Origin of the sequence: Novosphingobium sediminis, from assembly GCF_007991615.1 — a bacterium.
Classification (GTDB): Bacteria; Pseudomonadota; Alphaproteobacteria; order Sphingomonadales; family Sphingomonadaceae; genus Novosphingobium; species Novosphingobium sediminis.
Genome location: NZ_BJYR01000012.1, coordinates 114,588 through 283,450, shown reverse-complemented (window position 1 = coordinate 283,450; position 168,863 = coordinate 114,588). Strand labels below are relative to the sequence as shown.

156 protein-coding genes and 1 tRNA gene (1 of these 157 only partly in view) are annotated in these 168,863 nt (G+C 64.6%); 90 read left to right on the top strand and 67 right to left on the bottom strand.

The features are described 5' to 3' along the window. Positions 1-67: 67 nt before the first annotated feature. From NSE01_RS09765 to NSE01_RS09675, 19 genes are all read left to right on the top strand, one after another. Entirely contained in the window at positions 68-334 is a 267-nt protein-coding gene (locus tag NSE01_RS09765; protein WP_082730566.1) for a DNA -binding domain-containing protein, read from the top strand. Positions 335-491: 157 nt separating this feature from the next. Beyond that, the gene (locus tag NSE01_RS21750; protein ID WP_168727490.1) at positions 492-785 is read left to right on the top strand and encodes a transcriptional regulator domain-containing protein; all 294 of its coding nucleotides are present in this window, start codon (positions 492-494) and stop codon (positions 783-785) included. Further along, positions 763-1,266, top strand: coding sequence for a DUF2285 domain-containing protein (locus tag NSE01_RS21275; protein WP_066652302.1), 504 nt, complete (start codon positions 763-765; stop codon positions 1,264-1,266). Before NSE01_RS21750 ends, NSE01_RS21275 begins: the two co-directional genes overlap by 23 nt. A gap of 130 nt (positions 1,267-1,396) precedes the next feature. After that, positions 1,397-1,669: a helix-turn-helix transcriptional regulator gene (locus NSE01_RS09750; RefSeq protein WP_066652303.1), complete on the top strand. Its 273-nt coding sequence runs from the start codon at positions 1,397-1,399 to the stop codon at positions 1,667-1,669. Between the two features lie 8 nt (positions 1,670-1,677). Next, entirely contained in the window at positions 1,678-2,571 is an 894-nt protein-coding gene (locus NSE01_RS09745; RefSeq protein WP_147159386.1) for a replication initiator protein A, read from the top strand. After that, a complete protein-coding gene (locus tag NSE01_RS09740) occupies positions 2,568-3,257 on the top strand; it encodes a DUF2840 domain-containing protein (RefSeq protein ID WP_307725975.1) in 690 nt (229 codons plus the stop codon). The genes NSE01_RS09745 and NSE01_RS09740 overlap by 4 nt, the downstream gene beginning before the upstream one ends. Then, complete coding sequence (locus NSE01_RS09735; RefSeq protein ID WP_147159385.1) at positions 3,254-3,832, top strand: S26 family signal peptidase; 579 nt, start codon at positions 3,254-3,256, stop codon at positions 3,830-3,832. The genes NSE01_RS09740 and NSE01_RS09735 overlap by 4 nt, the downstream gene beginning before the upstream one ends. Before the next feature lie 4 nt (positions 3,833-3,836). After that, the gene (locus NSE01_RS09730; protein ID WP_066531896.1) at positions 3,837-4,166 is read left to right on the top strand and encodes a DUF736 domain-containing protein; all 330 of its coding nucleotides are present in this window, start codon (positions 3,837-3,839) and stop codon (positions 4,164-4,166) included. Between the two features lie 3 nt (positions 4,167-4,169). Beyond that, positions 4,170-4,871: a lytic transglycosylase domain-containing protein gene (locus tag NSE01_RS09725; protein WP_066531897.1), complete on the top strand. Its 702-nt coding sequence runs from the start codon at positions 4,170-4,172 to the stop codon at positions 4,869-4,871. Between the two features lie 247 nt (positions 4,872-5,118). Then, the gene (locus NSE01_RS09720) at positions 5,119-6,864 is read left to right on the top strand and encodes a relaxase/mobilization nuclease domain-containing protein (protein ID WP_147159384.1); all 1,746 of its coding nucleotides are present in this window, start codon (positions 5,119-5,121) and stop codon (positions 6,862-6,864) included. Between the two features lie 79 nt (positions 6,865-6,943). Then, positions 6,944-7,381, top strand: coding sequence for an antitoxin Xre-like helix-turn-helix domain-containing protein (locus tag NSE01_RS09715; protein WP_147159383.1), 438 nt, complete (start codon positions 6,944-6,946; stop codon positions 7,379-7,381). Continuing rightward, entirely contained in the window at positions 7,368-8,069 is a 702-nt protein-coding gene (locus NSE01_RS09710; protein ID WP_147159382.1) for an RES family NAD+ phosphorylase, read from the top strand. The genes NSE01_RS09715 and NSE01_RS09710 overlap by 14 nt, the downstream gene beginning before the upstream one ends. A gap of 112 nt (positions 8,070-8,181) precedes the next feature. Next, a complete protein-coding gene (locus NSE01_RS09705) occupies positions 8,182-10,170 on the top strand; it encodes a conjugal transfer protein TraG (protein WP_147159381.1) in 1,989 nt (662 codons plus the stop codon). After that, positions 10,167-10,556: a CopG family transcriptional regulator gene (locus NSE01_RS09700; RefSeq protein WP_147159380.1), complete on the top strand. Its 390-nt coding sequence runs from the start codon at positions 10,167-10,169 to the stop codon at positions 10,554-10,556. The genes NSE01_RS09705 and NSE01_RS09700 overlap by 4 nt, the downstream gene beginning before the upstream one ends. Positions 10,557-10,825: 269 nt before the next feature. Beyond that, positions 10,826-11,164 carry a hypothetical protein gene (locus tag NSE01_RS09695; RefSeq protein ID WP_218033260.1) on the top strand — a complete coding sequence of 113 codons (339 nt, stop codon included), beginning with the start codon at positions 10,826-10,828 and terminating at the stop codon, positions 11,162-11,164. Continuing rightward, positions 11,161-14,259, top strand: a complete 3,099-nt coding sequence (locus NSE01_RS09690; RefSeq protein WP_147159378.1) for an HsdM family class I SAM-dependent methyltransferase — start codon at positions 11,161-11,163, stop codon at positions 14,257-14,259. The genes NSE01_RS09695 and NSE01_RS09690 overlap by 4 nt, the downstream gene beginning before the upstream one ends. Further along, the gene (locus NSE01_RS09685; protein ID WP_147159377.1) at positions 14,259-14,912 is read left to right on the top strand and encodes a hypothetical protein; all 654 of its coding nucleotides are present in this window, start codon (positions 14,259-14,261) and stop codon (positions 14,910-14,912) included. Before NSE01_RS09690 ends, NSE01_RS09685 begins: the two co-directional genes overlap by 1 nt. Before the next feature lie 157 nt (positions 14,913-15,069). Next, positions 15,070-17,043 carry an ATP-dependent nuclease gene (locus tag NSE01_RS09680; protein ID WP_147159376.1) on the top strand — a complete coding sequence of 658 codons (1,974 nt, stop codon included), beginning with the start codon at positions 15,070-15,072 and terminating at the stop codon, positions 17,041-17,043. Positions 17,044-17,045: 2 nt separating this feature from the next. Next, positions 17,046-18,929 (top strand): UvrD-helicase domain-containing protein, encoded by a 1,884-nt coding sequence (locus tag NSE01_RS09675; protein ID WP_147159375.1) that lies wholly within the window; start codon positions 17,046-17,048, stop codon positions 18,927-18,929. 174 nt (positions 18,930-19,103) lie between these two features. Here the strand turns inward: NSE01_RS09675 and NSE01_RS09670 are convergent, their stop codons facing one another. Next, the gene (locus NSE01_RS09670; RefSeq protein WP_147159374.1) at positions 19,104-23,252 is read right to left on the bottom strand and encodes an Eco57I restriction-modification methylase domain-containing protein; all 4,149 of its coding nucleotides are present in this window, start codon (positions 23,250-23,252) and stop codon (positions 19,104-19,106) included. Between the two features lie 274 nt (positions 23,253-23,526). Here NSE01_RS09670 and trbB point away from each other — a divergent pair, with 274 nt between their 5' ends. From trbB to NSE01_RS09615, 11 genes are read left to right on the top strand one after another with little or no spacing between them, the layout of a single operon-like run. Then, on the top strand, positions 23,527-24,510 hold the full coding sequence (trbB, locus tag NSE01_RS09665) for a P-type conjugative transfer ATPase TrbB (protein WP_147159373.1): 984 nt from the start codon (positions 23,527-23,529) through the stop codon (positions 24,508-24,510). Continuing rightward, complete coding sequence (locus tag NSE01_RS09660; protein ID WP_443093806.1) at positions 24,510-24,839, top strand: TrbC/VirB2 family type IV secretion system protein; 330 nt, start codon at positions 24,510-24,512, stop codon at positions 24,837-24,839. The genes trbB and NSE01_RS09660 overlap by 1 nt, the downstream gene beginning before the upstream one ends. Beyond that, positions 24,839-25,114 carry a VirB3 family type IV secretion system protein gene (locus NSE01_RS09655; protein WP_147159371.1) on the top strand — a complete coding sequence of 92 codons (276 nt, stop codon included), beginning with the start codon at positions 24,839-24,841 and terminating at the stop codon, positions 25,112-25,114. The genes NSE01_RS09660 and NSE01_RS09655 overlap by 1 nt, the downstream gene beginning before the upstream one ends. A 4-nt stretch (positions 25,115-25,118) precedes the next feature. Continuing rightward, a complete protein-coding gene (gene trbE, locus NSE01_RS09650) occupies positions 25,119-27,608 on the top strand; it encodes a conjugal transfer protein TrbE (protein WP_147159370.1) in 2,490 nt (829 codons plus the stop codon). A 29-nt stretch (positions 27,609-27,637) separates the two neighbouring features. Then, positions 27,638-28,372 carry a P-type conjugative transfer protein TrbJ gene (gene trbJ, locus NSE01_RS09645; RefSeq protein WP_371863208.1) on the top strand — a complete coding sequence of 245 codons (735 nt, stop codon included), beginning with the start codon at positions 27,638-27,640 and terminating at the stop codon, positions 28,370-28,372. 4 nt (positions 28,373-28,376) lie between these two features. Then, positions 28,377-28,703, top strand: coding sequence for a putative entry exclusion protein TrbK-alt (gene trbK-alt / locus NSE01_RS09640; protein ID WP_147159368.1), 327 nt, complete (start codon positions 28,377-28,379; stop codon positions 28,701-28,703). A 1-nt stretch (position 28,704) separates the two neighbouring features. After that, a complete protein-coding gene (trbL, locus tag NSE01_RS09635) occupies positions 28,705-30,024 on the top strand; it encodes a P-type conjugative transfer protein TrbL (RefSeq protein ID WP_147159367.1) in 1,320 nt (439 codons plus the stop codon). A 5-nt stretch (positions 30,025-30,029) separates the two neighbouring features. After that, positions 30,030-30,713 (top strand): conjugal transfer protein TrbF, encoded by a 684-nt coding sequence (trbF, locus tag NSE01_RS09630; protein ID WP_147159366.1) that lies wholly within the window; start codon positions 30,030-30,032, stop codon positions 30,711-30,713. Next, a complete protein-coding gene (gene trbG / locus NSE01_RS09625) occupies positions 30,710-31,675 on the top strand; it encodes a P-type conjugative transfer protein TrbG (RefSeq protein WP_147159365.1) in 966 nt (321 codons plus the stop codon). Before trbF ends, trbG begins: the two co-directional genes overlap by 4 nt. Further along, positions 31,672-32,844, top strand: coding sequence for a TraB/TrbI/VirB10 family type IV secretion system protein (locus tag NSE01_RS09620; protein ID WP_147159364.1), 1,173 nt, complete (start codon positions 31,672-31,674; stop codon positions 32,842-32,844). Before trbG ends, NSE01_RS09620 begins: the two co-directional genes overlap by 4 nt. Beyond that, positions 32,841-33,068 carry a DUF2274 domain-containing protein gene (locus tag NSE01_RS09615; protein WP_147159363.1) on the top strand — a complete coding sequence of 76 codons (228 nt, stop codon included), beginning with the start codon at positions 32,841-32,843 and terminating at the stop codon, positions 33,066-33,068. The genes NSE01_RS09620 and NSE01_RS09615 overlap by 4 nt, the downstream gene beginning before the upstream one ends. On the opposite strand, the gene NSE01_RS09610 is transcribed toward NSE01_RS09615, so the two are convergent. Continuing rightward, positions 33,056-33,949, bottom strand: coding sequence for a LysR family transcriptional regulator (locus tag NSE01_RS09610; RefSeq protein WP_147159362.1), 894 nt, complete (start codon positions 33,947-33,949; stop codon positions 33,056-33,058). The genes NSE01_RS09615 and NSE01_RS09610 overlap by 13 nt on opposite strands. 348 nt (positions 33,950-34,297) lie before the next feature. Then, the gene (locus NSE01_RS09605; RefSeq protein WP_147159361.1) at positions 34,298-35,239 is read right to left on the bottom strand and encodes an AraC family transcriptional regulator; all 942 of its coding nucleotides are present in this window, start codon (positions 35,237-35,239) and stop codon (positions 34,298-34,300) included. 101 nt (positions 35,240-35,340) lie between these two features. On the opposite strand from NSE01_RS09605, the gene NSE01_RS09600 reads away from it, so the two are divergent. After that, positions 35,341-35,910, top strand: a complete 570-nt coding sequence (locus tag NSE01_RS09600) for a cytochrome P460 family protein (RefSeq protein WP_147159360.1) — start codon at positions 35,341-35,343, stop codon at positions 35,908-35,910. Between the two features lie 287 nt (positions 35,911-36,197). On the opposite strand, the gene NSE01_RS09595 is transcribed toward NSE01_RS09600, so the two are convergent. Together NSE01_RS09595 and NSE01_RS09590 are read right to left on the bottom strand one after the other, a co-directional pair. Next, a complete protein-coding gene (locus tag NSE01_RS09595) occupies positions 36,198-36,569 on the bottom strand; it encodes an SPW repeat domain-containing protein (protein ID WP_147159359.1) in 372 nt (123 codons plus the stop codon). A 69-nt stretch (positions 36,570-36,638) separates the two neighbouring features. Beyond that, positions 36,639-37,184, bottom strand: coding sequence for a carboxymuconolactone decarboxylase family protein (locus tag NSE01_RS09590; protein ID WP_058456592.1), 546 nt, complete (start codon positions 37,182-37,184; stop codon positions 36,639-36,641). 95 nt (positions 37,185-37,279) lie between these two features. Between NSE01_RS09590 and NSE01_RS09585 the strand changes: the two genes are divergently transcribed. Beyond that, a complete protein-coding gene (locus NSE01_RS09585) occupies positions 37,280-38,092 on the top strand; it encodes an AraC family transcriptional regulator (protein ID WP_058456591.1) in 813 nt (270 codons plus the stop codon). A gap of 866 nt (positions 38,093-38,958) precedes the next feature. On the opposite strand, the gene NSE01_RS09580 is transcribed toward NSE01_RS09585, so the two are convergent. The 5 genes from NSE01_RS09580 to NSE01_RS09560 all read right to left on the bottom strand — a co-directional run bounded on the left by NSE01_RS09580 (position 38,959) and on the right by NSE01_RS09560 (position 41,655). Further along, complete coding sequence (locus NSE01_RS09580; RefSeq protein WP_307725973.1) at positions 38,959-39,537, bottom strand: uracil-DNA glycosylase family protein; 579 nt, start codon at positions 39,535-39,537, stop codon at positions 38,959-38,961. Between the two features lie 31 nt (positions 39,538-39,568). Then, on the bottom strand, positions 39,569-39,982 hold the full coding sequence (locus tag NSE01_RS09575; protein ID WP_147159410.1) for a c-type cytochrome: 414 nt from the start codon (positions 39,980-39,982) through the stop codon (positions 39,569-39,571). Position 39,983: 1 nt separating this feature from the next. Beyond that, positions 39,984-40,577 (bottom strand): ferritin-like domain-containing protein, encoded by a 594-nt coding sequence (locus NSE01_RS09570; RefSeq protein ID WP_147159357.1) that lies wholly within the window; start codon positions 40,575-40,577, stop codon positions 39,984-39,986. An 87-nt stretch (positions 40,578-40,664) separates the two neighbouring features. After that, the gene (locus tag NSE01_RS09565; protein WP_066649008.1) at positions 40,665-41,021 is read right to left on the bottom strand and encodes a nuclear transport factor 2 family protein; all 357 of its coding nucleotides are present in this window, start codon (positions 41,019-41,021) and stop codon (positions 40,665-40,667) included. 112 nt (positions 41,022-41,133) lie between these two features. Continuing rightward, a complete protein-coding gene (locus NSE01_RS09560) occupies positions 41,134-41,655 on the bottom strand; it encodes a carboxymuconolactone decarboxylase family protein (protein ID WP_147159356.1) in 522 nt (173 codons plus the stop codon). A 186-nt stretch (positions 41,656-41,841) separates the two neighbouring features. Here NSE01_RS09560 and NSE01_RS09555 point away from each other — a divergent pair, with 186 nt between their 5' ends. Then, positions 41,842-42,777: an AraC family transcriptional regulator gene (locus tag NSE01_RS09555; protein ID WP_058454719.1), complete on the top strand. Its 936-nt coding sequence runs from the start codon at positions 41,842-41,844 to the stop codon at positions 42,775-42,777. Between the two features lie 228 nt (positions 42,778-43,005). Here NSE01_RS09555 and NSE01_RS09550 read toward each other — a convergent pair whose 3' ends face one another. The 4 genes from NSE01_RS09550 to NSE01_RS09535 form a co-directional block, all read right to left on the bottom strand. Beyond that, positions 43,006-43,536, bottom strand: coding sequence for a helix-turn-helix transcriptional regulator (locus tag NSE01_RS09550; RefSeq protein ID WP_147159355.1), 531 nt, complete (start codon positions 43,534-43,536; stop codon positions 43,006-43,008). A gap of 5 nt (positions 43,537-43,541) precedes the next feature. Next, on the bottom strand, positions 43,542-43,775 hold the full coding sequence (locus tag NSE01_RS09545) for a hypothetical protein (protein WP_081095135.1): 234 nt from the start codon (positions 43,773-43,775) through the stop codon (positions 43,542-43,544). 153 nt (positions 43,776-43,928) lie between these two features. Further along, positions 43,929-45,173, bottom strand: coding sequence for a tyrosine-type recombinase/integrase (locus NSE01_RS09540; RefSeq protein ID WP_147159354.1), 1,245 nt, complete (start codon positions 45,171-45,173; stop codon positions 43,929-43,931). 713 nt (positions 45,174-45,886) lie between these two features. Further along, positions 45,887-48,841 carry a TonB-dependent receptor gene (locus NSE01_RS09535; protein ID WP_147159353.1) on the bottom strand — a complete coding sequence of 985 codons (2,955 nt, stop codon included), beginning with the start codon at positions 48,839-48,841 and terminating at the stop codon, positions 45,887-45,889. Between the two features lie 261 nt (positions 48,842-49,102). On the opposite strand from NSE01_RS09535, the gene ribB reads away from it, so the two are divergent. The 7 genes from ribB to NSE01_RS09500 all read left to right on the top strand — a co-directional run bounded on the left by ribB (position 49,103) and on the right by NSE01_RS09500 (position 57,670). Continuing rightward, positions 49,103-50,371 carry a 3,4-dihydroxy-2-butanone-4-phosphate synthase gene (gene ribB / locus NSE01_RS09530; RefSeq protein ID WP_147159352.1) on the top strand — a complete coding sequence of 423 codons (1,269 nt, stop codon included), beginning with the start codon at positions 49,103-49,105 and terminating at the stop codon, positions 50,369-50,371. Positions 50,372-50,377: 6 nt separating this feature from the next. Further along, positions 50,378-50,797 (top strand): 6,7-dimethyl-8-ribityllumazine synthase, encoded by a 420-nt coding sequence (gene ribH, locus NSE01_RS09525; protein WP_147159351.1) that lies wholly within the window; start codon positions 50,378-50,380, stop codon positions 50,795-50,797. A gap of 272 nt (positions 50,798-51,069) precedes the next feature. After that, the gene (locus tag NSE01_RS09520; RefSeq protein WP_147159350.1) at positions 51,070-52,758 is read left to right on the top strand and encodes a methyl-accepting chemotaxis protein; all 1,689 of its coding nucleotides are present in this window, start codon (positions 51,070-51,072) and stop codon (positions 52,756-52,758) included. Between the two features lie 211 nt (positions 52,759-52,969). Beyond that, complete coding sequence (rpsA, locus tag NSE01_RS09515) at positions 52,970-54,673, top strand: 30S ribosomal protein S1 (protein WP_147159349.1); 1,704 nt, start codon at positions 52,970-52,972, stop codon at positions 54,671-54,673. Between the two features lie 116 nt (positions 54,674-54,789). After that, positions 54,790-55,554 (top strand): hydroxyacylglutathione hydrolase, encoded by a 765-nt coding sequence (gene gloB, locus NSE01_RS09510; RefSeq protein WP_147159348.1) that lies wholly within the window; start codon positions 54,790-54,792, stop codon positions 55,552-55,554. Beyond that, a complete protein-coding gene (locus tag NSE01_RS09505) occupies positions 55,554-56,594 on the top strand; it encodes a LacI family DNA-binding transcriptional regulator (protein WP_246135135.1) in 1,041 nt (346 codons plus the stop codon). Before gloB ends, NSE01_RS09505 begins: the two co-directional genes overlap by 1 nt. Before the next feature lie 182 nt (positions 56,595-56,776). Continuing rightward, complete coding sequence (locus NSE01_RS09500) at positions 56,777-57,670, top strand: ATP-grasp domain-containing protein (protein ID WP_147159347.1); 894 nt, start codon at positions 56,777-56,779, stop codon at positions 57,668-57,670. Here NSE01_RS09500 and NSE01_RS09495 read toward each other — a convergent pair. The 9 genes from NSE01_RS09495 to NSE01_RS09455 all read right to left on the bottom strand — a co-directional run bounded on the left by NSE01_RS09495 (position 57,651) and on the right by NSE01_RS09455 (position 66,308). Continuing rightward, positions 57,651-59,513 (bottom strand): hypothetical protein, encoded by a 1,863-nt coding sequence (locus NSE01_RS09495; RefSeq protein ID WP_147159346.1) that lies wholly within the window; start codon positions 59,511-59,513, stop codon positions 57,651-57,653. The two genes, NSE01_RS09500 and NSE01_RS09495, sit on opposite strands and share 20 nt — an antisense overlap. A gap of 111 nt (positions 59,514-59,624) precedes the next feature. Next, on the bottom strand, positions 59,625-60,194 hold the full coding sequence (locus NSE01_RS09490; protein ID WP_147159345.1) for a F0F1 ATP synthase subunit B family protein: 570 nt from the start codon (positions 60,192-60,194) through the stop codon (positions 59,625-59,627). After that, positions 60,187-60,678, bottom strand: coding sequence for a F0F1 ATP synthase subunit B family protein (locus NSE01_RS09485; protein ID WP_147159344.1), 492 nt, complete (start codon positions 60,676-60,678; stop codon positions 60,187-60,189). The genes NSE01_RS09490 and NSE01_RS09485 overlap by 8 nt, the downstream gene beginning before the upstream one ends. 88 nt (positions 60,679-60,766) lie before the next feature. Further along, positions 60,767-60,994 (bottom strand): F0F1 ATP synthase subunit C, encoded by a 228-nt coding sequence (locus NSE01_RS09480; RefSeq protein ID WP_054122335.1) that lies wholly within the window; start codon positions 60,992-60,994, stop codon positions 60,767-60,769. A gap of 68 nt (positions 60,995-61,062) precedes the next feature. Continuing rightward, on the bottom strand, positions 61,063-61,848 hold the full coding sequence (locus NSE01_RS09475; protein WP_147159343.1) for a F0F1 ATP synthase subunit A: 786 nt from the start codon (positions 61,846-61,848) through the stop codon (positions 61,063-61,065). 83 nt (positions 61,849-61,931) lie between these two features. Then, the gene (locus tag NSE01_RS09470; protein WP_147159342.1) at positions 61,932-62,249 is read right to left on the bottom strand and encodes an AtpZ/AtpI family protein; all 318 of its coding nucleotides are present in this window, start codon (positions 62,247-62,249) and stop codon (positions 61,932-61,934) included. Positions 62,250-62,462: 213 nt separating this feature from the next. Continuing rightward, complete coding sequence (locus NSE01_RS09465) at positions 62,463-62,852, bottom strand: YdbL family probable chaperone protein (protein ID WP_147159341.1); 390 nt, start codon at positions 62,850-62,852, stop codon at positions 62,463-62,465. A 1-nt stretch (position 62,853) separates the two neighbouring features. Beyond that, on the bottom strand, positions 62,854-63,060 hold the full coding sequence (locus tag NSE01_RS09460; protein WP_147159340.1) for a YnbE family lipoprotein: 207 nt from the start codon (positions 63,058-63,060) through the stop codon (positions 62,854-62,856). Positions 63,061-63,131: 71 nt separating this feature from the next. Further along, positions 63,132-66,308 carry an intermembrane phospholipid transport protein YdbH family protein gene (locus NSE01_RS09455; RefSeq protein WP_147159339.1) on the bottom strand — a complete coding sequence of 1,059 codons (3,177 nt, stop codon included), beginning with the start codon at positions 66,306-66,308 and terminating at the stop codon, positions 63,132-63,134. Positions 66,309-66,393: 85 nt separating this feature from the next. On the opposite strand from NSE01_RS09455, the gene radC reads away from it, so the two are divergent. The 12 genes from radC to NSE01_RS09395 all read left to right on the top strand — a co-directional run bounded on the left by radC (position 66,394) and on the right by NSE01_RS09395 (position 76,761). Beyond that, on the top strand, positions 66,394-67,137 hold the full coding sequence (gene radC, locus NSE01_RS09450) for a RadC family protein (RefSeq protein WP_147159338.1): 744 nt from the start codon (positions 66,394-66,396) through the stop codon (positions 67,135-67,137). Between the two features lies 1 nt (position 67,138). Continuing rightward, a complete protein-coding gene (locus NSE01_RS09445) occupies positions 67,139-67,843 on the top strand; it encodes an NRDE family protein (RefSeq protein WP_147159337.1) in 705 nt (234 codons plus the stop codon). A gap of 73 nt (positions 67,844-67,916) precedes the next feature. Further along, positions 67,917-69,230, top strand: coding sequence for an adenylosuccinate lyase (gene purB, locus NSE01_RS09440; RefSeq protein ID WP_147159336.1), 1,314 nt, complete (start codon positions 67,917-67,919; stop codon positions 69,228-69,230). A 62-nt stretch (positions 69,231-69,292) separates the two neighbouring features. After that, complete coding sequence (locus NSE01_RS09435) at positions 69,293-69,589, top strand: LapA family protein (protein ID WP_147159335.1); 297 nt, start codon at positions 69,293-69,295, stop codon at positions 69,587-69,589. Beyond that, complete coding sequence (gene pyrF, locus NSE01_RS09430; protein ID WP_147159334.1) at positions 69,586-70,260, top strand: orotidine-5'-phosphate decarboxylase; 675 nt, start codon at positions 69,586-69,588, stop codon at positions 70,258-70,260. The genes NSE01_RS09435 and pyrF overlap by 4 nt, the downstream gene beginning before the upstream one ends. Before the next feature lie 10 nt (positions 70,261-70,270). Then, the gene (locus NSE01_RS09425; protein WP_147159333.1) at positions 70,271-70,777 is read left to right on the top strand and encodes a GNAT family N-acetyltransferase; all 507 of its coding nucleotides are present in this window, start codon (positions 70,271-70,273) and stop codon (positions 70,775-70,777) included. An 81-nt stretch (positions 70,778-70,858) separates the two neighbouring features. Beyond that, positions 70,859-71,617, top strand: coding sequence for an SIMPL domain-containing protein (locus tag NSE01_RS09420; RefSeq protein WP_147159332.1), 759 nt, complete (start codon positions 70,859-70,861; stop codon positions 71,615-71,617). Positions 71,618-71,796: 179 nt separating this feature from the next. After that, entirely contained in the window at positions 71,797-72,441 is a 645-nt protein-coding gene (locus NSE01_RS09415) for a phosphoribosylanthranilate isomerase (RefSeq protein ID WP_147159331.1), read from the top strand. A gap of 58 nt (positions 72,442-72,499) precedes the next feature. Next, positions 72,500-73,714, top strand: a complete 1,215-nt coding sequence (trpB, locus tag NSE01_RS09410; RefSeq protein ID WP_147159330.1) for a tryptophan synthase subunit beta — start codon at positions 72,500-72,502, stop codon at positions 73,712-73,714. Continuing rightward, positions 73,711-74,502, top strand: a complete 792-nt coding sequence (trpA, locus tag NSE01_RS09405; protein ID WP_147159329.1) for a tryptophan synthase subunit alpha — start codon at positions 73,711-73,713, stop codon at positions 74,500-74,502. The genes trpB and trpA overlap by 4 nt, the downstream gene beginning before the upstream one ends. After that, positions 74,499-75,347: an acetyl-CoA carboxylase, carboxyltransferase subunit beta gene (gene accD / locus NSE01_RS09400; protein ID WP_147159328.1), complete on the top strand. Its 849-nt coding sequence runs from the start codon at positions 74,499-74,501 to the stop codon at positions 75,345-75,347. Before trpA ends, accD begins: the two co-directional genes overlap by 4 nt. Positions 75,348-75,453: 106 nt before the next feature. Beyond that, entirely contained in the window at positions 75,454-76,761 is a 1,308-nt protein-coding gene (locus NSE01_RS09395; protein WP_147159327.1) for a bifunctional folylpolyglutamate synthase/dihydrofolate synthase, read from the top strand. A gap of 130 nt (positions 76,762-76,891) precedes the next feature. On the opposite strand, the gene NSE01_RS09390 is transcribed toward NSE01_RS09395, so the two are convergent. Further along, positions 76,892-78,613, bottom strand: coding sequence for an AmpG family muropeptide MFS transporter (locus NSE01_RS09390; RefSeq protein ID WP_246135134.1), 1,722 nt, complete (start codon positions 78,611-78,613; stop codon positions 76,892-76,894). A 101-nt stretch (positions 78,614-78,714) separates the two neighbouring features. Here NSE01_RS09390 and NSE01_RS09385 point away from each other — a divergent pair, with 101 nt between their 5' ends. From NSE01_RS09385 to rsmD, 3 genes are read left to right on the top strand one after another with little or no spacing between them, the layout of a single operon-like run. Then, complete coding sequence (locus tag NSE01_RS09385) at positions 78,715-79,869, top strand: aromatic ring-hydroxylating oxygenase subunit alpha (protein ID WP_147159326.1); 1,155 nt, start codon at positions 78,715-78,717, stop codon at positions 79,867-79,869. Between the two features lie 32 nt (positions 79,870-79,901). Then, on the top strand, positions 79,902-81,146 hold the full coding sequence (locus NSE01_RS09380; protein WP_147159325.1) for a pseudouridine synthase: 1,245 nt from the start codon (positions 79,902-79,904) through the stop codon (positions 81,144-81,146). Further along, on the top strand, positions 81,146-81,694 hold the full coding sequence (gene rsmD / locus NSE01_RS09375; RefSeq protein WP_147159324.1) for a 16S rRNA (guanine(966)-N(2))-methyltransferase RsmD: 549 nt from the start codon (positions 81,146-81,148) through the stop codon (positions 81,692-81,694). Before NSE01_RS09380 ends, rsmD begins: the two co-directional genes overlap by 1 nt. On the opposite strand, the gene NSE01_RS09370 is transcribed toward rsmD, so the two are convergent. After that, positions 81,691-82,962, bottom strand: a complete 1,272-nt coding sequence (locus tag NSE01_RS09370) for an MFS transporter (protein ID WP_147159323.1) — start codon at positions 82,960-82,962, stop codon at positions 81,691-81,693. The two genes, rsmD and NSE01_RS09370, sit on opposite strands and share 4 nt — an antisense overlap. Before the next feature lie 143 nt (positions 82,963-83,105). Here NSE01_RS09370 and NSE01_RS09365 point away from each other — a divergent pair, with 143 nt between their 5' ends. From NSE01_RS09365 to NSE01_RS09355, 3 genes are all read left to right on the top strand, one after another. After that, positions 83,106-84,509 carry a methyl-accepting chemotaxis protein gene (locus NSE01_RS09365; RefSeq protein ID WP_147159322.1) on the top strand — a complete coding sequence of 468 codons (1,404 nt, stop codon included), beginning with the start codon at positions 83,106-83,108 and terminating at the stop codon, positions 84,507-84,509. 64 nt (positions 84,510-84,573) lie between these two features. Further along, positions 84,574-86,856: an ATP-dependent helicase gene (locus tag NSE01_RS09360; protein ID WP_246135133.1), complete on the top strand. Its 2,283-nt coding sequence runs from the start codon at positions 84,574-84,576 to the stop codon at positions 86,854-86,856. A gap of 4 nt (positions 86,857-86,860) precedes the next feature. Continuing rightward, entirely contained in the window at positions 86,861-87,313 is a 453-nt protein-coding gene (locus NSE01_RS09355) for a lysozyme inhibitor LprI family protein (protein ID WP_147159320.1), read from the top strand. 5 nt (positions 87,314-87,318) lie between these two features. On the opposite strand, the gene NSE01_RS09350 is transcribed toward NSE01_RS09355, so the two are convergent. Continuing rightward, positions 87,319-88,719 carry a DEAD/DEAH box helicase gene (locus NSE01_RS09350; protein ID WP_147159319.1) on the bottom strand — a complete coding sequence of 467 codons (1,401 nt, stop codon included), beginning with the start codon at positions 88,717-88,719 and terminating at the stop codon, positions 87,319-87,321. Positions 88,720-88,865: 146 nt separating this feature from the next. After that, positions 88,866-89,513 (bottom strand): hypothetical protein, encoded by a 648-nt coding sequence (locus tag NSE01_RS09345; RefSeq protein ID WP_147159318.1) that lies wholly within the window; start codon positions 89,511-89,513, stop codon positions 88,866-88,868. A 184-nt stretch (positions 89,514-89,697) separates the two neighbouring features. On the opposite strand from NSE01_RS09345, the gene NSE01_RS09340 reads away from it, so the two are divergent. Beyond that, positions 89,698-91,128, top strand: a complete 1,431-nt coding sequence (locus NSE01_RS09340; protein ID WP_147159317.1) for an FAD-binding oxidoreductase — start codon at positions 89,698-89,700, stop codon at positions 91,126-91,128. A 140-nt stretch (positions 91,129-91,268) separates the two neighbouring features. Continuing rightward, positions 91,269-92,042, top strand: coding sequence for a SapC family protein (locus NSE01_RS09335; protein WP_147159316.1), 774 nt, complete (start codon positions 91,269-91,271; stop codon positions 92,040-92,042). A gap of 227 nt (positions 92,043-92,269) precedes the next feature. On the opposite strand, the gene NSE01_RS09330 is transcribed toward NSE01_RS09335, so the two are convergent. After that, positions 92,270-93,277: an N-formylglutamate amidohydrolase gene (locus NSE01_RS09330; protein WP_246135132.1), complete on the bottom strand. Its 1,008-nt coding sequence runs from the start codon at positions 93,275-93,277 to the stop codon at positions 92,270-92,272. 212 nt (positions 93,278-93,489) lie between these two features. Between NSE01_RS09330 and cpdR the strand changes: the two genes are divergently transcribed. Then, positions 93,490-93,870 (top strand): cell cycle two-component system response regulator CpdR, encoded by a 381-nt coding sequence (gene cpdR, locus NSE01_RS09325; protein WP_147159407.1) that lies wholly within the window; start codon positions 93,490-93,492, stop codon positions 93,868-93,870. 98 nt (positions 93,871-93,968) lie between these two features. After that, positions 93,969-94,043, top strand: a tRNA-Val gene (locus tag NSE01_RS09320). Between the two features lie 173 nt (positions 94,044-94,216). On the opposite strand, the gene NSE01_RS09315 is transcribed toward NSE01_RS09320, so the two are convergent. Then, on the bottom strand, positions 94,217-94,984 hold the full coding sequence (locus tag NSE01_RS09315) for a crotonase/enoyl-CoA hydratase family protein (protein ID WP_147159314.1): 768 nt from the start codon (positions 94,982-94,984) through the stop codon (positions 94,217-94,219). Positions 94,985-95,179: 195 nt separating this feature from the next. On the opposite strand from NSE01_RS09315, the gene NSE01_RS09310 reads away from it, so the two are divergent. Beyond that, on the top strand, positions 95,180-96,403 hold the full coding sequence (locus tag NSE01_RS09310) for an NADP-dependent isocitrate dehydrogenase (protein WP_147159313.1): 1,224 nt from the start codon (positions 95,180-95,182) through the stop codon (positions 96,401-96,403). Positions 96,404-96,618: 215 nt separating this feature from the next. After that, positions 96,619-98,151, top strand: coding sequence for a DUF1963 domain-containing protein (locus NSE01_RS09305; RefSeq protein ID WP_147159312.1), 1,533 nt, complete (start codon positions 96,619-96,621; stop codon positions 98,149-98,151). A gap of 93 nt (positions 98,152-98,244) precedes the next feature. Here the strand turns inward: NSE01_RS09305 and NSE01_RS09300 are convergent, their stop codons facing one another. The 3 genes from NSE01_RS09300 to NSE01_RS09290 form a co-directional block, all read right to left on the bottom strand. Beyond that, a complete protein-coding gene (locus tag NSE01_RS09300) occupies positions 98,245-99,027 on the bottom strand; it encodes a tyrosine-protein phosphatase (protein WP_147159311.1) in 783 nt (260 codons plus the stop codon). Between the two features lie 41 nt (positions 99,028-99,068). Then, entirely contained in the window at positions 99,069-100,268 is a 1,200-nt protein-coding gene (locus NSE01_RS09295) for a M20 metallopeptidase family protein (protein ID WP_147159310.1), read from the bottom strand. Between the two features lie 196 nt (positions 100,269-100,464). After that, on the bottom strand, positions 100,465-100,665 hold the full coding sequence (locus NSE01_RS09290) for a hypothetical protein (protein ID WP_147159309.1): 201 nt from the start codon (positions 100,663-100,665) through the stop codon (positions 100,465-100,467). A 45-nt stretch (positions 100,666-100,710) separates the two neighbouring features. On the opposite strand from NSE01_RS09290, the gene NSE01_RS09285 reads away from it, so the two are divergent. The 3 genes from NSE01_RS09285 to NSE01_RS09275 all read left to right on the top strand — a co-directional run bounded on the left by NSE01_RS09285 (position 100,711) and on the right by NSE01_RS09275 (position 103,261). After that, complete coding sequence (locus tag NSE01_RS09285; RefSeq protein WP_147159308.1) at positions 100,711-100,959, top strand: hypothetical protein; 249 nt, start codon at positions 100,711-100,713, stop codon at positions 100,957-100,959. A 79-nt stretch (positions 100,960-101,038) separates the two neighbouring features. Beyond that, a complete protein-coding gene (locus NSE01_RS09280; RefSeq protein ID WP_147159307.1) occupies positions 101,039-102,289 on the top strand; it encodes an acetyl-CoA C-acetyltransferase in 1,251 nt (416 codons plus the stop codon). 180 nt (positions 102,290-102,469) lie between these two features. Beyond that, positions 102,470-103,261: a dienelactone hydrolase family protein gene (locus NSE01_RS09275; protein ID WP_246135131.1), complete on the top strand. Its 792-nt coding sequence runs from the start codon at positions 102,470-102,472 to the stop codon at positions 103,259-103,261. 9 nt (positions 103,262-103,270) lie between these two features. Here NSE01_RS09275 and NSE01_RS09270 read toward each other — a convergent pair whose 3' ends face one another. Further along, complete coding sequence (locus NSE01_RS09270; RefSeq protein ID WP_147159306.1) at positions 103,271-104,626, bottom strand: M28 family peptidase; 1,356 nt, start codon at positions 104,624-104,626, stop codon at positions 103,271-103,273. 173 nt (positions 104,627-104,799) lie between these two features. Here NSE01_RS09270 and ettA point away from each other — a divergent pair, with 173 nt between their 5' ends. After that, on the top strand, positions 104,800-106,473 hold the full coding sequence (gene ettA, locus NSE01_RS09265; RefSeq protein ID WP_147159305.1) for an energy-dependent translational throttle protein EttA: 1,674 nt from the start codon (positions 104,800-104,802) through the stop codon (positions 106,471-106,473). A gap of 143 nt (positions 106,474-106,616) precedes the next feature. After that, positions 106,617-107,684, top strand: a complete 1,068-nt coding sequence (locus NSE01_RS09260; RefSeq protein ID WP_147159304.1) for an RcnB family protein — start codon at positions 106,617-106,619, stop codon at positions 107,682-107,684. Between the two features lie 39 nt (positions 107,685-107,723). Here NSE01_RS09260 and NSE01_RS09255 read toward each other — a convergent pair whose 3' ends face one another. Genes NSE01_RS09255 through NSE01_RS09245 form a run of 3 tightly spaced genes read right to left on the bottom strand, consistent with a single transcriptional unit; the run spans position 107,724 to position 112,084 of the window. Then, entirely contained in the window at positions 107,724-107,963 is a 240-nt protein-coding gene (locus tag NSE01_RS09255; RefSeq protein WP_147159303.1) for a hypothetical protein, read from the bottom strand. Continuing rightward, a complete protein-coding gene (locus tag NSE01_RS09250; RefSeq protein WP_147159302.1) occupies positions 107,960-109,981 on the bottom strand; it encodes a M28 family peptidase in 2,022 nt (673 codons plus the stop codon). Before NSE01_RS09250 ends, NSE01_RS09255 begins: the two co-directional genes overlap by 4 nt. 12 nt (positions 109,982-109,993) lie before the next feature. Beyond that, entirely contained in the window at positions 109,994-112,084 is a 2,091-nt protein-coding gene (locus NSE01_RS09245) for a RelA/SpoT family protein (RefSeq protein WP_147159301.1), read from the bottom strand. A gap of 114 nt (positions 112,085-112,198) precedes the next feature. Between NSE01_RS09245 and NSE01_RS09240 the strand changes: the two genes are divergently transcribed. Then, on the top strand, positions 112,199-113,404 hold the full coding sequence (locus tag NSE01_RS09240; protein ID WP_246135130.1) for a glycosyltransferase family 87 protein: 1,206 nt from the start codon (positions 112,199-112,201) through the stop codon (positions 113,402-113,404). 9 nt (positions 113,405-113,413) lie between these two features. Here NSE01_RS09240 and hemF read toward each other — a convergent pair whose 3' ends face one another. Continuing rightward, positions 113,414-114,313: an oxygen-dependent coproporphyrinogen oxidase gene (gene hemF / locus NSE01_RS09235; protein ID WP_147159299.1), complete on the bottom strand. Its 900-nt coding sequence runs from the start codon at positions 114,311-114,313 to the stop codon at positions 113,414-113,416. 45 nt (positions 114,314-114,358) lie between these two features. On the opposite strand from hemF, the gene pdeM reads away from it, so the two are divergent. The 4 genes from pdeM (at position 114,359) to NSE01_RS09215 (ending at position 118,552) form a co-directional block, all read left to right on the top strand. Continuing rightward, positions 114,359-115,069 (top strand): ligase-associated DNA damage response endonuclease PdeM, encoded by a 711-nt coding sequence (gene pdeM / locus NSE01_RS09230; RefSeq protein ID WP_147159298.1) that lies wholly within the window; start codon positions 114,359-114,361, stop codon positions 115,067-115,069. 128 nt (positions 115,070-115,197) lie between these two features. Further along, complete coding sequence (gene infC, locus NSE01_RS09225; protein WP_147159297.1) at positions 115,198-115,719, top strand: translation initiation factor IF-3; 522 nt, start codon at positions 115,198-115,200, stop codon at positions 115,717-115,719. 306 nt (positions 115,720-116,025) lie between these two features. Beyond that, positions 116,026-117,444 carry an SLC13 family permease gene (locus NSE01_RS09220; protein ID WP_147159296.1) on the top strand — a complete coding sequence of 473 codons (1,419 nt, stop codon included), beginning with the start codon at positions 116,026-116,028 and terminating at the stop codon, positions 117,442-117,444. A 7-nt stretch (positions 117,445-117,451) separates the two neighbouring features. Next, on the top strand, positions 117,452-118,552 hold the full coding sequence (locus tag NSE01_RS09215; RefSeq protein WP_147159295.1) for a potassium channel family protein: 1,101 nt from the start codon (positions 117,452-117,454) through the stop codon (positions 118,550-118,552). A 10-nt stretch (positions 118,553-118,562) separates the two neighbouring features. Here the strand turns inward: NSE01_RS09215 and NSE01_RS09210 are convergent, their stop codons facing one another. The 13 genes from NSE01_RS09210 to ccoN form a co-directional block, all read right to left on the bottom strand. After that, the gene (locus tag NSE01_RS09210; protein WP_170233802.1) at positions 118,563-119,369 is read right to left on the bottom strand and encodes a GDSL-type esterase/lipase family protein; all 807 of its coding nucleotides are present in this window, start codon (positions 119,367-119,369) and stop codon (positions 118,563-118,565) included. A gap of 13 nt (positions 119,370-119,382) precedes the next feature. Next, positions 119,383-122,163: a phosphoenolpyruvate carboxylase gene (locus NSE01_RS09205; RefSeq protein WP_147159293.1), complete on the bottom strand. Its 2,781-nt coding sequence runs from the start codon at positions 122,161-122,163 to the stop codon at positions 119,383-119,385. 26 nt (positions 122,164-122,189) lie between these two features. Continuing rightward, complete coding sequence (gene eda / locus NSE01_RS09200; protein ID WP_147159292.1) at positions 122,190-122,807, bottom strand: bifunctional 4-hydroxy-2-oxoglutarate aldolase/2-dehydro-3-deoxy-phosphogluconate aldolase; 618 nt, start codon at positions 122,805-122,807, stop codon at positions 122,190-122,192. Between the two features lie 274 nt (positions 122,808-123,081). Next, positions 123,082-124,425, bottom strand: a complete 1,344-nt coding sequence (hemN, locus tag NSE01_RS09195) for an oxygen-independent coproporphyrinogen III oxidase (protein ID WP_147159291.1) — start codon at positions 124,423-124,425, stop codon at positions 123,082-123,084. After that, entirely contained in the window at positions 124,422-124,661 is a 240-nt protein-coding gene (locus NSE01_RS09190) for a hypothetical protein (protein WP_147159290.1), read from the bottom strand. The genes hemN and NSE01_RS09190 overlap by 4 nt, the downstream gene beginning before the upstream one ends. Beyond that, positions 124,658-124,807, bottom strand: coding sequence for a cbb3-type cytochrome oxidase assembly protein CcoS (gene ccoS, locus NSE01_RS09185; RefSeq protein WP_147159289.1), 150 nt, complete (start codon positions 124,805-124,807; stop codon positions 124,658-124,660). The genes NSE01_RS09190 and ccoS overlap by 4 nt, the downstream gene beginning before the upstream one ends. Then, a complete protein-coding gene (locus tag NSE01_RS09180; RefSeq protein ID WP_443093805.1) occupies positions 124,804-126,918 on the bottom strand; it encodes a heavy metal translocating P-type ATPase in 2,115 nt (704 codons plus the stop codon). Before NSE01_RS09180 ends, ccoS begins: the two co-directional genes overlap by 4 nt. Continuing rightward, a complete protein-coding gene (locus NSE01_RS09175; protein WP_147159288.1) occupies positions 126,918-127,391 on the bottom strand; it encodes a FixH family protein in 474 nt (157 codons plus the stop codon). Before NSE01_RS09175 ends, NSE01_RS09180 begins: the two co-directional genes overlap by 1 nt. Further along, positions 127,391-128,875 (bottom strand): cytochrome c oxidase accessory protein CcoG, encoded by a 1,485-nt coding sequence (gene ccoG / locus NSE01_RS09170; protein WP_371863207.1) that lies wholly within the window; start codon positions 128,873-128,875, stop codon positions 127,391-127,393. The genes NSE01_RS09175 and ccoG overlap by 1 nt, the downstream gene beginning before the upstream one ends. Before the next feature lie 5 nt (positions 128,876-128,880). Continuing rightward, entirely contained in the window at positions 128,881-129,825 is a 945-nt protein-coding gene (gene ccoP, locus NSE01_RS09165) for a cytochrome-c oxidase, cbb3-type subunit III (protein ID WP_147159287.1), read from the bottom strand. Continuing rightward, on the bottom strand, positions 129,815-130,021 hold the full coding sequence (locus NSE01_RS09160) for a cbb3-type cytochrome c oxidase subunit 3 (protein WP_147159286.1): 207 nt from the start codon (positions 130,019-130,021) through the stop codon (positions 129,815-129,817). Before NSE01_RS09160 ends, ccoP begins: the two co-directional genes overlap by 11 nt. Next, complete coding sequence (gene ccoO / locus NSE01_RS09155; protein ID WP_147159285.1) at positions 130,021-130,773, bottom strand: cytochrome-c oxidase, cbb3-type subunit II; 753 nt, start codon at positions 130,771-130,773, stop codon at positions 130,021-130,023. Before ccoO ends, NSE01_RS09160 begins: the two co-directional genes overlap by 1 nt. Before the next feature lie 24 nt (positions 130,774-130,797). After that, positions 130,798-132,441 (bottom strand): cytochrome-c oxidase, cbb3-type subunit I, encoded by a 1,644-nt coding sequence (gene ccoN / locus NSE01_RS09150; protein ID WP_147159284.1) that lies wholly within the window; start codon positions 132,439-132,441, stop codon positions 130,798-130,800. Between the two features lie 268 nt (positions 132,442-132,709). Between ccoN and NSE01_RS09145 the strand changes: the two genes are divergently transcribed. Next, on the top strand, positions 132,710-133,393 hold the full coding sequence (locus tag NSE01_RS09145) for an OmpW/AlkL family protein (RefSeq protein ID WP_147159283.1): 684 nt from the start codon (positions 132,710-132,712) through the stop codon (positions 133,391-133,393). 206 nt (positions 133,394-133,599) lie between these two features. Continuing rightward, positions 133,600-134,595, top strand: a complete 996-nt coding sequence (locus NSE01_RS09140; protein WP_246135129.1) for a proline iminopeptidase-family hydrolase — start codon at positions 133,600-133,602, stop codon at positions 134,593-134,595. Here the strand turns inward: NSE01_RS09140 and NSE01_RS09135 are convergent. The 5 genes from NSE01_RS09135 to cysD form a co-directional block, all read right to left on the bottom strand. After that, the gene (locus tag NSE01_RS09135; RefSeq protein WP_147159282.1) at positions 134,592-135,287 is read right to left on the bottom strand and encodes a Crp/Fnr family transcriptional regulator; all 696 of its coding nucleotides are present in this window, start codon (positions 135,285-135,287) and stop codon (positions 134,592-134,594) included. The two genes, NSE01_RS09140 and NSE01_RS09135, sit on opposite strands and share 4 nt — an antisense overlap. A 252-nt stretch (positions 135,288-135,539) precedes the next feature. Further along, on the bottom strand, positions 135,540-136,025 hold the full coding sequence (locus NSE01_RS09130) for a flavin reductase family protein (RefSeq protein ID WP_147159281.1): 486 nt from the start codon (positions 136,023-136,025) through the stop codon (positions 135,540-135,542). A 34-nt stretch (positions 136,026-136,059) separates the two neighbouring features. After that, complete coding sequence (locus NSE01_RS09125; protein WP_147159280.1) at positions 136,060-136,794, bottom strand: 3'(2'),5'-bisphosphate nucleotidase CysQ; 735 nt, start codon at positions 136,792-136,794, stop codon at positions 136,060-136,062. A 28-nt stretch (positions 136,795-136,822) separates the two neighbouring features. Then, a complete protein-coding gene (gene cysN / locus NSE01_RS09120; protein ID WP_147159279.1) occupies positions 136,823-138,748 on the bottom strand; it encodes a sulfate adenylyltransferase subunit CysN in 1,926 nt (641 codons plus the stop codon). After that, positions 138,748-139,677, bottom strand: a complete 930-nt coding sequence (gene cysD, locus NSE01_RS09115) for a sulfate adenylyltransferase subunit CysD (protein WP_147159278.1) — start codon at positions 139,675-139,677, stop codon at positions 138,748-138,750. The genes cysN and cysD overlap by 1 nt, the downstream gene beginning before the upstream one ends. Before the next feature lie 85 nt (positions 139,678-139,762). Here cysD and NSE01_RS09110 point away from each other — a divergent pair, with 85 nt between their 5' ends. Then, entirely contained in the window at positions 139,763-140,842 is a 1,080-nt protein-coding gene (locus NSE01_RS09110; RefSeq protein ID WP_147159277.1) for a helix-turn-helix transcriptional regulator, read from the top strand. A 1-nt stretch (position 140,843) separates the two neighbouring features. Here the strand turns inward: NSE01_RS09110 and NSE01_RS09105 are convergent, their stop codons facing one another. From NSE01_RS09105 to NSE01_RS09075, 7 genes are all read right to left on the bottom strand, one after another. Beyond that, on the bottom strand, positions 140,844-141,752 hold the full coding sequence (locus tag NSE01_RS09105; protein WP_147159276.1) for a CmcJ/NvfI family oxidoreductase: 909 nt from the start codon (positions 141,750-141,752) through the stop codon (positions 140,844-140,846). 32 nt (positions 141,753-141,784) lie between these two features. Then, the gene (locus NSE01_RS09100; RefSeq protein WP_246135128.1) at positions 141,785-143,077 is read right to left on the bottom strand and encodes an MFS transporter; all 1,293 of its coding nucleotides are present in this window, start codon (positions 143,075-143,077) and stop codon (positions 141,785-141,787) included. 54 nt (positions 143,078-143,131) lie between these two features. Beyond that, positions 143,132-143,422: a DUF1330 domain-containing protein gene (locus NSE01_RS09095; RefSeq protein WP_147159275.1), complete on the bottom strand. Its 291-nt coding sequence runs from the start codon at positions 143,420-143,422 to the stop codon at positions 143,132-143,134. 66 nt (positions 143,423-143,488) lie between these two features. Then, positions 143,489-144,307, bottom strand: a complete 819-nt coding sequence (locus NSE01_RS09090) for an SDR family oxidoreductase (protein ID WP_170233801.1) — start codon at positions 144,305-144,307, stop codon at positions 143,489-143,491. 80 nt (positions 144,308-144,387) lie between these two features. Further along, positions 144,388-145,629: a kynureninase gene (gene kynU / locus NSE01_RS09085; RefSeq protein WP_147159273.1), complete on the bottom strand. Its 1,242-nt coding sequence runs from the start codon at positions 145,627-145,629 to the stop codon at positions 144,388-144,390. After that, positions 145,626-146,264, bottom strand: a complete 639-nt coding sequence (gene kynB, locus NSE01_RS09080; protein WP_246135127.1) for an arylformamidase — start codon at positions 146,262-146,264, stop codon at positions 145,626-145,628. The genes kynU and kynB overlap by 4 nt, the downstream gene beginning before the upstream one ends. Before the next feature lie 133 nt (positions 146,265-146,397). After that, positions 146,398-147,078 carry a peroxiredoxin-like family protein gene (locus tag NSE01_RS09075; RefSeq protein ID WP_147159271.1) on the bottom strand — a complete coding sequence of 227 codons (681 nt, stop codon included), beginning with the start codon at positions 147,076-147,078 and terminating at the stop codon, positions 146,398-146,400. A 122-nt stretch (positions 147,079-147,200) separates the two neighbouring features. Here NSE01_RS09075 and NSE01_RS09070 point away from each other — a divergent pair, with 122 nt between their 5' ends. The 8 genes from NSE01_RS09070 (at position 147,201) to NSE01_RS09035 (ending at position 155,707) form a co-directional block, all read left to right on the top strand. Further along, positions 147,201-148,109: a LysR family transcriptional regulator gene (locus tag NSE01_RS09070; RefSeq protein WP_147159270.1), complete on the top strand. Its 909-nt coding sequence runs from the start codon at positions 147,201-147,203 to the stop codon at positions 148,107-148,109. Between the two features lie 170 nt (positions 148,110-148,279). Next, positions 148,280-149,395 (top strand): 4-hydroxyphenylpyruvate dioxygenase, encoded by a 1,116-nt coding sequence (hppD, locus tag NSE01_RS09065; RefSeq protein WP_246135126.1) that lies wholly within the window; start codon positions 148,280-148,282, stop codon positions 149,393-149,395. Then, a complete protein-coding gene (locus NSE01_RS09060) occupies positions 149,392-149,931 on the top strand; it encodes a VOC family protein (protein ID WP_147159268.1) in 540 nt (179 codons plus the stop codon). The genes hppD and NSE01_RS09060 overlap by 4 nt, the downstream gene beginning before the upstream one ends. A 1,009-nt stretch (positions 149,932-150,940) precedes the next feature. After that, on the top strand, positions 150,941-151,717 hold the full coding sequence (locus tag NSE01_RS09055) for a LamB/YcsF family protein (protein ID WP_218033258.1): 777 nt from the start codon (positions 150,941-150,943) through the stop codon (positions 151,715-151,717). Positions 151,718-151,725: 8 nt separating this feature from the next. Beyond that, positions 151,726-152,370 carry a 5-oxoprolinase subunit B family protein gene (locus NSE01_RS09050; RefSeq protein WP_218033257.1) on the top strand — a complete coding sequence of 215 codons (645 nt, stop codon included), beginning with the start codon at positions 151,726-151,728 and terminating at the stop codon, positions 152,368-152,370. Positions 152,371-152,373: 3 nt separating this feature from the next. Next, positions 152,374-153,372, top strand: coding sequence for a 5-oxoprolinase subunit C family protein (locus NSE01_RS09045; protein ID WP_147159266.1), 999 nt, complete (start codon positions 152,374-152,376; stop codon positions 153,370-153,372). Between the two features lie 112 nt (positions 153,373-153,484). Next, entirely contained in the window at positions 153,485-154,828 is a 1,344-nt protein-coding gene (locus NSE01_RS09040) for an MFS transporter (protein WP_170233800.1), read from the top strand. A 105-nt stretch (positions 154,829-154,933) separates the two neighbouring features. Continuing rightward, complete coding sequence (locus NSE01_RS09035) at positions 154,934-155,707, top strand: SDR family NAD(P)-dependent oxidoreductase (protein ID WP_147159264.1); 774 nt, start codon at positions 154,934-154,936, stop codon at positions 155,705-155,707. 12 nt (positions 155,708-155,719) lie between these two features. Here NSE01_RS09035 and lepA read toward each other — a convergent pair whose 3' ends face one another. Continuing rightward, positions 155,720-157,522, bottom strand: a complete 1,803-nt coding sequence (lepA, locus tag NSE01_RS09030) for a translation elongation factor 4 (protein WP_147159263.1) — start codon at positions 157,520-157,522, stop codon at positions 155,720-155,722. Positions 157,523-157,863: 341 nt separating this feature from the next. Between lepA and NSE01_RS09025 the strand changes: the two genes are divergently transcribed. Both NSE01_RS09025 and NSE01_RS09020 read left to right on the top strand, forming a co-directional pair. Next, positions 157,864-160,134, top strand: coding sequence for a TonB-dependent receptor (locus NSE01_RS09025; protein WP_170233799.1), 2,271 nt, complete (start codon positions 157,864-157,866; stop codon positions 160,132-160,134). Between the two features lie 308 nt (positions 160,135-160,442). Next, a complete protein-coding gene (locus NSE01_RS09020; RefSeq protein WP_281289495.1) occupies positions 160,443-160,910 on the top strand; it encodes a sulfatase-like hydrolase/transferase in 468 nt (155 codons plus the stop codon). On the opposite strand, the gene NSE01_RS09015 is transcribed toward NSE01_RS09020, so the two are convergent. Both NSE01_RS09015 and NSE01_RS09010 read right to left on the bottom strand, forming a co-directional pair. Then, entirely contained in the window at positions 160,911-161,534 is a 624-nt protein-coding gene (locus NSE01_RS09015; RefSeq protein WP_147159260.1) for a glutathione S-transferase family protein, read from the bottom strand. Positions 161,535-161,538: 4 nt separating this feature from the next. Further along, positions 161,539-163,431 (bottom strand): NAD(P)-binding protein, encoded by a 1,893-nt coding sequence (locus NSE01_RS09010; RefSeq protein ID WP_147159259.1) that lies wholly within the window; start codon positions 163,429-163,431, stop codon positions 161,539-161,541. 113 nt (positions 163,432-163,544) lie between these two features. On the opposite strand from NSE01_RS09010, the gene NSE01_RS09005 reads away from it, so the two are divergent. Further along, entirely contained in the window at positions 163,545-164,069 is a 525-nt protein-coding gene (locus NSE01_RS09005; protein ID WP_147159258.1) for a hypothetical protein, read from the top strand. Between the two features lie 6 nt (positions 164,070-164,075). Here NSE01_RS09005 and NSE01_RS09000 read toward each other — a convergent pair whose 3' ends face one another. Further along, positions 164,076-165,170, bottom strand: a complete 1,095-nt coding sequence (locus NSE01_RS09000; protein ID WP_170233798.1) for an alkaline phosphatase family protein — start codon at positions 165,168-165,170, stop codon at positions 164,076-164,078. 317 nt (positions 165,171-165,487) lie between these two features. Between NSE01_RS09000 and NSE01_RS08995 the strand changes: the two genes are divergently transcribed. Then, the gene (locus NSE01_RS08995) at positions 165,488-166,891 is read left to right on the top strand and encodes a M20/M25/M40 family metallo-hydrolase (protein WP_246135125.1); all 1,404 of its coding nucleotides are present in this window, start codon (positions 165,488-165,490) and stop codon (positions 166,889-166,891) included. Positions 166,892-166,898: 7 nt separating this feature from the next. On the opposite strand, the gene NSE01_RS08990 is transcribed toward NSE01_RS08995, so the two are convergent. Further along, the gene (locus tag NSE01_RS08990; RefSeq protein WP_147159255.1) at positions 166,899-167,906 is read right to left on the bottom strand and encodes an MDR family NADP-dependent oxidoreductase; all 1,008 of its coding nucleotides are present in this window, start codon (positions 167,904-167,906) and stop codon (positions 166,899-166,901) included. A gap of 177 nt (positions 167,907-168,083) precedes the next feature. Here NSE01_RS08990 and NSE01_RS08985 point away from each other — a divergent pair, with 177 nt between their 5' ends. Next, on the top strand, positions 168,084-168,863 hold the 5' portion of the coding sequence (locus NSE01_RS08985; protein ID WP_147159254.1) for a DUF4197 domain-containing protein. 21 nt of this gene lie beyond the right edge of the window; 780 of the gene's 801 nt are visible here — the first part of the coding sequence; it begins with the start codon at positions 168,084-168,086; its stop codon lies beyond the right edge, outside the window.

Sequence of the window (168,863 nt, the reverse complement as noted above, 5' to 3'; positions counted from 1 at the left end):
ATTTTGGAGGGTCTTCATGCTAGGAGAGAGGGCATGCCGAAACGAGTCGAAACTGAAGGCTCGGACCATGACGATCGTTCCTTTTGAAGACAGCCCGCCCCTCTCGGATACGGTAACGCCGTATGACGAGCGCCATTTTGTCACATATTTACGGCTACTTGACGCCGCCGATGAAGGTGCGGACTGGACCGAAGTTGTGCAGATCGTCTTTGGGATCGATCCTGCCCTGGAACCGGTCCGGGCGCGTCAGGTCCATGAGACCCACCTCGACCGAGCACGCTGGATGACGTCCCACGGCTACCGACATCTGCTCGATAAAAAGCAAAAAGGCTGAATTCTCGGACACGGATTGGACCCCTTGCACTAAACGCTCCGTCAGAATTTCTGCGCCTCCGGGCATAAGCATCCCCAGATTTTGATACTTGCGGCTTACCCTTGGTTAACAAAGACTTGATGCTTGGCCTTTTTGCCTGTGTTTTGCAGGGGTCTCTATGCCCGGTGGTTCGTCATGGCGGTCACCATCGACCGCGGATCAATATCGCGATCACGACTATGCGGACTTCGCGCAGGAATTCCTGCACCGTAATGCTGATTACCGCCGCGATTTTGCCGAAACCCAAGAGCGCATTGCTCGCTTCCCATCGGTCGAACACAATGAAAAGGAGGGCCTGTCCCGGCGATGGGGCCTGAGCTTTCCCCACCGATCCGCAAGCAAATCCGCGCCAGAGCCCGGCCCATTGGTCGCCCAGCGCATCGCCCGACGTGATTATCGTCGAAACTGCTAACCCGGCCCCCCCGCTGATATGGCTGTCCAGCTGCAAGCCGCTGGCAGAGGTGTCGACATCCGACGGCAAGCATCTTGTTTACGCTAGGGACAGCTACAGACTGCGACTTTGCGTTCGTTTCAGGTCCGCCCTGCCCGTTCCCGCCGTCTCGATACCCTGCGATGAGACATATGAATTGCGCATCGCGGCTGTCACCCGCATGCACCTGATAGCCCGCACTAACAGCGCCTTACCCCAGAGCGCTCACGTCATGACACGCAATCAACGGCTACGGTTGACCCGCTTCCTCGCCATCCACGATGCGCTCGAAGCGGGCGCCTCTTCGCGGGACCTCGCCTACGGCCTGATCATTCCCAACCACCACCGACTTGTCGGTGCGACCTGGAAAGCCTCGAGTGAGCGGCGGCAGGTTCTTCGGCTGATCGCCCAAGCGCGCAGCCTCGTCTCCGGCGGATTTCGCGATATCCTCTTACACCGCTGACCGAGACATTCGGGGTGACAAATTACGGCACGCGCATTCGGTCACTCCCTGCCCATGCCAATCCTCCGCCAAAGCTCGCGAACCCCAGCGACAGCCCGCTGCTGCTGCCAACCTTCGCCGGAGCCTTGCCATGGATGCCAGACCCACCCCCGTGACTGCACGATTTTTGCGGACGCCTGATGCTGCAGTGCACCTCGGGCTTTCGGCCCGCACCCTTGAAAAGCACCGCTGTTTCGGGACGGGGCCGGTCTATCGCAAGCTCGGTGGCCGGATCGTCTATGCGGTGACAGATCTCGACGCATGGGCAGAGCAAGGGCTGCGGCGGTCAACCAGCGATCCCGGCAACGGCATCGTCCACCCAGCCAAGCGTCTTGATGGCTATACTCCGCCGGTCCGGCGCTAAGGCACGCGATGCGACGCCTGTCCGCCTTCCCAGCCAAGCCTGCTCAGCTTGACCTGTTCATGTCCCAAGGCCGCGATATTGCCGCGCGCGACGCGCAGGACCTGATGGCTTGGCCGTTCTTTAGCCTCGCCAAATCAAAGCGAGTCCGTCCGATCGATTTCCGGATGGGTGAGGTTTCGATCCTCGTCGAGGCGACAGCCGAACATGGCATGGCGACTATCTGGGACGCTGATGTCCTCATCTGGGTAGCGAGCCAGATCGTCGAAGCGCGCGATGCCGGTCGGCCTACCTCGCGGTTGATCGCCGCGACCCCGCACGAGATCCTTGCCTTCACCAGGCGAGGCACAGGCAAAGCCAGCTATGAGCGGCTGAAGGCCGGGCTGGATCGCCTGCAATCGACCACCATCGCGACCTCCATCCGCCAGCATGATGCGCGGCGGCGGCACCGCTTTTCGTGGATCAATGAGTGGAAGGAGCGTCTCGATCATTCGGGTCGCGCGCTCGGGATCGAGATGATCATTCCTGACTGGTTCTACGAAGGCGTGATCAATCAGGCGCTCGTGCTCACCATTGATGCCGATTACTTCGCACTGACCGGTGGTCTGGAGCGCTGGCTTTACCGCCTCGTGCGCAAGCATGGGGGCAAACAGCGCGGAGGCTGGAGCTTCGACTTCCAGCACCTTCATTTGAAGTCAGGCGCGCTCTCGCCGCCCAAACGCTTCGCATTCGAGCTGCGCGACATTGCCCGCCGACAAGCGCTGCCGGGATACACGCTCACCATCGAGCATGCACTCGGTCGCGAACGACTGAACTTCGTCGCTGTCCGGCCCGACCCGTTCGACTCAGCAATGCGCGGTCTCGGTTTGCGCTCAACCAACCATCACCCTGTGGATATGTCATGATGCAGCACGGACTATCAGGAACCGCCACACTCGGACCATCAGGAACCGGAAGTTCGGACTATCGGGAACCAAAACACCGTCCAAATTACGGGAAAACATCGGCAATTTTTGCCCTTAACTATCCTAACAAAGAATCCTTCGGATTCTTGCTAACGGCTGCGAGCCTGTGGACAAAAAGCGGGGCGGACCCCGAAAGGCCTGCCGGTACGAGGATGGGTGATGACCCGCAGCTGACCCATGTGACGCTGGTCTGGCGCGAAGGCCAGCATGAGGACTGGATCAAATTCGGCAGGCCCGTTGCCGAACGGATCGTCAGCCGTAGCGAGCGGATCGAGAGCTATATGGCGGGCCAGGTGTTCGCCTTGGTCCGCTGGGCGTCCAACGATTTTGGCACCGTCCGTTCAACCTTGGACGTCGTACAAGCTGTCAGCTCAGGCGAGCATTGCGCAACCGTGCCGCAGGTCGACCCCGGCGGCGCGCTGCTGCTTTCGGTCCATGGCTGGCCCAAAGTCGCGCAAGTCTTCCGGCTTATCGATGCCATCGAAGCGTCAGGCATAGACCCATGCGATGTTGCTCCGGAACATTGGCGACACATCCACAACAGGATGGCGGGCCGGCTCACCCCGCGTGAATACACGCCCGCGCGGCACCGAGCCTGGCTCCAGCGCAAGGCACTTCTGCCATGAAGCGACGCAGCATGATATTTGCAGCCATCGTAGGTTGCGCAACGCTAACGACATTGGCCGTGCCAGTCGCGCGCTTCGCCGTGTGGAATGCGACTGCCTCGGTCCCCACCGGACTCTACGCCATCCGTGGCAAGGCGAGCCTGCACGTCGGCGAGCGGATCGCCATTGAGCCGCCGCCCGAACTGCGCCGATTGCTTGCCGAGCGGCGTTACCTCCCGACAGGCGTCCCGCTGCTGAAGCGCATCGCGGCTGTACGCGGCCAGCGCGTCTGCCGCGATGCATTGAGCATTACGATTGACGGCCAATATGTCGGCGCGGCGCGTCCGCGAGACCGTCTGGGGCGCGCACTGCCGACCTGGGCCGGCTGCCATGTGCTGCGCACCGGCGAGCTATTCGTGATGAACCCAGCAGCGCCCGACAGTTTCGATGGGCGCTATTTCGGCGTGCTGCGTCTGACCCATGTCATTGGTCGCGCGGCCCCAGTCTGGACCGATGAAGCGGGAACAAGCGACCATGTCTGGTTTGCCGACCCGCGCGCCGCCGACACTTCCTTACCCTCAACCCAAGGAGATTGAACCCATGCGTATCGGAACTTTTCGTGCCGCCGACGGCGGCTACAGCGGGCAACTGCAGACGCTGTCGCTCAGCATTGAGATCTCACTCGTCCCGGCAGACCCATCGGACAGTGAGAACGCTCCGGACTTCCGTGTGGTTGCTGGCGAAGATGAAGACGCGCGCGAAGTCGGCGCAGGCTGGAAGCATGTCGGAGAGAAGGCGGGCGACTATGTCAGCTTGCAGATTGATGATCCTGCGTTCGCGCAACCGCTACGCGCCAACCTGTTCAAGGGCGATGACAATGGCCATGTTTTGGTGTGGTCGCGTCCAGCGCGGCGCGAAAAGGCGAACTGAGCCATGCAGCTACGCCGCCTGGGCTTCGCCACGTGGGCTGCGCTCGCTATGTTCGGTGCCGCGCCTGCCTTTGGGCAGGACACTGCCGAACCGGCAGCGCCGCGCACCGTCGACATTGCAGTGCACGTCGCCGAGGCATCGCTGCGTTTCGGCATCCCGGAGCAATGGATCTATGCGGTCATGCGGGCCGAGAGCGCTGGCCGGATCGGCGCGGTATCGTCGGCCGGAGCGATGGGGCTGATGCAGCTCATGCCCGGAACCTGGGCGCGCCAGCGCGCTCGTTTCGGTCTCGGCAGCGATCCGTTCGACCCGCGCGACAACATCTTGGCAGGCACCAGCTATCTTCGCGAAATGTACGACAGTTACGGCGCCTACGGCATGCTCGCCGCGTATAATGCAGGCCCCGGGCGCTATCAGGAGTGGCGCGATCGCGGCCGCCCGCTTCCTGCCGAGACCCGCGCTTATGTCGCAAAGATCGCACCTATCCTGCAATCGGACAACACGGCCACTGTCGTCGCCAGCGCGCCAACTGTGCAGCCACAGCGCATTGCGTGGACACAAAGCCGACTATTCGCGGCGCGAACTGCCGCGGCTGAGGCAACACCGAGCGCGGACATCGGCAAAGAAGCGGCGGCTGCGCCCCCTGCTCCGCTGCGTCCGCACGGCGGCCTTTTCGTTCCCGTCTCGGGGAATCGCGACCAGTGATGGGCCTCCTGCGCATCTGGCGCGTCATGGCGTGGCCTGGCGCAAAATTGTGCGGAAGCGGAGTGACAGGAAAGGATGGGTCAGGAGGATGGCAAGATGAAAGCGGAGCCAGCCGCCGAGGTGTGGGGCCGCAGAATTGCGGGATTTTCACAGCCAGCCGCCCTGCCCCATGGCTGGCTCCAGTCTCGATAATTGTCGCAATTCCGCCGTTCAACGAGCCAGCCGCTGTATCGCATCGCTTGACCTCATGAGTGATGACGATCTGGAAATCAGGCCTGGGCGCATCCGAGATCGCAGTTCCGGCCAAGGCAAAGCGCGCACACTCAAAGCCCAACTGCGGGCACTTGCCAACCGGTCAGGCTGCGGCGGCCGGGCGGGTGGTTCCGCATCGCGACGTAGCACAGGTCGCCTTGCCCGAGGCCGCATCGCAAGCCTGCAGGCAAGCTCCCGCGCAAGTCAGCGCCGTGTGATCGTCAAGGCGAGGATCGTGCGGCATCGCGGGGCTCGCTTCACTGCCGCGCCGCTGGCAAAGCACCTGACCTATCTCAAGCGCGATGGCGTGACCCGCGACGGGAAGGATGCGGCGCTGTTCGGCAGCGGCGACGAGACCGTCGACGGCGGAGCCTTCGCCGAGCGCTGCGCCGATGACCGTCACCATTTCCGTTTCATTGTTTCGCCCGAAGACACGGCCGAACTGGCCGATGTGCGGAGCTTTACCCGAGACCTGCTGAGCCAGATGGAAAGGGATCTTGGCACAGGTCTCGACTGGGTCGCCGTTGACCATTGGAACACCGACAATCCCCACATCCACATTCTGGTACGCGGCAAGGCCGACGATGGCCGCGACCTGGTTATCGACCGCAGCTACATCAGCGAGGGCATGCGGGCTCGTGCCGCGCAGCTGGTGACCATGGAACTGGGCGCACGGACCCAGCAGGACATTGATCGAAGCTTGGCCCGCGAGGTGCAGGCCGATCGCTGGACCGGTCTTGATCGCCAGCTGCAAACGCTTGGTGACGGCCTCGGCGGCGTAGTCGACCTGCGCCCCGATCCGCAGCGGATCGCCAACCCGGCCAACCAGCATCTCATCGGCCGCGCCACAAAACTCGAACGCATGGGCCTGGCAGACAAGATTGCGCCTGGCTGCTGGCGGTTGAAGCCAACACTCGAGCAGACTTTGCGGGAGCTTGGCACCAGAGGTGATATGATCAAGAGGATGCACCGCGCCATGACCGGGCACGGCCTTGCCGCTGAAGCGGGTCGATTTGCCCTTCATGATGAAAGGGCGAGCGAGCCCGTCATCGGGCGACTGGTCGAGCGCGGCCTGCACAATGAGTTGACCGGTCAGGCCTACGCCGTGGTCGATGGCGTGGATGGCAGGGTCCATCATTGCAAATTCTCCGACATCGACATGACCGGTGATGCTGCGCCGGGCGCAATCGTCGAGCTTCGCTCCTGGACTGACCGGCGCGGCCGCGAGCAATCCTCGCTCCTGACCCATTCCGATCGCGATCTTGCTACCCAGGAGCGCAGCCGCGGAGCCACCTGGCTCGACAAGCAATTGATTGCATCGGAGCCGCTGCCGCTCGGTCCAGGCTTTGGCAGCGAAGTCGAAGCAGCGAAAACGCGCCGGCTCGATTATCTGGAAAGCGAGGGTCTTGCCCAGCGGCGCGGTGACCGCTTCGCCCTGTCCCGCAATCTGCTTGGCACCTTGCGCGAGCGCGACCTTGCCGACGCTGGTGCAGCACTTTCGCGTGAACATGGCTTGCCACACCGCCAAAGCCGATCATCCGGTGAGGTGTCTGGCGTTTATCGCCAGCGCATCCAACTCGCTTCGGGCCGGTTTGCGATGATCGACGATGGCCTTGGGTTTTCGCTTGTCCCTTGGTCGAAGCAACTAGACCGGCATCTCGGGCAATATTTGAGCGGTCAGCCGCGGTCTGGTGGTGGCATCGAATGGACACTGGGCCGAAGCCGGTCGATCGAGATATGATGTGGCAAGCTGGCCGCTTTCGTCTCAACCTTGACAATCGCACCATGTGATGCGTATATTCGCGTCAGGAGAAACGACCATGGCAAGCGCAGCAATCACCCATCAAGCGGTTCCAGCAGCGGCTGGCCTGCAGACCTTCTCGGGTGAAGGAGATCGCAAGCGACTGACCGGGGCGGCCATCAAGGCCGTGTTGCGGCTCGTCGATGCCTGGGGTGGCAGCAACGCCGAAGGTGCCGCGCTGCTCGGCGTGTCCGAGAGCACTTGGGATCGGATCAAGGCCGGCAAATGGGACGGCACCTTGAGCCAGGACCAGCTGACCCGGGCCTCCGCCTTGATCGGCGTGTTCAAGGGCCTGCACCTGCTGTTCGCCGATGGTATGGCCGACCGCTGGCCGCGCCTGCCCAATCGCGCGCCGGTGTTCGGCGCAAAGTCGCCGGTCGACGCGATGATCGAAGGCGGCATTCCCCGCATGCTCGAGACCCGGCAGTATATCGACGCCCTGCGTGGCGGGCTCTGAGCCGCAGTCTGCACTGCCGCTGGTGCGTGAGGCGTTCCCGCGCACCATCAGGCTGGTCGCGAGCGCGAGGCTGCGCGAAGCCGTGCTCGCGCCGCTGGCCGACGACACCGACGAACTGGCGCTGCTTGCCGAAATCGAAGGCGCGACCAGCGGGCGGTTGGTGGCAGAGGAACGCGGACTTGGCGCACTCAGCCCCGAAGAACTGGTTCACGGCGTGCCCCATGCCCGCTTCATCAATGCCAGCTTCGCCTATGCCAAACCGCGCGAGCCGATGCGCTTCAACCCTGCGGACCGTGGCGCATGGTATGCGGCGCTGGCGGTTGAAACATGTATTGCCGAAGTCGGGCACCACCTGACCAAGGCACTCGCTGACGCAGGCGATTTCAACGCGGTTGTCGAATATGGCGAAATGCTGGCGAGCATGGCCGGCGTGTTCGTTGACTTGCGCGAGGCAGCGGATCACCCCGCGCTCGATGCCGACCCCGCGACCGGTTATGCCGCTGGCAATGCCGTTGCCGCGCAGGCACGGATCGAGGGCCACAATGGCATCATTTACCCCTCGGTCCGCCACGCCGGTGGCACCTGCATCGCTGCACTGTGGCCCAATGTCGTGCAGTCGGTGGTGCAAGGCGCCATGGTTCGCCTGACCTGGTCGGGCACGCAGGATTATACGTGGGAGCCGATCTAGCGATCTGCGCCAGCGTTCCCGTTTTTACGCCAAGGCCTGCACGCACCAACTCCCCGCTTGCAAACCTCTCCGAAGCTCACCGACCTAGGCGTGAACGAAGCGGAGTTGCGCCATGTCGGCTGCCAAAATCCTGTGGGGTCAGATCCTCGCGGTACTGATCATCATTGTTGCGAGCGTCTGGTTAGCAACCCAATGGACAGCCTCGGCGCTCGGTTTCCAGCCAGAGCTCGGCGTGCCTTGGTTCCACATGTTCGGCCATCCGGTCTATCGCCCCTATGACCTGTTCTGGTGGTGGTTCTCCTATGATGCCTACGCACCACAGATTTTCGACACGGGAGGGATGATCGCCACCTCGGGCGGGTTCGCGGCAATTGTGGTTGCCATCGCGATGTCCGTCTGGCGCGGCCGCGAAAACCGCAACGCCAACACCTATGGCACTGCCCGGTGGGCAACCCGCGATGACATCCGCAAAGCCGGATTATTGGCCGACACCGGGGTTGTGCTCGGACAGTTCCAGAACAACTATCTTCGCCACGACGGGGCTGAACATGTTCTGTGCTTTGCGCCGACACGCTCGGGCAAAGGCGTCGGCCTCGTGATCCCGACCCTGCTGACCTGGCCGGGCTCGGCAATCGTGCATGATATCAAAGGCGAGAACTGGGATATCACGGCCGGTTTTCGCAGCACGTTCAGCCGCACCCTGCGTTTCGATCCAACCAGTCTTGAATCGTCCGCTTATAACCCGCTGCTTGAAGTGCGCCGCGGCCTCAATGAGGTGCGCGACGTGCAGAACATCGCCGATATTCTGGTCGACCCCGAAGGCAGTCTCGAGAAACGCAACCACTGGGAAAAGACCAGCCACGCGCTGCTGGTCGGCGCCATCCTTCACGTGCTTTACGCCGGTGCCGACAAGTCGCTCGCTGGCGTCGCGGCTTTTCTCTCCAATCCCGACGAGACCATTGAGAATACGCTCTATGCGATGATGGACACGCCGCATCTCGGTGAAGCGGGCCCGCACCCGGTCGTTGCCAGCGCAGCGCGCGAGTTGCTCAACAAGTCTGACAACGAAAGATCGGGCGTGCTGTCGACCGCCATGTCGTTCCTTGGTCTCTATCGCGATCCGGTCATCGCCAAGGTCACCAGCCATTCGGATTGGCGGATCGCCGATCTTATCAGCGGGCGACCGACCTCGCTTTATTTGGTCGTGCCACCATCCGATATCAGCCGCACCAAGCCACTGATCCGCCTTATCCTCAATCAGATTGGTCGCCGCCTCACCGAAGAATTCGATCCTGCGACCAAGCGCCAAGGCGTGCTGCTCATGCTCGATGAGTTCCCTGCCCTCGGCCGCCTCGACTTCTTCGAAAGCGCCCTCGCCTTCATGGCAGGCTACGGCCTCAAGGCCTTCCTGATTGCCCAGTCCCTGAACCAGATCGAGCGCGCCTATGGACAGAACAACGCCATCCTCGACAATTGCCATGTTCGCGTTGCCTTCGCGACCAACGATGAGCGCACAGCCAAGCGGGTTTCCGAGGCGCTGGGCACAACCACCGAGCAAAGGTCGATGAAGAACTATGCCGGGCACCGGCTGTCACCCTGGCTTGGCCACCTGATGATCTCGCGCTCTGAAACGGCACGCGCACTCCTCACGCCCGGCGAGATTCTGCAACTGCCGCAGACCGACGAGGTTGTGCTCTTGTCAGGGGCGCCGCCGATCAAGGCCAAGAAGGCACGTTACTATGCCGACCGACGGCTGCAGTCTCGGGTGCTGAGCGCACCTGAGAACTGCGGCCAACTCGTCGGTGCGGGCGCCTCCGATGACTGGAGCGCTCTGCCCCCGATTAAGCCAGACCCCAAATCATCCGAAGACGGCGGCCGAAGGATCGATCCTGCCAACGGCGGCCTGCGGCGCGAGCCTGACCTGCCCGAACATGTCGAAGTGGTTGCACGGCCCAAGTCTCCTGCCGCGGAATTCGACTTTGCCGAAGCTGACGGCGCAGACGCTGATCAATCAGCCGCTAACGGCGAGCGCGTCCGGCGCACTATGGAACGCGGCGCACGGCAGGCCTCGCTCGACCTTGGCGACGGGATCGAACTGTGAAGCTGAAGCGCACGTTTCGGCTGCCGCCCGATGTGATCGACCAGCTTGCAGAGTTCGCAATGCGCAGGCGCGTCGGCCAGCCCGATGTAGTGGAGGCAGCTCTGCGGTCATTCATGTCGCCAGACAACCCTGAACAGCTCGAAGCGGCGCTCAGCCGCCGGCTTGATCGCATCGACCGGCGGCTCGGACAGCTCGATCAGCAGACCGAGATTGCCACTGAGGCTTTGGCCTTGTTCGTGCGGTTCTGGCTTACTGCCAATCCGCCGCTGCCGGATAGTGGCCTTGCCGCAGCGCAAGCGCAAGGCAAGGAGCGGTACGACGGGTTCGTCGAGGCACTCGCGCGCCGATTGGAGGGACGGTCCCGGTTGGGTGATTTTCGATTGTAGATATCGACCGCTAGGATGTTTGACCACACGTCCAACCTTACAATTATGACAAAAAAATGAGAACAAAACGCATACTAAAGTGGGGTAAGCCCCGCATTGATCTGCTAGGCATTCACATCTAAAGTGGGACAATGCGCTATACTCAAAGCCAGATTCGCGAGTTGCTCTCCATTTCGGTGGATGCTCTGCGGACTTGGCGGACAGCAATCCCGGCATTGGCCGCGCATAAGGGGCACGCGCCAAGCTTCACACCGGGAGACGTCGTCGCCATGGCGATCGTGGCCGAACTGGTCAGCGATTTCGGCGTCCGTGTTGGCACGGTTGCCGACCGTTTCGATGATCTATTCAGGGAATGTCGCGGCAGATCTTGGCTCTCGCTGGAAACCTGCGTTGCCCTAATCGAAGCAGATAGCATTCGTCTCGTTGACGCTGAAACGTCGACGCGTCTGTCGCCCAACGCCTCCACTCTATGCGTTCCTTGTGGACCCATCGTGTCGCGATTGCAGTCGGCGCTTACAGCTACCGAGACGGAACTCGATCAAGGCTATCTCCAGTTTCCCCCAACGGCGATCGGCTCGCAAACCGAACGAAGTAGAAGACAAGCATGAGCACCACCTTGGCATCCGCATTGGCGCCGGAGTGGAAAGACCGCTTGGGGCTCACTCATCGGCGCTCGCCTGAACTCTACGAGTCAGCGGAGGCCGTCAGCGACGTGCCGCACGCACCGGCTATCCGTGCCGCCCTCACCGAAATGGGTGTATCGGCGATCTTCTGCGTCCAGGGCATCCCGACTGTCGCAATCCTGGAAGCCGATTACTATGACCGCGCCGCGATAATCGATCTACACGGCGCGCTCTGGAATCAGGGGCTAGCCAGCCTGTTGCTGGTTATCGCCGACGATACGCTCAGGGCGTTTTCACTCGCCCGTACCCCGCTGAGCGATCCCGGCGACGCCTTCGAGGCCCGCTGCCTTTTCGATAGCCTTAGCCTGACGACCGAAACCCTGAAATTTCAAAATCTCATCTATGGCGCGGAATCCGGACGTCTCTGGAAGGATTATGGCGAGTATTTCCCGCCGAAGGAGCGCATCGATCAGGTCCTCCTCGACAACCTGAACGCATCCCACGACCTCCTGCAGAAGGCCGCGCTAGCGCCCGATGCGGCGCAAGCCCTTCTAATACAGGCGATGTTTATCGCCTATCTCGAAGACCGCGAGATCGTAACACCCTCCTACTTCGCGGCAGTCTCCGACAAGAGCGCCGACAGCTTTTCCGCGCTGCTAGAAAAGGGCGACGTCGATCTCTTCCGGTCCTTCTTTCGAACGCTCCACGCGGATTTCAACGGCGATCTGTTCGTCGCCCCGTGCTCCTTCGAGTCGATGGGCGAAGCGCCGGAAGTCACGTCCGCTCATCTGACGATCCTGGCTAGGTTCAGGTCAGGCCGCGAAGAAATGGCGCATTCAGGTCAGCAGCGCTTCTGGGGCTATGACTTCCGCTATATCCCGATCGAGCTGGTCAGCGCCGTCTACGATCGCTTCCTGGGTGAACGCGAAGCCGAGCGCCGCGCCAACGGCGCTTACTACACACCCATGTTCCTGGCCGACACCGTCGTTTCCCAAGTTTGGGAGATGTTGCCTGAAGCGACACGGACGACGGGAAACTTCCTCGACCCCGCCTGCGGTTCGGGTGTTTTCCTGGTTCGCTCGTTCCAGCGGCTCTGTGAGCATTGGCGCGCCAAGCACAAGACCCAGACGATTTCTTGGAAGACGCTGCTATCGTTGCTAAGCCAGATCCACGGCTGGGATCTGAACGGTGGCGCGGTTCGGGTCGCTGTATTCTCGCTCTATGTCGCCCTGCTCGAGGAGGTGTCGCCACGCGACATCCGCAAACTCATCACCCGGGGGAAACTCCTACCGGAACTCTGGGGCAAGACGCTTGTCTGCCGCGACTTCTTCGACGTGTCGCCTGACGGTGCCCGATACGAAGTCATCATCGGCAATCCGCCCTGGACCAGCCGCCGCGGGCCGGCGCGTTCGTCCGTGCAGTGGAGCAAGAAGACAGGCCATCCCATGCCGGGTGGAGAAGACGCCTGGGCATTCAGCTGGAAGGCCCTGTCGCATCTCGTCGACGGTGGACTGATCGCGTTCTTGCTGCCCGCGATGGGGTTTCTGCACAACCACGCCTCAAACACGGTCGAAGCGCGTGATGCGTTCTTTCGAAAATCCCAGGTCCGTCGCGTCATCAACTTCGCCGACCTTCGATTCCAGCTTTTCGAGAAAGCTCATCGTCCCACCGCCCTGATCATCTACGGCAGCGCCAATCCTGATAATTTCCCATATCGCTTCGACTACTGGGCACCAAAGGCCGACCTTAATCTGCGCATCAAGCGCGTCATCACCCTGAGCAGCGCCGACAAGGCCACCCTCGGCGTCGGCGCGGTTCTGGATAACTCGCTCATTTTCAAGCAGCGCCTCTGGATGCGCGAGCCGGACGCCAAACTCTTCGCCTACTTCGCGAGGTTTCCTAAGCTCGCAGCCTTCGTGACCGATTACGGTAGCCTGAGTCGCCGCCGCGAAAAACCGGGCGATCGATGGGTGATCGGGCAAGGCTATCAGCCCTTCAATGAGGATAGCGAGAGCGACGCGCCACCGCTCGCCAGCGAGTATGTCGGCCGACTGCCTGACCTGCCGATCGCCGCCTATTCACGTCTGGCTCAGGCTGCGGCCGGCTTGCCGCCGGCCGCGTCATCGACGGTTCGCCGCCGTGGGTTTGAGCCCGGGTTCGACGGCTCGCGCATCCTTGTCCCACGTGGGGTGGAGACGTCGCAAAACCGCCTTCGCGCCGCCTATTGCGATCAGCCGCTGACCTTCCAGGATATCGTTCAGGCGATCGTGGTGCCGGACGGCCAGAGCGACCGCGCGAAAGTCCTGACCGCGATCCTCAACAGTCGCATCGCGGTCTGGTACGCCTTTCATGGCACCGCGTCGTTTGGTTCGGATCGCCCTGAAGTCAAGCAAGCTGATCTGCTGCGATTGCCGTTTCCATCACCCGATGATGTCCCCGATCAAGCCGCTGCCGCTAAGGCCGCCCTTGAGCTGATCGCGATCGTGGACGACGCACGCGAACATTCCAATAAGCCCTTCTCGATGCAGATCGACGAGAGCGAAGTCCTTCGGAAAATCGACGAACTTGCATATCAATATTTCTGCCTGGCGCCCGATGAAATCGCACTGATCGACGATACCGTCGAGGCTATCCTGCCCGCGCTGCAGCCCCATGAAGGCCACTTCCCGAAACTGTGGGGCGCGCCGGACCAACAGCAGCGGGCGCAATACGCCCACACATTGGCGGCCAGCCTCGCGGACTGGTTCAAAGGCAAAAAGATCGATGCGCGCCTCGTCGCGCGCGGCGCTGACCTGGCGATTCTTCGTCTGCACCTGGACGGCCATGAAGACTATGTCGAGGATACGGCCGGCGAGCTCGGCGACGTACTCGAGCAACTCGCATCCCACATCCAGAGGCCCCTAGATGGCAATTTCCAGCTCATGCCGGACCTGCGCGTTTTCGTCGGCGACTGCCTTTACCTCATCAAGCCCATGCAAATGCGCTTCTGGCTACGCTCCACCGCGCTCGCAGACGCCGACGGAATAGCGCTCGACCTCCAGCAAGCCGCCGCCCTGCCGCAACAGCGAGGCGCGGACTAATGCTGATCGGCGACGTTCAGGGATGGGTCGACAACTTCGTTTCATTCGATGATCGCTTCCTAGAAAGGATCGCGGCGGCGTGGCCGGACTGCATGGCGGTTCTTCCCGGACAGCCCGGCGAAGATGACATCACCATCAACCTCGTCGATCGCCTCGCTAAGGATGTCGTGGTGCGCCGGCTGTGCCACTGGGTCGAATATCAGTTCGAGCCGTTCGGCCTTGCCGCTGACGGGTCGAAGTTCAGCAAAGGCATCATCGATATTGCCGTGCTCTTCGACTGGGATCGACAGCGCTACCTGGCCTACGAGTGCAAGCGACTCAACGTGATTAACGGCAAGAGCCGCAGTTCCCTGGCCACCGTGTATGTCACCCAAGGCATGATGCGTTTTCTCACCGAGCAGTATGCTGAACAACTGCCTATGGGTTGCATGCTGGGCTATGTGCTCGACGGCGATGTGCCCTTCGCCCAATCGCGGATCGCCGACGCCATCGGCGGCCATGTTCCTCTTGCGCTCGTCGAGGGACCTACACCCCTTGCCGCGATTGAAACGATCGCGCGTTTCCGTACAAGGCACACCCGCCCAACCGGATCGCAGATCGAGCTTCGCCACGCGCTATTTCCGAAGCCATCAGCGGCCGCTCCAACTGGCTAACGAAATGGACACGCATGACGGTCCTCGCGTTTTGTGAGGCTTAAGAGCGCCGCATACTGATTCATGAAGTATAAGTGGCAAAATCATGGGAAAGCGCGACGGCCGATCAAGAGAAACTTGACGCGTGAGCCCATAACTACGGGGAGATCGGGTAGCGATGTTTATTGAACGGCTCAGTCTCACGAATTTCCGTTGCTTCGGTCCTGAAGCGACCAGCGTCGACCTCACCCCCGGCCTGACCGCCTTTGTCGGCGTCAATGGCGCAGGGAAAACGGCCCTAATGCAGGCGCTGCAGCGCCTCTTCGGCGTGACCGGCGATCAGCGACGCCTGCGGCGCCAGGACTTCCACGTCCCTACCACCGAACTTGCAGCACCACTTCAGCGAACCTTCGTGCTCGAGGCGATCATTGCCTTTCCTGAACTGGACGCGGACGGCGCCGACGGCGCGGCGGTTCCGGAATTCTTCCACCAGATGGCTGCCGAAGTGGCAGGCGAGCTGAAATGCCGCATGCGTCTCGAGGCAACCTGGACCGATGACGGTTCGCTCGACGGAGCGATTGAACAGAAATACTGGGCGGTCAGAACTTTCGGGGCGTTCACCGACGCTGATTGCAGTGAGTTGAAGGCAATCGACCGAGCGCGGATCCAAATGATCTACGTGCCGGCGACACGGGATGGCGCGTCGCAGGTGACGGCCTTTCTGCGCGGCAGGCTGTGGCGCGCCATCAACTGGTCGCAGGGAGTGCGGGACACGTTCACGAACGCCGGCGCCACCTTGAACGGAGCTTTCGCCGGGGAGCCGGCCGTCGATGTGATTGCCGCAGCTGTCACGCGGAGGTGGCAGGAAGTGTACACCGCCGGGACCGACACCACGCCGGTCTTCCGCCCCCTCGATCTCCGTTTCGAGCATTTCATCCGCAAGGTTGAGGTGGTCTTCCGCCCCGACGAGGCCGGTCGGGAGCGGGCCCTCGATGACCTGAGCGACGGCCAGCGGTCGCTCTTTCACCTAGCGATGACCGCGGCGACTCTGGATGTTGAAGCCGGGATCGTCGCTGATCCCGCAAGCGCCGGGTTCCAGGCTGGCGGCGTACCGCTGCCAGCGCTCACCGTCATTGCGATCGAAGAGCCCGAGAACAACCTAGCTCCCTTTTATCTCTCCCGCATCATCCGGCAGATACAGGACCTGACGAAGTCGCCGCAGGCGCAGGCCGTGGTCTCTAGCCATTCTCCAAGCATCCTCGCGAGGATCGATCCCACGGAGGTCCGGCATTTCCGCCTTAATCCTCTTGATCGAACGGCCCGCATCCGCCCGATAAGCCTCCCTGTCGGCGAGGAGGAGGCGTCGAAGTTCATCCGCGAGGCGGTGCGTACTTATCCAGAACTCTATTTCGCACGCTTCGTCGTGCTGGGAGAAGGCGCAGCGGAAGAGGTCGTTCTTCCGCGCCTTGCCGAGGCGATGGGTCTCGACATCGACCGATCCTTCGTGGCGGTCGTTCCCCTGGGCGGTCGCCATGTGAACCACCTTTGGCGACTGCTGACCGACCTCGATATCCCCTACGCCACACTACTTGATCTCGACTGGGGCCGTTCCGGAGGTGGATGGGGCCGTATCAAGACGGTCTGTACGCAACTGCTTGCGAACAATGTCACGCCTCAAGCCATCTTCGGACAACATCTCGACCCACTGGGTCCGGCGGCGAACTTGGTGGCGTTTGACGCTTTGCTGCCAGCGGACTTTGCGCGCCTCACCCAATGGGGACAGTGGCTGCGCCAGTTCAACGTCTTCTTCTGCACGCCCCTCGACCTCGACTATTCGATGCTGAAGGCGTTTCCACTGGCCTATCAGGTCATCGAACCCGGCCGCCAGGGGCCGTCGCCCGCCGGCGAACCGCGCACGGCGGTTCTCGGCGATGACGGCCTGCCTCACTTATACGCTGCCGATCAGGACGCACCGATGCGCTGGTATCGCTATCTGTTTTTGGGGCGCGGCAAGCCGAGCACTCATGTCCGAGTGCTGAGCAATCAAGACCCGGCCGCGCTTTCAGTGGGTGCCCCTGAGGAGTTGCGTGCGCTTCTGAATTCAATTGTCGCTCGTCTAACGCCGCCGCCCCCGCCGCCCGCCGGCTTCTGATCATGCGCCTCATTCGGCCAGAGGATTGGCGTCCCAGCGGCATCGACGACCTAGAACCGGCGGCATGGAGCGCCCTGCGCCACGCCGGATCGGCTTGCGTGGTCGCAGGCCCCGGCGCTGGTAAAACCGAATTTCTCGCCCAGCGTGCCGACTATCTGCTCGAGACGGGCATTTGCCGAGCGCCGCATCGCGTGCTGGCGATTTCGTTCAAAACGGATGCGGCCAACAATCTCGCATCGCGCGTGCGCCGGCGCTGCCCGCCAGAGTTCGCAAACCGGTTCGTGTCGGTCACCTTCGACGCCTTCACCAAGAGCCTGGTCGATCGATTTCTCAATGCGGTTCCCGCCGACTGGCGACCGACACGCCCGTATGAAATCGCTTTCCCAAAGCGCGCAGCGATAGAAAGCTTTCTCACGCTCGCCCGGCTCAGTGCGCCGCCGCATTGGCAGACCGAGATCGCCAGCTACAGCGCGAGCGACTTTGAACCGAAAATCGTCGGCAGCTACCGCCTACCGACCGGACCCATCGCGCCGCAGAACGCCGCCGAGTTCACGATCGCCCGCTGGTGGGCGACCCAACTGCGGCCGGGGCAGCCTTCTGCCCTCACCTTCGTGGGCATCAATCGCCTTGCCGAGCTGCTGCTGCGCGCTAATCCCCACATCCGCCGGGCACTCATCGCCACCTATCCCTTCGTCTTCGTCGACGAGTTCCAAGACACGACCTACGCGCAATACGACTTCCTGGATTCGGCCTTCTCTGGTGGGCAAACCATCATCACCAGCGTCGGTGACGACAAGCAGCGGATCATGGTCTTCGCTGGTGCGCGCCAGGACGCTTTTCAGCGGCTGCAGGCGGATTTCGGAGGCGCCCGTTTCCCTCTCCTTTTCAATTTCCGTTCCTCCCCCGATCTTGTCGCTATCCAGCACGTCGTCGCACGCGCTCTCGATCCAAATACCGTCCCAACGGTCGCTCAGACGACCCGCCAGGTGGATGGCGACGTAGCGCAGGTCTGGTCCAGCCAGACCAAGGCGGCGGAAGCCGCTCATCTAGCGCAATGGATCGCCGATGACATTGCCACCCGCGGCCGGGCGCCGCGCGACTACGCCCTCCTCGTGAAACAGAAGTCCGACGATTATGACCACGAACTTGCTGGAGCCTTCGCCGCTCACGGTCTGCGGATCCGTAACGAGAGCCATACCCTTGGCAAAACCTCGCTTCAGGATTTGCTTTCCGATGACTTAAGCCGGCTCGCGATCGCGCTCTTCCGCCTAGGCGCGACACGCCGCGCGCCGGCCGCATGGCAGCTGGTCTCGTCTTCTGTCCTGGCGATGCGCGCAACCGGGCGAGACGATGTTGTGCGCGCGGCCAAGGTCGAAGCGGAACTCAGCGCATTTCTCACTGCCTTGCGCACCGATATGGCGACCACTGCCCCGTCGCGGCAAAGCGGTGGCGATTTCGTCAGACGGGTTTTCGAATTTCTGGATCTCGGGGCGATCGCCCGAACCTATGCCGAATATGGCGTTGGCGACCTGCTTGAGATCATCCTTGAAGCTTTTTGCATCCACTTCTTTGCTTCGACCGATGGCGCCCCGGACTGGACGGCCTGCCTAGATGCGTTCGAGGGGGTCAATCAGATTCCGATGATGACCGTCCATAAGAGCAAGGGGCTCGAATACGACACCATCATCTTCGTTGGCCTCGACGACCGGGCTTGGTGGGCCCACACCCCCGGCGACCCCGAAGGCGTCGCTGCATTTTTCGTCGCCCTCTCAAGGGCGAAACAGCGCGCCATCTTCGCCTTTTGCCAACAACGCGGCCAACGAAACAACGTGGCTGAGTTCTATCAGCTATTGACTGATGCGGGCGTACCGGAAGTCACCGTATGATTGGCACGATGATCCCTAGCGTCTCGCATGATTAACGAACTTCAGCTTGGTGCCTCGCGGCTTGATACGTTGCTAACCGGACCGACCAACAAAGCGACCCCGCGCAAAGAATGAAAACGAGGCAGCCGACCGCATTCACTGGTGATTAGTGGACCATTACCACTATCCAACTCTTCAAACGATCACCGCATTAGGTTGCCCCGCGATCAGCGCGTTAATCCAGGCCAAGCACAGTTCCTCAGTCTTGAAGCTGCCCCATTTGTCGCGCTCCTGCTGGGCAATGATCGGAAATGTCGAATATATATATCTGATGTCATCGCGGGATGCGGCGGAGTTGGCAGGATCGAAAACGCCGTACAGGATGAAATACAGCGCATCGAGCTTGGCGCGCAGGTTGAGGCGCCGGGCTTCGTTCCACTCGAACGGTCGCAAGGCATCACCTTTCGCATCAACATGCCCCATATCGCGAGCGAATGGAGCCACATCGTATGCATTGTAGGTCAACTCAAGCACAGCCTCGCGGACGATGTCGGCGGCAGCCTTCGGGCCGAAGGTGCGTGTGTAATCTCGGGGCGGTACCACCGGGAGCTGTTCCAGCAGATACCAAGCCAAATGATTGCCGTGGACTTTCTGGCGGGCCAAATAGTCGAGGATCACGCAGTTGAGGTTCGCAAGCAACAACGGAGCCGACTGCACATAGCTGTCACGGTCGCTGCCCCTTCCGGGAAACAGGACAGGCAGGGTGTGCCCGGCACCATAGCGCGGCATGATGGCGCTGATCGTGGTTCGTGCGTTGGTGACGGAGGTAACGTCCTTCATCGACAGGCACCAATCCGTTGGTGCATCCCAACCTGTATCCTTTGTCTGCACCCAATAGCGCGGGCTCGGCAGGCGCGACGGATCGCGGTGGTCATCATCGGTCAGATCTGAGCCTTGCCCAGATCGAAACACGTTCGCCTCAGCCAAGACGATGTCCGAAGCACGGTGATCAAACGCCTGAACCATCTTGCCTTCATACAACGGCACCCACTCGCCTGCGGCGGACTGGAAGCGATTGCCGCCAATGGGCCACGCGCTCTCGTCGTTCTCAAGCTCGAGCTTCGTCCGGAACTTGCCGCTGTCGTTCGCCATGTGGAACATGGTCGCGTATCGCACAGACCAGACAGCATCACCGGTTTCTTTATCAACCAGCACGGGCAGACGGGCATAAATGCCAGAGGTGATTTCCTTGTCTCGCCGGGAACGGAAGATCGGCGCAGTCCCGCTATTGGGATTAATCCGATTGATCTCGTCAGCCGTGATCGGGAACACCCGGTCGGGATTTGTGATCTCGGCCAGGTCGCGAATGAAGAAGCCGAAAGATGCGCTGTCGAAAGTCCGGCCCGGCCCGCCTGCGACATACGCGCAGAACTTGAAACGGTAATAGACATCCGGGAAATACAGGCTGCCATCATAGCGCCGATTGAAGAAATCGATGATGCTGAGAATTTGCTTGTCGGCAGTCACTTTGCGGAAAAATGCAGACGAGCTTTGATCCGATGCGATACCTGACGGGATTAGCAAGCCGACCATCCCACCGGGCTTCACCAATGCATGGGCCCGTTCGACAAACAGTGAATTGAGATTGGTATCGCCGCCCGACAGCAACGGGTAATTGCCAGATGCCCGTGCCATTCGCGCGGTATCAGCTGCCCGGTTGTCGGCATGGGTAAAATCATCCCACAATGGATCTCCATCAGCCTTAAGCTTTGCGATCAGCTTACTGCGATCGGATGCGCGCTGCGCAAGGGCAATCTCGGGCCTGCGCGCACCAAACCATTCAATTTGTTGCAGCTTGATCCGGTCCCATGGCGGATTACCAACGACGGCATCGAATCCGCCTGTCCGATCATTGCCGCTCCACTTCTCCCACACGCCGGGAAAAGCGACCTGCCAGTTGAGAAACCGCTCTTCCGCGATCAATGCACGTGCGGCTCCGAGGATGCGGTGAAGATGCTCGAACAGTTCGTCGGCATCAAAGCGCTGCTTCTTCATCCGATCGGGACTGCCAGCTTTGGCTGAAGCGCTCTTTCGCGCCGCGGGTTCTACTTTGCCCAGCATGATCAGGAGGGGGTCCCCGTACTGACCATCCAACCAAGCGCGGACAGCTGCCTTCTCAGCAGGCTGTTTAAGGTTCAACCAATCCAGCGCGTGCAGGAAGGAAACGAAGCTATCGAGCGCGGCAATCTGCGCTTGGACACCGTACCAAGTGCTGGCCGATTGGTGCGCCTCGGCGATTTCGACATCTGTCAGCCGCTCGATAATCTGCATCGCGGCCGCAGAGCTTTCGGCTTCACGCAATGGGCCAATGTGCAGTAGCTCTCCACCTTGTGCGCCGGCCTTGTCGATTGCATCGCGCACCCACAAGCCAAAGAGGCTGTCGCCTGTGCGAAGATGGTGATCAATGAACGAGAGCGGCGCGCCAACCGTGAAGGTGTGCAGCCACAGCGCCACTTTGGCAAGCTCCACTGCCATAGGGTTCTTGTCCACGCCATAGACGCAGCGCTTGAGCACCATACGGCGGACAATGTGCCGATCATCAAGTTGGGCCTCGTCAATCGTCCAGTTAGCATCCCGCGCGTTCTTTAGGATGGTACGCCGGATATCTTCGATCTTCGTCGCGAGCGGCGAGACATAGGCGAGATCGCCAGTCAGCGCTGCCGCTTCGGCCATGGCGTCCAGAACATCGTCGGCCAGCGTGTCGACCAGTGACACAAGGAAATGGCCTGATCCCATTGCCGGATCGCAAACGCGCAATTTCAAGATTGCTTCGGCAGGATCGATGTCGGCCAGCTCACGCCGCTGGTAGTCCGCAGAATCTTTGGGATCGAGTTTGCTGAGTGCGCCTCGGAATGTTTCGAGACGTTCCTTGATCAGTGGTTCAAGCGTCTGATCTAGAAGCAGACCAACCAGTTCGTCAGGCGTGTAATAGCTTCCGCTGTTTCGGCGGGCGAACAGATTAGGCCGAACGGCAAGCACGCCTGCATCGCCACGGACGATCTCAAACTCCAGCAGTCGTTCATAGATTGAGCCGAGTTGCTGCACCGAGAGGTCGCGATAATTGATATAGCGCCGCTCGCCCGATGAACGTTCATAAGACAAAGCGTCAAGCGCCGGGGCCATCACGCTGTCGGGAATGCGGATGCTGTCGAGAAGAGGCGTACCGTCGCCTGCGAACAGACCACCGTTATATGGCGGGATGCCCACCGATGCGTCGCCCTTGTCGATGATCCGAGCCAAATCGGCAACATGTGCCCAGATCTTGCCGGCGCTGGCCGAGAACACGTCACCATCGGAAACCCGTTCGCCAACTTCCTTGCGCTGGTGACGCAGGGCGTAATCGTCATAACGCTTCTCGCCCACCGGAAGCAGGTCGCGATCTTCGGCGTACAGCAGGAACAGCAGACGATAGAGCAGGACAAGCGATGCCTGCCGCACATCTTCCAGCGACGCCTGCGGTGCCGCTTGTGCAATGGCACTCGCGAGGTTGGGGAACACCTGGTCGAACACCAGCCTCGAGAGGCTGGCAGCAACGCGTTCCTCGTAAAACGCAGCCGCTGCCCTGGCTCGTTCATGGAAGGACCGATTGTCGGTACCTGTTTTGATGAAAGCATCGCGGCAAAACAAGGCAGCAAAAACGCACAGCCAATGATCGTGCGTGGCTTCGTCGGCAAACAAATCGTCGCCCCCGTCAAGCGCCAGCACACGTCCCAGATCAATTTCTAGGAATTCTTCCGAGACCGAGCGAGCGCCTGCCCAATAGAGCCGCCACTTGGCTCCATTGGTCAAAATGCCCCAGCGAAGCCGTCCATCGGTTAGATCATCGATCCTACGCAAGTAGCGCAGCATTTGCGTCGACGGCGCTGTGCCTTCGTCCCGCCCGGAAGCCCGATCAAGCGGCCTAGCCCAGCGTTTACTCTCGACGACGGCCAAGCCGTGGGCATAGCGCTTCCATTGTTCGATTTGCGCATTTGCGCCAGCTTTGGCGCCTGCATCGACGAACAGGAGACCGTCCGGCACGTCATCGCGTCCACTGACGGTCAGATTCTGCTGGCGCAGCGATTCTGTCCAGCCGAGTGCACCGAGCACAGGCCAGATGAAGTCGTCTTCTGTCTGGCTTTCGTTGGTTTTGTGACTTTGTGGAAATGCCGCCGCAATGGCTTCGAGTTTCCCGCGCAAATGCTTAACGTCAACCGCGGTGTACGCATTCTCGGTCCTGATCGCCTCAACCAGATAGTCGGTCGTGAACAGGGAGCCGGAAGTGAATGACGCTGAATCAGACAAGAAGAACCCCTTTGTGACACCTTAGTCAGGCTTGCCGTCTCGGCAAAGGGCCAATGCGAATGGCCTTCGAATCAGACTATTATGTCACGTTTGAAAAGCTGCGATTTTTAGCGCTGGAACTCACTCCCACAATCCGATCAGTCCATTCCTTTCTCAATCTTCGCTAGGCTTCGCTCAAGGAATCTAGCTGTTGCGTCCATGCAATCTAATGTCTCTTTGATCTGCCTCACGAGCGCAGCCGATGATCGGTTGCCTCGCCGACACGAGGCAATTCATGAGCGTCATCCCCATCCAGTCGCAAGCATCGTCGCGCGGAGCGCGCATGCTGCGCACGGCGCTGGGACCGGAGATCGCCGCCTGGCTTGAAGATGCCTCGGTGATCGAGGTCATGCTCAATCCTGACGGGCGGCTGTGGATCGACCGTCTCGGAGCCGGGATCGCCGATACGGGGAGCGAGATGTGTGCTGCCGATGGCGAGCGGATCATCCGCTTGGTGGCGCATCATGTCGGAGTCGAGGTTCATGCCAAGGCGCCGCGGGTGTCGGCCGAGCTTCCCGATACGGGTGAGCGCTTCGAAGGTCTGCTGCCGCCGGTGGTGGCAGCGCCGAGCTTCGCGATCCGTAAGCCCGCCGTCGCGGTGTTCACGCTCGCAGATTACGTTGCAGCGGAGATCATGTCTCCATGGCAGGCGGACGCGCTGGTTCGCGCCGTTGCGGCCCGGAAGAACATCCTGGTCGCTGGCGGCACGTCGACCGGCAAAACCACCCTCACCAACGCGCTGCTGGCTGAAGTCGCCAAGACTGACGACCGCGTGGTCCTGATCGAGGACACCCGCGAACTGCAATGCGCCGCGCCCAACCTCGTCTCGCTGCGCACAAAGGACGGCGTTGCCACGCTCTCCGACCTGGTCCGCTCTGCCCTGCGCCTGCGGCCCGACCGAATTCCGATCGGCGAGGTGCGCGGGGCCGAAGCGCTCGACCTCCTCAAGGCCTGGGGAACCGGCCATCCCGGCGGCGTCGGCACGATCCACGCAGGATCCGCGCTTGGGGTCCTGCGGCGCATGGAGCAGCTGATCCAGGAAAGCGTGGTCACTGTGCCGCGCGCGCTGATCGCCGAGACCATTGATGTCATCGCTGTGTTGGTCCGCGACGGCACCGGGCGGCGGCTTGCCGAACTCGCCGAGGTCGCCGGCCTCGATGATCGCGGCGACTACCAGATTCTCCCCATCACACCCCCAGCCACAGGAGTTTCATCGTGATCCAGACCCTATCGCGCGCCCGTGCCCGCCTCTCCGCTGCCGTGCTCGGCGGCTTCGTTGCTCTTTCAATCGCCGGACCTGCTCATGCGGCGGGCTCGTCGATGCCGTGGGAAGCGCCGCTCCAGTCGATCCTCGAATCCATTCAGGGCCCGGTCGCCAAGATTGTCGCGGTGATGATCATCATTGCGACTGGCCTGGCGCTGGCCTTCGGCGACACCTCGGGCGGGGCGCGACGGATGATCCAGATCGTGTTCGGCCTGTCGATCGCCTTTGCCGCCTCCTCCTTCTTCCTGTCGTTTTTCTCATTCGGCGGCGGGGCTTTGGTGTGATGGAGACTGCACCACCGGAAGCCGTGCCCGGCTTTGTCGTTCCGGTTCACCGCGCGCTGACCGAGCATATCCTGCTTGGCGGCGCACCGCGCGGGCTCGCGATCGCCAATGCGACGCTGGCGGCCGCGATCGGGCTTGGCCTGCGCCTGTGGATCGCCGGGGTGGTGACCTTCGCGCTCGGTCATCTGGTCTCGGTCTGGGCGGCGCGGCGCGATCCGCAATTTGTCGATGTCGCGCGGCGGCATCTGCGCTTTCCCACGTTTCTAAGGGTCTGAGCCCATGCTCTCGCTTCGCGAATATCGGAACAGGGCCGACCGCCTTGCTGACTTCCTGCCCTGGGCAGCGCTGGTCGCACCCGGCGTCGTGCTCAATAAGGACGGCAGCTTCCAGCGCTCGGCCCGCTTTCGCGGTCCCGATCTCGACAGCGCGACGCCCGCAGAGCTGATAGCGACGACCGCGCGGCTCAACAGCGCGCTGCGGCGACTGGGTTCAAGCTGGGCCATTTTCGTTGAGGCGGTGCGCCGCCCGGCGCTGGATTACCCGGATAGCGACTTTCCCGACCCGGCCTCAGCGCTGGTCGAGCGTGAACGCGCCGCGCAGTTTGCCGAAGAAGGCGCACATTTCGAAAGCCGCTATTTCTTGACCCTGCTGTGGATGCCGCCCGCCGAAGACGCTGCCCGCGCCGAAAGCTGGCTCTACGAGGGCAAGGCCGAAAAGGGCATCAATCCCAAGGAGCTGCTCGACCTCTTTGTCGACCGCACCGAGCGCCTGCTGCGTCTGATCGATGGCTTTGTGCCCGAGGTGGCGTGGCTCGATGACGGCGAGACGCTGACCTATCTGCACAGCTGCGTTTCAACGCGCAGTCACCGCGTCCGCGTTCCCGAAACCCCGATGCATCTCGACGCGGTGCTGGCCGATGAGCCGCTGACCGGCGGGCTCGAACCGCGCCTTGGCCGCGCGCACCTGCGCACGCTGACCGTGGTCGGTTTTCCCAGCAGCACCTTCCCGGGTCTGCTCGACGAGCTCAACCGGCTCGCCTTTGCCTATCGCTGGTCGACCCGCGCGGTGATGCTCGACAAGACCGATGCCACCAAGCTGACCGCCAAGATCCGGCGCCAGTGGTTCGCCAAGCGCAAGTCGGTCGCGAGCATCCTCAAGGAAGTGATGACTAACGAGGCCTCGACGCTGCTCGATAGCGATGCCTCGAACAAGGCCGCCGATGCCGATGCCGCTCTGCAGGAGCTTGGATCGGATTTTGTCGGCCAGGCCTATGTCACCGCGACGGTGACGGTGTGGGACGAGGATCCGGCGCTGGCTGCGGAGAAGCTGCGTCTGGTCGAGAAGGTCATCCAGGGCCGCGACTTTACCGTGATCGTCGAAGGCATGAACGCGGTCGAGGCCTGGCTCGGATCGCTCCCCGGCCATGTCTACGCCAATGTCCGGCAACCGCCGATCTCCACGCTCAACCTTGCCCACATGATCCCCCTGTCTGCCGTGTGGGCCGGGCCGGAACGGGACGATCACTTCAATGCCGCCCCATTATTCTATGCGCGGACCGAAGGCTCGACCCCGTTCCGGATTTCGCTCCATGTTGGCGATGTCGGCCACACGCTGATCGTCGGTCCGACTGGAGCAGGCAAGTCGGTGCTGCTCGCGCTGATGGCGCTGCAGTTTCAGCGTTATGGTCGCGCCCAGGTCTTTGCCTTCGATTTCGGCGGCTCTATCCGGGCAGCTGCGCTCGCATGCGGTGGGGACTGGCAGGACCTCGGCAACTCGTTGACCGGTTCCGGCCTGGCCGAGGAAAGCGCTGGCGCGGTGCTGTTGCAACCGCTGGCGCGGATTGACGAACCGGCAGAACGCAACTGGGCGGCCGAATGGCTTCAGGCGATCCTTACTGCTGAAGGCATAACCATCGATCCCGCGACCAAGGAGCATCTCTGGTCGGCGCTGACCTCGCTCGCCACCGCGCCCATGGCCGAGCGCACGCTCACCGGGTTGGCCGTCCTGCTCCAATCGCAGGCCTTGAAGCAGGCGCTCGCGCCCTATTGCATCGGCGGGCCGTTCGGGCGGCTGCTCGATGCCGAGAGCGAACATCTGGGCGAGGCCAGCTTTCAGGCCTTCGAGACCGAAGGGCTGACGGGCTCGGCCGCAGCGCCTGCCGTGCTTTCCTACCTGTTCCACCGTATCGAAGGCCGGCTCGACGGCTCGCCGACCATGATCATCATCGACGAGGGCTGGCTCGTCCTCGACAGTCCGGCCTTTGCCGCACAATTGCGCGAATGGCTCAAGACGTTGCGCAAGAAGAATGCGAGCGTGGTCTTCGCGACCCAGAGCCTGGCTGACATCGAGACCAGCGCGATTGCGCCCGCGATCATCGAAAGCTGCCCCACCCGCATCTTCCTCCCCAACGAACGCGCGGTCGAGCCGCAGATATTGGCGATCTATCGCCGTTTCGGCCTCAATGACCGGCAGATCGAGATCATCGCCCGGGCAACGCCCAAGCGCGATTATTACTGCCAATCGGCGCGCGGCAACCGACTGTTCGAACTTGGCCTTGGCGAAGTCGCGCTCGCGTTCACCGCAACCTCATCAAAGGCTGACCAACTCGCGATCGATGCGATCACGGCGGCGCACGGCTGCGCCGACTTTGCGGCGCGCTGGCTGCGCCATCGCGGCCTTGCCTGGGCAGCCGAGCTGCTGCCCGCTCCCACTACCCTTCCCCAACCTCGTCCCCAGCCCGGCCCCATGCCGGACCAACCCCAGGAGTAGTGCCCATGAAAGCCCGTAAATTCGTCTCGATGCTCGCAGCCGGTGCCGCAGTTCTCTCGGTCAGCGTCGGCGCCATGCTGCCGACCGCTGCCAGCGCCCAGATCGGCGGCGTGGTGTTCGACCCGCGCAACTATGCGCAGAACATCCTGACCGCCGCGCGCACGCTCGAGCAGATCAACAACCAGATCCGGCAGCTCCAGAATCAGGCCACCTCGCTCGTCAACGAAGCGCGCAATCTGCAATCGCTGCCACTGACCGTGCTCGAACCGCTGCAGGCGCAGATCCGGCAGACGCAGGCCTTGCTCGGGGAGGCGCAGCGCGTGGCTTACGACGTCCGTCAGATCGAACGCGAGTTCCAGAACAACTATCGCGCGGGCGCGATGACGGGTCCGCAGCGCATGCTGGTCCAGGGCGCCGAGGCCCGGTGGCAGAACAGCGTCGGCGCGTTCGAGGATGCCTTGCGGGTTCAGGCCGGAGTGGTTGGCAACATCGACGGCACGCGCGGCGCCATCGACAGCCTTGTTGGCTCAAGCCAGTCGGCAACCGGCGCGCTTCAGGCCGCTCAGGCTGGCAATCAGCTGCTGGCGGTGCAGGCACAGCAACTCGCGGACCTGACCGCCACGGTCACCTCGCTCGCGCGGGCACAATCGCTCGACGCCGCTGCACAAGCGGCAGCCAAGGCGCAGGCACGCGAACAGCTGCGCCGCTTCCTCGGCGATCGCCGCCCCTACGTCCCGGGCAATGCCCGGCTGTTCGGGAACTGAGCCAATGGACAGCAAGCTCTTCGCGCGGATTGGGGCCGGCGCCTTCGTCGCCATTGCCATCACCATGGCCGTGCTCGAATTGCGCGAAGAGCCTGCGCCGCAGCCAGGCGGTGTCATCGTTGCGGCACATGACGCCGGAGACCATGCAAAAGCCACCCTCGCCTATTGCGCAGCGCTCGGCCTTGAGGCGGCATCGGTCGATATCTGCACCGCAGCCTGGGCAGCGGAACGCCGCCGGTTCCTGGGGCAAGCCGAGCGTGATGCGGCGGTCGTACCCCCTGTGGCTGACAACAGCGGGGATCCCACCCTCGAAATGGCGGGGGATCGCTGACATGGGTGGCACTGGCGTCGTCGACCGCTTCCTCGACATCTTCTCGCGCTACATCGACAGCGGGTTCGGCCTTCTGGGCGGCGAAGTCGCCTTCATCGCAACCACGCTGATCGTCATCGATGTCACGCTGGCAGCGCTATTCTGGTCATGGGGCGAGCAGGACGACATCCTGGCGCGCCTGGTCAAGAAGACCCTTTTTGTCGGCATCTTTGCCTACATCATTGGCAACTGGAACAGCCTTGCACGCATCGTGTTCGAGAGCTTCGCCGGGCTTGGCCTCAAAGCCAGTGGCACCGGGTTTACAGCGGCCGAACTGCTGCAGCCCGGCCGCGTCGCGCAAGTGGGGCTCGATGCCGCCTATCCCTTGCTAGAGTCGATTTCCGAACTGCTCGGCTTTGTCAGCTTCTTCGAGAATTTCCTGCAGATCGTCATCCTGCTGATCGCCTGGGCGATCGTCATCATCGCCTTCTTCATTCTGTCGATCCAGCTGTTCATCACGCTCATCGAGTTCAAGCTGGCAACGCTCTGCGGCTTCGTGCTGATCCCGTTCGGCCTGTTTGGCAAGACCGCCTTCATGGCCGAGCGGGTGCTCGGCAATGTCGTCTCATCGGGCATCAAGGTGCTGGTGCTCGCGGTGATCGTCGGCATCGGCTCGACCATCTTTTCCGAGTTCACAACTGCCATCGCGGGCGAACCCACGATTGAGGACGCGCTATCGATCGTGCTGGCGAGCCTGGCGCTGCTTGGCCTCGGTATTTTCGGACCCGGGATTGCCAATGGCATTGTCTCGGGCGGGCCGCAGCTTGGCGCAGGCGCCGCAGCCGGCACCGCGCTTCTCGCTGGCGGCGCTGCCGCAGGCGCCGTCGCCGGTGCAAAACTGGCGGGCGGCGCGGTGGCCAGTGCGGCCTCCAATGTCGCGCAAGGAACGTCGCGCGCCGCAGGCGGCGCGACCATGGCCTACGCCCTTGGCTCTGCAGGCAAGTCGGGCGGCGCAGCAGTGGCAGGCGGCGCGCGTGCCGTCGGCGAATATGCCGCCAGCGCTGCAACATCGCCGCTGCGCAAGGCCGGTGACGGCGTGAAGCAATCCTTCCGCGAGGGCAGCCGCGACGCCATCACCAAGACGGGTGGCAGTGTTGCGCCTGGACCGAACACGCCCCCGCCATCGCCGCCTCCCGCTGCCGACCAGGGCCAGCCCGCGTGGGCGAAGGCGATGAAGGACCGGCAGACGATCTCACACGGCGCGAGCATCGCTGCCCACACGCTCAAATCGGGCGACAGCCACGGCGGCGGCGCCTCGGTCGACACCTCAGAAAAGGACTGACGCACATGTTCCGACGACCCTCAATCCGCTACGGCAAGACCCCCGAACCGGAAACGCCCTACCAGCGCGCAGCGCAGGTCTGGGACGAGCGCATCGGCTCGGCGCGGATACAGGCGCGAAGCTGGCGCTATGCCTTTTTCGGCGCACTCGGCCTGTCCGCCTGTCTCACCGCGGGGATCGTCTGGCAGGGTTCGCAGGGATCGATCATCCCCTGGGTGGTGCAGGTCGACAAGCTTGGCGAAGCCCAGGCCGTCGCCCCTGCGGTCAGCGACTTTGACCCGAGCGACCCCCAGATCGCATTCCACCTGGCGCGGTTTATCGAGCAGGTGCGCAGCATTCCCGACGATCCGATCATCGTCCGCCAGAACTGGCTGCGCGCCTATGACTTTGTCACCGACCGCGGCGCGCTGGTGCTCAACGATTATGCCCGGACCAACGATCCCTTCGCGGCTGTAGGCCGCGAGCAGGTCGGGATCGATGTCACCAGCGTCATCCGCGCCTCGCCGACCAGCTTCCGCGTTGCCTGGGTCGAGCGCCGCTACCGCGATGGGAGCCTCGCCGAGACCAGTCGCTGGACCGCGATCCTGACGATCACCGTCCAGATCCCGCGCACGCCCGATGCCCTGCGCAAGAACCCGCTCGGCATTTTCGTCAATGCCATCAACTGGTCAAAGGAACTCGGCTCATGATCTCGCCCATTCCCGGTCGCCTTGCGGTGACCCTCCTGCCCATCCTGCTTGGAACAACCGCCTGTCCGGCTTCAGCCCAGGTGGTCGCCTCAGAACCGGCGCCAGTGGTCATCGATGCGGGGACCAGCGCAACAAAGCAGACCCAATCCGAATCGCGGCGAGCCCCCTCCCCCGCCGCGCGCCGCTCCCCCCCATCCTTGCCCCGGGATCGGGTGGGAGCGGCAAACGCTGCAGCGCGCGTGCAGCCCGAGGGCGAGCAGTTCATCAACGCGATCCAGAACTATGCCTGGGCGCCCGGCGCGCTCTATCAGGTCTATGCCGCTCCGGGACAGGTGACCGACATTGCTCTGCAGGAAGGCGAGCAGCTGGTTGGCGCTGGACCTGTCGCTGCCGGTGACACCGTGCGCTGGCTGATCGGCGACACCGTAAGCGGGCGCGGGGCCACTGCCCGCGTCCACATTCTGGTCAAGCCGGTCCGCTCGGACATCACCACCAACCTCGTCATCAATACCGACCGGCGCACCTATCATATCGAGCTGCGCGCCAATCCGTCGGTCTACATGGCGTCGGTCTCCTGGACCTATCCGCAGGACGAACTGATCGCCTTGCAACAGGCGCAGGAAGCCGAGGCGCGCGCCGCGCCGATTGCTGCCAATATTCCGGTCGAGGCGCTCAATTTTGCCTATCGTCTGTCTGGCGATCGGCCTGCGTGGCGACCGGTGCGCGTATTCGATGACGGGCGGCAGACTTTCATCGAGTTTCCCGAAAGCGTTGCGCAAGGGCAGATGCCGCCGCTGTTCGGGCTTGGCGAAGGCAATCAGGCCGAGCTCCTCAACTACCGCGTGTCAGGCCGCTTCATGATCGTCGACCGGCTGCTCGAGCGCGCCGAACTGCGCCTTGGTGACCGCCGTTCGCAGCAGCGCGTCGAGATCCGCAAGGAACGCCGGAGGACGCCGTCATGAGCGACGAAGCTGCTCAAACGCCAGAAGAGGCGGTCAAGCTGCGCGGCGATCCGCCGCGCGTCATGCGGCTGTCGCGCAAGGCCATCGGTATTGCTTCGGCCTGCGGCTTTGCCCTTGTCGGCGGTGCGCTGATCTATGCCCTGCAGCCCGCGAGCCAGGCCGAGCGCGAGGAGTTGCTCAACACCGAAGGCGCGGCGCGGCCCGATGCATTGGCCGATGCCCCTCGCGACTATGGTGATGTCCCCAAGCTTGGCCCGCCCCTGCCCGGCGATCTCGGCGCGCCGATCCTGGCGGCACAACAGCGTGGGGACGTTGCCGAGCTTCCGCCGATTGGCGCTGCGCCGCCCGCAGGCCCTGCGCCAGCGCCCGCGCAAACGGCAGCCGAGACAGAACGGCAGCGGTTGTTGCAGGAACGCAGCGCTGCGCGCGAGAGCCGCCTGTTCTTTGGCGGCGGCGCGGGAGGAGTTGCTGTGAGCGATGGATCTGCGATTGCGGGCGCTGGCAACCCGCCTGCAGTGCCGCAGCTCGCTGCCGAGGCGCCGCGCCCTGCTTTTGCCGAGCGCCCCGTCGAGCGCCGGACGGTGTCAGTCAGTCGGATCGAACCGCCCGCAGGCACCCATGTCTTGCAGGCGGGCAGCATCATTCCTGCGGCACTGATCACCGGGATCCGCTCCGATCTTCCGGGTCAGGTCACCGCGCAGGTCATCGAGCCTGTCTATGACAGCGTCACCGGCCGCATCCTGCTCATCCCCCAGGGGTCCCGGCTGATCGGCGACTATAATGCCGACGTATCTTTCGGCCAGCGCCGGGTACAGCTCGCATGGAACCGGCTGATCCTGCCCGATGGCCGGTCGATCGTGCTCGAACGCCAACCCGGCGGCGACCCATCCGGCTTTGCCGGGCTGCAAGACGGGGTAGACTTCCATTGGGGCGGCGTTCTGCGGGCGGCGCTGGTCTCGACCCTGCTGGGTGTTGGCGGCGAGCTTGGCGCTGGCAATGACGACAATCTCACCCGGGCGCTGCGCCGCGGTTCGCAGGACAGCATCGGCCGCGCAGGCGATCAGGTGGTCAGCCGTGAGCTCGATGTCCGGCCGACACTGACGATCCGTCCGGGTTTTCCGGTGCGCGTGCTGGTGACACGCGACCTGATATTGGGAGGCGGGTCATGACCCGATTGAAATTGGCCGATCTGGCCGACGAAAAGCCAGTCAAAGTAACCGTCGAGCTCTCGTCCCGACTTCACCGTGAACTGCTCGCCTATGGCTTGGCGATCAACGGCGGCGATACCAAAGATGCTCCATCACCCGAGCGACTGATCCCGCCTATGATCGAGCGCTTCATCGCCAACGACCGGTCCTTCGCCAGATTGCGGCGCTCGGGTCAGGCCGGGTAGCGTTCGCTGATCAGTTCAAAGAAACGCTTCAGAGCTGGATTATCGTTATCCTCGCGCCAGTAGAACGCATAGTCGAGCCGCGCAGGGCCGCCCTGGTCCATGATTTCGAGAAACGTCAATTCCGGCCATTGCACCCCGATCGAGGCTTCGGTGGCAAGCGTAATGTACCGGCCGAACGGGACCGTGCTCAGAACGCTTCCGAGGCTGGTGTCCTGCATGATCAGGTGGGCTCGATAGCCCTGATCTGACAATCGACGCTTCAGATTGCGGGCCATTGCGGGGCCTACGCCTTGGCTGGGCAGCACGAAAACCAGTCGGCGCAAATCACTCCAGTGAAGCCCATCCGACTTGGCGAGTTGATGGTCTTTCGGCAAAGCGACAAGCAATCGCTCCGACCAGGCGGAGCGCCGCGAGATGCCAGCGTCGTGTGCGTCTGACGGCATCAGAGCCACGTCAATGATCCGTGCCTTCAGGTCGCTGAGCATCCGCTCGGGATCGGCCTCGATCCCGTCAAACTGAATGTCGGGATGACGCCGCATGTACTCGCCAATGGTCGCACGCATGTTGCCGGCCATCAATGACGCAGAAAAGCCGACCGCGATCCGACCTTCCTCACCATAGCTGACCGCGCGGGCTGTCGTCTGAAGATTGTCGATATCGGTGAGAATGCGCCGGGCAACACTGAGGAACGCCTTGCCTTGTTCGGTCGGTATCGCGCCGCGCGTGCTTCGTTCGAAGAGCTTGATCCCGAGGCGCGCTTCCAGGGCGGCTATTCGTCTGCTCAAGGTCGATTGCTTGATGCGCATTGCTTCGGCGGCGCGTGAGAAATTCTGGGCATCGGCGGTGGCTACCGCAAATCTGAGCTGACGCACTTCGATCATAAGGCTTTGCGACCCTTATCTTTATCCCCGTGCTTCGCGCTATCACCAAAAGCCCGAAGCCCCTAGGTTCCTTTATCCAAGCTACATCGAGCGACGAACAACCGCTGCGCGATGCTATGGCGCGGCCCGATTGAATTATGGGAGCACAACGCAACCGCTTATGTTACATCAGGCCATTACTTCACAATTTCATACGGATCTTCATTTGTTGAGACGAGCGACTAGGCGAACACCTATGTTCGCGTTTCGCCACAATTTTTTTTCAACATTTACATTATATGCCTCCGCCAAAATGAATAAAACAACACGTTAGCCGCAAGAGATTTATCTGTGCGGAGATCAAGCGCCTCATTCTTCGGCGCTCGCCTGATATGCCGCCGGGTTAACGCCGAAACGCGTGGTAAAGGCACGCGAAAAACTGCTTGGGCTCGCATAGCCCACGCCGCGCGCGACTTGCTCGACGGATGCGCGGCTACGCAGCAACCGGTCTGCCGCAGCGAGCAAGCGCAGTTCGCGCAGCACTGTGGCGGGAGGGTGTCCGAACGACGCCTGGAACCGCTTAATGAAGGCCGACCGACTTAAGCATGCCAGCTGCGCCAGGGACATCACACTGTGCGCCGCACCGGGCTCATGCACCATGGCGCTGAAGGCACGCATCACCTGCTCATCGCTAACCAGATCAAGCGCACCAAGCCAACTCTGCTGTTCGGCGAGCCCGCGGCGCAACAGTATCACCAAAACCTGGCGCAGCATCGCTGCGGCCATCGTCCGGCCGCCCGTGTTGTTCCCACTGAGTTCGGTGCGGATCAATGGCATCAGACTGCCGACACTATCTTTGCCGGAATGCTCCACCACCGGTGCATCAAGCGCACCGAACAGGTCGCGATCGCCAGCCTGTATTGCACGGAAATGGCCGCAGACGATCTTCAGCGCTGGCTCGTCACTTCCTGCCTGCCAGCGCTTCAGTGTGGGTTGTCCAAGGTCGATGGTTACCGCGACCACACCCCCACAACCTGTCCGTGCCTCTGGAGTAGGCCGCGCCTGGATGCGGTAAGGGGTGTCCCGCGGGGTAACAAGCAGCGTTTCCGGGCCGAAGGGAACAGGCGCGCCCGACCCTAACACCAGTTCACCTTCGCCATGCAACACATAGTGAAGACCTGATGCCGGGGTGGCTGAAAAGGCCAACGCCCAAGCGGGGGCAATGAAGCATTCGGAAAAAGCGATCGGCTCGACACGCAGTTGATCGAACAGCGCATCAAGGTCGATTCGCGACAAGAGACGTTTGGACAAGAGAAAGAGCCCTTCTGCACAAATATTTGATCTACATGGCTTTCATCATGAAGAGACAAGCATTGCGTTAGCGAATGCCTACGTCAACAGGGAGATATCTCATGCACATTCCGAAGGGTTCGCTGCTGTTTGCAGCCTCGGCGCTTTTGTTGGCCGGGTGTAGCGAGGCGACCGAAACGAGAGCGGAAAAAGGAACCACCAATAGCGGCGCTGACGCCGCAGGCACCTTGCGCGTACCTGCCGATTATCGTGATACCTATCAATATCTCGGCACTTGGGCTGTGGCGGCCGATGGCACACCCGGATCAAAGGAGATGCATATCGTCTATGCCTCGCCCGGTGCTGCAGCCGGGCATCGCGCTACCGGCACGTTCGCGGACGGCACGACGCTAGTAAAAGAGGTGTTCGAGGCGACGACGGGACCAATGACAACGGGCACTGTCAGCCATACGAAAGCCTTGAAAGGCTGGTTCGTTATGGTGAAGGACAGCAAGAACAGCCATCCCGACAACAAGTTGTGGGGCGACGGCTGGGGCTGGGCATGGTTTGATCAGGGCGCCCCGACCAAGACGAAATCGACCGATTACAAGACCGATTGTCTGACTTGCCACTTGCCAGCCAATGCGACTGACTCGATTTATGTCGATGGCTATCCGGTGCTCAAGAAATAAGCGGAGCGGTGCCTCTGTTGGGATCCGCACACCGCCTCGCCTTGCGACAAGCGGGCCCGCTTTCACGGGCTCAACGCTGTTGGCTGATTCTGCAAAGGTCAGAATAGTGAGGAATTGAGTTCCGTACGCGTAATTTTTCTGTCGACTGGATCATGGCGCTGAGGGCGTTGGGCTATGGCTCAGGTCGTGGAGCGCCAAACTCCAGACGTGGCAAACCCTGCATGCCGTGATCGGGGCATGCAGGGTGGCATTGTTGATAACAACTCTTGTGTCCTTGATAGACGTGCTCAGGCAGCGGCGTTCTTTCGGCCTGATTGGTTGGCTCGCGAGGTACGGGTAACCACCGCGATCACGCCAGCTGCCATAACCGGGTAGTAGATCGAAGCCAGAGCGGTGAAGCCAAGCAAGAATGGCGCGGCAATGAAGGCTACTCCTGCGGCAAGATCGAGCAACAAGTGTGCATCGAACGACACCAGCTTGACCGCACCGAATGCATAGTCAGTGAGCAGGCTGTAGGCAATCAAGCCCGCCCCACCGGCAACAGAGAGCCAAAGCTCAATACCCTGAAAGCCGAGCAGGAATGGCAGCGCAATAAGGGCGGCAGCGGCGACATAGTCAAGCACGCCATGCAGCGCAGGGGTAAGGAATTGCAGTTTCATGGCAAGGGTTCCCTATGGAAGTGATTGAGGAGCGGGCCGATGTCCTGCACCGGCCCGCACGCATTATGATCAGGCCGCAACCGCCACATCGACGACCGGGAAATCGATCTTGGTCTGGGCGACGTTGTTCATGAAGTTGGTCAGAACATTGTGCGCGACGTTACCGACGATTTCGACGATGCGGGCGTCGTCGAGGCCGGCAAGGCGGGCTGCTGACAGATCGCTGTCGCTCACCTGACCGCGTGTTTCAACGATGCGCAAGGCAAGCGTCGCGATCGCATCGTCGAGGGGATCTTGGCCCTTGCCCAGACGGGCGGCGCGGATAGCCTCTGGCGAAAGGCCGGCACCTTTCCCGAGCAGCGTGTGCGCCGACAGACAATAGTGGCAGCTGTTGTACTGGGCGACGGCAAGCGCAACGATTTCGCGCTGTGCAGCGGTCAGCACACCACTTCCCAGTGCATCTGCGAAGGCGAGGTTGCCATTCAACACGGCAGGAGCATGAGCGAAGGTCGCAAAAAGGTTCGGGACCATGCCAATCTTCGCCTTAACAGCGCCGAGGGTGGCCTGGACGCCGGTGTCGGCAGTGGCGAGTTCTACGGGGTTGATGCGGGGCATTTGCGTTTCCTCTGTTGGTCAGTGCGGGCTTGCACAACGCCTCTATCGGCTGTTATCGGTGCAGATTGGTGCCAACTTCATTGCAGATCGTTCACATGGACATCTTTGCCGCTCTCTTTGCCCACACTGCCCCGAGCGCCCGGACATTCTTTACCGGCAACTTGTGTACGACCGCGCAATTTGCCGATTGCGGCTACCTCCACCTTCTCAAGAGCGGCGCGTTGACGCTGAGCCGATCTGGCGAGGCCGATCTCATTCTGAACGAACCAACGCTGCTCTTCTTCCCGCGCGGACAGGCGCATCGGTTCACTGGCGCTGCGGAAGGCGGGGCTGATCTGGTCTGCGCGAAGGTCGATCTGGGCGGCGATAATGGCAACCCGATTGGCGAAGGACTGCCCGACCTTGTCATCCTGCCGCTGGCCGAGAACCCGACGCTGGGGCCCGCCTGCGATCTTCTGCTTGTCGAAGGATTTGGCGACAATAATGGGCGTCAGGCCGCCATCGACCATTTGTTCGACTATCTCTTGATCCTGGTAGTGCGTCATGTTGTCGCCAGTGGCCTGGTGAATGATGGTGTGCTGGGCGGCCTTGCCGATCCGCGATTGGCCAAGGCGCTGACGGCGATGCACGAACAGCCAAGGCATTCGTGGACTCTTGATGATCTGGCAGAGGTGGCCGGCATGTCGCGCACCCGTTTTGCCACGCATTTTCGCGCCTGCGTTGGGCGGACGCCGATCGACTATCTGACCCGGTGGCGAATGACGATTGCGCGTGACCTTCTTGCCGCAGGCAAGCCGGTCAAGACCGTGGCCGACAGCGTCGGATATGATAGTGCCGCAGCCTTCTCACGGGTGTTCGCTCGCGTCACGGGCGAAGCACCGCGCCAAGTGAAGCAGAGATTAAGGTAACATGATCAGTTGGTAGATATGGATGCGGCAGTGAACGCGAGACCGCCTGGACATGGATCGCGCGGCGGCATGGCTGAATGCTGGGCTAGGATGCAAGCTGCGGTACCCAACACCAGCATTGCGCGCGCGTTCGATTGAGCGAGCACCTTCCGCCTTGGCCGATCAGTATCGCTGATAGGACCGCATGCCGGAAAGACGGATCGAACTAGGACATAAATGGGGATCATTGGATATGGCGCTCAGACGGGACGGAGGCGCGTTATGACCCCGAATGGTGCATCGCTGGGCTCGAAAACATTGCTGTGCGTCCCAATCAGGGCACATTGCACTGTGCGTTGACGCCGTGAACCTAGCCAACCGGCTTTGCCAAATCCAACTCAACAGCCGGTACCTGCTCCATCGTCGCCTTCCTGTCTGACTTATTCGCAGAAGATCCCGTAAAGTGGAGACCCCTCCACCACATTAAATGGGCCCTTTTCCGACCGCTTGTCACTTGCCCATTGGCGGTCGCCTCACTTTGAAAGCCACGGCAACTATGGACGGTAGACACGACTGCATTGGTATGACCTGTTCGATAGCCTCGCGGACGCGGCACCCTGCTGGAAATGAACCCGTCGCCCGACAGCAAACCTGTTTGATCGCCTGCTATCACCGCCGACACACCGGAATGATGCAGCCGTCTTGGTCAACCCAGCGCCAATAACACCGATCCCAGTCATCGCCACTAATTGGAACGACCCGCCAGCCCAGCCCTTCCGCATGGGTAGCCCAGCACCGAACCGAGAAGCCCTCGTTCGCCAAATTGCCCCACGAGGGGATCCAAGCGCCTACCAATGGCTTGGCGGTCGCCTAAAACACTGACAAGCCTACTCGTGTGGGGCAGTGCCTATTCGCATTCCAATTGCATCGCGCAACATTGGCAGAACATTGTGCTCGAACCATGGGTTGCGTTTCATCCAGCCCATACTACGCCAGGATGGATGCGGAAGCGGAAAGTAGTGCGGCAGGTACTCGTGAAATTTACCAACACGTTCAGTCAGCGATTGTTTTTTGTCCTCGACCAAGTAGCGCTGGTGTGCATAGCTTCCAACGAGCAGCGTCAATCGCGCGGGTGGAAGCACGGCCATGACGCGATCATGCCACATTGGTGCACATTCGAGGCGCGGCGGCAAATCGCCACTGCTCCCGGTGCCGGGATAGCAAAAGCCCATCGACACAAGTGCGACCTGCGCGGGATCGTAAAAAATATCGGGCGTAAGCCCCGTCCACTCGCGCAGCCGCTCGCCGCTTGCGTCATCCCAGGCAATGCCGCTCTCATGGACGCGCGCGCCGGGCGCCTGACCGATGATGACAATTGTGGAGGTTACGCTGAACTGAACGATCGGGCGCGGTCCGGCTGGCAGATGCTCAGCGCACAGGGTGCACGCTTGAATGTCTTCCAGCAAGCAATCGGATGATCTCATAACAGGCATCCCGCTACCTCCGATCCACGGACGAGTTTGCGGCAAGATAAGCAATAATGTCGCGCCGTTGCGCGGCGTCGGAGACAGTCGAAAACATTTTCGAGCCTGGCGCCATTTTTTGAGGTCCCTGCAGCCATAAATCGATCCGCGCCGGCGTCCAAACGCCAGTCAATTTCTTGAGTGCCGGAGAATAAGCATAGCCTGGTACCGTTGCGATCCGACGTCCAATGAGACCACGGTGCGCCGGGCCGATACGGTTTGCCTCGATGGAATGGCATCCGCCACATTTTGCTTGATAAAGCGCCTGGCCATTTGCGAGATTGGCCACCGCTTGCGCCGGCGCGGCGGTGGGGACAAACACCAGTCCGGCCCCGGCCAGGATCGCGCAAACCGCGACCCCGGCCTCGATGCGTTTGCGATTTGCCATATCAGCCAAACAGATACGCAGATTTGGGCATCGCGCCGCCCGCCGCGTTGTTGAGAATGGCCCAGTGAACCGCTTCGTCTGTGCTGAGTTGCGCGAAGAGATGTGCCAGCTTGTGGTCCTGCAACGCAGCGATCTGGCCGACATAGGCGTTCGTCGCGCCCTGTTCGAGGCCGGCAGCAAACTTAACGACATCGCCTTCGGACTTGAGCGCGCCGATGTTAAGTGCCGAAATATACTCGGCATCGGTCTTGGGTTCGACAGGCTTTGCACCAGCCGTCGCGATCAGCTTGGCAAGTGAATCGCGGTGCCCCTCGTGATGGCCGAGGAAAACCAGTGCAACGTCGAGCACGCCCTTGCTGAGCAGCCCGCTTCCACCGGCAATGCGATAGGCAGCGATACCTTCATGTTCAAGTGCAAGAGCACCCTGCATCACGCCAACATCTGAGCTGTCGGTATCGCCGCGGCGCGCAATCTTGCGTGGCGCGGCCAGCAACGGTGCGTCAAGGGTGGCGAGCCCAAGCCCAGCAGCGGCAATTCCAGCTGAACGGAACAGGGCACGGCGGGACTGGATGGCAACTTCATTTTCATTGGACATGAGATTTCCCTCTGTTGGAGTAGTAAATTACCCTCGCGCTGTGCGCCGGGATTCAAGTCGAAACGGAGCCAATCGGGTCGCCCGAGATCAGGCCTGGGTGTAGTATTTTTCTGAGACGATCTTGCCGTCCTGCCAGGTGCGCACGAGCGTTTCGTGCCAGATGATCGGGCTGCCATCACCGGCCGTCATCTTGAACGTCCATTCGCTCGCCGAGAAATTGTCCCCGACGGCCTGGCCGTGCAACGTCGCGCTTTCGAAGCTCTTCAGGCTCGCGAAAAAGCCTTCAAGATGTGCGCGCTCTGCGTCCTTCGACGTGCGGCTTGCGCCATCGGGTTCGATGAATACGCAATTGTCGGCATAGTACTGGTCGATCGACTCAAGGATTCTGCCCTGAGCGGTGAGCGCGTTTGATGCGCTTTCGGCAGCTTCTATTGGATTGGTCATTGGCTTTTCCTTCGGATTGAATGTGATTGAAGACTGAGTTGGGCCGGTTCGCTGGGGGCGGCGAACCGGCCCGTTCGGGTCGCCTAAACAAACAAGGCGCTCCGCGAACGCATCAGCGGGAGATCATTTTCGGTCCCCGCGATATGGTTGAAGTAGTTCGTGAAAATGCTGAGTGTGATGTTCGCGACAGTCTCGACACCGGCCTCATGATCGAAACCGGCGTGGTGAGCGTTGCGAGTTGAGCTGCCGTTGTCTGGCCACGTAGGCGAACGTCTTCGCGTGCGACGCCCGACAGAGCGGCGGTCTTGGGATATGACGATCTGCCAATCAAATTCCTGGCCATTTCGTCGGACGAAAGACCTGCTCCCTTGCCGCGTCCCGTATGCACCGAAGCGCAATAATCGCACGCATTGGCACCGGCGACAGCGAGCGCAATCTGCTTGCGGTTCACATTTGACAGGCTTCCTGCGGCGAGTGCCCCGGCAACTCCAGGACAACCACTGCGCCCGGCCGGTGATTGCGCCATGGTGGCAAAAATTTTTGGCAAGCCGCCCATCTGCTTCTTCACCGCATACAGCAGGTCTTGGGTTTTCGACGGCGCAGACGCGGCATCAGTCTGGGGAATGGTCTCCACTACAAATCTCCGGAGCGGTTCCTGGCGAAGGGTTAGCAGTTCCGTCGATGCTTGGTTGCGCTTCGGTGGGAGGTAACGCAATGCCGTGGCGCCATTTTACGATTTCTGGTCAATTCATTGGGATGACCTGCAACGTTTCACGAATAGTCTTGTGGATTTAGCGGACGCCGGTGCTATGCAACCAGCATGACCGATGTACTCAGCGACGTGCTCGACACAGTAGCACTGAAAGCCGCAATTTACTTTCGCACCGATTTTTACCCGGCGTTTAGTATCGCCGTCCCTAGCTACAGGCGTGCAGCGCGCTTTCACCTGGTGGTACAAGGGACGTGCTACGTCACCCTCGCCGATGGGACGCGCACAAAGTTGCGAGCTGGCGATCTTGCCCTTGTTCCCGGCGGCGCTGGCCATTTGCTGTCGAGCAGCGAAACCGTTGAAGGGCAACCGCTTGGCGATGTCATACAGCAAGCAGGCTTCACGGGCTCGGGGCCGTTCATCGTCGGGAGCGGCGAAGCCGGCGAATCCTGCCAAATGGTATGCGGCCATTTCTCCTTTGCCGATGGTGCAGACCACCCGTTGCTGCGTTCGATACCGGACTTGTTGCATGTTACCGCAGCGGACCGTGCATCACGGCCCATGCTTGACGACGTTCTGCGCCTGCTTGTGCGCCGCATGTTTGAGGGCGAACCGGGAGCCACAGCCAGCGTCAGCCGCCTGTCCGAGGTGCTGTTCATCGAGGCGATACACGCCGGCATCGCGCAGGCGCCCGAAATCAGCCGTTTGATGTCCGCTGTCTACGATCCTCAGATCGGCAAAGCACTCAGCCTTATTCACGGTGATGTCGCCCATGGATGGACTGTCGAAAGCCTAGCGGCGGCCGTGGGAATGTCGCGCAGCCGCTTCGCCGAGCGCTTTCGCGAGCTGGTTGGCAGTGGCCCGATGGCCTATATAGTGGACTGGAGGCTTCAGCGTGCGCTCAACCTACTCGCGGAAAGCAATGTCCCGATAAAAACGGTTGCCAATCGCGTTGGCTATCGCTCGGCTGCCGCCTTCACCCGTGCGTTTTCAGAGCGCTTCGGCTGTTCGCCCAAAGAGCGAAGGATGAGCAGCAACGCAGCGTAGAAGTGGCGAAGCCATCGCGGTCGACTGCACAAACTAATGCTTGCTTTTGATTAATCAACTTGTCGATCCTGTTCATGGCTGTTAGAATGTCGATGTATTTGCCCGAATTCAAGCTATTGATAGGCGATCTAATCAGCCGGTGAGGAAAGATACGGCAAATGCTCCATCTGAGCAATAGGGTGGTGCGTTACCATCGGATTGGTGCATGGGCGTCAGACCTGTATACGCCTAGGGTCCCGCATCCTCGAGCAATTCCAGTCGCCGCGTGAAGTTATCAGACTGCTCGTCATGCAACTCGAGAAAGCGATTGGCCTCTTTGACAATCCGCGCCTCTACCACCGCTTCGCGGTCGATTTTTGCCTGGGCGTGGAGCCACTCGGTGACTTCCAGCCAATCCCAGAGAGGACTGTTGGAGGTGACGCGTGCAACCGGATTGGGGAAGCCTGAGCCACGTTCCGCCTTGGTATAGAGCGAGATCGCCTGACGGGTGAGACCTGAGCGCTCGGCAATGTCACTGAGGTTCACCAGATAATCCGGCTCGACCCGTTCGATCTTGGCACCCGTTTTGAGTATATCCTTATAAGCGGTTGTGACAGCTTTGGAAAATGACACAGCTTGACGGGCGAACTCGGCGATGATCACGCCCTTCTGGAACGAAAGCGTCGCGTCGTCGCAACCGGCCTCGAAGAAGCGGTCTTCGTAGCCGTCCGCCTCGGGATCGAGGCCGGAGGCGACAATCGTGAACTCATGCGTCTTCATCTCACTCACTCCGCTTGCCCGTGCGGGCACCGCGCCACATCCCGTCGTATAGCCTTGGCATGGTTCTCCGCATTGCGCGGCGTGCTCCACACCGAGACCATGCAACCGTCCCGGTCAGCCCAAGCGCAGTAGAGCCGCCCCCAGGCGTGGCCACTGATCGGAACGACCCGCCAGCCCAGTGTTTCCGCATGGGCAACAGCAGCTTCAATCTCCTTGTTCGGATGGCGTGGCCTAGCCATTCAACCGACCTCCTTATCGCCTATCTGTTGACAAATGTCAACGGTATCTGCGGTGCCCCTTTTGTTTCACTGCCGTGCTGCTCCGCTGCGTTCGACGCGGGCCGAGAGGCGCAGCTAGCCATGGTCTGGAATCAGACCATGCGTCTCATTGGCCTATGTCGACAGGATGGACCGCAGCTTCGCGTCCCAAGCATCGAGAGCGGTGCGCTTCTCATCGTCATATTTGTAGCGGTTGTAGATCCCCGCGACCCCTGCCCTTGTTCCGCTGATATGGTTGAGCACGCTTTCTGTCACCTCGACGGGGACTCTCAGCGACTGGAGATGGGTTGCGCCGGTTCTGCGGATATCGTGTAGTCGCCAGTTCGGAACGTCTACCTGGTCGGGGTCTCCTCCGTCCTCGATCTGCTTCGCCTTCAGGTGCGCGATCATGTCCTTGTGGAGAGCCGCCCTTCCCTTGAAGAATCCCGAGACGGGGGTCGTGCCAGTGGTCGTGAATACGAGGCCCTTGCGCTTCGGGCCAAGCAGCTGCAGCTCTGCCAAAGCGAGGCTTGTCAGCGGTATGACATGTTCCTGATCATTCTTCGCCCGATCGGCCGGCAAGGTCCATCTACGCGCATCGATGTCGATTTCGGACCAGTCCATCTCGGCAACTTCCTGACGCCGTTGCATCGTCAGGATCAGCATCCGGACGAACGGCCCCCACGGCCATCCGGAATTCTCGGTCGCCCTCCACAAGGCGACAACCTCCTCGTCACTGAGCACCCTGCGCCGCGATGGAACGGCCTTCGGAGCCTTCATCCCGGCCAGCGGCGAGACATCGATATCCTGCCGGTCGGTCGCCCAGTTGAAGAACTTGCGCAGGAGCGAGTGGATCTCCTTGCGTCGCGCAGGGCGATCAGAATACTCGTCCAGCACCTTCACGATATCGGCGCGGGTGATCTCGTGGACGGGTCGGTTCCCCCAGCGTGGAATAAACACGTTGTTGATCGTGCATTGCGCCGAGCCCCACGTCCCCCGCCAGTTCGGCTTGAGATAGAGCTCAACGAACCTTTCGCTGTAGGTCCGAAAGTTCAGCGTCTCCTTCTTCCGCTTGGCTTCGCGTTTGGCTTCGACCGGATCGATCCCCTGATAGACCTGGACCAGCAATCGCTCGGCTTCCTTGCGCGCCGTGGCCGGCGTCCATGGACTACCAACGGGCCCGATCGTTTTGCGTCGGGCAGGCCCGCCGTCGACCCGATACTGGAACACAAACGATTGTGCTCCTCTTGGCGTGACGCGAAGTCCGAAACCCTTTAGCCGGGGGTCCCACACGTAAATGTCGCGGTGCGGGTCCGGTGTGACCGACTGGATTGTTCGCAGTGTGATTGATTGATTCGGCATGATCTGACGCTCGTCCACGTAATCGCCACGTAATCAGATGTCGGGATTACGATGGCGTAGCGAAGGGTAATCCACGGCGGATTTATTCCAACCGTTTCAAGCCCTTGAGCGTAGTTTGGCGTAGTATTGGAAAGGAACGAAAAGGGCACAAAGCTCCGCTCTTAATCAGCGGGTCCTAGGTTCGAGCCCTAGTGCGTCCACCATTCCCCACCTATATCAGTGAGTTAACGAAAAGCAGCGGAAGCTGCTTTCGATGACCGTCACTGCTAGGCCGCGGACAAAGTCCTCCCCACCTTGCCAACAGCACGATCGCAAGGTGTGCGATCGAATGTGGCGCCATACTGACAGCAGCTTTGGCTTGCGGATGCGGTGGGAGAAGCATTCTGCAGATCGCATTCGGCCGATTGTTCTGCAGACGTGGTTCTTGATCAGGCGTTGAGATGCGCCGCCGCGTTTGTGCGGAGGGACGAATTCTGCCGCGCCTGCGCTCAGGCATGCGCCCAAAGATGATTGGCAGGCTCGCGTGCGGCCCACAAAAAGTCTCTTTCGATCACTGCTGCCAGCATTCGTAAGCGGTCTTCGGTCTTCGCCATGCCTGTCCGGCGCCTTGCTCTTGCGTCCTTGCTCCCTGCATCAAGCGCGCAAAAGCAAGGCGCCGGAGGTTTCCCCCCGGCGCCCGCCTCAGACCGGCCGGCACCCGTCAAGGCGCCTGGCCAGTTCCCCCCGAACGATCAGAACTTGAAGCCGGCGGCGATACCGTAGCGGCGCGGTTCCAGCGTGAAGACGTTGGTGAAGTTACCCGAAGACTGATCGGTGACGTAGAGACCGGTCACCGAGTTGTCGTTGGTGATGTTCTGGATGAAGCCGCGGATGAACCACTTCTTGTCCGGACCATCGAGCTGCACCTGAGCATTCAGCTGCGTGAACGAAGGCACCTTGTCGACCAGACCGTTGAAGATCGTGCCGTCAGACTTTCCGGTGAAGTTGAGGTCGAAACGCGGAGTCAGCGTCAGCCGCCCGATCTGAGCCGCATACTGCACGCCGGCCGAGAACTTCACGCTCGGCGCGCCGGGCAGCTTGTTGCCACGGATGTTGGCGGGGATACCCGACGAGTAGACCGTCACACCGCCGATGCCGGGCGCATTGCCAAGCGTCGGAGCGAGTGCGCTGAGCACGGCGCAGATCGAGTACGCACCGGTCGAGGCGATGCCGCCGCCGGCCGGGAATGCCGTGGTCGGCTTGAGACCGGCCCCGGCAGCAACGCCAGGGATCTGCCCTGCGTTGATCAGCGCATTCGCCGTGTTCACGAAGGCATTCACACCGGCGGCGTTGTTGGAGTTCGAGCCGACGGCGCAGTTGGCGGTGTTGGTGATGTCCTTGATGATCACAGCGTCGCTGCGGCCATTGCCGAAGTCACGCGGGTTCGACAGGAGCTTGTCTTCCGACACCTTGGTGTTGAGGTAGCTGAAGTTCGCATTGATCGTCAGCTGGCGGCTGGGACGAATGATCGCCTCGGCTTCCACACCCCAGATGTTGGCGTTCACGTTATCGTTGACCGAGGTACGGACAACGATGCGCGAGAGCTGCAGGCCCTTGTACTTGTAGTAGAACCCGGTGAGGTTCAGCTGCAGCGCGCCGTTGGCGAAGGTGTTCTTCGTACCGATTTCGAACGAGTTCACGAATTCAGGCGTGAAGCTCTCCGGCACCGCGAAGATCGGCGACAGCGGCGGGTTGATACCGCCCGACTTGTAGCCACGCGAGTACGAGGCATAGACCAGATTGTCCGGCGTGATCTGGTAATCGATCACCGCACGACCAGTGAACTCGCCAAACTTCACGTCGCGGACCTGGAACGGCTGGTTGCCGTCGATGCCCGAGTCAGCGTCGTAGGAAGCGGGCAGGAACGGCGAGTCATAGGCATTGGCAATGCCGACCGGAGCGAGGAAGTTGAACAGCGTCGTGCGGGCACGAACGGTCTTCTTGTCGTTGTTGTAACGCAGACCGAGCGTGAGCTTGATCTTGTCGTTGAACTTCCAATAGGCCTCGCCGAAGATGCCGTAGGTCGTCAGTTTGTATTCCGGCGTGTTGTTCCGGTAGGTCGGCGTGGCAAGGTAAGCAGGCGGCAGACCGGCACCGAGTGCCGAGAACGCACCAACCACGCCGGCGAAGTAATCAAGCCCGAACGAGCTCACATAGTAGCTGTTCTCGGTGACCTTGTACTGGCCGTAGATACCGCCGAGCAGGAAGTTGAGCGGACCGTCGAACTTCGAGGTCAGCACCGCTTCCGCCGTCCACGCATTCTGGCGCTGGACCGAACGGTCGAAGTCGAGCGGCGTGGCAGCGCACACGCTGTGGCCGCCAAACACGCCCGTACCGGTTTCTTCGCCCGGCGAGGTGCAGAGCGGACCACCCGGACCCTGCGGGATCAGCGCGTTGGCGATCGGGGCAAGATAGGTCTTGAGGCCCGGTCCAAGCAGCCCGGCGCCAGCCGCTGCGAGGGCGGAGAGACCCGGCGTGAAGCCCGAACGGTCGGCAACCGCGTTGTTGTAGTCCTGCTGCGAGTCGACCTTGGTGTTCTGGTAGTTACCCTCGACACGCAGGCTGAACTTCTCGCCGATGTCCTGCTTCAAGGTACCCTGGATAATGGTTTCCTGAGTGAAGTAGCTCGGCTGGAAGTCGGTGTTGACGACGCGCGGATCAGCCGGGTTGATTTCGTTGCGATAGACCTGTGGACCGTAGATGCTACCGAGCGCGAAAGCCTGCGGCAGGCCGCGGATGGCGAAGAATTCCTTGGAGGTCAGCACGTTGGCCAGCAGCGCATTGCCGTTGGTGGTGCTGGTGCCACGGGTCGTGTTGAGGCAGCCCAGGATACCGGTCGGATCATCCTGACAGTACTGCTTCTGAATGCGCATGCGGCTGTCCTTCTCGCGGAAGAACTGGCCCATGATATCGATCGTGGTCGACGAGGACGGCTGCCAGGTCAGCGAGCCGCGCAGACCGTACATGTTGCGGTCGTCGATCTTGGTGTTGTTGTAGAGGTTCTGCGTGTAGCCATCGCGCTTCAGGTAGAAACCGGCCGCACGAACAGCCAGCGTATCGCTGACCGGGATGTTGATCGCGCCGCGCAGACGGACCGAGTTGTAGTTGCCGTATTCGGCATCGCCCGAAGCGCTGAAGCCGTTGAGATCAGGCTTCGCGGTGCGGAAGTTCACCACGCCCGATGTCGCGTTGCGGCCGAACAGGGTGCCCTGCGGACCACGCAGAACTTCGACCTGCTGCAGATCGTAGAATTCACCTTCGAACAGGCGGCTGAAGAACAGCGGGGCGTCGTTGACGTGGATCGCGGTCGCGCTGTCGCAGGTCACGCCGGTGCAAAGGTCACCGATGCCGCGAATGGTGAAGCTCGACGTCGTGAAGTTCGTCTTGGTGAAGGTAATGTTGGGCAGCGACAGCTGAAGGTCCAGCGGGTTGCGGATCTGCTGCTTGTCCAGATTTTCTTTGGTGAAGGCACTGATCGCGATCGGCACCGTCTGCAGGCGCTGGGATTGGCGCTGCGCGGTAACGATGATTTCCTGGACACCCGTGCCGTTGTCGCCACTGGCTGCGCTCTGCGCGTTCTGCGCGAACGACGGCGTAGCGACGGCTGCTACGCACACACCTGCGAGCAGGGTAAGTTTGCCCCTCATATCAATGTCCTCTCTCTTCAGCGGCCGCCCATCATTTTTGAGGGTCGACCTTCTGCCTACAGAACAGAACGGGACACCTTCGTTGTCAACCGCTTAATTAAATTTTGTCCATTCCGTAGCGGCAGCTTGCACCAAGGTGTGACACAGCAGCCACCGTCCGAAGCGGTTGTTACTGCATTCGACGAATCAACTGCCAACATTTCGCATCTCAATGTGATTGCAAGTCTTGTGTATCACATTGCGGTGTGAGATACGGTTTCCATGTCCAGCGAACTCATCGACCGCATCCGCCGCCTCATCGTCGAAGGTGGCATGTCCCGCTCCGGCCTCGCCCGCGCGGCGGGGCTCCACGCCAACACCCTGCGCGATGCGGGCCTGCCCGGCTGGAACCCGACCGCCGATACGCTGGCCAAGCTTGAGCGCGTGCTGAGCGAATCCGACGACACCCCCGCCCTCGTACCGATCGAGGAAATCATCGACGAGGCGCGCAACGGCCGCATGTTCATCCTCGTCGATGACGAAGACCGCGAGAACGAAGGCGATCTCGTCATCCCCGCGCAGATGGCAACGCCCGATGCGATCAACTTCATGGCCACGCATGGGCGCGGGCTGATCTGCCTCACCCTCAGCCGTACGCGCACCGAACAGCTCGGCCTCGAACTGATGAGCCGCAACAACGGCACCCGCCACGAAACAGCGTTCACCGTCTCGATCGAGGCGCGCGAAGGTGTCACCACCGGAATCTCGGCTGCCGACCGCGCGCGCACCGTCGCCGTTGCCATCGATGCCGCCAAGACCAAGGACGATATCGTCACGCCGGGCCACGTCTTCCCGCTGATCGCACGCGATGGCGGCGTTCTCGTGCGCGCCGGGCACACCGAAGCGGCTGTCGATATCTCGCGGCTTGCCGGGCTCAATCCCTCGGGCGTGATCTGCGAGATCATGAAAGACGACGGCACGATGGCGCGGATGGACGATCTCGTCCCCTTCGCGCGGCGCCACGGCCTCAAGATGGGCACGATCCGCGATCTCATCGAATATCGCCGCCGCCACGATCACCTCGTCGAATGCATCGATCAGCAGCCGTTCCATTCGGACTACGGCGGCGACTGGACGATCAAGACCTATCGCAACAAGATCGACGGCGTGGTTCACCTCGTGCTGCAGAAGGGCGCTGTCCGCCCTGACGCGCCGACGCTGGTGCGCATGCACGGCATCTCGATCCTGTCCGACGTGCTCGGCCAGCCCGGCCCACGCAAGCGCAGTCTGCAGCGCGCAATGAGCGAGATCGGCAATGCCGGCGCCGGCGTGATCGTGCTGCTGATGCCCGGCGGCAGCGAAGGGCTGCAGGCCGAAATCGCCGGCCGCACCGGCGACATGGACTTGCGCAGCTATGGCATCGGCGCCCAGATCCTCGCCGATCTCGGCATCCACGACATGGTCCTGCTGACCAATTCGCATCGCAATATCGTTGCCATCGAAGGCTACGGTCTCAACATCGTCGGCGAACAGCCGATCACCGCGGAGTAAGCGCGCATGGCAAAGTTCCTCATTGTCGAAGCCCGCTTCTACGATCACCTCAACGACATGCTGGTGGCCGGTGCCCGCGCCGCGCTCGAGGCGGAAGGCCACAAGGTCGACGTGATTACCGTCCCCGGCGCGCTGGAAATTCCCGGTGCGATCGTACTTGCGGACCAGTCCGGCCAGTATGACGGCTACGTCGCGATCGGCGTGGTTATCCGGGGCGAGACGTATCACTTCGAGATCGTCGCGGGCGAAAGCGCACGCGGCGTGATGGCGCTCACGATGGATGGCCTCGCCGTCGGCAACGGTATCCTCACCGTCGAAGACGAAGCGCAGGCTCTGGTCCGCGCGGACCCGGCGCAGAAGGACAAGGGCGGCGAGGCTGCCAAGGCCGCACTGGCGCTGCTGGCGCTGCGCACAAAGTACGCCTGATCGTCAGTTTGAAGGGCGGTTCGGCACCTCTTGCCGGATCGCTAATGCCCCCCACCCTTGGTCAGCTAACGCGGCCTGCAATCGTTAACATGATGCTCGGCCGCGCTAGGCAGAGCACCTTTCGGGCTGTGCAAGTCTTTGGTTTGCACAGCCGGGTTATGCCCTCCCCACATTGGCCCGAAGACGACGCAAAGCCATGAAAAGAGGGGAGTACCGCTGCCATGAGTATCCGAATCCAGAGCCGCCGGGGCGGCTTGGCGCTGGCTTGAACGGTGACCGTGGTCCTCCTCTTGATCGGCTTTGCCGTGCAGCATATCCGGGTTGGCGGCGCGATGCAGACCCGGATCGACACGGTTACCGGCTTCACCGCGGATATCCTTCCGCCACCGCTGTATATTGTGGAGCCTGCGCTCAAGGCACGGCAGACGGTGGATGATCCGGCACACCTCGCGCAAAACCGCGCCGATCTTGCCGAACTGGAAAGGCAGTATCGCGCCAGCCTCGCGCGGTGGACGGCAAACGATGTCGATCCGGCGCTGGCGAACGAGTTGCGCACAGCGGTCGCGAAGGAAGCGGATGCGTTCTGGCAGGAAGTCAACGCGGTGCTGCTCCCGGCGCTCGGCCGCGGCGATACGGCAGAAGCGCAGGCCAGCAAGCTGCGGCTCGATACCATCTTCGCCCGCGAGCGCAGCGCTGTGCTGCTGCTTACCGAGCATGCCGTCGCGGCGCGCGATTCGCTGGTCTCCAGCAGCATAACGACGGTTTCGGCGCTCCTCATCGTCATGGCACTCGCCGGGGCCGCGACTGTTGCCCTCATCCTCTGCGCGATCCGCCTGCTCAGCCGCCATGTGCTCGATCCCCTCGCTGGCACGGTGGATGTCATGGTGACCATGGCAGGCGGCGATCTCGACGCGGGGCGGCGCAGCGACCACCGCAGCGACGAGATCGGCGACATGACGCGCGCCATCGAGGTCTTCCGCAGCGCCGCCAGCGCGCAGCGCGAGAATGCCCAGAAGCAGGCAATTGTCGTCAGCCGCATGGGGACGGCGCTCCGCCAGCTCGCAGAGGGCGATCTCGTCCACCGCATCGAGCCCCCCTTCCCTGCCGAATACGAAGAACTGCGCGGCGCCTACAATGCGGCCGCCGAACGGCTCGACAGCGTTCTCGCGCGCGTCGGCGGCACGGCAAGCAGCGTCAGCAACGGCGCGGCAGAAATCCGCATCGCTTCGAGCGATCTTGCCACGCGCAACCAGAGCCAGGCCGCGAGTGTCGAGGAATCGAGCGCCGCCATGAAGCAGGTCGCCACACTGGTTTCCTCAACCGCCACGCGGACCCGCGAAGTCGAGAGCGAGATCGGCCTCGCCACACAGGACGCACAAGTCGGCGGTACGCTGGTCGGCGAGGCGATGGCCGCGATGGGTGCGATCGAGCGGTCCTCGCAGGAAATCGGCCGAATCGTCGATCTGATCGATGCGATTGCCTTCCAGACCAACCTTCTGGCCCTCAATGCGGGCGTCGAAGCGGCCCGGGCCGGGGCTGCCGGCAATGGTTTTGCCGTCGTCGCCAATGAAGTGCGGGCGCTGGCCCAGCGCAGCGCCGATGCGGCAAACGAGATCCGCACGCTCATTGCCGCCAGTTCGCGCGAAGTCTCCGGCGGCGTCAACCTTGTGAGCCGAACCGGTGAGGCCCTGACTGCTCTGGTCGGGCGCGTGGATACCCTTGCCACGCTCGTCAGTTCCATTGCCGAGGCGACCCAGGCCCAATCATCCAGCCTCGATCAGGTCAGCATATCCGTCTCGGACATGGACTCGATGACCCAGCGCAATGCCGCCATGGTCGAGGAAACCGCAGCTGCCGCTCGTTCGCTGGCGGACGAAGCCGGTGAGCTTGCCTCAGCCGTCGCGCGCTTCCGCACCTCGGCCCGCACCGCCACGTCGCATCCCCGCGCGCTTGCGGCCTGAAGAGGCGCGGTTCAGCTTGCTTTTTGCCCATTCCTGACATAGGGGCCGCTCGTCTGCGGCGGGGGTAAACCTCCGTTTCGGATATCTGCCATGGCATTCGGCCCGGCAGATGGTTCGGCCCCTTGGCCCGGATCCGCATGGGGCGGCATCCGGTGAAAGACCGGCGGATACAACCGCCTGGCCGGAAACAGCGACAACAGGAATACCAGCAATGGCATCTCATCCCACGCGCGACGATTTCGCCGCGATGCTCGACGAAACCCTCGGCGGCGCCGCTAACGGCGGCTTTGAAGGCCGGGTCGTCAAGGGCACCGTCACCGCCATCGAAAACGACAAGGCCGTCATCGACGTCGGTCTCAAGAGCGAAGGCCGCGTGCCGCTTCGCGAATTCGCCATGCCCGGCCAGCCGCACGGTCTCGTCGTCGGCGCCGAAGTCGAAGTCTACGTCGACCGCGTCGAGAACGCCGACGGCGAAGCGATGCTCAGCCGCGACCGCGCCCGCCGCGAAGCCGCCTGGGACAAGCTCGAGAGCGAATTCGGCGAAGGCAAGCGCGTCGAAGGCGTGATCTTCGGCCGCGTGAAGGGTGGCTTCACCGTCGATCTCGACGGCGCCGTGGCGTTCCTGCCCGGCTCGCAGGTCGATATCCGCCCCGTGCGCGACGTGACCCCGCTGATGGACATGCCGCAGCCCTTCCAGATCCTCAAGATGGACCGCCGCCGCGGCAACATCGTGGTCTCGCGCCGCGCTGTCCTCGAGGAAACCCGCGCCGAGCAGCGTTCGGGCCTGATCCAGAACCTCAAGGAAGGCCAGATCATCGACGGCGTCGTCAAGAACATCACCGATTACGGTGCGTTCGTGGACCTCGGCGGCATCGACGGCCTGCTCCATGTCACCGACATGAGCTACAAGCGCGTCAACCACCCGTCGGAAGTGATCGCCATCGGCGATACCGTCCGCGTCCAGATCATCCGCATCAACCAGGATACGCAGCGCATCAGCCTCGGCATGAAGCAGCTTGAAAGCGATCCGTGGGATGGCGTCGCCGCCAAGTACCCGGTCGGTGCGAAGCTGCACGGCGTTGTCACCAACATCACCGAATACGGCGCGTTCGTCGAACTGGAAGCTGGCATCGAAGGCCTCGTCCACGTTTCGGAAATGTCGTGGACCAAGAAGAACGTCCACCCCGGCAAGATCGTCTCGACCTCGCAGGAAGTCGATGTGCTCGTGCTCGAGGTCGACAGCGACAAGCGCCGCATCAGCCTCGGCCTCAAGCAGGCCCAGCAGAACCCCTGGGAAGCCTTCGCCGAAGCGCACCCGGTTGGCTCGACCGTCGAGGGCGAAGTCAAGAACGCGACCGAGTTCGGTCTGTTCATCGGCCTCGATGGCGACGTGGACGGCATGGTTCATATGTCGGACATCGCGTGGGGCATCTCGGGCGAAGACGCACTGGCGCTGCACCGCAAGGGCGAGCAGGTTTCGGCCATCGTTCTCGACGTCGATGTCGAAAAGGAGCGCATCTCGCTCGGCATGAAGCAGCTTGAAAAGGGCGCTCCGGCGGCTGGCGGTTCGGCCGCTGGTGCTGGCTCGCTCCGCCGCGGCGAAGTCGTCACCGTCACTGTCCTCGAAGTCCGCGATGGCGGTCTCGAAGTGCAGGCTGGCGAAGACGGCGCGACCGGCTTCATCAAGCGCACCGATCTCGGCCGCGACCGCGACGAGCAGCGTCCGGACCGCTTCCAGGTCGGCCAGAAGCTCGATGCCATGGTCATCGGCTTCGACCGTTCCAAGAAGCCCAACTTCTCGGTCAAGGCCCGTCAGCTCGCCGAAGAGAAGGAAGCCGTGGAACAGTACGGTTCGTCGGAAGCCGGCGCTTCGCTGGGCGACATCCTCGGCGCGGCCCTCAAGGCCAAGCAGTAAGCCTGGCTTACCGCCGTCAAGGCAAACCAAAAGCCCGTCCGGAGCAATCCGGGCGGGCTTTTGCATTGCGGCGCACACTCGGCTAGGCTCTGCGACGAGGATGCCCGAGAGATACCATGACGCTTGAAGTCCACCAGTTCACCTGCCTCAGCGACAATTACGGCTACCTGCTGCACGATAGCGCCAGCGGTGAAACGGCCTGCATCGATACGCCGGATGCAGAAGCCTATCTGCGCGAAGCAGCCGCCAAGGGCTGGTCGATCACGCAGATCTGGAACACCCACTGGCACCCCGATCACGCAGGCGGGAACGAGGCCATCAAGGCCGCGACTGGTTGCACGATCATCGCTCCCGCAGCGGATGCCGCGCGGATCGCCGGGATCGACCGGACTGTCGCACAGGGCGATACAGTCCCCTTCGGCGCCTATGAAGCGCATGTGATCGACGTTGGCGGGCACACCATAGGCCACTGCGCCTACCACCTGCCAGACGCCTCCATCGCCTTCGTTGGAGACGCGGTGTTTACGCTCGGCTGCGGCCGTATGTTCGAGGGCACGCCAGACCAGTTCTGGGCCAGCCTCAGCCGCGTGAAAGCCCTTCCGGGCGACACCACGCTTTACTGCGCGCACGAATACACCGCCTCCAACGCGAAGTTCGCCGTCCACGCCGATCCGGACAACGCCGCGCTCGCCGCCTATGCCGCAGAAATCGCGGACAAGCGCAGCCGGAGCGAATGGACCGTACCGACCCGCCTTGACCGCGAGCTCGCCACCAATCCCTTCCTGCGCGCCGATGATCCGGCCTTGCAGGCGCGCTGGGGCGGCGGTTCGGCCGTCGAAACATTTGCCGCGTTGCGCAGCGCCAAGGACAGCTTCCGCTGATGCCGCAGACCACCGACACCACACGCCGGATCACCCGCGTCACCTCGTTCGATGTGGCGGAAGAGGCCGGCGTCAGCCAGTCCACCGTCAGCCGCGCGCTGGCCGGGGACACTTCGATCAGCGAGCCCACCCGCCAGCGCGTGATCGCCGCTGCCGCGCGGCTCAATTATCAGGTCAACGAAAACGCCGCCCGCCTGCGCCGCGGCAAGACCGGCACGCTCGCGGTCGTGATGATCTGCCGCGCCGGGCAGGACCGCAAGGACCTCAACCCGTTCTACTTCGCCCTCCTTGGCAGCACCTGCGCCGCCGCCTCCGCGCGCGGATATGAAGTGCTCGTGTCCTTCCAGGACAGCGCGGAAAACTTCTGGGGCCACTACGAGGAGCGCCGCAAGTCCGACGGCATGATTGTCATCGGCACCAGCGAGAACACGCCCGCGTGGGACTATTTCGGCCAGCTCGATCCTGCCACCAACTGGGTCTGCTGGGGCGCACCGAGCGATGCCTTCCCGTGGGTGCGTAGCGATAACGAAGCGGGCGCCGCGCTCGCTGTCCGCCATATGCTCGTGCGCGGCTACGAGAAGATCGTCTGCATCGGCTCCGAAACCTCGCCGCAGCGCCAGTTCAAGGAGCGCTATGACGGCTATGCCAGCGCGATGCGCGATGCTGGCCGCGAACCGATGCTCCAGCGCATCGAACGCGGCTTGCCCCGCGAGGAACAGGGCCGCCGCGCTGCTGCCGCGCTGGCGGATAGCGGCCAGCCCTTCGACGCCATCTTCGCGGTGAGCGACGAGATCGCACTCGGCGCGCTCAAGGAACTCGATCGGCGCGGCTACCGGATTCCCGATTCTGTCGGCATTGTCGGCTTCGACGGCGTTCGTGCCGGAGCATGGTCGACGCCGCCGCTGACAACGATCGAATCGGATTTCGAAACCGCCGGTGCCTTGCTCGTCGAGCGCCTCCTGGCCACCATGGCCGGCGAACCCGAAACCCCGCGCCGCGTGCCGGTGCGCCTCGTCGTGCGCGGGTCGACCCGGCCCTGATGCACGCCCCACACTGAATTCACTCACCAAGTCCCGCTCATGCTGAGCTTGTCGAAGTATCATGCACGACCGTTGCGTCAGCACCCCCTTCGGCTGGCTGCTTGCAGCAGCCGCTCAGGACATGCTTCGACAAGCTCAGGGTGAGCGGGTGGGGGAATGGATTACCGAGAAGAGATAACCCCATGAAAATCGCCTTCCTCGCCTGCAGCACCACGCTGCCCGGTGCCCCGGACCGCCGCGCCGATGCCTTCGAGCATGACCAGCAGATGGAAGCGCTCGTCGCCGCGCTGCGCCCCGGCGAGAGCGTGACCGACATCGATTGGCAGGCCCCGCTCGAGGCCTTTGCCGCGTTCGATGCCGCGCTCATTGGCACGCCGTGGGACTACTGGGACAACCGTGAGGCCTTTCTCGCCAAGCTCGATGCCATCGCCGCGCTGGGTGTCCTGGTCTACAACGCGCCGGAAATCGTGCGCTGGAACATCGACAAGGGCTACCTCGCCGAACTCGGCGCGCGCGGCGTCGCGACCATTCCCACGCTGCTCCTCGATAACCCTGGCGCGAACGAGATCCTCGCCGCCTTCGATCACTTCGGCTGCGACCGTGTGATCGCCAAGCGCCGCGTCGGCGCGGGCGCCGAAGGCCAGTTCGATTTCACGCGCCAGAACCCGCCCGCCGCCGATTGGCGCATGGGCCACGCCGCGCTCGTCCAGCCCTTTCTGCCCGGCATTGTCGAAGAGGGCGAGCATTCGCTGATCTTCATCGACGGCCAGTTCAGCCACGGCCTCATCAAGCGCCCAGCCCCCGGCGATTACCGTGTGCAGTCGCTCTATGGCGGGTGGGATACTGCCGTCACACCTGCCGCTGACGACCTCGCCGCCGCGCGACAAGTGATCGCAGGCCTGCCCTTCGCCGCGCCGCTCTACGCGCGCATCGACCTCGTGCGCGGGCCGGAAGGCACATTACTGCTGATGGAAGCGGAACTGATCGAACCGTTCCTCTATCCCTTGCAGGGGCCGGAACTCGGCCCACGCCTCCTCGCCGGCCTGCGCCGCCTGCTTACTGCATCTGCGCCCTGAACGAGATCGTGAAGCTGGGCGGCGTGCCGGATGAACCCGCCATGGTGCCCTTGGGGTTCACGCAGATGAATTTCACCGCTGCGTCATAGGCTGAAACCGGGGTATAAGTGCAGCCGGCATATGTCGTGGGCGCCGTCGAGGCATTCGAATAGCGAATGTCGTTGGTGGCATTGAAGGTGAGGCCGCTTGTCGGGGAGCCTTGCGTGAACGTCGGCGTCGCTGCGGTTCCCACCCGCATCTGGCTCGGCAGCGAATCGATCAGCAGCACCGTGTTGCTGTCCACCGCGGTCGGCCCCGTGTTCGAGACAAGGATCGAATACTGCACGATCGAACCCGGGATCATCTTGGGATTGGTCGCGCCGTTAACCGGATCGGAAAGCACGCTCGATGTCTTCACCAGCGTCAGCGTGGCATTGGTTGCCCGGCGAGTGTTGGTGATCGTGCAGGAAATCACGTCGCCCATCTGCGGTGTCACCGTCCCGCCCACCGTCGTCGGCAGCGTGGTCGATGAGCCGGTGAACGCGTTCGTGCAGGTCATCGCTGATGTGTACTGCGTAAGGCTAGTCGTGCCTGCGCCGAGCTCGGTGAACGTATAGGCTGTCCCCGCGGAGCCCATCACCTGCGGTGTCGACGCATTGTTCACCGTGGCGCTCGTACCGGTCGTGGTTGTCGTGCCCACGGTGGTCGAGCCCTGGTTGATGTTCATCACGAATTGATCGGTGCTGAACCGCCGCCCGCCAGTGCCCAGCGCCTTGGTCAACCGCATGTGCGGGAACACCGTGTTGGTGAAGGTGCAGGTGACGAGATCGCCGAACTGAAGCGCGCCAAAGCTGTAGTTGGTGGTGATCGCCCCGCTGGGCAGCGGCGTGCTCGAACTCACGGAGTTGGTGCAGGTCAGGCTTGAGCGGTAGTCGGTGAGCGGGTTCACGCTGCCCGAGGCCATCGCTTGCGTCAGCGTCAGCGGGAGCGCCGAAGCTGTGGTCAGCGTCGCCGCCGTGAAGGGACCATTTCCTGTCCCGCTCGATGTGCCGGAAGCAAGCGTCGCCCCGCCGCTCGTTGCGTTGATGTTGAACGCGAACTGGTCCGCCGAAGCCGCACGCGCACCGTTGATCTGGAGATTGAGCCGAATCGAGGCAAAGCGCACCGCAAACATCACGCCCTGCAGACCACCGCCAACGATGGTCGTCGTCAACGAGGTCGGTGTGCTGGAACCGACGATGTTGGCACCCACCGTACCGGGGACGCCGGTCACGCTGAAAGTATTGGTGCCCAGCCCCGCGCTGGTGGGATAGGTCGAACCGCTGATCGGTCCGGCGTTGTCCAGCGCGACCCAGTTGCCGCCGTTGGTGGTGAAACCAAGCGATTCGCCATCGTTCGAGGATTCGCCGTCCGCCGCCACGAACATGTAGCTGGTGATCTGCGAGACACCGGCGGGCGGGGTAAGCACGATGTTGGTGATCGTTGCAGTCGTGGTGCCAGCGGCAGTCTGGTAGAGAATCGGTCGCCCACCGATGCCAAGAAACGCCGTGTTGCCCACGGCCGAACCGCTCCATGAAGGCGATGCAGCGCCGGTTATCCCGGCCCCGCTGATGTTGAGTGTGAAGGTCATCACGGTGCCATCCGGCAGCGTGTAGGACATCGCCTGCCCGGCCCCAGACCGCGCTGCGGTGTCATTGTAGCCCGAGAAATCGAGCCAGCAGTACGAGTTCCAGTTCGTAGGGCCGGTCGAACCCTGCGATGTCGCGTAGAAGCAGCTTGCCGCTTCGGCGCGCCCAGCGCCCAAGCCGAGCATCAGAAACGCCAGCAACAGTGCTGCAAATTGCCGGAATAGCCCGCGGCTCATGTCCAGCACCCAGTCCCGATCCTTTTCATGAAGGCGGGACTAGGGGAAAACCCTTAGGACAGGGTTAACCATGCTCCGCCGCGCCGGGCGGAGAATGGTCCGTTATGACGGTTAGTTGGCGAGGCCGGCGATTGCGCTGTCGACCAGCGCCTTGTCGGCGCCTGCGCCGTGATGCTGGGCAATCAGCTGACCGGCCGCAGTGGCAGCGGCGGCAGCAGCGCGGGCGCGCAGTTCGTCGATCGCAGCGCGTTCGGCAGCCGCAATCTTGTCGGTCGCCATCTTTTCGCGGCGAGCGATCATCGCGGTCGTGTCCACCTCGGCCTTGGCGATGATCGCCTGGGCTTCGTGACGGGCATGCTCGACCATCGCGGCGGCATCTGCTTCGGCACCGGCGATCTTCTTCGCGTACTCTGCGCGCAGCGCTTCGGCTTCGGCACGGAGCGCCTTGGCGGCGTCGAGTTGCTGGCGGATCGTGACGATCTTCGCGTCGAGACCACCGGCAATCGCGGCAGGAACCTTCTTCCAGACCACGATCGCAAGGAACGCGGTCATCGAAAGTGCCACCCACATGCCGGGCGTGATGAACCCGAAGGCCATCGGCTCGGCGTGTTCGGCCCCATGCTCGGCGACATGTTCGGCTACCGCAGTGGCAGCCTGAGCGAGCAGCGCGAAATTAGCCATGGAGAACGTCCTTCACCGCCGCGCGGGCGGCATCGGCCGCAACCGTCAGCCCGGCAACGCGGGCGGCGATTTCGGCAGCAGCATCAGCCGCCACGGTTTCGATTTCGGCCAGTGCGCCCTGCCGCGCCGCGGCAATACGCGCCTCGGCGTCGGCCACCTTGGCTTCCGCTTCGGCACCCGCAGAGGCGAGCCGACCTTCGGTGGCCTTGGCAGCTTCGGCCTTGGCGGCTGCGATCAGCGCCTGGGCTTCCCCACGCTGCTTGGCAGCAGCGGCCTTCCACGCATCGTCCTGAGCCTGCGCCTCATGGCGCGCGGCTTCGGCAGCGGCGAGGTCCGCGGCAATCTTCTGGTCGCGGCCTTCCATGGTCTCGAGAACCTTGGGCGCCATGCCCCGGCCGACGAGGAAGAAGACGGCGCCGAAAATGACCAGCATCCAGAAGATCTGGCTGGAATAGGTCGCGGCTAGCTGCGAAATCTGAGGCATTGGGGTTCCCGGGCGATCTGAACGCTGGAAAACTGGAGGCAGGAAGGCGCCGCAGCCCGAAGGCCGAGGCGCCATCCCTGCCGCACAATCAGGCGACGAAGATCAGGATCATCGCCACGACGAACGAGAGCAGACCGAGAAGTTCGGCGGCCGCGAAGCCGATGAACAGGCGGCCCTGCTGGCCGTCGGCAGCGCCCGGGTTGCGCAACGCGCTCTCGAGGAACGAACCAAAGACGTTACCCACGCCGATGGCGGCCATGCCGGCGCCGATCGCAGCGAGACCCGCACCGATGAGCTTGGCGCTTGCAGGTTCCATGACTTAAACTCCCTTTTCTCAAAAATTCAGATGGATGGATAGGATACTCGAGAACGCGTCTTAAAAACTCAGTGCAGATGCTCGGCGTCGTTAATGTAAAGCGACGTGAGCAGCGCAAAGACGTAGGCCTGGATGCCGGCGACGAGGATCTCGAGCGCGCAGATGGCAACCATCAGGATGAAGCTGGGGATCGAGACGAGCCCCATGAAGAAGGCACCCGCGTTTGCGCCGCCGATCACGAAGCTGGAGAGCACTTCCAGCAGCACGTGGCCGGCCATCATCGCCACGAAGAGACGCAGGCCAAGGCTGAACGGGCGCACGAGGAACGAGACCAGCTCGATCACGAAGATCAGCGGGATCATCGGCAGCGGCGTACCGTGCGGCACGAACAGCGAGAAGAAGTGCAGGCCGTGCTTGTAGAAGCCGACCACCAGCACGATCGAGAACGACAGAATGGCGAGCACGCCCGTCGCTGTGAAGTGGCTGGTGAAGGTGAACGGGTGCACGCCGACCAGACCGAGCGGCAGCAGGCCCAGCAGGTTCGCGAAGAGGATGAACATGAACAGCGAGAACACGTACGGAAGGTACTTGCGCCCTTCCTTGCCAATGTTCGCCGAGAGCATGTTCTCGATGAAGCCGGTCATGCTTTCGACCATCACCTGCCAACGGCCGGGGACGAGCTCGCGCTTCATCCCGCCCAGCATGAAGGCGTAGAGGACGACGGCGGAAATCAGCATCCACAGCGCCGAGTTGGTGAACGCAATGTTGAAACCGCCAAGGGCCCAGTGATCGGTGCCGAACAACGGCTCGATCGTGAACTGGTGCATCGGATCAACTTTGGCTTCGGTTGCCACGCGCGAAAATCCCGTTTCCCAGAATACCACAAGAACTTATGCCAAAACGGCCTTCCAATGCGCCCCCCGCCAGTTGGGGAGGGTCAATCGGAACGCCGGTTCGCAATCCGGATGATGTTTCTGAAGGCGACTGCAATTCCGAGGAACAGCATCACCATCAGGCCCCAGTGGCCGCGACCGACGAACCAATCAATGGCCACGCCAACCGCTGCACCCCCGATCATTCCCCCCAGCAGTTCGGCCAGAACCTTGTTGCCGAGGCGGTAGCCCGCGTCGACACCTTGCTGGCCGGTGCGTGTCCGCTCCGCCTCGCTTGCTCTTGCTGCGGCAAGCCGCGCTTCGAGCGATGCGATCCGGGCATCCGCGCCGATGGGGTCCTCACCGGAGGGGTCGTCAACCATACCAACCTTCTTTTCGCTTCAATGCAGCGCAAAGGGCGTGGCGCGGGAAACGGTCCCCCGTCAAGGGCACCGGCCCTTTAGGAAGGGCGGCTTATCAAGTCAACCGCGCCCGAAGCGGCTGTAAACCGCAGAATTGCGGCATGTGCGAAGACGCGCGCCGGGTTCATCCCCCGACGCGCGCCGCAAAATCCACCAATTGTCCGCGATTTTGCCTCAGGGGCAGCGCGAATCGCGAAGCGGCGGGGAGGAGGTACGCGTCTGCCAACTACCGTCCGGGCCCTGATACTTCTCGCCCGGCTGGGTCTGCGAAATGAGCAGGCAGCCCGAAGTCAGCGCATATTCCTCAACCGTCGCGTGTGCGGCGGCGGCCTTATCGGCGTAGACCGCCTTGCGCTTGATGTTGAGCTCGTCGATCACCGCCTTGAGCGAAGGGCTCGGCGGCACGACGTAGCCGAGGTAGCCGTCGACCTTCTCGCCCACCTGCCCGGCTGCGCGCGCGGCGGCATAGGCGGGATCGCGCTGCGCCAGCGCGGCGGCGGGGATCATGCCTGCGACGGCCAGTGCGGCGGCGGCGGCCCCAAGTTTTCCGAATAGACGTGCCATCTCAGAAAATGTCCTTGTTCTTGTCGATCGTCTGGCTGGCGTCTCCGGCCAGGCGATAGACCACTTCCTGCTTGATGTTGATGTTGAGCTCGATGACGATCGGCTTGTCGGGCGCTTTCACCGTGATGCAGCCCCCCGTCAGCATCGAGCCTGCCACCAACACGGCCGCAAGCTGCAATCGCTTCAGTCGCCTGCGTGTCCCCGCCATTCCGTCTTGCCCCTCACCTTGGATGGGCCACTTGGTTGCAGGGTTGCTGACCAACGTCAATTGCTGGCTCCTTATGGCTTGGGGCTGCTTGCCGGAGGCTGAACGCCGCTGGCAGGGGGCTGAAAGGTTCCGGGCGGCATTCCCTTGAAGGCGCCGGGCGGCGGTTGGGGGTTCATCGAGCTGATCAGGCTGTAGAACGGCGCATGAATGTTGACGTTGAACCGGATCGGCACCCGCGCGACCTGACGGGTGATGAAGTTCTGCTTGGCGGCCTTGCCCTGCTTGATCCCGGTGAACTCCACCCGCGTCACGACATCGCCTGCAAGATTGCCGTCCATCCCGATCGTCATCTTCGAATAATCGAGCGACTTCAGCGCATCGAAGGCAAAGTTCGCCATCGCCGAAAGGTCCTTATAGGACAGCGCGCCGACATAGGAGACCGTGCCACCCGGCGGACGCGAGACCAGTTCGCCGCCGGTGATGCGCCCGCCGTTGGCATCAAATTCCAGCGGCAGGTGTCCATCGAACACGCCCGTCGCGGAAAGGTTGGCCAGCTCCATCCGCTCGAGGAACTTGCTGGCATCGATCCCGTCCATCTCGATGCGGAAGCGGCGCGGCTCGTTCACCGTCGTGCGCAGCTCGCCCGGCGCCAGCCGCAGCGTGCCGCCAAGGAACGGCCATATCCCGCTGTTGATTCGCACGACCTGATCGGGCTGCAGTTCCATGTCGACCACCCCGTCGGTGACCTCGATCCCCGGATTGGCCGAGGCGACGTGGAGGATCTGGTGCGGCGCGGTCACCATGCCGATGAGGTCGGTGAACACGAGCGTGCCCGAAAGCCCCTTCACCGGGCCGAATGCGGCGGAGAAATCGAACTTGTCGGTGCCGAAGCTGCCCGAACTGGTCACCTTGTCGGCAGTCCAGTCGACCACACCCTTGCCGCGCACCGTGCCGTCGGCATCGGCGATCACGCCGCGGAACTGCGGCGCCAGATCGCGCAGCTGCAGCCCGCCGACTTTGCCGGGCACGATCTTGCCCTCGTCGAAGACCAGCGCATCGACCATGAGATCGGCATGCCCACGGGCAGTCGCCAGATCATGCCGCACCGCCACGCGCAGCACTTCGCGCCGCGAATCCGGCTCACGCAGCAGCGCTTCGGCGACGATGCGGTTGTCCTTGAGCGTAAGGACCGCCCCTTCCCCGGCCAGCGTCTTGAACCGCGCGGGCTGGAACCGGTCCGAGGCAGCAAAGCGCACGCCGCTCAGCGTCAGGACGCCGCCTGCAAAGCGCCAGTCGCCCGCAGCACCCGTGATATCGATCGGCACGGCGGCGAGCTTGGCATCAACGCCATCGAAGGTGCCACTGAAGTCCTTGCCCAGCTGTGCGACCAGATTCGCGAGCTTTAACCGCGTCGCGGTGTCAGCCGGACCGAGCACAATATCCGCGCCGCGCACCGTCAGCGTCCCCGGCCAGGCGAGGCCGACCGGCCCGGTGTTCAGCACCAGCGGCGTCTCACCCAGCCGCCCGCTGAGCGCGAGGGCATTGATGCCGAGCGCCGCCGAAACCCCGCGCGGCCCGCTCTGCACGATGGCCCGCCCGCCAGCCGGGCACACCGTCAGCTGCCGTTTGTCGAGGGTGACGGCACCCAGTTGCAGGCTCGTGAAGGAAGGGGTCATGCAGCGCTGCCACAAGGCAAGATCGCCGCGCGGGCTGATCGTGCCCGCAATCGGCAGCACGAGTCCGCGCACCGCCCCGCTCGGGATCGCGCCCGAAGCAAGTGCCGTGCCGCTGAAGGTGAGCGAACCGCCCGGCCCCTGCGTCACTTCCAGTAGCGGCAGTGCGAGCATATCCGTGCCGCTGCGGTATTCCGCCATGCGCAGTTTCAGCGCCGGCCGCCCGCCCGCGCCGGGTTCCATGCGCCCGGTGATCGGCGGCAGGTCCGCACCCGCCATCACGAAGTTGCCGGTGAGCGTGGGCAGCTTATCCGGTTCCGACGCGACCTGCAGGCGCGAGACGGAGAGCAGCGCCGCCCCGCTCCCGCCGCGCAGCGCAGCGCTGGGGGCGACAAGGCTCCACCGCGCGCCCTCGTGCCGCAGCGCGATGTCACCCGCCAGCTTGCTGCCCCGCTCCTCGCGTGCAAGCGCGCTGCGGATCCTCGCCAGCAGCGGTGCGGCAAGCGTGCCCTCTGCCGATGCCTGCGCGCCTGCCAGCGCCCGCTCGGTCGCCGCACCTCGTGCAAGATCGAGACCGGAAACCGCGCCCCGGAACACCAGATTCTGCCCGCCCGACTTCATGTCGAGATCGCCGTCCACGCCCAGCGTGCCCGCCGTGAGCCCCGCCGTGCGCAGGCCCTTCGCCTCGCTCAGCACATGGCCGCGCAGTTCGCCCAGCTTGAACGCCAGCTCGCCGCCCAGCATCACATGCCCGGCAGCCAGGCCCGGCGCCGCGAGCGCGCCCGCATCAAGCTTGCCCTTGATCGTCGCACCGCCGAGGTCCTTGTCACCCGTCGCATCGAGCGCCAGTACCGATGGCCCAGCCGACAGATCCTTCCCGCAGGTGAAGCCCGCCAGCCGCAACGGCCCGGCAAACCGCGGCTTGCCGCCGGATACCGAGATCGCGCCGAATGCGCTCAACCGGTCGCCATTGCACCCGGCCGCCGTGACGCCGGGCATGATCGCCGCCAGCGTGCCCTTGAACCCGCCGGAAAGATTGCCCGCGCCGTCTGCCTTGGCCGCCAGTCGCCCGAAGTCCGTCTCCAGCAGCGCGCGGCCATCGATGATCCGCAGATCGAGATCGGGCAGCCCCGGCGCGGTGCCCGAGGGCGCATTGGAGAGGATCAGTTTATCGAGCGCGCCAAAGCTCAGGTGTCCTTGGCGATAGGCGCCATAAAGCCTTGGCTTGTCGAGAAGAACCTGCCCGATTCGCGGCCCCAACAGGCCGTAGGCCATGCGCACTTCGACGCGCGCAATAGTCAGGTCGGGATGCGCCGGATCGCCGATCACGATGTTCGTCAGCACCTGCTGATCCGCACCGATGCCCTCGATCCTGTATCGCCCGGGCAGGCCCAACTGCGCCAATTGCCGGTCAATCAGATTCGCCGCGATCTGCTCGCGCGCCGACCACAGCCCTACCGCCAGCGCCGCGAAGGCACCGGCAGAAACCAGCGCAATCTTGCGGCGCTTGCCGCTCCGCAGTGCGGCAGGCGGGCCATCCGGCGATTCGTTCAGAGGCTCGGTCTCGTCCGGCATTGACGCCCTTGTTGCCCAGCCCTCTCTCCGAAGCAATGCCGCCGCTTGCACCGTCTCCCCAAGGCGGGCAATGTGCTCCGCTCCGATGGCCGATCCGCCCAGCCTTTTCCCAGAGCCCAGCCGCGACAAGGCCGAGAAGGACCGCGTGCGCGAAGCCGGACTCGATCCCTCCGGCCACCGCGCCCGCCTCAGGAAGCGCCTGCTCGAAGGCGGCGATGATGCGCTCGCCGATCACGAGTTGATCGAATATCTGCTGATGATCGCAATCCCCCGGCAGGATGTAAAACCCCACGCCCGCATGTTGATTCAGCGCTTCGGCAGCCTTGCCGGGGTTCTCAATGCCGATGCGCAGACGCTGATGGGTGTGCCCGGCATCAAGGACGCCGCTGCTGCCGCGCTCAAGATCGTCGGCATCTCCGCCCGGCGTCTCGCCCGCCAGACCGTGCGCGAGGAGCCGGTGCTTTCGAGCTGGCAGGCGCTGCTCGATTATCTCCATATCGATATGGCGCACCTCAACCACGAACGCGTGCGGGTGCTCTATCTCAACACGCAAAACCGCCTGATCCTCGACCAGATCGTCAGCGACGGCACGCTCGACGAATCGGCAATCTACACGCGCGAGATCATCGCCAAGGCCATGGCCATCGGCGCCGCCGCGCTGATTCTGGTCCACAACCATCCCTCCGGCAGCCCCGAACCCAGCCGTGCAGATATCCAGATCACGCAAAAGATCATGGAAGCAGGCCGCCTGCTTGGCATCACCGTCCACGACCACGTGATTATCGGGCGGCAGGGGCATGTCAGCCTGAAAGCCAAGGGCCTGATCTGATATGTGCGTCGCCGCTGCCGCATTCCGCGCGCATCCGCGCTGGCGCCTCGTCGTGATCGGCAACCGCGACGAGTTCCACGAACGCCCTACCGCCCCGCTCTCCCGCTGGGAAAACGGCGTGATCGCTGGGCGCGATCTGCAAGCGGGCGGCACATGGCTCGGCGTTAATGAAGCGGGGCGCTTTGCGCTCGTCACCAACTTGCGCGTCGATGGCTTTCCCCGGCCAGAGCTTGCCTCGCGCGGCGCACTGGTGACGGATTGGCTCGCGGGGCATGCCTCCGCCGCGCCCGAAACCATGAACCCGTTCAACCTGTTCATGGCCGATGCCGGCGCCGCGTGGCATCTCACCAACCATCCCGAAACGCGCAGCATTCCCCTCGGCCACGGCATCCACGGCCTGTCGAATGGTCCGCACGAGCAGCCCTGGGGCAAGACCACCGCGCTCGAAACCGCGCTCGGGCGCTGGCTTGAAAGCGGCAAGGACGATCCGCAGCCGCTCTTCGCCGCGCTGGCAGACCGGTCCGAACTGCCCGGCGCCGGCCCCGAACGCCGCTTTTCGCCGGTCTTCATCCGCAATCCGCTCTATGGCACGCGTTGTTCCACCGTGCTCCTGATCGCCGCAGACGGCACCGCGCGGATCATCGAGCGCCGCTTCGATGCGGAGGGCGATACCACTGGCGAGACTGCGATTGCCTTCACCGTCTGAAGAGCGCCCTCTTGCCTTCCCGGCCCCCTCCTCCTAGCGGCACCGGCACGTAACCGCGCTTGAGGAGTCGCCCATGGTCCCCCGTTATGCCCGCCCCGCGATGACCGCGATCTGGGAACCGGAAGCGCGCTATCGCATCTGGTTCGAGATCGAGGCCTACGCCACCGAGAAGCTCGGCGAACTCGGCGTCGTTCCGCCGTCGGCCGCCAAGGCGCTGTGGGACTGGTGGGCGACCAATCCCAAGATCGACGTCGCCGCGATCGACGCGATCGAAGCCGTCACCAAGCACGACGTCATCGCCTTCCTCGATTGGGTGGCCAAGGAAGTCGGCCCCGAAGCCCGCTTCATGCATCAGGGCATGACCAGCTCCGACGTGCTCGACACCACATTGAACGTCCAGTTGACACAGGCCGCCGATCTCCTGATCGCGGACCTCGACGCGCTGCTCGAGGCCATCAAGCGGCGCGCGATGGAGCATAAGTACACCCCCACCATCGGCCGCAGCCACGGCATCCATGCCGAGCCGACCACCTTCGGCCTCAAGCTCGCGCAGGCCTATGCCGAGTTTGACCGCTGCCGCGCCCGCCTCGTCGCCGCGCGCGCCGAAGTCGCCACCTGCGCCATCTCGGGCGCCGTCGGCACGTTCGCCAACATTGATCCCGCCGTCGAAGCCCACGTCGCCGAAAAGCTGGGCCTGAGCGTCGAGCCCGTCTCCACGCAGGTGATCCCGCGCGATCGCCACGCAATGTTCTTCGCGGTCCTTGGCGTGATCGCCAGCAGCATCGAGCGCCTCGCCACCGAGGTACGCCACCTGCAACGCACCGAAGTGCTTGAAGCGGAAGAATACTTCTCGCCCGGCCAGAAGGGCTCGTCGGCCATGCCGCACAAGCGCAACCCGGTGCTGACCGAAAACCTCACCGGCCTCGCTCGCGTCGTCCGCTCAGCCGTCACCCCCGCGCTCGAGAACGTCGCGCTGTGGCACGAGCGCGATATCTCGCACTCCTCGGTGGAGCGCTACATCGGCCCCGATGCCACGATCACGCTCGATTTTGCGCTCGGGCGGCTCACTTCGGTGATCGACAAGCTGCTCATCTATCCCGAGCGGATGCAGAAGAATCTCGACCGCATGGGCGGCCTCGTCCACTCGCAGCGCGTGCTCCTCGCGCTCACGCAGGCAGGCCTCACGCGCGATGATTCCTACCGCCTCGTCCAGCGCAATGCGATGCAGGTGTGGCAGTCGGACGGCCAGCTTTCGCTCCTCGAACTGCTCAAGGCCGATCCGGAAGTCAGCGCGGTGATGTCGGCGCAAGAACTCGAGGACAAGTTCAACCTCGATTATCACTTCAAGGGCGTAGACACGATTTTCGCGCGCGTTTTCGGCGAGTAAGCGGGGACTCGCCTTGCCAGCCAAAGCGGACTAGCTTGGCGGCAAGAACGAGAGGGGACTGGATGAAACTGTTGCGCTCGATCCTGTGGCTGGTCGTGGTGGCGGGGCTTGCCGCGTTTTCCGCCGCGAACTGGCAGCCGGTCGAACTCACGGTGTGGCAGGGTCTTGTGCTCGATACGAAGCTGCCCGCGCTGGTCATAGCCGCGTTCCTCCTCGGCCTCGTCCCGATGTGGCTGATCCACCGCACCACCCGCTGGCGCCTCCAGCGCCGCATCGCCAACCTTGAAACCACGCTGGCCGGAAGCGCATCGCTCTCGTCCACGCAACTTGAAGCCCGGAAAGCAAGCGAAGCCCCATGAGCAATCCCGTCTATCTCGCGCTCGATCTGCCCCGCCTCGATGCCGGGCTTGCGCTGGTCCAGAAGGTCAAGGGCCATATCGGCGGGGTAAAGCTCGGCCTCGAATTCTTCTGCGCGCACGGCCACCACGGCGTCCATGAAGTCGCCAAGCTGGGCCTGCCGATCTTCCTCGACCTGAAGCTGCACGACATTCCCAACACCGTCGCCGCCGCGATGCAGTCGATCCACGTGCTCGAACCCGCGATCGTGACCATTCACGCCTCGGGCGGGCGCGCGATGATGGAAGATGCCAAGGCCGCCGCGGGTGAGCACTGCAAGGTCGTCGCCGTAACCGTGCTCACCAGCCTCGACGACGATGATCTCACCGCCGTCGGCGTTTCCGCCAGCGCCCACGATCAGGCGCTGCGCCTCGCCGATCTCGCGCAGGAAGCCGGGCTCGATGGCATCGTCTGCTCGGGCCACGAAGTCGGCGCGATCCACAAGCGGTGGAAGAACGGCTTCTTCGTCGTCCCCGGCTTGCGCCCGGATACGGGACACACCGCAGACCAGAAGCGCATCGTCACCCCCTCCGCCGCGCGCCGCGATGGCGCCAGCGTCCTCGTCATCGGCCGCCCGATCAGCCGCGCCGTAGATCCCGTCGCCGCCGCCCGCGCCATCGAAGCCACGCTCTGAGCGTTTAGCCATGACGACGACCTACCGCATCGCCGGACCTGCCGACGCGCCTGCCGTTCGCGCGCTGATCGAAAGCGGCTACCGCGGCGACAGCGCCCGCCAGGGCTGGTCGCACGAAGCAGACCTTCTCGAAGGCGACCGCACGAACCTTGAGGAAGTCTCCGCGATGATCGCCGCGCCTGAGAAGCGCGTCCTCCTCGCTGAACGCGATGGCGCGCTCGTCGGCACGGTCACGATCACCGATCTGGGCGGCGGCAAGGCCTACATGGGCCTGCTCTGCGTTTCCCCCACGCTTCAGGCCGGAGGCCTTGGCCGCGCGCTGGTGAGCGAAGTCGAAGCGCTCGCCGTCCGCGAATTCGGCGCTGCCGCCATGGAACTCATCGTCGTCGACGTTCGCGCCGAATTGATCGCTTGGTACGAGCGGCGCGGCTATGTCCGCACCGGCGAACTGCGCCCCTTCCCGCTGCCGATGGACGTGCCCTACCAGATGGTCGTGCTGGAACGCGCCATCTCCTGAAGCGAACCTGTCATCGCGGTTCAGCCCCCTGAAAGCCGCCCCCGTGCAATCGCTCGCGGACCGTTTCAAGGGGACCAACCAATGACCAATACCTCCACCTCGCTCCTGCTGGCCGCTGCGCTGGCCGCTGCAAGCGCCGCCTCGCCCGCAATGGCGCAGTCCATGTCCCCCGCCCCGGTTGTCGCTGCCGGCAATTCGGTGCTCACCGTCAGCGCCGATGGCCGCAGCACCCGCGTGCCCGATCTCGCGGTGTTCAGCGCAGGCGTGACCACGCAGGCCAAGACCGCCTCCGCCGCGCTTTCGCAGAACGCCGAGCAGATGAACGCCGTGATCACCGCGCTCAAGGCCTCGGGCATTGCCGAGCGCGATATCCAGACCAGCAACCTCTCGGTGAACCCGGTCTATGGCCAGCCCCGCGCCGACGCGAACGGCAACGTCAGCGGTGATCCCGTCATCATCGGCTATCAGGCCACCAACCAGGTCGAGGTGAAGCAGCGCAAGATCGGCAATTATGGCAAGACCATCGACACGCTGGTCAATGCCGGCGCCAACCAGGTCAGCGGCCCCTCGTTCCAGCTCGACAACCCCGATGTCGCCAGCGACGAAGCCCGCATCGAAGCCATGAAGAAGGCCCGCGCCCGCGCCGAGCTCTATGCCAAGGCCGCTGGTCTTTCGGTCAAGCGCATCCTCACGATCAGCGAAAGCGGCGGCTATGCCCCGCAGCCGATGGTGATGTACGCCCGCGCCGAAGCAATGATGGCCAAGGCGCCCAGCCCTGTTGCTGCGGGCGAAGTGCAGGTCGGCGCGAACGTGACGGTGACGTTCGAACTGGGGCAGTAAAAAGCCCACCCCCAACCCCTCCCGCAGGCGGGAGGGGAGCCGGGCAGCGCCAACATCAAGGGCCAACACCGGGGGCAGTCCTCTTCTTCCCCCCTCCCGCTTGCGGGAGGGGCCGGGGGTGGGCAAGCGGCACACACAGCCATTTGACCCACACGCGGCCACCCCCTATCCGCAACCTCATGCCTGCCCCCCACATCAAGATCTGCGGCCTCACCACCCCCGCCGCCATTGACGCCGCCCTCGCCGCGCGCGCGGATTACATCGGCCTCGTCTCCTTCCCCCGCTCCCCGCGCCACCTTAGCGCCGCTGACGCCGCCGCGCTCGCCGCCCGCGCCAAGGGCCGCGCAAAAATCGTCGGCCTGTTCGTCGATCCCGCCGACAGCCTGCTCAGCGAACTCGTTGCCGCCGCGAAGCTCGATGTGATCCAGCTCCACGGCGAGGAACCCCCCGCCCGCGTCGCCGCCGTCCGGGCGGCCTTTGGTCTGCCAGTCTGGAAAGCCCTTCCCGTCGCAACCAAACAGGACGTTGAGCGCGCCCAGGCCTTCACCGGCGCTGCCGACCTCGTCCTGTTCGACGCCAAGGCCCCCAAGGGCGCAGCAATGCCCGGCGGCCTTGGCCTGGTGTTTGATTGGACGCTGCTCGCCGCCCACAAAGGCCCGCTGCCGTGGGGCCTCGCCGGCGGGCTATCCCCCGCAAACGTCACTGAAGCGGTGCGCGCAACAAAAGCCCCGCTGGTCGATGTCTCTTCGGGCGTCGAATCCGCGCCCGGCATGAAGGACGCGGCCCTCATCGCGGAATTTTGCAAGGCTGCCCGCGAGGCCTGACTGCCCTAAAGCCGCACAAATCTGGACAAGCGCGCGCCCCTCTGCCAAGCGAATCTGCATGAACGCGCCCATCCCCAACAGCTTTCGCACCCAGCCCGACGCTCAGGGCCACTTCGGCCAATTCGGCGGCCGCTATGTCGCCGAAACGCTGATGCCGCTGATCCTCGATCTGGAGGCCGAATATCGCAAGGCCAAGGCCGATCCCGCCTTCCAGGCCGAGTTCGACGACCTTCTCGAGCACTACGTCGGCCGCCCCAGCCCGCTCTATTTCGCCCCGCGCCTCACCGAGGAACTGGGCGGCGCGCAGGTCTGGTTCAAGCGCGACGAGCTCAATCACACCGGCGCGCACAAGATCAACAACTGCATCGGGCAGATCCTCCTCGCCATGCGCATGGGCAAGACGCGGATCATCGCTGAGACCGGTGCAGGCCAGCACGGCGTCGCTACGGCCACCGTATGCGCGCGATTTGGCCTGCCCTGCACGATCTTCATGGGCGCGACCGACGTTGCCCGCCAGCAGCCCAACGTGTTCCGCATGAAGCTGCTCGGCGCCGAAGTCGTCCCCGTCACCGCTGGCGCGGCCACGCTCAAGGACGCGATGAACGAGGCGCTGCGCGATTGGGTCGCCAACGTTCACAACACCTTCTACATCATCGGCACCGCCGCCGGCCCGCACCCCTACCCGGAGCTCGTCCGCGATTTCCAGAGCGTGATCGGCAAGGAAGCCCGCGCCCAGATGCTGAGCCGCGTCGGTCGCCTGCCCGATCTGCTCGTCGCGGCCATCGGCGGCGGCAGCAATGCCATCGGCCTGTTTCACCCCTTCCTCGATGATCCGTCGGTCCGGATGATGGGCGTGGAAGCGGCAGGCCACGGCCTCGATTTCGCCCACGCCGCCAGCCTCGCGGGCGGACGCCCGGGCATCCTCCACGGCAACAAGACCTACCTCTTGCAGGACGAGGACGGCCAGATTCTCGAAGGCCACTCGATCTCCGCCGGTCTCGACTATCCCGGCATCGGCCCCGAGCATTCGTGGCTCAAGGAAATCGGCCGCGTCGACTATACCTCGGTCACCGACGTGGAGGCGCTCGACGGCTTCCAGCTGCTTTGCCGCACCGAAGGCATCATTCCCGCGCTCGAACCCGCCCACGCCATCGCCGCCGTCAAGAAGATCGCGCCGACCATGGGCAAGGACGAGATCATCCTCGCCAACCTCTGCGGCCGCGGCGACAAGGATATCTTCTCGGTTGCCGAGCACTTGGGGGTGAAGCTGTGAGCCGCCTCTCCGCTGCCTTCGCCAAGGGCCACCCCGCCCTCGTCTGCTTCGTCACCGGCGGTGACGGCCCGACGCCTGCCATCCTCGACGCGCTCGTCGAGGGCGGCGCGGATGTGATCGAGCTCGGCATGCCCTTCACCGATCCGATGGCCGATGGCCCCGCGATCCAGCAGGCGAACCTGCGCAGCCTCGGCGCGGGCATCAAGACCGCCGATATTCTCAAGATGGCGACCGATTTCCGCGCGCGCCATCCGGAAGTGCCGCTCGTTCTCATGGGCTATGCCAACCCGATGACGATCCGCGGGCCGGAATGGTTCGCGCAGGCCTGCACCAAGGCTGGCGTCGACGGCGTGATCTGCGTCGACATTCCGCCCGAGGAAGACGCCGAGCTTGGCCCCGCCTTGCGCGCCGCCGGGATCAGCCTGATCCGCCTCGCCACCCCTACCACCGACGCCGCGCGTCTGCCCGCCGTGCTCGATGGCTCCTCGGGCTTCCTCTACTACGTCTCGGTCGCGGGCATCACCGGCAAGCAGTCCGCCGCGCTCGCCTCCATCGAGGAAGCCGTCACTCGCATCAAGCAGACCGCGACGATCCCCGTCGCCGTCGGCTTCGGCGTGCGCACCCCCGAACAGGCCGGGCCGATCGCCCGCGTGGCAGACGGCGTCGTCGTCGGCTCCGCGCTTATCGACATCATCGCCGAACATGGCGATAATGCGCCCGCCAAGGTCCGCGAACTCGTCTCCGCCCTCGCCAATGCGGTCCACAATGCCCGAAAGGTAGAAGCATGAGCTGGCTGACCCGCGTCCGCAATTCGCTGCCTTTCGCGCCCAAGCGCGACACGCCCGATAACCTCTGGATCAAGTGCCCTTCGTGCAGCGAAATGCTGTTCACCAAGGAGTACGAGGAAAACCTCTCGGTCTGCCCGCGCTGCGAACACCATGGCCGCATCGGCGCGACCGAGCGCCTGTCGCAGCTGCTCGACGCCGGGTTTGAAATCCTGCCGGCCCCCAAGGTGCGCGAAGACCCGCTCAAGTTTCGCGACACAAAGAAGTACACCGATCGCCTTAAGGCCGCCCGCGCCTCGAACCCGCTGCCCGATGCGCTGACTGCCGCTGTCGGCAAGATCGATGGCCACAAGGCCGTCGTCGGCGTGCAGGATTTCGGCTTCATGGGCGGCTCGATGGGTATGGCCGTTGGCGATGCCTTCATCGCCGCGACCGAGGCCGCCATCGCCAACAAGTGCCCCTTCATCGCCGTGACGGCGGCAGGCGGCGCGCGCATGCAGGAGGGCATCCTCAGCCTCATGCAGATGCCGCGCACCACCGTCGCGATCAACCGCATGCGCGCGGCGGGCTTGCCCTACATCGTCGTCCTCACCGATCCGACCACCGGCGGCGTCACCGCCAGCTACGCGATGCTGGGCGATATCCAGATCGCCGAGCCCGGCGCGCTCATCGGCTTTGCAGGCCAGCGCGTGATTCAGGACACGATCCGCGAAAAGCTCCCCGAAGGCTTCCAGCGCGCCGAATACCTCCACGCGCACGGCATGATCGACATGGTCGTCAGCCGCCACATGCTGAAGGCCACCCTCGCCCGCACCATCGGCTATCTGATGGCCGCGCAGGCAGCGTGATCTTCCTCCCCTCCCGCTTGCGGGAGGGGTCGGGGGTGGGTGCGCAACAGCGCAGCGCTTGCCCCTGCCCACCCCAAACCCCTCCCGCATGCGGGAGGGGCTTTTAGTGCGCGACTTCGCTATTTCCGAAAACTCGCGCGTGCAGGCGCAGCTGGACCGCCTCGACGCACTCTCGCTCCCACAGGGCCGCCTCGGCCTCGAAACCGTGCGCGACATCTGCGACCGCCTCGGCAACCCGCAGCGCCGCCTGCCCCCCGTTCTCCACGTCGCGGGCACCAACGGCAAGGGCTCGACCTGCGCGTACCTGCGCGCGATCCTCGAAGCGCAGGGCCTGGTCGTCCACGCCGCCACCAAACCCCACCTCGTCCGCTACAACGAACGCATCCGCGTCGCCGGAAAGCTGATCTCGGACGAAAGCCTCGCCGATCTCCTCAAGCGCGTGCTCGATGCTGCCGAAGACCTCGGCCCCAGCTTCTTCGAAGTCACCACCGTCGCTACCTTCCTCGCCTTCGCCGAGACGCCCGCAGATGCCTGCGTCATCGAAACCGGCCTCGGCGGGCGACTGGACGCGACCAACGTCCTCGAAAACCCAGCCGTCTGCGGCATCGCCACACTGGGCATCGATCACGAGAGCTTCCTGCTTGTCCCCGAAGCCGGAACGCCCGAAGACCCCCTCGCACGCATCGCGTTCGAAAAAGCCAGCATCGCCAAGCCCGGCGCGCCCTTGGTGGTGCAGAGCTATGCGGAAAGCCCGCTTGCCAGCGTCCTCGCCACCGCCAGCCACATCGGCGCGCCCGTCGCGTTAAGAGGCCGCGACTGGTGGGCCGAAACTGCCGAGACCATCGAATACCGCGACACAAAGGGCACCCTCAGCCTCCCGCTCCCCACGCTCGCAGGCGCGCATCAGGCCGATAACGCCGCCCTCGCCGTCGCCATGCTGCGCCACCAGAGCGCGTTGACAATCACCCCCGAAGCCATGGCCGAAGGCATCCGCGCCGCGCGCTGGCCCGCCCGTCTCCAGCGCCTCGGAACCGGCCCGCTCACCGCGCTCGCCGGAAACCGCACCGTCTGGCTCGACGGCGGCCACAACCCTGACGCAGGGCAAGCCATCGCCCGCCATTTCGCAAACGCTGCGCCGCTGCACCTCGTCATGGGCATGCTCACCAGCAAGGACCCTAGCGCGATCCTCGCCCCGCTGGCAGGCAAACTGGCCTCGGTGTCCATCGTCCCCGCGCCGGGCCACGAAGCGCATAGCCCTGCGGACTTCGCGCCCTTCACCACACTGCCGGTGCGCAGCTTCGCAAATGTCGCAGATGCCCTCGCTGCGCTGCCACCCGCAGGCGACGTCCTCATCGCCGGCTCGCTCTACCTCGCGGGCGATGTCCTGCGCCGAAACGACGAAGCGCCGGACTGAATTGTCGCGCGAACACCCTTCGTCCTTCGGCAGGCTCAGGATGAGCTCAGGGTGAGCGGGTGTGGGGAAAGAAACAAAAAAGAACCGCTCGTGCTGAGCTTGTCGAAGCACCAATCACAACGCCCGAACTTCAAACTTCCGCAGCCACCGCCAACACATTCTCCCGCGCCACACGCACCCATTCCAGGCACACGAACAGCACCGCCACGAGCCCCGCCGCCGCCGTCCAGCGGAACACTGTGGCATAGCCGTAGAGATCGAACGCCTCCCCCGCGATCCCGCGCCCCAAGGAGCCGATCAGGAACGTCAGCGAAGACATCAGCGCATATTGCACCGCCGTGTAGCGCTTCGAAACGATGCCTGAGAGGTACGCCACGAACGCCGCCCCCGCGATGCCAGTGGAAATGTTCTCGAACGAAATCGCCAGCAGCAACCGCACCATGCGCGGATCAAAGCCGAACAGACCGAACAGTGCGTGGAGGCCCAGCGTCTGCCCCACGGCGTCGATATGAACCGCACCTTCGGCAAGGTCTGCGTAAACGAAGTTGCCCAGCATCGGCAGGATCGCGCCGATAAGGATTGTCGGCATCCGCCCCAGCCGCAGGAACAGGTAGCCGCCGAGGCTGATCCCCGCGATGGTCATGAAGATGCCGAACAGCTTGGAGGCGAACGCCACCTCGTCCTTCGAATAGTGCAGGAAATCGAGGTAGAACGGGAACGCAAAGCTCGACCACACGTTGTAGCACAGCGTGTAGGTGAGGATCATGCCGATCACCACCAGCACGCCCCAGCCGAGCCGCGCGACAAGCTCCGCGAGCGGCGCGATCAGCGCCACGTAGAGGTGGTTCGCCATGGTCCGCACCGCCGAATGCCGCGTATCGGGCGCGGTCAGCACGGCTGTCCCGCGCGTGCGCATGGCGTTGGTCACGGCCGCAACCAGCAGCGGCACGGCCACCGTTGCCGCCACGATCAGCGGGCCGAACTGGCGGGTGAAGTCGCCGACGGAAGGATGCTTCTCGCCCGGCCCCAGCGGGGTCAGCATGGTCACCATGAAGGTCACGATCGTGGCGATGGCCCAAGCCCAGCTCGTGCCGACAATGAACAGCGCGATGCCCCGTACCCGCGGCGTCAGCTCACCCGGCTGGGCCAGCGCGGCATGCAGCGTGCCCTGCTCGGGCCGCGGCGTATCGGGCGCGCGCAAGGTCACCACGCAGATTACACCGATCAGCCCCGCCATGAGCAGATAGACCAGCGGCCATGACATCCGCCCCGCCAGCACCAGCGCCAGTGCGCCGCCTACGATCGAGGCGATGCGGTAGCCGAACTGGTAGATCGAGGAGAGCAGCTCGACCGGCGTATCCTCGTCCGCCACGTCGATCCGCCACGCGTCCACCGCCACATCCTGCGTCGCCGAAGCGAGCGCGGCAAGGAACGCAAACAGCGCGAACGTGCCGATGGCCTTGGCGGGATCGGTGAACGCCAGCCCCACAAAGCCCAGCACCAGCACGATCTGGCACAGCAGGATCCAGCTCTTGCGCCGTCCCAGCGCTTCCAGCCCGGGCAGGGCCATGCGGTCCACCAGCGGCGACCACAGAAACTTGAACGAATAGGAAAGCCCGATCCACGAAAGCACACCAATGGTGGCGAGATCGATCTTCACTTCGCCAAGCCACGCATTGAGCGTACCCAGCAGCAGCGCATAAGGCAGGCCCGAGGCAAAGCCGAAGCCCAGCATCGTCGCGGATTTGCGCGTGGCAAGCGCCACCATCAGCAGGCGCAAGCCCTTCGGACGAGGCGGTTTTTCCACCTCTGCGGCACTCGAAACCCCGGACGATGCCCCTGACGAACCCATGCGAAACCGTTGTCCCCGCTTTGCAATTACCCTGCTTGATTAGCGCGAAATTGCGCTATGCCTAGCACCCGAGAGCGATGTTATCCGGGGAGAGCCGCGAAATGGCCACCACTGAACAGACCCAGCGGCCCACCGACGGCCAACTGGAACTCGCGCGGCTGGTGGCGGCCAGCGCGGGCCGCAAGGCCGAAGCCATCACCCATGTCCCCGCCAGCGTCTACACCGACCCCGCGCACTGGGCGCGCGAGAAAGCCGCGCTGTTCGGGCCCCACCCGCAAGTCCTCGCGCCCTCCGCGCTGCTCCCCGATCCGGGCATGACCGTACCGCACGATGGGACCGGCAGGCCGCTGCTCCTCACCCGCGATGGCAGCGGCAAGGCCCACGTCTTCATGAACGTCTGCCGCCACCGCGGCACGCGCCTTGTCGAAGGCGGCGAGGTGCAATGCACCAAGCGCCTCGTCTGCCCCTACCATGCGTGGACCTACAGCACCGACGGCAAGCTCCTCGCGCTTCCCCGCCCCGATACCTTCCCCGCCTTCGACCAATCCGCCCACGGCCTTGTCGAACTGCCCAGCCTCGAAGCCGGCGGCCTCATCTGGTTCGCGCCAAAAGACGCGGATTTCACCCAAGCCGCGCAAATCAGCGCGGATTTCGCCGCCGCAGACCTTGCCTCGCACTACCTCTACACCCGCCGCACGCACCGGGTCGCGTCCAACTGGAAGCTGATCATGGACGCGTTCCTTGAAAGCTACCACGTGCAGCGCCTCCACGCCCGCACCATCGGCCCCTACTTCAAGGACGGCGTGACGGCGGGTGACGAAGTCGGCCCGCACATGCGCTCGCTGGTCGGGCGGGCGACGGAACTTGAAGGCGTCGATCTTGCCGATTGGCCAGCCCTCCGCCGCGTCGCGACGTTCGCCTACCAGCTCTTTCCCGCCACCGTGATCGTCATCAGCCCGGACTACGTGAACATCATGACGATCATGCCGCAGGCGCATGACCTCACCCTCGTCGAGGATTTCATGCTGATCGCCGAGGCCCCGCAGACCGAGAAGGCCGAGGACCACTGGCGCCGCAGCTGGGAACTGCTCGACGGGCAGGTGTTCGGCTCGGAAGATTTCCGCGCCGCCGAACTGGGCCAGCAGGGCCTTGCCACCGGCGCCGTTCCGCACCTCACCCTCGGCACGCTCGAAGGCGGGATCCGCCGCTTCCACGAGATCTGCCAGCGCGAAATCGCCCTTTACGAAGAAGGATGACGGCGCGCCCTCCCCGGCGTAAGGGGCAAACCATGGCATTCCCCCCCAAAGACAGGAGCGGCGGTCCGCGACGCCCCGCGGCTCCCAAGCCCTACAAGATCCCCAAGCCGCGCGTGCCGGGGGCTCCGGCCACTCCGCAGACCCGCGCCCCCGCCGATGACGGCACCCCGCGCGAAGGCGATCGCATCGCCAAGCTGCTCGCCCGCGCCGGTGTCGCCAGCCGGCGTGAGATCGAACGCTACATCGCCGAAGGTCGCATCGCACTCGAAGGCGAGGTCATCACCACGCCCGCAACGATCCTCAAGAACCTGCGCGGCGTTACGGTCGACGGCAACCCCGTGGCCGCAGCCGAACCGCCGCGTCTGTTCATGTTCCACAAGCCCTCGGGCCTCATCACCGCAGAGCGTGATCCCACGGGCCGCCCCACGATCTACACCGCGCTGCGCAATGCGCTGCCCCCCGGCGCGGGCCGCGTGATGCCGGTTGGCCGGCTCGACATCAACACCGAGGGGCTGCTGCTCCTCACCAATGATGGCGAACTGAAGCGCGCGATGGAGCTGCCCGCGAATGGCGTGCCCCGCACCTACCGCGCGCGCACCTTCGGCAATGTCACGCAAGAGATGCTCGATGATCTCATGCAGGGGATCGAGATCGAGGGCGTTCGCTACGGCCCGATCAACGCCAACATGGAACGCAGCGCCGGCCGCAACAAGTGGATCGAGCTGACCCTCACCGAAGGCAAGAACCGCGAAGTGCGCCGCGTGCTCGAGCATCTCGGCCTCGAAGTCTCGCGCCTGCTGCGCCTGCGCTATGGCCCGTTCGATCTGGGCGAACTGCCGCGCGGCGGTGCCGAGGAAGTGCCGCAGATCGTCGTCGAACGCTTCCGCAAGGGCCTGTCCAGCGACAAGGCCACGCGCGATCAGCAGGCCGTCCACGCCGGAAAGGCCTACGTCCCGCGTGCGCCTAAGCCCGTTGAAGAGGCCGCAAAGCCCGCAAGGCCCGCAAGGCCGGCTCGCCAGCTACGCGAGCCTGAGCGGCCTTCGCGTATGCGCGCGGAACCCGATCGCCCAGCCCGCGAACGACCCTCGCGCGTGAGGCCGTCCGCCGATGCCGGTCAGCTTGTCAGCAAGCCTTCGGCGCCCAAGCCCGCCGCAAAAACCTACCCCAACCGGCCCTATGCCAGGCCGGTCGCCGAAGGCCCGTCGCCGGGTCCCGATGCCCGACCTCCGCGCAATTTTCGCGGCAAGAGCGGCGGCAAGCCGAAGGGCCAGCGCTGATGCTCAGGATCATCGCCGGCACCTGGCGCGGCCGCAAACTTCAGGCCCCGGCGGGCGATACCACGCGCCCCACGGCAGACCGCACCCGCGAAACGCTGTTCTCGATGCTCACCAGCCGCCTCGGCAGTTGGGAGGAGCTGACCGTGGCAGACCTCTTCGCCGGTTCCGGCGCGCTCGGCCTCGAAGCTCTGTCGCGCGGCGCGGCAAAGGCGCTGTTTGTTGAGCAGGATCCCGCCGCGATCCGCGCCCTGCGCGCCAATATCGCCGCGCTCCACGCGCAGGCGCAGTGCGATGTCCGCGCCGCCTCCGTGCTCGCGCTCGGCCCTGTCCCCACGCCGCTCGATGTCGTGCTGCTCGATCCGCCCTATGGCTCGGGCGCGGGCGCTGTCGCCATCGAGCGACTTCAGCGCCTCGGCTGGATCGGCCCCGGTACTTGGGTCAGCCTCGAAACCCACGCGGATGAACCCGCAGGCGTGCGCAGCCTCGAAATCGATGTTGAACGCAAGGTCGGCAAGGCGCGCCTCACCCTGATGCGAATGGCCGACTAGGCAGCCTGACGGGGCGCGGCCAGCACGCCGATCAGCGTCACGATCCCCGCCGCCGTCAGCACCAGCCCCGTCCAGATCACTCCGCCATTGGTCGCCAGCCACGCTGCGCCCAGCGGCGCCAGCGCCCCGCCGACGATCCCGCCCAGATTGAACGCCAGCGAAATCCCGGTGTAGCGCACCTCCACCGGATAGAGCGAAGGCAGCCACGCTCCGATCGGGCCATAGCAAAGCCCCATTACGAACAGCGCGGCCGATAGCGTCAGGAACAGCACCAGCAGCGATCCCGCCGCCAGCCCGCCGCCAAACACGAAGCCCACCAGCGCGGTCAGCCCCGCCCCCACCGCCATCACCGTACGCGGCGAGGTGGCATCGGACCACCAGCCCGAAACCACGATCCCGATGGCAAACACCACATCCGCCCCCAATTGGATCCCGAGCACCGTCTCACGCGGATAGCCGAGCTTGGTCGTGGCGAACGAAAGGGCGAATGTCGTCGCAAGGTAGAACAGCGAGAAACAGGCGATCACGCCCATCGTTCCCGCCAGCACCGCGCCGGGATAGCGGGCCAGCAGCGTCCCGATCGGCACCCGCGGCGGCGGTGCGGCTTCCATCGCCTGCTTGAACGCGGGCGTCTCACCGATGCGCAGCCGGATCCACAGCCCAAGGATCACCAGCAGCGAACTCGCCAGAAACGGCACGCGCCAGCCCCAGCTCAAGAAATCCGCTTCGGTCAGGCCAAGCCCCAGCAGCAGGAACAGTCCGTTGGCAAACAGGAACCCCACCGGCGCCCCCAGCGGGGCGGCAATGCCGAACCGGGCCTCCATGCCCTTTGGCGCATTCTCGACTGCGAGCAGCGATGCGCCGCCCCATTCCCCCCCCAGACCGAAGCCTTGACCAAATCGCAACAGGCAAAGCAGCGCCGGCGCGACCCATCCGGCAACGGCATAGCCGGGCAGGAAAGCGACGAGGAACGTGGAGACACCCATCAGCAGCAACGAGACCACCAGCGTCGATTTGCGCCCGATCCGATCCCCGAAATGGCCAAACGCCACCGCCCCCACGGGCCGCGCGAAAAATGCGATGCCAAAGGTCATCAGCGCCAGCAGCGTCTGCGCCGCCTGGCTCTCCGCAGGGAAAAACAGCGGTCCGATGACCAGCGCCGCAGCCGTGCCGAAAATGTAGAAATCGTAGAACTCAACCGCCGTGCCGACGAGGCTCGCCAGAAGCACACGCGCGTGGACCACGAAGGGACTGCGCGTATCCGCCATTTTCAAGCTCTCCCCACCCCATCCGGTTAACGCCCGGTGTGCGATCCCCATGTTGATGACCGCTATTACACCTTTCGGCAAACAATCAACCACTGGCGCTATCAACCGTCCTTCGAAACAAATGATAGGCGGGTAAGAGCATCATGCTGCAATGGTTTGAGAAGCAAGCTCCGATCCGGGCGAAATTCGACACTCTGCTCTGGGTTCACCTGCTGCTGGTGCTTTTCTCCGGATTGGGCGCAGTGTTTGCACTGGCGGGATATGGTACGGCAGCGCTGCTGGCGCCTGCGGTGGCGCTCGTGCTGACCGCAGCCGTTGGGCTCGGCGCAAAGAAGCGGATCGCCGATCCCTATTTTGCTACAGTCCTGCGCACCGAAGGCCTCGCCGCCGGTGATCTGGATAGTCCGATCGGGCACACCGACTACAGTGACAGCGTTGGCCGGCTCAGCCGAGCGATGGGTTTGTTCCGCGATCAGGCGGTAAACCTGCGCAATGCCTCTGCCGAACGCGATGTGATGGTAGGACAGCTTACCGCGGCCATGAGCGAACTCGCCCACGGCAATCTGGCCTATCGCATCACCACGCCGTTTCCGGGCGAAGCCGAAGAACTGCGCCAGAACTTCAACGAAGCGCTGACGCAGCTTGCCAATGCCTTGGGCCAGGTCGTCGAATCGGGCCGCACGATCGACATCGGTGCCGCCGAGATCCGCACCGCCTCTGATGACCTCGCCCAGCGGACCGAGGCACAGGCCGCCCGGCTCGAGGAAGCCAGCGCCGCCATGCAGCAGGTCACGACGCTTGTCGGTAACAACGCCGCTCTCGCCGTGGAGATCAACCGCGCCACCTCCGAAGCGCACGGCGAAGCGGCTGCCGGCGGCACCGTCGTCGAACGCGCGGTCGAGGCGATGAACGCGATCCAGCAGTCGTCGCAAGGCGTGGCGCAGATCATCAGCGTGATCGACGGCATCGCTTTCCAGACAAACCTTCTCGCGCTCAATGCCGGGGTCGAGGCAGCCCGCGCCGGAGACGCCGGCCGCGGCTTCGCCGTCGTCGCCACAGAAGTGCGCGCGCTGGCCCAGCGTTCTGCCGATGCCGCGCGCGAGATCGGCCAGCTCATCAAGTCCTCCACCGGGCATGTCGATCGCGGGGTCGAACTTGTCGGCGAGACCGGCACAGTCCTGCGCCAGATCGTTGGCCGCGTCGGCGGGGTCAGCACGCTGGTCGAGGGCATTACCGAATCCGCCCAGCGCCAGTCGGCCATGCTTGCCGAAATCGCCACCACCGTCACCGATCTTGATCGGATGACCCAGCAGAACGCCGCAATGGTCGAGGAAAGCACCGCCGCCGCGCGCACGCTCGCCACCGTCGCCCAGCAGCTCAACGCGCAGACAGCCCGCTTTCAGACCGGTGCAATGACCACATCGGCCCACGCAGCAGCGCCGCTCGCCGCCCCCGGACCCGCTCCGCGCCAGCGCGGCGCAGCGCCCGCCGTGCGCGGCAATCTTGCGCTGAAGGCAGCGCCGGAGGGTGACTGGGCGGAGTTCTGATTACCCCCGGAACAGCGCCGCAGCGTGGTTGCGCATGCGGCGCAAGTTCTCTACTTGTTCCTGCGTGACTCTTGTAAGCGCCCCCGAATCTGATTGGCTTAACGGCCTCAATCCCCCGCAGCGCGAGGCCGTTCTGACGACCGAAGGCCCCGTGCTGATGCTCGCGGGCGCGGGCACGGGCAAGACCGCCGCGCTCACCGCGCGCATGGCGCATATCCTGCGCTCGCGCCTCGCGTGGCCTTCGGAAATCCTCTGCGTCACCTTCACCAACAAGGCCGCGCGCGAAATGCGCGAACGCGTTGGCCACATGATCGGCCCTTCGGTCGAAGGGATGCCGTGGCTCGGCACGTTCCACTCGGTCGCCGCCAAGATGCTGCGCCGGCATGCCGAGCTGGTCGGCCTGCAAAGCACGTTCACGATCATCGACACGGATGACCAACTGCGCCTGCTGAAACAGCTTATCCAGGCCGAGGGGATCGACGACAAGCGCTGGCCACCGCGCCAATTGGCGGGCCTGATCGACCGCTGGAAGAACCGCGGCCTCGGCCCGAAGGACCTCGATGCGCTCGACAACGAGGCTTACGCAAACGGCAAGGGCGCGAAGTTCTACGCCCTCTATCAGGATCGCCTGCGCGCGCTCAACGCCTGCGATTTCGGCGATCTCACGCTCCACATGCTCACCATTTTCCGCCAGCACCGCGAAGTGCTCGAAAGCTGGCAGAGCCGTTTCAAATACGTGATGGTGGACGAGTATCAGGACACCAACGCCGTCCAGTACCTCTGGCTCCGCCTCCTTGCCCAAGGCCGCAAGAACATCTGCGTTGTGGGCGATGACGACCAGTCGATCTACTCATGGCGCGGCGCAGAAGTCGCCAATATCCTGCGCTTCGAAAAGGATTTTCCTGGCGCCAAGGTGATCCGCCTAGAGCAGAACTACCGCTCCACGCCGCACATCCTCGCCGCCGCCGGCGGGGTCATCGCGGAAAACAGCCAGCGCCTCGGCAAGTCGCTGTGGACCGAGATGAACGGCGGCGACAAGGTCCGCGTCATCGGCGTGTGGGACGGCCCCGAGGAAGCCCGCCGCGTGGGTGAGGAAATCGAACGGCTGGAGCGCGAAGGCGCGCCGCTCGACCGCATGGCCATCCTCGTGCGCGCTTCGTTCCAGACGCGCGAATTCGAGGACCGCTTCATCCAGATCGGCCTGTCCTACAAGATCGTCGGCGGCTTCCGTTTCTACGAACGCGCCGAAATCCGCGACGCGCTCGCGTACCTGCGCGTCATCGCCTCCCCGCAGGACGACCTCGCTTTCGAGCGCATCTACAACGCCCCCAAGCGCGGGCTGGGTGACAAGACGCTCGAAAAACTCCACCGCCACGCCCGCGCGCGGGGGATTCCACTGGCCGCCGCCGCGATCGAACTCTGCGATACGGACGAGCTTCCCGCGCGCGCCCGCGGCACGCTCGCCGGCCTGATGCGCTCGTTCGTCGGCTGGCGCGATGCGATGGCCACGCTCGTTCCGGCAGAACTGCTGCGCATGGTACTCGACGAATCCGGCTACACCGCCGCGCTTCAGGCCGAAAAGAGCACCGAAGCCTCGGGCCGCCTCGAAAACCTCGTCGAACTCGCGCGCGCGATGGAGGAATACGAAACGCTCGGCGATTTCCTCGAACACGTCAGCCTCGTCATGGACAACGATGCGGCGGCGGACACCGAGAAGGTCACCGTGATGACCATCCACGCCGCCAAGGGCCTCGAGTTCGACAACGTGTTCCTCCCCGGCTGGGAAGAAGGCGTGTTCCCCTCGCAGCGCGCGCTCGACGAAGGCGGCCTCGCGAGCCTCGAGGAAGAACGCCGCCTCGCCTATGTCGCCATCACCCGCGCGCGCCGCCGCTGCACGATCCTCCACGCCGCCAACCGCCGCATCTACGGCCAGTGGACCAGCTCGATCCCCAGCCGCTTCGTCGGCGAACTGCCCGCCGATCACATCGAGGAAGAAACCACGATGAGCGGCGGCGCCTCGCTCTGGCGCGCGCAGTGGTCCGAACACTCGGACCCCTTCGCCGACGTCGCCCGCGCCAACCCCAGCCGCAACCTCTCCCGCGGCCCCGGCTGGCAACGCGCCGCCGCCAGCACCTACGATGCCACCCCCAAACGCATCGCCGAACCCGCCCGCAGCGCTGCCAGCTTCGCCGCCAAGCCCCGCACCGATATCACCATCGGCACCCGCGTGTTCCACGACAAGTTCGGCTACGGCACCGTCGCCGCGCAGGAAGGCAACAAGCTGGAAATCGATTTCGAAAGCGGGGACCGGAAGCGGGTGATCGATAGCTTCGTGAAGGCGGCTTGAGGGCGTGAAGGCGCCTGCCCTCATCCTCGCTCTTACCGCGCTCGTCCTACCCATCATGGCGCACGCTGCGCCGCCTTTCGCCTACCGAATGGTGATGACGCCCGAGGAAGGCCCGGTCGATCAGGCCGTTCAGGCACGCTACACGCCAGCCTTCACCGCCTGCCAGGACAAGGCGCAGACCACGCTCGACAATGCCGATTGCTTTGTCGCCGAATTCACCCGGCAGGACGCCGCGCTCAATCGCGCATGGCAGGCAGTGTTCCCGAAAATCGCGCCCGCGCAGCAGCCGCTGCTGCGCGCGGCCCAGCGCCGCTGGATTGCTGCGCGTGACCCGTTCTGCCGCAAGGAGTCGGATGGGTTTTCCGGCGGCACGATCGCCCCGGTGCTCTACGTTAACTGCCGAGTAGAGCAGACGATCCGCCGCACACTCTGGCTGGAAAATCTCGCGAAAGGCTGAGCCGCTTAAAGCGCAGAAACGCTCAGGAACCCCGGCACCGGCCCGTTCCACTCACCCGGCTTGCTGGGCAATTCGGTCAGCACATCCTTGGGCGGACGCGGCTCGTCGCGCTGAATACGCGGCGCGCGTGCTTCCCGCACCGGCGCTTCCTCACGCTCCACCACCGGCTCAGCGGCAGCGGCCTTGGGCGCACGTTCCTTGCGCGGTGCCTTCTCGCCGCGCGGTGCCCGCTCACGCCGGCCACTCTCACGCGGCGCAGCATCCTCGCGAGCCGCCGGGGCTGCTTCCGCGCCCTCCAGCGTGAACACCGGAATGCTCATGCCCGTCAGCTTCTCGACGTTGGCGATCGCTTCCGCGTCCTCGCTCGTCACGAAGGTGAACGCACGGCCCGAAGCCCCCGCCCGGCCGGTGCGGCCAATGCGGTGCACATAATCATCCGGATGCCACGGCGTGTCATAGTTGAACACGTGGCTCACGCCCTTCACGTCCAGTCCGCGCGCGGCCACATCCGAAGCCACGAGGATCGAGATCGCCCCGTCCTTGAACTTCTGCAGTTCGGCATTGCGCGCGTTCTGGTCCATGTCGCCATGGATCTCGCCCGCCGAAAAACCGCTCTGCTGCAGGCTCTTGGCCAGTTCGCGCACGGTCGTCTTGCGGTTGGCGAAGATGATCGCGGTGCTCACGTTGTCGGTGCGCAGCAGGTGGCGCAGCGCCTCGCGCTTGCCGCGCGTCGATACGTGGATCTTGTGCTGGGCGATGTTCGAATTGTTCGAAGCAGGCCGCGCCACTTCGATGTACTTCGGATTGCTGAGGAACTTGTCCGCCAGCTTCTTGATCACCGGCGGCATGGTGGCCGAAAACAGCAGCGTCTGCCGGTTCGGCGGCAGCTTGGAACAGATCGTCTCGATATCCGGGATGAACCCCATGTCGAGCATGCGGTCCGCCTCGTCGATAACCAGCAGGCTGCACCCGTTGAGCATGATCTTGCCGCGCTCGAACAAGTCCATCAGGCGGCCCGGTGTCGCGATCAGCACGTCCACGCCGTCCTGCAGCGCCTTGACCTGATCGCCCATCTGCACGCCGCCGATCAGCAGCGCCATCTTGAGATCGTGGTTCTTGCCGTACTTCTCGAAATTCTCGGCCACCTGCGCGGCGAGTTCGCGCGTCGGCTCAAGGATCAGGGAGCGCGGCATCAGCGCGCGGCGGCGGCCATGCGCCAGAATGTCGATCATCGGCAGCACGAAGCTTGCCGTCTTGCCCGTGCCCGTCTGCGCGATGCCGATAATGTCGCGCATCATCAGCACCGAGGGGATGGCCTGGGCCTGAATCGCAGTTGGCGTATCGTAGCCGGCGTCGAGAACCGACTGCAGCAATTCGTCAGACAGGCCGAGATCGGCAAATTTCATGTGCGCTGGTGATCCGAAAGCAGGTGCGCGCAAGATTGTCCGGCGCGCCGAAGGACCGGCTCTGCAGCCCCCTTCGTGAGCCCGCGCCTAGGCCCAATTGGCCACGAAAGTCAAGGAAACTGGTTACGGATGCGAAGCACTTGCCGTCAGTTTCCGTCAACCTGGACGTATTCGCGCACGTCCTTGAGCTTGCAGGTCGTCCCGGCGCGCGAATGAATCTGGTCCCGGCCGACGCAGAGCTGGCCGTCCGGAGTCTTCGACATGTAGAAGCCGAGGTAGAAATCGCGCGCACTGCAGGCCTTTTCGAGCCCCGCTGCGATCATCCGCCGATCGCGCATGTAGAACATGAGCCGCCCGTCGGTGATCGGTTGCACGGCGGCGATGCCCATCGCCGGCATGCACTTGCCCGTCTTGCGTTCGCGAAAGCGCACCGCGTTCGGCCGCGTCTGCGGCAGCATCGGCTGCATGATCGGCTGCATCGGGGTGAGCGGCAGAAGCTGGGGCGCCACCGCATCGCGCCCGGCATCGCGCGGCGTCACGCGGATGATGACCCGCTGTTCGATGCGCACCTGATCCCACACATCGGGGCCAAGCGGGTTAATGCCTGCCGCCGTTCCACCCGGGCCTGCGGCCTGCGGATTAACCAGCAAGGGCGGCCCCGAAGGCAGCCCCGCCGCATCCCAGATGTCTTCCTGCATGGCAGCGTCATCGATCGGCGCAAACACGATTCCATCCGCCGGGAAACCCGGCAAGGTCAGGGCGATGCTCGCAAAAAGATCGAATAACGTTGTCATGGCGACGGCAGAAGCAGTGTGGTCCCTCGAAACTGTTGTCCCCGCCCCGATTCTTGCTGCGGGCTAATTGGACACCCGGAGAATCGTTTTGCCGCGATAGCACGTTTGCTTGAACGCTCGCTTAACTCGCCTTCTGCAAAAAATGAATTGCCCACAACGCCCTGCCGGGATTAGCCCGGCGGCGATGTCCAACCCCGATCACACCCCCTTCCTCGAAGCGGCCGCCGCGCTGCTGGGCCCTCGCGGTTTCACCGCCGACGCCGATCTGATGGCCCCCTGGCTCACTGATTGGCGCGGGCGCTTCACCGGCAGGGCCATCGCGATGGCCTCGCCCGCTTCCACCGCCGATGTTTCTGCGCTGATGCGCCTCTGCGCCGAACACCGCGTGGCCGTGGTGCCCCAGGGCGGCAACAGCGGCATGTCCGGCGGCGCGACTCCGGATACCGGCGGCCACGGCCTGCTCCTCAGCCTGCGCCGGATGAACCAAATCCGCGTCCTCGATGCCGAGAACCGCATGGTAACCGCCGAAGCCGGCGTCGTGCTGCAAACACTGCATGAGGCGGCAGACGCAGCGGGCCTGCGCTTTGCCCTCACCCTCGGCGGCAAGGGTTCGGCCACGATCGGCGGGCTCATCTCGACCAATGCCGGCGGCACGCAGGTCCTGCGCCACGGCACGATGCGCGCGATGGTGCTGGGGCTCGAGGCGGTCATGGCCGATGGCTCGGTGCTGGATACGCTGACCCCGCTCAAGAAGGACAACCGCGGCTTCGATCTCAAGCAAGTGCTGATCGGCTCTGAGGGCACGCTGGGGATCGTCACCGCTGCCACGCTCAGGCTGGAGCCGCGCATTGCCGGGCGCGCGGTGCTCTGGGCTGGCCTCGCCTCGCTGCACGATGCCCGCGCCCTGCTGCTCCATGCCGAAGCCCACGCCGGCGCTGCGCTCGAAGGCTTCGAGGTTATGCCGCGGCATTCGCTGGATGCCGTGTGCGCCTACCTCCCCTCCGCCCGCGCCCCACTGGCGGAGCCGCACGCCTGGCACGCGCTGATCGAACTCGTCGCCGACAACGATGCTGATGCCGCCACCTTGCAAAGCCGCGCCGAAGCTTTGCTCGCCTCCGCCTTCGAGGCCGGCCTTATCGCCGACGCGACCATCGCCGCCAGCGAAGCGCAGGCCGAGGCGTTCTGGTCCCTGCGGGACAGCATCGCGCCAGCGGAGCGTGCGCTCGGCCCCGCCGTGCAGCACGATATCAGCGTACCGACGCACAAGATGCCCGATTTCGTCGAGCAGGCCGTTCCGCTGCTGGAGGCAGCTTGGCCCGGTACCCGCGCGGTCGGCTTCGGCCACCTTGGCGATGGCAACATCCACTTCCATGTGCTGGCTCCCGCCGGGGTCGATCCGGCCACATGGCAGGCCACCGATGGCAAGGCGATCAGTGCGCAGGTCCATGATCTTGTCACGCAGTGGGGCGGCTCGATTTCGGCCGAGCACGGCATCGGGCAATTGAAGCGCGACGAGCTTGCCCGGCTCGGCGATCCGGTAGCGCTTGCCATGCTCCGCCAGATCAAGGCCGCGCTCGATCCGCATGGGCTGCTCAACCCCGGCAAGCTGATCTGAGGGAAAACTTCGCCGTCTGTAACCCCTGCGTTGCAGGTGCACTTGCGCAGGTTTGCCACAATCCCTAAACGGCGCGCTTCCCGCCGCAATCCCGCGCGATCTGGCGTGTGGCTGGCAACCAGTCTGACGGAGAGAATTCCATGGCCAGCGCGCCGCAAGCTTCCCTGCCCCTGTTCTACAACGATCTCGCGCCGCTGAACCTGCGCGATCACGCGAACTGGAAGGCCCGCGCCGCCGACAAGGCGGTCTGGATGGTCGGCCAGCACGCGGTTCCGCTGACGGTCGAGGAATTCCCGCAGGCCGCGCGCCACTTCCCGATCATCTTCGCCTCGGGTGAAAATCCCGTGCCGCTCGCGCTGATGGGCCTCAACGAGGGCATCAACGTGTTCGTCGATGCTGAAGGCAACGTCGCCCCGAACGCCTACGTGCCGGCCTATGCCCGCCGCTACCCGTTCCTGCTCGCCAAGCTGACGCCGGAAACCACCGACCTCTCGCTGTGCTTCGATCCGACCTCGGGCCTGCTCGGCGATTTCGCCGATGGAGAGCCGATGTTCAACGGTGAAGAGCCTTCGGAAGCCACCCGCAACGTGCTGCAGTTCTGCGAGCAGTTCGAGCAGGCTGGTCAGCGCACGCAGGCGTTCGTCGAAGAACTGACCAAGCACGACCTGCTGATGGACGGCGAAGCTGCGATCCAGCAGCCCGGCGTCGAGCAGCCGTTCGTCTATCGCGGTTTCCAGATGGTGAACCAGGAAAAGCTGCGCGACATGCGCGGCGATGTCCTGCGCGGCTGGGCGCAGAGCGGCCTGCTCCCGCTGGTCTATGCACACATCTTCTCGCTCGAACTGATGAGCACGATCTTCGGCAAGCAGGTGGAACAGGGCGTAGGCCCCACGCCGACGCTGCCGGCGTTCTGATCGCGAGTATTACAGACCGGATAGGTTGCTGTTACCAATCGCGACACAATCGCGACAAGACGAGCGGCAAAAGCGCTTGCACTAAAAGGTGACGCAACCTATCTTCCGTAAGTCGCGTCGGCGCTCCCCTCATGGCCCGGCGTGGCGGGTGCACTTTGTGCACCTCCTCCCTGAACCTTGGCCACCTGGAGCAATGCTCCAGGTGGTTTTTTATTGATTTCAGGATCTTACTCTGCGGCTGCGCGCCAAAAACCGCGCTCGCGGCCCAGATCCGCCACCGCAATCGCCATGCGCTGGACCAAAGTAGCGACGATATCGACCGTGCTGTCGAGCCCGGGGCCCGGCTCGGCCATTGCCGGATCGAGATAAGTGCGCCGGTCGATTTCCAGTTGCAGGCAATGCACCCCGGCATGGCGCCGCGCGTGCCGTTCCAGCACATAGCCGCCGGCATAAGGCCGGTTGTGCGCGGCTAGCCGCCGGGCCTGTCCCAGCGCGGCAAACGCCTCTGCCACCAGTGCGCCGTCGCAGGCCGCACCAAAGCGGTCTCCCACCACGAACTCGGCCACCGGTTCGCCGGCCCGCGCAGGCAGCGGCGGCATCGAATGAAGGTCGATCAGCAGCGCCGCCCCCCACCGTGCGCGCACGCTTTCCAGCAGCGCAGCAAGCGCGCTGTGATAAGGCACATGCACGCCATCGATCCGCGCGGCGAGGTCATCGTGCGCGATCGGCCATTTCCACAGCTCGCCAAGTCCCGGCAGACGCCGCGGCACAAGGCCGAGCCCGCTGCGCGCGCGGCGCGCCGAGGACGAACTGACCGGGACCGAGCTTGCATCCGGCGCCCCGCCGCCGACCATGTCCCAATCGACATCGTCGCTCGCGCGGTTGAGATCGATCATCGCGCGCGGCGCATGGGCCACCAGCAGCGCAGCCCCGGTCCGCTCGGCGACAGCCTTGCCCACCAGATCGACCAGCCGGTCCTCCAGCCTCGGCGCGCTGTACGCTGGTTGGCGCATGCGGGAGACAAGCTCGGGCGGGTAGCTGCGTCCGGCATGGGGGACAGCAATGACCACCGGCACCGGCGAAGGATCGTGTTGCCACACGGTGAACGCAGGCGAACCTTCCAGTCCGGGCACATTGCCCGCGCTGAAACTTGCGGCATTGCCGCGCACGGGCGATTCGCCCCGCGACGCTGAAAGTCGGTCCATGGGCGAAGGCTGCCGGGGTTTGGCGCGCATGTCAAAGTGCTCCATGGTGTGGGAGACTCGCCCCATAGCTGGCACAGGACATGTTCAGAGATTGTGGCGCCTCCATTGCGTTTGCGCACTAGGAGCCGATCTGGACGGAATCTTAACCTGGCCGGGTGTACACAATCCGGTAAAGGGAGCCGCTCGCACCGGCCCCATGAGCACGAAAACCAGGCAAACTGGGAAGACGATTGAAGGTGAACATGATTCGAATCCTCCTCGCCGAAGACGAAGAAGCAATGCGCACCTACCTCGCCCGTGCTCTCGAGAATGCGGGCTACTATGTGGTCGCGGTCGATCGCGGAACCGATGCGGTGCCCCTGCTCGAAAGCCAGCACTTCGATCTGCTGCTCTCGGATATCGTGATGCCGGAGATGGACGGCATCGAACTCGCGCAGCGTTGCGCCGAGATCAGCCCGGGCACCAAGGTGATGTTCATCACCGGCTTTGCCGCCGTAACGCTCAAGGCCAACCGCGAGGCGCCGAGCGCGCGCGTGCTGTCAAAGCCGTTCCACTTGCGCGATCTCGTCCTCGAAGTGGAGCGCGTGTTCGCGGAGTCGCCGATGACCGGCAATCTGCGCTAAGTCTGGCGGGCCGCAAAACCCCCCTTGCCAGCCCTGCCGCCCGGCGCTAATGGGCTGCCTCTCCCGCCGCGCTAGCCGCTGCGGAAGCATGATGGTGCGGGCGTATAGCTCAGTGGTAGAGCACTATGTTGACATCGTAGGGGTCGCAAGTTCAATCCTTGCTACGCCCACCATCCCATGAAAAACCCCGCCGCGGCGGGGTTTTTTGTTGCCTTATAGGCGTCCCTGCGAATCCCTTCCCCCAGAAACCGCTCATGCTGAGCTTGTCGAAGCATCTGGCACGAACCGCCGCGCCAGCACCCTTCGACAGGCTCAGGGTGAGCGGATCCGGGATCAGGTCAAAGTCTTACTTCCCCTGCCAGTTGGGCTTGCGCTTCTCGGCAAACGCCAGCGCGCCTTCACGCGCATCCTGCGAGGTGAACACCGGCGCGATATAGGCTTCCTGCTTGTCCCACATCTCGGCCTCGGTCCACTCATGCGAATCGCGCACGATCGCCTTGGAAGCGATCAGCGCCAGCGGGCCATTGGCGGCGACGCGAGCGGCGAGCGCCTTGGCAGCATTAATCGAGGGGCCTTCGGTCAGTTCGTTGATGAAGCCCAGCGCATAGGCGCGCTCCGCGTCGATGAAGTCGCCGGTCAGCGCCAGTTCCATCGCGATGCGCGGCGGGATCTGGCGGGGCAGCTTGATGAGGCCGCCAGCCGCTGCGGCAAGGCCGCGCTTCGCTTCGGGAATGCCGAACTTCGAACCCTTGCTGGCAACGATGAGGTCGCAAGAAAGCGCCAGTTCCATGCCGCCCGCCAGCGCATAGCCATCGACCGCCGCGATGATCGGCTTCTTCGGCGTCCACTGCGAAAGCCCGCCAAAACCGCGGCCCGGCACGCTCGGCCGCTCGCCGCGGAGGAAGCCCTTGAGGTCCATGCCCGAGCAGAATGTACCGCCAGCACCGGTCAGGATCGCGCAGCGCAGGTCCGTCTCGGCATCGAGGCGGTCCATCGCGGCGGCAATCCCTTCGGCCGCAGCCTTGGTCATCGCGTTCTTGGCATCGGGCCGGTTGATCGTGACGATCAGGACGTTGCCGTCCACTTCGGTCAGGACTTCGGGTGCATCGCTCACGGCATCTCTCCTCGGGTAGCGCTTAATCGCTTGGTTAAATGTCTAGAGCCCGCTCCTGCACCCTGTCCAGACCCAAAGAACGCGAATCGCCGCCGCACATGCCCTTTGGTGAAAGTCACCCGCTTGCGCGCACCGAAGCTCCTGCTAAGGAACGGCAAATTTTTTGGAACTCTCCCCGGGGAAGGCACGAAAACCATGGCAAAGATCAAGGTGAAGAATCCTGTCGTCGAGCTCGACGGCGACGAAATGACGCGGATCATCTGGCAGTGGATCCGTGAACGTCTGATCCTTCCCTACCTCGATATCGATCTGAAGTACTATGACCTCTCGGTCGAGAAGCGCGACGAGACCGGCGACCAGATCACCATCGATTCGGCCAACGCGATCAAGCAGTACGGCGTCGGCGTGAAGTGCGCCACGATCACGCCGGACGAAGCCCGCGTCGAGGAATTCAAGCTCAAGAAGATGTGGAAGTCGCCCAACGGCACGATCCGCAACATCCTCGGCGGCGTCGTGTTCCGCGAACCCATCGTGATCCAGAACGTCCCCCGCCTCGTGCCGGGCTGGACCGACCCCATCGTAGTCGGCCGTCATGCGTTCGGCGATCAGTACAAGGCGACCGACACGCTCATCCCGGGCCCGGGCAAGCTGCGCCTCGTGTGGGATGGTGACAACGGCGAGAAGATCGACCTCGACGTGTTCGACTTCCCGAGCGCCGGCGTCGCCATGGCGATGTACAACCTCGACGATTCGATCCGCGATTTCGCCCGCGCTTCGTTCAACTACGGCCTCGGCCTCGGTTGGCCCGTCTACCTCTCGACCAAGAACACCATCCTCAAGGCCTATGACGGCCGCTTCAAGGATCTGTTCCAGGAAGTGTTCGAAACCGAAGGCTTCGCCGAGAAGTTCAAGGCCGCCGATATCGTCTACGAACACCGCCTGATCGACGACATGGTCGCCTCGGCGCTCAAGTGGTCGGGCAAGTTCGTCTGGGCCTGCAAGAACTACGATGGCGACGTGCAGTCGGACACCGTGGCGCAGGGCTTCGGCTCGCTCGGCCTGATGACCTCGGTCCTGATGTCGCCCGATGGCAAGACGATCGAGGCCGAAGCCGCTCACGGCACCGTGACGCGCCACTACCGCCAGCACCAGCAGGGCAAGGCCACCTCGACCAACCCGATCGCCTCGATCTTCGCGTGGACCCGCGGCCTGATCTATCGCGGCAAGTTCGACGAGACGCCGGAAGTGGTGAAGTTCGCCGAAACGCTCGAGCGCGTCTGCATCGAGACCGTCGAGAGCGGCGCAATGACCAAGGACCTCGCCATCCTCATCGGCCCCAACCAGCCGTGGATGACCACCGAGAAGTTTTTCGAAGCCATCGTCGGGAATCTCGAAGCGGCAATGGCCGCCGAAGCCTGAGCCAAACCGGGCTGGCATGAAAAAGGGGCGGGATCATCTCCCGCCCCTTTTTTTGTCACTCCGTCCCCCGCCATTCCTGCCCCCCGAAGGCGGAAGGCCAGAGCAGCCACAGGCAGCGCCCTCAGCCCATTCCGAAGCGCCAACTTCAGCCAAATTTAACCATTTCTTGCAGATTTGGGCAGAATACAGCAGCGTAACACCAAAAAGGTGAACGCGTGTCGGCTCTCGTCGCTATCTTTGCCATGTTCATCACCAGCGCGCTGGGGCTCATCGCGCTGATCTGGTACTGGCTGCGCCAGCGTGCGCAGCAGGAACCCAAGCCCGAAAAGCCCCGGAAACCGAAGAAGGCGAAGCGCAGAAAAGGCGCGGACGAGCCGGAACCGGAACCCGAGCATGAGCCGCTCCCCGTCAAGACTGGCCGCAGCCGCCTGATTTCCGCCGCCTCGCTCGCCGAAGCCGAAGCCGCCAACGCGCTGCCCGATCCCGATTATCTCGAGCCCGAACCCGAACTGCCCGCTTCCGAACCGGCACCAGCGGCGGCGGCGCTACATTCTCCACTCGCGACCGTCAGGCAGCAAGCGGTGGTCCTGCGCCAGCACTTCCCGCCAAACCGCGCACCTGAAGGACGCAGCTGGCTGGGCGGCACGCCGGTGCTACCCGGTGCCGCCGAGTGGCCCTTGAACCCCGCCACCGGCAAGCCGCTCCACTTCCTGCTCCAGCTCGATCTGGCCGAAGTACCGGACGAAGCAGGCCTTGGCCTCCTGCCCTCCGAAGGCGCGCTTGCGGTGTTCCTTGATCTCGATTGGGGCGCGGGCGAAGCTTTCCGCATCATCCATGCACAGGGCTATGCCGGCACACCGTGGCATGCGCTCGATGTGCCGCCAGCCCTCGCGATGGCCTATGGCGACGAGGCCGCGCTGGTCTGGCCCTGGGCGCTCACGCCCGAGCACGGCACGCAGGTGCTCCCCCGCTGGCCGGTCGCGCCGCGGCTGATCGCGCTTGCCGAATCGGATTCGCCCGGCTGGCCGCACAACGCCGCCACCGCGCGTGCGATGCTTGCCGCGCAAGGCGTGGACGAACTCGCCCCCGCGATCACCCCCGCCGATTTCCACGGGCCGGACGGCCAAGGTTTCGAACCGCTGTGGTACGGCTATCCGCAGGACTGGATCACCGTCCAGATCGCCGCCGCCGCACTGGTGCGCGAAGCGGACCGCGCATCGCGCACGGTCCTCGATGATCCCTACCCCGGCCTTGAGGCTGATGAACGCGCCGCCGAACTCAAGGCCGTGCGCGAGGAAGCGCAGGCCTGGTTCGATCACGCGCTGAACAACCCTGCGCTCACCGCGCTCGCCCCGCCCGTGCGCAAGGCGTTCTGGGACTGGCTCTCGACTCACCGTGCACTGGCCGAACATGTCATGCCCGCCGCGGTCGAAGCAGCGATCGAAACGACGCTCCACGCCTCCCCGCAGGAAGCCGCGAAGTTCCCCGAAGAGGTTACCGCCCGCGTTGCCTATCGCCACGCGCTGGCGCGCCGCACCCCCGAAGGCGTGATTGCGCCCCCACCTGCCCGCCTCCTCGCCCCCGCGAGCGGCGAGGCGGAACTCGCTGGCACGCACCTGCTCTTGCTCGAACTGCCGAGCAATCCGGCGCTCGGCCACCACTTCGGCGGCAGCGCGCTCCAGTTCTGGATCACCCCGGAAGACCTCGCAGATCGACGCTTCGATGCAGTGGTGATGACGCGGGCGTAGAAGCCGGAAAGCGAATTCGAGCGTGGTTCGCCAAGAAATTACCACTCATGCGACCGCGTCGAAGCACCAGCCAAAACGGCTGGGCCATCTCGGTCACACGACCAGCCGTTCCTCCAGCCGCGCCACCAGCGCCGCGTCAGCGCCAAGCACCGCCTCGGCATAGGCCTCGAACCTCCCGTGTTCGCGCTCCATCGCGGCAAACGCGCTGTCCAGAAACTCCGGCTGGACCGACATGATCGTCCGCAGCGCATCGTCGGTCATCTTAGGACCGAAGCTCGCGCGCACATTGGTCGCGGCTGCGGCGATACGCGCCTCGGAATTGCCCGCGGTGTTGGTCAGAAGGTAGTCCGCCATCACGTCGTCGGCATGCACGCCGAGCAACCGATGCACGATCGCCGCGCCCACGCCGGTGCGGTCCTTGCCCGCAAAGCAGTGCAGCAGGCTCGGCCCATGGTCCGCGGCCAGCGTCTGCAGATAGAGCTTGAACGTGCCCACCAGCACCGGACGGAACGGCAGCTTGTCGTAGAGCTTGACCATCGCATATCGCGCATCGTCCGCCGTGCGCACGCCCGCCGCTGCCTCGTCGTGCACGGCTTTCCCGTGGTCCCCCGCCGTCTCGCCGGGGTGAAACACCACCTGCCCGGCCCACTCCTCGTGGCGCAGGCAGGGAAACTGCGCGCGTTCGCTATCGCCGCGCAGGTCGATCACCCGCGCGATGCCAATGCGGTGCACTGCTTCGAGATCGTCCGGAGTCGCATCGAAATGATGCCCCGAACGCCACAGGTGCCCAGTGCGCAGCGTGCCGCCGCGCGCGCGGTAGCCGCCATAGTCGCGAAAGTTGTGAATGCCGGAGAGCGGCAGAACGCGGTTTTCCATGGCCGGGGTCTTTGTCAGATCAGCTGCGCCAACGCCACACCTCAAGCAAACCCTTCGCTCAGAAACCGCTCCGCGCATCCCGCCAGCATCGCGCTGCCCAGCGGCATCACGCTTTCGTCCAGCATCATCCGCGTCGAGTGGATCGAACAGCAGCTCTTCCAGTCGGCCCCCTGCGGCGCGACGCCAAGGAAGAACATCGCCCCCGGCGTCTGCTCCAGCACATAGGAGAAATCCTCCGCGCCCATGATCGGATGCGCCAGCCGGTGGAAACAGCCCTCGCCGCCGATCTCCTCCGCCACGGCCGCGCCCAGATCGACCGCGCGGGCATCGCAGATCGTCACCGGGAAGCCGGGAATGATCGCGGTCGTCGCCGTCATCCCGTGCGCCGCCGCGATATGGCTGACCAGCGTGGGCAGCGCCTCGTGCAGCTTGGCCCGCGCCCCGGGCGAAAGCGTGCGCAAGGTGCCGAGCAGGTGCGCGCTATCGGGAATCACGTTGTAGGCCGTCCCCGCCTCGATCTTCGAGACCGTCGCCACCACCGGATCGGCGACCGAGAACTTGCGCGTCACCATCGCCTGAATTGCGCTGACGATCTCGCAGGCGACCGGGATCGGATCCAGCGTGTCATGCGGCATCGAGGCATGGCCGCCATCGCCCTTCACCGTGATCTCGAAGCGGTCAGCCGAAGCCAGCAGCGGCCCGGCGCGACCCGCGATCATCCCGTGCGGGCTGTTGGGCATGATGTGCAGCGCAAAGGCCGCATCCGCCTTGGGTTCGAGCAGCCCGTCATCGATCATGAACCGCGCGCCGTGGTGCCCTTCCTCGCCCGGCTGGAACATGAACTGCACTTCGCCTGCAAGGTGCTCGCGCCGCGCACACAGCAGCTCTGCCGCGCCCGCCAGCATCGCGGTGTGGGCATCATGCCCGCAGGCATGCATCCGCCCCGCAAACTGCGAGGCAAACTCCAGCCCGGTCTCCTCGGGCATCTCCAGCGCGTCCATATCGCCCCGCAGCAGCACCCGCCGGCCGTTCCCTCCGCCGCACTTCAGCGTCGCGACCAGCCCCGTCGTCGAAGGCCCTTCCCGCCATGTCAGCGGCAGATGCGCCAGCGCCGCCTTCACCTTGTCGCGTGTCAGCGGCGTATGCAGCCCCAGCTCCGGCTCGGCATGGATCGCCCGCCGCAGCGCGGTAATCTGCGGCTCAAGGCTTCGCGCCTGTTCCAGAAGGTCGGGATGCAGCATCGGGGGCTCCTTCGGCGTCAATCAGAACCTTGCGCCATTGCCCACCCCCACCCCCTCCCGCATGCGGGAGGGGAGCGAGACTTGCCGAGCGCAGCGAGGCTAGTCGCAGCGGGGTGGGCCGGGTCAGCGCAAAGTCAGCGTCTAAGTGCACCATAAGCCGCGCTCAGCGCCGCTGTCGAGTGACCCGGCAGGGCGCCTACTTCGCTTGCGCGATCATTTCAGCGCAAGCCGCATCCCGCTCGCCCGCTGGCAGCGTGACCAGCCACACCCGCGCCTCCCGAAAGGTCAGGAATTCCCGCCCACCCGCCAGAATCGGCACCGTCCGCCCGTTATAGATCCGCCTGAGCGCCCGGCGCTGCGCCCGGCTGAGGGCAGGATCGTCTTCCGCTATGTCCATCTCTGGTCCTATAGGCGCATCGCCCGCCAGCGCGAAAGGACACCCATGACAGATTCATCGCAGCAGCATCTCGCCGACCACTTCGCGCACTGCATCCAGGTGTTTGGCGGCACGACAGCCGCCTCGCGCCGCCTCGGCATTGATGAACGGGCGATCCGCCGCTTCATCAATCAGGAACGGCCGCTGAGCGCGCGCCTGCTGAGCGACACCGCAGAGGCCCTGCGCATTCTGGCCGAAGAAGCCGCTGCCGCCTCAACCGAGGCAGCAGCCATGGCCCGCTCCGCCGGAGCCTGAAGCCGAACCGTACTGATCCCCCTTGCACATCGGCCAGCCCCGGTTTAATCGCTCGATTAACGTATCTGGGAGAGTCACAATGGCTGAAGCCTATATCATTGACGCCGTCCGCACCCCCCGCGGGGTTGGCAAGCCCGGCAAGGGCGCGCTGTCGCACCTGCATCCGCAGCATCTCGCCGCCACGGTGATGAAGGCGATCGCCGAGCGCAACAATCTCGACACCGGCACGGTGGACGACATCATCTGGTCGACCTCGTCGCAGGTCGACAAGCAGGGCGGCGACCTCGGCCGCATGGCTGCGCTGGCCGCCGGCTTCAACATCAGCGCCAGCGGCACCACGCTTGATCGGTTCTGCGGCGGCGGCATCACCGCTGTGAACCTTGCAGCGGCCACCGTTATGTCGGGCATGGAAGATTGCGTGATCGCCGGCGGCACCGAAATGATGAGCTTCACCGCAGCGCACGCGGCAGCGCAGGCCAACGCCGGCTTCGCGCCGCGCCTGATGGGCTCGGGCAACACGGCGCTCGACGAAATCCACCCGCAATCGCACCAGGGCATCTGCGGCGATGCCATCGCCACCATCGAAGGCATCAGCCGTGAAGCGCTCGATGCGCTCGCCCTCGTCAGCCAGCAGCGCGCCGACCGTGCGATCAAGGAAGGCCGCTTCAACAAGTCGGTCGTCCCCGTCCACAACGAAGACGGCACCGTCGCTCTGGACCGCGAGGAATTCCCCCGCCCCGAAACCACCGCGGAAGGCCTAGCCAGCCTCAAGCCCGCGTTCGCCGGGATGATGGACTTTGATCTCGGCGGCGGCGTCACCTTCCGCAAGCAGATCAACCGCCGCTATCCGGATGTGGACATCAAGCCCGTCCACCACGCCGGCAACTCGTCGGGCGTTGTCGATGGCGCCGCCGCGCTCCTCATCACCTCGCCCGCCTATGCCGAAAAGCATGGCCTCAAGCCGCGCGCGCGCATCGTCGCCTATGCCAACCAGGGCGATGATCCCACGCTGATGCTCAACGCCCCCGTCCCTGCCGCCAAGAAGGTTCTCGCCAAGGCCGGCCTCACCAAGGACGATATCGACGTCTGGGAAATCAACGAGGCTTTCGCTGTCGTTGCCGAGAAGTTCATCCGCGATCTCGAACTCGACCGCGAGAAGGTGAACATCAACGGCGGCGCCATGGCGCTCGGCCACCCGATCGGCGCGACCGGCTCGATCCTCATCGGCACCGCGCTCGATGAACTCGAACGCTCGGGCGGTCGCTACGGCCTCGTCACGATGTGCGCTGCGGGCGGCATGGCCCCTGCGATCATCATCGAACGCATCTGATCCGGATCCTCAATACCTATCTGCTCCCCTCCCCTGTGGGGAGGGGTTGGGGGAGGGGGTTCGGCATTTCCTGAAAGCTCCAGTCACCCCCACCCAACCTCCCCCGACCGGGGGAGGAGCAAACAGGTTCAGCGGGACACCAGTTGGCTCGAACTGCGCAGGCAGGAGAGGGGAGAGCGCGTGAAGAATCCCGAAGCCTTCGCGGGCTACGAAGCGTTCGATTTCACTGACGGCCCCTACACCCGCCGCGTCTGGCGCAAGGGTTCCGGCCCCGCCGTCATCATCATGCACGAAATCCCCAACCTCCACCCGCAGGTGCTGCGCTTTGCAGACCGCGTCGCGGCGCAGGGGATGACGGTCTATTGCCCCAGCCTGTTCGGCGAGGATGGGCGCGTGCCCTCGCAGGCCTATGCCATGGGCCAGCTTGCCTGGACCATCTGCGTCCGCCGCGAATTCAACGTCTGGGCGAATGGCAAATCGAGCCGCATCGTCGACTGGCTGCGCGCGCTCGCCCGCAAGGCCCACTCCGATTGCGGCGGGCGCGGAGTCGGCGCGGTTGGCATGTGCCTCACCGGCGGCTTTGCCCTTGCCATGATGACCGAGCCCGCCGTCGTCGCGCCGGTCCTCTCGCAGCCCTCGCTCCCGTTGGGCGGCAAGGGCGCTGCGATGATCGATTCCAGCGCAGAAGAAATCGCCTGCGCCAAGCGCCGCTTCGAGGAGGAAGACCTCTCGATGATGGCGCTGCGTTTCACGAGCGACAAGCTTGTGCCCGATGCGCGCTTCGCCATGCTCCGGGAAACCTTCGGGGATCGATGCCAGACCATCGACCTCACCGACGCCGACGCCAACCCCGATGCCCCCATCGCGCCGCATTCGGTGCTGACATGGCACCTGATCGACGAGCCCGGCAGCGCCACCAAGCAGGTCGAGCAGGACGTCATCGCGTTCTTCAAGCAGCGCACGGCTGGCTGAGCGCCAGCCTCACTCCACCGGCGCGATATCCTCCGCCGCATTCGCCACCACGCCGAGCACCGCCGCCCACGCATCGACATTCTGCGTCAGCGCCGCGCGGTCGATCTTGTCGAGCGTGTCGTCCGGCGTGTGGTGGATGTCGAAGTAGTGCGTCATGTCCTGCGTCAGGTCGATCGCCGCCAGCTTCTGCGCCGTGATGACCCAGCCGACGTCCGCCCCGCCTTCAACCTCGCCCTTGCCGCGCACGATCCCGAGCGGCGCCAGCGCGGCGGCCACGCGGTCCCCCAATGCGGCGTTGGCCGGCGCAAACTTCATTTCCACGCGCCAGATGCGGTCCGCGCCCGAATCGCTTTCCATGGCGAGCGCATGCCGTTCCGGGTGCGCCTTGGCATAAGCCGCGCCGCCCGCCGCGCCGATCTCTTCCGCGCCCGCCAGCAGCACGCGGATCGTACGCAAGGTCTGCCCGCCATTCTGAGCCTTCAGCGCGGCAGCGGTCACAATCGCGCAGCCCGCGCCATCATCGAGCGCGCCGGTGCCAAGATCCCAGCTATCGAGATGGCAACCCACAAGGATCGGCGGCAGCGCCGGATTGCGCCCCGGCAACTCGCCGATCACGTTGCCCGTCGGCAAGCTCTCCGCCGTCCGCCCCGTCAGCGTGAGCGCAATCCGCAGCGCGCGGCCCTTGCCGATCAGGCGCACGAGCATGTCGGCATCGGGGTTCGACATCGCCGCCGCCGGGATCGGCGCCACGCCTGCCGGGAAATTGGTGACGCCGGTATGCGGATTGCGGTGGCTGTCCGTGCCGATGGAGCGGATCACGATGGCCGCCGCGCCCTTGGTCGAAGCAACGGCCGGCCCTTCCCGCCGCGCCTGACCATATGGCCCATAGCCGCTGCCATCCTGCGCTGCCTTCATCGCGTGATCAAGGAACACGATCTTGCCCGCGAGCGAACTCGCCGGAGCCGCCTTCAGCGCATCGAACGAGGCAAAGTAGACCACATCGGCTTCCACGCCCGCATCCGGCGTCGTACCGCTGAAGCCCAGCGCCGTCACCGCCAGCTTCTGCGGCACCGGCGCGATCAGCCGGGCAGTATCAGTCCCGCGCACATAGGCGCGCGTGGTGGCAGGCTCGATCGCCACGTTCCGGAACCCCAGCGCCTTGAGCTTGTCCGCCGCCCAGGCCCGCCCGCGCGCTTCCGCCTCGCTTCCGGCCAGCCGCTGGCCGACTTCGCTGGTGAGCCCGGCGATGAATTCCCACGCCGTATCGTCCGAAGCTGGCGAAACAGGCGGAGCCGCCATCGCAGCGCCGGGAAACAGCGTCGGAACAATCAGGGCCGCGAGCGCCAGCTTGCGTGAAATCGTCATAGTCTCGCACTCCTGAAAAGGCCGGGTCCGGCCCGAAAGGACCACCGCCTAACGGAAAGCGCGCGCGATTTCGATAGCCTTCGCCGCAGGGCCCCTCGCCCCCGCTTGCCCGCTGCGCCGCGCCCCTGTAGAGCGCGCCGCAACTCCATTATTTTCGAGATCAAGGACCACCGATGGCCGCCCAGTACGCCTACGTCATGAAGAACATGACCAAGACCTTCCCCGGCGCCCCCAAGCCGGTGCTGAGCAATATCAGCCTGCAGTTCTATCAGGGCGCCAAGATCGGCATCGTCGGCCCCAACGGCGCGGGCAAGTCCACGCTGATCAAGATCATGGCCGGCATCGACAAGGACTTTACTGGCGAGGCATGGCCGGGTGAGAACATCACGGTCGGCTATCTCGAGCAGGAGCCCCAGCTCGATACCACCAAGACCGTGCTCGAAAACGTCAAGGACGGCGCCCGCGCGACCGCTGACATGGTCGAGAGGTTCAACCAGATCGGCATGGAGATGGCCGAGGAAGACGCCGATTTCGATGCGCTCGGCGCTGAAATGGCCGAACTTCAGGACAAGATCGACGCCGTCGATGGCTGGACGCTCGACAACCAGCTCCAGATCGCGATGGAAGCGCTGCGCTGCCCCCCGGGCGATTGGCCCGTCACCAACCTCTCGGGCGGTGAAAAGCGCCGCATCGCGCTCACCCGCCTGCTGATCCAGAAGCCCTCGATCCTGCTGCTCGACGAACCGACCAACCACCTCGACGCCGAAAGCGTCAACTGGCTGGAAAACCACCTCAAGGACTATGCCGGCGCGGTGCTGATGATCACCCACGACCGCTACTTCCTCGATAACGTCGTCGGGTGGATCCTCGAACTCGATCGCGGCAAGTACTTCCCCTACGAAGGCAACTACTCGACCTACCTCGAAGCCAAGGCCAAGCGGCTCGAACAGGAAGAGCGCGAAGACACCAGCAAGCAGAAGGCGATCAAGGACGAACTCGAGTGGATTCGCGCCGGCACCAAGGGCCGCCAGACCAAGAGCAAGGCCCGCATCAAGGCGTTCGATCAGCTGGTTGAATCGACCGAGAGCCGCGTGATCAACAAGGCGCAGATCGTCATTCAGGTCCCCGAACGCCTCGGCGGCAAGGTGATCGAGGCCAAGAATATCTCCAAGGCCTATGGCGACAAGCTCCTGTTCGAAAACCTCTCGTTCCTGCTTCCCCCCGGCGGCATCGTCGGCGTGATCGGGCCGAACGGCGCGGGCAAGTCCACGCTGTTCAAGCTTATCACGGGCCAGGAAAAGCCCGACGAAGGCACGATCGAAATCGGCCAGACGGTGCGCCTCGGCTATGTCGACCAGAGCCGCGATCACCTCGATCCCAAGAAGAACGTCTGGGAGGAAATCTCCGACGGGCTCGATTACATGAAGGTCAACAAGCAGGATATGAGCACGCGCGCTTATGTCGGCGCGTTCAACTTCAAGGGTCAGGACCAGCAGAAGAACGTCGGCAAGCTCTCCGGTGGTGAACGCAACCGCGTCCACATCGCCAAGATGCTCAAGCAGGGCGGCAACGTCCTCCTGCTCGACGAACCGACCAACGACCTTGACGTCGAAACCCTGCGTGCGCTCGAAGAAGCCATCGAAAACTTCGCCGGCTGCGCCGTGGTCATCAGCCACGACCGCTTCTTCCTCGATCGCCTCGCCACACACATCCTCGCGTTCGAGGGCAACAGCCACGTCGAATGGTTCGAAGGCAACTTCGAAGCCTATGAGGAAGACAAGCGCCGCCGTCTGGGCGACGCGGCAGACCGCCCGACGCGCCTCGCCTACAAGAAGCTGACGCGTTGACCTATCGTTCGTTCATGTTTCATCGCGCAAACATGAACGAACGAATGAGTTACGGTTCAGCGATACGACAGCACGGCTCCTATAGTCCGGTTGCAGGAGAGGCCCCGAGCGAGTCGCGGCCAACCACAACCGGAGCCGGGACCATGGCCGCCAAGTCCGTTTTGAAGAACAGCGCTTCAGCCCTTCTTGCCCTCGCGCTGGGTAGCGCGGTGCTTTTGCCCAGCGCCGCCTTTGCGCAGGAACGTCAGGACCGCGGCGAGCGCGGGGCCGGCCGGATGGAGCGCATGGAGCGCGCCGCACCGGCGCAAGCCCCGCAGCGGCAGCCGAGTTGGTCGGGCCGCCCCACCTTCTCCCAAGGCAGTTCATCGCCCCAGCCGCCGCAGCGCGAAGGCGGCGGGCAGAGCCGTCCCGCATGGCAGGGCGGCGGTGACCGCGAACGCGGTGATCGCGGCAATGGCGCCTATCCCACCGGCCAGCCCACGTTCGGCCGACCCGGCTGGGCCAACAATGGCGCGCCCCAAACGCCGCAAGCTGCGCAGGGCAGCACGCCCGCGTGGCAGGGCCGCAATCCGACCTATGTCGATCCCGCCCGCAACCGCGACGGCAATCGTCCGGCGGAAGGCCGCGGGGGCCAGACGGCGAACCAGCAGGGTCAGAGCCGCTGGTATCACAACGACAACGGTTCGTGGCGCAACGATCCGAACCGCGCATGGGCCGGCAATGGCGATCGCCGCGATGGAGACCGTAACCGGGACCGCGACCGCGACCGCCGCGATTGGCAGCAGAACCGCGGCAATGGCTGGGGCTCCAACAACGGCTGGCGCGACAATGACAATCGCTGGCGCGGCAACAACGGCTGGCGCGGGAACGCGTGGGGCTACAACAACAACGGCTGGCGTTCGTGGGACCGCGACGGCTGGCGGCGTGACAACCGCTACAACTGGTCCGGCTGGCGCAACCGTCACCGCGATGTGTTCAGCCTCGGCTTCTATTCCGCGCCGTGGCGGGGCTATTCCTACAGTCGCTTCAGCATCGGCGTGGTCATCGGCGCCCCGTTCTATGCCGAGCAATACTGGATCGCCGATCCGTGGGCCTATCGCCTGCCGCCGGCCTGGGGCCCGTACCGCTGGGTACGCTACTATGACGACGCGCTGCTGGTCGATATCTACACCGGCGAAGTCGTCGACGCGATCTACGACATCTTTTATTGAACGGCGTCGCGCCCGTCTGCTCCGGCAGGCGGGCGCTGCCTATTCCGGCGCGTTCGCTGCGTAGGGATTGATCCCCGCCGCGATCAGCCGCTGCTGCAAGGCAAACAACACTTCCACCGCGCCTTCCGGCCCGCTCATGGCCAGCGCCGCTTCCTCAGCGGAAATCCCATCCTCGCGCATCGCGATCTGGTGCGCCCCCGCGTCATAGCGGATGAACCACGCGCTGCCGTCGCGCAGCACCGCCACGCCATCGAGATCGCAAACCACTTCGCGCGTCACGGTGCCTTCCCGAACACCGGCGTCACGACATAGCCCTCCGGCGGCACCGGATCGATCACTGCTTCGGGGAGGCCGCCTTCCCATGTCATGCCGCCGGGCCGCCAGAACGCGTTCGCCGCGTATTCGTTGCCCGAAGGAATGCGGTAGTTCTGCGGCGCGGGAATATCGACGCGCACCGGCGCATCCCCGAGATACCCCGCATCAAGCCCCAGCAGCGCCTCAAGCTTGCGCGGATCGCCGCCCGCCTGCGCGATGGCGGCATCTGCCACGCTCGGCGGCAGCACCCATGTCTCGGTAAAGCCGATCTTACCCGCCGGAGCCTTGGGCTGGATGCGCACGGCGCCCTTCGCAAAGAGCGCGGCATGCGCGGCCTGATACGCCTCGGTCAGATAGGTCGCCGCCGCCGGGCGCTGGCCCTTGGGCGTCTCCAGCACGGCCAGTTCGCATTTGCCCGGCTGATACTGCGGCTCGAGATCGGTGAAGCGCACCGCCCCAGCACGGTGCGGCGCAAGCCCCCAGTTCCATGTGATCCGCCCGGGCGCATCCGCCGCCGCCTCGGTCAGCGCGGTGAAGAAGCCATTGAAATCGCTTGCCGCCTGCCAGTCGATCGGGGTCGAAAGATCATCTGCCGGATGGTGATAACGCCGCTCATACCAATCGCGGTACTTCGCGCGCGAGGCATCGTCATAGGTCGCGAAAACGAAGCTCGTGCCCGGCACGCAGGCCTGCATCAGCGGCCAGTTGTCCGATCGGCGCAGCAGGTCGCGCTCAGGCTCGGGGTCTTCCTGCACCGCGATGCCGCGCGCCTTCGCCACCTGCAGAACGAGATCGCCAAGCGAACTTTCCTTGAGGCCATGCACCGACAAAAGCTTCAGCGGATAAAGCGGGCGCACCTGATCGAGGTTGATCACCGCCGCAATCCGGCTCAGCGGCACGGTCGGGTGCTTCACAAACCAGCGCGAACCCCACAGCCCCTTCTCCTCGCCGGTGAACACCGCCAAGATCACCGGCCGCTTCAGCCCCTTGCCCCGGTGCATCGCGGCAAACCGCGCGAGCAGCGCAACATAGGCCGCATCGTCCAGCGTACCGTTGTAGATCCGGTCGCCCTTCACCGGCTCGCCGCGGCCATAGCCATCGAGGTGCGCGGCAATGACAATCGCCTGATCCGCCAGCGCCGGATCGGTGCCCGGCAGCAAGCCCAGCACATTGGCAGAGCGGGTGACACGGCGGTTTACCGTCAGCACGCCCGTTGCCTTGCCCAGTTCCACGCGCGGCAGGTCAGCACCCGCAGCCCCGGCCTTGAGGATCGCATCGGCCTGTCCCGTCAGCCGGGCAAGGCTGTCCGGATTGAGCACACCTTGCAGCCACGGGGCGCCGCCGCGCGCGACCGCAACCTCCTCCAGAGGCGTCACGCTGCGCGAATAGGCAAACGGCCACCGGATTGGCTCGCCCGGCAGGCCCGGTGCGGCAATCAGCAGCATCCCCGCCGCGCCCGCATCCTGCAGCGCCTTCAAGCGGTCAAAACCCTTGAGGCGCGCCGGCGCTGGGCGGCCATAGCAGACCACCAGCTGCCCCTTCACATCGGCAATTTCGGCCTGCGAGCAATAGCCGCGAAACGTCGCCGCCGCCGTCAGCGACTTGGGCGTCGCCGCGGAAGGTGAAAGCTGCACCTCGCGGTTGAAGCGCAGGGCCTGCCCTCCCACCGTAAGCCGCGAGCGCGCCTCATCAAGCCGCAAATCCTCGAACGTGATCGTCTGGAACCAGCCGCCGCCGTCACCCGCCGCCTTCAGCCCCGCCTCGGCAAACCGCTTTGCAACAATCGCCGCCGCCCGGTCATAGCCCGGAGAGCCCGTATCCCGGCCCTCCATGGCATCAGAGGAAAGCTCCCGAGTCAGCGCCCACCACTGCCGCGTCGCGGCATCCTTGGGTCCTTCGTCCGCCTGCGCCGCCGTGCCCAGCAGCGCCAGCATTCCGGCGGCAGCGAAGGCCAACCGGTTCAGCCATCCCCCAAGCCGCATCGCCTTTTCCCCCTAAATCCGGTCCGCTTGCGCCACTGCGTCGCTCGCCCGCAGCGCGCTCACGATCCGCGTCAGATGCGCCAGATCGCGCACCTCCAGATCCACTTCATACGTGTGGAACGGGTTCTCGCGCTGGGTCATCTCCAGATTGACCACATTGGCGTGGTTCTTGGCGAACACACCCGCCATTTCGGCAAGCGTACCCGGCCGGTTGTAAAGCTCCGCCCTGATCCGCCCCACCGCGCCATCGGTGCGCGCGTCCCACGATAGATCGATCCAGTCCGCATCGACGCCGTTGGCGAGGCTCAGGCAATCGATGGCGTGGACTTCGACGCCCTTGCCCACGCGCCTCAGGCCAACGATGCGGTCCCCCGGCACCGGATGGCAGCAGTCCGCCAGCTTGAACGCCATCCCGGGCGTCAGACCCCGCACCGCGATCGCGCGCTTCTGGCTGGGCCAGCCCTCGCTCGCCGGGAGATTCGCCGCGCTGCCGGGCACGAGCGCTTCCATCACTTGCCGGTCGTCGATCTTGGCGCTGCCGATGGCGACCATCAGCTCTTCCTCGTTGCTGTATTTCAGCCGCTTGATCGCATCATTCAGCGCCTTCTTGCCGATCTTGCTCGGCAGGCGGTCGGCGATTTCCTCGTAGAGCTTGCGGCCGATCTCGGCGATTTCGGCGCGCTCCTTCTGGCGCACCGCACGGCGGATCGCGGCCCGCGCCTTGCCCGTGACGACAAATGCCAGCCATGAAAGCTGCGGCTCGCTGCTGCGGCTCTTGATGATCTCCACCACGTCGCCGTTGTTCAGCGAGGTGCGCAGCGGCACATGCCGCCCGTTGATCTTCGCGCCCACCGCTTGGCCGCCCAGATTGGTGTGCACAGCAAAGGCGAAGTCGATCGGCGTCGCGCCCTTGGGCAGCTGATAAAGCGCACCCTTGGGCGTGAAGGCGAAGATGCGGTCCTGATAGATCGCCATCTTCGTGTTCTCGAGCAGTTCGTCCGCGTCGTGGCTCGCCTCGAGGATCTCGACCAGATCGCGCACCCAGCCGACTTGCCCATCCGGCATCCCGCCCTGCTTGTAGGCCCAGTGCGCGGCAAGGCCGAACTCGTTGATCCGGTGCATCTCCTGCGTCTTGATCTGCACTTCCACGCGCATCGCGTTGTTGTAGATCAGCGAGGTGTGCAACGATCGGTAGCCGTTCATCTTCGGCGTCGAGATGTAATCCTTGAAGCGGCCCGGGATCATCTGCCAAGTCCGGTGCAGCAGGCCCAACGCGGTATAGCAATCAGCCTCGCTCTCGGTCAGCACGCGGAAAGCCATGATGTCGGTTATCTGCTCGAAGCTCACGTGGCGCTCGGCCATCTTGCGCCAGATCGAAAACGGATGCTTTTCGCGCCCCGAAACTTCCACCTTCAGCCCGGCTTCTGCCAGCGCCTGCTTGATCGAGAGCGCGATCGAGCCGACCTGCGCGCCCTCCTCGCTCTTGATCGAAGCCAGCCGCCCGGTGATCGTGGCATAGGCTTCCGGCTCCAGCTGCTCGAAGGCGAGCAGCTGCATCTCGCGCATGTATTCGTACATGCCCACGCGCTCGGCCAGCGGCGCGTAGATATCCATCGTCTCGCGCGCGATGCGGCGGCGCTTCTCCTCGCTCTTGATGTAGTGCAGCGTGCGCATGTTGTGCAGCCGGTCGGCCAGCTTCACCAGCAGCACACGGAGGTCTTCCGACATCGCGAGCAGGAACTTGCGCAGGTTCTCCGCCGCGCGCTCCGTGTCGCTCATCGTCTCGATCTTGGAGAGCTTGGTGACGCCATCGACCAGCCGCGCCACTTCGGGGCCGAACAGCCGCTCCACCTCGTCCACCGTGGCAAGCGTATCCTCCACCGTATCGTGGAGCAGCGCGGTGATGATCGTCTCCTGATCGAGCTTCAGCTCGGTCATCAGGCCGGCCACTTCGACCGGGTGCGAGAAGTACGGGTCGCCCGAGGCGCGCTTCTGCGAGCCGTGTTTCTGCACGGTATAGACATAGGCGCGGTTCAGCATCGCCTCGTCCGCATCGGGATCATAGGCGAGCACACGTTCGACAAGTTCGTACTGACGCAGCATTTCCGCCCTAGATGGCCCCGCTGCGGCGTTCCCGACAAGGGAAAATGCCGCCGATGCGCAAATCTTTCACGCCTGTGTTGCCATAGCGAGACCGCAGCGGCACGTATGGACCCGATGAGCGACCAAGACCTCAGCGCAAGGCTGAAAGCCAACCTGCGCACTCTCACCTGGCTCGATGCTGGCCGCGTGCGCGTCTACGCCGCGATGATCCTCGTCGCCTACATCCCGATGATGGTGAAGGTATTCCGCGAGGCGACCGGCACCGTGGGCAGCGATTTCCTCGCCTTCTGGGGCACAGGCCGCCTGCTGCTGAGCGGCCCCGCCCCGCGCGTCTACGATCTGGCGAGCGAACACGCGGCGCAGATGGCGGCGGGAACCGGCCAGATGGTCGCCTATGTCAATCCGCCGCCCTACCTGTTCCTGGCCGCGCCGCTCGGATTGATGCCCTATGCGCTGGCTTGGGTGGTCTGGGCGCTCTCCGGCTGGGCGATCTGGTTCCTCGTCGCGCGCCGCGCGCTGCCGAACATCGGAGCTGGGCAGGACTGGGCCGGCGCGCTCGTCGTCCTCGCGTTCCCCGGCGCCTATCTCGCCGCCAGCCACGCGCAGAACGGCTTCGTGACGGGCGCGCTGCTGATCGCCGCCGTGCTCACCCTGCGCCGTTCGCAGGCGCTATCCGGCGCGCTGTTCGGCCTGCTCATCATCAAGCCGCACCTCGCGCTGCTGGTTCCCTTCTGGCTCGCTGCCGGGCGCAAGTGGACGGCCATCGCCGCCGCTGCCGCCTCGGCCACCGCGCTCTGCCTCGCCTCGCTCGCCGTGTTCGGCCTCGATACCTGGCGCGCCTATCCGCAAAGCTTCGAAGTCAGCCAGATCCTGATGAACCAGCCGAGCGCAGAGTTCTTCCTGCGCATGTGCACGCCCTATGCGGCGCTGCGCGTCCTCTTCGGCGCGACGCTCGCGATGATCGGACAGGCCGTCATCACGCTCGTCACCGGCGTGCTCGCCTGCCTCTATTGGCGCCGCGCGCCCAGCGATGAAGCTGCGGGCGCAATGCTCCTCGCCGCCACCGCGCTCGCCTCGCCCTACCTGTTCAGCTACGACCTGCCGTTCCTCATCATGCCGATCGCTTTCCTGATCGGCATGAGCCGCCGCGAGGGCTGGCGGCCATGGGAAAAGACGCTGCTCGTCCTGATCTGGCTCTCGCCCCTCGCCACCCGCGCCGCTGCGCTGCCGCTGGGGCTGAACTTCATGCCGATCCCGGCTGCGATCCTCGTGGGCCTGGTCTGGACGACATGGGCACCGCAGAAGGTCGCAGCCGCCTGAACCCCGGCGCTATTCCCAGTTCGCCTCGGGCGGCAGGCTCATCAGGATCGCGTCGATGTTGCCGCCCGTTTTCAGGCCGAACAGCGTGCCCCGGTCGTAGACGAGGTTGAACTCGGCATAGCGCCCACGCCAGGTCAGCTGTTGCAGCTTGTCCTCGCGGGTGAAGTCCATCCCCATCCGCCGCCGCACCAGCGCCGGGTAGATATTCAGGAACGCCTCGCCCACGTCGCGCGTGAAGGCAAAGTTCGCCTCGAACGCCGCATCATCCGCGCACTCGAGGTGATCGTAGAAGATGCCGCCCACGCCGCGATGAACCTTGCGATGCGGGATGTAGAAGTAGTCGTCCGCCCAGGCCTTGAACTTGGGGTAGTAGGCCGGATCATGCTTGTCGCACGCCGCCTTGTAGCTGGCGTGGAAGTCCGCCGTATCCTCGGCATAGGGGATCGGCGGATTGAGATCGCCGCCGCCGCCGAACCATGCCTTGCGCGTCGTCAGGAAGCGGGTGTTCATGTGGACAGCTGGCACATGTGGGTTCGCCATGTGCGCCACAAGGCTGATACCCGTCGCGGTGAACGCCGGGTTTTCCGGGTCCGCGCCGTTCATCGTCTTGGCAAAGTCCGCGCTGAAGGTGCCGCCCACGGTGGAGACGTTGACGCCCACCTTCTCGAACACCTTGCCCTTCATCAGGCCCTGCACGCCGCCCCCGCCGTTCTCCACCGGCTCGCCGGCGTGCTCGCGGTTCCACGGCGTGTAGGTGAAGCTGGCGTCGCTGCCCGCCTCGCGCTCGATCGCCTCGAACTCCGCGCAGATCCGGTCCCGCAGGCTTTCGAACCATGTCCGGGCGCGGCCAGTTTCCGCGCTCCAATCTCCCTTGGCGACAGCCGTTCCGGCCTCTTGTGCAGTGCTCATGTGCCAAGTCTTGCCAAGCGAAACGCAATCCGGCAAGGCCTGTGCATGGTTCCCGTTTCGTTCGCCTCTTTTCCGTTCGCCGGGCAGGACTTCGCGCTCGCCCCCAGCCGCGCGCTCTACTGGGCGGAGGAACGCGCGCTGCTGGTCGCTGATCTCCATCTCGAAAAGGCGAGCTGGTACGCCTCTCGCGGCCAGATGCTGCCGCCCTACGACAGCCGCGAAACCCTTTCCCGAGTCGCCGACGCCTTGCGCGAAACCGGCGCGCGCCGCGTGTTCTGCCTTGGGGACAATTTCCATGACAGCCACGGACCGGACCGCCTCGAACCCCACGCCGCCGGAATGCTCGATGCCTTGATGCGCGCGGTCGACTGGGTCTGGATCACCGGGAATCACGATACCAAGGACACCAGCGTCAAGGCGCAAGGCGTGCCGGAACTCACCGTACGCGGCATCGCGCTGCGCCACGAAGCGCGCCCCGGCGCGACAGAACACGAGCTTTCCGGCCATTTCCACCCCAAGCTACGCGTCACCGCACGCGGCCGCAGTGTTGCCCGCCCCTGCGCCGTCGCCAGCGAGCGGCGCCTGATCCTCCCCGCCTTCGGTGCGCTGACGGGCGGGATGAACGCGGCCGACCCGGCCATCCTCGGCGCCCTCCAGCCCGCCCGCGCGATTGACGCACTGGTGCCGGCCGCCGGCAAACTCGCGCGTTTTCCCCTTTGGCGCGACGTTCCGGGGCGCGGGGCCCAAACACCTTAACCCCAATCCAACCTTCCCGCTTTATCTGCGCCCGCATTGTGATATGAGCGCGCGGGGGCTGGGCTCAGCAGCCTTCCCCCATTTTGGAAACATCAGGAGCAAGCACTATAGCCCCCCCACCCCGGCGCATGATGGCGCCCCCTGTGAAAACCGGCCCTCGCTACAACCAGCTCATCTCCGTGCCCAAGGTGCGCGTGATCGATGAGAACGGCGAAAATCTGGGCGTCATGTATACCCGCGAAGCGATCGAGCAGGCCAACGAGGTCGGGCTCGACCTTGTTGAGGTCTCCCCCAACGCTGATCCGCCGGTCTGCAAGTTCCTCGATGTGGGCAAGTTCCGCTACGAAGCGCAGAAGAAGGCCAACCTCGCCCGCAAGAGCCAGAAGACGCAGGAGATCAAGGAGATCAAGATGCGTCCGAACATCGATGACCACGATTACGACACCAAGATGCGTAACGTGATCAAGTTCATCGGCGAAGGCGACAAGGTCAAGATCACCCTCCGCTTCCGTGGCCGCGAACTCTCGCACCAGCAGATCGGCATGAACCTCCTGCGCAAGGTGCAGGACGACGTTGCCGAAATCGCCAAGGTCGAAGCCTTCCCCCGCATGGAAGGCCGCCAGATGCTGATGGTCATCGCGCCCAAGTAAGGCGCGGGGCTATCCAGACGAGCGCCCCCGCGAAGGCGGGGGCCTCGGCCGGCAAGGCACCATCCCGACACCAAAACGTTTTCCTACCCGGCCGTTCATCGCCTATGGCTTTGGCGGACCTGCGTGCTGCGCGGGCGGGGCAAAGGGTGGCGGAATGGAAGCGGCAAGTCCGGTTGGGGCATTAATCGAGTGGGGCGATAAAAACCGCCAGACTGATCGAATGCAGTTATCGCTCTGGACTGTGTCAACTGTGTCAACTTGTCCCCCTGCGGGACTCGCCGCGGCGGAACTGCAGAGCACGGGCCGATGACCGCCAGAGCCGTCGCCCTCATCGCCGGGCCGCTCGGCCTGCTCGCCACCATGCTCCTCGCCGCGCCCGCCGGGATGCCGCCTACCGCGTGGCACACTGCCGGGCTCGTCTGGTGGATGGCGGTCTGGTGGATGACCGAGGCGATGCCGCTCTCCGCAACGGCCATGCTTCCGTTCATAGTCTTGCCGCTGACCGGCGTGGTCGATGCCAACAAGACCGCGGCGGCCTACTATTCGCCGATCATGTTCCTGTTCGTCGGCGGCGCCTTCCTTGCGCTTGCGATCGAGCGGACCGGGCTCCACCGCCGTCTCGCGCTCACCATGCTTGCGCGTGCGGGCACCAGCCCGGTGCGGCTGCTGCTTGCCGTGATGGCCGCGACCGCCTCCATCTCGATGTTCATCTCGAACACCTCGACCGCGCTCATCATGATGCCGATGGCGCTCGCCATCCTCTCGTCAGGCGGCATCGAGGAAGGCGAGACGGACGGCATGGCCGGCGCGCTGCCGATGGGCGTCGCCTTCGCCGCGACCCTCGGCGGCTATGGCACCATAGTCGGCACGCCCACCAACGCCATCGCCGCCGCGCTGCTTGACCGCACGCTCGGGGTGAAGATCAGCTTCCTCGAATGGTCCGCCTTCGGCCTCCCCGTCGTGCTCATCGGCGTGCCGCTGGCCGCCTTCATTATCGCGCGCGTCCACAAGATCGGCCCCGGCAGCTTCGATCCCGCCGCCGCGCGCAATGCCATCGAGCACTCAGTCCGCTGGACTGTCCCCGAACGCCGCCTCGTGCCGCTGTTCCTGCTCACCGTGCTGGCATGGGTCACCCTCCCCCTCACCGAAGGCCTGTTCCCCAAGGGCGGGCTTACGGACGGGACCATTGCCGCCATCGCGGGCCTCACCCTCTTCGTCCTGCCAGACGGAACGGGCCGCGCGATGCTGACGTGGAAAGAGGCCAACCGCATGCCTTGGGATGTCATCCTGATGTTCGGCGGCGGCCTCAGCCTTGCGATGGGCATGGACGCCTCGGGCCTCAGCGATTGGCTCGCCACCGCGATGCTCCCCTTGCGCACCGTGCCGCTACCGGTTGTCGCGCTGGTGCTCGTCTCGTTCGTCGTCCTCGTCACCGAATTCGCGAGCAACATCGCGGCGGCAAGCGGGATCATGCCAGTCGTCGCGGCGCTCTGCGGTGCGCTGGGGGCGGATCCGATCCTCCTCGCCCTGCCCGCCGCGCTTGCGGCAAGCTGGGGCTTCATGCTCCCCGCCGGCACCGGGCCCAACGCGCTTGCCTGGGGCACCGGCCACATCGCCATGCCCCGCGTGCTGCGCGCCGGGCTCCTGCTCGATCTGGCCGGCGTATTCCTCATCGTCGGCACGGTATGGGGCATGGCCGCGCTGATGCGCCTCGGCGGCGGCTGAGGCGCGGATGGACGAGCTTTCCACCCTTTCGCAGGGCGCGGGCCGCGTGCTCGGCTCACCGCTGCGGCTGCTGACAGGCACGCTCGCCTATGTCGCGGTGGTCTTTGCCGTCTCGACGCTGGGCTACATCGCCTGCGGCTGGCCGGCGGACGACGCAGCCTACATGGTGCTGCTCACCATCTTCTCGGTCGGCTACGGCGAAGTACGCCCGATCGATACCCATTTCCTGCGGCTGTGGACGACGGCAACGATCGTGCTCGGCTGCACCGGCATGATCGTGCTGACCTCCGCGCTCGTGCAGGTGTTCACCCTGTTCCAGTTCCGCCAACTCCTGGGGGTAGGCAAGATGCAGACCGAGATCGACCGCCTCAAGCACCACGTCATCATCTGCGGGATGGGGCGCATCGGCCTCCAGCTCGCCAAGGCGCTGACCGAGGCGCGCCATCCCTTCGTCATTATCGAACGCAGCGCGGACAAGGCGGAAGAAGCCCGCGCCTTGGGCTGGCTGGTGATGGTGGGCGAGGCGACGCAGGAGGAAACCCTGCGCGCGGCCGGGATCATGCACGCCCGCGTGCTCGCCTCGGTGCTGCCGGATGATGCCGCCAACGTGTTCATCACGCTCTCGGCGCGCAGCCTCAACCCTGCCGTCCAGATCATCGCGCGTGGCGAGGCGCCGACCACCGAACGCAAGCTGTTCCACGCCGGCGCGGACAAGGTGGTGCTCCCCACCCACATCGGCGCCGAGCGGATCACCGAGTTGATCCTCTTCCCCGCCACCGACAGCCGCATCCACGAAGCCGAACACATGGCCGACGCGCGGCGGTTCCTCCACGATCTCGGCCTCGATGTCGAAGTCGTCACCGCCGTCGACAAGGGCACATTGACCGGCGCCACCGTGGGAGAGGCCGAACGCCGCGGCGCGGGCGCGTTCTTCATCGTCCAGATCGACCGGCAGAACGGCCAATCAATCCAGCACCCCGGCGAGGACGTGAACATCGAAGCTGGCGACACCCTCGTGCTCGTGGTGCGCGGCACCCGCCTCTCAGCCGGCGCGATCTTCGGGATGCCCGCCAAGCCGGTGAAACACGGGCGGACGTTTGTGGGGTGAGGCCTGACCTCTATCGCGGCGCGGTCAGCACCGGCACCAGACGATCACGCCACACGGCATAGCCCGATCGGCTCGGGTGCAGCCCGTCGTTGAACAGGTCCTTGCGCTGGTTGCCCTCGGCATCGACGAACGCGGAATAGAGATCGAGGTACCGGATCCCTTTCGCCTGCGCGGCATAGGCCGCCAGCTGGCGGTTGACCACGGTCACGAGTTCGCGGTTCTTGGCCGGATCGTCCGTTGGCAGAAGGGATTGCAGCACGATCCGCGCATTCGGCTTGCGTTCCTGAAGCCGCGCGATCACCGCGAGAACGCCCTTGTAGATGCTCTCCGTCGCAGGGCTCTCGCTGTCGAACGAGTTGTTGATCCCCAGCAGGAGAACCACCGTATCCGGTTGCAGGTCCGGCCGATCAAGCCAGCCCTCGCCGCCTTCCGACTTGGGCTGCAACCGGTGCAGCACATGCTCGATCCGGTCGCCGGAAACCCCGAGGTTGAGGCCGGTCAGCGCCGGCACCTTGCCGCCGAAACTCTCCGCCCAGATGGCCTGGCCGCAGTATTTTCCGGGGAACCACGGGTTGGCATCGAGATGCCAGAAATCGGTGATGGAATCGCCGACAAAGACCAGCCGGATCGGCGCAAGCGACTGCGGACCGGCAAGCTGATGCTCGATTTCGGCGGCGCGCTTCTGCCAGTAGTCTTCCCGGGCAGTCGGCGTTTCCGCAACAAAGCGGTGCGCATCCTGCGCGATTGCCGGCGCGGCTGACGCCATCAGGAAAGCCAGCCCGATCTTGCCAAGACGGCTCTTCAAGCGACCTTGCATTCTTCCGATCCCCTCACCCATGCGCCCCGAAATGATTGGCAATCGCCGCCGAGATACGCAGGTTGAGTGCGTGTGCTCGCTCGATGGGGTCGATAAAGCGGGTGCGGATCGCGCCGTAACCTTCGGCGCGGTTGTCCGGATAGTCGGTGGGTTCGTTGACCGGGAAGTCCTCGATCTCGGGCTCCACCACCGGATAGGCACGGCGCAGCTGGGCCAGCGCATCATCGACCCGGAGCGAGAGCACCATTTCGAGCACGTCCTCGCGGCTCACGTCATTCGAGCGGCTGAACGGCGGCACCTGAACCGCGCGCAGGAACATGTGCATCAAGAGCGCCAGCCGCAGTGCCTGCAGCAGCGCGATGGTGCGGCGCTGCTCATCCTGCGCAGCGCTGCGGGTATCCTCGCGCCCGATCATCGCGAGCAGGCGGTGGAGCTTCATCCAGTCCACCCTGAGGCGCGAGGCCAGCCGCCGGAACACCCCGGCGCGGTCATCTTTGGTGAGGTATTCCGCCAGCGCGAGGCATGAATCCTCAAGCACCGTCTCCGTGCCGCGATAAGGCCGGCTCGCCCAGTAGGCCGAGTTAAACAGCTCACCGAAGCACGCGACCGTCTTGATCGAGGCAAGGCCATTGGCCGCACGCAGCAGCCGCACCAGTTGCCGCCCGCGTGCCGAGCGACCGAGCAGTTCGGCCACCGCCTCGGTCTCCTCACCCGCAGCGATGCCCGCGCCCGCGATCACGTTCACCGGATAGCCGATCTGCTGCAGGATCGCGTTGTGCGGGATCGCGCGGATCTGCCTGAGGCTCATCGTGCGGTCGCTGGCGATATCGGACTGGCGACGCGAAACGCGGCTGCCGGTCGTCTTGAGCATCCCGAGGCCGAACGCAGTCACCGCGCGTGCATAAGTCACGCTTTCCAATTGCTCGCGCTGCACACGGCGGATCGCGCGGTAGAAATCGAGGCTGAGGTCAGTCCGGTCGTAGAACGGATCGGCCTCCACCTCCCCGCGCAGGGCTTCCTCCGCCTCGATGATGCGGGTGAGCGTGGCGAGCGCGAGTTCGTCGCTTCGGAAGAACAAATAGCCGTCGCCGCCCTGAAAGCTCGCCTCCGGCTCCAGCGCGATCTCGGCCTTCGCAAAGCGCCCGCGGGCCCAGCGGCTGAGCGGCCAGGTCAACCGATCCTCGAAGCCCGAAGGATGCGCGCCGCGGCCCATGCTTTCGCCGTGGGTATTGAAGACGAGCGCCGCTACATCGGTCAGCCCCGCCGCCTTCATCGCCGCCGCCAGCCGACCCTGCAGGCGCTCGATGGCAAGCGCGGCGGGGATCTGTCCCATGAAACGCCCGGCATCGGAAAAGCCGGTCTGGATCGAGAGACGCCCGCGCAACCGCACGTAATCGCGGTAGGAATCTTCCGCCAGCAGCGCCTCGAGGAAGCGCCCGCCGTGCTCCAGCGCCGCCTCGGTCTCGAACAGCGGCGAGACATCGACCTTGCCTTCGATCCCCAGCAACCGCGCGAAATAGAGCGCGGCGAGCACGGTCTGCGGCTGCTCGCATTCGGCGATCAGCATGCGGATCGGCGCATCGGCGTCAACGTGATGGAGGATCTGCGCCATCACGAGGAACTGGCGCATCGCGGTCGATGTCTCGATGGCGAGCGCAGCGAAATTGGCGCGGAGTGGCTTCACTTCGGCCAGCAGCTCGCGCAGCTTGGAAAGCGCGCTCTTGCTGGCAAGGTCCATCGTGCCTTCCGGATCGATCCGCCGCCGCAGCGCATTCAAAAGCTGCGAGGCGTTCACGCGGAAGTGGATCCAGCCCATGCCGAGCCCATCAGCACGCATGGCGCCCGCCAGCACGGCAAGCGCGATGGCAGCATCCGCGTCAGCACCTTTGGCTTCGGCCTCCAGCGCGGCGATCACGGGGGCGAGCGAGAGCAGTTTGTCAGGATGCTCAGCCGTCAGCGCATTGGCGGCGGCCGCCAGCGCTTCCGGCTCCGCACCTAGTCCGGTGAACAGCGCCGCCATCTCGCCCGCATGTGCGGCGGCACCGCGCAAGGTAGCGATAAGCGCATGATCCGGGCGCACCGCCGCCAGCTGGGCGGCATAGCTTTCCAGCCGCCGCGCCTTTTCCTGCAGTCGGTAGGCGACCGAAGTGGACCACGAAATGTCGGTCCGGCCGTCCATGTCATAACCGACCCAGCTGGCGAAGCGGAACGGCAGCGGCTTGAAATCGAGCCAGCGCCCCGGCCAGCGCGTGCGGGCATGAGCAAGCAGCGCGGCATTGATCCGGTCGCGCGCGGCGCCCGCGCGCTCGATCGCGGCGAGTGCTTCCTCATGCTCGTAATCGAGCGTCACCTTGGGGCCGGTTCCGGGGACCTGGCAGACGGTGGCCGCCATCGGGTCGTCGGCGAGCGCAGCTTCGGCGACAGCGTCGGACTCGGCAGGGCTCAGCAGGAAGGTAGGGTGCGCGGTGAACACGGCGTGGAGCAGTGGCCGTTCCCAGCGCTTGCGGAACTCCGAAAAGCCGTCCTCCTCATTGAGGAGAGCGGACAGGCGGGAGAGGTTCTCGGCCGAATCCGTGGGCGCGATCAGCCCCCGCAGCTTGGCCGCGCGGGCCTGCAGACCTTCGCACTCCAGCGCCGCGACCAGGCTTTCCATCGCCGAAAGATCAAGCGCGCCGCTTTCCAGCCGCCGCGACAGATCGTGGCTGAGCTGGAATACCGGATTGAACAACGGGGTTTCGGCCGTCTGCGCGTGCAACTGCTGCAACCGGTCTCTGAGCGTATCGACCGTATCCATGGGCCTGGTCTTCCCCGTCTTGCGCTTCACCCGCGGGTCAGAGCCGCTGCCGCGCGCGCTGCCGCTTCGATTGCAGCGCTATCGGGAGCGCCCTTACCCACCACCCACGAGCCGCCTACGCACAGCACGGGCCCAAAGCCCAGCCATTCCGGCGCGCTTTCCAGCGTGATCCCTCCCGTCGGGCAAAACTGGCACTGATGGAACGGCGCGGCAAGGGCCTTGAGCGCGGGAAGCCCGCCCGAGGTTGCTGCCGGGAAGAACTTGAAATGGGTAAGGCCCATATCAAGCCCGCGCATGATATCGCCCGCGTTGGCGACACCGGGCAGGTAGGGAATGCCAGAGGAAACCGCCGCCGCGCCAAGCCGCTCGGTCAGCCCGGGCGAGACGATGAATTCGGCCCCTGCATCGATCGAGGCCTTGAGCGTCGCGGGATCGGTGACCGTCCCCGCGCCGACGATCGCGCCTTCCACCGAGCGCATCGCGCGGATCACATCAAGCGCAACGGGCGTGCGCAGCGTGACTTCAAGCACGCGCAGACCGCCCGCCACCAGCGCGCGCGCCACGGGCACGGCGTGGGCCACGTCCTCGATCACCAGCACCGGAATGACCGGGGCTGTGCGCATGATGGTTTCAATAGGCTTCATGGGAACTCGCTGGGGCTGTTTGATACGTGCCCTGACCTAACGCGCGGGGGGCCGGCATGCAGCCTGCAATCGGCCCAAGTGCTGCACGTGCATAGCTATTCTTCTGCGTTCGACCTGCACCTGGTCGGAATGCGCCACCCCTGCACCCGCTCAGGCTGAGCTTGTCGAAGCATCACACGCGAGGATGGCGATAGCGCCCTTCGACAAGCTCAGGGTGAGCGGGGTTGGTGTTTGAGCCCGCGTTGGAGCGGGGTCAAAGCGGCTGATACCGCCGTCAAATCGCCGAACTGAAGCTGCGTTCCTCGGTCCGATAGGCATCGAACACCGAGGCGATCGCCCGCGCATAAGGTGCCGCACCTGCTTCAAGCCGCAGCCAGCCGCGCTCCAGCGAGATCAGGCCGACCGCCGCGAACGGCTCCAGCCGAGGCCGGGCGGCATTCAGCAGATCGCCATCGATCCGCGCGGCGCCCTTGCACAGCAGCGCCTCGATCAGTGCGGCCCGGCGTTCGTCCTCGGGGCCAGTTTCGATCCCCTTGCGGCCGGCAAGCTGGTCCGCTCCGATCAGCATGCGGTAGCGTCCGGGGTTCTTCTCGTTCTGCACCATCAGGCCGGGCAGTTCGCTGATGGCCGAGGCACCGAGGCCGATCAGCACGGAGGCCGGATCTTCGGTGAAGCCCTGGAAATTGCGCCGCAGCGTACCGTTCTGCGCCGCGCGTGCGAGCGGATCGCCGGGGAGCGCGAAGTGATCGAAGCCCACCGCATGATAGCCCGCGTCCATCAGTTGCCGCGCGCCCATCGCCGCCATGCGGAAGCGCCCGCGCTGGTCGGGCAGGTCTGATCCATCGATCCGGCGCTGACGCGGGATCATGTGCGGGACGTGGGCATAGCCAAACAGCGCGATGCGGTTGGGGCCCATCGCAACGCTCTGTTCCAGCGTTTCGGCAAGTACGGCATCGTCCTGATGCGGCAGGCCGTACATGAGATCGAAGTTGATCGATCCCACTCCCGCCGCGCGCAAGCCGGAGACGGCGGTTTCGATCATCTCGATCGGCTGCACACGCCCGATGGCGGCCTGCACCGTGGGATTCAGGGTCTGCACGCCAAGGCTGACGCGCGTGACCCCGATGCCGCGGATAGCGGTCAGCCAATCGCGCGTCAGGGTGCGGGGGTCAAGCTCGACCGAGAGCGCAGGGCGCACGAAGCGGAAGGCGAGCACAAGTGCATCGATCAGCCGCACGAACTCGGTCGGCGGCACCGCATTGGGGCTGCCGCCGCCGAATGCGATATGCTCGATATGCACCGACGGATCGAGCATATCCGCGACCAGCGCGATCTCGCGGTGCAGCGCCTCGAGGTACGCGGTGAGGCGGTGGCGCTTGTTGGCGGCGCCGGTGTTGCAGCCGCAGTACCAGCAGATTTCCTCGCAATAGGGGATGTGCAGGTAGATCGAGACCGGGCCGGTCAGGCTGGTCAGCGAAATGCGCTGGCGCAGCTCGAAGCTCTCCTCGACGAACTCCGCCGCGGTGGGGTAGCTCGTGTAGCGCGGGACCGGCCGGGCCAGAAGCTCGGGGTAATAAGTCCAGTCAGCGAACTGCTCGGCAGGGGATGGTCCGCTCATTGCCCGGAGTCCTTTTCGTCATCGTCTCCATCGCAGCAGGTGCCACCGGCGAACCGCTTGCGCATTGCGCTATGGCAAATCTTGCAACACTGCTTGTCTGCCTCGTTATTTTTTGTCGGCAGCGGAATGGGCGCTCCGCCGCCGCACAGCGCCACCATCGTCGGGTGCGCAGCCTGCACCGGCATTGCCAGTTGCAGGGCCGCAAGCGCGCTGAGCAAGGCATGGACTGGCTTCACAGCGGCTGGTCCTCGTCGAGCAGTATGCGCGCTGCCGCGCCGTCGAGATCGGAGAACTGCCCGCCCCTGAGTGCCCAGAAAAAGGCAGCCAAACCAAGCAGACCCATGCCGAGCGCGATGGGGATGAGGATGAGGATCGAGGTCATTTCGCTGCTCCCGTCAGACGGAGCGAATTGCCGACCACGATCAGCGACGAGGTCGCCATGGCAATCGCGGCCATGAGCGGCGTGACGAGGCCCGCCATCGCCAGCGGCACGGCAAACGCGTTGTAGAGGATCGCGGCGGCGAAGTTTTCGCGCACCACGCGCATGGTGCGGCGGCTGGCGCGGACGGCACGCGGCAGGGCGAGCAGCGAATCGCCGGTGAAGACGAAGTCTGCGGCCTGACGGCCCACGTCGCTGGCGCTGCCGGGAGCGATGGAAGCATCGGCGGCGGCCAGCGCGGGGCCATCGTTGATGCCGTCGCCCACCATCAGCACGCACTTGCCCGAGCGTTGCAGGCGCTGGATCGCATCGAGCTTGTCCGCCGGCAGCGCGGCGGCTTGCCCGGTAAGACCCGTCTCGCGCGCCGTCACCCTGACCGCCGCAGCATTGTCGCCCGAAAGGATCGAGGCCTGAATGCCGAGCGCTGCGATTTCGGCAAGCGCTGTGCGGGCATCGGGGCGCAGCCGGTCCGAGAAGCCGATCACGCGTACCGGCCCCGCGCCAATAGCGAGCGCGGCAGAAGTGCCGGTCGATTGCGAAGGCCGCCCGAGCGAGACGGCAAGGCCGCGCCAGGTGGCGGAAACGCCGCGCCCGGCGGTTTCCTGGACTTGTTCCACAGTCGCGGCATGCACACCGCGCGCGGCCAAGGCCAGCGCGAGGGCCTGCGACAGCGGATGACGGCTGTGGCTGGCAAGTGCGAGGGCCACCGAGGCTTCCTCGTCGGACAATGCTTCGAGCACCGCCGTATCGGGCACCGGTCGGCCCATCGTCAGCGTGCCGGTCTTGTCGAGCAGCACGCGATTGACCTTGGCGAGGCGCTCGATAGCGCTGCCGTCCTTGACCATCACGCCGTGCCGCAGCAGCGCGCCCGCCGCAACGACTTGCGCCACCGGCACGGCAAGACCCAGCGCGCATGGGCAGGTGATGATGAGAACCGCGATCCCCACCACCAGCGCCTGATGGAATGAGGCGCCAGCGATCAGCCAGCCCGCAAAGCTCAGCGCCGCCAGCGTGTGGACGGCAGGTGCGTAGAGCCGCGAGGCGCGGTCGGCGATGCGCACGAAAGCGCTCTTGGCCTGCCCGGCGCTCTCCATCGCCTGCGCGATTTCAGCGAGCGCGGTGCCCTGCCCCGCCGCCGTCACGATCACATCGACCGGCGCATCGAGGTTGAGCATGCCCGCAAGCACGCGCTGGCCGGGGCCTGCAGGCACTGGCGCGGTTTCGCCCGTCAGCAGCGACTGGTCGAACCGCCCCGTACCGCCCGCGATCTCGCCATCAGCGGCCAGCCGCTCACCCGCCGCGACGCGCATCAGCATCCCGGGCGCGAGCGCGGCTGCCGCCGTCCAATGCAACTGGCCATCCGCGCCGACGATCATCGCGCCGCTTGCCGCCTGCCGCAGCAGCGCGGCCACGCCTGCCCGCGCGCGGTCACGCATCATCGCATCAAGCGCGCGGCCGGCGAGGAGAAACAGCAGCAGCATCAAGGTGCCGTCGAACCAGGCTTCCTTGCCTCCGGTCAGCGTTTCGTAGCAGGAAAGGCCGGTTGCCAGCGTCACGCCGATGGAGATCGGCACATCCATGTTGGTGCGCCCGCGCTTCAAGGCTGACCATGCCGAGCGGAAGAACGGCTGCCCGGCATAGAGGATAGCCGGAACGCCGATCAGTGCTGAAAGCCAGTGAAACAGATCGCGCGTGCTGCCATCCGCGCCCGACCAGACGCTGACTGAAAGCAGCATCACGTTCATGCAGGCAAACGCCGCAACCGCCAGCGGCGCGAGCAATTCGCGCGAGGCCGAAGGCGGCTCCAGCACATCCTCGCGGGGTTCAGCGGCAAAGCCTGCGCCTGCCAGCGCTGCAACCAGCACGGGGATCTCGACCGCGTCGGTATGATCGACCGCGATCGTCCGCGCGGTAAGGTTCGCCCTTGCTGAAGCGACGCCCGGCACCGCGCCCAGCGCACGCTCTACTTTGCCCATGCAGCCCGCGCAGTGCATGCCGGGCACCGCCAGCACACTGCGGCTGATATTCGGGGCGAGGCGGGCGGAAGCAGCGATCACAGCGCGTCATCCTCGGCATGCCACACGTGGCCCATCGCCCGCGCCTCGATACCTACATGCCAGCGGCCAGCAGGCAGCGCGGCTTCATAGACACCGGCAGCAACTTCGCGCGGGGTCAACACCACAGGGGCCTTGGCGCCCAGTGGATGGTCCGCCTGTGCGCGCACTGCGGCACCGGTCAACGGCTTCCCGCTCGCATCGCTGAGCGTGAAGCGAACCGTGTCCGCTCCTTCGCGCGCGATGGCCATCTTCCAGCCCAGCGCCTTGTCGGCCTTGGCCGCGCCCAGCCACTGGTTGAACTCCTGGCTTGCGACGTAAGAGTTCTCGACCACCGTCCCGCTGAAGGTCGAAACCGCGAGGTTGGCGAGCAGCACGTTGACCGCGATTACCACGCCGAAGAAGCTGACCATCACCAGTGCCATGTGACGTCCGGTAAAGGGCCGGACCGAACGTGCCTGAAGCTGCGTCATCACTCGTGCTCCCCTTCCTCGTGCTCATGCTCGCCGCCCGGTGCGGCAAAATGCGTTTCGCGGCGCGGCGTGCGCCCTTCGTTGTCCAGCGGCGTGGCTGTCAGCGCGAAGTCCTGCGGGCGCGCCTTATCTGCGGGCACAACAGCGTAGAGCCGCACCTTCTCGGTGCTGTCCGCTGGGACCGACACGTCGATGCTGGCGCGGGCTGCGTGGCGGTCCATCTCGTCGGTATAGAGCGCCGCACCGGGCAGCCCCTCGGCGGCAATGCGCAAGGTCCGCGGGCGGTCTTCCATGTTGCGCAGCGCCAGCGTGAAGGCATTGCGCACCGCGCCGCCCGAAAGCTGGACAAACTCGGGATTGCGTTCACGCGCCACCGACATGGTCAGCCGCTCGCGCGCGCCGAGCATGAACAGCAGCGCGAGGCCGATCCCGCCCCACACCGCGAAATAGGCGATCAGACGCGGGCGCAGCAGCACCTTCACCGCAGGACGCGCCGGCTCACCCTTGGTCTCGCGGTCCGCATCGACCAGCGTGCAATAGTCGATCAGCCCGCGCGGACGGCCGACCGAGGCCATCGCCCGGTCGCACGCATCCACGCACAGTGCACAAGTGATGCAGCCGATCTGCGGCCCTTCGCGGATGTCGATCCCGGTCGGGCACACCGCCACGCACTGCTTGCAATCGATGCAGTCGCCCAGCGGGTTCGCGGAGCCCTTCGCTTCCTTGAGCGACCCGCGCGGCTCGCCCCGCCAGTGTTTGTAGGTGACGGTCAGCGAGTTCTCATCGAGCATCGCGGTCTGGATGCGCGGCCAGGGGCACATATAGATGCAGACTTGCTCGCGCATGAAGCCGCCGAGCCAGAAGGTGGTGAAGGTGAGAATGCCGGTGCAGGCATAGGCGACGGGCGCTGCCGTGCCGGTCCAGAATTCGCGTTGCAGCGTGGGCGCATCGGCGAAGTAGAAGATCCACGCGCCGCCGGTCACGAAGGCGATGCCGAGGTAGACACCCCATTTGAACATGCGCCGGGCGAACTTGGCGGGCGTCCACGGCGCTGCGTTGAGGCGCAGCTGCGCATTGCGGTCGCCGTCGATCAGGCGGTCGACGTGCTGGTAGAGGTCGGTCCACACCGTCTGCGGGCAGGCATAGCCGCACCATGCCCGGCCCACTGCACTGGTGACGAGGAACAAGCCGATCCCCGCCATGATCAGCATGCCAGCGACGAAGTAGAACTCCTGCGGCCAGATCTCGATATCGAACATGTAGAACCGGCGATGCGCCAGATCGACGAGCACCGCCTGGCCGGGGGCGTGTGGCCCCCGGTCCCAGCGGATCCACGGCGTGCCCCAGTAGACGGCGAGGCACACCGCCATGACGAACCACTTGAAACGGCGGAACGGCCCGTCGATCTTCTTCGGGAACACCGCCGTGCGCTTGGCATAGAGCGGGGCGGGTGTTTCCAGCATGTTCGGATCCATCATGTTCATGGTTGTTACTGCGCTGCCCCCGCCGCGGGAGCTGCGGCTGCCGGAGCAGCAGGTGCAGGCGTTGCCTCGCCGCCGCCCAGCGAGTGGACGTAGACGGCGAGCATCTTGATCGTCACCGGATCGAGACGACCGGTCCAGGCCGGCATCACGCCCGCGTGAGCATTGGTGACGGTGTTCACCAGTGAAGCGCGGTCACCGCCATAGAGCCAGATCTTGTCGCTCAGCTTGGGCGCACCGACGCTGCGGTTGCCCTCGCCGTTCGCACCGTGGCAGACGGCGCAATTGTCGGCGAAGATCTGCGCACCGCGCCGCGAGGAGCCGTTTGCCGGGTCCTGCTTGCTCAGCACGCGGACATGGCTGACCACATCCTGCACCTGCGCCGCCGTCAGGATGCCATCCTTGCCAAAGCTCGGCATCAGGCTGGAGCGGGTGGCGTCATTGCCGGGATAGCGGATGCCGTTGACCAGCGTCTGCTGGATGGTGGCGAGATCGCCGCCCCACAGCCAGTCGTCGTCGTTGAGGTTGGGATAGCCCTTGGCACCCGCCGCGCCTGCACCGTGGCACTGCACGCAGTTCACCTTGAACGCTGCGCGCCCGCCTTCGATCGCCGCGCGCTGCAGCTTCGGATCAGAGGCCAGTGCTTCGATCGGGATCGCCGCGATGGCATCGCGCACGCCCTGATGCTCGGCCTTCTCATGCGCCACTTCCTCGGCCAGCACGCCGCGGCTCGACCAGCCAAGCACGCCCTTGCTCGCCGAATGGAGCATCGGGATCGCCGGATAGAGCACGACATAGACCAGCGCGAACACGATCGAGGCATAGAAGGTCCACAGCCACCAGCGCGGCAGCGGCGTATCGAGTTCCTCGATCCCGTCCCATTCGTGGCCGACCTTGGCCGTGCCGGTCGCGTCGTCGATCACCTTTCCATGGTGCGTGTTGTCATGCGTCATTGCGTTTTTCCTCGAATTCCTTGGCATCCTCGAAGATCGAGAGCGCCGCATCGCGGCTCGCCGCGCTTCCGCCGGGGCGGAACGGCCAGAGGCACAGGCCCACGAAAACCAGCGCCATGATCGCCAGCCCATAGCTGTCAGCCAGGTGCCGCAGCAGGTCGTAGGTCGAATGGGTGGAGAGATGCAGGAGGCTCATCACCGGCCCTTCTCCTTCGCCAGATGTTCCTGCGCCGCCGGAGCGTTCACATCGACCATCGTGCCCAGCACCTGGAGATAGGCGACAAGCGCATCCATCTCGGTCAGGCGCTTGGGGTCGCCGTCGAAATCGCGCGCCGTCGCGCCGGGGTAGTGCTTGAGGAACGCCGCGTGATCGGCATCGGGATCGGCCTGCGCCTTCAGGTCTTCGTTGGCGGCGGCGATCTCGTCCTTGGTGTAGGGCACGCCCACGCGCTCCAGCGTCTGTAGCGCCGGGACCATGTCGCCCTGATCGAGCGGCTGCTCCTTGAGGAACCCGTAAGTCGGCATGATCGATTCCGGCACGACCGAACGCGGGTCGGTCAGGTGTTGGACGTGCCATTCATCCGAATACTTGCCGCCGACGCGTGCCAAGTCCGGCCCGGTGCGCTTGGAGCCCCATTGGAATGGATGATCGTACATCGATTCCGCCGCGAGGCTGTAGTGGCCATAGCGCTCCACCTCGTCGCGGAAGGGGCGGATCATCTGGCTGTGGCAAACATAGCAGCCCTCGCGGACGTAGATGTCGCGTCCGGCCTGCTCGAGCGGGGTGTAGGGGCGCATCCCCTGCACTTTTTCGATCGTGTTATCGATCCAGAACAGCGGCGCGATCTCTACGATCCCGCCCACCGTCACCGCCGCGAAGGCGAGCACGCCCAGCAGGGTGACGTTGCGTTCCAGCTTCCGGTGGCGTTCCATGAAGTTCGTAGCCATGTCGGTATCTCCTGGTCGGCCGGGTCAGATGGCGGTCACGGGGGCGAGCGGAACGTCGCGCGCCGGGTCGAACGCGGCCGAGTGCATCGGCGCTTCGTTGCGATAGTGACCGAGGATCGTGCGGGTGATGTTGGTGGCCATCACCGCCGCACCCGAGAGGTAGAGCAGCCCGCCAAGGACGCGCAGCGCATACATCGGGTGGAGCGCAGCGACGGTATCGGCGAAGGAGTTCACCAGATAGCCGTCCGGCCCGTATTCGCGCCACATCAGGCCCTGGGTGATTCCCGCCACCCACATTGAGGCGGTGTAGAAAACGATCCCCAGCGTCGCGAGCCAGAAGTGCCAGTTCACCATGCGCAGGCTGTAGAGGCGGGTGCGGCCCCACAGGCGCGGCGCGAGGTAGTACAGGCAGCTGAACGTGATCATCCCGTTCCAGCCCAGCGCGCCCGAGTGCACGTGGCCGATGGTCCAGTCGGTGTAGTGGCTCAGCGAGTTGACCGACTTGATGCTCATCATCGGACCCTCGAAGGTGCTCATGCCATAGAAGGCGAGCGCGAGGACCATCATGCGCAGGATCGGATCGGTGCGGATCTTGTCCCAGGCGCCGTTCAGCGTCATCAGGCCGTTGATCATGCCGCCCCAGCTCGGCATCCACAGCATGACCGAGAAGACCATGCCCAGCGTCTGCGCCCAATCGGGCAGCGCGGTGTAGTGAAGGTGGTGCGGACCCGCCCAGATGTAGAGGAAGATCAGCGCCCAGAAGTGGATGATCGAAAGGCGGTAGGAATAGACCGGGCGTTCGGCCTGCTTCGGCACGAAGTAGTACATCATCGCGAGGAAGCCGGCGGTGAGGAAGAAGCCCACCGCGTTGTGGCCATACCACCACTGCACGAGCGCGCCCTGCACGCCGCCGAACAGCGGATAGCTGCGCGATCCGAAGAAGCTGACGGGCACGTTCACGTTGTTGACGAGGTGGAGCATCGCCACCGTCAGGATGAACGAGAGGTAGAACCAGTTGGCGACGTAGATGTGCGGTTCGGAGCGCTTGAGCAGCGTGCCGACGAAGACCGCGAGATAGGCGACCCACACCACCGTAAGCCACAGATCGACGTACCATTCTGGTTCAGCGTACTCCTTACCCTGGGTAATCCCCATAAGGTAGCCAGTCGCCGCCAGCACGATGAAAAGCTGGTATCCCCAGAACACGAACTTCGCGAGACCCGGAAGGGCAAGCCGCGTCCGGCAGGTGCGCTGCACCACATAGAACGATGTCGCGATCAGCGCATTGCCGCCGAAAGCGAAGATCACCGCGGAGGTGTGCAGCGGCCTGAGCCGCCCGAAATTGATCCACTGCAGCCCCAGATTGAGCTGCGGGAAGGCCAGTTCGAGCGCGATGTAAAGGCCCGCAAGGAACCCCGCCATGCCCCAGAACACCGTGGCGATCACGCCCAGACGAATCAGGTCGTCGTCATAACGCCCTAAATCGACAGGGCGAATTGCCGCAGCCGGATCCCAGCCGCGGACCGTGACGATGAGACCGATCAACGCGGCCAGCGCGCAGATCATCATGTGGACGGCAAAGCCGATGTCGGCTGCCAGCGCGGTGGCGATCACCGCGAATAACAACGCGCCAAGCCATAGGCCAGTGCGCGGGAGTACGGAGTCCATGGGAAGCACCCTTCCAAGCAGATTGCCGGATCAAATCCTGGACCGTCCCTGCCCGTCCTTCGCCCGCGCAACATTGACCGGTGTCAATTTCAGTCAGCTGTTTCGCGAAGGGTCAGATTTCATTATCCGAATCGGTTATTTTTTCTTGTCGCGATTTGCGCTTCGTCAATGTTGCGAGTGCGTCATCGCGCCATTGGGACAGTGTGCTGCGGTCACATGCAGTCCTGCGAGGGGTAGGACATCCGCAGCTTTGAGGGAGCCCCAGCTCATGAAGAAACTTCCTGCTGCCGCGATCGCCGCAGCTTTCGCTGCCACCGCCTTCGCTGCTCCTGCTCATGCTGGTTCCACTGATGGCAAATGGCAGATCAAGGTGCTCGGTTCGGCCGTGCTGCCTGATGGCAAGATCACCCGCGTCGAGAAGGACCTCATCGGCCTGCCCGCCGGATCGCAGACCAAGGCCAACGACAATGTCGTTCCCACGGTGGCGATCGAATACTTCTTCACGAAGAACATCTCGGCCGAGACGATCTGCTGCACCAGCGCTCACCATGTCACGGGAGCGGGTGCCCTTGCGGGTGCGGCTATCGTCGATCATGCGATCCTGATCCCGGCAACCGTGACGCTGAAGTATCACCTGCCACTTCCCGGCGGGATCAAACCGTACATCGGCGTCGGCCCGTCGCTGCACCTGTGGCTTGCTGAACGCCCTGGCGCGGCTGCGGCTGCGCTTGGCGCCGCCCGCGTCCGCCTGTCGAACGAACTTGGCGCCGTCGTCCAGGCCGGTGTCGATGTTCCGCTCGGAACGAAAGGCTATGGGCTCACTCTCGATGCCAAGAAGTACTGGATGAAGACCACCGCGCACTTCTTCACCGCCAGCGGTGTCGAAGCCCTGACCACGCGCCACGATGTCAACGCGTGGATCGTCAGCGCGGGCGTTTCTTACCGCTTCTGATCCATTGCACTGCCGGACTGCGGATGGCCTCCGACCCTCCCCGCAGCGGCAGTGCGGTCCCCCCGGGGGGCGGCGGGCGGTGAGCAGGCTTCGGCCGCGCTAACCGCCCGTCGATGCGTTCAGCGTTGATGCGCTTCAGGGTGACCGCTCTTGCATCACGCCGCATCCCCGGCTCTATGCATGGAATGCAGCTTCCCGCCCCGCTCTTGACCCGCCGAGCCCTCATCGGCTCCGGCCTGGCCGCGCTTGTGGCGCCCACGATTGCCGCGGGTGCAGAAACCCGCCCTGCCCTGCCCTTGCAGCTCAAGCCCGATCGTGAACTCATGGTCCCGGTCGAAGGCGGGCGGCTTTACGTCCGCATCAACGGTGACCTTTCTGGCCCGCGCCTTCCGCTCGTCTACCTCCACGGCGGCCCGGGCAGTGGCCACGCCGGGCTTCTGGCGCTGACAGCGCTTGCCGAAGAGCGAGCGATCATACTCTACGACCAGCTCGACAGCGGCCGCTCGGACGCGCCCGCCGATCCGCGCAACTGGCGGGTGGAGCGTTTTGTCGACGAGATCGACGCGGTTCGCCGCGCGCTTGGCGTCGAGCGCTGGCACCTCGGCGGCGGCAGCTGGGGCGGCACGCTCGCGCTGGAATATGGCGCGCGCCGCCCCGCCGCGCTGGCTGGCCTCATCATCCAGTCGCCGCTCGTGTCGACCCGCAGCTGGATCGCCGATGCCAATGTGCTGCGCCGGGAACTTCCCGCACAGTGGCGCGCCACCCTCGATGCCTGCGAGGGCGCCGTTCGTCCCAGTTCCGATCAGTGCGTTGCGGCGGACGAAGCCTATCTGATCCGCCACGTCTGGCGCACGCCGGGCGATCCACGCATCGCCGACTATCGCAAGACAATGCCGCCAAACGCCGGCGAAGCTGTCTACAACGGAATGTGGGGCCCGGTCGAATTTCGCGCCACCGGCACTTTGCGCGATTATGATGGCGAACCGCTGCTGGCCCGGCTCGATGGCCGCCGCACGCTGTTCGTTGCGGGAGAACATGACGAAGCGCGCCCCGCCACCGTCGCGGGCTTTGCCCGCAGGGTGTCTGGTGCACAGTACCGCACGATTTCAGGTGCCGCGCATGCGATCCTGCGCGATGCGCCCGAGCGCTACTTGCCGCTTATCAGTGGATGGTGCCGCCGGCACGAGGCGGCCACGGCTTAGCCCGCGAGCATTTCCAGCGCGCTCCGGTCGAGTATCTCGACATCGCGCCGACCTGGCAGCGCAACGACACCATCGGCCTTGAGCTTGGTAAACTGGCGGCTGACAGTCTCGATGGTCAGGCCAAGGAGATCTGCCACCTGCTGCCGCGAGAATGGCAGCGTGAAGTTCCGCGCCGGCCCCGTGTGCGCCATGCAGCCATTGTCGGCGAGGCGTTCAGACATATCGAGCAGGAAGGTTGCGATCTTTTCCGGCGCGCTCTTGCGGCCCAGCGGCATCATCCACGCGCGGGTACGGTCGAGCTCGGCCAGCGTGCGTTCGAGCAGCTTGTGCTCCAATTCCGGATGTTCGCGCGCGAAGCGGTCGAAATCGTTGCGTGCGAACACGCAGACCCGCGCATCGGTGAGCGCGACGACGCTGGCGGCGCTCGTCTGGCCAAAGGGGCGGCCGATGAAATCCGACGGGTAGGCCACGCCGACGATCTGTTCGCGGCCATCGGCAGTGCTTGTGGTGAGCTTGAGAACGCCTTCGATCACGTTGGCGACGAGGAGCGAGTCGTCGTCCTCCCAGATCAGCGGCTCACCGGCAGAAACGGAGCGGCGACGGCCCATAGCGCTGAGTGCCGTAATCTCGGGGTGTTCGAGACCGGCGCAAATCGCCCGATTGCGGACTATGCAAGTGTCACAGGCGCTCATCCGTTCCGGTTCTACCAGCCGGAAAGGTCTGCGGCAATCACGCATCCGTCTAGCCTGCCAAAAAACATAACGAAAAGAGGGCGGCGAGGGGTGCTCGCCGCCCAAAGTCGGGGAGAAATCGGCGGAAGGGGGAATGACAGCCGGTCCTTCCGCGCCCCATCCTTCTGGCAGGCGCGGCGGGTACGATCCTTGACCGAAATCAAACTGGAACCCGAACTACAAAATTTTCTACCAGTCGGTAGACTTGCCGGATCAATCCACCAGCAGCGCGAGATCGTGGTACTGGCCGCGGAAGAACAGCAGCGGGTTGCCCGCGCCTTCCTTGCCGAGCGCTTCGACCGCGCCGACAACCAGCCAGTGATCGCCCACTTCGGTCACGCGCTCGATCGTGCAGTCGATCCACGCGATCGCATTGTCGAGCACCGGCAGGCCCGCCGGGCTGAGGCTATGCGCAAGCTCTGCAAACTTGTCTTCCGCCCGCGCGGCAAAACGGCGGCACAGCGAAAGCTGATCGGCGCCCAGCACATTGACGCAGAAGCGGCCCGTCGCCTCGATCTTCGGCCACGTGCCGGAGCGCTTGTCGGGGAAAAAGCCGACCAGCGCGGGATCGAGCGAGATCGACGTGAACGAGCCGACAACAAGGCCGAAGCGCTCACCCGATTCGGAGAGCGCGGTGATTACGCATACGCCGGTGGGGTAGGCACCGAGCACGTCACGGAACTGGCGAGGATCGATCATCGGTTGCAACCCGTGTCCGCAAACCCAAAGACGGTCAAGCCTCGATTGCCGTAACGGCACCAAGGACTCGTTCGGCCCATTCCTGGCGGCAAATGAGGAGGTCAGGCAAGTAGGTATCGCGGTTGTTGTAGACGAGCGGCGAGCCATCAATGCGCGACACGTGGAGGCCCGCGGCTGCAGCTACGGCAACCGGCGCGCAGTTGTCCCACTCGTACTGCCCGCCCGAATGAAGGTAGATTTCCGCTTCCCCGCGGACGACCGCCATGGCCTTGGCCCCGGCCGAACCCATCGGCACCAGTTCGCCGCCGAGCATCTTCGCCACCTCGACCGCTTCATGCGCCGGCCGGGTCCGGCTCACCAGCAGGCGCGGGGTCTGTGCCATCGGCGGCAAGGGCTGCGGCGCACCGCTATCGAGCACGATATCAAGCCCCGGGAGCGCCACCGCGCCCAGCGTGGCAACGCCGTCCACCGCCAGCCCGACATGCACCGCCCAGTCGCTGCGACCCTCGCCATATTCGCGCGTGCCATCGAGCGGATCGATGATCCACACGCGCGATTTTGCGAGGCGTTCGAGCGTGTCCTGCGTCTCTTCGGAAAGGACGCCATCCTCCGGCCGATGCGCCGCGACTTCGGCCATCAGCCACGCATTGGCGCGAAGATCGCCTTCCGCACCAAGTGCCTTGCCTTCATGCGTGCCGGCGCTGCGCAGTTCCATGAGGATCCGCGCGGCGCCCGCAGCCAGATGCCGCGCCAGTTCGATATCGTCCATCGGCTCGTCCCTTGGGCCCCTGTACTCGTCAGATGATCGGCATCCAGTCGCCGATAATCAGCGCCACAATCCGCTCAGCCGCCTCTTCGGGGGTTTCGCGCATCGTGTCCACGCGGATCTCGGGGTTTTCCGGTGCTTCGTAGGGGCTGTCGATCCCGGTGAAGTTCTTGAGCGCTCCGCTCCGGGCCTTCTTGTAGAGCCCCTTAACGTCGCGCCGCTCGGCTTCCTCAAGCGGCGTATCGATGAATACCTCGAAGAACTCGTCTTCGGGCAGCATCGCGCGGACGATATCCCGCTCGGCGCGGAACGGGCTGATGAAGGCGGTCAGCACGATGAGCCCTGCATCGGTCATCAGGCGCGCCACCTCGCCCACGCGGCGGATGTTCTCGATGCGGTCGGCCTCGGTGAAGCCGAGGTCCTTGTTGAGCCCGTGGCGCACGTTGTCGCCATCGAGCAGGAACGTGTGCTTGCCGAGCGCGTGGAGCTTCTTCTCGACGAGATTGGCAATGGTCGACTTGCCCGAGCCAGACAGGCCCGTGAACCACAGCACCGCCGGGCTCTGGCCCTTGAGCCGCGCATGTGCTTCACGCGTCACATCGAGCGCCTGCCAGTGCACATTCTGCGCGCGGCGCAGGCTGAAATTGAGCATGCCCGCCGCAACGGTTGCGTTGCTGATTTTGTCGATCAGGATGAACCCGCCGAGCGTGCGGCTTTCGCCATAGGGCTCGAACACGATAGGACGGTCCGTGGTGATTTCCGCAACGCCAATCGCATTGAGTTCAAGCGTCTTGGCGGCAAGGCGCTCCATCGTGTTGACATTGATGGTGCACTTGGGCTGCGAGACGGTGACCGAAACGGTCTGGCTGGCGAGCTTGAGCCAATAGGCGCGGCCGGGCACGAGCGGCTCATCGGCCATCCACACGAGGCTCGTCTCGAACTGATCGGCCACCTGCGGCGGTGCATCGGCGGCGGCGAGGACATCGCCGCGCGAGCAATCGATTTCGTCCGCGAGGCAGAGCGTGATCGATTGGCCGGCCACCGCTTCCTCCAGATCGCCGTCCAGCGTCACGATCCGCGTCACGGTGCTGGTCTTGCCCGAAGGCAGCACGCGCACGTGATCGCCCTTGCGCACGGTGCCGTTGGCAATGAGGCCCGAGAAGCCCCGGAAATCGAGGTTCGGGCGGTTCACCCACTGAACCGGCATGCGGAAAACGCCCGCCGCCTCGGCTGCGGTGTTCACTTCGACGGATTCCAGATGACCCATCAGCGTCGGGCCGGAATACCACGGGGTGTTCTCGCTGAGCGCGGTGATGTTGTCGCCCTTGAAGCCCGAGATCGGCATCGCGGTGAACGCCTCGATCCCGATGCTCGCGGCAAACGCAGAGTAGTCAGCGACAATCGCGTCATACCGCGCCTGATCGTAGCCGATCAGGTCCATCTTGTTCACCGCCAGCACGATGTGGCGGATGCCGATGAGGTGCGCGAGGTAGGAGTGCCGCCGCGTCTGCGTCAGCACGCCCTTGCGCGCGTCGATCAGGATCACCGCGAGGTCCGCCGTACTCGCGCCGGTCACCATGTTGCGCGTGTACTGCTCGTGGCCCGGGCAGTCGGCAACGATGAACTTGCGCTTCTCGGTGCTGAAGAAGCGGTAGGCGACGTCGATGGTGATGCCCTGCTCGCGTTCTGCCGCAAGCCCGTCGACCAGCAGAGCGAAGTCGATCTCGCCGCCCTGCGTGCCGACCTTCTTGCTGTCGGTTTCGAGCGCTGCGAGCTGATCCTCGAAGATCATCTTCGAATCATAGAGCAAGCGCCCGATCAGCGTCGATTTTCCATCATCCACGCTGCCGCAGGTGATGAAGCGCAGCATCGACTTGTGCTCGTGCACGTCGAGGTAGGCCGCGATGTCCTCGGCAATCAGCGCCTCGGTCTGATAGATCACGTCGCTGCTGGACATCAGAAATACCCCTGCTGCTTCTTGACTTCCATGCCGGCGCCCCCGGCGTCCTTGTCGATGACGCGGCCCTGCCGCTCGCTCGTCGTCGTCAGCAGCGTTTCCTGGATCACTTCATCGAGCGTCGTCGCCTCGCTCTCCACCGCGCCTGTCAGCGGGAAGCAGCCGAGCGTGCGGAAGCGGATCGAACGCTCGGTGATTTCAGGGCGATAGCCCAGCACCTTCTCGAGCCGCGGCAAGTCGTCGGCCATGAACAGGCCACCTTCCCACTCGAACGTCGGGCGCTTGGCCGCGAAATAGAGCGGCACGATGGGCACATCGTTGAGGCGGATGTACTGCCAGATATCGAGCTCGGTCCAGTTCGAGATCGGGAACACGCGGATGCTCTCGCCCTTGTTTTTGCGGGCATTGTAGATGTTCCACAACTCCGGGCGCTGGTTCTTGGGGTCCCAGCCATGGCTGGCGGTGCGGAAGCTAAAGATGCGCTCCTTGGCGCGGCTCTTCTCCTCATCGCGCCGCGCGCCACCGAAAGCGGCGTCGAAGCCATACTTGTCGAGCGCCTGCTTGAGCCCTTCGGTCTTCCACATGTCGGTGTGGAGTGCGCCGTGATCAAACGGATTGATCCCGCGCTCGGCGGCTTCCGGGTTCTGGTAGACGAGCAGTTCCATGCCGCTCTCCTTCGCCATCCGCTCGCGCAGTTCGTACATCGCCTGGAACTTCCAGGTGGTGTCCACATGGAGCAGCGGGAACGGCGGCGGGCTGGGATAGAACGCCTTGCGCGCGAGGTGCAGCATTACCGCGCTATCCTTGCCCACGGAGTACAGCATTACCGGATTGGTCGCCTCGGCCACCACTTCGCGCATGATGTGGATCGCCTCGGCCTCAAGCCGCTGGATGTGCGTGAGCGTCGACTTCGAAACAGGATCGGACACGTCAGTTCTCGCGTAACAGGAATTGCGTCAGTGCAGATGGCCTCTTGCGGGCCAGCACAAAGCTCCCATATGGGAGCACACCGCCATGGCATTCCTTTCGTCCGATCAACGCGAGCTTTATCTCCCCCTGATGGAGGGTCTGCTGGAAGACCCGCCATGGCAGCGCTTTCTCGGCAATCTGCTTCAGCGCACCGGCGCGCGGCGCGCGGCGCTGGCCCTCGCACCGACCGGTGAGACGGCACCGTTGTTGACCGTACGTGCAGATGCCGCCCGTGCCGCAAGCGATCCCCCGCTCGATCTGTCGCTCCTTGCCGCGCTTGGCCTGTTTCCCGGCAAGGTGATGCGCAGGGACCGCGTCTACACGCTGGGCGAAATGCTCGATTTCGATGCCCAGCCCACCCTTGCTGCCCAGCGCGCCGCGCTCGGCGCAATGCGGATCAACCACGCGCGCGCGGTGCGCGTCGGCACCCCGGGAGGCGGCGAGGCATGGCTACTCCTCACCCGCGAGCGCGAGGATCTCGGCGCAGCGGACAGCGCACTCCTCGCCGCCCTTGCCCCGCACCTTGGCGCCGCTCTTGCCGTCCGCGCTGCATTGGGCCGCAGCGAACTGCGGGCTGCGATGGCCGAAAGCACCCTGGCGCTGCTCGGCACCGGCGAAATCGCGCTGACCGCTTCCGCGCAAGTGCTTGCCGCCGATCCTGAAGCTGAGCGCCAACTTACGTTTGCCGCAGACCCCGGACCGCTGCGCCGCCTGCAGATCATGCCCGAAACCGCTCGCGCGCTGGAAACCGCCTGCACGGCGCTGGCAGGAGCCGCACCGGAAGAACGACGCCTGCTCCCGGTCGGCGAGCGCTTCCTCCTGCTGCGGCCAGCGCCGCCGGGGTTCGAAGCGATAGCCGTGATCGGCATTGTGCGCCGTGCCCCGCAAGCCTTTGGCCCACATGCCGCGCAAGTGCTCGCCGATATCCACGGCCTGTCCCTGCGAGAGGCCGCGCTTGCCATCGGCGTCGCGCAAGGGGAAACGATCCTTGAAGCCGGCACCCGCCTCGGCCTGACCCCGGAAACCGCGCGGAACTATTCGAAGCGGCTCTATGCCAAGACCGGCACCAGCGGTCAGGCCCAGCTTGTCGCGCTAGTGCTCAGCGGCCTTGCCGCACTCGCCTGAGCTATTCGAAGAACGCTACCCCGCGCACTTCGATGCTTTCGCGCACCCGGGCATCGGGCAGGCTCGTATCGTGGAAAGCGGTGTGCGGGCAGCGCCATGTGACGGAGTGGTCGCTGTCCTGGAACTTGAACAGCAGCACGTCGTCCGCCGCCATGTTGGAGAAATACCACCAGCGGTGCTGCGGCCGGTAGCGGAAGATCGTTGCCGCGATCATCTGGTCCTCGCCCTCAACCGGCGCAGTGAGCGCATCGCCCACCGGGAATTCATCGACCACGAACAGCGTGTTGGACGCGGTCTCCGCATCGCTGACGGTACGCCCGTCACAAACCGCCAGCGGCCAATCCTGCGGCCCCGGCGAAAAGGTGCGCCACAGCGAGAAGCAGATATAGCGCCGGTAGCCCGGACCATCGGGAAACGCCTGCGCGTAGACCCGTGCCGCCGCCCGCTGGCCGGTCAGTTCGTTGTAATCGACATGGGCCTCACCGGCCGGGGGCTGGATTCCGCCTGCGTGGACATAGCCCGCCACTTTCTCCTGCGCCCGGGCCGAAAGATCGCCGGAGGTGCGGATCATCCAGCCCTGCGTCGCCACCCTGTCGGCACCCGTCAGCAGGGCGACCAGCGCCTCGACTTCGCGCTGGTATCCGGCATCGACCGCCGCCTTGTCATGAAAATCGGCAATCGCGGTGGCATGTTTGGCGATCACGAAACCGTGCACATCGAGGCTGAAATGATCGCGTAGCGGCATCCCGTCGCGCACCTTCACGGGATGGTCGCGGTACTCGCCGGTGTTCATCTCGGCACCCTGACTCACGTAGCGGCGGGTGACAAAATCGCCTTCGTCGAGGTAGCGGATCAGGGCCGGAGCCTCGCGAGCGGTATCTTCGATATCCTGCACCGCCCCGCTCGCCATTCACCTTCTCCGCTTATTGTTAGGTAAGCGAACTATATCGGCTGTGGTTCGGCTGTCCAGCTTTGGCGTGGTGCCGTTTCGGGAATGCGCCAGAGCACCGGCAGGATCGCCAGCGCGACGACCGCGATCATTGCGCCGGGAACCGCGGGCCAGTGCGTGCCCTCCAGCAGCATCTGCGCCACCAGCGGCGTCAGCCCGCCGAAAACCGCAGTCGCGCTTGTCACGCCCAGCGCGAGACCGGAAAGCCGCGCCTGCCCCGAAAACTGCTCGGCGGTCGCGACAGCCCCCACCGCGCTCCACGCCCCGCCCAACGCGGCCAGCAGCACAGCGCCAAACAGCGCCGGCCAGATACCGCCATGCGCCATCAAGGCAAACAGCGTGATCGGCCCCGCCGCGCAGGCAAGGGCAATGCCGATGAGCACCGGTCGCCGCCCGATCTGGTCAGACAGTGCGCCGACCAGCGGCGTCACCGCGATGACGACGAATGCCGCCACGGTCGACAGCGTCAGGGCCGTCCCCTCGCCCACCGCGCCGACCGAGGCGAGGAAGGCGGGCACATAGGTGATGCCGACGTAGTAACTGATCGATCCCAGTGCCGAGATCGAGAACCCGCGGATGATGCCGATACGCTCGTGCTGCAACGCGTGGCGCAGCGGAGCCTTGGGCACTGTTCCGGCTGCACGGTGGCGTTCGAACTCAGGAGATTCGTCCATCGAGGCGCGCGCCAGCAGCACGCCCCCCGCAAGCGCCGCACCGACGAAGAAGGGAATGCGCCAGCCCCAGGCATCGAGCGTTTCTGCGGGCAAGGCCCAGGTCGTCAGCGCCGCGACGCCGACCGCCAATAGCGCGCCAATCTCGCTCGCCGCCGAAGCGCAGCTGGTGATGAGGCCGCGCCGGTTCGGCCCCGCGCCTTCGATCAGGTAGGCCACCACTCCGGTGTATTCACCGCCGACCGCAAAGGCCATCACGCAGCGCAGCGCCAGCAGCAGGAAGCCCGCCGCCGGGCCGATCTGCGCATGAGTGGGCAGCAATGCGCAGCCGAGCATCGCCGCCGTCATCACCGCCATCGAGAGCAGCATGGCGCTGCGCCGCCCATGCCGATCGCCATAATGGCCCATGGCGAGCGCGCCCAGCGGCCGCATCAGATAGGAAATGGCAAAGCCCGCCAGCACTGCTGCCAGCGAGCCTTCGCCGCCGCCGAACATCACACGCGAGATGATGGTCGCGACATAGATGTAAAGCGTGAAATCGTACCACTCGACCACAGTCGAAAAGCCCGCAATCAGCATCGAGCGGTGCGAAATAGTGTGCTGGGCGGAGGCCATTACGCCATCATGCCGTAACGCCCCCAAGTTGCAAGCGGGCCTTGCGGGCTGCTTTCAGCCGACTCCTTCGGTCACCATCACGCGGTAGCTCGCACCCTTCAGGCGGTGCACCTTGGCCTCCTGATAGGCGGGGCTGTTGTACCATGCCTTTGCCGCGGCGATATCGGGGAACTCGATAATCACGAGACCTTCCGCGGTCGGCCCTTCCCACGTTTCGTTGGGGCCATAGAACGCCAGCGGCTTCAGCGGATGGCCGGCAATCGAAGCCCCCGCCTTGGCGTTATACTGATCAAGCTCCGCCTGATCGTTCACGCCATCCTTGATGAACACAACATAGGCCGTCATTCGGGCATCCCTCCGTTTTTATTTCACATGCGTCTTGCGGCACGCTCCCGCGCCGCGCAAGGGCCATCAGGTGGCGGACCAACCGGCATCGATCACGAGGTTCGATCCCGTCACCACGCGCGCCGCCTCGCTCGCCAGATAGAGCACCGAAGCCGCAGTCTGCTCAGGCTTGATCGGCTCCTTCACATGCGCGACGCTGAGATACTGCTCATAGACCTGCTCCTGCGTCAGCCCCGCCCGCGCAGCGATTTCACTGGCGGTGTGCTCGACCATCGGCGTCGGCAGGAAGCCCGGGCACACCGCATTGACGGTGATGCCATAGGCGCCGAGTTCTGCCGCCATCGTCTTGGTCACGCCGACAAGCCCGTGCTTCGTCGCGCAGTAGTGGCCGAAGCCCGGCGTGCCGATCATCCCCGCAACCGAGGCGATGTTGATGATCCGCCCGCCCTTGCCGCCCGCGATCATCACCGGCACCACGGCCCGGCTCATCCGCCAGCTGCCGGTGAGGTTGACCGCAATGGTCGTCTCGAACGTCTCGTCGTCGAGCAGGTGCATCGGCATGTTGCCGGTAAGAATGCCGGCATTGTTGACCAGAATGTCGATCCGCCCGAACTCCGCCGTCAGCTGGCCGATAAAGGCATCGATTTCGGCCTGTCGGCGGATATCGCAGGCGGCAAACAGCGCTCGCACGCCCAGCGCCTCGATCTCCCGCGCCACGGCATCAAGCGCGCCGCCGAGCGGATATCCGACGCTCGGCATGGCCGCCTCCCCCACATCGCAGATCGCGACATCCGCACCGGCCCCGGCCAGCGCCAGCGCCATCGCGCGGCCCTGTCCTCGCGCGGCGCCCGTCACGATCGCCAGTTTGCCGGAAAGCTCGCCCATGCCCGTCATCTCCCCTTCGTCCAAGGCGCAGCATGCCGCCTCCCCGGCCGGGGCTCATCAGGCGAAAGTGATAGGTTCCCTCAGGTCACCGCAGCCCGCACGGCCCAGCGCGGATCGTCCCACGCGCGCGTTTCGCAGACCTCGCGGATGCGCAGGACCGCCTCCAGCATATCGACATGGCGCAGGTAGAGCGGCGTGATCCCGAAGCGCAGCACATCGGGATCGCGGAAATCGCCGATCACGCCGCGCTCCTTCAGCGCCTGCATCATGCCGTAGCCCTCAGGGTGCGCGTAGGAGACATGGCTGCCGCGCCGCGCATCCTCGCGGGGGCTTACCAGCGCAAAGCCGAGCCCGGCGCAATGCTCGTCCATGAGGTCCATGAACACGCGGCCCAATTGCAGCGACTTCGCCCGCAGCGCGGCCATGTCTGCCTCGGCGATCAGGTCGATCCCGCATTCGAGCGCGGCCACCCCGAGAATCGGCGGCGTTCCGCAGAGAAAGCGCTCGATCCCCTCGGCTGCGCGGTAAGCGTCCTCGAAGGCGAAGGGGTCGGCATGCCCCATCCAGCCGGACAGCACCGGCACGGCCTTTGCCTGATGCCGCCGCGCCGCGAAGAGATAGGCCGGCGCGCCCGGTCCGCCGTTGAGGAACTTGTACCCGCAGCCCACCGCGAAATCGGCGCCCGCGCCATTGAGGTCGACCGGGATCGCCCCCGCGCTGTGGCTGAGATCCCAGATCACCAGCGCCCCCGCCTCATGCGCGCGCCGCGTCACTTCTGCCATGTCGCGCACCGCGCCGGTCTTGTAGTGCACCTGCGTCAGCAGCAGCACCGCGACATCAGCGCCGAGCCGGTCGAGCACCATATCGCCCGCCACCGCTTCGGCCCGCACGCGCCCGCCCGAGAATGCCGCGATGCCCTGCATCATGTAGAGATCGGTCGGGAAATTGCCGGTTTCGGAGAGGATAACGGTTCGCTCCGGCCGCAGCGAAAGCGCCGCCGTGATCGCCTTGAACAGATTGACCGACGTGGAATCTGCCACGACCACCTCACCCGGCTCCGCACCAAGCAGGCGCGCGATCTTGTCCCCCACCCGGCGCGGCGCGTTGATCCAGTCCGCGCCCAGCCACGAGGTAATGAGCCCCTCGCCCCATTCCTGCGTGATGGTCTGCTCCAGCCGCGCCAGAGTGCGGCGGGGCAGCGCACCCAGCGAATTGCCGTCTAGGTAGATCAGCCCTTCACGCAGCTGAAACTGCTCGCGAAAGCCCGCCAGCGGATCGGCCCCATCGAGCGCTTCTAGTGCCGCGCGATCCCACCCGCTCATGCCGCGATCTCCCGCAGCACCGCGCGCACCGGGCTGGCGTCTGCCCCTGCCAGCGGCAGCGGCAGCGCGATGAGTTCGTAGACCCCCGGCACCACATCGTCGAGCACCAGACCCTCCAGAATGCGCATGTCAGCGGCGCGCACGGCATGGTGCGCGTCCATGGTCTTCGATGTCTCGGGATCGAGCGAAGCCGCATCGGTGCCGACGAGCACCACACCGAGCGCCCCCAGCCTGCGGATCACTTCTGCCGAAACCGCCCGGAAATCATGGTCCCATGCCGCATGGGGAAAGCAGTCATAGGTCCGCAGCAGAACCCGCGGCGCCTTTGCTGCTTCGAGTGCCGACCAGTCGATGTCGGCGGTCTCGACCGCAGCGCCCGCAGCGTGGCGAACATCCACCACCACGCAGCGCCCGATATAGGGATCGAGCGCCGTCTCCGCGCTGGATGCACCGCCCGCGTCATAGTGAAGCGGCGCGTCGGCATGGGTGCCCGAATGGAGTGCGAGGTGAACCGATCCCACATTGACCGGGCAGCCGGGGCCGATCTCGGCATGGCGGCGCACCGCCAGCGCGGGTTCTCCCGGCCATAGCGGCGTACCCGCATCAAGTCTTTGCGAAATATCGATAATCCGCACCCGCCCGGTCTCCCTTGCGCGCTCCGCAAGGAGCGCAGCAAGCGTTCTACCGGCGGGGCAGCGCATGGCAAGCCGCCGGACGGGCAGGCGTGCAATAGCGGCAGCACGCTAGCCGCCGCGCCGCCTCGCATGGTTACGGGCGAACGTGAGTCGCACCTGCCTGCGTGATGCCGGCCAGCGCGGCGAGCACGGCGTCAGGCTCCAGCCGGTTGCGATAGTCCGTATCGACAAAGGCCAGCCGCACCCTGCCATCGGGCGCGATGACGAATGTCGCCGGCACCGGCAGGATCCACTCGCTGCCACCGTTGCGATCCGGCAACGCATGGCCGAAACGGGCATAGATCGGACGCAATTCCTCGGCGAGATCGAAGGCAATGCCCCACTCTTTCGCAACCCGGCTACCGGCATCGCTCAGCACCGGGAAAGTGAGTTCGTTCTTCTCTGCGGTCGAAAGGCTCTCGTCGGGAAGTTCCGGAGAGATCGCAACGAGCGTTGCACCGCGCGCCGTGATCTCGGGCAGCACCGCCTGCAGCGCGCGGAGTTCGAGGTTGCAATAGGGGCACCAGCCGCCGCGGTAGAAGCTCACCACAACCGGCCCTTCGCGGAGCAGCTTCGACAGCGTCACGGGCTCGCCCCGCGCACCCTTCAGCGTGAAATCGGGCGCTTCCGCACCGGCGCCGAGCGCGCGGGCCGCTATGCCGGACGCTGCGAGTTCGTCGTCTGCGCGCGTCATCACCGCCGCAATCTCGGGCGGGATCTTGCCGGCGAATTCGAGGCGGAACTGTTCGAGCGCGGATTTGAGCGTCGTGGTCATGGCGGTCTCCTGTATCTCGGCTTCGTTCGCCGTTTCCGGCACTTAGGAGACAATGACCAATTCCTGCGCTTGGCAGTAGGAGCCCTGCTCTGATAGCATCTGTTCCAAAGGGGAATGAATGCATGGACCGCCTGGTTGCAATGAAGCAGTTTGCCACGGTCGTCGAAACCGGCAGTTTCTCGGCCGCAGCGCGGCGGCTCAATATGGGGCAACCGGCCGTTTCCAAGGCTATCGCCAACCTTGAGGAGTACCTCGGCGTGCGTCTCCTCACCCGCACCACCCGCGCCCAGCACCTCACCGATGCAGGCCAGCGCTTCTACGAGCGGGCGCGGATCGTGCTCGATGAAGCCGACGAGGCCGAAGCCGCCGCGCGCGAGGCGGCGACTTCGCTCGCCGGACGCCTGCGCCTTGCCGCCCCGCCGACCTATGCCGCACTCCATGTGCTGCCGCGCCTCTCGGAATTCCTCGATGCGCACCCTGATCTCAGCATCGATCTCATCCTCGATGACCGCTGGGTTGATCTCATCGAACAGGGCGTCGATCTCGCCATCCGCCTCGGCAAGCCAGCCGATAGCAGCCTCGTTGCGCGGCGCCTTGGCAGTTCGCAGCGGATTCTGGTCGCGTCCTGCGACTATCTTGATCGCATGGGCGCACCGAAAACGCCGGAAGACCTGCTCGCCCACCGCGTGGTGGCCTACAGCCAGTTCGAGGGCGCGACTGCGTGGTCCTTCAACAAGGGCACTGCCGCCGTCTCAGTCGCGGTCCAGCCGACGCTGCGGGTCAGCGCGGCGGAGGGCATGCGTTCGTGCATCCTTGCCGGGCTGGGCATCGGCATGGGCTCGCGGCTCATGTTCGCGCCCGAGCTTTCCGCCGGCACGGTCCGCCCGGTGCTCACCGAGTGGAACCTCAGCACGCTCGACGTGTGGGCGATGTTCCCCTCTGGCCGCAAATCGAGCCGCCGCGCGCGCGCTTTCGTCGATTGGCTCGAAAGCATCGTCGGCAGCGACGGCGAACTGCGGCCGGCTGCCTAGCACGCACAAGGATCAGGCTTGCCTACAGTATTGCGCACAGAACTTGCATCGTAGTATGATATGACGCGTATTTGACGCGCGCTACGCCAGTTATGCCGCTGTCTTTGCGCGGACAACGCACAGCGAATCTGCTATGATCCGAGCACTTCAGAATGCACGGGAGAAATGCGGTGAACGCCGAGGCGAAGACGACCGATCTGTTCGAAAACCCGCTAGGCCTCGATGGCTTCGAGTTCATCGAGTTCTCCGCCCCGCAGCCCGGTCTGCTCGAGCCCGTGTTCGCTGCGATGGGCTTCACCCACATCGCAAACCACCGCTCCAAGGCGGTGCAGCTCTGGCGGCAGGGCGGCATCAACCTCATCGCCAACTATGAACCCAAAAGCCCCGCCGCGTGGTTCGCCGCTGAACATGGCCCTTCCGCCTGCGGCATGGGCTGGCGCGTGCGCAACGCCGCCGAAGCCTACCGCGTCGCCCTCGAACGCGGCGCCGAGCCGGTCGAAGTGCGCACCGGCCCGATGGAACTCAGCCTCCCCGCCATCCGCGGCATCGGCGGCGCGATCATCTACCTGATAGACCGCTACGAAGGCTCGCCCATGGGCGATCTCTCGATCTACGACATCGATTTCGTCTACCTGCCGGGCGTCGACCGCCAGCCGAAAGGCGCGGGCTTCCACACGATCGACCACCTCACCCACAACGTCTACGGCGGCCGCATGGCGCACTGGGCCGCCTTCTACGAGCGCATCTTCAATTTCCGCGAGATCCGCTATTTCGACATCAAGGGCGAATACACCGGCCTCACCAGCCGCGCGATGACCGCGCCCGATGGCAAGATCCGCATCCCCCTGAACGAAGAGGCGAAAGCCGGCGGCGGCCAGATCGAGGAATTCCTGCGCGCCTACAACGGCGAGGGCATCCAGCACATCGCGTTCGCCTGCGACGACCTCCTCGGCGCGTGGGACCGCCTCAAGGCGCTCGGCACCCCGTTCATGACCGCCCCTCCCGCGACCTACTACGAGATGCTGGCGGAGCGCCTCCCCGGCCACGGCGAGCCGGTGGACGAACTGCAGAAGCGCGGCATCCTGCTCGATGGCTCGATCGAAGCGGGCGATCCGCGCCTGCTCCTGCAGATCTTTTCAGAAACACAGATCGGCCCGGTGTTCTTCGAATTCATCCAGCGCAAGAAGGACGAAGGCTTCGGCGAGGGCAACTTCACCGCACTGTTCCAGTCGATGGAGCGCGACCAGATGCGCCGCGGCGTGCTGAACGTGGAGACCGCCGCATGATCCCCCAAATCCAGCGCATACACCACGTCGCCTATCGGTGCCGCGACGCCAAGGAAACGGTCGCCTGGTACGAGCGCGTGATGGGCATGCGCTACACCACCGCCTTTGCCGAGGACACCGTGCCCTCCACCGGCGAGCATGACCCCTACATGCACGTATTCCTCGATTGCGGCGGCGGCAATGTCCTCGCCTTCTTCGAGCTGCCGAACCAGCCGGAAATGGGCAAGGACCCGAATACCCCCGCCTGGGTCCAGCACCTAGCCTTCGAAGTGGCCGACGAAGCCGCGCTCCACGCCGCCAAGGCGCACCTGGAAGCGGAAGGCATCGACGTGCTCGGGCCGACCTACCACGGCATTTTCCGCTCGATCTATTTCTTCGATCCAAACGGGCACCGGCTCGAACTCGCCTGCAATATCGGCACGGCGGCGCAATATGCCGAATTGGAAACCCTCGCCCCCGTCATGCTCGAGGAATGGAGCCGCACCAAGCGCGCCCCGCGCCACGCCGAATGGCTGCACAAGGACCCGGCCGCCTAGAGGGCGCAGCCATACCCTCCCCATTTTTGCGAAGCACAAATGGGGAGGGGGACCGCCACCGCAGGTGGTGGTGGAGGGGTATGGAGCCCCGCGTCAGGCGGAGGTTACGCGAACAGGTTCGAAGGGCAGCTTTCGCTCACTTGCAGACATTGCCCTTCTCGACCATCGTGCTCTTATGCGCGCATCTATTGCTTTGTGGGCGGTGCTAATTGTTGCGGGGTGCCGCAATGCACAACGTCCTGAAATTGAGCGGGTCGAGATGCGACGGTCTGGCTGGTCATCGATCGATGTCTCGATAAACTCTGCAGGAGTCGTCAACTATAGGCTAAGCAAACCTTATCCAAATGGAAAGACCGGAACGGTTCATATAACGCATGATCAGTTTACAGAATTTGTAGACAGCCTAGAGGTTTACCGCGCGAAGGCTGAGCCGTATAGGGATGAGAGCGCAGTGCGTTTCGTAAAAGCTGAGTGCCCACCCAAATTATGGACTACTGACCAAGGTGCGATGTATATTCGTTGGTTCGGCCCTCAATATGATGCTCACTTTCTAATGGATTTTGGGTGCGACGTAGATCGTAATGCTATCAGAAACAGGCAGATGCGGCAGAAGTTCGAGCGGTTGCCACTGCCCCATGATTGAACGTATTGCCAGCATCCGCTTGGCACAATCTCCGGGCAGTCAGCGGCACCTCATCATCAACGTCCGCTTCCCACCAATACATGCCCTGACCCTCGTCATTCCCGCGAAGGCGGGAATCCAGAGCAGCTTGGCGCTCCGGAACGATAAGCAGGTTCAAGCTGAAACGTTGGAACTGGATTCCCGCCTTCGCGGGAATGACGAAAACGAAAAGTTGAAACGTCCACTCCCCACCGTCCCAGCCCCGCCGCAAGGCCCCGCCCCGCCTGACCTGTCCGCATCGCAAATGCACCGCAAGGCGCGACAACCGCGGCGGCATTGCTTATGTCTTCCGGGCTCACCTCATTCCAGCCGCCCGGAAAGCCGCCAATGCCCGCCCTCACGATCCGCACCATCGATCTCAATTCCGACCTTGGCGAAGGCTATGGCCCGTGGGTGATGGGCGATGACAAGGCCATGCTCGATATCGTCACCAGCGCCAACGTGGCCTGCGGCGGCCATGCCAGCGACCCCGAAACGATGTTCCGCACGCTGACGTGGGCGCGCGAGCGCGGCATCACCGTCGGCGCGCACCCCAGCTACCCCGACAAGGAAGGCTTCGGCCGCCGCCGCCTCCCCATCCCCGCGCCCGAGGTGGAGCGCTTTGTCGCCGCGCAGACCGGCGCGCTCATCGCCATTGCCGCGCTGGCCGGGACCAAGGTGTCCTACGTCAAGCCCCACGGCGCGCTCGCCAACGTGGCCAGTGAAGACAGCGCCGTTGCTCAAGCCATTGTCCGCGCCGTTCGCGCGATCGACGGCAAGCTCGCGATCCTCGCCATCTCGGGCACCGTGCTGGAGCAGGTGGCGGGCGATGCCGGCGTTGGCGTATTCAGCGAGCTCTATGCCGACCGCGGCTACACGCCCGCCGGCAATCTCGTGCCGCGCGGCCAGCCCGGCGCAATGATCGACGACTATGGCGCCGCCGCCGCCCGCCTGCTTACATGGCTCGAAACCGGCATGATGCCGACGGTTGGCGGCGATCCGGTCAAGCTCGCCGGCCATTCGATCTGCGTCCATGGCGATGATCCCCACGCAGTCGTCATGGCCCGGGCGATCCGCGTCGCACTCGCCGGGCGCAGCGTCACGATCGCGCCCTTCCTGCGCTGATGCCCCCCATGCCAGCCGTCCGGCCCATCGGCGAGACGGCCGTCCTCATCGATTTCGGCGGCGGGATCAGCATCGCAACCAACGAGCGCGTCATCGCGCTGGATCGCGCGCTTGCAGCACGGCCGCCGGTCGGCATGATCGAGACAGTGCCCGCCTATGTCTCGCTGATGATCGTGTTCGATCCGCTGGTAACGGACGGCGAAGCGATTGCCGCCCACGCCCTTGCCCTGCTCGATACCGCCTCAAGTGATACGCGGCCCCCGCGCGAACACGTGATCCCCGTCCGCTATGAAGCCGAATGCGCGCCCGATCTCGCAGCCGTCGCGGCAGCAACCGGCCTGACGCGCGAAGAGGTCATCGCCCAGCACCTTTCGGGCGAATACCGCGTGTTCATGTACGGCTTCGGACCGGGCTACGCCTATCTTGGCGGCGTGCCACCCGCCCTGCAATTGCCGCGCAAGCCTCGTGCCGAGCGGGGCCATCCCGTCGGCAGCGTCATCATCGCCGGCGCGCAGTGCCTTATCACCACCCTGCCGATGCCGACCGGTTGGTGGGTGATCGGCCACACCGCGCAAGTGATCCTCGATCCCGCCCGCGCGCAGCCCTTCCTGTTCGATCCGGGCGACGTGATCCGCTTCGAACGGGTGCCTTGATCCATGCAGGCACGGATCATCATCGAGGCGGCCGGCCCGCTCACCACGGTCCAGGATCGCGGCCGCACCGGCGTGATGCGCTTCGGCGTGCCGCCTTCCGGCCCGGTCGACCGCCTCGCCTTCGCCGCCGCGATGGCCCTCACCGCCGCGCCCGAAGGCTGGGCGTTCGAAATCTCGCACGGCGGCTGCACGGTCCTTTGCCAGGAAGGCGAAATCGGCTTCGTACTGTGCGGCGGCGGGTTCCTTGCCGATATCGATGGCGACACGGCGGCGGCGTGGCGGCAGGGGACGCTGCACGCAGGCCAGCGCCTGCGCGTGCGCGCCGGGGCCGGAAACTGGGCCTACCTCGCCTTCGCGGGGAGCCACAAGCCGCCGCTCTGGCTCGGCAGCAGCGCAACCCATGGCCCGTCCGGGCTGGGCGGCGGCATCGTTGCAGCAGGCGCCGCGTTCGATTTTGCCAATGCGCGCCCGCTGGAGCCCTACACCCTTGCGCCGCCGCCAGAAGCCTCGTCGGCCATCGCTGCTGTGCTCGGCCCGCAGGATCGCCATTTCCCGGCCGAAGCGCTCGCGCATCTGGCGCAGACCAGCTTCACCGCCTCCGCACGTTTCGACCGGATGGGCCGCGTACTTGGTGGCCCGCCGCTCGTCCCCACCTCGATCTCGATGCCGAGTGAACCCGCTTTGCGCGGCTGTCTGCAGACCGACGGCGACGGCAGCCTCACCGTGCTGCTGGCAGACCACCAGACGACCAGCGGCTACCCCAAGATCGCCACCGTCATCAGCGCCGACATCGACCGCCTTGCGCAGCTACCGTCCGGCCAGCCGTTCCGCTTTGAGCTTATCGGCGCGCGCGAAGCCCTCCTCCGCACCCGCGCCACCGCTGCTGCAAACCAGGCATGGCTGAACAGTCTCGCGCAGTGCGCCAGCTTGAATGAGAGCCTCGACGAGCGGCTCCGCGCAAGCAACCTCATCGACGGCTTCATCGACGCGAACCGGCCCTGATCCCTTTCCGGGGCGAGCAACCGGAAACCCCAGATCTGCCCATTGGCAACTTGGCCCCACCCTGTTCATAAGAGCAACGCGAATGCCCCGGCATTCATCACGGAGGACATGCTTGGCCCAGTTCAGCGAGGATGAAGCGGATCTTCCGCGCATCGATATGGATCGCCTGATCGACGAGGGCCGCTGGAGCACGTACCAGAAGTGGGTGCTTGCGCTCTGTACCGCGGCGATCCTGCTCGATGGGCTGGACAACCAGATCCTCGGCTTTGCGATGCCCGCGCTGATGCGCGAATGGGGCCTGCCGCGCGAAAGCTTCGTGCCGGTGGTGGTTGCTGGCCTCCTCATCATGTCGATCGGCAGCGGCATCGGCGGCTGGCTGGGAGACCGCGCCGGGCGGCGGCCTACGCTGATCAGCGCGGTGGGCCTGTTCGGCCTGACCACAGCTGCCTCCGCGCTGGCCGACAACCTGCCGATGCTTGCCGGTTGCCGCTTCCTTTCTACGCTCGCGCTGGGCGCGGCGCTGCCCAATGCGACCGCGCTCGTATCCGAATTTTCACCGGCGCGGCGGCGCAGTCTCTCCGTCTCGATCAGCATGCTGGCGGTCGTGCTGGGCGGGCTCGTCGGCGGCGCGCTGTCGGCGTGGCTGCTGCCTACTTATGGCTGGCGCGTGCTGTTCCTTACCGCCGGGGGCCTGACCTTGGGCGTCACCGCTGCGCTGATAGCACTTCTGCCGGAATCGCCGCGCATCCTCGTGCATCGCCCCCACCGCCGCGCCGAGCTTGAACGCGTGCTGCGCGCATCGGGCCTTGATCTGCCCGACCACTTCACGATCGATCAACCGCTGATCGCCGCAGGCGGAGGCGGCGTGCGGGTACTGTTCCGGCCGCCGCTGCTGCGCGATACCATCGCGCTGTCGGCCGCGTTCCTGTTCGGCCTCCTGGGCAACTACCTCGTGTTCAACTGGGGCCCGACCATGCTCGCCGCGCTGGGTTACGATCTGGCCGTATCCTCGCTCGGCGCCGGCGCGTTCAATCTCGGCGGGATCGTCGGCGCGCTGATCGGGGCCCTGCTGATCGACCGGTTCGGCCCGCGCTGGCCGGTGCTGGCCATGGCCGGCCTCGGCACCGCCTGCGCTTTCGCCGTCGGCCAGATGCTCACCGGCGGCCTGCATCCGACCTCGTTCGTCGTGCTTGGCTTCGCCGCAGCGGGCGTTTTCATGTCGGGGCTTCAGGTCATGCTGTTCTCGCTCGCGGTGAACGCCTTCCCCGCCACGATCCGCGCGCAGGGCGTGGGCGTCACTCTCTCGCTTGGCCGCATCGGAGCGGTCGCCGGATCGGGCATGGGCGCGGTGATCGTGGCGTCCGGCATCACGACCTTCTTTGCGGTCCTCGGCCTGTCCTGCCTCGCCATCGGCATCGCCGTCATGCTGGTGCGGCGGCCAGTAGAAGGCGCCTGATCGGCGCACCGCGTTTACTGATGGGCGCCATGAATTCTGCGCAATGGCCATCCGCAAAATCGGCGCTAGGATACCGCCAAACAGAACCGATGGAGAGACATGCCCATGACTGAACTTGCCGGCCGCATTGCCCTTGTTACCGGCGCCTCGCGCGGCATTGGCGAGGCCTCGGCCCGCGCCCTCGCAGCGCTTGGCGCGCGGGTCATCGTTACCGATCTGGCCGCGCCTGTCGATCTGGCAGAGCAGCTTGGCGGCCTTGCCCGCGCGCACGATGTGACGGACGAGCAAAGCTGGATCGACACGATGGCTTTCGCCCGCGATGAGGCTGGCGGGCTCGACATTCTGGTCAACAACGCCGGGCTGTTCATCGCCAAACCGCTCACCGAAACCACGCTCGAGGATTGGCGCCGCCTCCACAGCGTCAACGTCGAAGGCGTGTTCCTCGGCTGCAAGCACGCCGTTCCGCTGATGGCGGAGCGCGCGCACCAGTGGGCCGGCGGCGCCTCGATCATCAATCTTTCCTCGGTCGCAGGGCTGGTCGGCACCGCGCTGGTCAGCTGCTACAACGCCAGCAAGGGCGCGGTCCGCCTGTTCACCAAGGGCGTTGCGATGGAAGTTGCACCGCTTCGCATCCGCTGCAATTCGGTCCACCCCGGCATCATCGAAACCGACATGGGCCGCGATCTCGTCTCCCAGTTCGCCGCCGCAACAGGGACCGGCGAAAACGACACCCGCGCCAATTTCTCCAACCTGCACCCGCTGGGCCACTTCGGCGTGCCCAACAACGTGGCCGACGCCGTCGCCTTCCTCGCCTCAGACCGTGCCGCCTTCATGACCGGCTCTGAAGTGGTGGTGGATGGGGGCTTTACCGCGAGCTGACTGGGGCGCCCGTCACTCTTCGCCCATGCGCAATGCGGCAATGAACGCTTCCTGCGGGATCGTCACGTTGCCGTATTCCCGCATGCGCTTCTTGCCCTCTTTCTGCTTTTCGAGGAGCTTCTTCTTGCGGCTGATGTCGCCGCCGTAGCACTTCGCCGTCACGTCCTTGCGCATGGCGCTGATCGTTTCGCGGGCGATGACCTTGGCGCCGATCGCAGCCTGGATCGGGATCTTGAACATGTGGCGCGGGATGAGGTCCTTGAGCCGCTCGACGAGGTGCCGCCCGCGCGGATCGGCCTGACTGCGGTGGACGACCATCGACAGCGCATCGACCGGCTCGTTGTTGACGAGGATGTTCATCATCACGAGGTCGCCCTCGCGCAGGCCGATCTGTTCGTAGTCGAAGCTGGCGTAGCCCCGGCTGATCGACTTCAGGCGATCGTAGAAATCGAACACCACTTCGTTGAGCGGCAGTTCGTAGCTCACCTGCGCACGCCCGCCGACATAGGTCAGCCCGGTCTGGATGCCGCGGCGATCCTGGCAGAGCTTGAGGATCGAGCCGAGGTATTCGTCGGGCGTGTAGATCGTCGCCTTGATCCACGGCTCTTCCATTTCGCGGATCTTGACCGGATCGGGCATGTCGGAGGGGTTGTGGAGTTCCTTCACCGTGCCGTCGGTCATCGTCAGGCGGTAGACCACCGAGGGCGCCGTCGTGATGAGGTCGAGGTCGTACTCGCGGCTGAGGCGTTCCTGGATGATCTCGAGGTGCAGCAGGCCGAGGAAGCCGCAACGGAAGCCGAAGCCAAGCGCGGCCGAGCTTTCCATCTCGAACGAGAAGCTGGCGTCGTTGAGGCGCAGCTTGCCGATGCTTTCGCGCAGCTTTTCGAAGTCTGCCGCATCGACCGGGAACAGGCCGCAGAACACGACCGGCTGGACTTCCTTGAAGCCCGCCAACGCCTGCGTCGCGCCCTGCTTCACGGTGGTGATCGTGTCACCCACGCGGGCCTGCGCGACTTCCTTGATCTGCGCGGTGATGATGCCGATCTCGCCCGGCCCCAATTCATCGAGCACCTGCAGCTTGGGCCGCATGCAACCGACGCGGTCGATCAGGTGTTCGGTGCCGCCGGCCATGAACTTGACCTGGAGGCCCTTCTTGATGACGCCGTCGATCACACGGACCAGAATGACGACGCCGAGATAGGGGTCGTACCAGCTGTCGACCAGCATTGCCTTGAGCGGCGCGGCGCGGTCGCCCTTCGGCGGGGGGATGCGGGCGACGACCGCATCGAGCACTTCCTCGATGCCGATGCCGGACTTGGCGCTGGTCATCACCGCCTGGCTCGCGTCGATGCCGATGACTTCCTCGATCTCGTGCCGCACCTTTTCAGGCTCGGCGGCGGGAAGGTCGATCTTGTTGATGACGGGAACGATCTCGTGGTCGTGCTCGATCGACTGGTAGACGTTGGCGAGGGTCTGCGCCTCGACGCCCTGCGCTGCATCGACCACCAGCAGTGCGCCTTCGCAGGCGGCGAGGCTGCGGCTGACCTCGTAGGCGAAGTCGACGTGACCGGGCGTGTCCATCAGGTTGAGCTGATAGGTCTTGCCATCCTTGCCGGTGTAATCGAGCCGGACGGTCTGCGCCTTGATCGTGATCCCGCGCTCGCGCTCGATGTCCATGTTGTCGAGCACCTGCTCGCTCATCTCGCGCGCGGAGAGGCCCCCGGTGAACTGGATCAGCCGGTCGGCCAGCGTCGACTTGCCGTGGTCGATGTGCGCGATGATGGAAAAATTACGGATCAGCGAAAGGTCGGTCATGAGGCGCCGTTAGCAGCAAGGGCCTGCGGTGTCATCAGGGCCGGAAGGACGGGGGCTCGAGGCCAAGTTGACACAGTTGACACAGTCCTGAGCAATAACTGCATTCGATCAGTAAGCAGCTTTTGATCGGCGCAGGCGATCAGTAGCAAGGGCGCGGCAATTGACATGCGCGCACCATGACAGCTTGCCCGAATGTAGGACAGTCCGCGTCTCCAGGACCGTCGAACCGCCCTCCCCTCCCGAATCGCGCGAATGGGTTGACGTCCGTTTCGGTTCCTAATATTAGAATGATCATTCCTAATCTAATTCGATCAAAAGATTCCAATTCAAAGGGGAGAGACATGAAGGCCAACACCGCCGTTTCGTACCTGCTGGGCGCGAGCCTCTTCGCGCTGGCTATGCCCGCGCAGGCGCAGGACGCCGCATCTGCCGATGCCGCCAAGCCCGCTGAAGGCCTTGGCGAAATCGTCGTCACCGCGAACCGCGTCGCTTCGAGCGCGCAGGACACCCCGATCGCACTCAACGTCTATACCGGCGCCAAGCTTGCGGAGCAGGGCGTCAACACGGTTCGCGATCTGGCGCAGATCGACCCCAGCGTGAACGTGACGAACTCGACCGGTGCGGCCTATGTCGCGGTGCGCGGCATCGCCTCGACCGACGTGACCGAAATCGGCGACCCTTCGGTGCCAATCACCCGCGACGGATTCTTCGTGAACCGTTCGTTCGCCATCAGCTCCTCGTTCTACGACGTGGCACGCATCGAAGTGCTCAAGGGTCCACAGGGCACGCTGCAGGGCCGCAATTCGACCGGCGGCGTGGTCAGCATCATCACCAACCGCCCCGAAATGCGCACTGGCGCATATGGCAGCATCGAGGCCGGCAACTACAAGACCTTCAACGGCGAAGCGGGCGTCAACGTTCAGCTCGCCCCCGGCTTCGCAGTCCGCGCCTCGGGCACGATCCTCAGCCACAAGGGCTATCGCACGTCCACCGGCCCCGCTGTCGACGGCGATGACGAGAACTTCAAGTCGGGCCGCATCCAGGCGCTCTACAAGGGCGATAATGGCCTTTCGGCGTGGGTTTCTTACCAGCATGACAGCCGCGACGTGAACGGCGATGCGCAGTTCCGCGGTCCCCTCGGCGGCCCGATGCCCGATTTCGGCAAGGCCAAGACCTTCACCAGCTTTGTGCCGACGCTGACCAAGCTGGAATCCGACCGCGTGCGCTGGGAGCTTGCCTACAGCGCCGACATGGGCCTCAACTTCATCTATTCCGGCGGCTATGACACCGCCAACTGGCGCAACCGGCTCGATGCGACCGGCGGCTATCCGGCCAACCGCCAGTTCCGCCAGCAGGAAACCCCCAAGACCTGGAACCACGAATTCCGCGTGAGCAACAACAAGGATGGCAGGCTCTTTTTCCAGGCAGGCTATTTCTATTTCCAGGAAAAGAACGTGGTCAATTCGGGGATCTTCAACCTCGACATGACCGGCGCGTTCGGCCCCGGCGGCATGTTCGGCCCCGGCGGTCCGCTCTCGTTCCTGCCCAATGTCGACCAGTCGAACCGCTATGCGCTCAAGTTCGACTACGACATCCTGACGCGTTCGCAGGCGCTGTTTGGCCAGATCGAATACAAGCTGACCGACCAGTTGCAGCTTAGCCTCGGCGGTCGCTATACGTGGGACAAGAAGGTGCGCACCGGCAATGCCGTGCTCAGCCTGCCCGCGCTCGCCTTCCCGCTGTGCGGCAACGACTTCCCGGCGCCGGGCACCTGCCCGCCCTTCCCGCTGACCACTCCGGGCAACGGCAACCTCAGCCAGGGCGAGCCGACATGGCATGCGGGCCTCAATTATCGCCCCGCGCCGGGCACGCTGATCTATGCGAAGTATGACCGCGGATACAAGTCGGGCGGGTTCAACTCGAACGGCAGCGCGCCTTCGGTCGACTACGGTCCGGAGCGGCTCGATGCCTTCGAAATCGGCACCAAGAACTCGCTCATGGGCAACACCCTGCAGCTCAATGCCTCGGTGTTCTACTTCAATTACAAGGGCTATCAGGGCTCGCAGACCACCGATGCCGTTTCGAGCGGTTCGGGCGTGTTCAACGTGGGCAGCGCCAAGGTGTTCGGCATCGAGGGCAGCCTGACCGCGCTCGCCAGCAAGAACACCCGCGTGAACATCAACGCCGCTTACCTGCACACCAAGTTCGGCGACGGGATCAAGATCAACACCGGCGCCAATCCGCCGGTTGCGGTCGACATCGGCGGCAACCGCCTGCCCAACGCGCCGGAGTTCACCGCTTCGGGCTCGATCGAGCAGGACGTGCCCGTCTCGTTCGGCACGTTCACCGCGCGGATCGATGCGAAGTATTCCTCGGACTTCTACTACTCGGTGTTCAACACCACCGACACGAAGTCGTGGGACTATGTGCTGGCCAACGCCAGCATCAAGTTCAAGCCGGTGGACAGCTTCTGGGAAGTCTCGGCCTACGTGCGCAACGTGTTCAACAAGCAGGTGCTGGCCTACGCGGCGCAGAACTTCAACGCGGGCGCGAATACCTATCAGTTCCAGGCCCCGCGCACCTTCGGCGTGCGCGCGAGCGTGAAGTTCTGATCGGCGCCTGAGCTGAAATCATGAAGGGGCGGCGGCCGCATGGCCGCCGCCCCTTCTGTTTGTCCGCAAAGATCAGAAGTCCATCGGCGATCCGCGCCTCGGTGGTGATGAGCAGGCTGGCGACCGAAGCGGCATTGCGTTGAAGGCCCTCAAGCAAAGCTTGCTGGACGGCAGGCTGCTCGGTGCATAATCCTGCAGGCATCGGATCTGGCGCGACAACGCGAGGATTGCTCTTGTGCAAGGAGGCCTCCGCGCCATGGCTATGAACTCTCCCACGATCACCCGTCGTACCGCCCTGCTGGGCACGCCTGCCTTCGCGCGAGCCGACGCTACCCGCGCAGATGAAGGCGGCGGGCTATGAAACCGCGCAGATCGGCAAGTGGCACCTTGGCAGCCTGCCCGCGTTCGATCCGCTGAAGAGCGGTTATGACCACTTCTGGGGCCTGCGCGGCGGTGGGATCGACATCCGCCCTGCCCTTTCCGGTGGCTCCCTGCCCGAACGCACGCTGTTCTGGCGCTACAAGAACCACGGCCAGCAGGCGGCGCGGCGCGGGAAGTGGAAGTACCTCAAGATCGCGGACAACACGTTCCTGTTCGACGTGGTGGCCGATCCATTGGAGCGCGCGAACCTGAAATCGCGCGAACCGGAAGTGTTCAAGACATTGGCTGATGCGTGGGCGGAATGGAACGCGGGTATGTTGCCGCTTGATCCCAAGTCCTACACGCACGGCTTCACCGGCAGGACGCTGGCGGACCACTACGGCGTGGCGGAGTAATCAGCCCTCGTCCTGCGCGGCCTTGGCGGCATGGAACGCAGGCCGCGCGCTGGCACGCTGCCAATAGGCCGCGATTTCGGGGCTGAACTTGTAATCAAGCCCCAAGTCCTTCGCGAGGAGGAGCGCGTAGGCGGTGCAGATGTCCGCCATGGTGAAGCGGTCGGCGCAGAGCCATTCGCGGCCATCCGACAGCGCGCGGGTGAGGTGCTTGAGGCGCGAGAAGAACCACTGGGTGTAGTCGTCTGCCGCCTGTTGCAAGCGGCGTTCTTCGGGTTCGAGCCGGGTGTAGCGCAGGACGATGGTCTGCGGGAACGTCAGCGTCGCCTCGCTGCGGTGAAGCCAATCGAGGTAGAGGCCGTAGTCTGGCTCGTCCGGCGTGAGAGCCAACGGCGTCGGGCCATAGCGGGTGGCGAGGTAGTGCGGGATCGCGCTGGATTCGGTCATCCGCGTCTCGCCATCGACCATGAGCGGGATCGTGCCGAGCGGGTTCTGCTCAAGGTATTCCGGCGCGAGAAAGCGCGGCGGGAACGGCATCGTGTGGAGCGTATAGGCGAGGCCCATCTCCTCGAGCGCCCAGAGCGCGCGGAAGGAACGGGCATCACGGCAGTGGTAAAGCTCGATCATGGCCTCAGATGAGCCCCCGACTGATGAGGCATTCCTGCACGGCGCGTTCGCCCATGTCGATTGCCGTATTGGTGAAGGCGCTCCCCGCCGCGTCCGCATTGGCGATGGCGATGCGGCCGAAGGTTTGGCGGCCGATCACGTGGGGGCGCAGTTCATCCGGCACTTCGGGATCGCCCAGCGTATCGTAGGTATAGGCATAGCCGTGCGGCCAGCGGTTGACGGTGATCGCGGCGATATCGCGCGCAGCATTGAACCCCGCCCCGCCCAGCATGCGCTGGAGTTGCAGGCGGATTTCGCGCTCGATCGCGGGGTATTCCTCGGCCAGCATCATCGCGCGGCCTAGCCGGTTCTGTTCCTTGCGCGGCAGGCCGGGCTGGTTGGGATTGCGGACCATGTGGATCACTACCGGTTCGTCAGGCGTCAGCGCACTGGCATAGCCGCCGATGTTCATCGGCGTGTCGAGCGAGGCACCGATATGATAGCCGTTGGGCGCGCCGATGGATTTCACGCCGAGCTTGGCCCAGGGGCGCCAGTTCTTCACCAGCACATTGGTATACTGCATCGGCACCTTGGAGGCGTAGTGCAGCGCGTCCTTCTGCGGCTGGGGCAGCTCGGGCACGATGAACGGGATCACCATGTTGAAGCAGGCCATGATGACGTTGGCCCCGGTGACCGACACGCGCTTGCCATCCTTCACATAGACGACGCGCACGGCCTTTTCGGTCTGCCGCGCAGGCTTGCCGATATGTTCGGCGCGGATGACCATGCTTTTCAGGCGGATGCGGGTGGGGTTCGCCGGATTATCCAGCGCGGCATAGCGCGCGGGCGCGAGGACGACGCTTTCCTGGTCGAGCTTGTCTGACGGGAACGCGCCGGGGATGAGGCGGCTGACAAGGAGCCGCGCGACGGTGGCGTTGCCGTCCGGCCAGTGGAAATGCTGCGCTTCCGCGGTGATCTGCTCGGGCAGGTCCATGCCCGCGAAGCCCGGCATCCGCCCGCCGAGCGCGGCTTCCCACGCGGGGAGCGTATCGACGCGCTTGTTGTTGCGGAAGTAGTGGCCGAGGAAGAACGGAAGGCTTTCCGGCAGCATCTTCGCGTGCTTGAGGAGGTAATCCTGATAGCTGATGTGGCGCAGGTATTCGGCGCGGGCCTCCGGCGTCAGGTTCGGCAGGTAGTTGACCTTCTCGGTGAAGATACGGGTCAGGTCCCCGCGGACCGCGCCGGTCAGCGGTGCTTCTGCGAAGAACTGCGGCCATGGCTTTGCGCCTGTGCCGGTGACGAGCTTGTCGGCAAGGAAGTGCTCCTTGTCGAAGAAGGTGGCCGAGCCGAGGCCATCGTAGGCCTTGGTTTCGTAGCGGTGATAGCTGGTGAGATCGACGCCAAGCTCCGCTAGCAGCTTCTTCGAGGTGAAGCTGTAGGGGAACGGCGATTCAATGCTCATCGTGCCGCCGTAGGCAAGGATGGTGCGGCCTTCGTAGTGGAACTCGTTGCGCTTGGCGTGGCCGCCGAAATCATCGTGGTTGTCGAGAATGAGGATTTTGCGGTCGTCGCCCAGCGCCTGCCGGTAGAAGTACGCGGCGGCGAGGCCGGAAATGCCGCCGCCGACGATGACGAGGTCGTAGTGCTCGCCGCTGTCTTCCGCCTGAAGTGCGCCGGTAAAGTCTCCGTCGCGCGCCATGTGGGCAGCTTCGAACGAGCCGGGATACTGGCCGCGCAGGCCGGTGAGCAGCGGCGGATAATCGCTGCCCGCAGCAGAGGCGGCAGCTGAAGTTGGCGCAGCCTGCGCCAGCGCCTTGGGCGCTGCGGCCATCGCGGCCCCTGCCGCAACGCCGCCGATGAAATCACGCCGGGCGATCGGCAAATGGAGCCCGAGTTCCTTGTCCGTCCATTCCGCCATCGCTTGCCCCCTTGTTCTGCGCGCCGCTCCGCCATGATTTGTAATCGCAATGCGGCCTTGCGCAATCGCCGAAATTGCGGCCTCATCGCGGAGACTTCGACAGGAGACCGCCGATGCACCGCCTGCTGCTTGCCGCCGCCTTGATCGCCCTTGCCGCGCCCGCCGCTGCCCAGACGGCGCCCAACCCGGCAGAGACCTGCAAGAACGATCCCAAGTTCCGCGAGCTGGATTTCACCGTGGGGAGCTGGGATGTCTACACCGGCAGCACGAAGACCGACGAAGTGACGATGACGCTGATCCTCAACGATTGCGCCATCGAGGAACACTGGAAGAAGACCGACGGCCATCCGACCGGCAACGGCATCGGCCTGTTCAACTATTCGCGGCTGCTGGGATCGTGGGGCTATAGCTGGGCGACCGATGACGGCGCGGCAACGGTGTTTCGCGGCAATCTCGCGAAGCCGGGCGAGATGCTCTACGTGACCGAGAAGCCGCTTCCCGGCGGGAAGGTACGGCTGCGGCATTGGACGCTGAGCCAGATGCCAGACGGCACGATCCGCGAGCTGGCGACAGGGACAGAGGACGGCGGCAAGACCTGGACGACGGACTATGATCTGAAGTGGGTGCGGCGGAAGTAGGCCTGCTCAGCGGCCGGTGAAGAACGGCAGCGGGGCAGCTGCCCCCGCATCGAAGGCCTTCCAGTCCTCTCCCAGCGCGGTGAGTGCGCTGGCTGCGACCTGGCCTTGCGTGAAGCAGGCGCTACCGACTGGAGCGGCGTGCGCGCCGGGGCCAATCGCAGCGAGCCAGATCTCGTCCGAGCCCTTGAAGCCCTCCGGATCGGCAATTGTGTAATCGGGCGAGTTGAGCTTCCACGCCGCCGCGCTGCCGTGTTCTTTCCAGTACGCACCGGGCTTGGCGCCCCGCCCGTGATCGGTGGTGACGATCAGCGTGGTCCGCCCGCGCCAGGCCGGATCGGCCTGCGCCATGCGCCAAAGCTCGGCGATGAAATCATCATCGCGGTTCATCGAGGCGAGATACTGCGCGTAATTGCCCTCGTGTCCGAACGTATCGGTATCGCCGAGGGCGACATAAAGCACGCGCAGCCCGTTCGCGCTGCGCAGCGCCTGCTGGGCAAGGCGCATGGTGCGGGTTTCGGTGGGGCGTGCGCCGGGGCTCTCCGCGTTGACCGGGACGCCGCTGCGCTGTTCGTTGATGATGTAGGGGAACACGTCCCACGTCGCGTAGACGCGGACCTTCCCGGCAAAACCCGGGCGGTGGTTCAGCCATTCGAGGAAGGTGACGTTGCGGTTCCAGATCTTGTCATTGGTGGTGATCGCCGGATCGGGGCGGCCGGTGAGCATCTCGTTGTAGCCGGGGTAGGAAAACCACATCGGATTGGTCAGCCGCATGCAATCGCCCGCATCGCGATTGCCATAGAGCACGCCGCCCTGCGCGGGCAGGCTGTGGAGGAAGGGCATGACCGCAGGGCCACTGCCCCACGCCTGCTCGATCGTCTGCTGCCTATCGGGGTCGGTGAACTTCGGCTCTGCCACCAGCGCCTTGTCCGGCCCGCGGAAAACTTCCTGCCAGCGCGTGCCGTCCATGGTGACGAGGATCAGCCGCTGTCCATCGGCGGGCGCTTCTGCGCGGGCAAAGGCAGGCGACAGCAGCACAATCGTTAACGCCAGAATGATTCGGCGCACCGGTGATCCCCGCTGATCCTTAACCAGTTCAATCATGCCGCCTCCCGCTTGCCGAAAGCCGCTCCGCCCCGATGGCATTCGTGCGACTGCTTCCTAACCTAGCCCGAGCGGCATGGCGAAAACAGCGCAATTCCCTGCCTTCGGAAAGGAATTCTTGCCCAGGCCGGCTTGTTCCAGAGAGGAGGCGGTGGCGAGCGAAGTCAATGTTTCGGCTGAAAAAACTGCCCAAAGGTGAACGTTCACTCGCTTGACCTGCATCAAGGTCAATCCATTATTGTCCATTATGGTTGGGAATAAGGGTTAACACTTAAGCCGACGGAGAAGCGACAATGAGGGGGACAGCAATTTGCTCGGTGGCACTAGCCGTCGCGATGGCTCTGGGGACACCGGCAGCGCTGGCCGGACAGACGCCGAGACCGGATGGCGCCGAGCTGGCATTCCGCGACCTCTACCGCGACATGGTCGAAACCGATACGTCGGCAGCGACGGGGGATTGCAACGCGCTGGTCCTGAAGATTGCCGAGCGCTTTCGCAATGCGGGCTTTGCCGAAAACCAGATCACGCTGTTCCGCGACGAGGCCTATCAACTCGACGGCGGTATCGTCGTTTTGATGGCGGGCAATTCGGCCAAGGCGAAGCCGATGCTGCTGCTGGGCCATCTCGATGTTGCCAATGCCAATCCGCGGCACTGGAAACGTGATCCTTTCAAACTCGTCGAGAGGGACGGCTCCTTCTTCGGCCGCGGGACGGCCGACATGAAGGCGCTCGATGCGATCTGGGTCGATACTTTGCTGCGCTTCAAGGCTGAAGGCTTGAAGCCAAAGCGCACGATCAAGCTGGCGCTGACCTGCGGGCAAGAATTGTCCGCACGGGCCAATGGCACGGAATGGCTGGCACGGCACCGTCCCGAATTGCTGGAAGCAGAGTTTGCCCTCGGCGAAGGCGGCGGCGGTCTGACCGATGGGCACGGCAAAGTGGTGACCCAATCGATCGCCATCGGCGAAATGACGATGGCGAACTTCGATGTCGAAACCTTCAGCGCGGGCGGCCCGAGCGCGATCCCGAACTACGACAACGCCATCTCGAAGATGATCGACGCGCTGCAGAAAGTGCGTGCCTACAGGTTCCCGCTGCACCTGAACGTCACGACGCGCCGCTATTTTGCGCAGGCGGGTGTGGCACGCGGCGATGCCATGGGTGCGGCCATGGTCCGCATCGCGGCCGATCCCAAGGACAGCGCGGCCGAGGCGATTGTTTCTTCCGACCCCACCTACGATCCCATGCTGCGGACAACCTGCCTCACCACCCTAATACAAGGTGGCTATATCGTCACCGCGATCCCCCAGACCGCCAAGGCAACCATCAACTGCTACATCGTGCCGGGCGAGACTGCCGAGGAAACCCGCGATGCTCTCTATAGTGCCATCGGCGATCCGAAGGTCATCATGTCGCGGGTTGGCCGCGCCGCGCCTCCGCCGTTGCCGCCGGTCCACGATCCGCGCGTCCTGCGTCCGGCCGAGAAACTTGTCGCAAGCTACTATCCGGGCGTGCAACTGGTGCCCGCAATCAGCCTGATTGCAACGGATGCAGCCTATCTCGCCCCGCTCGGCATTCCGGCCTTCGGCGTGCCGGGGCTCTACGCGGACCCCGATGGCAACGAGGTCCACGGCCATAACGAGCACCTTCAGGTGCAGTCACTCATGACCGCGCGGGGATTCCTCCACGATCTGGTGAAGGTCTACGCCATGCAGGAGTGAGCCGGGCTTAAGGCCGCACCAGCAGATTGCCGGTGTGGCCGCCCGCGAAGAGCAGCAACAGCGCCTCTGCGAAGTTGTCGATGCCTTCCACGGCGTGCTCGGGCAGATCGAGTTTGCCTTCCTGCATCAGCCCGGCAATCTCGGCCTTCGCTTCGGGGAAGCGCGCGGCGTAGTGGGTCACGACGAAGCCCTTCATCATCGCATTGCGCTCGGCAAGCTTGAGGTAGTTCTTCGGCCCGCGCACGTTGCCAAGGTCCGAATATTGCGAGATCGCACCGCAGATCGCGATGCGGGCATCGGCCGGGGCAAGGTTCGCGAGCGCGACGTCGAGGATCTCGCCGCCGACGTTGTCGAAGAACACGTCGATCCCGGCCGGGGCCGCAGCCGCGACTTCGGCGGCAAGATCGGCATTCTTGTAGTCGATGGCGATGTCCGCACCGAGCTTTTCGGTGAGGTACTGGCACTTGGCAGGCCCACCGGCGATGCCGATCACGCGGCTGCCACGCGCCTTGGCGAGCATGACGACCATCGAACCGACCGCGCCGGCAGCGCCCGATACGAGCACCGTATCCTGCGCCTTGACCTCAGCCACTGCGACGAGACCGGCCCATGCGGTGAGACCCGTGGTGAGACCGAGCGGACCGACATAGTCTGCCGGCTTGAGGCTGTTCGAAAGATCGAGCTTGGTCAGGCTTGCGGCCGGAACCAGCGCATGGGTCTGCGCCGCTAGCATCCCGTAAACCCAGTCTCCCACGGCGAGCGCGGGATCGGCGCTTTCGACCACTTGCCCCACGCCGAGCGCGCGGATCGTGGTGCCAAGCCCCGCCGTCTCATGGAAGCTGCCGGGGGTCAGCGTGGTGCGGATCCACGCGTCCATCGAGAGCGTATCGACCTTCACCACCGCGTGCCCGGCAGGCACCTCGGCAATCTCGCTTTCCTCGATGCCGAAGTCCTCGAGTAGCGGGAGCCCTTCGCGGTATTGCCGGAGGAAAACGCGGCGATTGGTATGGGGCATGGGAACGCTCCGCTGCAGGGGCCTGACGACAGGGAGCTAGGTGTCTCCACCGAGTGGTGCCATTGCCATTTTGACTAGCGCGGCGCCGCGCCGCCCCTCCCCTTGGTGCAGGCATGCCCCTTGCCGGAGCCGGCGCGGCAGCGCAGACTGACCGAAACGTAACGAGGGGACGAGATCATGCGCGCACGGACATTGTGGCTGGCCGCCGGAGCAGCAGCGCTTGCCGCCACCACCGCCGCCGCGCAATCGGCGCAGGATGCGGGCGCTATTCTCGGCACGATCCTTGGGCGCGGCACCACTGCTGGCAGCACCACGAGCGCGGACACACCTACCAGCACGACCGCAGGCACGACCACAACTCCGCTGCCCGGTGTCACCAGTACCGAGGCCTCCAGCGGGCTCAAGCTGGCGCTCGGCAAGGCGGCGGAGCGGGTGGTCGCGCAGCTCGGCCGGCCGGGCGGGTTTGCCGATGATCCGCGCGTGCGCATCGGCCTGCCCGGGCCGCTCGGGCGTCTCAACGGGCTCTTTTCAACGCTCGACCGCGCCGGGGTGGGCGGCGGGCTTTCAGGCAAGCTCAACGCCGCAGCGGAAGGCGCGGTGGGCAAGGCGCTTCCGCTGCTCAAGACCGCGATCACCCGCATGACGGTGACCGACGCGCTGGGAATCGTGACCGGGGGCGATACCTCCGCGACCGACTATTTCCGCCGGACGATGGGGCCTGATCTGCAGCAGGCGATGACGCCGGTTGTCTCGAAGTCGCTCTCGGGCGTGAAGGCGTTTCAGGCGCTGGACAATTTCACCGCGAAGAACAGCATGATTGCCGGCCAGTTCGGTGCGCGCGACCTGACCGGCTATGTCACTCAGAAGGCCAGCGACGGGGTGTTCCTCTACCTCGGCGAGCAGGAACGCGAGATCCGGCGCAATCCGCTGGGGACCGGGAGCAAGCTGATCGGCAAG

What these genes read in the sequence shown, in the direction of transcription:
- trbE (WP_147159370.1), top strand. Translation starts at nt 25,119, where the DNA reads ATGCTCTCGCTTCGCGAATATCGGAACAGGGCCGACCGCCTTGCTGAC.
- NSE01_RS09075 (WP_147159271.1), bottom strand. Translation starts at nt 147,078, where the DNA reads ATGACCACGACGCTCAAATCCGCGCTCGAACAGTTCCGCCTCGAATTC.
- trbJ (WP_371863208.1), top strand. Translation starts at nt 27,638, where the DNA reads ATGCTCGCAGCCGGTGCCGCAGTTCTCTCGGTCAGCGTCGGCGCCATG.
- NSE01_RS09680 (WP_147159376.1), top strand. Translation starts at nt 15,070, where the DNA reads ATGTTTATTGAACGGCTCAGTCTCACGAATTTCCGTTGCTTCGGTCCT.
- hemF (WP_147159299.1), bottom strand. Translation starts at nt 114,313, where the DNA reads ATGAGCACTGCACAAGAGGCCGGAACGGCTGTCGCCAAGGGAGATTGG.
- NSE01_RS21750 (WP_168727490.1), top strand. Translation starts at nt 492, where the DNA reads ATGCCCGGTGGTTCGTCATGGCGGTCACCATCGACCGCGGATCAATAT.
- NSE01_RS09090 (WP_170233801.1), bottom strand. Translation starts at nt 144,307, where the DNA reads ATGGGCGAGCTTTCCGGCAAACTGGCGATCGTGACGGGCGCCGCGCGA.
- NSE01_RS09610 (WP_147159362.1), bottom strand. Translation starts at nt 33,949, where the DNA reads ATGATCGAAGTGCGTCAGCTCAGATTTGCGGTAGCCACCGCCGATGCC.
- NSE01_RS09125 (WP_147159280.1), bottom strand. Translation starts at nt 136,794, where the DNA reads ATGGACGATATCGAACTGGCGCGGCATCTGGCTGCGGGCGCCGCGCGG.
- ccoG (WP_371863207.1), bottom strand. Translation starts at nt 128,875, where the DNA reads ATGAACATGATGGATCCGAACATGCTGGAAACACCCGCCCCGCTCTAT.
- NSE01_RS09300 (WP_147159311.1), bottom strand. Translation starts at nt 99,027, where the DNA reads ATGGAAAACCGCGTTCTGCCGCTCTCCGGCATTCACAACTTTCGCGAC.
- trbL (WP_147159367.1), top strand. Translation starts at nt 28,705, where the DNA reads ATGGGTGGCACTGGCGTCGTCGACCGCTTCCTCGACATCTTCTCGCGC.
- ccoS (WP_147159289.1), bottom strand. Translation starts at nt 124,807, where the DNA reads ATGACCTCGATCCTCATCCTCATCCCCATCGCGCTCGGCATGGGTCTG.
- NSE01_RS09415 (WP_147159331.1), top strand. Translation starts at nt 71,797, where the DNA reads ATGCCTGCCCCCCACATCAAGATCTGCGGCCTCACCACCCCCGCCGCC.
- NSE01_RS09620 (WP_147159364.1), top strand. Translation starts at nt 31,672, where the DNA reads ATGAGCGACGAAGCTGCTCAAACGCCAGAAGAGGCGGTCAAGCTGCGC.
- NSE01_RS09565 (WP_066649008.1), bottom strand. Translation starts at nt 41,021, where the DNA reads ATGACCAATCCAATAGAAGCTGCCGAAAGCGCATCAAACGCGCTCACC.
- NSE01_RS09745 (WP_147159386.1), top strand. Translation starts at nt 1,678, where the DNA reads ATGCGACGCCTGTCCGCCTTCCCAGCCAAGCCTGCTCAGCTTGACCTG.
- NSE01_RS08990 (WP_147159255.1), bottom strand. Translation starts at nt 167,906, where the DNA reads ATGCCCCATACCAATCGCCGCGTTTTCCTCCGGCAATACCGCGAAGGG.
- NSE01_RS09765 (WP_082730566.1), top strand. Translation starts at nt 68, where the DNA reads ATGACGATCGTTCCTTTTGAAGACAGCCCGCCCCTCTCGGATACGGTA.
- rsmD (WP_147159324.1), top strand. Translation starts at nt 81,146, where the DNA reads ATGCTCAGGATCATCGCCGGCACCTGGCGCGGCCGCAAACTTCAGGCC.
- purB (WP_147159336.1), top strand. Translation starts at nt 67,917, where the DNA reads ATGGTCCCCCGTTATGCCCGCCCCGCGATGACCGCGATCTGGGAACCG.
- NSE01_RS09280 (WP_147159307.1), top strand. Translation starts at nt 101,039, where the DNA reads ATGGCTGAAGCCTATATCATTGACGCCGTCCGCACCCCCCGCGGGGTT.
- NSE01_RS09465 (WP_147159341.1), bottom strand. Translation starts at nt 62,852, where the DNA reads ATGGCACGTCTATTCGGAAAACTTGGGGCCGCCGCCGCCGCACTGGCC.
- NSE01_RS09335 (WP_147159316.1), top strand. Translation starts at nt 91,269, where the DNA reads ATGGCCAGCGCGCCGCAAGCTTCCCTGCCCCTGTTCTACAACGATCTC.
- NSE01_RS09210 (WP_170233802.1), bottom strand. Translation starts at nt 119,369, where the DNA reads ATGCAAGGTCGCTTGAAGAGCCGTCTTGGCAAGATCGGGCTGGCTTTC.
- NSE01_RS09655 (WP_147159371.1), top strand. Translation starts at nt 24,839, where the DNA reads ATGGAGACTGCACCACCGGAAGCCGTGCCCGGCTTTGTCGTTCCGGTT.
- NSE01_RS09145 (WP_147159283.1), top strand. Translation starts at nt 132,710, where the DNA reads ATGAAGAAACTTCCTGCTGCCGCGATCGCCGCAGCTTTCGCTGCCACC.
- NSE01_RS09070 (WP_147159270.1), top strand. Translation starts at nt 147,201, where the DNA reads ATGGACCGCCTGGTTGCAATGAAGCAGTTTGCCACGGTCGTCGAAACC.
- NSE01_RS09250 (WP_147159302.1), bottom strand. Translation starts at nt 109,981, where the DNA reads ATGCGGCTTGGGGGATGGCTGAACCGGTTGGCCTTCGCTGCCGCCGGA.
- radC (WP_147159338.1), top strand. Translation starts at nt 66,394, where the DNA reads ATGGCCGATCCGCCCAGCCTTTTCCCAGAGCCCAGCCGCGACAAGGCC.
- trpB (WP_147159330.1), top strand. Translation starts at nt 72,500, where the DNA reads ATGAACGCGCCCATCCCCAACAGCTTTCGCACCCAGCCCGACGCTCAG.
- rpsA (WP_147159349.1), top strand. Translation starts at nt 52,970, where the DNA reads ATGGCATCTCATCCCACGCGCGACGATTTCGCCGCGATGCTCGACGAA.
- NSE01_RS09750 (WP_066652303.1), top strand. Translation starts at nt 1,397, where the DNA reads ATGGATGCCAGACCCACCCCCGTGACTGCACGATTTTTGCGGACGCCT.
- NSE01_RS09460 (WP_147159340.1), bottom strand. Translation starts at nt 63,060, where the DNA reads ATGGCGGGGACACGCAGGCGACTGAAGCGATTGCAGCTTGCGGCCGTG.
- pdeM (WP_147159298.1), top strand. Translation starts at nt 114,359, where the DNA reads ATGGTTCCCGTTTCGTTCGCCTCTTTTCCGTTCGCCGGGCAGGACTTC.
- trbK-alt (WP_147159368.1), top strand. Translation starts at nt 28,377, where the DNA reads ATGGACAGCAAGCTCTTCGCGCGGATTGGGGCCGGCGCCTTCGTCGCC.
- NSE01_RS09245 (WP_147159301.1), bottom strand. Translation starts at nt 112,084, where the DNA reads ATGCTGCGTCAGTACGAACTTGTCGAACGTGTGCTCGCCTATGATCCC.
- NSE01_RS09535 (WP_147159353.1), bottom strand. Translation starts at nt 48,841, where the DNA reads ATGAGGGGCAAACTTACCCTGCTCGCAGGTGTGTGCGTAGCAGCCGTC.
- NSE01_RS09690 (WP_147159378.1), top strand. Translation starts at nt 11,161, where the DNA reads ATGAGCACCACCTTGGCATCCGCATTGGCGCCGGAGTGGAAAGACCGC.
- kynU (WP_147159273.1), bottom strand. Translation starts at nt 145,629, where the DNA reads ATGAGCGGGTGGGATCGCGCGGCACTAGAAGCGCTCGATGGGGCCGAT.
- NSE01_RS09215 (WP_147159295.1), top strand. Translation starts at nt 117,452, where the DNA reads ATGGACGAGCTTTCCACCCTTTCGCAGGGCGCGGGCCGCGTGCTCGGC.
- trbF (WP_147159366.1), top strand. Translation starts at nt 30,030, where the DNA reads ATGTTCCGACGACCCTCAATCCGCTACGGCAAGACCCCCGAACCGGAA.
- ribH (WP_147159351.1), top strand. Translation starts at nt 50,378, where the DNA reads ATGGCAAAGTTCCTCATTGTCGAAGCCCGCTTCTACGATCACCTCAAC.
- trbG (WP_147159365.1), top strand. Translation starts at nt 30,710, where the DNA reads ATGATCTCGCCCATTCCCGGTCGCCTTGCGGTGACCCTCCTGCCCATC.
- NSE01_RS09295 (WP_147159310.1), bottom strand. Translation starts at nt 100,268, where the DNA reads ATGCTGCATCCCGACCTTCTGGAACAGGCGCGAAGCCTTGAGCCGCAG.
- NSE01_RS09550 (WP_147159355.1), bottom strand. Translation starts at nt 43,536, where the DNA reads ATGAAGACGCATGAGTTCACGATTGTCGCCTCCGGCCTCGATCCCGAG.
- hemN (WP_147159291.1), bottom strand. Translation starts at nt 124,425, where the DNA reads ATGAGCGGACCATCCCCTGCCGAGCAGTTCGCTGACTGGACTTATTAC.
- NSE01_RS09695 (WP_218033260.1), top strand. Translation starts at nt 10,826, where the DNA reads ATGGCGATCGTGGCCGAACTGGTCAGCGATTTCGGCGTCCGTGTTGGC.
- NSE01_RS09575 (WP_147159410.1), bottom strand. Translation starts at nt 39,982, where the DNA reads ATGGCAAATCGCAAACGCATCGAGGCCGGGGTCGCGGTTTGCGCGATC.
- NSE01_RS09350 (WP_147159319.1), bottom strand. Translation starts at nt 88,719, where the DNA reads ATGAAATTTGCCGATCTCGGCCTGTCTGACGAATTGCTGCAGTCGGTT.
- NSE01_RS09590 (WP_058456592.1), bottom strand. Translation starts at nt 37,184, where the DNA reads ATGCCCCGCATCAACCCCGTAGAACTCGCCACTGCCGACACCGGCGTC.
- NSE01_RS09050 (WP_218033257.1), top strand. Translation starts at nt 151,726, where the DNA reads ATGCCAGCCGTCCGGCCCATCGGCGAGACGGCCGTCCTCATCGATTTC.
- ccoN (WP_147159284.1), bottom strand. Translation starts at nt 132,441, where the DNA reads ATGGACTCCGTACTCCCGCGCACTGGCCTATGGCTTGGCGCGTTGTTA.
- NSE01_RS09470 (WP_147159342.1), bottom strand. Translation starts at nt 62,249, where the DNA reads ATGGTTGACGACCCCTCCGGTGAGGACCCCATCGGCGCGGATGCCCGG.
- NSE01_RS09055 (WP_218033258.1), top strand. Translation starts at nt 150,941, where the DNA reads ATGCCCGCCCTCACGATCCGCACCATCGATCTCAATTCCGACCTTGGC.
- NSE01_RS09340 (WP_147159317.1), top strand. Translation starts at nt 89,698, where the DNA reads ATGTCCAACCCCGATCACACCCCCTTCCTCGAAGCGGCCGCCGCGCTG.
- NSE01_RS09740 (WP_307725975.1), top strand. Translation starts at nt 2,568, where the DNA reads ATGATGCAGCACGGACTATCAGGAACCGCCACACTCGGACCATCAGGA.
- cysN (WP_147159279.1), bottom strand. Translation starts at nt 138,748, where the DNA reads ATGTCCAGCAGCGACGTGATCTATCAGACCGAGGCGCTGATTGCCGAG.
- NSE01_RS09175 (WP_147159288.1), bottom strand. Translation starts at nt 127,391, where the DNA reads ATGACGCAGCTTCAGGCACGTTCGGTCCGGCCCTTTACCGGACGTCAC.
- NSE01_RS09455 (WP_147159339.1), bottom strand. Translation starts at nt 66,308, where the DNA reads ATGCCGGACGAGACCGAGCCTCTGAACGAATCGCCGGATGGCCCGCCT.
- ccoP (WP_147159287.1), bottom strand. Translation starts at nt 129,825, where the DNA reads ATGACGCATGACAACACGCACCATGGAAAGGTGATCGACGACGCGACC.
- NSE01_RS09370 (WP_147159323.1), bottom strand. Translation starts at nt 82,962, where the DNA reads ATGGCGGATACGCGCAGTCCCTTCGTGGTCCACGCGCGTGTGCTTCTG.
- NSE01_RS09220 (WP_147159296.1), top strand. Translation starts at nt 116,026, where the DNA reads ATGACCGCCAGAGCCGTCGCCCTCATCGCCGGGCCGCTCGGCCTGCTC.
- NSE01_RS09555 (WP_058454719.1), top strand. Translation starts at nt 41,842, where the DNA reads ATGACCGATGTACTCAGCGACGTGCTCGACACAGTAGCACTGAAAGCC.
- NSE01_RS09385 (WP_147159326.1), top strand. Translation starts at nt 78,715, where the DNA reads ATGGCCACCACTGAACAGACCCAGCGGCCCACCGACGGCCAACTGGAA.
- ribB (WP_147159352.1), top strand. Translation starts at nt 49,103, where the DNA reads ATGTCCAGCGAACTCATCGACCGCATCCGCCGCCTCATCGTCGAAGGT.
- NSE01_RS09015 (WP_147159260.1), bottom strand. Translation starts at nt 161,534, where the DNA reads ATGATCGAGCTTTACCACTGCCGTGATGCCCGTTCCTTCCGCGCGCTC.
- NSE01_RS09500 (WP_147159347.1), top strand. Translation starts at nt 56,777, where the DNA reads ATGAAAATCGCCTTCCTCGCCTGCAGCACCACGCTGCCCGGTGCCCCG.
- NSE01_RS09675 (WP_147159375.1), top strand. Translation starts at nt 17,046, where the DNA reads ATGCGCCTCATTCGGCCAGAGGATTGGCGTCCCAGCGGCATCGACGAC.
- NSE01_RS09595 (WP_147159359.1), bottom strand. Translation starts at nt 36,569, where the DNA reads ATGAAACTGCAATTCCTTACCCCTGCGCTGCATGGCGTGCTTGACTAT.
- NSE01_RS09585 (WP_058456591.1), top strand. Translation starts at nt 37,280, where the DNA reads ATGGACATCTTTGCCGCTCTCTTTGCCCACACTGCCCCGAGCGCCCGG.
- NSE01_RS09365 (WP_147159322.1), top strand. Translation starts at nt 83,106, where the DNA reads ATGCTGCAATGGTTTGAGAAGCAAGCTCCGATCCGGGCGAAATTCGAC.
- NSE01_RS09615 (WP_147159363.1), top strand. Translation starts at nt 32,841, where the DNA reads ATGACCCGATTGAAATTGGCCGATCTGGCCGACGAAAAGCCAGTCAAA.
- NSE01_RS09425 (WP_147159333.1), top strand. Translation starts at nt 70,271, where the DNA reads ATGACGACGACCTACCGCATCGCCGGACCTGCCGACGCGCCTGCCGTT.
- NSE01_RS09505 (WP_246135135.1), top strand. Translation starts at nt 55,554, where the DNA reads ATGCCGCAGACCACCGACACCACACGCCGGATCACCCGCGTCACCTCG.
- ccoO (WP_147159285.1), bottom strand. Translation starts at nt 130,773, where the DNA reads ATGGCTACGAACTTCATGGAACGCCACCGGAAGCTGGAACGCAACGTC.
- NSE01_RS09390 (WP_246135134.1), bottom strand. Translation starts at nt 78,613, where the DNA reads ATGGGTTCGTCAGGGGCATCGTCCGGGGTTTCGAGTGCCGCAGAGGTG.
- NSE01_RS09735 (WP_147159385.1), top strand. Translation starts at nt 3,254, where the DNA reads ATGAAGCGACGCAGCATGATATTTGCAGCCATCGTAGGTTGCGCAACG.
- NSE01_RS09380 (WP_147159325.1), top strand. Translation starts at nt 79,902, where the DNA reads ATGGCATTCCCCCCCAAAGACAGGAGCGGCGGTCCGCGACGCCCCGCG.
- NSE01_RS09705 (WP_147159381.1), top strand. Translation starts at nt 8,182, where the DNA reads ATGTCGGCTGCCAAAATCCTGTGGGGTCAGATCCTCGCGGTACTGATC.
- NSE01_RS09260 (WP_147159304.1), top strand. Translation starts at nt 106,617, where the DNA reads ATGGCCGCCAAGTCCGTTTTGAAGAACAGCGCTTCAGCCCTTCTTGCC.
- gloB (WP_147159348.1), top strand. Translation starts at nt 54,790, where the DNA reads ATGACGCTTGAAGTCCACCAGTTCACCTGCCTCAGCGACAATTACGGC.
- NSE01_RS09285 (WP_147159308.1), top strand. Translation starts at nt 100,711, where the DNA reads ATGACAGATTCATCGCAGCAGCATCTCGCCGACCACTTCGCGCACTGC.
- NSE01_RS09445 (WP_147159337.1), top strand. Translation starts at nt 67,139, where the DNA reads ATGTGCGTCGCCGCTGCCGCATTCCGCGCGCATCCGCGCTGGCGCCTC.
- NSE01_RS09270 (WP_147159306.1), bottom strand. Translation starts at nt 104,626, where the DNA reads ATGACGATTTCACGCAAGCTGGCGCTCGCGGCCCTGATTGTTCCGACG.
- NSE01_RS09715 (WP_147159383.1), top strand. Translation starts at nt 6,944, where the DNA reads ATGGCAAGCGCAGCAATCACCCATCAAGCGGTTCCAGCAGCGGCTGGC.
- NSE01_RS09025 (WP_170233799.1), top strand. Translation starts at nt 157,864, where the DNA reads ATGAAGGCCAACACCGCCGTTTCGTACCTGCTGGGCGCGAGCCTCTTC.
- cpdR (WP_147159407.1), top strand. Translation starts at nt 93,490, where the DNA reads ATGATTCGAATCCTCCTCGCCGAAGACGAAGAAGCAATGCGCACCTAC.
- NSE01_RS09485 (WP_147159344.1), bottom strand. Translation starts at nt 60,678, where the DNA reads ATGCCTCAGATTTCGCAGCTAGCCGCGACCTATTCCAGCCAGATCTTC.
- NSE01_RS09290 (WP_147159309.1), bottom strand. Translation starts at nt 100,665, where the DNA reads ATGGACATAGCGGAAGACGATCCTGCCCTCAGCCGGGCGCAGCGCCGG.
- NSE01_RS09570 (WP_147159357.1), bottom strand. Translation starts at nt 40,577, where the DNA reads ATGTCCAATGAAAATGAAGTTGCCATCCAGTCCCGCCGTGCCCTGTTC.
- NSE01_RS09110 (WP_147159277.1), top strand. Translation starts at nt 139,763, where the DNA reads ATGGCATTCCTTTCGTCCGATCAACGCGAGCTTTATCTCCCCCTGATG.
- NSE01_RS09600 (WP_147159360.1), top strand. Translation starts at nt 35,341, where the DNA reads ATGCACATTCCGAAGGGTTCGCTGCTGTTTGCAGCCTCGGCGCTTTTG.
- trbB (WP_147159373.1), top strand. Translation starts at nt 23,527, where the DNA reads ATGAGCGTCATCCCCATCCAGTCGCAAGCATCGTCGCGCGGAGCGCGC.
- ettA (WP_147159305.1), top strand. Translation starts at nt 104,800, where the DNA reads ATGGCCGCCCAGTACGCCTACGTCATGAAGAACATGACCAAGACCTTC.
- NSE01_RS09060 (WP_147159268.1), top strand. Translation starts at nt 149,392, where the DNA reads ATGATCCCCCAAATCCAGCGCATACACCACGTCGCCTATCGGTGCCGC.
- NSE01_RS09545 (WP_081095135.1), bottom strand. Translation starts at nt 43,775, where the DNA reads ATGGCTAGGCCACGCCATCCGAACAAGGAGATTGAAGCTGCTGTTGCC.
- NSE01_RS09420 (WP_147159332.1), top strand. Translation starts at nt 70,859, where the DNA reads ATGACCAATACCTCCACCTCGCTCCTGCTGGCCGCTGCGCTGGCCGCT.
- NSE01_RS09005 (WP_147159258.1), top strand. Translation starts at nt 163,545, where the DNA reads ATGCACCGCCTGCTGCTTGCCGCCGCCTTGATCGCCCTTGCCGCGCCC.
- NSE01_RS09135 (WP_147159282.1), bottom strand. Translation starts at nt 135,287, where the DNA reads ATGAGCGCCTGTGACACTTGCATAGTCCGCAATCGGGCGATTTGCGCC.
- NSE01_RS09725 (WP_066531897.1), top strand. Translation starts at nt 4,170, where the DNA reads ATGCAGCTACGCCGCCTGGGCTTCGCCACGTGGGCTGCGCTCGCTATG.
- NSE01_RS09045 (WP_147159266.1), top strand. Translation starts at nt 152,374, where the DNA reads ATGCAGGCACGGATCATCATCGAGGCGGCCGGCCCGCTCACCACGGTC.
- NSE01_RS09720 (WP_147159384.1), top strand. Translation starts at nt 5,119, where the DNA reads ATGAGTGATGACGATCTGGAAATCAGGCCTGGGCGCATCCGAGATCGC.
- NSE01_RS09095 (WP_147159275.1), bottom strand. Translation starts at nt 143,422, where the DNA reads ATGACGGCCTATGTTGTGTTCATCAAGGATGGCGTGAACGATCAGGCG.
- NSE01_RS09010 (WP_147159259.1), bottom strand. Translation starts at nt 163,431, where the DNA reads ATGGCGGAATGGACGGACAAGGAACTCGGGCTCCATTTGCCGATCGCC.
- NSE01_RS09435 (WP_147159335.1), top strand. Translation starts at nt 69,293, where the DNA reads ATGAAACTGTTGCGCTCGATCCTGTGGCTGGTCGTGGTGGCGGGGCTT.
- NSE01_RS09345 (WP_147159318.1), bottom strand. Translation starts at nt 89,513, where the DNA reads ATGACAACGTTATTCGATCTTTTTGCGAGCATCGCCCTGACCTTGCCG.
- NSE01_RS09105 (WP_147159276.1), bottom strand. Translation starts at nt 141,752, where the DNA reads ATGGCGAGCGGGGCGGTGCAGGATATCGAAGATACCGCTCGCGAGGCT.
- NSE01_RS09480 (WP_054122335.1), bottom strand. Translation starts at nt 60,994, where the DNA reads ATGGAACCTGCAAGCGCCAAGCTCATCGGTGCGGGTCTCGCTGCGATC.
- NSE01_RS09730 (WP_066531896.1), top strand. Translation starts at nt 3,837, where the DNA reads ATGCGTATCGGAACTTTTCGTGCCGCCGACGGCGGCTACAGCGGGCAA.
- NSE01_RS09160 (WP_147159286.1), bottom strand. Translation starts at nt 130,021, where the DNA reads ATGAGCCTCCTGCATCTCTCCACCCATTCGACCTACGACCTGCTGCGG.
- NSE01_RS09240 (WP_246135130.1), top strand. Translation starts at nt 112,199, where the DNA reads ATGAGCGACCAAGACCTCAGCGCAAGGCTGAAAGCCAACCTGCGCACT.
- infC (WP_147159297.1), top strand. Translation starts at nt 115,198, where the DNA reads ATGATGGCGCCCCCTGTGAAAACCGGCCCTCGCTACAACCAGCTCATC.
- NSE01_RS09495 (WP_147159346.1), bottom strand. Translation starts at nt 59,513, where the DNA reads ATGAGCCGCGGGCTATTCCGGCAATTTGCAGCACTGTTGCTGGCGTTT.
- NSE01_RS09205 (WP_147159293.1), bottom strand. Translation starts at nt 122,163, where the DNA reads ATGGATACGGTCGATACGCTCAGAGACCGGTTGCAGCAGTTGCACGCG.
- NSE01_RS09330 (WP_246135132.1), bottom strand. Translation starts at nt 93,277, where the DNA reads ATGCGCGCCAAACCCCGGCAGCCTTCGCCCATGGACCGACTTTCAGCG.
- lepA (WP_147159263.1), bottom strand. Translation starts at nt 157,522, where the DNA reads ATGACCGACCTTTCGCTGATCCGTAATTTTTCCATCATCGCGCACATC.
- eda (WP_147159292.1), bottom strand. Translation starts at nt 122,807, where the DNA reads ATGAAGCCTATTGAAACCATCATGCGCACAGCCCCGGTCATTCCGGTG.
- NSE01_RS09685 (WP_147159377.1), top strand. Translation starts at nt 14,259, where the DNA reads ATGCTGATCGGCGACGTTCAGGGATGGGTCGACAACTTCGTTTCATTC.
- pyrF (WP_147159334.1), top strand. Translation starts at nt 69,586, where the DNA reads ATGAGCAATCCCGTCTATCTCGCGCTCGATCTGCCCCGCCTCGATGCC.
- NSE01_RS09310 (WP_147159313.1), top strand. Translation starts at nt 95,180, where the DNA reads ATGGCAAAGATCAAGGTGAAGAATCCTGTCGTCGAGCTCGACGGCGAC.
- NSE01_RS09130 (WP_147159281.1), bottom strand. Translation starts at nt 136,025, where the DNA reads ATGATCGATCCTCGCCAGTTCCGTGACGTGCTCGGTGCCTACCCCACC.
- NSE01_RS09000 (WP_170233798.1), bottom strand. Translation starts at nt 165,170, where the DNA reads ATGATTGAACTGGTTAAGGATCAGCGGGGATCACCGGTGCGCCGAATC.
- NSE01_RS09490 (WP_147159345.1), bottom strand. Translation starts at nt 60,194, where the DNA reads ATGGCTAATTTCGCGCTGCTCGCTCAGGCTGCCACTGCGGTAGCCGAA.
- NSE01_RS09035 (WP_147159264.1), top strand. Translation starts at nt 154,934, where the DNA reads ATGACTGAACTTGCCGGCCGCATTGCCCTTGTTACCGGCGCCTCGCGC.
- NSE01_RS09100 (WP_246135128.1), bottom strand. Translation starts at nt 143,077, where the DNA reads ATGGCCTCCGCCCAGCACACTATTTCGCACCGCTCGATGCTGATTGCG.
- accD (WP_147159328.1), top strand. Translation starts at nt 74,499, where the DNA reads ATGAGCTGGCTGACCCGCGTCCGCAATTCGCTGCCTTTCGCGCCCAAG.